This window comes from Sphingomonas sp. (assembly GCF_965200135.1).
Classification (GTDB): Bacteria; Pseudomonadota; Alphaproteobacteria; order Sphingomonadales; family Sphingomonadaceae; genus Sphingomonas.
Genome location: NZ_CBDATK010000006.1, coordinates 334387 through 556702 on the forward strand (window position 1 = coordinate 334387; position 222316 = coordinate 556702).

Below are 222316 nucleotides of genomic sequence, written 5' to 3' on the forward strand. Positions count from 1 at the left end.
ATCCAAAGTCGCGGCGCAGCGTGAACCCGGCAGGTTACATCTGGAGCAATGCGCCGGACATCGTCGACAGCTTCGTGCGCGGCGCGACCATCGTCCCGATCAACGGCGCGCGATTCCTCGCCATCCCGACCGACGCCGTTCCGAACGCACGCGGCCGGCGCGGCGCTCGCAAGAAGATGAACCCGGCGGAGGTCGAAGCCGAGTTCAATCAGGACCTGTTCTACCTGCGGGGGCGCGCAGGCCGCGTGCTGGCGTTCCTCAACATCACGCGCTCGCGCAACCGGCGGGGTTTTCGGCAGGACACGAAGGGTCGACGCGCGCAGGGGCGCGCGTCTGAGCGCGTGCTGATGTTCGTGCTGGTCCGCTCCGTCCGCGTGCCCAAGCTGCTCGACCTTGCTGGTCCCGCAGATCGCGGCGCGGCGCTGTTCGAACAGGCGTTCACCCGGAGGCTTGCGGCCCTATGAGCAAGCGCCTTGACGTTCTGCAGGCCGTGAAGGCGCTCGCGCAGGTCACCTATGTCGGAGCCGAAGTGCTCGCGCTTGACGGGCAGGATGCCGCACCGGGCCGCGTCGGTCCCCTCGGGCGCATCGTGATCCGAAGCGGCGATCTTGGCGATCCAGAGGTCGATCTGTCGCCGCTGCGGTATCACTATGAGCACCGCATCCCTGTCGAGGTCGTCGCCTACCAAACCAGCAGCCTAACCAGCGAGCAGGTGGTCGACGCCATGCTCGTATCGCTTGGCGCCGCCATCGAGGCGGACCGCACGCTTGGCGGGCTGTGCGACTGGGTCGAGGCGACCGCGCCCATGACCGACGACATCTATGTGGAAGGCGCGAGGCCTCCCAAGGGCGCTGATCTGGTGATCGTCGCCTCCTACTCGACCACCAACCCGCTCACCTGATCAGGAGAACCCGCTATGGCACGAGCCCGCGGCGCAAACGCCCTTATGGCGGCCAAGTTCGAGACGACCTACGGCACCCCGCCGACGGGACCGTATATGCAGATGCCGTTCGTCAGTTCTGCGCTCGGCGAGGAGCGCGGGCTCATCGAGAGCGACCTGCTCGGGCAGGGCCGCGAGTCCTACGATCCGACTCCCGACGTCGCGAACAACGACGGCGACGTGGTGGTGCCGGTCGATCTGCGCCGGTTCGGCCAGTGGCTGAAGCTGTTCTTCGGTCCGGCGACGACGACCGCGGGCACCGGCGGCGCGCCGAACGTTCACAGTTTCCAGTCCGGCGCGGCGGTGCTGCCTTCCTTGTCGGTGGAGGTCGGCCTGCCGCAAGTGCCGAGCTTTGGCATGAACTTCGGCGTGACCGGCAACACCATGCGTATCGCCATGTCGCGCGGCGGCCTCCTGAACGCGACGCTGGGGTTGATCGCCCAAGGCGAGACGCTGGCCGGCGCGACTGCGGCTGGTACGCCCAGCACGGTTACGATTGAGCGGTTCGCGCAGGCGACCGGCACTGTGAAGCAAGGCTCCACCACCCTCGCCGACATCGTCTCGGCCGACTTCACCTTCTCCAACTCGGTCGACAAGATCGAGGTGATCCGGGGCGACGGGCGCATCGGCGGTGCTGACGCCGGTATGGCGATGATGAGCGGCACCATCGTCTGTCGGTTCGGTGACACGACCCTGCTCGACATCGCCACCGGCAGCACGCCGGTCGACCTCAACTTCGGCTGGACCAAGGGCACGGCCGCGCTGCTGTTCGATCTCCCGCGCGTGTTCCTGCCGAGGTCGAAGCGACCGATTACCGGCCCGGCGGGGGTGCAGGCCACCTTCAACTTCCAGGCATCGGGTCAGGGTGGCCACGTCTGCACCGTGACCCTGAGTAACGACGTGACCGGCTACGCCTGATGCTAATCGTCAAGAAGCCCGCGGAGGCGGCGTGGACGCCGGTACTTGGTGCCGAGGTCCTGTTCGCGCCGATCACCCGCACGATGTTCCGCCGAGCCCGCCGCGATGCGATGGTGACGCTGGGAGACGACACTGCTGACCTAGAGGATATGGGCGATGCGTTCAGCCTCGCGGTGATCACCGCCGGCGCGCAGGACTGGCGCGGCGTTTGCGCCATGGCCGACGGTGAGGATGACGGGCCCGGCGAGGAACTCCCCTTCACCGCCGACAACCTTGCAGCCGCGTTGAGCGATCCGCTCACGTTCGAAGCTTTTGATGCCGCCTACGTCCACCCGTTCATCATCAGAGAGCGGGAGCGGGCCGCGCCGGGAAACGGCTACGCCGTCTCGCCGAGTGGCACTGGGGAGGCGGCGATGGCGGGCAAAACTACTGCCGGCAATCGTGCGGAGCGACGGAAGCGCGCTGCGACAAGTGCCCCTACCGGCTCCACGAAGCCGAAACCGACGAAGAAGCGCTCGTCTGGACCATCCTTGTAGACTGCGAGCGGCAGTTGCGCGTCGGGAGTACCGGCCACCCGTTCGCGCTCGACTTCGGCGCCATCATGCAGGTCGGCGCTGCCCGCGGCGCGGACGCCGAGTTGCTCGGCGAGGTGCTACCGATAGCTGAGCTGGCGATCGTCACGAACTTGCTTGAGGAGGGGGGCGGCGATGGCGGATAGACGGGTCGCAATCCGCCTGGGGACTGAAGGCAAAGCGCAGGTCGTCGCCGACCTCGACGCGATTGGTGCGGCAGGCGACTCGTCAGCGGCTCGGCTGAAGCGCGCTTACGAGCGGGATGTGGGCGATGCCGAGGCTGCGCTCCAGCGCTTGGCCCGCACGCAGGAGAAGATCACTGCCATCGCGCCGCAGTCTGCGATGCAGATGCGGATCGACGATCGCAACGGCTCAGGCTTCGGTCAATGGGAGGGGTCCGCGCGTCAGTCGGCAGCCGCCTTCCGTGAGTTGATGGACGCTGAGGCCAAACTAGAGGCGCGTACGCGCGCTCTGGTGTCTGCGATCGATCCGGCCTTCGCCGCGCAGCAGCGGTTCGACCGGGAGATGGGCGAGGCGCGCTCCCTGATCAGCCAGAACGCGATCACGCTGGACCAGTACGTTGCCAAGCTTCGGCTGGAGCAAGGCGCGCTCGACGAGGTTCGCATCCGTCAGGGCAAGGTCGCCGGCACCAGTCAGCAGATGCGCCAAGCCATGTCCGGTGCCTCGTATCAGGTGCAGGACCTGATCACTCAGATCAGCATGGGTGCCAACCCGCTCCAGGCGCTCACCGTTCAAGGCGGGCAGCTCGCTGGTCAATTCATGCACGTTGAGGGCACGGCTGGGGCCGTCGCGCGCTTCTTCATGGGCGGCTGGGGCCTCGCGATCCAGATTGCCCTTGCGGTCTTGGCTCCCCTTGTCGCCAAACTTTGGGAGAGCAGCAAGGCGGCGGAAGAAGCGAAGAAGGCGACCGATGAGCACCGCAAGGCGATCCTTGACCTTGCCGACGCGCAAGGCAAAGCGATCCGCACGGCAGAGCAGATGCAGGCGCTCGACACCGCGAGCATCAAGCTTCAACTCGATGCGGCGATCGCGACCCGTGCACGTACGCAGGCGATGCTCGAACAGGCGCGCGTCAGCCTCCAATCTGCAGAGCGACGGATCGAAGAAGGGGGCGGTGACGAAGCCGTTGGGGCGGGCTCTCGCTTCGAAGAGCGCATCGCCGATCTGAACAAACAGCTTGCATCCAACGCATCCGACATCGCGCGTTTGCAGCGCGGCTTCGACGTCGGTTTTGCCCGCATGATCGGACAGCGAGCAGAGGCCTCGAGCACCCCCGAAGGTCGCATCAAAGAGCGCTATGACGGACTGATCTCGCAGGCGATGTCGGATTTTGCCGGGGCAGCCAACGGGCCCCGCCTGCGCGCAAAGCTGGATGAACTGATCGCTGCCCGCGATCGAGAGCTGAAGGCGATCCAGCAATCTGCCTCCGCCCGCAACACCGAGTTCGGGCGCATTATCAGTTCGTCGGAGGCGCGGACCATCGCGCGGGGGCAGGGCTGGCAGGTTAATTCGGCCGACCGCACGACGGAGCGACAGGCTGAGCTCTACAATGCATGGGTCGCGGCAGGGAAACCGGCTAGCAATCCGGTCGCGCGACCCGGAACCAGTGCCCATGAGTTCGGCAACGCTCTGGACATTCAAAAGACGGCTGGCGCCACGGTGGCGAGCATCCGCGCGGCGTTCGCCGCCGAAGGCGTCCGCGTCACGAAGATCATAAGCGAGCAGGGCCATTGGCACGTCGAGTGGCAGCGTGGTCGCGAAGAAGCGGAGCGGTTCAGCCGCGCGGCGCAGGAGGCGCGTGACACCGCGACGCAGATCAAGAACATAATGACGGACGCAAACCAGATCGGCGCTGCTGCCATCAACGACTGGCATCCGCCCCGCCAGTCGCTCGGCACCGATGCGAGCGGCAGCCCAAATGGCTTCACCGACTCCCTCACCTGGAGCCGTGATCGCCAAGTCGAGATGCAAAGCAGCCTCGACGCTGCCCGCGACGAGGTGCTGGCCCGTGAGAACGAGAAGCGCGAGGAAGGCATCCGGACGGCGGCGTCGCTCTATCGCGATCTGATGACCGGCGGCGTCAACAGCATCTGGCAGCGTTTCGAGCAGTACGGGATGGACGTCATCTCCAACCTGCTGGCGAAGTGGACCTTCGGTCAGGAGGGCGGCAACGGCGGATGGCTCGGCGCGCTCGGCAAGCTGTTCGGGGCTGTGGCGAAGGGCGGCAGCGGCGGTAGCGCGGCGATGGCGCACGAGATCGGCCACAACGCGACTGGCACAGAATACTGGAGCGGCGGCAGCACCTGGCTGGCGGAGAACGGGCCGGAGGTGGTGAGTCTGCCTGCCGGGTCGCGAGTGACGCCGGCGGCGGAGACGCGGCGGCTGTTGTCAGCCAACGACAACGTCCGGGGCGACACGCACATCCATGTCTACGCGGAAGGCGCTGTGCTCGCCGAGACGGTGCGGGGCTGGGTTGCCGAAGGCGTCGGCGTCGCTGCTGCCCGCGGCGCGGCCGGTGGAGCATCGATCAGCGAGGCGCAGACGACCGCGCGACGCACTCGGAAGCTCGGGCGCTTCTGATGAGCGTCGATCTGCCGTGGACCCGTATCGCGAGCCTCGCGATCCGACCGGTGCTCTTCAGCGGTAATCAGGAAGGGTCGCTCGGCGGACCCACGCTGCAAATTCCGCGTCTCGGCGATCGGTTCGCGGCGGACATCGAGACGGCGCAGCTGCAACAGAACGCCGAGGGAAGGCTGCTGATCGCGACGCTGACCGAGGCCACCACCGGCGACGCCAAGATCGCGATCCGGCAGCCCAACCTTCCAAGGCTCTCGATTGCGGGTGCGCCGGTTATCGACGGTGCCGGTCAGGCTGGAGCATCGCTCAACATCCGCGGGGCACAGCCTGGCGCGGCGCTGTTTCGCGGGCAGTACGTCGGCTTGATCCACGGCGGTGTCAGCTATCTGTACATGCTGTCTGGAAACGTCATTGTCCGGGCTGACGGCAAGGCGACCTTGTCTCTCTGGCCTATGCTCCGCTTCCTCAGCGTTGATGGCGAGACGGTCGATGTCACCCCGAGCATAGAGGGGCAGCTGGTCGGGTTCGACAAGGGCGCAAAGTGGGTGCGCAACCGGGTCGATCCGCTGTCTTTCAGCATTGTGGAGCGCGTGTGAGCTTCCGCCTTGAGCCGACTGTCGCGGCGGCGTTGAGAACTGGCCGTCACCCGCTCGCTCCGCTCGTTGAAGTCGTGCTGCCTGGCTACACCATGCGTCAGCTGGTCGGTTCGGGTGAAGTGATCGACTGGCGCGACCCGACGCACCGCTTCGTCGCGCGCGACGCGCAATTCGGGGTGCTGACATCGGCGGGCACGTTGAAGGACGGGGTCGGCGACGAAGCGCCCGAGTGGGACCTGACCTTCGCGCCGCCCGATGAAGCTAGTGCGGCGACGCTGACCTCGGCGATGGCGCAAGGTGGTGAGGTCAACGGCTGGCTTGGAGTGATCGACCGCGCGAGCGGCGCGCTGATTCCGGAGCCGGTCCAAGTCTTCGCCGGTGAGCTGGACGTCGCCCGCCTGCGGATCGGCAAGGGCAGCCGAACTGTCGAGTGGCGGTGCGTGTCGGCGCTGGAGGTGTTCCATGACCAAGAGGTCGGCTCCAGGCTTTCGGACGCGTGGCATAAGCTCATTTGGCCAGGTGAAGACGGGCTCGCGAACATGACCGGTATCGAAAAGACGAGCTTCTGGGGCGTGGAGAAGCCGCCATCCGCTGTCTCGACGACCAACGGCAGCGTCGTCGCAACATTCGCCGGGCTACTCGGCCGATGAGCGAAATGCTGAAGCGGCAGAAGGCTGCCCAGGCCGTACTGGACCGGTTCAAGGGTAAGCCGATGCAGTACGGCAAGAACGACTGTGCGCGGCTCGCTGCAATGGCGCTGCGCAAGATGGGCCACCGATCGCCGATGGTGAAGGCGGGCATCTACCATTCAGCCGTGGGCGCCCTGCGAGCCATGAAGAAGCTCGGCTTCGACGACCTCGCCGCGGCGATCGACAGCGTCGGGCTGAAGCGGATTGCGCCGGCAGCCGCGCTGCCGGGTGACCTGATCCTGATCCCCGGCGAAGGTGCGTTCGGCGGCGCGCTGGTGATGGCGGTCAGCAACGGGCGCGTGCTCGGCTATCACGAGGATTGTGCTGGCGCTGAGGTGCTCCAGCCGGTCGAATATCTGGCGGCGTGGAGGCTCTAAAATGGCCAAGGCGCTGAAGACCGCTGCGCTCGTGGTCGGCGCTGTTGCCCTTGTCGCGACCGGCATTGGGGCCGCCGCAGGTGCTGGAATCGCGCTCGGCCTTTCGGCGGGCACCCTTGGGACAATCGCCACCATCGCGACAGTGGCGACCGTTGCGTCGACCGTCCTCTCCCTCGCCTCAGCCGCGCTCACCAAACCTCCCGGCTCAATCGGGAGTGGCAACGCCACCAAATTCAAGATCGATAAGGAGAGCGGGCAGCCATACGCCATCGGCCGGACCTATTCCGGGGGGAACGTCGTCCACCGCGCCTACTACGGCGCGAAGAACGCCTTTGAGAGTTGGGTGACGGTCCACAGCCTCGGTCCGATTCACAGCATGGGGCCGCTGGAGATCGACAAGGTAGCCCAAACCTTCTCCGGCAGCGCGGCGACCGGGCAATACGCCGGCAGCATGTGGCTGCAAGATCAGCTCGGCGCATGCCCAGAGTCGACTGCGCTGACCGGTCCGAACGGCGCGATTCCCGGTTGGGGCGCGACATCGAAGCTGTCCGGCTATGCCGCCGACCTCTGGACGCTCAAATTTGACGAGAAGGGTAAGGTCTACCCGACCGGCGTGCCGCAGCGTGGCCGCGTGGTCGAGGGCGTCCTCGTCTACGATCCGCGCCTCGACAGCACCTATCTAGGTGGGTCCGGCGCCTGCCGGCTCGGCAACGAAGCGACGTATGTCTATTCGGAGAACCCGGCCCTCCACGCGCTGACTTGGGCGTTTGGGCGCATCCAGAACGGCCGCCTCGTAGCCGGCGGCGGGATGAAGATGCGGGGGCTAAGCGTCCCGAACTTCACCGAGTGGGCGAACGTCTGCGACGCCAACGGCTGGAAGGTCGGCGGGCTGGTCTACTCGACCACCGACAATGCGTGGGACGTTTTGCGGATGATCGCGCAGGCGGGTGGCGGCGAGGTGATGCCAGTCGGCGCGCTGCTTTCCTGCATGTTCTCGGCACCGCGGGTGTCGATCGCCACCATCACCTCAGCGGACGTGATCGGCGACCTCGATGTCCCCGCCTCCGCGTCGCGCCGACTTCGACGCAACACGGTGATCCCCAAGGTGCGGCTGGAGACGCACGGCTGGGAGATGACGCCGCTCGATGCGCTGGTCATCGGAGACTTCGTGGCGGTGGACGGCGGCACCCGGCCGAAGGAGGTCGAGCTACCACTGGTCCAGCAGGTCGACCAGGGCGCGCAACTTGGCCTCTACGACATCTGGGATGCGCGCGAGCTCGACGGGATTGTGCTGCCTCTGAAGGTCTACGCGCTCGGCTACCTGCCCGGAGACTGCCTGACGGTCGACATCCCTGAGGCGGCCTTGAATGGGCGTGACGTGATCGTTCGTAGTCGGGAGATAGACGGGGCAAGCATGGGCGTCACCCTGACCTGCCGCAGCGAGACGGCGGGTAAGCACGCGTTCTGCCTAGGGAAGACGGGAACGACCCCGCCAACCCCCGACCTTACCGTGCCGCCCGCGTACCCGGCGGTGAACGACTCCATTGTCCAGCAGGCCATCGCCACTTCGTTCCCCCTCGACCTCTCCATCACAGCCGCTGACACCGGCTCAATCACGATCAGCAATCACACACGGCGCTACACCGATGGCCATGCCGACGTAGCGGTCACCGGCACCACGATTGCCTCCAGCCTATCCGCCGGCACCTTCCGCGCAATTTACTACGACGACACCGATCGCACTGGTGGTGCTGTCATCTATGGCCTCGACGCCGACGACATCAACGCGCGCGTCAGTCCGACCCACCCGGGCCGCCACTTCGTCGGCTATGTCACGATCCCGACAGCAGGCAGCCCGCCGAGCGAGGGCGGCGGCGCCACTCCGCCCGGCGGGCGCTGCGTGACCGAGGACACGCCGGTGCTGATCGCGGGCGGCGGGACGAAGGCGGCTGGCGATCTCGTGGTCGGCGACCTGCTACTGACCCGCCACGAAGAACGGCTGACGGCGGTCGGCGGCGGCTGGGGCGTCTATCCGGTCGAGGCGGTCGAGATCACGAACAGCGACGACGTGTGGCAGGCCATGATCGCCGGCCGGAAACTGAGGGCGACTGGCGATCACCGCGTCTGGACCGGTGAATGGGTCCACCTGCGCGACCTGCCGGGCGCCATCGCGATCGGCAGCGGGCGGGTAGTCAAGCTGACCGTGACCAGCGCCCATACCTACGTCTCGAACGGCGTGCTGAGCCACAACCTGAAGCCGACGAACGACTTTTGACGGAGCGCGAGCGCATGACGACAACCGCCCGCCTAGACCTGTCGGTCTGGCGCAACGATGACACTTACGAACTGCCGCTGCGGATCGTCGGCCCCGACCTGACTGGCGTCGTCCTGCGCGCCCAGATCAGGCTCGCGCCCGATACGCCAGGAGCAGCTCTCGCAGCCTTGGAGCTGGTCACCAACGCCAATGCAGAAGGTGTTCGGCTCGCCGGCGTGACGTCTGCGGCCGGCACCTTCACGAACGACGTTCGCCTCCGCCTGAACAAGTCGACGCGGCGGGCGCTGCCATATGCCGGCGAAGTCGGTGACGCGGCCCGGCTCGCCTGGGCATTCCAGATCGGCGGACGGACGCGCATTGTCGGCGAGGTCAGCGTGCTTGCTCACGCGATGGACAGCGACGCGGCGCCGATGAACCGTCCGGCAGGCTTCGTTGCGGCTGGCGGGCTGCCAGCAGGCGGGGCTACGCTTACGATCGCGGGTGATGAGGTGGTCAGCCTGACGATTGCCGATGCCGGACTGGCCGCAGGCTTTGCCGATCAGGCGGCCGATGCAGCCAGCGCTGCGCAGCTGGCATCGTCGGCGGCTGCGGCGGCGGGGAGGTATTTCGCCAGCCGTGCGCTGGGCGAGGCCGGCAGCACGACGGGCCAGTTCTTCTCGACCGACGACGGCGCTGGTGCCCTGATCTACTATCGGCGAAACCCCAGCGGCTCGGCTGAGATCGGGCGGGCGATGACGCCGGCGGTGTTGGCGGCAAGTACGGGGGCAAGTCTGATCGGGTATGGCGGACGCTCCGTCGCGGCCAAGCTCGGCGATGTCGCTAGCGTGAAGGATGCGCAGTTTGCCGGGGGTGCGATTGGAGACGGCATCGCAGACGATACCGCAGCGATAAACGCAGCAATCGACACGGGGAGAGACCTCTTCTTTCCGGCAGGGTCGTATAACTACACGCCTTCAGGCAAGCAGTTAGCCTTCGCGCAGTCACTGTACGGCGTCGGACACATTATAAGCAAAATTAACAAGATCGCCAACGGAGATATGTTCAAGCTCCATGCTGGTTGTTCTGTCCGTGACATAGGCCTGCAAGGTAACGGGTCGAGCGGCGCAACAGGGCGAGGTTTTGTAATCCAGGGTCTATGGTCGAACATCACGCTCCAAAACGTCAACGTCCTCGACATGGATGGCTACTGCCTAGAGGTCACGACCAATAATGGCGGTTCTCAGCTCCGGATACTGGGCGGTCTGTGGGGTCGGACCGATAGCGACCAGCCGGCTATTCGCTTGGCACCGCTCGATACGCAAGCGACACCTCGCACCTTGGTCGGAGTGACGGCGGTTGGGAGTTTGATCGACACTTATGGCGGCGACACCACGATTATTTCCAGCTGCTATGGGCGCACAATGGTTTTCGGTGACGCCTCGAAAAAGGTGTTGGTCGGAGCCTCACGCTTCGCCACCATCGGCAATCAGATCATCATCAAGGGCACTGACAATGTTGTCGCGGGATGCGTGATTGCCGGCGACGTCCAGTTCGGCCCAGGGGCTAGCAACTGCCACTTTAAGGCAACGGTGCAGGCTGGCGGCTTCACGTTCGTCGATAACAGCGGCAACACATCCAACGAAACCGACTTTCGCATCAAGGCAAGCAAGACGTACAACCCGCCGAACATCCCGGACGGCGGTGGCGACACCACCACCCTGCCCTGTATTGGCGCGCGACCCGGGATGACAACCAACGTCACCTTCACCGCCTTGCAGATCGGCGTGCTGCGACAAGCCGACGTGCTCGCGAACGACGTCGTGACCGTCCGTTTTCAGAACGAGAGCGGCGGCACCGTAGACATGGCATCGGGCACCCTATCAGTGGTGGTCTTCGCGTAAGCCTCCGCGATGCAGTAAAGGTGCGGCGCGAGAATGGGCCACTTGGGTAGGGTCACTACTCGGTCTATCATTCGCGGCAGCTTGGACGCTCTAGCCAGCGCCCCGACGATAGCGCGAGGTAGCACCCGCTTACCGGGATTGACGACCCCAAAGCCCACCGGGGAAAGGAACCCGCAGTCGACCACCCTCATGCTGGCGTGGGCACTGGCTAAATCGGCTCGGTCAAGCCGGACGTGCACGTCATAGGCGCCGCGGTTCAGGAGCTTCTGAAGCATTCCGACAGAGCCGTACATGTTCGGCACAATTGTCAGCATCTGCCCGCCGGGACGAAGAAATCGCGCCATAGCTTCGATAGCGGTCGCTGGCACGTCGAAGTGTTCCACAAGCCCGAAGGAGATAATTGCATCCGCTGAGCCGACAAGCTCTGTGGGCGGCGCAAAAATGTCGCCTTCGTGAATGACGGCTTCGGGGCTGGCCTCGCGAGATTGGCGGCAGCCTTCAGATGAGTAGTCGATTCCGACAGCGCGAAACCCAGCGCTGCTCACCAGAGGTAAAGCCGCTGAGTTGGCGCAACCAGCCTCCATAACGGTGGCACCCGTGGGCAATCGAGACAGAAAGCGCCTCAACAAGGCTGAGGTGTAACGCTCTAAGACTGCTCGCTGGTTACGACCCGCTGAGCCACCAGCCCAGATGTCATTCCAGTAAGCTACGCCAGCGCGGTCTCGCCCAGCTGCGGTCGGCATATCCATGTCCCGACAATGTGCTGAAGTGGGTGCTCCGACAAGACCCGCACCGCTCCCGCCACTCACCCTGCTCCCGACCACCTGACCCGGAGGACGCATGACCAACACTAGCCTCGCCGCGCAAGCGGTGATCGGCGGGCCGCAGTCGCTCGCTCCACCTTCGTTCGACGGCCATGGCTGGCTCGTCGTCATCAATCTCGCCGGCATGACGGCGGTCTGCGTGCTGGCGGTGATGTTTGCGGTCGACGCGGTCGCGGCGTTCTGGCGCAATCGACACCGCGACATGCTGACGCATCCGGTGACGATCTGGCGCGCTGCCGGGTTCTGCTTCGCCTGCGGCATCGCGCTCCGGACCGGCGCCGAGGCGCTGGTGCTCTGGAACTGGAACCCCGTCGATCCGATCCGAACCGGCTGGTGGACGATGCTCAAGCGCTACTTGGATCCGGTGTCGCTCTGCTTCGCGGTCACCGGCCTCGGAGTGCTGTACCTGTCGGCGCGCGGCATGGTCGGGCAGCTGCGCCGTCGGCCGTTCCCGATCGACATGTGGGCAAGCCTGCCCATGCTGAAGCGTCCCGCCGCGATTGGCCTCCTGAGCCTGATCGCGGCGATCGGCGTGGTGTCTACCCGATGATCTGGCGGCTAGGGGCTACCGTGGGCGCATTCCTTCCTCTCGCCGCTGCTGTCGCAAATGACCGGGGCGCGACGATCGCGACTTCGCAACCGCTGATCTGGCAGTTCGTCGGCTATCCGTTCGAGGCCGGGCCGATGATCGCGACGCTATGCGCGTGTCTCGCCGTCCGCTTCTATGTCCAGCAGACCGGCCGGGAGGAGCATCGCTGGACCGTCGACCTGCCGGTGACGTGCCTGGTGCTGATGTTCTCGGCTGCTGCCGTCATCCGGCTCCGGCCGGACCCGGCTCTGGCGCTGATGATCGGCACAGGACTCGGCGCGCTGGGCGCGGGCATCATCTCGATCGCGCTCGGGTGGGTTCGCCGTAACCTGCCGGGCGGCGAGACTCCTACGCCACCCGCGGCTCCAAAACCCGACGAGGACAACGCTGCCGGCATCGGGCGCGCGCTGCGCTCGCTGGACGTGCCGCCGAACCCTTAACCTGCATCATCGGAGGAACGACCATGCCCGACAGCCGCGATCTGGCGGACCTGCACCCGCGCGTCCGCGCCATGGCCGTGCGCCTGCTGCACGATGCGGCGGCGGCGGGCATCCCGCTCAAGGTCACCTTCACCTTCCGCTCGATCGCGACGCAGGACGCGCTCTTCGCCCAGGGGCGCACGAAGCCGGGCAAGATCGTCACCAACGCGCGCGGCGGGTCGAGCTTCCACAACTACCGCCTGGCGCTCGACGTCGCGCCCGAGGAGCTGCTGAAGCTGCCGAACTGGGGTGACACGCCCGCGCATCAGAAGGCCACCGACGCGCTGTGGGCTAAGGTCGGCGCGATCGGCAAGGCGATCGGCTTCCGCTGGGGCGGCGACTTCAAATCGATCAAGGACCGGCCGCACTTCGAATGGTCGGGCGCGCTGACGCTTGCCGACCTCCGGGCGGGGCGACGGCTGCCGGAGGTGGCCTGAAAGCGCTCCGCCATCCGTTGAAAGGGAGGCGAACGACGGAGCGCAGTGCGCCCGGACAGGAACCACCAAGCCGCGCGCGGATCCACAACATCATTCAGCCGGAGCAGTTCCGGTCATCACCTCGCCCAGCCTTTTAACCTGAGTTTCGCGCCAACGTCGCGGCTGGCGACGCGCGCTTACGGAGAACCAGAATGACCAAAATGCGCGCGAAGCTGCAGATCGCGTCGGTGACGAAGCACAGCGACACCTGCGAGCAGCTGAAGTTCCATGGCGTAGCCGCCAAGGCCTATCCGGCCGACGGCTCGGACGAGGACAACACCTTCGCCAAATTCTCGCCCTCGGTGGGCCTGGACATCACCATCACTAACCCGGCGCTGATCGGCCAGTTCGAGCCGGGCCAGCGGTTCTATGTCGACTTCACCCCGGCGGAGTAGTCGCGCTGAGGAGCGGCCTCTCACGGCCGCTCCTCATCCGCTGCCGCGCTTCCGTGACGAGCCGGACGATGAGCAACCCACGCGGCACGACCTTGACGGCCTGCCTCTCGATTACGCGCTGCGCCACCTCTCGCGCGGCTGACCGGAGAACTGTCCGTGCTCACCGCCCTCCGCAACTGGAAGCTGATCGTCGGCGGCCTTGCTCTCGCCGCTCTCGGCTTCGCCCTGCTGCTCGCCAAGGCCGACGCCCGTCACTGGCACAAGCAGGCGGACACCTACCGCCTCCAGATCGAGGTCGCGCGGCGTGAAGCCGCCGATGCGGCGGCAGTGAACGCCACCCGCACCGCTCAGGCCGCAGATGCCTTCGCCGCGCGCACGGCTGCTCTCCAGCCGCTGATCGTCCGCTCCACCGATACCGTGAGGACCTATGCCGAAACTCCCGCTGGCCGTGCTGCTTGCCTCGACGCTGACCGCGTGCGGGGGCTCGACGCGCTTGACGCTTCGCTCGCAGCTCCCGTCCCCGCCCGCAGCGGCACAGGTGCCATGCACTCCGACCCCGGCACATCGCCAGCCGGACGGTAGCGCCACCTCGGCCGACATGGAGGCAACGGCCCGCGACGGGCGGTTCGACCTCAAGGCCTGTGACGGGCGGCGCCAGCTGCTGCTCGACGCCTGGCCGCGCTGATCCACGCCATCCCACTGCTCCGCTGAAAGGCCCACCCGCATGAAGAAAATCCTGCTCTGGGACCCGCGCTTTCCCGACCGGAAGCCGACCCGCCTCACCGTCGCGGACCTGCTCGCCTCGGCCGCAGTGCGCGCCGGTGTCGCGGCGGCAGCGGACCCGAGCGAGCATGCGGCGCTGGCGACGGGCGGCGCGCTCGATCCGGGGTCGCTGGTCGAGGTGGTACTGGAGCATGGGATCAACCGGTCGCTGACGCACGTCATGCTGCCGCTCAGCGTGGCGCAAGTCGGTGCGACAGTGGGCGTGGCGGCCGGGATTGCAGGGCCGATCATCAGCCTACCGCCCATTCCCGCCCCTTCGCTCAGCCTTTCCTCCGCACTGACGCAGGCCGAAGGCAACAGCGGCACCACCGCGTTCGTCTGGACGCTCACCCTGCTCCGCGACGGCTCCACGGCTGCCTTCCCGTTCACCTGGGCGGTCACCGGCATCACGGCAGACGCGGCGGACTTCGGCGGCACCTTCCCCAGCGGTAGCGGCACCTTCGCGCCGGGTGAGACGAGCAAGAGCATCACCGTGCTGGTCGCCGGCGACACGGCGGTAGAGCCGAGCGAGACCTTCCTGCTCACCGTCACGGCGGCGGGGCTGGTCAGCGTCACGTCGACGGGGACAGTCAGCAATGATGATGCGGCGAGCGGCTACGACTACCTTGTCGCCAACGATGCGGACCTGGCCAGCGCCCATGCGGCTGCGACGGCGGGCAAGGTCATCATGTTTGCCAACGGCTCGACGATCAGCGCGTTCACGGTGCCGACGGCCGGGCTGATTTATCGGGGCCAGACGGCCAAAGCGAGCCACACGATCGCCGGCATCGACGTCAACGGCAAGCAGAACGTCACCCTCGACGGGCTGCGCGTACAGCTGACCGACAACTTCCGAACGTCGAAGACCAAGACGGTGCTGGTGAAGCTGTCAGCGAACGTGAGCGGGGTCACGATCAACAACTGCCTCATTCGAGGCGGCGATCCGGCTAATGCTTTCGCGGATTACGATCCGTCTGCCGCTCTGGCCGACTTCGGCGCGCCCGGCGGCACCTCGCAGGCGGTGTTCACTGGCTCGGTTAGTGGCACCACTCTGACGGTGACGGCGGTTACCTCGGGCGTGATCGCGGTGGGGGATCGGCTCTATTCAGGCGGCGCGAAGGTTTCTGACCGCTACGTCAGTGCGCTTGGCACGGGCACAGGCGGCACGGGCACGTACACCTTGAATGCTGCGGCCACTCTGGCATCGGCGACTTGTCAAATGGTGCGCAATGCCATCGCGACCTACGCCCCAACCGGCATTGGTATCGGAGGCGGCGGCGCGCCGATCGGAAACATCACGATCACGAATAATACGATCGCGGACTGCGGCGAGACGATCAAGTTCACCACCAAGGGCGGCGGCAAGATCCTCATCAACCGAAACGACCTGGTCCGCGCCTATCAGGACTACATTGCGGTCGGCTACGATTACACGGCTGCGGCAGGCACTGGCTTCGAGGTCTGCGGCAATCTGTTCCAAGACGAGTTCGCTTCGCCGCAGGACATGCTAAATCCCCATGGAGACATGGTGCAGATCTATGGGTCGGACAACACCGTCGGCCAGCTGTACCAAACCCCTATCCCCGGCGTTCTGATCGCGGGCAACATCTCGTTCCAGACGCCGGGCGCGCGCGGCCAACCGCAACGGCCGTTTCTGTCCGACATCTACCACAGCGCGCCGTTTGTGGCTCCGATCGTTGTCGATAACCTTTTGCTGTCGCGCATCACCACCAAGGGGATTGAGATAGCGAATACGGATGATGTGTCCGGCACAGTCACTGGTGCGGCGTATGGCTATATCTTCCGCAACAACATCTTGACCAACCCGAAATACAACGTGCCAGTGCCGGGCTCGAACGAGGCCGCTACCAACTCAATCACCGGCACCCCCGGTGTGACAGCCGCGTCGACCAGTGCGATCCATGTCGAAGGCGACGCTGCGTTTGGCGGCACACACTTCGTGGACGGTAACTTCGTTGAAGCGTTGAACGTGCCGGCGCTAACGGGCGGCGCTCTCGGCAACATCAACGTCGGCGCGGCAGGGGTCACCTCGACGGCCTATTCGACGTGGTTCGACGCCGGCGACACCGAATGGATCGCGCTCAACACGCCGGACAAGGTAGTCAGTGCCTTTACCCCGAAGGCCGGGTTCTCGACTATTGGCCCCGTCCGCGTCGGCGATACAGCCGCGACTTTTCGCGATCGCTGGGCGGTCACCGGCAACCGTCCCTGGTCAAGCCTACCGTCGTTCGCGGGGTTCTTGCCGCAGACCGGCGTAGCGAAGTCGACGGTCGTCACCAGCGAGTGGGTCTTCGTTCACGCGGGCCAAGCGACGCGCGCGTTCTTCGGCTCGGGCGGGGAGTATCGCATCGCCGATGACAACGCGGGCACCAATGCGACCGCCTGGGCCGCCCTGCCGGCTTCGGGCTCGCCGGGAACGATCACGCACGGCAAGTATCTTCAGGCCCGCCAGACCAGCGGCGCGGGCAACGTTCAACAGACGACGCTGAGCTACACGATCGGAACGCAGGCATACGGCTGGGCGGTGACGACGATCTCCACCGCGGCCTACTCGCCCGTGCTATTCGACAGCACGGACCAGTTCCGGCTCGGCAGCGCTGCAGGTAGCGGCACTCTCCCGTTGTCGTCTGCGGACGGAAGCCTGCTCACCTTCGCGATGAAGATGCGCTTTCCGAGCGCGAACCCGGCCGCATCTTACACAGTGTTCGGGACCGTATCAGGTGGCACCGCCTGTCTGCAGGTCGTCATCTTGAATACCGGCTTTGTTCGCGTGAACCTCGTGAATGCAGCGGGCACCGTGATCTGCACGATGAATCACACCGGCGTCAGCCTGTGCGACGGCGGTATCCACGAACTGCTAATGTCGTTCGACCTGACCCAGGCGACGGCTGCGGCCGGTCGAAGCTTCTGGATTGATGGAGCGGATAAGCTTTCCGCGACCGGCACTTGGACGGGCGGCGCTGGGGTCGTGATCGGCTACACGCGCACCGGCGCAACCTATGGCTTCCAAGGGCCGAACAACGGGTTCGCCTCGGGCGCGACGAGCGAGGTCCACTACCTCTACGTCAACGTCGCCGCGCGGGTCGACATTCAGAACGCCACGACCGGAGGCGCAACTCGAGCGAAGTTCGACGCCAGTGCAATGGGCAGCACTGGCGCGGGACCGAGCGGCAGCGCGCCGCTCTATTTCCTTACCGGCAACGCGGCGACGTGGAATGCCGGAGCCGGGATCAACGCCGGCACCGGATCGAAGTTCTTCGCGACATCTGGAACGGCCGTGACCGACGTTTAAGCAGTCTGCGCCTTAGCAGTGACACGGCTCCGTCGCATGGCGGAGCCTACTGCACCAAAGCCCAAGATCATCAGCGCCCAGGTCGCCGGCTCTGGCACGCCCGCAACCATAATTTGGTCGATCGAAAATGCAGAACCGTCGGCGCTGCTTAGCTGAGCGGCGTAAGAGTAAAGCCCAGGACGGCGGTCGATCGGATAGGAACCAATACGGTCAACGCCGGCAGAAAGCAGGTAGCTCACCCCCGCTTGATAGTAGTTAAGCGTTAGGTCCGACCTGCTCGAGTAGATGATTTGAGACAAATATCCGCTCGTGCCAAAAGTAAAATATAGCGGTGACGCCCCCTGCGGAACGATCACACGGCCATTTACAACGTCCAAGCTAGGCTTGCCTAAAGCCGTCAGAGTTACGCCGCCCGCACTCAAGGCACCTCTAGCACCCGGCTCGGCGGTCGTTCCATAGGAATATGTGCCCTCGTCGAAAGTGATGACCGGAGCCGCCACCGCCGGCGCGCTCACCACCATCGCCACAGCCGCAGCCGCCACCATCCCGAATCGCATCGCTTTTCCCCTTGTTTGTCAGGGTGGTGACCGAAGCGTTAGGGAGAGTCGAGTCAGGGGCTCATCCGGCTATTTGGTAAGCCTGTCGATCAGCAGCACGATGACACCCCCTGCCGCACCGGACCCGCTGCTGATGAGCAACGCTCCGGCAGGGCGTTGCCACCAAGCTGGCTTGATCTTCTCAAGTGCAGCATCGACGATCCGCTCTATGTCAGCGGACGAGGCCCCGCCACCTCCCCATACTTGCGCCACAATTCTCTCCCTAGCTTTCAGTTCGTCGCGTCGGAGCCACCGATGCACGCGCGGCTAAAGGTCCACCCCGCGCCGCTCCATCTCAGCCGCCAGCGCGTCGCACCGCGGCTCACCCGGCTCCCCGTCACCCGACAGCCACTCCGCGCGCAGCTCGGCGTCGGACATGAACTCGGGGTCGGTCTGGTCCCATCGGATCATGCGGGTTCTCCTTCAGCAGGATGGTGCGCCGATCGCGACGTCAGCGCAACGCCATCACCGCCACGCTCGCCAGTTCCCTGAACCGCTCCCGCCAAAACTCGCCCGCGTCCGCCCATGCAGGATCCAGCCCGACCGCGCGACGGCTCTCCCACATCTGCTCGGCGACGTGCTCGATCGTGGCGGGGAGGTCACCGGGGGTGAGGCGGCAGAGGGTCACCGCGTCCGCGGCGCAAGCTCCAGGTCCAGCCCCCACTCCGACCGCGGCGTGCCGATCTGCAGCGGCACGCCGAAAAGCACGCCCGCTTCGACCGGCAGCGACCCGGCAGCCGTCTTGGACGCAACCCATCGCGTCGGCTCGGCCCCGATCGCCTGTGCCAACTCCAGCCGGCGCTCGGCCTGTTCAACGAGGTCCATCTTCAATCTCCATCATGGGCGCCCCACTCCCGACCACCTCACCCCGTAATCGAGCCATCGGCCGCGAGAACGTCGCCTCCGACGCAGCAGGATCACCGGACAGCACCTCCAAATAACGGAGCGCATCTGCTGCCTTGTCCGCAATCGTCGACACAGCCCTGCCCCTCACCTGAGGACGCGGATCGGCAGCAGCCTTCCATACGGTGCGCGAGATCGGACGCAGAGCCATGACGATCTTCCAGGCCAGCTCGTCGTGGTTGACCTGCCTCACGCGAACAGCACCCGCACCTCCAAGCGAAGGCCGGACCATGCGCCTCGCACGCTCTTGGCCAGGCCGGCCTCACCGATGACGAGGCAGAAAGCATCCCATCGACCGAGTTTGCGGTGAAGGTCTCGTGCGATCGTTGCGCTTGATTCGGGCATGAGGCATGTTCCCCATCCGTTCTCACCACGTCAAGAGCGCTCGCGACGTCTCATCAGGTAGATCTGCGCCCTTGCTGCTTGCTCTGTCCGGCCTAGCGATCGAGCTATACGTGCTATAGGTTCGCCAGCTTCATAGCGGGTGCGGAGAGCGGTCAGGTCCTCGTCGGACCAGCGCGGGGCTGCTGTGCGGCCGGGCTGCATTGGGGAGGTGAAAACGCGCGGGTGGGGATTTGTTCCTTACGGTGGTGCTGCACGCCCCCTGCCCTGCGTTTCACGGGTCGACATGTGGCAGACATTCTGAAACTACCTTGCTCTCAAGTGAGGGTATGCCCGTGTCAGACAATCCTTTCAGCTGGGACGAACCTGCAAAGGTTTGGCGGTTCTCTGGTGAGCCGGGACAGCCAGACTGGTCGCCGGTGGTGTTCGAGGGCACGTTGCTCAACGCGCTTACCTTTGTCCGGGCCAACCCTGCAGACCTTTGGCGCTTTACCATCCTCCGCCTTGAAGGTGGCGAATTAGCGAACGCGAAGCGGTTGCTTGAAAACGCTGTTAGCGCCGGAATTTGAACTCTACGTTCTGTTGCTACAGTGAATCTTGCTCGCCCATCATACCCCACACGCTCCCTCAGGACATTGATCACCGGCGATATGGCTGAGCAGCGTCCCTTCCCGCTTCTCGATCTCAACCTCTAGGTCCATCTCGTCGAGCGGGATCAGCCGGTCGGACAGGAACGCTGGCCGGGCGACGTTCGGCATTCCGTGGCGAGCCGCACGATCGGCAACGAGGCGTACCTCCCAATCGTCCGGGTAGCGCCGCTTCATTGCCAGCTGCGCTCGCAGGCTCATGAACGGGCAACGCTTGCAGCCGGACGACTCTAGGTCGATGTCGTACTCGCGTTTGACCCAAGCCATGAGCCACCAGGTGGTCAGCTCAGCTTCGACGCAGGGGTAGCGGTTCTCGATCCATGGCGCGGGAGACGGGGCCATGCGGTGACGTTCGTTCCATGCGATGCCGAGCCACTGCTCGACGATGGGATGATCGGGCATCCGAGCGCCTTTGGCATAGCCGAGCCGACGCTTCATCTCGCCCAGCTCGTACCTGATCTTGTAGTCTCGGGTGCATCCACGCGTGAGCTGCCCCCGCGATCCGTCCTCGTTCTCCACGTAGAGGGGCGGGTTCGGAAACCACGACTTGCGACCCGACGTAGCTGCGTCGAAGTCCTCCGCCAGATCGCCGCCCTTCACGACGTGGATGGGAATGGAGAGCGGGAAGTTCGCCGACTGAAGCATCGCCAGCGTTTCCAGCGCGCTCGTCTTCTCGTCTCCCGTGTCGGCGACGATCGCGCCGTCCGGCTTAGGGCCAAGCAGACCTCTGTCCGCCATCAGCAGCATAGCCGTCGACTCGCGGCCCAAGCCGAGCATGATGTACCGCGCGCGGGCGTTCGGTAGCTCGGCGGAGATTGATGGGTGGAGATTGGGAAGCGGGCTCACCACCCCCTCCCCACCACCAAGCCCCGATGATCCACATCATTGTTGCCGCTCATCCACCCTGCGATCACGAGACCATGAAGACAGTCGATGCCGTCGACGGCGAAATCCGGTTCAGCGCGCATTGGGGCGGCCGGGATCGCTACGTCTTCATCCCGGACCCGTATGTCTCGAGCGACGCCGGGCATGCGGTCTCGCGGACTGAGGCGATCGCCTACGTTCAGGAGCACCTGGAGCGGTACACGGCTGAAGCTCGGGCTCAGCATGGGGACGACGATCCGGTGAAGATCGTGATCCTCGCGCGGGGCTGAGGCGCGGGTTGCCCTCGCCAAACCTCGGAACCGCTCCTCTCCCAACAGGGTTTCACCCCCGCAACCGTCGGAGGAATGATCATGGGCAAGGGTATTCTGCTGTGGCTGATCGGTATCCCGATCCCGGTGATCCTGGTGCTCTGGCTGATCTTCCGCTGATGGGTTGAGTGCGGGCTCAGGACGATTTGAGCCAGCCCCCTCACCCGCTGTACGGGACGGGGTCATGCTGCGAGCGCCAGCTGGCTGGACACCGCGGCAGTCCATTGCCGAGCCATCGCCGCCGCGATCGCCGGATAGGTCGCCGCCCGATCGGCGGACCTGGTCTCGGACGGCCCGAGCCGGTTCTGTCCACTGTCGGTCTGATTGGACCAGCGCTCGACAGACTTGCCGCTCCGCGGATCGGTGACGGTGCGACCGGCAAGACGTCGCGCGGGATCAACCGCCAGCCGCGGCAGCCCCTTGAGCCAGAGGCAGGTGCGTTTGCTGGCGTCCTCGCCGAACTCGTAGGGCTGGATGCTCTGCGACGCCGGGCCGATTGCCGTGCCCAGCCGGCCAACCGGGTTCTCCAGCGCGATGAACGGGATCGGCGCGCGCCAGAGCGCTAGTGCGAACGCGACAGCCGCCTCGGTCTTGAGCGCCCTACCCTCGCCGCCCGGCCGTGTGTTCCAGTGGAGACCCGAGCTGGACAGGTAGCGGCACTCGGGATGGCAGACCATCAGGTCCCAGCCCCAGCGCAGCACCTTCAGCGCGTCGCCCTGGATATGCGGACCGGGCGTCTCGGTCGGCTTCAGGTCGCAGGACCAAGCGTCGACACCCGCGGTGAGGAAGGCGTCGCGGACAGCGCCGGTGCACTCGCAGGCAACGAGCACCCTCACGACCGCCCCACCCCGCGCACCGCAGCTGACGTTTCAGCGCCGGGTTGGGCGCCTTCGGAACCCGAGAACGAATCAGGGCCAGTGCGAACTTTCCCAAAACGACTGCGAACTTTTCCGGCGAACGCGTTGACCGGCCGCAAAAAGTCGAGCATTTGCGCGCCTTCCACTGCATCGAGGCCCGATGGCGGAGTGGTGACGCAGAGGACTGCAAATCCTTGCACCCGGGTTCGATTCCCGGTCGGGCCTCCAGCCGTTCAGTTCCCGAGCGCCGCGATCAGCGGCCGGTCGGCAGGCGGCATCGGCAAATCGGCGAGTTCCGTGGCCGTCGCCCACCGCAACGCCGGTGCTTCCAGCGCGCGCGGCTCGCCCCGCCAGCGGTCGACGCGATAGAGCAGCAGCAACAGATGGCGGTCGGCGAGTGCTTCGCTGGCGAAGGTCAGCGGGTGGCAGTCGGCCGGATCGACCGCGATCCCCAATTCCTCTTCCAGTTCGCGCACCAGCGCCGCCGCGGGCGCCTCGCCCCGCTCCACCTTGCCGCCGGGAAACTCCCACAGCCCCGCCAGCGACTTGCCGAGCGGGCGCTGCTGCACCAGCACCCGGCCGCCGCGCGCGATCAATGCCGCCGCGACCACCGTCAGCAGGCCCGCGTCAGTCATTCGTTAACCCCTCTTCGACTAGCAATCGGGCGATGCGGCACCTGTGCTCCCTTCTCAAGCGCCTGATGACGGACTCGAAGGCCGCGACGGCGGTCGAGTACGGCCTGATCGTGGCGATGATCTTCCTGGCGATGGTCGGGGGATTTCGCGCCGTCGGATCGCAGACGATCCTGATGTGGTCGAACGTCAGCAGCACGATCGTCAACGCTCGATAGAAAAAAGTTCCCAAGCCGAAACGACCGCTTCGGACTTTAAGCTTTTCTCAATTCTCTCTGACTAATTGAAACGGTGCTGGTCCGGTTACCCGGTTCAGCCGGGTAACTGAAGCCTTGGTGTAAACGGAGATCCAACCATGCAGACCATTCGCAAGTTCATCAAGAACAACAAGGGCGCGACCGCGATCGAGTACGGCCTGATCGCCGCCCTCATCGCCGTGGCGGCGATCGCCGCCATGCAGGGCCTGGGCACGAACCTGAAGAACACGTTCAACAACGTGGCTTCGAACATGAAGACGACCTGAAGTCGTCGCGTAAGGCGTTATGCTTTCGAAGGGCGGCGGGGCTTCGGCTCCGCCGCCTTTTTCGTTGGTAAGCTTCCGCTAACGATTTCGTGACAGGAATGCTGTCGGTTCAGGCACGGTAGTGCTCTGTTTTCGCGGAGAAAATCATGTTTACCCTGCTGCACTCGTTCCTACGGAACAACAAGGCCGCCACGGCCATCGAATATGGCCTGATCGCGGCGCTGATCGCGGTCGCCGCGATCGCCGCGATGAAGGGGCTGGGCACGAACCTGAAGAACACGTTCAACAACGTCGCATCGAACATGAAGACGACGTGACGGCCTAGATGCGCCCCATCGCCAGGAACTTCTCCCGGCGCTGACGGCGCAGCTCGTCGCGGCCGAGCCCGAGCAGACCGTCCAGCGCCCCACCCAGCGCGCGGCCGAGCTCCGCGACGGTGGCGGCGCGGTCGCGATGTGCGCCGCCCAGCGGCTCCGGCACGATCGTGTCGATGACGCCGAACGATTTCAGGTCCTGCGCGGTGATCTTCATCGCCTCCGCCGCCTCCGGCGCCTTATCGGCGGTGCGCCACAGGATCGAAGCGCAGCCCTCCGGCGAGATCACCGAATAGACCGCGTGCTCCATCATCATCACGCGATTGCCCGCCGCCAGCGCCACCGCGCCGCCCGACCCGCCCTCGCCGACGATCGCCGCAACGATCGGCACGCCGGCGCGGAGGCAAGCCTCCGTAGAGCGGGCGATCGCTTCCGCCTGGCCGCGCTCCTCGGCCTGGACGCCGGGGAAGGCGCCGGACGTGTCGACCAAAGTTATTAACGGCAAGCTGAACCTGTCAGCTAACTCTATGAGACGAATGGCTTTTCTATAGCCTTCCGGCTTGCCCATGCCGAAATTGTGTTTGAGGCGGGTGGCGGTGTCCTCGCCTTTTTCGTGGCCGAGCACCATGATCTTGCGGCCGCGGAAGGTGGCGAAGCCGCCCTGTATCGCCTGGTCGTCGGCGAACGAACGATCGCCCGCGAGCGGCATCCACTCGTCAAACAGCCCGGCGACATAGTCCTTGAAGTGCGGGCGCTCCGGATGGCGCGCGACCTGCGTCTTCTGCCACGGCGTCAGCCGCGCGAAGGTGTCGCGGAGCAGCTTGTCCGATTTGGCCTGGAGCCGCTTGACCTCCGGGCCGATGTCGACCCCGCCCGACCCCTCGCGCAGCTCGTCGATGCGGCCCTGCAGTTCGGCGATGGGTTTTTCGAAATCGAGGAAACTCGGCATGGGGGCGGGAGCTAGGACCGCACCGGGTTGAGGTCAACCAACGGGTGGCGCGTGTTGACCAGCTCGACCAGCCGGCTGGCGTCGACATGCGTGTAGATCTCGGTGGTGGCGATGTCGGCATGGCCGAGCATCGCCTGCAACGCGCGCAGGTCCGCGCCGCCCTCCAGCAGGTGCGTCGCAAAGGCGTGGCGCAAGACGTGCGGCGAGACCCGGTCGGGGGGGATGCCGGCGGCGGCGGCGAGCGCCTTGACGAGCTGGAACAGGCGCAGCCGGGTCAGGTGCGTGCCCTTGCTCCCGACCCCCGACGGGAACAGCCAGGCCCGCTCGGCGGGGACGTGCGCGCGCCAGGCGGCGACGGCGGCGCGGGCGCGGTCGGACAGCGGCACCATCCGCTCGCGCCCGCCCTTGCCGCGCAGGATCAGGAACGGCCGGTCGGGGTGGATGGCGTTGCGAGGGATCGACACCAGCTCGCTGGCGCGCAGGCCCGAGCCGTAGAGCAGCTCGATCAGCGCCGCGAGACGGAGGTCGAGCGGTGCCGGCGGGGTCGCGGCCAGGCGTTCGGCGAGCGTCGCGAACAGCCGGTCGACATCGGCGTGGCTCAGCGTCTTGGGCAACGAGCGGCCCGCACCGGGGCGGGGCAGCGCGGCGCCGGGGTCGTCGGCGCGGTGGCCCTCGTCGGCGAGGAAGGCGAAGAAGCGGCGAAGTGCGGCCGACTTGCGCGCGACGGTGGCGCGGGAGAGCGGCCCCCAGCCGTCGGCAAGGCGTTGCAGGTCGGGGGCGCTCGCGTCGGCGAGGCGGCCGTCGAGCGCGGTCGAGGCGAGGCGGAGGTCGCTGCGATACGCGGCGAGCGTGTTGCGCGCGGCACCGGCCTCTGCGCCGAGCATTTCGAGGAAGCGGTCGATGAGCGCGGGGTCGTTCACCTGTCGCCCGCTCCGCCGAAAGAAGCGGGACCCCGGCTCAAGGCCGGGGTGACGACGGGCAGGTTCACGATCGGGCGATCGCCTCGGCGGCGATCATGCGGGCTTCGCCGTCGAGGCCGACGGCGCGCAGCGCGCCGACGATGCGATACAGCGCCGGCGGCGGCACGCCGCGCCAGTCGCTCGTCTGCATGCCGATCGCGGCGAGCAGCACCACGGTCCCCGGCTGACCGTTCGCGGCGGCGCGATCGAGCGCGCGGCTCCAGGCCGACTCGGCACCGACCCTGACATCAAGCGCCTGCGCGGCGCGTTCGATATCGGCGGCCGAGAGACGCCCCAGCCCCGCCAGCCCGGCGAACAGCAGCCGCTGCTTGCGCGCCGCGTCGCCGCTGCCGGCGTACCCCGCGAGGTCGCCATAGGCGATCGTTCCGCCCGCCGGATCGGCCAGCGCCAGCATCGCCCAGGCATCGCTGTCCGTCGGCACCACGCGCCGCCAGCGCATCGCGGTGCGGTCGAGCCCGGCGGTGAGCATCGAGGCGATCAGCCGGTCGACCTCCGGCTGATCCGCACGCGGCGGCAACAGCGCCGCCGCGCGGGCGGTGAGCACCAGCCGCCCATAGGGCACCGCGCCGGTCGCGCCCCATAACCGCTTGAGCGCGGCGACTCGGTTGGTCGCGTCGCGGTCGGTATAGGCGACCTGGAGATCCTGTGCCGCGGTGCGGACCCCGGCGTCGGCATCGTCGTCGTCGATCATGCTGGAATAGAGATCGACCAGCGCGGCGCTGGACAGCACGCCCTGCCCCGCCGCCGCGTCCGCCGCCCCGACCCGCGCGGACGCGGCGATCGCGGGCGACAGCGCCTGCCAATAGCGGACCTGCGGCCCGACCCCGGTGACGAGCTCGGCGGGGATCGCGACCCCCATCGCGGTCGCGAGGCCGAAGCGCCAGGCGGTGAGCCGGTCGACCCCCGCCCACTCCACCGTGATCGACTCGCGCCCGTCCGCGCCCGCGCCGACCACCTTCTGCGCGAGCAGCAGGTCGATTCCGCGGGCGACACCGCGCCGCCGGATGTCCTTGACCAGTCCCTGCGCCGTTCCCGGTTCGCCGCGCAGTCCGGCGCAGATCGCCTGCGCGACCGTCCAGCCGCGCTCGTGCGTCGCCGCCACGCCGCCGTCGGCGAGCGGACACATGCCGGCGGGATCGCCGGTCGCGAGCATCGCGTTCAGCGCGACCTGATAGAGCTTGGGCGTATAGTCGCCGTCGTCGACGCCTTGCACCACCGCCCGCGCACCGGTCGATTCACCCATCCGCAGCAGCAGCCAGGCGCGCTCTGCGGCGAAATCGGCGCCGTTCAGGTCCTGCGGCGTGTCGAGTTGCGTCAGCAGCAGCCGGCGGAGCGCGATCGACAGCCAGCGCGACGGCAGCGGCGCGGACAGCCGCCGCATCAGCCCCTCCACCGTCGCACCGTCGGCGCGCCCGAACGCATCGGGGCCGAAGCCGCCGTCGCTGACCGGCCCGAGCATCGCGGTGCCGTGGCGGGCGGAGGGTGGCAGTTCGTAGTAAGCGCGCGTGGTCGGATCGAGCTGAACCGGCGTCGGCGTGCCGGTCGGGGTGGGCGTCGGCGTCGGCTCGATCCCGTCGAGCGGCGGCAGCGGCTGCACGGTCGGACGGACCGGCGCGGCGGCGGTGGCGGGAGCGGTCGCGCGGGGCGCGGGGTCGGTTGCCGCCGGTGCCGGCTGGCCGAAACCCGGCGGCAGGATCGATTCGGGCCGGTCCTGCGCCAGCACCGGCCCCAGACCGCCGGCGGCAACCCCCGCCAGCGTCAGCGCCAAGGCGACCTTACGAGAGGTTCGCAAGGTCGACCGCCTTCTCCACATGCGTGGTGGGCCGCTCGGTCGCGCGGCCGGCGAAGACGAAGGTCAGCCCGACCACCAGCACGAGGATGACGACGATAAGCGCGACGAGCCGGGACATGCATCAACCTTGCAAAGACACACGCGCTGGGAACGCGGGCCTGATCTGGGCACCCTTGCGGGCATGGGCCACGCTCTATAGCCCCCAATGCATGTTGCAAAGCCGCCAGCTCCAGCCCGGTTGGGAAGGACGACCGATCGTGCTGGTCGGGCTGATGGGCGTCGGCAAGTCGACGGTCGGTCGCCGGCTGGCGCAGCGGCTGGGGCTGGGCTTCGTCGATGCGGACAACGAGATCGAGGAGGCGGCGGGGATGACGATCGCCGAGATCTTCGAACGCTTCGGCGAACCGTATTTCCGCGACGGCGAGCGCCGGGTGCTGGCGCGGCTGATCGACGGGCGACCCAAGGTGATCGCGACCGGCGGCGGCGCGTTCATCAACGAGGTGACGCGCGAACTAATCCTGGCGGAGGCAACGGCGGTGTGGCTGGACGCCAGCCCCGCCGTGCTCGCCGAGCGGGTGAAGCGCCGCGACACCCGGCCGCTGCTCCGCAACCGCAATCCGCACGACGTGCTGCGCGAGCTGGCCGCCGTCCGCAACCCGATCTACGCGTTGGCGCCGATCCATGTCGCGAGCCAGAAGTCGCCGCACGAGACGACGGTGGCGGCGATCCTCAAGGCGATCGGCCGATGAGGGCAGTTGCATCTCCTCCAACGCTCTGCGGGGGTGGAAAAGAGGACCATCCATGACCCGCATCGATGTCGCGCTGGGCAATCACAGCTATCCCGTGCTGATCGAGGCCGGGCTGCTCGGGCGCGCCGGATCGCCTCTGGCGCCGCTCGCGAACGGCCGGCCGCTGGCGATCGTGGCCGATGAGAGCGTTGCGGCGCATCTCGCGACGCTGACCGCCAGCCTGGACGCGGCCGGCGTGGTCTGGCGCGCGGCGACGGTCGGGGCGGGCGAGGCGAGCAAGAGCTGGACGACGCTGGAGCGCGTGTGCGACCAACTGCTCGACTGGGGTGTCGAACGGCGCGACGTCGTGGTGGCGCTGGGCGGCGGGGTGGTCGGCGACCTGGTCGGGTTCGCCGCCGCCGTGTTGAAGCGTGGTGCGCGCTTCGTCCAGATCCCGACCACGCTGCTGGCGCAGGTCGACAGCTCGGTCGGGGGGAAGACCGGGATCAACACGGCGGCGGGCAAGAACCTGGTCGGCGCGTTCCACCAGCCCGAGCTGGTGCTGATCGACCCCGCGGTGCTCGACACGCTGCCCCCGCGCGAGCTGGCGGCGGGCTATGCCGAGGTGGTGAAATACGGGCTGATCGACGATCCCGACCTCTTCACCTGGTGCGAGCGCAACGGCGCGGGGCTGCTGGCCGGCGACACGGACGCGCGCACGGCGGCGATCGCGCGGTCGGTGGCGAACAAGGCGCGGATCGTCGCGGCGGACGAGTTCGAGACCAACGGCACGCGCGCGCTGCTCAACCTGGGGCACACGTTCGGCCATGCGCTGGAGGCGGCGGCGGGGTTCGACGGATCGCTGCTGCACGGCGAGGCGGTGGCGGCGGGGTGCTGCCTGGCGTTCGACTTCTCCGCCGCGCGGGGACTGTGCTCGGCCTATGAGGCGGAGAGCGTGCGCGCGCATTGCCGCAGCGTCGGGCTGCCGGACGGGCTCGCCGCGTCGGGCGTGCGGGCGGGCGCGGCGGAGCTGGTCGATCACATGCGCCACGACAAAAAGGCGAGCGGCGGTGCCCTGCCCTTCCTGCTCGCACGCGGGATCGGGCGGACCTATCTGGACCGGTCGGTCGACCTCGCCGACGTCGCCGCGTTCCTGGCGACGCAACGCTGATGCCCAACGGCGTCGCCAAGCGCGACCTGCCGACCAAGACCTGTCCGGCCTGCGAGCGACCGTTCGCGTGGCGCAAGAAATGGGCGCGCGATTGGGAGAGCGTCGTCTATTGTTCGGACGCGTGCCGGAAGAAGCGGTGAGCTATGGCCATGCATGCGGCGGTCGGATCGGTCCGTCGCGCCGGCTCGCCTCGACCCAGGCGGCGGTGATCGCGGTGCGGCGGACGTCGGGCGGGAACGACGCGAGCCCGGTGTCGACCTCGACGCGCATGGGCAGACCGTCGGGCCGACTCATCGTTACGACGACCGTCCGACCATCGACGGAAAGCCATGCTTCGTTGACGTAGCCGAGGTCGCGCAGCACCGCCTCGATCGCGTGCAGCGGGTCGGTGCCGCCGGCTAGCGGGAGAGCGTCCACGCGAGCCACAGCCAGCCGCCGATCATCAGCAACCCCCCGACCGGCGTCACCGGTCCGAGCCATTTCGGCCCGCCCTCCGCCAGCGCATAGAGCGAGCCCGCGAACAGCGCGCCGCCGGCGACGAACAGCCAGGCCGGCCCGCGCGCGCCGAGTTGCAGCGCGACCAGCGCGGCGACGGCGTGGAGGAGCTGATACTGGCCGCCGGTGCGGAACAGCTCGGCGGCGCGCGCTTCCGCGCCGTGTGCGCCGAATGCGCCCGCCAGCACCGCGACGGCGGCCGACAGTGCGGCGAAGATTCCCAACAGGTTCACGTCCGTGCCTCCTCTCGCGAGCCTACGTCGCGTGCCGTCTGCGTCAGGATGACCTCCCGTGCTGCGCGCAGGTCGCCGGACTCCACCTGAGCGCGGAGGCGCTCGCGGTCGTTGCGGCGGAACTGATCCTCGGCGCGATCGATGTCGGGGCCGTCCACGCCCACGCTGTCGAGCGCGCGGCGCGCCATCATCACCGCCGACTCCATCACCTCGCGCACGGCATATTCCATCGGCGCGCCGGCAAGCTTGATGACCGCGCGGCGATCATAGGCGCGGACGAAGATGGTCGCGGCCGGGAACGCCTCGTGCACGCCCTCGATCAGTTCGCGGCTGAGCTGGTCGCCGTCGATGCAGAAACAGATCAGCTCCGCCTCCGCCGCCCCCGCCTGGCGCAACAGGTCCAGCCGGGTGCCGTCGCCGTAATAGACCTTGGCCCCGAACTCGCCCGCGACGTCGATCATCTCGATATCGGTATCGATCAGCGTCACGGGGATACCCTGCGCGATCAGCATCTGCGCGACCGTCTGGCCGAAACGGCCATAGCCGACGATCAGCGCGTTGGCGCCGTCCGACTTGGGCGCCTCGCGCGTCTGCGCCGGGCCGTCGGGGGCGCGGCGGAAGCGACGGGTGACGGTCATCAGGAACGGCGTGGTCGCCATCGACAGCGTGATGATCGCGCCGAACAGGCTGGCCGCCTCCGGGTCGATCAGCAGCCCGCGCTGCGCCTGCGCGAACAGGACGAAGCCGAATTCGCCGCCCTGGCTGAGCAACAGCCCGAGGGCCAGCGCGCCGCGCCACGGCATCTTCACCGCGACGCCGATCGCGGTGATGATCCCCGCCTTGGTGGCGATCAGCGCGACCGCCATCGCGAGCACGAACAACGGCCGCTCGGCGATCGCATGGAGGTCGAGCAGCATGCCCACCGACAGGAAGAACAGGCCGAGCAGGATCGAGCGGAACGGCTCGACATCGGCCTCCAGCTCGTGGCGGTAGGGCGTGTCGGCGAGCATCACGCCCGCGATGAACGCGCCGAGCGCGGTCGACAGCCCCAGCAGCTCCATCACCGCCGCCGACGCCGCGACGGTGAACAGCGCCGCGAAGACGAACATCTCCTGCTCGCCCAGATGCCCGATCAACCGGAACAGCGGCCGCAGCAGGAACCGGCCCGCCAGGATCAGCCCGACGATGGCGCCCACCGTGTAGAGGCCGAGCAGCCAGCCCGGCGGGCCGTTCGCGTCGGCCGGATTGCGCGACATCGCCGCGACGATCGTGATGAGCGGCACGATCGACAGGTCCTGGAGCAGCAGCACCGAAAACGCGCGCTCGCCGAACGGGGTGCGGAGCCGCCCCGCCGATTGCAGCATCGGCAACACCTGCGCCGTCGAACTGAGCGCCAGCGGCAGCCCGAGCGCGAGCGCGGCGGCGGCGCTGAACCCCGTCGCCGCGACGATGCCCGCGATCGCCGCGCCGCACAGCACGACCTGGGTCAGGCCGATGCCGAAGATCTCCGCCTTCATCCGCCACAGCCGCGCCGGGTTCAGCTCCAGCCCGACGATGAAGAGCAGCAGCGTGATGCCGAGCTCCGCGACGCCGATCTTAGACTGCGCGCCGCCGACGAGGCCGAGCACCTGCGGCCCGACGACCGCACCCGCGACGAGATAGCCCAGCGTCGCACCCAGCCCGAGCCGGCGGAAGAACAGCACGAACGCCAGCCCGAACCCGAGCAGCACCGCGCCCTCGACCAGCGGCGATTCGTGGAGGTGGTGGAGCAGGTCAGTCACGCGCGCGCCCCGCCTGCCCGGCCGCCTGTTCGGCCGCCTCCGCCGCCGCCTCGAACGCGAGGCGGATCGAGGCATGGCGCGCGGGGTAGTCGCGCGCGGGGGTAAGGACGGCGACGCCGGGCCATTCGGGCGCGTCGCCGTCGCCGCTCAGCCATGCGGCGAGCGCGTCGCGCGACGCGGCGAGTTCCGCCGGGGTGCGGCCGAGCACTGCCGCGCCGAGCAGCGCCGACGACGCCTGTCCCAACGCGCAGGCGCGGACCAGCAGGCCGACCTCCGCGACGCAGCCCGCCTCGTCCAGCGCGACGTCGACCGTCACCCGGCTGCCGCACACCGGCGAGCGGCGTTCGGCGCTGCCGTGCGGCGCGGCGAGGCGCTGGTGGTGCGGGATGCTCGCGGCGAGGCGCAGGATGTCGGTATTGTAGAGCGGCGCGCTCACTTCGGCGCGGCCGCGTTGCCGAACATCGGCTCGCCACGGCGACGACGGTCGAGCACGTCGGCGATGCCCGCGCTGGTCGAATCGAGCAGCGTGTAGGTGCGCGACGTCGTCATCCAGGCTGGCCGATGCGACCGCCCGCCCCCCATGGTGTCGATCCCCAGCGCCACGACCATGAAGGCAAGGCTGGCGAGGATGACACCCTTCAGCGCGCCGAAGCCGAAGCCCAGCGCGCGGTCGACCGGGCCGAGCACGCTCGTCCGCGTCCGCTTGCCGATCGCGTTGGCGACCATCCGCCCGCCGAGATAGGTGAGACCGACGATCACCGCGAAGGCCAGCACCGCCGCGCCCGATGCGGTGCCGATCACGCCGACTAGCAGCGCGGTCAGCGGCGCGTGGAACAGCTTCAACGCCGCGACCGTCGCCACCCAGGCGAACAGCGCCAGCACCTCCGTCACGAATCCCCGCACGAATCCGAGCGCCGCCGCCCCGGCGATCGCGAGCAGGACGAGCATGTCGAGTGCGGTAAGGCCCATGACGGTGCGAATAGGGAGTGTGCGGGGGGGACGCTAGTCCTGTGGAGCGGTCGTGGGGCTTGGGGCCGGGGTGTTCGCCCCACCGGCGTTTCGTTCGTGGCGGACGTGGTACGTGGATGCTGAAACGAGTTCAGCATGACGGTAGTGGGTCACCGCCCCATCAGGTGATCGACGAACTGTGCCAGCGTGCGGAACCCCGAGAGGCGCATCCCCTCCCCGGTGGCGCCGGCCGGGAGCAGCGCGCGTTCGAAGCCGAGCTTGCCCGCCTCCTTGAGCCGTAGCGGCGCATGGGCGACAGGCCTGATCTCGCCCGACAGCGCGATCTCGCCGAACGCGACGGCGTCGGCGGGGACCGGGCGCTCGCTCAGCGCCGAGACCAGCGCCGCTGCGACCGCGAGGTCCGCGGCCGGGTCCTGCACGCGATAGCCGCCGGCGACGTTGAGATAGACCTCGCAGGCGGAGAAGCTGAGCCCGCACCGCGCCTCCAGCACCGCCAGCACCATCGCCAGCCGCCCCGCGTCCCAACCGACCACCGACCGTCGCGGCGTCGCGCCGCTGGCGAGGCGGACGACCAGCGCCTGGATCTCGACCAGCACCGGGCGTGTCCCCTCCAGCGCGGGAAACACCGTTGCCCCTGTCACGCCCCCAAGGTCATTGGCGTCGCGGTGGGTGAGGAACAGCGCCGACGGGTTGGCGACCTCCGCCAAGCCGCCCGCCTCCATCGCGAAAACGCCGATCTCGTCCGTCCCGCCGAAGCGGTTCTTGTTGGCGCGCAGGATGCGATACTGGTGCGAGCGCTCGCCCTCGAACGCGAGCACGGTGTCGACCATGTGTTCCAGCACGCGCGGGCCGGCGATCGCGCCGTCCTTGGTGACGTGGCCGACCAGCACCATCGCCGAGCCGCGCTCCTTGGCGAAGCGGATCAGCTCCTGCGCCGACGCCCGCACCTGGCTGACGGTGCCGGGCGCGCCCTCGATCAGGTCGGAGTGCATGGTCTGGATCGAATCGATCACCACCAGCGCGGGCGGCGGGCCGGACGACAGCGTGGTGAGGATGTCGCGGACGCTGGTCGCGGCGGCGAGCTGCACCGGCGCATGGCCGAGGCCCAGCCGCTGCGCGCGCAGCCGCACCTGGTCCGCCGCTTCCTCGCCCGAGATATAGGCGACCGACTGACCCGCCAGCGCCATCCGCGCCGCCGCCTGGAGCAGCAGCGTCGACTTGCCGATCCCCGGATCGCCGCCGATCAGCGTCGCCGACCCTTCGACGAAGCCGCCGCCCAGCGCCCGGTCGAGTTCGGCGATCCCGGTCACCCGCCGGTCGGGCAGCGCCGCCGGTGCGTCGAGCGCCTGCATGCCGACCAGCCGGCCGCCGCCCTGAAGGTTGTGCTTCGCCTGGAACGGCGTGACCACCGCGCCCGCCTCCTCGACCAGCGTGTTCCACTCCAAACAATCGCCGCACTGACCCTGCCACCGCGACGCGACCGACCCGCACGCCTGACACACGTAACGCTTCTGGGGTTTGGCCATGGGCCGGAAAGTAGCATGGCAGGAACGGGAGGGGAACAGCGCTTGCCTGATCTCCCGGCTCGTGGAACATCACGGCCGACGAACCGGAGACCGCCGATGCCGCTGCTGCCCTTGCTGCTCGCCGCCGCCGCCCCGCCCCCGGTATTGACGTCCGTCGGGCCATGGGTGGTCAACGTCAGCGAGAACATGTGCCTTCTGCAGCGCAGTTTCCCGGTCGGAGAGAAAAAGGTGATGCTGGTCTTCCAGCCTCTGCTCGATCTCGACTCGATGGAACTCTACGTCATCACCGACGACACGTCGCAGCGGCAATACCAGGGAAACTACACCGCCCGCATCGGGCGGGAAGGACAGGAGATCACGGGCCGCTACTACTCTGTGTGGGCGGCCGCCAGCAGGAGTCGGATCACCCGGCTGACGACCGACCGCACCGTCCTGGAGCACTTGCAGGACGGCGATACGCTGGCGATCGAGGCAAGACCGGTAAACCTGTCCTTCCGGATCGTGCGTCCGGCCAACGCCCGCACCGCGTTGCAGAGCTGCATCGTCGATCTGAAGCGCAGCTGGGGCATCGACCCAGACGTGGCAAGCCGGACCGCGACGCAGCTCGAAGGCAATCCAGCGCAGTATTTCGGCCCCGACTCCTACCCGCGCGAGGCGCTTCGGCAGGGCATCTACGGTCGCGTCATCGCCCTGCTCAACACCACCCCTGCCGGCACGGTCGAGCGTTGCCACATCGTCTCGTCCGCCGGGCCAGCGCTGAACGACGGCACCTGCAAGGCAGCGATGCGGATCAGGTTCAGGCCCGCCAGGGATGCCGACGGCAAGCCGCTGCCATCGACCTATCTATTGCCGGTACGGTGGATACTGCCATGAGAATCGCGGTTCGTCGCGGCCGGTCCCCCACGCGCCCGACCGGAGCGGGCTGATGCCGCACCCGCTCGATCGTCCGATCTGGTCCGCGCTGACGGGGCGGCAGGCTCACCTTGCGTTAGGAGGCGGTCGGGCATTGCGGATCGATCCGGCGATCGGGCTGTTCGCCGCCGCCGCGCAGCCCGCCGACGGCGAGGCGCTTGCCGGCTTCATGGCGGACGGTTCGCCGCTGATCCTGTTCGAGGATGCCGCAGTTCCGCCGCCGCGTCCCGACACGTCGGTCGTGGCCGAGCCGATGGTCCAGATGGTCGCCGATACTATCTCGACGCCGCCGGACGGCGCGCCGATCGTCCCGCTCGGCGATGTCGATGCGGCCGAGATGCTGGCGCTGGCGACGCTGACCCGTCCGGGCCCCTTCCTCGCGCGCACCCACGAACTCGGCGGGTTCGTGGGTATCCGTGCCGGCGGGAGGCTGGTTGCCATGACGGGGACACGGCTGCGCGTCGACGGCCATGTCGAGGTCAGCGCGGTCTGCACCCACCCCGATCATCGCGGTGCCGGCCACGCGGCGCGGCTGATCGCCACGGTGGCGGCGGCGATCATGGCGGCGGGCGATCAGCCGTTCCTTCATACCTTCGCCCACAACGTCGGCGCGATCGGCCTGTACGAGCGGCTGGGCTTTCGCATCCGGCGCCGGCCGGTGGCGGTGATGCTGACCCCGCCCCCGCTTTCCCCGCGATAGCCAAGCCGCCTCTGTCCCGCTATCGCGCCCCATGCTCGCCTCCGACCTCCGTGTCGCGCTGTTCAGCGGCAACTACAATTACACGCGCGATGGGCCGACGCAGGCGCTGAACCTGCTCGTCGGGCATCTGTTGAGCCAGGGCGCCGCCGTCCGCGTCTATGCGCCGACGATCGCCAAGCCCGCCTTCGCGCCGACCGGCGACCTAGTCAGCGTGCCGTCGGTACCGATCCCCGGCGGGCGCGACGAGTATCGGCTGGCGACCGGGCTGCCCGACACGATCCGCGCCGACCTGGAAGCGTTCGCGCCCAACGTCGTCCACCTGTCGGCGCCCGACATCCTGGGCCACCGCGCCGTCACCTGGGCGCGGGCGCGCGGGATCGGGCGGGTGGCGTCGCTGCACACCCGGTTCGACACCTATATGCGGTATTATCACATCGGCTTCACCGCGCCGCTGCTGGTCGCGCTCCAGAAGCGCTTCTACAATCGGGTCGATCGCGTCATGCCGCCGGGTGAATCGATGGCGGCGATCCTGCGCGGCTGGGGCGTGACGACGCCGACGCCGATCTGGTCGCGCGGGATCGATCACGACCGGTTCCGGCCGGGGCGACGCGATCCCGCGTGGCGGCGGTCGCTGGGGATCGGCGACGACGAGGTCGCGGTCGGCTTCCTCGGCCGGCTGGTGAAGGAAAAGGGGCTGGACGTCTTCGCGCAGGTACTCGCCGAACTGCGTCGCCGTGGCGTGCCGCACAAGGCGCTGGTGGTCGGCGAGGGTCCCGCGCGCGCGGCGTTCGAGGCGGAAGCGCCCGAGGCGGTGTTCGCGGGGTTCCAGTCGGGCGACGACCTCGGCCGCGCGGTCGCGTCGATGGACGTGTTCTTCAACCCCAGCGTCACCGAGACCTTCGGCAACGTGACGCTGGAGGCGATGGCGGCGGGCGTCCCCGTCGTCGCCGCGCGCGCGACGGGCGCGGTCGACCTCGTCGACGAGGGCGAGACCGGCTTCCTGGTCCCGCCTCGCGACTGCGCCGCCTATGCCGACGCGATCGGGCGGATCGTCGCGGAGCCGGGGCTGCGTGCGGCGCTTGGCGAGGCTGGGCATCGCAAGGCGGCGGGCTATCGCTGGGAGGTGGTCAACCAGCGGGTGGTCGATACGTATCTGGAAGTGGCCGGCGCCGCCCGCGCATAGCGACGCCGGTCACCGGCGATCACCGCCAGTCGAACGTCAGCGGCGCCTCGCGGAAGGCGAAGCGATCGAGGTGGCTGGACACCACCTCGCGCATCCGCCCGGCGTCCTCCGTCTCGGGCACCGTAAGCTCCACGTCCAGCGTCTCGCTGTCCGCGCGCATCGCCAGCCGGGCGCCGTTGGGAAAGTCGATCGTGCCCTCCTCCTCGGAGAACACGACCGTCATCTTGTGGCTCCAGTGCTTGGCGAGCTGCTGGAGGTAGCGGCTGGCCGATTGCGTCGGCACGCGGGCGACGGAAACGCTCACCGGAGCCGCTCGATCTTCTGCGCCACCTCGTCGAGCAGGGCGGCGATGTCGTGCAGCGTATCCTCGCCGATCTCGCCGCGCATCATCCGCCCGCGCACCGCCTCGCGCAGGTTACCCATGGCGCGCCGGATCGGCTGCTGGTCGGCGCGGCCACGATGCTCGCCGATCGCAGTCAGGCGGCCGATCAGCGCTTCGACCTCCGCGGCCTTTTCGGCGAGTTCCGCCCGGCCGGCCTCGGTTGCGCCGAAACGCTTCTTCGCGCCTTCGCTCGCCTGCTCCTCGATCTGGCCCATCTCGTCGAGCAGCGTCAGCGTCGGATAGACAACACCCGGGCTCGGCGCATAGCCGCCACCGGTCAGTTCCTCGATCGCGCGGATCAGGTCGTAGCCGTGACGCGGTTCGTCGGCGATCAGCTTCAGCAGGACGAGCCGCAGCTCGCCGCCGTCGAACATCCGGCGGCTCCGCCCGCCGCCGCGCCCGCGCTCGCCGGCGTTGAGGCGTTCGACCCAATGGAAGAAGCGCTCCGGATCGAACTCCGGCCGCCGACCGCGCGGGCCGCAGCCCTGTTCGCGGCCACCGCCGCTGTGTGTAAAACGAAACATGATATCTCCTATGTGTATCGTGATGCGCTCAAGATATATCTTGACTGTGTGACGTCAAGATATATCTTCGAATATTTTTTAACTCACCTGATTTTGGCCGCTGACCCGGTACGACGGCTGGCGACGGGCTGCCCATGCGCCTATCTGCGCGCCATGGCCGACCTGTTCGCCGCGTTCGACCCGCCCCCTGCCCCGAGCGCGCCGCCGCCCGACGCGCCGCTCGCCGACCGGCTGCGTCCGCAACGGCTGGACGATGTCGTCGGTCAGTCGCATCTCACCGGCGACCACGGCGCGATCGGTCGGATGGTGGCGGCGGGGCGGCTGTCGTCGCTGATCCTGTGGGGGCCGCCGGGCACCGGCAAGACCACGATCGCGCGGCTACTCGCGGACGCGGTGGGGCTGCGCTTCGTGGCGATCTCCGCGGTGTTCTCGGGGGTCGCGGACCTCAAGCGCGTGTTCGCGGAGGCGCGCGACGCGGCGAAGATGGGGCAGAAGACGCTGCTGTTCGTGGACGAGATCCACCGCTTCAACCGCGCGCAGCAGGACGGTTTCCTGCCGTTCGTCGAGGACGGCACGGTGACGCTGGTCGGCGCCACCACCGAGAACCCGTCGTTCGAGCTGAACGCCGCGCTGCTCAGCCGCGCGCAGGTGCTGGTGCTGCGGCGGCTGGACCATGGTGCGCTGGAGGATCTGCTCGCCCGCGCCGAGGCGACGGCGGGACCGCTGCCGCTCGACGTTCAGGCGCGCGACGCGCTGATCGCGGCGGCGGACGGCGACGGGCGGTTCCTGCTCAACCAGGCGGAGACGCTGCTCGCCGCCGGGCTGGACGCCCCGCTCGATCCGGCCGGGCTGGGCGGGTTCCTCCAGCGCCGCGTCGCGGTCTACGACAAGGACCGCGAGGGGCATTACGGCGTCATCTCCGCGCTCCACAAGTCGATCCGGGGGTCCGACCCGCAGGCAGCGCTCTATTACCTCGCGCGAATGCTGACTGCCGGTGAGGAACCGCTCTACGTGCTCCGTCGCCTGACCCGCGCGGCGGTCGAGGACGTCGGCCTCGCCGATCCGCAGGCGTTGCAGCAATGCCTGCTCGCCAAGGACGCCTACGACTTCCTCGGCTCGCCCGAAGGCGAACTCGCGATCGCGCAGGCGTGCCTGTATCTCGCGACCGCGCCCAAATCGAACCGCGTCTATGTCGCGCAAAAGGCGGCGTGGGCGAGCGCGAAGGAGCATGGCTCGCTCAGCCCGCCCAAGCATATCCTGGGTGCCCCTACCCGGCTGATGCGCGACCTCGGCTATGGCAAGGGCTATGCCTATGACCACGACGCGCCCGACGCATTCTCGGCGGCCGACTATTGGCCCGAGGAGATGGACGCGCAGACCTATTACAAGCCGACCGACCGCGGTTTCGAGGCGGCGGTGGCCGAACGGATGGCCGGGTGGCGGCGGTTGCGGGAGGGGCGCGATGGATGACTGGGCGGCCGTCGAGGCGTTCGCGCTGACGCTGCCCGGCACCGAGGCGTCGACCTCGTATCGTCAGCCCGCGGTCAAGGTCGACGGCAAGGCGTTCGTCTCGACCGGCAGCGAGCCCGGCAGTTTTCACGTCCGCAGCCCGCACGAGGAGAAGGCGGTGCTGATGGAGACCGATCCCGCGACCTTCTGGCAGACGCCGCATTACGCCGACTGGCCCGGCCTGCTAGTCCGCCACGACGGCCCCGATCCGGATCGTGTCCGGCTGGTCGTCGTCCGCGCCTGGTGGGATCGCGCGAAGCCGGCGACGCGGCGTGCGTGGGGCGAGCGACCATGAGCGCGCCGACCGTCCACCTGTCGGTCGATCCGTCCGCACACCGCGACCTCGTCACCGCCGAGGTCAAGATGAGCGCGGGCGGCGAACCGCTGACCCTCGCGATCACCGTGCCGGCGGGGCGCACCACGGGCGAGGCGATGCTGCCGGTGTTGCAGGGGCTGAGCAGCCTGTTCTCCGACCGGGCCGCCGCGCGGACGGCGCGCGAGGGCAAGCCGATCTCGTGCCGGATGGGGTGTGCCGCCTGCTGTCGCCAGATGGTGCCGGTATCGGGGACGGAGGCGCGCCACCTCGCGCGGGTGGTCGCCGCGATGCCGCCGCCGCGCCGTGCCGTCGTGCGCGCGCGGTTCGCGGCGGCGCTGGCGACGCTGGACGCGGCGGGGTTGCTCGACCGCATCCGCGACACCGCCGGCCTGACCGCGCGCGAGGAAGGGCTGGACTATCTGCGTCTGCGGATCGCCTGTCCGTTCCTGGAGGACGAGGCGTGCTCGATCCACCCCGACCGGCCGCTCGGCTGTCGCGAGTATCTGGTCACGTCCCCGCCCGAGAACTGCGCGCGTACCGAGGATCGTCAGGTCGCGCCGGTGCCGGTCGACTGGGAGGTGTCGCAATCGCACTACGCAACCCCGGCGGGCGAGGGCTGGATGGCGCTGGTGCTGGCGCTCCGCTACGCCGAGCGCGCGGCCTCGCCGAAGAAACAGGCCGGACCGGCGATGCTGTCGGACGTCTTCGCCGCCGCCCGCCGCTAGCTTTTCCGCGCGGGCTCGCGCATGGGGCGCAGCGGACGCCGGTTTAGCTCAGCTGGTAGAGCAGCGGTTTTGTAAACCGAAGGTCGCGGGTTCAATTCCTGCAACCGGCACCACGCAACCACTGTCGTTCCCGCCGCGTTGGGGCGCGGGGATGAAGGTCGCTAGCTACAATATCCACAAGGGCATCGGATCGGACCGCAAGCGGTCGCCGGAGCGCATCCTCGACGTGCTCGGCGAGATCGGCGCGGACGTGATCGCGTTGCAGGAGGCGGATCGACGCTTCGGCACCCGCGCCGGCGTCATCCCGTCCCATCTCCTCGACGGCTCCGACTGGAAAGCGGTGCCGTTCGGGATGCGCGCGGCGTCGATGGGGTGGCACGGCAACGCGATCCTGGTCCGCAAGGCGGCGACGATCGACTGGTGCGCGCCGATCCACCTGCCCTCGCTGGAACCGCGCGGCGCGGTGACCGCCGACTTGACGCTGCCGGGCGGCGAGCGGCTGCGCGTCGTCGGCATGCACCTCGACCTGTCGGGGCTGTGGCGGCGGCGGCAGGCGGCGGCGGTGATGGCGCATGTCGACGCCGCGGCGGAGCGGCGCGCGACGGTGCTGATGGGCGACCTCAACGAATGGACCGCCGGCGGCGGCTGTTTGCGCGATTTCGCACGCGCCTATCGGATGGCGCCGACCGGGCCGTCGTTCCATGCCAGCCGGCCGATCGGGCGCCTCGACCGGATCATGACGTCGTCCGACCTGCGCGTGGTCGGCGCGGGCGTTCACATGACCGATGCCGCGCGGCGGGCGTCGGACCACCTGCCGATCTGGGCGGAGCTGGAGGTCGCCGCCTGAATGCGCGAACAGGAACTTCGTCTTGCGCTGGTCTGCTACGGCGGCGTCAGCCTTGCGGTCTACATGCATGGTATCACCAAGGAGGTGTGGCACCTCGCCGCCGCGAGCCGCGCGCGGCATGACGGCGCCTCGCCGGGGGCCGGCAGTCAGGGCGTCTATCACCTGCTGCTCGACGAGCTGGAACGCCACGCCGGGGTCCGCGTCCGCGTCCTGCCCGACATCATCGCCGGCGCGTCGGCGGGCGGGATCAACGGCATCTTTCTGGCGCAGGCGATCGCCACCGGGCAGAGCCTCGATCCGCTCACCGACCTGTGGCTGCGATCGGCGGACGTCGAGGCGCTGATCGACCCCGCCGCCGCGCCGGGTTCGCGCTTTTCGAAGATGTGGGCGATGCCGATCGCGTGGATGGCGGCGGGGCGCAGCGCTGACAAGCTGGAGCAACTGGACGACAACACCCGCGACGAGGTGCGCGCGAAGCTGTCGCATCTCGTCCGCTCGCGCTGGTTCGAGCCGCCGTTCGCGGGCGGGGCGTTCACCGCGCTGCTGCTCGACGCGCTCGACGCCATGGCGACATCACCGCGCGGGCCGAGGCTGCTGCCTGCCGGCCAGCCGCTCGACCTGTTCGTCACCGTCACCGATTTCACGGGCCACCCCGAGCGGCTCCGGCTCAACTCGCCGCCCGAGGTGGTCGAGACCGAGCATCGCGTCGTGGTCGCGTTCACCGACGGCGGCGTGCCGGTCGACACGCTGGCGGCGCTGCCCGAACTCGCCTTTGCCGCGCGCGCGACGTCGAGCTTCCCCGGTGCGTTTCCGCCGTTCTGCGTCGGCGAGCTGGACGAGGTATTGAAGGCGCGCCGCCGCGCGTGGCCGGGACGACGCGGGTTCCTGGCGCGCATCCTGCCGCGCGCGGCGGCGGCGGGGACGGCGGACCAGGCGGTGCTGATCGACGGCTCCGTCCTCGCCAACGCGCCCTTTCGCCCGGCGATCGAGGCGCTGCGTCAGCGTCCCGCCAAGCGCGCGGTCGACCGTCGCTTCGTCTATGTCGACCCGTCGCCACGCAACAAGCTGCACCTGACCGGCCGCGATGGACCGCCAGGCTGGTTCCAGACGATCCTCGGCGCGCTCAGCGACCTGCCCCGGCAACAGCCTATCCGCGACAATCTGGAGGCGATCGCCGCGCGTTCCGCGCATACCGAACGGCTGCGCGGCATCGTCGCCGCGATCCGTCCGACGGTCGAAGCGCAGGTCGCGGCGCTGTTCGGCGACCGGCTGGATACGGAGCGGCCCACCCCGGCGCGACTGATGGCGTGGCGTCGCCGCGCGCACGAGGCGGCGGTGGCGGAGGCCGGCTATGCGCATGCCGCCTATCTCCACCTCAAGCTGGCGGGCATGGCGGACATGCTCGCGGAGCTGCTGGCGGCGGTGAACGGCCGGCGCCCGGCATCGGCCTTTGTCGACGGCGTCCGGGCTACGCTGGGCGGCGAGGACACGGTGGCGGCGCTGCGCGGGTTCGACCTCAACTTCCGTATCCGCCGCCTGCGGCTGCTCGCGCGCCGGGTCGCTGATCTGGAGGGGAGCGGCGAAGAGACGGCGCTCACCCCGGTCCGCGACGCGATCTATGCCGCGCTCGCGCGCTATCTCGACCGCCGCCGCCCGGAGGCGCACGCCACCGTCCGGCCGCTGGCGCGCGGTCCCCGGCCCGACTGGTCGGCGCTGGCGGCGGGACTCGCGACGTCGCTCGACCTGGCCGGGCTGGATGCGGACACCGACGCGGCGCTGGCCGTGACGCTGGCGGACCTGCTCCCGGCGCAGCGGCGACCTTTGCTGCTCGCGTATCTTGGCTTTCCCTGGTTCGACGTGGCGACGCTGCCGCTGTTGCAGGGCGAGGGGCTGGACGAGTTCGACGCGATCAAGGTCGACCGCATCGCGCCCGACGACGCCACCTCGATCCGCGCGGGCGGGGCGGAGGCGACGCTGAAGGGCATCCAGTTCAACAATTTCGGCGCGTTCTTCAGCCGCGCCTATCGCGAGAACGACTATCTATGGGGGCGGCTGCACGGGGCGGAGCGGCTGATCGACATCACCGTCTCGACCGCGCCGAAGCGGCTGCCGGCGGGGCGGGTGGCGGCGATCAAGCGCCGCATCTTTCGCGCGATCCTGGACGAGGAGGAGGGGCGGCTGACCGCCGTCGCCGCGCTGATCGCCAGCCTGCGCGCGGAGATCGGCTGAGATCCTCCCCGACACGGGGGGGTAGCCGCGCGCAGCACTGACGGAGGGGGATTACCGCGAGCACACCGCCTGCCGCCCGCCCCCTCCACCCCGCCGCGCCGCGGCGCGGTCCCCCTCCCCGTGCCGGGGAGGATTGGCTGGTCAACGTCGTCCAAAGCCATTAGCCTCCCCCCATGCAGTTCCTGAAATACCTGTTCTGGTGCCTGCTCGCGTTCATGGCCGCCGTGTTCACCTTCGGTAACTGGACGACGGTCGACATCCAGTTGTGGGGCGGGCTGATCGCGCAGGTGAACCTGCCCTTCCTGTTGCTCGTGACGTTCCTGGCGGGGCTGGTGCCGATGTGGTTGTATCACCGCACCGCGCGCTGGCGGCTGAAGCAACGGCTGCAGACGACCGAGCGCACGGTCGAGGCGTTGCGCGTCAGCATCCCGACCGAGCCCACCACGACCGTCCCGACGGCCACATCCTATGCCACGGTCCAGCCGTGACCAGCCGCCTCTACGTCGCGCTCGACACGCCCGACCTCGCGCGCGCCCGCGATCTGGCGAGCAAGATCCGCCACCATGTCGGCGGGATCAAGCTGGGGCTGGAATTCTTCGCCGCCAACGGCGCGGGCGGCGTGCGCGAGATGGCGCATCTGGGGCTGCCGATCTTCCTCGACCTGAAGCTCCACGACATCCCCAACACCGTCGCCAAGGCGGTGCAGGCGCTGGGCGCGCTGGAGCCTGCGGTCCTGACTGTCCACGCCGCCGGCGGCCGCGCGATGCTGGAGGATGCCAAGGCCGCCGCCCCGCCCGCGACGAAGGTGGTCGGCGTCACCATGCTGACCTCGCTCGACGCGCAGGATCTCGCCGCGACCGGCATCGGCGGCAGCGCTCATGACCAGGTCGTGCGCCTGACCGAACTGGCGCGCGAAGCGGGGCTGGACGGCATCGTCTGTTCCGGCGCGGAGGTCGCCGCCGCCAAGGCGCTGTGGCCGAAAGGCTTCTTCGTCGTCCCCGGCGTCCGCCCCACCGGTGCCCAGCTCGGCGACCAGAAGCGCGCCGTCACCCCGCGCCAGGCGGTCGACGCCGGCGCCTCCATCCTGGTCGTCGGCCGCCCGATCACCGGCGCCGACGACCCCGACGCCGCCGCGCGGGCGATCGAGGCGACGCTGTAGACCCGGCACTTGCCGCACGCTGAGGCGTTGGCGGTCGATGCGAGTGAAAACACATCAGGACGGTCAACTCCTAGTCGCCGCCGTCCGTCGCGCGGCGGCGGCACACAATCTGACATGGGAAGCGATGGTGCCGGATGCTTTTACCATCGACCTTCGCGCGGAAGCAGCCGAAGAGCAGGCATATCTCGCGATGGCGGGCGAGAAGCAGCGGCTACGCGCGCACATCTGCACGACCTACGGCATCTCGATACGCGAACTCGCAAGCCTGGCGATGCCGTGAGCGCACTCGGCGTCGACGTTTCGCAGGAACGTGCGCCGGGCGGCGGTCGAGGCCAGGTGCACAACCGGCACCCTACTCGCCGCCAGCGCCCTGACGAGGCCGACGCGCTGGCGGCGACGGAAAGTCGCGACATCGTGCAGGAAAGTCAGGTACGCGCGATCGAGCCGCTCCGGGCAGTCGTCCATCATGTCGGGACGTCCACCGCGGCGATAGTGGAAACTGCGCCGCAGCACCCCGGCCAGGCAGGCGACGGTCGGCAGGTCGAGCCAGATCACCAGCGTCGCGCGGGCCAGCCGATCCCCCAGCGTGCTGCTGTAATTGCCGTCGATCACCCACTCTTCCCCGGCGACAATCGTCGCGTTCGAGGCCCGCCACGCGGCATCGTCGGGCGCCTCCCATCCCGGCGCCCAGTAGATGCGATCGAGATGGATCAGCGGCACCCCGGCCGCGCGGGCGAGCGCGGTCGCCAGCGTCGACTTGCCGCCGCCGGGGCTGCCGATCACGGCGATGCGATGCGCGGTTCCCTCGGCCATGCGGTCCCCCTATAGCGCCGCCATGCCCATCACCGCCAAGATCTGCGGTCTCTCCACACCCGAGACGCTCGATGCCGCGATCGCGGGCGGGGCGAGCCATGTCGGGTTCGTGTTCTTCCCGCCCTCGCCGCGTCACCTGAGCTTCAAGCGCGCCGCAGAGCTGGGCGCGCGGGTGCCCGGCCATGTCGCCAAGGTCGGCGTGTTCGTCGATCCCGACGACGCGCTGCTGGAACAGGCGGTCGAGGTCGCCGGGCTGGATGCGCTCCAGCTGCACAACGTCGCAGCTGCTCGCGCCGCCGCGATCCGGGCTCGGTTCGGGCGCGACGTGTGGGCTGCCGTGCCGGTCAAGACGCGCGCCGATCTCGATGCCGCGCGTGGTTTCACCGGCGCGGCGGATCGCATCCTCTACGACGCCAAGACGCCGCCGGGCGCGGCCTTGCCGGGCGGCATGGGCGTGCGGTTCGACTGGACGCTGCTCGACGGCTTCCATCATCCGCTGCCGTGGGCGCTGTCGGGTGGACTGGACGTGGGCAACGTCGGCGAGGCGATCCAGCGGACGGGCGCGACGCTGGTCGATGTGTCGTCGGGGGTGGAGAGCGCGCCGGGGATCAAGGAGGCAGGGCTGATCGGCGCGTTTCTGAAAGCGGTGGCGCGGGCGTAGATCGTCCTTCCCGCGCAATCGGTGCTTCGGCTTCCGGCGTCGGCGACGGGTCCCCGCTTTCGCGTGGATGACGGCGGGGCTAAGGAGCCTCGATGAACGCCCCCAACTCCTTCCGCCTGCAACCCGACGATCGCGGCCATTTCGGCGGCTTCGGCGGCCGCTACGTCGCGGAGACGCTGATGCCGCTGATCCTCGATCTCGACCGCGAATATCGCGCGGCCAAGGCGGACCCGGCGTTCCATGCCGAGTTCGACGACCTGCTCGAACACTATGTCGGCCGTCCCAGCCCGCTCTATTATGCCGAGCGGCTGACCGAGGCGCTGCGCGCGAGCGTTGAGCCGGGGATGGGCGCGCAGGTGTGGTTCAAGCGCGACGAGCTGAACCATACCGGCGCGCACAAGATCAACAATTGCGTCGGCCAGATCCTGCTCGCGATCCGGATGGGCAAGACGCGGATCATCGCAGAGACCGGCGCGGGCCAGCACGGCGTCGCCACCGCCACCGTCTGCGCGCGGTTCGGCCTGCCCTGCGTCATCTACATGGGCGCCCGCGACATCGAGCGGCAGCAGCCCAACGTGTTCCGCATGAAGCTGCTCGGCGCGGAGGTCCGCCCGGTGACGTCGGGCGCGCGGACGCTGAAGGATGCGATGAACGAGGGGCTGCGCGACTGGGTCGCGAACGTCCACGACACCTTCTACATCATCGGCACCGCCGCCGGCCCGCACCCCTATCCGGAGCTGGTGCGCGATTTCCAGTCGGTGATCGGCAAAGAAGCGCGCGAACAGATGCTCGCGCGGATCGGTCGCCTGCCGGACCTGCTCGTCGCCGCGATCGGCGGCGGGTCGAACGCGATCGGGCTGTTCCACCCGTTCCTCGACGATCCGGACGTCGCGATGCTGGGCGTCGAGGCGGCGGGGCACGGGCTGGACAAGGAACACGCTGCGTCGCTCGCGGGCGGTTTCCCCGGCGTGCTCCACGGCAACAAGACCTATCTGTTGCAGGACGACGACGGCCAGATCGCGGAGGCGCATTCGATCAGCGCCGGACTGGACTATCCCGGCATCGGCCCCGAGCACGCCTGGCTGCGCGACATCGGCCGAGTGCAGTACGACAGCGCGACCGACGTCGAAGCGCTCGACGCCTTCCAGTTGCTGTGCCGGACGGAAGGCATCATCCCCGCGCTCGAACCCTCCCACGCGATCGCGGCGGTGGCGCGCAAGGCACGAGAAATGCAGGCGGATCAGGTGATTCTCGCCAATCTGTGCGGGCGCGGGGACAAGGATATATTCACCGTCGCCGAAGCGCTCGGGGTGGCGATATGACATTTGATCAGTTGGAGCCGCTGCTCCGCGTCGTCGCGAAGTATCGGCTGCCGATTTTGATCGGTCTCCTGTTGATCGTCGGCGTAACCGGGTTTGGCATTGTTAGGCTGGTCCGTCGGTGACCCGCCTCGCCACCGCTTTCGCGCACGCCCGCCCCGCCCTCATCACCTTCGTCACCGCCGGCGATGGCCCCACCCCCGCGATCCTCGACGCGCTGGTCGCGGGCGGGGCGGACGTGATCGAGCTGGGCATGCCGTTCACCGACCCGATGGCGGACGGTCCCGCGATCCAGGCGGCGAACATCCGCAGCCTCGCCGCGGGCACCACCACCGCCGCGATCCTGGCGATCGCGCGCGATTTCCGGCGGCGGCATCCCGACACGCCGCTGGTGCTGATGGGCTATGCCAACCCGATGCTGCGGCGTGGCCCCGACTGGTTCGCGAACGCCGCCGCCGAGGCGGGCGTCGACGGGGTGATCTGCGTCGACCTGCCGCCCGAGGAGGACGAGGCGCTGGGCCCGGCGTTGCGCGCGCACGGCATCGACCCGATCCGCCTCGCCACCCCCACCACCGACACCGCGCGCCTGCCGCAGGTGCTCGCCGGCGCGTCGGGCTTCCTCTACTACGTCTCCGTCGCCGGGATCACCGGGCTGCAACAGGCAGCACGGGGCTCGATCGAACAGGCCGTCGCCCGGCTGAAGGCCGCGACCGACCTGCCCGTCGCGGTCGGCTTCGGCATCCGCACGCCCGATCAGGCGGCGGCGGTGGCGCGGGTCGCCGACGGCGTGGTGGTCGGCTCCGCGATCGTCGAGCTGGTCGCGCAGCATGGCGCCGAGGCGCCGGCGCATGTCCGGTCCTATGTCAGCAATCTGGCGCAAGCCATTGCTTCCGCACGAAAGAAGGTGGCCGCATGAGCTGGCTAAACTCCGTCCGCAACGCGCTGTCGTTCGGGTCGAAACCCAAGACCACGTCCGACAATCTCTGGCACAAGTGCAAGGGTTGCGAGCAGATGGTCTTCTCCAAGGAGTGGGAGGAGAACCAGTATGTCTGCCCGAAATGCGATCACCACGACCGCATCGGACCGACCGAGCGCTTCGCCGAGCTGTTCGACGAGGGCAGCTGGCAGGTCATCGCCGCGCCCAAGGTCACCGAAGACCCGCTGAAGTTCCGCGATACCAAGCGCTACAGCGACCGCCTGAAAACCGCGCGTGCCGACACCGCCGAGGTCGATGCGCTGGTCAACGCGCACGGCCGCATCGACGGCCATCCGGCGGTGATCGGCGTGCAGGACTTCGCCTTCATGGGCGGATCGATGGGGCTGGCGGTCGGCGAGGCGTTCGTGCGCGGCGTCGAGAACGCGATCCGCGAGCATTGCCCCTACGTCATCTTCACCGCGTCGGGCGGCGCGCGGATGCAGGAGGGCATCCTGTCGCTGATGCAGATGCCGCGCAGCACCGTGGCGATCGTCATGCTCCGCGACGCGGGCCTGCCCTATATCGTCGTGCTCACCGATCCGACCAGCGGCGGCGTCATGGCCGCCTATGCGATGCTGGGCGACATCCAGATCGCCGAGCCGCGCGCGACGCTCGCCTTCACCGGCCGCCGCGTGATCGAGAGCACGATCCGCGAGAAGCTGCCCGACGATTTCCAGACGAGCGAATATTATCTGGAGCACGGGCTGATCGACATGGTGGTGCATCGCCATCAGCTGAAGGCGCGGCTGGCGACGGTGATCGGATATCTGACCGCGGGTGAGAAACAGGCCGCCTGACGTTCCCTCCCAACAGGAGAGCAGGACAGTGCGCGCCAGTGCATAGGCGGAGGGCCGCCGTCGACGATCACCTTTCGCGTCAGCCTTCCGCCCGACCCTCTCCCTTTGCGGAAGAGGCATGAAAGCGACCCATGCCCGACCATGCCACCTCCACCGACGCCGCCGTGCAGGCGCAGCTCGACCGCCTGTTCGCGCACGGTCCGGGCACCGACACGCTCGGGCTCGACCGTATCACGCGGCTGCTCGCCCGGCTCGGCGATCCGCATCGCGTGCTGCCGCCGGTGCTCCATGTCGCGGGCACCAACGGCAAGGGTTCGACCTGCGCGTTCCTGCGCGCCGCGCTGGAAGCGGCCGGGCATCGGGTCCACGTCTATACCAGCCCGCACCTCGTCCGTTTCAACGAGCGCATCCGCGTCGCCGGGCGGCTGATCGAGGACGCGTCGCTCGCCCCGCTGCTGTCGGAGGTGCTGGACGTCGCGGAAGACCTCAACGCCAGCTTCTTCGAGGTCACCACCGCCGCCGCATTCCTCGCCTTTGCGCGGACGCCGGCGGATGCGTGCGTGATCGAGGTCGGGCTGGGCGGTCGGCTCGACGCCACCAACGTCCTGCCCGCCGCCGCCGCCTGCGGCATCGCCGCGCTCGGGATCGATCATCAGGCTTTTTTGGGCGATACGCTGATGGAGATCGCGGCGGAAAAGGCGGGCATCGCCAAGCCGGGCGTGCCGCTGGTCACGATGCGCTACCCGCCCGCGATCGCCGCGCGGATCGCCACCGTCGCCGGGAAGGCCGACCTGCTGGTCGAAGGCGACGCATGGCGGTTCGGGGTAACGGGCGACCGCCTCCTGATCGACGACGTGAGCGGCAGTATCGAGCTGCCCGTGCCCACCCTCCCCGGCCCGCATCAGGCCGCCAATCTCGCACTGGCGACGGTCATGCTCCGCCACAGCGCGCTGGCGGTTCCCGACGACGCTCTCGCGACGGCATCGCGCACGACGCGCTGGCCCGGAAGGATGCAGCGCCTCGGGGCGGGGCCGCTCACCGACCGCCTGCCCGCCGACGCCGCGCTGTGGCTCGACGGCGGCCACAACGCCGACGCCTCCGCCGCGCTCGCCATCGCCCTCGTCGCGCAGGCGAAGGGCCGATCCGTGACGCTGGTGCTCGGTATGCTCGCGAACAAGGACGCGGCCGCGATGGTCGCCGCGCTCGCCCCTCACATCGCGCGCGTAATCGCCGTGCCGACCCCCGGCCACGCGCATCATGCGCCCGAAACGCTGGCCGCGCTCGCCACCGCCGCCGGCGTGCCGGCGCGGACCGCGTCCGACGTTCCCGCCGCCCTGCGCCTGGTCGACACGCCGGTGGTCCTGATCGCGGGGTCCCTTTACCTCGCCGGCGAAGCCCTGCGGCTCAACGACGAGTTCCCGGACTAAGCGCGTTCGCCCGTATCGCCCGGCTCCGCCCCCCGCGCGATCCGCGCCGCCCGCCACCATTCCAGCGCGACGAACAGGATCGCGAACAGCCCCGCCGCCGCGGTCCAGCGGAACACCGGGGCGTAGCCGTAGCGATCGAACATCTCGCCCGCGATGCCGCGCCCGAGCGACCCGATCAGGAAGGTCAGCGACGACAGCAGCGCATATTGCACCGCCGGAAATTTCTTCGACACGATGCTGGACACATAGGCCACGAACGCAGCCCCCGCGACGCCGGTCGAGATGTTCTCGTAGGCGATCGTCAGCAACAGCCGCGCCATGCGCAGGTCGCTGCCCGCCGCCGCCGCCAGCCGGTCGAGCGCCAGCGCGCCCAGCACCGCGTCGATATGCCGCGCGCCGTCGGCCAGGTCAGCGTAGACGAAGTTGCCGACGATCGGCAGGATCGCGCCGATCAGCACCGTCGGAAATCGCCCGAGCCGCAGGAACAACAGGCCGCCCAGCGCGACGCCCGCCATCGACATGAAGATGCCGAACACCTTGGACGCGAACGCCACCTCGTCCTTCGTGTAGTGCATGTAGTCGAGGTAGAAGGGATAGGCGAACGACGCCCAGATGTTGAAGCACAGCTGATAGCTGAGGATCAGCGCCATCACGATCAGCACCCCCCAGCCGAGCCGCCCGACCAGCTCGGTCAGCGGCGCCAGTAACGCGCGATAGAGATGGTCGGGCACCGCGCGCAGTCCGAGCCGCGGGCGCTCCGCATCGGGAACGGCTCGCCGCGCCTTCAGCCGATTGAGCACCGCCGCGACGCCCAGCGGCACCAGCACCGTCGCCGCGACGATCAGCGGGCCGTACCATTTCAGGAACTCGGCGGTGGACGGCGGCTTCGCGCCCGCGACGGGTTCGGCCAGCACCGACGCCATGAACCGCAGCAGCGTCACGATCGCCCAGGTCCAGCACAGGCCGACGACCGCCAGCGCGATCCCGCGCGTCCGCCGGTCAAGCTCGCCCGCCTCGATCCCCGCGCCGCTCGGCGGGGCCGGCGTGTCGGGCGCAAATAGCGCGAGCAGCATCGCCACGCCCATCAACGCCGCCATCACCGTATACACGGCGGACCAGCTCATCGTCGCCGCCAGGTGCAGCGCGAACGCCCCGCCGACGATCGAGGCGGTCCGGAAGCCCAGCTGATAGACCGCCGACAGCAGCTCCACCGGCGTCGCCTCGTCCGCGACATCGATCCGCCAGGCGTCGATCGCGATGTCCTGCGTCGCCGATGCCAGCGCGCCCAGAAAGGCGAACAGCGCGAACTGCCCGATCTCTCGCGCCGGATCGGTCGCGATCAGCCCGAACAGCGCCACGATCACGACCGCCTGACACGGCACGATCCAGCCCTTGCGCCGCCCCAGCCGGCCGATCACCGGCGGCCGCAGCCGATCGACCGCGGGCGACCACAGGAACTTGAACGCGCTGGCGAGGCCGATCCAGCTCAGCAGGCCGATGGTCGCCAGGTTGACCTTCGCTTCGCCCAGCCACGCGGTCAGCGTCCCGATCAGCAGCGCGAAGGGCAGGCCGGAGGAGAAGCCGAACGCCAGCATCGCGCCCGCCTTGCGCGACCGCAGCGCGACGCCGAGCAGGCGGAACCCCTTGGGCCGCGTCGCCGCCCCCGATCCCGCCCCCGTTACCGGCGCTGCCGCCATACGCCCTCGCTCCTCGATCCGATCGCAAGGACCCTAGCGGCAAAAGCGGGCGAGGACAGCCACGACCGTCGCTACGGGGACGCGACGGTCCCGCGCCACGACGCGGCGTTACGGGACCACCGCGCCTCCCGGCGCATCGAACAGCGTCAGACCCGCGGGCAGTCTGCGCGCCTTCTCCCCGCTCAGTCGCGCGTCGATCGCCTGGATCGCCGCCACCAGATCGCGCGGGCTGTAGGGTTTCGCCAGCCACGCCGCCGCCAGCGCCCGCGCGTCCGCAGGAACCTGTCCGGTCACGAACAGCACCGGCACGGCGCGCGCCTGCGCCGCCCGCGCGACGTCTAGCCCGGATCCGTCCGCCAGTTGGATATCCGCGACGATGAGGTCGATCACCTGACCCGACTGGAGCACCTCGATCGCGGGCGCCACGCGATCGACGGTCGCGACGATCTCGAATCCCGCATCGGTCAGCGTGTGTTCGTTGTCGAACGCGACCAGCGGCTCGTCCTCGACGAGCAGCAGCCTGGTGATGAGCCGTTTTCTGCGCCCGAACACGACCGCCCCCCTTTGTTCTTGCGCCCAACGCGCGAGTCGCCGCCGGGTCGCAACAATTTCCGCCCGCGCCGTCGCTTTCCGCTATAGCGAGCGCAGCCATGGCACGTCCCGTCGAAGAACCCAGAGAAGGCGAACGGATCGCCAAGCTGCTCGCCCGCGCCGGCATAGCCTCGCGTCGCGAAATCGAGCGGATGATCGAGGAGGGCCGCGTCGCGAAAAACGGCGTCGTGCTCGACACGCCCGCGACGACGCTGACGTCGCTGGACGGCGTCACGGTGGACGGCAACCCGGTCGCCGCGCCCGAGCCGGCACGCCTGTTCCTTTACCACAAGCCGACCGGGCTGCTGGTCACCGAGCGCGACCCGCGTGGCCGCCCGACGATCTACGATCGGCTGCCCAAGGACCTGCCGCGCCTGGTGCCGGTCGGGCGACTGGACCTCAACACCGAGGGGCTGCTGCTGCTCACCACCGACGGCGGCTTCAAGCGCCAGCTGGAGCTGCCCGCGACCGGGGTCGAGCGCACTTATCGCGCGCGCGCCTATGGGCGGGTCAGCCAGGCGCAGCTGGAGGAGCTGATTCACGGCATCGAGATCGACGGCATCCGCTACGGCTCGATCGACGCCAATCTGGAGCGGCGCACCGGCGCCAATTTCTGGATCGAGATGACGCTGACCGAGGGCAAGAACCGCGAGGTTCGCCGCGTGCTCGACCATATCGGGCTGGACGTCAGCCGCCTGATTCGCACCCGCTACGGTCCCTTCGTTCTCGGCGACCTGCCACCGGGCGAGATCGGTGAAGTGCGCGGTGCCGATATCGGCGCGTTCCGCCAGGCGCTCGCGAACAAGCGCCCTACCGGCCCGGAGCGGGTCCAGGCGGCGCCACGACCGGCGGCCGCGCGCCCCGTCCGGGCCGTGCCGAGAATCCAGCAGGAAGTCAGGCCGCGCACCGCCGTCCAGCCCCACGCCAGGCCACAGCCTGACGCCAAGCCGCAGCCTCAAACCGCACCACAGCGATACGCCAGACCCCGGACCAACCCGGCGCCCCAGCCCGAGCCCCATTCCGGCGCAGGCCGGGGACCCGTCGCGGCGCACCCGCGATCGGCGCCGTTCGCGCGCCCGACCCCGACGCCCGCCCCGAGCGCGCGGCCGGTGAGGCAGGCGACCCGCTCTTCGGCAACCGCCCCGCACTTTGGCACCGCCTCTCGACGGGGTGAGGAAGCCGTCAGGACGCAACGCGCGACCACGCCGCGCAAGCAAGCTCCCACGCCCACCGGCCGAGCCACCGGTGACGCGGCGCGCGCAGACGGCGACACCCCGGCTCGACCCGCGCGGATCGAGCGCAAGACCGGCTGGGCCAAGCCCAAACCGAAACCCGGCGCGCGCCCTCCCAAGAAGCGCTGAGCCATCGACACCCCTGATCGTTTGCGGCACCTTCCCGTCACGACACCGGGAGGAGCAAGAACGATGAACGCACTGTCACGCCGCGACGCACTGATCGGCGCCGGGATCGGGGCGGGCGTGGGGCTGGCGACGCTCGCGACGCCGGCATGGGCGCAGACAATGGCGGGCGACGAGGTCGACCGCATCGTCACCGGTTTCATGCAGGCGTTCCAGGTGCCGGGCATCGCCGTCACCATCGTCCGCCCCGGCCAACCGGTGCTGGCGCGCGGGTACGGCGTCCGCGAGCTGGGCCGTCCGGGCCGGGTCGACGCCGACACGCAGTTCGCGATCGCGTCGAATTCCAAGGCGTTCCTCGCCGCCGGCATCGCCATGCTGATCGAGGAGGGCAAGCTCGGCTGGGACGTGCCGGTCGTCCGCTACATGCCCGACTTCGCGACCAGCGATGCCGACGTCACCCGGCTGATGACGGTGCGCGACCTGCTCTGCCACCGCAGCGGGCTGCCGTTGGGCGCGGGCGACCTGATGCAGTTCCCGGTCAGCGACCACAGCCGCGCCGACATCGTCCACGGCCTGAAATACCTGCCGTTCGAGCGCGGCTTCCGCACCGGCTATGCCTATGACAACATCCTCTATGTCGTCGCGGGCGTGCTGGTCGAGCGGATCAGCGGCCTGTCGTTCGAGGAGTTCATGACCCGGCGGCTGCTGCGCCCGCTCGGCATGCGGATGGACATGGCGAAGGTGATGGCGAACCCCGCGTCGCTGAAGGGCACCAACGTCGCGGCCCGTCACGCACGGCTCGGCCCGCCGGCGCGCGGGATCGGCGCGGTGCAGGTCGTCGAGCCGGACGAAGGCACGGCGGGCAGCCCCGCCGGCGGCATTCTTTCCAGCGCGACCGAGATCGCGGTGTGGCTTCGCACGCAAATGGCGCATGGCGTCACGCCCGACGGCCGCCGCCTGTGGAGCGACGCGAACGCCGCCGAAATGTGGACGCCGCAGGTCATCACCAACACCGGCACCGGCCCGAGTCCCGACGACCCCGGCCGCTCCGTGTTGCAGGCCTATGCGCTCGGCTGGTTCGTCGGCGACTATCGCGGCCACCGCCTCATCTCCCATTCGGGCGGGCTGTCGGGCCAGATCACGCAGACCGCGATGCTGCCCGAACAGGGCATCGGCGTCGCGGTGTTCACCAACATCGAGGATCGGCTGAGCGCCCAGCTTCGCAGCGCGCTGCTCGATGTCGCGCTGGGTGTGCCCACGTTCGACTGGCTGGCGGCGACGCGGCGTATCCGCGCGAAGAACGAGGCGGAGCTTCGCGCGGCGGCGGGCACCGGCGACTTCACCGTCCCGCCCGGCGGCCCGTCGCTGCCGCTGACGGCCTATGCCGGGCGTTATCGCGATCCGTGGTACGGCGACGTAGTCGTGCGCGCGACCGGCGACAAACTGGCGATCGACTTCACCCGCACGCCGGTGTTCAAGAGCGTGCTGGAGCCGTTCGGCCCCGACAGCTGGCGCACCCGCTTCGCGCCCGGCGCCGGCGAGGACGCGGTGGTCGCGTTCGTGATCGAGGACGGCAAGCCGACCCGCCTCAAGCTCCGCGCGCTGTCGCCGCTTGCGGACTTCTCCTATGATTTCCAGCACCTGACGCCGGTGCGGGTGAGCTGATCGGCGCGTACCCGTCATCCCCGCGAAAGCGGGGACCCATCACCCGACCCTAGGACTCGCCCGACCGCAAACCGGCTCCCACCAGCACGGGAATGACGAACCGAGGCTGCTGCGCTAACCCCGCCGGGTGAAACCGCGCTCTACCCTCCGCGTCATCGCCGGCACGCATCGCGGCCGCCCGCTGACCACGCCCGCCGGCGATGCTACCCGGCCCACCGCCGACCGCACCCGCGAGGCGCTGTTCTCGATGCTGACCAGCCGCCTCGGCAGCTTTGAGGGTCTCGCCGTCGCCGACCTCTTCGCCGGGTCGGGCGCGCTTGGAATCGAGGCGCTGTCGCGCGGCGCGGGGTCGTGCCTGTTCGTCGAACAGGACGCTCGCGCACTCGACGCGCTCCGCGCCAACCTCGCCGCGCTGTCGCTGCGCGGCGAGGTGCGTGCCGCCAGCGTCCTGGCGCTCGGCCCCGCCCCCGCCCCGCTCGACCTGATCCTGATGGACCCGCCCTACACCACCGGCGCGGGCGTCGTCGCGCTGGAGCGGCTGGCGCGGCTCGGCTGGACCGGCCCCGCCACCTGGATCAGCATCGAGACCGCGCGCACCGAAACGGTCGAGGTCAAGGGCTTCACGATCGACGCCGACCGCACCCACGGCAAGGCGAAGCTGACCCTGCTCCGCCCGACGTGAAGAGAGCCGGAGGGCCAGGCAACTGAACGCGATCCGCTCAACGGACCGGCGCCATCGCGGCGATCGGACCCCGCACCGACGCCTTTGCGTCCATCCAGCTATGCAGCGCACGCACCGCCCCCAGCGCGATCGCCGCCACGGCCGCGCCGCCGAGGATATCGACCAGATAGTGCGTTCCCTCCACCGGCGTCGCCAGCAGCATCGCGGCATTGACCGCGATCACCGGCCAGCGCAGCCGCCGCATCGGCCAGGCCGCCGCCATGAAGATCACCGCCGCCGCGCTGTGAAAGCTCGGGAACGACACCAGCCCGCGTAGCGCGCCCAGGTCGAGCACGCGGATCGCGTGATCGCGCAACGGCGGGATCAGCGCCGGCTGCCACAGCGCGCTTTCCGGCATGTACGGCATCGGCCCATGCCACAGATAGGCCAGCGGTCCCACCGCCGGCGCCAATCGAAAGGTGAACAGCGTCATCGTCGCCGCCAGCGTCAGTGCCGCGATCAGCGCCCGCGCGCGCTTTCGCTGCCCCGTCCAGGCGAACGCGATCAGGATCGCGGCCGGCATCCAGAAGATGCTGTCATAGGCGATCCGCCCGCCGACCTGCAGCACCGGGTGCGCCGCCACCAGCCGATACCAGGCCAGCCAGTCGAACCCCAGGGCGGCATCGGCGCGCGCGAGCAGCGGATCGACGAAGCCCCGCGTCTCCGCTGCCGCCGGGTAGCTCGCGACTGCGCCCGCGACCGCGATCAGCGTTCCCAGCGAGAGATACTCCGCCAAATCGCGCGCCAGCCGCTGCCCGCGCGTCGTTCCGTCGCGCCAACTGACGCACAGCCCGATCGCCAGCGCGAAGCATATATAGAAAGGCCAGGCGCTCGGCGCCGCCGGATCGATCGCCAACCCCGCCCGATACAGCGACATGGCCACCGTCATCACCCCGACCGCAGCACCCGCGATCATCCACTCGCCGGGGATCGCGGTCCCGCTGTCGTCCGTCACCATCGACGTGTCCTGCCCCTTTCCGGCTGAACGCGCCATGACAGTGTAATGACGGTCGGGAAAGTCCGACCGTTAGGCCGGCGTCCCGGAAAGCGCGCGAACCGCGGCAGGTCCGCCGACGATGGGTGCCAAGGCGGGGCGTCGACGGTCTGGACAGGCGCGGCCGGCGGCACGGCGTCCGGGTCATCGACGCTCGCCGCTTGAAGGTCGATCTGGCCAGGAAACACCGCCGCGCTGAGATGGAACAGCCCGCCCCGCCCGTCTCGCGGAACTGCCGCGCCGCCTCATGGGCGGTAGCCGCGCGCACCCCGAACCGCTTGCCCCGACGGACCGCGTTCCCTAGCTGTTCACCCGTGAACCAGCCTGTCCAAGCGCCCGGAACCGATCTAGCGGACCCACCCTATCTGCGCGGCCTCAACGCGCCGCAGCGCGAGGCCGTGCTCACGACGGAAGGACCGGTGTTGATGCTGGCGGGCGCGGGCACCGGCAAGACCGCCGCACTCACCGCCCGCCTCGCGCACCTGCTCTTCACCCGCAAGGCATGGCCGTCGGAGATCCTGTCGGTCACCTTCACCAACAAGGCCGCGCGAGAGATGCGCGAGCGGGTCGGCCGCCTCGTCGGCGACGCGGTGGAGGGCATGCCCTGGCTCGGCACCTTTCACGCGATCGGCGCGAAGATGCTGCGCCGCCATGCCGAGCTGGTCGGGCTGCAATCGAACTTCACCATCCTCGACACCGACGATCAGCTGCGCCTGCTGAAACAGCTGATCCTCGCCGCCGATCTGGACGAAAAGCGCTTCCCCGCCCGCGCGCTCGCCGGGCTGATCGACGAGTGGAAGAACAAGGGGCTGGTGCCCGCCGACATCGATGCCGGCGAGAGCGAGCGGTACGCCAACGGGCGCGGCGGCGAGCTGTACCAGCGTTATCAGGACCGGTTGAAGGCGGTGAACGCCTGCGACTTCGGCGACCTGCTGCTCCACATGCTGACGATCCTCCGCCGGCATCGCGACGTGCTGGACCTGTATCAGCAGCGCTTCAAATACATCATGGTCGACGAATATCAGGACACCAACAGCGTCCAGTATCTCTGGCTCCGCCTGCTCGCACAGGAACGCAAGAACATCGCCTGCGTCGGCGACGACGACCAGTCGATCTACTCGTGGCGCGGCGCGCAAGTGGAGAACATCCTCAAGTTCGAGCACGACTTCCCCGGCGCGACGGTGATTCGCCTCGAGCAGAACTATCGTTCCACCCCGCACATCCTGGGCGCGGCGGGCGGCGTCATCGCCAACAACACCGGGCGGCTCGGCAAGCAGCTGTGGACCGAGCTGGACGCGGGCGAGAAGGTGCGCGTGCTCGGCGTCTGGGACGGACCGGAGGAGGCGCGCCGCGTCGGCGAGGAGATCGAGGCGTGCGGCCGCAACGGAGTTAGCCTCGACGACACCGCCATCCTGGTCCGCGCCGGTCACCAGACCCGCGAGTTCGAGGACCGCTTCATCGCGATCGGCATGCCGTACAAGATCGTCGGCGGCTTTCGCTTCTACGAACGCGCCGAGATCCGCGACGCGCTCGCCTATCTCCGCATCGTCAACCAGCCCGCCGACGACCTCGCCTTCGAACGGATCGTCAACGTCCCCAAGCGCGGGCTGGGCGACAAGGCGCTGGCCCGCATCCATCAGCTCGCGCGCACGTCGGGCGAGCCGCTGACCGTCGCCGCCGCGCGCATCCTCGACACCGACGAGCTGACCCCGCAGGCGCGCCGCGGGCTCGGCCGGCTGGTCGGCGACATCGCGCGCTGGCGCGACATGGCGCGCGAGCTGCCGCATCCCGAGCTCGCCCGCCAGCTGCTCGACGAAAGCGGCTACACCGCGATGTGGCAGGCGGAGAAGTCCGCCGACGCAGCCGGGCGGCTGGAGAACCTGTCCGAGCTGGTCCGCGCGATGGAGGAATACAAAACGCTCGGGGCCTTCCTCGAGCACGTCTCGCTGGTGATGGAGCGCGACGGCGACCAGCGTGTGCCCGAGGTCACGATCATGACCATTCACGCCGCCAAGGGGCTGGAGTTCGACACCGTCTTCCTCGCCGGCTGGGAGGAGGGGCTGTTCCCCTCGCAGCGCGCGCTCGACGAGGGCGGCACGCGATCGCTGGAGGAGGAACGCCGCCTCGCCTATGTCGCGATCACCCGCGCGCGGCGCCGCGCGATCATCCTCCACGCCGCCAATCGCCGCATCTATGGCCAGTGGACGTCTAGCCTGCCGAGCCGCTTCGTCGCCGAGCTGCCGCCCGAACATATCGATACCGAGACGACGATGAGCGGCGGCGAGTCGCTGTGGCGCGCCAACTGGAGCGAGCATGCCGACCCCTTCAGCAACGTCGCGCGTGGCTCCGGCCGTGGCCCCGGTTGGCAACGCGCGGCGGGCACGCTCGACGCGAAGCAGCCCGGCGGCGGCTGGACCGAACGCACCTTTTCGACCGCGCCCGCGCGGATCGTCGAATCGAGGGGGCCGTCGATCAGCCTCGGCAACAAGGGTCGCGACGACGTCGCGGTCGGTCAGCGCGTGTTCCACCAGAAATTCGGTCAGGGCACGATCGCCGAGATCGAGGGCAACAAGCTGGAGATCGACTTCGATCAGGCCGGGCGGAAACGGGTGATGGACAGTTTCGTGACGGCGGTGTGAGGCTCAGCGCCGCACTTCGAGAGCAGTCTCGATAGCATTTTTCGAGATCGGCCACTTCTCCGGACCGCTCAGTCGCTTAGCCCAACGCCGGACCTCGCCCCAGCGCATAGCGGACGAGTTCCCGCAGGCCGAAATCGGTGCCCGTCACCGGTTTCCAGAGTGGGTCCATCGACAGGTACGACGAACCGTCGCCGAACAGCAGACCCAAAAACACCTCGGCCACGATGCGCCCACCGACGGGGCCCAGCTGCGGCGTGGAGATCGGCACGCCCTCCACCGTCGGCACGGTCATAGGCGTCCGATGTTTGACCGCCTCGGCGAGGATATAGGTCCACAACGGGCAGTTGCCCTCGAACGCGGTTCCGTCACCCCCTGCGGCCGTCACGGCGGCCACGATCGGTCCGACCACGTCGCCGACGGCGGGCGCATCCACGGCCTTGCCGAGAATGATCTCGGCGTCGTCCAACGGCGTCTCGGCCATCGCGCGCGCCACCGCTTGGCCCGATGGCAACCCGAGCAGCCAACCGCGTAGCAGGTTACGTTCACCCAAGGACGCCGGTTTGTCTCCTGCGACGGAGCGCGGCAGATCGTGCAGAAACCCGACCAGCGACGTGTCGATGCGATAGGCGAACTGTAGCCGGTGTTCCTTTGCGGCGACGTCCCCGTCATTGGCGCGGGGGAAATCGTCGGCGTCGATGAACCGCCCCCAGTCGATGGCTCGCCCCGCCGGCGGTGTGCGAAAGCCCGCCAGCGACTCCTCGTTCGGCGTCGCCTTGCGCGCGAAGATGGGGAGGAGATGCGCATCGTTCAGGCGATAGCCCGGTCGCACCATGGAGTGTCCCAAGCGGTAGGCGGCGACCGAGAACTCGACCGGCATGAACGGATCGTGGCGCCAATGGAAGTATTGAAGCTTGTGGCGGTCGTAGCGTCCATTCGTTTTCATCGCGTCCAGGACCGGACCTGAGACGATCCGCGACAGATAGTCGTTCACCATGACCTGCTCCCCGGAAATCATGCCATTGGTAAGTTAGCTCGTCAGATGGAGACGAGCGATGCGGCGAAGCCGATTTACCGAGGATCAGATCATTGGCGTGCTGCGCGAGCACGAGGCTGGCGTGAAGACGGCGGACCTGTGCCGCAAGCACGGGATCAGCGATGCGACGTTCTACAATTGGAAGTCGAAGTACGGCGGGCTGACGGTGTCCGACGCGGCGCGGTTGCGGGCGCTCGAGGATGAGAACCGACGCCTGAAGAAGCTGCTGGCGGAGTCGATGCTGGACGTGTCGGCGCTTAAGGATCTGCTGGGAAAAAACTGACCCGGTCTGCAGAGCGCTATGCTGCGGTGGAGAAGCTGATGGCCGATCACGGCTTCTCCGAGCGTCGCGCCTGCAGGCTGATCGGGGTCAATCGGTCGGCATGGCAATATGAGCCGCTTCGCGGGAAGGACGATGCTGTCCGCGAGCGGATGCGTGAGATCGCGAACGAGCGTCGTCGGTTCGGCTACCGGCGGCTGGCGATCCTGCTGCAGCGTGAGGGCAAGGGCATGAACCTGAAGAAGGTGTATCGGCTGTATCGCGAGGAGCGGCTGACGATACGCAAGCGTGGCGGGCGCAAGCGCGCGCTGGGCACGCGGGCGCCGATGGCAATCCCGCAGGAGCCCAACCAGCGCTGGTCGCTCGACTTCGTATCGGATGCATTGGCCTGCGGCCGGCGGTTCCGCTTGCTCAACGTCATCGACGATTACAGCCGGGAATGCCTGGCCTGCATCGTCGATACGTCGCTGTCCGGTCGGCGGGTCGTTCGTGAGCTGAGCGCTATCGCCGAACGTCGCGGGCTGCCGTGCATGGTGGTCAGCGACAATGGCACCGAGCTGACCAGTCACGCCGTTCTTGCCTGGTGCCAGGATACCGGGGTCGACTGGCATTACATCGCGCCGGGCAAGCCGCAGCAGAACGGCTTCGTCGAAAGCTTTAATGGTCGCTTGCGCGACGAGTGCCTGAACGAGCACCTGTTCCCATCGCTGGCCGCGGCAAGACGGATCATCGAGGCATGGCGGACGGACTACAACACCGTGCGTCCGCACAGCAGCCTTGGCGGGTTGGCACCCGCCGAGTTCACCAACTGCCCCCGCCAGGGGCATATGGACACTGAAGCTAAGTTATCAGCGGCCTGAAAACGGGGAGCAGGTCAGCGGGTCGCCAATTATCGCGCGGTGGGCGAAGCGCGGCAGGTCGTGCGCGTGCGTACCCGGCGCGCCGGTCATCGCGTCTCCGAGTTGGAACCGACCGTCGCCATGAAACATGTAGGGCTGGTCGCCGGGACCGCGACCATACACATTGTCCAGATTGAACGTGGGTGTGCGGAAATCGACCAGCCCGTCTGGGTCAAGCGCCTTGGTCAACGTGCTGACCGGATCGAATGTTATGTCATGGTCGACGAACTGACCGAAATAGGTGAACAGCGCCGGTATCCCGCTCTCTTCGGGGTCGACGCCGTCGAAGGGATCCTCGGCGTCGGCGGACATGGCGTTCCCGAGTGCGCGCAAATTGTCGCGATTGGCCTTGTCGGACGTGCCGAACTGCGCTGCCGGCAGATTTCGGAACATGCGCCCGAACCGACCCTCGAACAGCGGCGAGCGAGTCGCTCCCAAGCCGCGTGGCGGAACTCCATGCACAGTCGTCATTGCTCACTCCTGAAAAAGGAACACAAGCTAGTGGCGACTTTTTTATTGTTACCTGTAGCTAGCAAATAAGTAGCATCTTTGCGAGTCCAAACTCGATGTTGTTCATATTAGTTGTTTAACTGAATATTTTGAACGTAAGCCGCGCATTATGTGAGTCTTTTATAAGGTCAGCGATGTTTTTATTGTAGCCACGCTTCGGGTTTTACCTACTTCCACACTGGAGCGGGGCGTCTTTGTTAGCGAATCGCGGCGAGCGCCCCGGCGTCGGGCAAGGCGAGAAGCCGGCCCGTTCTTGCCGTCCCGTCCGCGCGACAGGGTAGCGAGCGGTCGTTCGCGGAAGCCTTCCCGTTCAGGAACGATACGGCTGCGAAACCGTATTCCTCTGTGTCCGGCCAGTCAGCCGGGCCTGTAATCCAGAGGAACCCGTTTCCATGCTCACCAAGATCATCACCGCAGCGGCTGCCGTCGCGACGCTCGCAACCGCCGTTCCGGTCATGGCGCAGAGCCGCGCCGACGATGCCCGTTTTCGCGCGGCGCAGGAGCGCTTCGATCGCGAATATCAGATCTTCCGTCAGGAGGCGGATCGCTATTCGCAGGCACGCGGCCGGGTCGGCTATGCGCCGCAGGGTTATCAGCAGCCGCAGGGCTACAACCAGCGCCCGACCGCCTATGACGACAACGCCTATTACGATCCGTCGCGCGACTATCGCGCCGGTCAGCAATATTCGGAGCGGACGCTCTCCAACGACGACCGGGTCTATGCCGGCACCGACGGCCGTTACTATTGCCGCCGCTCTGACGGCACGACCGGCCTGATCGTCGGCGCGGCCGGCGGCGGCATTCTCGGCAACGTCATCGACGGTGGCCGTTCGCGCACCGTCGGCACGCTGCTGGGCGCGGCGATCGGCGGTCTTGCGGGTCGCGCGGTGGACCAGAACAACAGCCAGGTCCGCTGCCGCTGAATCAATCGATCCGGGGCGGCGGTGCCGTCCCGGATCGTTCCGCCCGTGATATAGCGACCAAGGTCAAGTCGCATACCGGGACGACCATCGATTATCCTGTCCAGCCAGCCGCGCCGGGCGTATCGTCGTGCCATGCTCCGTCCCATTGCCGCACTCGTCCTACTCGCCGCCGCCGCGCCCTCGTCGGCTCCGGTGCCCGGCCTGTGGCAGGTCGTCAGCACTCCCGGCACCGCGACGCTGGACGGTCGCCCACTCGCCGACCTCCCGTACACGCCGTCTTCACCCGACGAGCCGCGCTGCCTGACGTCGGCGATGCTTCACGATCCCGTCGCCCTGGTCGTTGCCCAGACACCCGACGGCTGCGAACAGACCGGTCGCGTCCGGACGCGCAGCGGTGTCAGGATCACCGGCACCTGCCGTCCGCAGGCACCGGGCCTGGCCCGTGGCAGCTACACGCTCGACGGCCGCTGGACACGCGACCGCTATACGGTTCGCTTCACTACCAGCAACGCATCGGAGAACGGGACGATGGGCTTTTCCGGCACGATCGCGGCGAAGCGCGTCGGCGACTGCCCGGTCTAGGCGACGTCGACCGCGATCAGCGATTCGCCCTGATACCGCTCGGCCTTCGCATCGAACAGCGCGCTGGGCGCGAACCGCCGCGGTGTTATACGGACGCCGCTCAGCCCCGACAGCTTGAACGTGCCCAACTTGACTTCCTTCGGCGGTCGCCCGTCACGCTCAAGCGTTACGGCGTCGACGTGCAGGTCGCCATGCCGCGTGTAGAGGATGTGCGGCGCCAGCGTCACCTCCGTACGGTTATATGTCGCGGCGACCGCCTGCAGCTTGACGATCGCCTCCAGGAAGACGGGGGTAGAGGGGTCGGGAGCGGAGGCCATGGTCGTCTCCCTGCCAGCAGGATTGCTGCACTGCAACAACCGTTGACCTCGAAGCCTGTTTCGTCGCGATCAGTGCCAGAACAGCCAGATCAGCAGTATGACCGGGATCGGCACGCCTAACAGCCACATCAGGCAGCCCTTGCCCATGTTCATCGCGTCGATCTCCTGCTCACGTCATGGAACGCCGATCCGCCTTGCCGGTTCCTGCCAGATGAGCACCACCGCGACCAGGACCGATCCCACGCTTTGGGACAAGGTGAAGGAAAAGATTACCGCCGGCGACAAGGGCGGCGAGAAAGGCGAGTGGTCGGCGCGCAAGGCGCAGCTCGCGGTGTCGGAATACAAAAAGCGCGGCGGCGGCTACGAGGGAAAGAAGGACCCGCACAACAGCCTCAGCGAGTGGACGCATGAGGAATGGAGCACCAAGTCAGGTGCCAAATCGGGCGACACGCACGAGCGCTACCTTCCCAAGGCGGCTCGCGCCGCGCTGTCGGACGACGAGTACAAGCGGACAACCGCAAAAAAACGGGCCGACACGAAGAAGGGCAAGCAGTTCTCCGCTCAGCCCAAGGACGTCGCCGACAAGACCGCTCCCCATCGCGGGCATTCCAAGACCAAGGCCGATCTCTACGCCGAGGCGAAGCGGCGCGACCTTCCCGGCCGCTCGACGATGACCAAGGACCAGCTCGCGACCGCGCTCGCCCGCTAGGGATCAGGAGCCGCCCGCCGCCGGCCCCATCAGCTTCTGCGCGAAATACACCATCTGCAACGCCTGCATCCGCGCGCCTTGGGCGATGTCGGCGTCGCCCGAATGGCCGCCCGCCGTGTCCTCGTAAAACAGATACGGCAGCCCGAACTCGTGCATCCGCGCCGCGAACTTGCGCGCATGCTGCGGCCCGACGCGGTCGTCCTTGGTCGTAGTCCAGATATACGGCTCGGGATACGCCACCCCGCGCCGCAGCTGTGCGTACGGCGAGATATGGCGCAGGAACGCGGCCTCGGCGGGCACGCTCATCGAACCGTATTCGTCGACCCACGACGCGCCCGCCGCGATCTGTTCGTAGCGCTCCATGTCGAGCAGCGGCACCTGGATGGTGACCGCATGCCACAGCTCGGGATGCTGCGTCATCTCGACGCCCATCAACAGCCCGCCGTTCGACCCGCCATAGATGCCCAGCTTCGCCGCACTGGTCAGCCTTCGCGCGAACAGGTCGCGGGCGATGCTGGCGAAGTCGTCGTAGATCACCTGCCGCTTGGTCTTGCGCCCGGCATCGTGCCACGCCGGCCCGAACTCGCCGCCGCCGCGGATGTTGGTCAAGACGAACGCGCCGCCGCGCTCCAGCCACAGCTTGCCCATGCTGCTCAGATAATAGGGCGTCGACGAGGCTTCGAACCCGCCATAGCCGGTCATCAGCGTCGGCGTGCTGCCGTCCAGCGGCCGGTCGCGCCGATGGACAATGAAATACGGCACCTTCGTCCCGTCGGTCGAGGTCGCCTCGAACTGGTCGACGGTCAGCCCGGTGGCATCGAACCGAGCCGGCAGCGTCTTGACCACCGCCGGAGCCGCCGTCCCGCCCGCCTCCAGCGCGAACAGCGTCGACGGCGTCAGGAAACCGGAGACGCTCAGATAGGCATGATCGCTGCGATCCGACGTGCTGACCAGCCCGATCGAAGCGTTGTCGGGCAGCGCAAGCGGCCGCGACGTCCAGCCGCCGGCCGCATGCGTCCACACGCTGGCGCGCCCGCGCACATTGTCGGTATAGTTCAGCAACAGCCTGTCACGGGTGGCGGCGACCCCCTCCACGGACTGGCGCGGCCCAGGCGCGAACAGCACGCGTGGTCGGATGGCACCGCGCTCGACCTCAGCCAGCGATGCACTCGCGACCGCGCCGACTGGCACCGAGCCCCAGGGATCGGAGGTCTGGAAAATCACCTGCCCGTCCAGCATCCCCACCGGACTGGCACGGTCGGGCACGTCCAGCTTGCGGGTGCCCGCCGGCGTCCACACCAGCTTGTCGGCGCCGAAGAAGGTCTTGGCGCGATAGATCAGCACCAGCCGGTTGCCCTTGGCGTCGGTCAGCACGCCGGCGCCGGTCGGCCCCTGATCGGTCGGCGCCCCGCGATAGACCTCGGTCGCCGCCGCCAGCGGCTGACCGCGTTTCAGCTGCTTGAGCACGAAGGCATAGCCCGACGCGGTGGTGGTGCCCGGCCCCCAGTCGCGCGCCACCAGCAGCGTGTCACGATCGACCCAGGTCGCGTCCTGCTTCGACTTGGGCAGCGTAAAGCCGTTCGCGACGAAGCCGCCGGTCTCCAGGTCGAACTCGCGATAGGTCACCGCGTCCTCACCGCCTTCGGACAGCGCCACCAGACACAGGCGCTCCTCTGGCTGGAGACAGGTCGAGCCCTTCCACACCCACTTCTTGCCCTCGGCACGACCCAGCGCGTCGAGATCGAGCGCCGTCGTCCAGCGCGGCTGCGCGCTCGCGTAATCGGCCTCGCTCGTCCAGCGCCAGACGCCCTGTGGGTGATCGACGTCACGCCAGAAATTATAGACCCGGCCGTACATCTGCGCCGGCATCGGCACGCGATCCTTTGCCGACGCGATCGCGAACGCCTCGGCGTAGAAGGTGGCGTAGCGCGGGTCGTTCTGGAGGCGCGGCAGCGTGCGTGCGTTCTCCGCCTCCACCCAGGCGAGCGCCCGCGCGCCGTCCTTGTCCTCCAGCCAGATATAGGGGTCGTTCGGTTCGCTCATCCGTGCCGTCTGCGCGACACCGGCGGCCGCGGCAAGCGCCAGCGGGGCAACGAACAGCAGGCGACGCATCTCTTTCTCCCGAACGATTGACCATGTCCTTTGCCGAGCGAAAGATCGGGGCACAATGACCGCCGTCGAATCAGCCGTTTCGCCCCAGGCCGCTCCCCCGGCCCCCCGGACGCCCTTCTATCCGGGCCTGCCGAAGCCGCGCCGTTACCTCGCCGTCGCGGCGATGTCGTTCGGCTCGGCGCTGGTCATCATCGACGGCGGCGTCGCCAACGTCGCGCTGCCCACCATCGCCCGCGACCTGAACGTCGCGCAAAGCTCGGTGGTGTCGATCGTCACCATCTATCAGGTGACGCTGGTCATGTTCCTGCTGCCGTTCGCCGGGCTGGGCGAACGGATCGGGCTGAAGCGGATGTATCAGGGCGGTCAGGCGCTGTTCGCGATCGCGACGCTGCTCTGCTTCTTTGCGAAGAGCCTGCCGTTCCTGCTGGTGGTGCGCGCCGCGCAGGCGCTGGGTGCGGCCGGGGTGCTGTCGGTCGCCTCCGCGCTGATCCGCCAGATCTACCCGTCCGATCAGCTCGGCCGCGGTCTCGCGATCAACGCGGTGGTGGTGACCAGCTCCGCCGCGATCGCCCCGACGATCGGCGGGCTGGTGCTCGCGGTGGCGCCGTGGCCCTGGGTCTTCGCCAGCGCGATCCCGTTCGCGGTCATGTCGCTTGCGCTGGGCCGGGCGATCCCCGCCCCCGCCCCGCGCGTCGCGCGGTTCGACGTCACCGGGGCGGTGCTGTGCGCGGCGACGTTCGGGCTGGTGATCGGCGGGTTGGAAAGCCTGGTCCATGGCGACAGTCCAGTCGTCTCGGTCGCCATCGCGCTCGCCGGCGTCGGCATCGGCTGGGTATTCGTGCGGCGCGAACTCGGCGAGCCCGCGCCGATCCTGCCCGTCGACCTGCTCGCGCGGCCGGTGCTGGCGCTGTCGGCGATCGGCGGCTTCGTCGCCTTCACCGCGTCGATGACGCTGCTCATCTCGACGCCGTTCCGGCTGCAGGCGCTAGGCTTCACCGCCGCGCAGATCGGCGCCTGCATCGCGCCGTGGCCGATGACCAACATGGTGGTGGCCCCGCTCGCCGGCTATCTGTCGGACCGCGTCCCCGCCGGGCTGCTCGGCGGCATCGGCATGGCGGTCTCGATCGTCGCCTTGCTGCTGCTCGGCTTCATGCCCGCAGACCCGAGCTGGTTCGACGTCGCCTGGCGGATGGCGCTGTGCGGATCGGGGTTCGGGACCTACCTGCCGCCCAACGCGCGCCTGCTGGTCGGCTCGGCGCCGCGCGAGCGGGCGGCGGCGGCGGGCGGGCTGGTCTCGACCGTGCGCCTGACCGGCCAGACGACGGGCGCGACGCTGGTCGCCGCGCTGCTGGCGCTCGGCGTCGGCGCGGGCAGCGTGCCGCCGTTCGCCGCCGCCGGGCTGGCGTTGATCGCCGGGCTTTGCTCGATCGCAAGGCTGCGCCCGTCGGTACGCGAGCCCAGCGTCGCCGAAACGCGCGACGAAGTGCCGGTGCTCCGCAACCCCCGCGCGTGATGTTTGTTACCGATCTCGAACATCCCGGAGCACAGCCATGCCTTATCTGAAGACCCGCGACGGCACCGAACTCTACGTCAAGGACTGGGGTCAGGGGCGACCCGTCGTCCTCACCCATGGCTGGCCTTTGTCGGCCGACATGTGGGACGCGCAGGCGATGGCGCTGGCCGAGGCCGGCTTCCGCGCGATCGCCTATGATCGGCGCGGCTTCGGCCGGTCGGGTCAGCCGTGGAGCGGCTACGACTACGACACGCTCGCCGACGACCTGGCGGACGTCATGGCGGCGGCGAATGTCGAGGACGCGACGATCGTCGGCTTCTCGATGGGCGGCGGCGAGATCGCACGATACATGAGCCGTCACGACGGCAAGAACGTCGTCGCCGCCGGGCTTGTCTCCTCGGTCGTGCCCTACATGCTCCAGACCGACGACAACCCCGACGGCGTGCCCGCCGCGATGCTGGAGCAGATCAAGGACGGCATCCGCGAGGATCGCAACCGCTTCTTCCGCCACACCTTCGCGCCGCAGTTCTTCGGGGCCGGCTGGGTGACCAGCCCGGTCAGCGACGACGTGCTCGACTGGGCGACGCGCACCGCGACGATGGCCAGCCTCAAGGCGACGCTCGACTGCGTCGATGCGTTCGGCAAGACCGACTTCCGCCCCGACCTGCCCGCCTTTCGCGTGCCGACGCTCATCATCCACGGCACCGCCGACAAGACCGTGCCGATCGACACCAGCGCCCGCGCCGCGCACCGCGGCATCGCGGGCTCGCAGCTGGTCGAATATGAAGGCGAGCCGCATGGCCTCAACGTCACCGCCAGCGATCGCCTGACGAAGGACCTGCTGACTTTCCTGGGTCGATAGGCGCGGCGAGCCGGGCGGTCCCGCGCCGCCCGGCTATCGCTTCAGCGGGACCACGACCTCGTCCGGGTGGACGACGTTAAGCTCCTTGCGGGTCATCTCGTCGACCATGTCCGGGTTGGCATGATCCGGATCGAGCAGCGCCACGCGGTTTCGCAGCACCGCACGCCGTTGATCCAGTTGCGCGTACTCGCGCTCGCGAGCCGCCAGTTGCCGCTGGTAATCACCATAGGCGAGCACCCCGTTGCGTCCCAGCACCGCATAGGCGCCGAAGAACACGATCAGCACCAGCCCCGCCGCCGGCAACGCGGCACGACGCATCGTGCGGAGGAAGGCGGAGGATTTGCGGCTCACGCCCGAATCATGGCGGACGAAAACTCTGCGATCAAGCAGCTTTACGCGCACCCCGCACCACATCGCGCCCCGCATAGCGCGCCGCCGCACCCAGCTCCTCCTCGATCCGGATCAGCTGGTTGTACTTCGCCAGCCGGTCGGACCGCGCCAGCGAGCCGGTCTTGATCTGCCCGCAGTTGGTCGCGACCGCCAGATCGGCGATCGTCGCGTCCTCGGTCTCGCCCGAGCGGTGCGACATGACGGCGGTATAGCCCGCGCGGTTGGCGATCGAGATCGCCTCCAGCGTCTCGGTCAGCGTGCCGATCTGGTTGACCTTGACCAGAACCGAATTCGCCAGCCCCTGCTCCATGCCCCAGCGCAGCCGTGCGGGATTGGTCACGAACAGGTCGTCGCCGACCAGCTGCACGCGGTCGCCGATCGCCTGCGTCAGCGCCTGCCAGCCCTCGACGTCGTCCTCGGCCATGCCGTCCTCGATGGAGATGATCGGATATCGCGCGACCAGATCCTGGTAATAGCGCGCCATCTCCTGCGGCCCGAGCAGCTTGCCCTCCGCCGAGATGTCGTATTTGCCGTCGCGGAAGAACTCGGTCGAGGCGGGGTCCAGCGCCAGCATCACATCGTCGCCCGGCCGATACCCCGCCGCCTCGATCGCGCTGACGATGAAGTCCAGCGCGTCGGTGGTGTTGGCGATGTCGGGCGCGAACCCGCCCTCGTCGCCGACGCCGGTCGCCAGCCCCTTGTCGTGCAGCGCCTTTTTCAGCGTGTGGAAGATTTCCGACCCGCACCGCACCGCCTCGACGATACTCGACGCTCCGACGGGCATGATCATGAATTCCTGGAAGTCGATCGGGTTGTCGGCATGCTCGCCACCGTTGATGATGTTCATCATCGGCACCGGCAGCAGGTGCGCCGAGACGCCGCCGACATAGCGATACAGCGGCAAGCCGCGCGCGTCCGCCGCCGCCTTCGCCGCCGCCAGGCTCACGCCCAGGATCGCGTTGGCGCCCAGCCGGCTCTTGTTGGGCGTGCCGTCCAGCTCGATCATCGCCGCGTCGAGGTCGCTCTGATCCTCCGCGTCCTCGCCGGTCAGCGCCTCGGCGATCTCGCCGTTGACCGCCTCGATCGCCGCCTCGACGCCCTTGCCGCCCCAGCGCGTCTTGTCGCCGTCGCGCTTCTCCACCGCCTCGTGCGCGCCGGTCGACGCGCCGGACGGCACGGCGGCGCGGCCGAAGCTGCCGTCCTCCAGCAGTACGTCGACTTCCACCGTCGGATTGCCACGGCTGTCCAGGATGGTGCGTGCATGGATGTCGATGATGGCGGTCAAGGCGAAAGACTCCCGGTTGGTCGCGCGAGCCCTAGCAATCGGCGCACGATGTGGGAACAAGCGCTCGGCGCACGGGGTTTTACAGCCGAACCAGCTCGCAAGGGAGCAAGCACGATGGCCGATAACGACAACGGGGACACTGGGCGACCGATGAACGATGCCGACGACGCGCCGCCCGAGGGCACCGACTTCACCCCCGCCATGCCACTCAAGGACAGCGGCGTCGAGTTCGCCGCCGACACCGCGCATGACGGCGGCGGCGTACGCCAGCAGCTGACCGACGCGAGCGGCAAGCTCCAGGCGCAGGCGGGCGAGAAGGTCCGCTCCTTCGCCGAGATGGGCAAGGAACGCGCCGGCGGCGCGCTGGACCAGCTCGCCACAATGCTGACCGACGCCGCCGAGCAGGTCGACGGCAAGCTGGGCGCCCAATACGGGCAATATGCGCGGACCGCCGCCGATCAGGTGCAGGGCTTCTCCGCCGCGGTGAAGGGCAAGGACCTGGACGAATTGCTCGACGACGCGCGCGAACTGGTACGCAAGAGCCCGGCTATCGCGATCGGCGTCGCCGCTGCGGTCGGCTTCGTGCTGTCGCGACTCGTGCAGTCGGGGCTCGATGCCGACAAGGCCTGACGCTTTGCCGCCAGTCGTGGTGGACGAGGGTATTTCCACCCTCGTCCACCGCGCCGTGGCCGACGCGAAGGAGCTGGCCACCGCCGAGATCGCCCTGGTCAAGGCCAAGGCGAGCGAGCGCTTCTCCGCGTTCGCCAGTGCCGCGATCTTCTTCGGCGCAGCCGGTGTGCTCGCGCTGTCGGCGGTCGTCGCGCTGCTGGTCGGGCTGATCCTGTCGCTGGCGACCCTGATCGGTCCGCTCGGCGCGACCGGCGTCGTCGTCGTCGTAACGCTGATCGTCGCCGGTATTCTGGCGATGATCGGCAAGGGCAAGCTTGCCCCGGCGAAGGGCTTGCCGCGATGAGCGATCCGGTCGACGAGATCCGCGCGGCCGAGCGTCGTGCCGTCCAGGCACGCGAGCGGCTGAGCGACGATTTCCAGCGGCTTCAGGTCAGGCTGAACCCGAAGACCTTGGCGAAGGACGCCGCCCGTTCCGCCGCCGATGCCGGCCAGAGCGCGGCCGCTTCGGGTCTGGACTTCGCCAAGGCGAACCCCGCGCCGATCGCCGGTGCGGTCGCGGTAACGGGACTGTTCCTGCTCCGCCACCGCATCGCCAAGCTGTTCCCCCGCAAGAAGAAGCACACCGTGGCGGCCAAAGCCAAGGCGCCGCGCCATCAGCAAAAAGAGGATTAGACCATGACCGAGAGCCGCCCAAAGCCCGCCGCGGCGCCGCATAATCGGCTCGACCGCACCCGAGACGCCGCCGGCGACGCCGCGCGCCGCACCATCGACGGTATCGAAGCGAACCCGCTCGGCATCGTCGTCGGTGGTCTTGCGGTCGGTGTCCTCGCCGGCGCGCTGCTGCCGCGCTCCGCCAGGGAAAAGGAGCTGCTCGCCCCGGTCGGTCGTCGTCTCGGCGAGACTGCGCGCGCGGCGCTCGACACGGCCAAGGCGCAGGGGCTGAGCGAGCTGGAAAGCCGCGGCTTCACCCGCGATGCGGCGCGCGAGCAGGTCAAGAACCTGATCGGCGGCCTGGGTCAGGCCGCCGCCAACGCCGGCACCGCCGCCGCCAAGTCAGCCACCGGTCGCACCGACGACGCCTGAAATCCTCGACCCTCTCCCGCCTTTGCGGGAGAGGGTCGGGCCGTGACGACAGCAGGGTGACGACCCTTCTTCGCCCAAGCCACCCCTTCACCCCCGCCGCGCCCTCCGCTACGGCGCGGGTCCATGAGCAAGCTTCACCTCGTCTTCGGCGGCCGCGTCCGCGACCCGCGCGGTCTCGACTTCGTCGATCCGTCCGCCCTCGAAACCGTCGGCATCTTCCCCGACTATGCCAGCGCGGAAAAGGCGTGGCGCGCCGCCGCCCAGCGCACCGTCGACGATGCGGAGATGCGGTTCGTGGTCGTCCACCTTCACCGCCTGCTCGAACCCGACCTGACCGCCTGATCCGCCAGCGGCACGCCGCTCACTTTGGCAAGCCGCTCACCTTACAAACAGCTGACACCTCAGTTCAGCTTCCCCTCAGCGGGCGCGCTCCATAACGTCCTCATCATCGGGGCCGGCTCGTGCGCCGGCAGGTTCGAAGGCGAAGGCAATGAGGAAGTGGTTGATCGGGGCGTTGCTGGCGGCGACCGTCTGGACACCCGCGAACGCGCAGGAGAACCACGACTGGCGCACACGTCAGGGCAGCGGCGAAGAGCGCGGTCGCGACCGTGGCGAGCGGCCGGCTCGTCCACAGGCGCAGGCGCAGGCCCAAGTACAGGCGCAGGCGCAGGCCCAAGTACAGGCGCAGCCCCAGGCAGCGCCGGCATGGCGGACCCGAACCGACGGCGATCGCGGCGGCTGGCGTGGTCGCGCCGAGGCGCAACAGCAGATCCAAGCTCCCCGGCGCGACTGGCGAACGTCGGGCCAAGCGCGGGACGATGGCCAGCGCCGTGACTGGCAGCGACAGGGCGGCGCTGGCCGTCCCGACCTCACGCCGGGCCAGCGTTTCGACGCGGGTCAGGGTCGCGTCGATCAGTTCCGCTCGGGCGATAACCGCCGCGACCGGTATCGTCCCGACCAAAACCGTGCCGACCAGTACCGAGCCGAGTCCGGTCGCGACGGCCGGTTCGACCAGAACGACCGGCGGCAGACCGACAATCGACGCTATGACGGCCAGAACCGTGGCTATGGCGACCGCGGCTACGTCGGCCAGCGCGACGACAACCGGGGCTATGGCGGGCAGCGCTACGGCGATCGCGGCGGCAACTGGAACCGCGACTGGCGGCGGGACGGCCGCTTCGACTGGAACCGCTACCGCACGGGCAACCGCGCCGCCTTCCGCCTGCCGCGTTACTCTTCGCCCTATGGCTGGAACTACGGCTATCGCCGCTTCTCGGTCGGGGTGACGCTGTCGTCGGTGCTGTGGGGCCAGAACTACTGGATCGACGACCCCTACGACTATCGCCTGCCGGAGGCATACGGCCCCTATCGCTGGGTGCGCTATTACGACGACGCGCTGCTGGTGGACCTGCGATCCGGGCAGGTGATCGACACCGTCTACGGCATCTTCTGGTAGGCATGGCCACCCTCGGTTCGCCACGCGAGCCGAGGGCGGTCTTGTCCGATACGCACCCGACCGGCTAGTCACCGCGCATGGGACTGTTCACCCGCGCCAAGCCCGTCACGTCGAAGGTCCGCGCCCTCGCCGGCACGCAGGTCGCGCAACGCCTGGCGGCCGATCCGACCGCCGTCCGCGCCCCGGTCGAGGGCGCGCAGTTCTTCTATCGTCCCGACTTCCTCGACGCGGGTGCGTGCGACCGGCTCGTCCAACTCATCGACGCGAACCGCCGTCCCTCGACGCTGCTGTCGGACAACCCCGACGCCGGCTTCCGCACCTCGGACAGCTGCGACATGGACCGCTGGTCCCCCGACGTGCGCCCGATCGACGAATCGATCGCCGCGCTGCTCGGCCTCGACCCCGCGCACGGCGAGACGATGCAGGGCCAGCGCTATGCGCCCGGCCAGCAGTTCCGCGCGCATCACGACTATTTCCACGAAAGCGAGAGCTACTGGCCGGAGGTCAGCAAGCACGGCGGCCAGCGCACCTGGACCGCGATGATCTACCTCAACGACGTGACCGAGGGCGGCGCCACCTGGTTTCCGCAGGCCGGACTGAAAGTCTCCCCCAAACGTGGCCTGCTGCTCGCCTGGAACAACATGAACGCGGACGGCAGCCCCAACGAGCTGACGCTGCACGAGGGCATGCCGGTGGTCGCCGGGGTCAAGTACATCGTCACCAAATGGTTCAGGGAAGGCCGCTGGGCGCAATAGCCGCAGGCGGAACGGGCGCCGGAGAACAAACCCTGTCCAACGCCCCCGCATCCCGGTAAGCGCCGTTCATGCCGCTCCTTGCTCTCCACTCGACCCGAGCGCAGCCAGGGCACAGTTTTACAGTTACGACAGCCGCCCCCACCCCCGATGGGGCGAGAGGATCGTGAAGTTCCGCGCGCCATGACCCCTGTCCTGGGCATCACCGCGTCGATCATGGGCCAGCCCTGGCGATGGCGCGCGCTCGCCGCCGACGGGCCGAGCGGCGACGATCTGGTCGACCGCCTGCTCCTCGCCCGCGGGGTCTCTCGCGAGGCGCTGGGTCAGCACCGCGCGCCGTCGATCCGCGGCTTCATGCCCGATCCCTCCACCTTTCGCGACATGGACCGTGCCGCCGAGCGGCTCGCCGACGCGGTCGAGCATCGCGAGCGGGTCGCGATCTTCGGCGACTACGACGTCGACGGCGCCACCTCGGCGGCGCTGATGCTGCTGGTGCTGCGCGACCTGGGCCTCGATCCGCGCCCCTACATCCCTGACCGGCTGACCGAAGGCTATGGCCCCTCCGGCCCCGCGCTGGTGCGGCTGGCGCAGGAGGGCGCGACGCTGATCGTCACCGTCGATTGCGGCGCGCAGGCGTTCGACGCGCTGGCGACGGCGCGCGACGCCGGCGTCGACGTGATCGTCGCCGACCACCACCAGTGCGCGAGCACCCTCCCCCACGCCCACGCCGTCGTGAACCCCAATCGCGTCGACGAGGTGGAGGGGCGCGCACACGGCCACCTCGCCGCCGTCGGCGTCTGCTTCCTGCTGCTCGCCGCGACGATCCGCACGCTCCGCGCCCGTGGCATTTTCGCTGGCCGTGCCGAACCACGCCTGCTCGACCATCTCGACCTCGTGGCGTTGGGCACCGTCGCCGACGTGGCGCAGCTCAAGGGGCTGAACCGCGCCTTCGTGGCACAGGGGCTGAAAGTCATGACGCAGCGCCGCAACATCGGAATCGCGGCGCTGATCGAGGCGTCGCGGCTGACCCGCGCGCCGACCGCGACCGATCTCGGCTTCGCGCTGGGGCCGCGCATCAACGCCGGCGGCCGCGTCGGGCGTGCCGATCTGGGCGTGCGACTGCTCACCACCAGCGACCCCGACGAAGCGCGGACGCTGGCGCTCGAACTCGACGCGCTCAACAACGACCGCCGCACCATCGAGGCGGGCGTGCAGGAGGCCGCCGAGGCGATCGCCGGCGACGGGCGCCAGATACTGGTCGCATCCGGGCACGGCTGGCATCCCGGCGTGATCGGCATCGTCGCCGGCCGCTTGAAGGAAAAGCTCGGCCGCCCCGCCATCGTCATCGCGATCGACGAGCACGGCGTCGGCAAGGGGTCGGGGCGCTCGGTTCCCGGTGTCGATCTCGGCGCGGCGGTGCTCGCGGCGAAGGAGGCGGGCATCCTCACCCTCGGCGGCGGCCATGCGATGGCGGCCGGGCTGACCGTCGCCGCCGACCGCATCCCCGACCTCGCCGACTTTCTGGAAGCGCGTTTGGCCGATGCGGTCCAGCGATCGACCGAGGGCCGCGCGCTGCTGGTCGACGCGGTGCTCGCGACCGGGGGCGTCAACCCGGCGCTGGTGACCGCGATGGACGGCGGCGGTCCCTATGGCGCCGGCTGGCCAGCGCCGCGCGTCGCCGCCGGCCCGGTGCGCGTCATCAGAGCCGACGTGGTCGGCAACGGCCATGTCCGCTGCGTCGTCGCCGGCGACGACGGCGCCAGCCTCAAGGCGATGGCCTTCCGCCACGCCGAGACGCCGCTCGGGGCAGCGCTGCTCGGCGCCGCGCCGCACCGGCGGCTGTGGCTGGTCGGCCGGGCAAAGATCGACGATTGGGGCAGCAAGCCGGCGGCGGAGCTGCACGTCGAGGACGCCGCCTGGGCGGATTGAGGAAACGCGACCATGTTCAGCCACGTCACGCTCGGGACCAGCGACCTCGACCGCGCCGCGCGCTTCTATCGCGCGGTGATGCCGGCACTCGGCCTGTCCGAACCGTTCGCGCTGCCCGGCTCGCTGGTGTTCGGCGACATGACCGGCGCGAAGCTGTTCGTCGGCAGCCCCTTCGACGGCCGGCCGCCGAGCCACGGCAACGGCACCCACGTCGCGCTGCTCGCTCCCGACCGCGCCGCGGTCGACGCGTTCCACGCTGCGGCGCTGGCGAACGGCGGCACCGACGAGGGCGCACCCGGCCCGCGCCCACGCTACCACCAGCATTATTATGGTGCCTATGTCCGCGATCCCGACGGCAACAAGCTTCAGGCGGTCTGCCACGCACCGGCTTGACCGACCGGGGGGTGCGGCCTAGTCGGACCGGACACGGCCCCTTCGTCTAGTGGTTAGGACGCGGCCCTTTCACGGCTGAAACACGGGTTCGAGCCCCGTAGGGGTCACCAGAAAGACGGAAGCGTCCGGGGGGACGTCCTTTCGCCTCTGATGACGAGAGAGCGTCGCTCGACCTCTCCATTGCGATAACGCAAGCGCCGCTCCCCTGCTTTTCGATCGCATGACCTCATTTGTGATCGTGGATTGACTGAGCAGATTATTGGAACGAAACAAGAACATCAAATGTTCGAGTCGAGTCGTGTCCACACCCACCCCTACCCTTGCCGAGCTGCGCGAAACGCTCCGCACCATCGAGGGCGACGGTCATCGCCGTCGCCCGGTGCTGCCGTTCGGCATCGGCACGCTCGACACCCGGCTGGGCGACGGCGGGCTGCGGCTGGACGCGCTGCACGAGGTCGCGGGCGAAGGGGCGGGCTGGGGCGACGACGCGGCGGCGACGCTGTTCATCGCCGGGGTCGCGGCGCGTGCCTGGGGACCGGTGCTGTGGGTGGTCCGCACCCGCGACCTGTTCGCGCCGGGACTCTATCAGGCCGGACTGGAGCCTTCGCGCGTCCTCTATGCGGAGGCGCGCGACGACATGGAGGTGCTGGCGCTGATGGAAGAGGGGCTGCGTCACCGCGGTCTCGGCGCCGTCATCGGTGAGGTCCGGCGCGTCGCGATGGCTTCGACCCGCCGGCTGCAACTCGCCGCCGAGGGCGGGCGCACGGTGGCGCTGCTGCTCAAGCGGCCCGGCCGCGAAGGCGGCGATCCACTGGCCGTGCCGTCCGCCGCCGTCACCCGCTGGCGCGTGTCCAGCGCACCGTCGCTTCCCGTCCCCTGGGACGGGCTCGGTCCCGCCCGCTGGCGCCTGCAATGCGTCCGTCAGCGTGGCGGCGATCCCTTCGAACTTCACGTGGAGGCTCCAGATGAAACGGGTCGCCTCGCTCTACCTGCCGCACTGGTCGATCGACCGGCTGCGTCGGATCGAGCGCCGCTCCGCGCCGCCGGCTGAGACCGACGGCCGCGCTGTTCTGGACGCCCTCGGCGCCGAAGCGGCGGCCGAGCGGGCGCTGCATTGCTCCGTCCCCAAACAGGGCGGCTGGCGCCCCGGCGCGCGCTGGGCGAAAGTCGAGAAGGCGGACGTCGAGGCGGCGATCGAATCGCTACCGCCCCACCGCCGCCCGCCGCAACGCGAGCTAGGCCGGACCAGCGAGGCGGCGGAGGTGCCGTTCAGGGATGGGCCTTCCCGCAAGGGCCTGTCGCACCCGCCCGAGGAGCGTGTCCCCGCCCCTGCGCCCCTGCGCGAGATGGCGCGCCGCACCGAGGCCGCCGTTCCCCTGTTCAAGCCGGGGGCACGTGGCTGGTCGGGTGCCGATCTACAGGCGGCGGCGGACGCCCTGCCCGCGCATCAGCGCCCCTCCTTCCAGGAGCTGTCACGCCGCAGCGAGGTGGTCGACAACCCGTTCCGACCGATGTCGCCCGACGACGGTGCTGGCTTCGTGCCCGCCTTCGCTGCTTCGTCGCTCCTAGCCGCACAAAAGGTCCCGCGCCGCAGCGCGCGTGACGGCCATGGCGGCGAGGCCGGCTATGTCGCACCGCCCAACCTGGCACAGAGCCTGAAGCAGCTAGCGGTCATGCCCGCCGTCCAGTTCCCCGGCGAAGGGCCACACCCCGACAACCACGGCAAGAGCGAGCCTGCTTACGGCAAGGGTCGCTTCTTCCAGACCGGCCGCACGCTCGGCAGCGTCGTCGCGCGCGTCTGTCGCGACGAGGAGGCGCCCGCCCCCGCTTCCCAACACGTCGCGCCCCCGCTGGTGACCACGCACAAGGTTGGTGCCCGCGTCGAGATCGCCGCCGTCGACCCCGCCGCCGCCGCGCTGGGCCTCGCGCCCGGCACCGCGCTAACCATGGCACGCGCGCAGGTGCCGGGGCTGGAGGTCCGCGCCGCCGATCCGGCGGGCGATGCCGCCGACCTCCGCGCATTCGGCGAACTGCTCGCACGCCGCTGGTCGCCGACCGTGGCGGTGTCCGACGCCGACGGGCTGTTCATCGACCTGACCGGCGTCGCCCACCTGCACGGCGGCGAAGAGCGCTTCGCCCGCCGCCTGATCCGCCTGCTCACCCGGCACGGCATCACCGCGCGCATCGCGGTGGCGGACACCGCCGGCGCGGCCTGGGCGATGGCGCGTTTCGATTGTCGCACGAGCACCAAGGTCGTGCCGGTCGAGGCCGGGGTGAGCGTGCTGGCGCGCCTGCCCGTCGCGGCCCTGCGCCTCGACCCGCCATCGTTGGAGCTGCTCGCCCGGCTCGGCATCGACCGCATCGGCCAGCTCCTCGCGCTGCCCCGTGCGCCGCTGGTGCGACGCTTCGGCCGCGCCATCGTCGCCCGGCTCGACCAGACGACGGGACGCGCGCCCGAGCCGCTCGAACCGATCGTGCCGCCGACCCGGATCGCGGTCGAACAGCGCTTCGCCGAGCCGATCGCCACACCGGACGCGATCGAGCACTGGCTCCGCGCACTGATAGCGCGGCTATGCGTGGCACTGGCGCAGGCCGGTCAGGGCGCGCGCGCGGTCGAACTGATCGCGGCGCGGGTCGACGGCGTGCCGCAGCGGCTGCGGATCGGACTGGCGCGCCCGAGCCGCGATCCAACCCACCTGCTCCGCCTGACGCTGCGGCGGATCGAGGAGATCGAGCCCGGCTACGGCCTCGATGCGCTGGCGCTCCACGTCCGTCGCGCCGACCCGCTCGGCCCCGAATCGCTCGCGCCCACCCTTGCGGAAACGACCGCGCCCGATCTGGCGCCGCTGGTCGACGCGCTCGCCAACCGCATCGGCATGGCGCGGCTGTGGCGGATGACCCCGGTCGAGAGCGACGTGCCCGAACGCTCGCTCGCGCCCGCGTCGCCGCTCGATCCGCCCGCCGATCGCGCGACGCGGCTGAAGGCGGACGACGTGCGGCTGCTCGACGGCCGCGCGCCGGACCACCCGTGGCACCCGCGCTGGGCCCGCCCCGTGCGACTGCTCCGCCGCCCGGAACAGGTCGACCACGTCATGGCCGAACTGCCCGATCAGCCGCCGCGCCGCTTCACCTGGCGCGGCCACACCCACCGCGTCGTCCGTGCCGAGGGCCCGGAACGCATCGCCGGCGAATGGTGGCGCCGCGCCGGCGAGCGCCAGGCGGTGCGCGACTATTTCCGCGTCGAGGACGAAGCCGGCCAGCGCTTCTGGCTATACCGCCGCGGCGACGGCGTCCGCGCCGAGACCGGCGATCTCCGCTGGTTCCTCCATGCGCGCTAGCTCAACGCCGCGCGTCGATCGCCTGGACGTGACCCGACGCTGCATAGTCGAGGATCTTGCGATCCGCCGTCAGCACCGGACAGCCGAGCGCGCGCGCCGTGGCGATGATCAGGCGATCGGCGGGATCGCCGTGGATGTCGCCGGGAAGCATGCCGGCATCGATACCGATCGACACGGCCCAGGGTGTGAGCACGTAACCAGGCGTGGCGAGCACCGTGTCGAACCAAGATGCGATCGGCTGACCGATGACGAGTCGATCCTTGTCGACCAGCATCGCCAGTTCCCACGTCGTGATCGGCACGATGCCGACACCGTCGAGGGCACGTTCGGCTTCGATCAGCGCGATCGCATTCCTGCCGATGCACTTATCCCCTTCGATCATCCAGACCAGCACATGCGTGTCGATGACGATCACGTGCGGCGATACAATTCGGCGGGATTGTTGCGTTCCCATTCGTCCATGTCGGCCACCGGCGTAAACGGATCGTCGAACCGGTATTTGTCGCTGCGAAGCAGGCCGAATGACGAAGCAAGCGGCTGGTCACCCGCCTTGGCGACTGGCGTCACCGTCGCCACTGGTTTGCCCCGACTCGTAACGGTGATCGGCTCGCCGCCTGCCTGCACCTCGCGCAGGAGGCGGGTACAGTTCGCCTTGAACTCGGCCATCCCCACCATCTTGCCCATCGCGCAACTCCTATCTGACCAGTTGATGTAGTCATATGGTGCCCATGCGTCCATGACCTACGCCGAGCTTCAGGCCACCAGCCACTTCTGCTTCCTGCGCGGTGCCTCCTCGCCCGAGGAGCTGTTCGCGACCGCCGCCGCGATGGGCATGCCCGCGCTCGGCGTCGTCGATCGCAACTCGGTCGCCGGGCTGGTGCGGTCGCTCTATGCGACCGAGGAGATCAAACGCGAGACGGGGCTACACATCCGCCTCGTCGCCGGCTGCCGTCTCGACCTGGTCAGCGGCGCGTCGCTGCTGGTCTGGCCGGAGGACCTCGCCGCCTGGACGCGGCTGACGCGGCTGCTCACCCGCGGCAATGCGCGCGCGGACCCCAAGCACGGCGAGAAGGGCCGGTGCTTTCTCCATTGGGAGGACGTCGCCGCGCATGCCGACGGGCTGGTCGCCGCGCTGGTGCCCGGTGCCGACGCCCTGGACGAGGCGGCGCTGCGCTGGATGGCAGACATTTTCGGACAGGATCGCGGCCATGTCTGCCTGACCCATCGCCGCCGCACCGACGACGCGCTGCGCCTCCACGCCGCCGCCCTCGCCGCCCGGCGCTATGGCCTCTCCCCGCTCGCGACGGGGGACGTGCTCTACCACCATCCCGACCGGCGGACGCTGCAGGATGTCGTCACCGCGATCCGCGAAAAGCGGACGATCGACGCGCTCGGCCTCAAGCGCGAACGCTCCGCCGACCGCTGCCTCCACCCGCCCGCCGAGATGGCGCGCCGCTTCGCCCGGCATCCCGAAGCACTGGCGGCGGTCGAAGCGGTCGTCGAACGCTGCACCTTTTCGCTGCGCGAGATCCGGTATCAATATCCCGAGGAGATCGTCATCAGCGGCAAGTCGCCGCAGGCCGCGCTCGCCGCCCTCGCCCGCAACGCGCTCGATGCGCTGTTCCGCCAGCCGCCCTTCGACGGCGTCCCCGACCAGCGCTACCTCGACCTGCTCGACCACGAGCTGCGGCTGGTCGAGCGCATGGAATACGCGCCCTATTTCCTGACCGTGAACTCGATCGTCAGCTACGCGCGCAGCCAGGGCATCCTGTGCCAGGGGCGCGGGTCGGCGGCGAACTCGGTGATCTGCTACGTGCTCGGCATCACCTCGATCGACCCGATCGAGCACAAGCTGCTGTTCGAACGCTTCATCTCCGAAAACCGGCGCGAGCCGCCCGACATCGACATCGATTTCGAGCATGAACGGCGCGAGGAAGTGATCCAGTGGATCTACGACCAATACGGCCACGATCACGCCGCGCTGACCGCCGTGGTCAGCCGCTTTCGCGCACGCGGCGCGGTGCGCGAGGTCGGCAAGGTGCTGGGCCTGCCCGAGGACATGACGGCGGCGCTGGCGGGTCAGGTCTGGGGCTGGTCGGAGGAGGGCGTCGCCGACCGCCATGTCGACGCGCTCAACCTCGATCGCGGCGACCCGCGCCTGGCGCTGACGCTGGAGCTGGCGCGCGAACTGATCGGCACGCCGCGTCACCTGTCGCAGCATCCCGGCGGCTTCGTCCTCACCCGCGACGCGCTGCACGACATCGTGCCGATCCAGCCGGCGGCGATGGAACAGCGCTGGGTGGTGGAGTGGGAGAAGGAGGATATCGAGGAGCTCGGCCTGATGAAGGTCGACATCCTCGGGCTGGGGATGCTCGGCTGCATGCGTCGCGCGTTCGATCTGCTCGCCGAGCACAAGCACCTGCGCCTGACGCTCGCGTCCGCCGAGCTGCAGACCGACGATCCGGCGACCTTCGGGATGATCCAGCGGGCGGACACGCTGGGCACGTTCCAGATCGAAAGCCGCGCGCAGATGGCGATGCTGCCGCGGATGCTGCCGACCTGCTTCTACGACATCGCCATCCAGGTCGCGATCGTCCGCCCCGGCCCGATCCAGGGCGACATGGTGCATCCTTATCTGAAGCGTCGCGAACGGCTGCGCGCCGATCCCGCGATCCAGTTCGACTATCCCAGCCCGAAGCTGAAGGCGGTGCTGGAAAAGACGCTGGGCGTGCCGCTGTTCCAGGAACAGGCGATGAAGGTCGCCATCGAAGGCGCCGGTTTTACCCCTGCGCGCGCCGACGAGCTCCGCAAGGCGATGGCGACGTTCAAATACACGCAAGGGGTGGGGCAGTTCAAAGCGGAACTGATCGCCGGCATGGCCGGCAACGGCATCGGCCCGGACTTCGCCGAGCGGCTGGTCAAGCAGATCGAGGGCTTCGGCTCCTATGGCTTCCCGGAGAGCCACGCCGCCAGCTTCGCCAAGATCGCCTACGCCTCGTCATGGATGAAGTGCCACCATCCCGACGTCTTCTGCGCCGCGCTGCTCAACGCGCAGCCGATGGGCTTCTACGCCCCCGCGCAGATCGTCCGCGACGCCCGCGATCACGGGGTGGAGATCCGCCCGGTGTGCGTCAACGACAGCGACTGGGACACGCGACTGGTCGGTGCCGCATCACCGTCTTCATCCCCGCGAAAGCGGGGACCCATCTCGTGCGGCTGCAAACAGCACGACGAAAGTGAGTGCGGCCATTCTCGGGAGAAGGGTCCCCGCTTTCGCGGGGATGGCGAAAATAGAGAAATGACGCCCTCTCTTTCTCAAACCCTCCCCCTCCGCCTCGGCCTCCGCATCGTCCACGGCGTACCCTCCACCCACGCCGACGCCATCCTAGAGGCCCGCATCGCCCGCCCCTTCACCTCGGTCGAAGACCTGTGGCGCCGGTCGGGCGTCCCGCTCGCGACGCTGGAAAAGCTCGCCAAGGCGGATGCCTTCCACGCGCTCGGGCTAGATCGTCGCCAGGCGCTGTGGGCGATCCGCGGGCTCGGCGAGACGCCGCTGCCGCTGCTCGCCGCGATCGAGCGGCGCGAGGCGCCGGTCAGTCTGGTGCCGCTCACCGCCGGGCGCGAGGTGGTGGAGGATTACCGCGCCACCCAGCTCACCTTGCGCGAACATCCGCTGTTCTTCCTGCGCGCCGAACTCACCCGCCGCCGCATCGTCCGCTGCATCGACCTCAAGGATATCAAGGACGGCCGTCGCGTCGAGGTCGCCGGCATCATCCTCGTCAGGCAAAAGCCCGGCAGCGCCAAGGGCGTGCTGTTCATCACCGTCGAGGACGAGACCGGCGTCGCCAACATCATCATGTGGCCCGACCGCTTCGAGGCGCAGCGCACGGTGGTCATGTCGTCGGCGATGATCTCGGTCACCGGCGTGGTCCAGCGCGAGGGGCACGTCATCCACGTCATCGCCGACCATATCGACGATTACACCGGCATGCTGCGCCAGGTCGGCGACATCGACCTGCCGCGCATGACCAGCCCCGGCGACGGCGCCACCCACGCCGGCGCGCCGGATCGCGGCGATCCGGGCTGGCGACCGCGGCCGCGCAGCGACTACCACCCGCCCTTCCGCAACGGCTGCGATCCGGAGGACGTGATCCCGATCCGCAGCCACGATTTTCATTAGGTTGACAGCGACCACGCCGCGCGGCTTGATCGACGCCACGAGGAGACGGACGGATGGCGACGGCGGCTTGGCGGGACATGCGCGAACCCGGCGTTTACCGACGCTACACGCGCGTCGCGATTGCGCTGCACTGGGCGATCGCGGCGCTGATCCTCTACAACCTCACCTCCGGCCTGCTCGGCGAGTGGCTGCCGCGCGGCTTCTTCGCGTTCCACATCTCGTCGGGGCTGACGATCCTGGCGTTGACCATCGTCCGCATCGGCTGGCGACTGACGCACAAGCCGCCGCCGATGTTGCCGATGCGGCCCTGGGAGCGCTGGCTGGCGCACGGCGTCCACTTCCTGCTCTATGCCGCGATGCTGTTCGTGCCGTGGACCGGCTGGGTGATGATCTCCGCCAACCCGCCCGCCGGATCGGCCGGCGCCGCTTACGCCCAGGCCGAACAGGCACGCGCGCATCCGGGCGAACCGGTCCGCCAACGCAGCGCACCGAAGATCTGGGGCGTCGCGACCGTGCCGATGATCGGCCCTGTCGCCGATCTCGGCCGAGAGCCCGCCGGCGTCGCCGGCCAGCACGCCTTCCACGAACAGATGGAGGGCGTGCACGAAAAACTCGCCTGGCTGCTCCTGCTGTTGCTGGTGCTGCACATCGGCGGCGCGCTGAAGCACCAGCTGGTCGACGGCGAACCGGAGCTGGCGCGGATGGGCCTGGGCCGCCGCCGGGCCTGACTCCGTCGCCGGCGAACCTCCCCAAAACGGGGCGTGTTTCGTCGTGCCGATCCGTGCTACGCCCCGCGTCGGGGGAATGGCATGGCGACGGTCGCGGCGGAGCAGGACGCATGCGTGGAACTGCCGGAACGGCGGGCGGTCGACACGCCTGCGCCGGATCATCCGCCTTCTGGCCATGACGCCTTCTTCCGCACGCTGGCGGAAGCGACCTTTGCAACCGACGACGCCAACCGCATCCTCACCATCGTCACCGACCGGCTCCGCGCCCATCTCGGCGTCGCGCACATCCTCTACAGCGAGGCGACCGCCGCCCCCGATCTTTTCGTCATCCGCCACGGAGGCGATGGAGCCCCGGAGCGCCTGCCCCACGGATTCGCGCCGATGCTCCGCGCCTTCGCCGCCGGCCATACGGTGGCGAGCACCGACGTCGCCAAGCCGGGCGGCCTCATCGCGGAAGGCGTCGGCGAGTTTCTGATCGCGCACGGGTCGCGCGCCAGCGTCGGCGTGCCGCTGGTCAGGGACGGGCGACTCGCGGCGATCTTCAACGTCCACCACGACGCACCGCGCGCCTGGACCGCCGCCGAGATCGCGCTGCTCGAGGAGGTCGGCGAGCTGACCTGGACCTGCGTCACCCGCGCGGACGGCGAGGCGGCGCGACACGATCGTGCCCGCCACGACGCCTTTCTGGCGGAATGGGGCGGCGCGGTGTCGCACCGGTCGGCGAGCACGCTGCTGCTGACCGCGCTCGACCTGCTCGGTCGTCATCTCAACGCCGCGACGCTCACCTTCGCCGAAGCCGTAGGCGCCGCCCTCGTCACCCGGCAGGAGTGGCGCACCCGCCGCGCGGTCGCGCCGGCCACCGACGATGCCGACCGCCCGCCTCTCGTCGCACCCGTGGTCCGCGACGAGCGCGTCGTCGCCGAGTTGCGCGCCGACGCCGGGCCGGGCCGCCGCTGGACCGAGGCCGAGGGCAAGCTGATCCGCGAGGTCGCCGAGCGCAGCTGGGCGATGCTCGACCGCGCCCGGCTGGAGGCGCGACTCGCCGAAAGCGACGCGATGCTGGCTGCCTTCATGGAGCACGCCCCGGTCGGCATGCACCTCAAGGACGCGGGCGGCCGTTATCTCCGCGCCAATCCGGAACTCGCCGCCGCGATCGGCCGTCCGCTCGAAGAGATCGTCGGCGAGCACCCCGACGCGCTGTTCTCGCCCGACATCGCACGCCGGATCGGCTCGCTGGAGGCGCGCGCGAAAGCCGGGGCCCCGGCGGCCGAGGAGTTCGTCACCGAACCGCGCGACCGCTACGCCTCGCTGCTGTCGATCACCTTCCCGATCCCCGGCGGTCACGCCGCGCGCACCGGCGGCTTCACGCTCGACCTGACCGAGCGCAAATCGGCGGAGGCCGCGCTGCAACGCTCGCGCGACGCGCTGTATCAGTCGGAGAAGCTCTCCGCGCTCGGCTCGCTGCTCGCGGGCGTCAGCCACGAACTCAACAACCCGCTGTCGATCGTCGTCGCGCAGGCGGTGATGATGGAGCGGCAGTCGACCGGCACCGATCTCGCCGACCGCGCCGTCAAGATCCGCAAGGCCGCCGACCGCTGCGCGCGGATCGTCCAGACCTTCCTCGCGATGGCGCGGCAGAAGAAACCGGAGCGCACCGCCGTCGACCTCAACGCCGTCGCGAACAGCGCGATCGAGCTGGCGAGCTATGGCCTGCGCTCCGACGGCGTCGGCATCACCCGCGCCTTTGCCGCCGAGCTGCCGCGCATTTCCGCCGACAGCGACCAGATTCATCAGATCATCACCAACCTGATCGTCAACGCGCAACAGGCGATGGCCGGACAGACCAGCCTGCGCTGGCTGGAGGTCCGCACCGCGCTCGGCCCCGAACCGCGCACCGTCATTCTGGAGGTCGCGGATTCCGGTCCCGGCATCCCCACCGACATGCGCCGCCGCATCTTCGAACCCTTCTACACCACCAAGCCGCAGGGCGAGGGCACCGGCGTCGGCCTCAGCTTCAGCCAGGGGCTGGCAGAGGCGCATGGCGGCCGGCTGACGCTCGGACCCACGGGCGGACGCGGCGCGTGTTTCCGCCTGACGCTGCCGCTCGACGAGCGCGACCTGCTGCCCCGCGTCGCCCCCGTCGCCGCCAAGCCGCCACCCCCCACGCTACGCCGCGCGCTGATCGTCGACGACGAGGAGGAAATCGCCTGTTCGCTCGCCGACTTCCTGTCCATCGAGGGGTTCGAGTGCGAGGTCGTCGTCGGCGGCGCCACCGCGCAGGCACGGCTGGCGGAGGGCCAGCCCTACGACCTCGTCGTCAGCGACATCCGCATGCCCGGCGTCGACGGGCCGGCGCTGTTCGCCTGGATCGGCGAGCGGCGTCCCGAACTCGCGTCACGCGTCGCCTTCACCACCGGCGACACGCTCGGCACCGCCGCCGCCCGCTTCATCGCCCATGCCGGGCGCCCGGTTCTGGAGAAACCGTTCATGCCCGATTCGGTCCGCCACTTCCTCGCCGAGCTCGACCTCGGATGAGCGTCCCCCACATCGTTCTGGTCGACGACGAGGAAGACCTGCGCGAGCCGGTCGCCGCCTTTCTCTCGGACGGGGAGATGGAGGTGTCCGAAGCGGGCGGCGGTCGCGAGCTGGACGCGGTGATGGCGAAGCGGCCGGTGCAGCTGGTGGTGCTCGACGTATCGATGCCCGAGGAGGACGGCTTCTCGATCGCGCGTCGCCTGCGTGCCCGGCCCGAGCCGATCGGCATCATCATGCTGACCGCGCAGCAGGGCGTCGCCGATCGCGTCGCGGCGCTGGAGCTGGGCGCCGACGATTATGTGATGAAACCCTTCGCGCCGCAGGAGCTGCGCGCCCGCATCCGCGCCGTACTGCGCCGCATCGCCGACCAGACGCAGCCGAGCGCGACGCTCCCCGCTACCGCCCCTACCGCCAAGGCCGGCGAATACGCGCAGGAGTTCTGGATCCCGACCGGTCGCGGGCAGGTCCGCGTGCCGATCGACGCGATCGAGTGGATCGAGGCGGCGAAGGACTATGCGCTGCTCCACACCGCCGAGCGCAGCCACATGTTGCGCGTGACCATGGCGGCGCTGGAACGCGATCTCGACCCCCAGACGATGGTCCGCGTCCACCGCTCCGCCTTTGTCCGCCCCTCGGCGGTCCAGGCGGTCAATCAGGTCGGGCGCAACATCACGCTGGTGCTGACGTCCGGCGCCAGCGTCCGCGTCGGGCCGCAGCACGCAGGCGACGTGCGGGAACGGCTGGGGCGATAGCGGCGATCATCGATTCCGCTTTCGATGAAGGCTGTCCGACACGCCGCTACCTATGCCACAGTCAAGGCATGACCGACGATGCAATCATAGCCGCCCGCTTCGGAAAGCCGATTCGCGCGATGAAGTATCGTGCGGTTCGTGAAGTTCCGACGGTGATCGCGCGGCCTCGGACATGAGGCGCGCCGTGCTCACCGCCCGACTCGGCCTCGCCGTCGTCGCGCTGGCGCTGCTCGGCGCCGCCGCACCCAAAAAGGGCGAGCCGCCGCTGACGGCGCAGACCAAGCTGTCCGGCGGCGTCCTCGACCCCGAACAGGCGAAGCTGCGGTTCGATCGGGCCGACCTGCAATTCGAGCTGCGGCCCGATAGCTACCAGCTGTTCGGCATCGCGACTTTGACCTTTACGGCAAAGGCGCCGCTCGACCGACTGGTGATCGATCTTGATCGCAACCTGCCGGTCACCGCGATCGCGATCGACGGCGTGGCGCTGGGCCGGCGCGCCTGGAGCAACCCCCAGGGGCGCCTCACCATCAGCCTGCCTCGGCCCGTCGCCGCCGGGCAGCGGGTGACGGCGCGCATCGCCTATGGCGGCACGCCCCATGTGGCGGTCAATGCGCCATGGGACGACGGCGTGGTCTGGTCGAAGACGCCCGATGGACGCCTCTGGTTCGCGACGACGGCGGAGGGCTATGGCTGCGACCTGTTCTGGCCGTGTATCGACCATCCCACCGGCGAACCGGGCAGCGTCGACCTCCACATCACGATCCCCAGGGGGCTGAAGGCGCCGTCCAACGGCGTGCTGCTCGGCGTCGACCAGCTGCCCGACGGCCGCACGCGCTGGAACTGGCGTGCGCGCCATCCCAACACCTACGCGATCGCGCTCAACGTCGGACCTTACGAGGAGATCAGCGGCACCTACCGTTCGCGCTACGGCAACACGATCCCGATGTTTTACTGGTATCTGCCCGGCGAGCGCGTGCAGGCGGAGGCGCTGTTCGCCGAATTCGCGCCGACGCTCGACTTCTTCGAATCGACGATCGGCCCCTACCCGTTCGGGGACGAGAAGGTCGGCGTCGTCGAGACCCCCCACAAGGGCATGGAGCACCAGACGATCAACGCCTACGGGAATGCCTATGCCAAGGCGCCCGAGGGGTTCGACTGGCTGTTCCACCACGAGTTCAGCCATGAATGGTTCGGCAACCAGCTGACGGCGGCGAACTGGGACGATTACTGGCTGCACGAGGGCTTCGGCACCTACATGCAGCCGCTCTACGGCCGCTGGCGCGAAGGCGAGGTGCGTTACGCGGTCATGCTGGCGAGCGAGCGGGAAAAGATCGCCAACAAGGTGCCGATGGTCCGCGGCCGCCAATTGTCGGAGGACGACGTCTACGAGACGGCGAACGGCGGGCCGGGCAACGACATCTACTACAAGGGTAGCTGGACGCTGCACACGCTACGCTGGCTGATCGGCGACCGCGCGTTCTTCGATGCGACGCGCCTGCTCGTCTATGGCCGCCTCGATCCGCGTCCGGGCAATTTCCAGCCACGCTACGGCTCGACCGTCGACTTCGAGGCGGCGGTGCGGCGGGTCACGGGCCGTGATTATCGCTGGCTGTTCGACGTCTACCTGCGCCAGGCGGCGCTGCCGGAGCTGGTCGAGGCACGCACCGCCGATCGGCTCACGCTGCGGTGGAAGACGCCGAGCGACCTGCCCTTTCCGATGCCGGTCGAGGTCCGGGTAGGCGAGCGGACGGTACGGCTGCCGATGGCCGGCGGCACGGGCGCGGTGGCGGTGCCGGACGGGGCGCATGTCGTGGTCGACCCCTGGTCCCGCCTGTTGCGCCGCTCGGTCGCGATGGAGCAGTATCAGGCATGGCAGGCGCGGAGATGAGCGGCATGGAAACGGCGTTGAAGCGGACGGCCGAGATGGCGGCGGTGTTCATGATCGGCGACGGCCTGCTCGGCCTCGTCGGGCCCGAACGCCACGTCGCGCTCTGGCGATCGAAGGTCGGCACCGTCGACGCGCTGGTCCGCCCCTTCGCGGACCGGCCCGGCCGCCGCCGCGCTTATGGCCTGTTCCAGATCGGTGCCGGCCTCCTCCTCGCCTCGCGCCTCCGCCGGTGACCGGCATCGTCTCCGCCGTCCCTGTGGGCCTGCCGGGCCTGGCCGTGCTTGCAACCGGGTTCCTGATCGGCGCGCTGCTATTCCTCGCCGCGCGGGGAAGACGTGAGCGGGACCCGGCGGAGAGCGGCAGCGCGCGCGCGCCGGCGTCGATCGCGGGTATCGTGGTTCAGGGGCTGGGCTTCGCGATCGCCGGCATCGGCCCGATCCTGGTGACGCTCGATCCGATGGGCGCCAAGGCGCTCGGCGAGGCGGCACTGATCGCCGCGCTGCTCGCCGTCAGCGTCGGGCTGTTCGGCTGGGCCTCGCGGACGATGGGCCGCGACTGGAGCCTGCGCGCCCGCACCCGCGCCGATCACCGCCTCGTCCGTGACGGCCCGTTCCGGTACGTCCGCCACCCGATCTATTCCGCGATGCTGCTCTACCTGGTCGCACTGGCGATCGCCTACGGCCATCCGTGGCAGCTGCTCGGCGCGATCCCGGTATACGTCGTCGGGACGCTGATCCGCACCCGCAGCGAGGAACGCCTGCTCCGCGAGATGTTCGGCAGCGAGTACGAGACCTATGCGGCCAAGGTGAAACGCTTCGTGCCCGGTCTGCTCTAATCCGGCGGCCGCAGCATCGACCAGAACCGCGGGCCGCCACCCGACACGCTCCACTCGCTCGTTACCTCGAACCCCAGCCCGCGATAAAAGCCGAGATACCTCTCGTTGGGCGTTTCGAGATAAGTGGGCAGCCGTCCCGCCGCGCGGCGCAAACCGGCACGAACCGCGGCACCGCCATGCCCCCTGCCCTGCACCACCGGATCGCACCCGGCGATGTGGAGATACCAGTAGCTCCCCATCGGCATATGCGCGGCGGTGGCATCGGACACCCGGACCGCCCGCGACAGATTCGACCCGAGCGCATGGATCATGCCGGGCAGATGGCGAAGCATCTCCCACCGACCGACATGCGACCGTCCCGGTGCCCGCCACATCGTCACCGCCTCCGCGCCGGGCGTCAGCAGGCGCATGCCGGCCCGACCATCGCTGTCGAAGAGCAAACCGAAAAGGCGGGGCAGACGCTTGGCGCGATCGCTCGCGTCGGGGAAGATGAAGCACATCGCCGGGTCGTTCGCGAACGCCGCCGTCAACAACGTCACGACACGGGCGCGGTCACCGTCGACCGCCAACCGGGCGCCCCGCTCAGCCAGCGTCGGTCCCTCCGGCTACCGGCGGAACCACTTGGGCATGTTGAACGACCAGCCAGTCCTCATGCCCACGCCGGCGGATGGTGGTTGTACAATAGGCGGTATACGCCTCGTCCTCCCGGCTGGCCTGCGCCTTGTAGGCGATGACGATCAGCCCTTCCTCCGGCCGCTGCACCTTGCGGTCGGTGAACTCGACCGACGACCAGCGCGGCGTGCCCGCCACCGCCTCGATTGCCGCGTCGGCGGTGAACACATAGGGTTGGGCCGGCAGGGCCATCACGCACTCGTCGTCAATCAGCGTGCGGTACGTCTCGGCATCGCCGAGCCACAGCTTCTCCTCGAAACGCCAGATCCGATCGTCGTCCATGCCTGTCTCCTCGTCGTGAAGAGAATGGTCAGGATGTGGCGTTCGTTCCCGGCGCTCCGCTCGATCTCAGGCGGCCGACTCGGTCTTCTTCTCCGCGTAAACGCGGATCGGCTCCTTGGTGCCGGCGATCACGTCCTTGTCGATCATCACCTCGTCGACGCCCTCCATGCCGGGCAGGTCGAACATCGTGTCGAGCAGCACGCCCTCAAGAATCGAGCGGAGGCCACGCGCACCGGTCTTGCGTTCGATCCCCTTCTTCGCGACCGCGACCAGCGCGTCGTCGGTGAAGCCGAGGCTCACGTCCTCCATCTCGAACAGCTTCTGGTACTGCTTGACCAGCGCGTTCTTGGGCTCCTTCAGGATCTTGACCAGCGCGTCGACGTCGAGGTCCTCCAGCGTCGCGATCACCGGCAGACGGCCGACGAACTCGGGGATCAACCCGAACTTGAGCAGATCCTCGGGCTCGGTCGAGCGCAGGATCTCGCCCGTCCGCTTCTCCTCGGGCGCGGCGACGAACGCGCCGAAGCCGATCGACTTGCCCTGGAGACGATCGCCGATGATCTTCTCCAGCCCGCTGAACGCGCCGCCGCAGATGAACAGGATGTTCGTCGTATCGACCTGCAGGAACTCCTGCTGCGGATGCTTGCGGCCGCCCTGCGGCGGCACCGAGGCCGTCGTGCCCTCCATCAGCTTGAGCAGCGCCTGCTGCACGCCCTCGCCCGACACGTCGCGCGTGATCGACGGGTTCTCGGCCTTGCGGCTGATCTTGTCGATCTCGTCGATATAGACGATCCCGCGCTGCGCCCGCTCGACATTGTAGTCGGACGCCTGGAGCAGCTTGAGGATGATGTTCTCGACGTCCTCGCCGACGTAACCCGCCTCGGTCAGCGTCGTCGCGTCGGCCATCGTGAACGGCACATCCAGGATGCGCGCCAGCGTCTGCGCGAGCAGCGTCTTGCCGCAACCGGTCGGCCCGACCAGCAGGATGTTCGACTTGGCAAGCTCGACATCGGCACCCTTGGCGCCGTGATTGAGCCGCTTGTAATGGTTGTGGACGGCCACCGACAGCACGCGCTTGGCGCGACGCTGACCGATCACATAGTCGTCGAGGACGTTGCAGATCTCCTGCGGGGTGGGCACGCCGCCGTCCTTCTTGGACACCAGCGCCGACTTCGTCTCCTCACGGATGATGTCGTTGCACAGCTCCACGCACTCGTCGCAGATGAAGACGGTGGGGCCGGCGATGAGCTTGCGCACCTCGTGCTGCGACTTGCCGCAGAACGAGCAATAAAGCGTGCTCTTCGATTCGCCACCGGTCAGCTTGGTCATTCAAACGGTTCCTTTGCGGGCCGGCATCGTAGCCTGCCCATTACGCCTACAGCAACGCCCAATCGGGCTAACACACCAGTGGTTGCGTATTGTTCACCGCGCGATGCCGGGCAGCCTCGCCTCGACCGCATCCACCACCTGCTTCGACTGTCGCAGGTCGAGGCCGAGTTCGTCGCGCACCATCGCCACCGCCTGAAACATCTGCTGGTCGCGGATCAGCACCCATAGCCGCGTCTCCAGCTCGGCCGGGATCGGCGGCAGATCGGATGCGTCGGGCACCGATCAGGCCGCCTGGGCCATGTCGTCCGCCGGCTGCGGCCGCTTGTCGAACACCTCGTCGATCAGGCCGAACGCCTTGGCCTCTTCCGACGACAGGAAGGTATCACGGTCCATGCGCCGCTCGATCTCCTCCAGCGGCTGGCCGGTGTAGAGCGCATACAGCTCGTTCATCCGCGCCCGGATGCGGAGGATTTCCTTGGCCTGGATCTCGATGTCCGACGCCATGCCCTGCGCGCCGCCCGACGGCTGATGGATCATGATCCGGGCATTGGGGAGCGCGACGCGCATGCCCTTCTCGCCCGACGCCAGCAGGAACGAGCCCATCGACGCAGCCTGACCGATGCACACGGTGCCGACCTTGGGCCGGATATATTGCATGGTGTCGTGGATCGCCATGCCGGCCGTCACCACCCCGCCCGGCGAGTTGATGTACATCCAGATGTCCTTCTTCGGATTTTCCGATTCGAGGAACAGCAGCTGCGCGGTGATGAGCGAGGCCATGCCGTCCTCGACCCCGCCGGTCACGAAGACGATGCGCTCGCGCAGCAGGCGCGAGAAGATGTCGAACGAGCGCTCGCCACGGTTCGACTGCTCGATGACGATCGGCACCAGCCCCGCCTGCGTCTGCTGAAGGCCGACACCGGCATTGGCGAGTGATGCGCTGAAGTCGCCGGTCGCGAACGGATTGTGCATGGGAAAGCTTTCTTGTGCCCCGGAGTGAGGCGCTAACATCGCGTGGCTGGCGGGGGAGTTCAACCCCCGCCTCGACCGCCGATCCGCCAGCACGGCGCAACGGCGATGTTGTCCGTGTCGACTCCTGATCGCCCCGGTCCTCCCGTCCGCTGCCCCGGTTCCCGCCATGCGACGGGGCCTAGCCGGGCTCAGGCGTCGTAGGACGGCTCTTTCGACGGTGCCTGGTGCGCGAGATAGGCGAGCCGCCGCACCTCGCGCCGCCCCCTCACCACGGTATCCAGGATCAGCCCCGCGAACACCGACAGCGCCGCCAGGATCACCAGCCCGGTGGCCGCGATCGCGGTCGGGAAGCGCGGCACGAGGCCCGTATGGGCATAGGTGAGCGCCAGCGGAATGCTCAGCCCGACCGCGAGCAGCGCGAAGACGGCGCCGATGATCGCGAAGAACAGCAGCGGTCGTTCGATGCGATACAGCGTCAGGATGGTGCGGAGGATGCGCCAGCCGTCGCCATAGGTGGACAGCTTCGATGCCGATCCCTCCGGCCGCGCGAAATAGGGCGTTTCGACCTCGGCCACCGGCATCCGCAGTTCGAGCGCGTGGACGGAGATGTCGGTCTCGATTTCGAAGCCCGTCGAGAGCGCAGGATAACTCTTCACGAAACGTCGCGAGAACACCCGGTAACCGCTGAGAATGTCGGTGAAACTTCGCCCGAACAGTCGTGCCAACATCCCGGTCAGCACCGCATTGCCGAAGCGGTGCCCGCGTCGATAGGCGTCGGCCGCCTCGTGGACGCGACTGCCGACGACCATGTCCAGCTGCTCGTCGAGCAGCCGAGCGACCAGCGCCGGAGCGGAGGCGGCGTCGTAGGTCGCGTCGCCGTCGGCCATCACATAGACGTCGGCGTCGACATCGGCGAACATGCGCCGCACCACCGCGCCCTTGCCCTGGACCCGCTCCGCGCGGACGACCGCCCCGGCCTCACGCGCGACCTGCACCGTCCGGTCGGCCGAGTTGTTGTCGTAGACGTAGATCGTGGCGTCCGGGAGCGCGGCGCGGAACCCCGCCACCGTCTGCGCGATCGCGGCCTCCTCGTTGTAGCAGGGGAGGAGGACGGCGATGGTGGGCATGTTGCTCATAGCTGTCCGTCGTCACCCCGGCCCCGAGCCGGGGTCCCGCTGGCTTGCCCCGGTGAAGAAGAAGCGGGACCCCGGATCAGGTTCGGGGTGACGGAGATCAGCTTACTCCGCCGCCTTCTTCGCGCGCGGCTTCTTCGCGGGGACGGCATCGGCGGCCTGGGTGCCCTCGGCGGCTTCGGCGGCGACGGGCGAGGATTCGAGCACCTGCGTCTCGGCCTCGATCGGTGCGCCCTTCCTGGCCCGAGCCTTTTTCGCCGGCGCGTCGGTCGCGGGCGTGTCCGTCGCCGGTGCGTCGGCGGCCGGCGCCTCGACGCCGGCATTGCTGCCCTTGGCGGCGGGCTTGGTCGGCTTCTTCGGCTTGGCGGGGGCCTCGTCGGCCGTCGTGTCGGCGTCGCTCACCGGTGCGGTCTCGTCGGCAGCGGCCGCCGCCTTCTTCGCGCGCTTGGCCTTCGGCGCCGGCGCATGGTCGTGGTCGTGCCCATGGTCATGGTCATGGTCCGCATGATCGTGGACGTGCGTCCCGGTCGAGAAGCCGTCCTCGCTCTCGATCGCGGCTTCCAGCTCCTCGCGGGTGGTCTCGCGCTCGGTGATTTCCGCCTTGCCGAACAGGAAGTCGACGACCTTGTCCTCATACAGCGGCGCACGCAGCTGGGCGGCGGCCATCGGCTCCTGCTGGACGTACTGGATGAAGCGCTGGCGCTCCTCCGGGCCGTATTGCTGCGCGGCCTGCGCGATCAGGCCGTTCATCTCCTGCTGACTGACTTCGACGCCGTTCGCCTGGCCGATCTCCGACAGCAGCAGCCCCAGCCGCACGCGGCGCTCGGCGATGCGGCGATAGTCCTCGCGCTCGCTCTCCATCTCGGCCTTGGCGGCCTCCGGATCGGCTTCGTGCGTCGCCTCATGCTCCAGCTGCGACCAGATCTGGCCGAACTCGGCCTCGACCATCGACGGCGGCACCGCGAAGTCGTGACCGGCGGCGAGCTGATCGAGCAGCTTGCGCTTCATGTGCGTGCGGGTGAGGTTGCTGCTCTCCTGCTCGACCTGGCCCTTGATGAGCCCGCGCAGCTGTTCCAGACTTTCCAACCCGAGGTTCTTGGCCAGATCCTCGTCGATCTTCGCCTCGCCGGCGGTCTTCACCGACTTGACCGTCAGGTCGAAGGTCGCGGGCTTTCCGGCGAGCGACTTCTCCTGATAATCGGCCGGGAAGGTGACGGCGATCTGCCGCTCCTCGCCCGCCGTCGCGCCGATCAGCTGGTCCTCGAAGCCGGGGATCAGCCGGCCGGAGCCGATCTCCACCGCCATGTCGGTGCCGGTGCCGCCCGGAAAGGCGACGCCGTCGGCGGTCTTGCCGACGAAATCGGTGGTGACCAGGTCGCCCTGTGCCGCCGCCTTGTCGCCCGCGTCGTCCCAATGCTTCTGGTTGTCGGCGAACTTCTGCAGCTGCTCGTCGATCGCGGCGTCGGCGACGGGCACCGTCAGGCGCTCCAGCTTCAGCCCGTCGATCGCGGGCGCCGGCACGTCGGGCAACACTTCGAGGCTGACGGTGACCTGCGCGTCCTGGCCGGCCTCGTAGCCTTCGCCGAGTTCGACCGAGGGCTGCACCGCGGGCCGCAGCTTCTGCTCGGCCATCAGCGCCTGCACGCCTTCCTGCACGCTGGTGTTCAGCGCGTCCTGCATCAGCGCGGGGCCGTGCATCTTGCGGACGAGGTTGGCGGGCACCTTGCCGGGGCGAAAGCCGGGCATCTTCATCTGCGGCGCGACGCGCTTGATCTCGCCGGCGACGCGCGCCTCGATCTCGCTGGCCGGGATGGTCAGGGTGTAGGCGCGCTTCAGCCCCTCGTTCAACGTCTCGACAGTCTGCATGGCTGGCCTTTTTGGCTGGAAGTGCGTGATGCGGCCCCGGACGCCTGCGTGAGCGCGGGGGACTGGTGCGGGCGAAGGGACTCGAACCCCCACATCTTGCGATGGCAGGACCTAAACCTGCTGCGTCTACCAGTTCCGCCACGCCCGCTTGCACCCGGACCCGCCGTGTGGGCGCCGCCTATAGCCGCGGGCGGGCACCGGAAGCAACCGCGCGCCGCATCGGGGCGTTTAGCGGGGGAAGGAGACGAGACATCGCCACGCAGCCCCCCGCCGAAGCGCCCGTGCCGGACAACAATCCGGTCCCGGTCACCGCCCCCCCGCCCGAGATCAGCCCGCCGGGTCCGGACATCGACCAGCCCTCCCCCGGCATGCCGTCGACCGACCCCGGCACCGCCCAGCCGCCGGAGATGATGTAATGGCCGAAGAGATCGTTTCGCCGGGCCACGAACCGGACGCCAAGGGCGATGACCGCCCCGACATCGTCCAGGCGGTCGAGGCCCGTGCCGACGCCGTCGCCCGCGGCGAGGGCGGACCGGAACCCGACCCGATGCTCAAGACCGGCGACTATTCGGGCAACGCCGGCACCGGCGGCGAGGTCAAGAACCAGGACGTCGACGCGCAATAGCGCCGTGCCGGCCGGGTCAGCTCCCGGCCGGCCCCCGCCGGTCCGCGGCGAGCCGCGCGCTCTCGCGCTTCAGCGGCTTCGATACCGGGCACACCTCCTGGACGAAGCCGTTGAGCGTGTTCGCGAGGTGATCGCGGACGAGGCGGTAGTGGACGAACTGCCCACGCTTGTCGCTTTCGATCAGCCCGGCATTTTCCAGCACCGACAGATGCTGCGACACCGCCGGCTTCGACATCGCGAACCGCCCGGCGATCTCGCCTGCCGTCAACTCCGCCTCGGCGAGATAGGCGAGAATGCGGCGGCGGTGCGTGGACGCCAACGCGGCGAAGACCTTTTCCATCACACCGACATAGCAGAGCGCACTTGCCTCCGCCAACCGATCAAGTAATTAGGTAATGTCCTAATTACCTGGAGCGAGTCGGATGGATGATCCTCATGCCGTGCACCGCCTCGTGCCCGACCTCCTCGCCGACCCGGTCAACGGAGAGGTCCGCTGGGACCCGGTCCGCTCGCTGTGGAACGGCGGCGCGTGTGCGGTGACGCTGGTCGCCGGCCCGCTGACCGTTACCCCCGGCGCGCTGGCGCTGTTCGTGGCGACCACCGGCGTCGGGCTGCTGCTCGGCCATTCGGTCGGGTTCCACCGCAAGCTGATCCACGGCAGCTTCGCCTGCCCGCCCTGGCTGGAACGGCTGTTATGCTGGTTCGGGACCAGCGTCGGCATGGGCGGACCGTCCTGGATGATGCGCGCGCACGACCTGCGCGACTGGGCGCAGCGGCTGCCGGCGTGCCACGACTATCTGCGGCATGGCCGCTCGCCGCTGCGCGATGCGTGGTGGCAGCTCCACTGCCGGCTGGTGCTGCGTCACCCGCCGCGCTTCGACCAGGGCCGGGTCGCGACCGACCGCTTCTACCGCTTTCTGGACGCGACCTGGGCGTGGCAGCAGCTGCCGATCGCGGCGCTGTGCTGGTGGGCGGGGGGCTGGGGTTTCGTGGTATGGGGCGTCGCCGCGCGCGTGTTCGCCTCGGCGCACGGGCATTGGCTGATCGGCTGGCTGGCGCACAATCGCGGGCCGCAGACGTGGCTGGTCGCGGGGTCCGGCGTGCAGGCGCACGATGTGCCCTGGGCCGGGCTGATGACCATGGGCGAGGCGTGGCACAACAACCACCACGCCTGGCCGGCCAGCGCGAAGCTGGGCGTCTATCCGGGCCAGAGCGACTGGGGGTTCGCGTTCATCCGGCTGCTGGAGCGGGTCGGGCTGGCATGGGACGTGCGGACGCCGGAGACGCTGCCGGTGCGCGATGTGTTGCGGGCGGCAGGGTGAGCGACGCTAACGAGCCCGTGACCGCTGGTTTGCCTGCGACGCAGGGATGCACCGCGATGGCGGCGGCGACCGTGGCCGTATCCTTCGGCATCAGCCTGTTCATGGATCTGCGCGTCTGGCCGTTCGTGCTGATCGTCACTGCGGTGATCGTCACCGTGATCGGCACGCCGCTCCTCGCGCTGCTTATTCGCTCTCGTCGCCCGACCGTGCTGGCGATACTGGGTGGCGGTTTCGTCACGGGTGCCGTCGTGCCGCTGGTCGTAGCCATCTTGGGACCGCCGGCGGGCGAGGCGTCCGTCGGCGGTGTGCCGACCATCGTCAATGGCAGCTACACCGGCGCGGGCTGGATCGAAGTGATGACGACGGTCGGCCTGTTCGGCCTGACGGGCGTCGCCGGCGCGGCGCTGACCTGGGTGTTGGCACACTGGCTCGCTTCGCCGGATCACCGACGCGGTGACCGACGCGCCGCCATCGTCGCGGTGTTGATCGCCGCGGTCACCGGCATCGCCTTCATAACGCCCTGGCTGCTTGCCGACCGCTCCTGCCACAATCCCTTGCGCGATGGCGGGACCTCGATCGGACCGGTCGCCTCGCTCGACCTCGACCTGCCGCAGCGGGACTGGCCGGTGCTCGATCGGGAATTGCGCCTGTTCGCGCGTCAGCGCGGCTGGAACGTGCAGGCCGACTCGCAGCCCGTCACGGCCATGCCCTGGTTCCAGCAGAGCCTGTGCGTGGAGCCCGGCACGCAGATCATGGTTATGAACAACACGCCCGAGCGGCGTGCCCTTTCGGTGAGCGTCTTTCAGCCGCAGGGCGGGGACAGCTGGCAAGCGCCGCTTCGTGCGTTGCAACGCCGAATCGAGTCACGTTGGCCTCACAGTACCAGCTACCGCTACGACGCCTTCGCCTCGCCGCGCCCGCCATGGGCGCCGTCGGCCCCTACCCCAGCGCCTTCTTCAACAGCTCGTTGACCACCCCCGGATTGGCTTTCCCCGCCATCGCCTTCATCGTCTGACCGACGAAGAAGCCGAACAGCGCGACCTTGCCGGCGCGATACTGTTCCAGCTGGCCGGGGTTCTTCGCGAGCACGTCGGCGATCACCGCCTCGATCGCGCCGGTGTCGCTGGTCTGCTTGAGGCCGCGTTCCTCGACGATCGCCGCCGGGTCCTGGCCGGTTTCCAACATCACCTCGAACACCTGTTTGGCGAGGCTGCCCGACAGCGTGCCGTCGGCGACCAGCGCCAGCAGCGCGGCGGCGTTCGCGGGGGTGACCGGGCTGGCGGCGATGTCCTTGCCCGACCGGTTGAGCGCGCCGAACAGCTCGCCCGTGACCCAGTTCGAGGCCGGCCCCGCCGCCGCGCCCGCGTCCAACAGCGCGTCGAACCAGCGCGCGGTCTCGACCTCCGCGGTCAGCACGCCGGCATTGTACGGCGTCACGCCGGCATCCTCGTAGCGGCGGCGCTTCGCGTCGGGCAGTTCGGGCAGCGACGCGCGACACTCGTTGACGAACGCCTCGTCCAACTCCAGCGGCAACAGGTCCGGATCGGGGAAGTAGCGATAGTCGTGGGCATCCTCCTTCGACCGCATCGTCCGCGTCGTGCCGGTGTCGGGGTTGAACAGCCGCGTCTCCTGCTCGATCGCGCCGCCCGCCTCCAGCACCTCGACCTGCCGCTTCGCCTCGTATTCGACGGTCTGCATGACGAAGCGGATCGAGTTGACGTTCTTCGTCTCGGTCCGCGTGCCCAGTTCCTCGCCGGGCTTGCGAACGCTGACGTTGACGTCGGCGCGCATCGAGCCCTGGTCCATGTTGCCGTCGCACGACCCGACATAGCGCAGGATCGCCCTGAGCTTCGTCAGGTAAGCCCCTGCTTCGGCGGGCGACCGCATGTCGGGGCGGCTGACGATCTCCATCAGCGCGACGCCCGACCGGTTGAGGTCGACATAGGAGCGCGTCGGGTGCTGATCGTGCATCAGCTTGCCGGCGTCCTGCTCGACATGGATGCGCTCCACCCCGATCCGCTTGATCGCGTCGGGGTTCTTCTCGTCGGGCGTGACGTCGACATGACCTTCGCCGACCAGCGGATGGTAGAGCTGGCTGATCTGGTAGCCCTGCGGCAGGTCCGCGTAGAAATAGTTCTTGCGGTCGAAGCGGCTCCAGCGATTGATCGTCGCGTCGATCGCCATGCCGGTGCGGACCGCCTGGCGGATGCACTCGCGGTTGGGCACGGGCAGCATGCCGGGCATCGCCGCGTCGACCAACGACACCTGCGTGTTCGGCTCCGCGCCGAACACGGTGGCGGCGCCGGAGAAGAGCTTGGCGTTGGAGGTGACCTGGGCATGGACCTCCAGGCCGATCACGACCTCCCACTCGCCGGTGGTGCCGTGGATGCGGTAGTCGGTGTCGGTCATGGGTGCGTCTCGGGCGTGATGAGGGTGAGGTCGGGGAAATAGGCGGAAAATCGCTGGCGGTCGCGCGTGAGCAACGTTGCGCCGAGCGCAGCCGCGTGTCCGCCGATCAGGAAGTCCGCGAGCACGCCGACCCGGCTGCCGCCGGCGCGACGGTAAGCCGAATGAGCGCGTCCCGCGCGACGGGCAGCGGGCGGGGTCAGGTCGCGCACGCCGACATTGACGCGGTCGAGATATCGAAGCTGGTCATCCAGTGTCTTGAAATGGCCTGAGGTCTCGGCGAGCACGACGACGCTGGCGGCAAGCGGCATGTCCAACTCGACGTCCGCAACGACGCGCCGCGACCATCCGGACCAGGAGCCGTCGCCCTCGATCAGGTCGATCAGGACGTTGCTGTCGATAAAGATCATAGGTCGCGCGGGTCGGGGGTCGGCAGCGGCTCGCGGAGACGGGCCATGTGGACGTCGGTGTCGACGCCGGTCCGCAGATGCTTCCACTCTTCAGCCACGGCCTCAAGACGCACGAGGTTGGCGGCATAGGCGGCGCTGCGGTCCATCACCGCCGTTGCAGCGGGCCGGCGGATCGTAGCCGTCTCGCCACCGTCATAACTGATCTCGACCGGCTCGTTGGCACGCAGCCCCAAGGCGTCGCGGACATCCTTAGGGATCGTGACCTGACCCTTGACGGTAAGATTGGTAATTTTACCCATAGCGGGGTAATACCTGGGCGGGTATTACCTGTCTACCACCACGCCTCGGGCCGCGCGGTGAAGCCTGCGCGTTCCTCGATCGCCAGCCCGGCGTTGAGCACGCCCTGTTCGTCCAGGGGCTTGCCGATGATCTGCAAGCCCAGCGGCAGGCCCGCCGCGTCGAGGCCGCCGGGGACGCTCATCGCGGGCAGGCCGGCGAGCGAACTCGGCACGGTAAAGACGTCGTTCAGATACATTGCGAGCGGGTCCGCCGACTTCTCGCCCAGCGCGAACGCCGCAGAGGGCGCGGTCGGGGTGAGAAGCACGTCGCACTTCTCCCAGGCCGCCGCGAAGTCGCGCGCGATCAGCGTCCGCACCTTTTGCGCCTGCGTATAATAGGCGTCGTAGAAGCCGGCCGAGAGCACATAGGTGCCGATCATGATCCGGCGCTTCACCTCCGCGCCGAAACCGTCCGCGCGGGTCGCGGCATACATGTCCTGTAGCCCGGCGCCGTCCGGCAGGTCGCGCAAGCCGTAGCGGACGCCGTCGTAGCGGGCGAGGTTGGACGATGCCTCGGCGGGTGCGATGATGTAATAGGCGGGCAGCGCATATCTGGTGTGCGGCAGCGATACCGACACGATCTCCGCGCCCGCATCCTTCAGCCAGGCGATGCCCTGTTCCCACAGCGCATCGATCTCGGCGGGCATGTCCTCGACCCGATATTCCGTTGGAACACCGACCCGCAAGCCACGCAGATCGCTCGACAAGCCCCGCTCCCATGCCGGCACGTCGAGCTGGAGCGAGGTCGCGTCCTTCACGTCGAAGCCCGCCATCGCCTCCAGCAGGATCGCGCAATCGCGCACGTCGGCGGCCATGGGCCCCGCCTGATCGAGCGAGGACGCGAAGGCGATCGTGCCCCAGCGCGAACAGCGGCCATAGGTCGGCTTGATGCCGCTGATGCCGGTGAAGGCGGCGGGCTGGCGGATCGAGCCGCCGGTATCGGTGCCGGTCGCGCCCGGACACAGCCGCGCCGCGACCGCCGACGACGACCCGCCCGAGGAGCCGCCCGGCGCGAGCGGTGCGTTGCCGCCATCGTTGCGCTGCCAAGGCGAGATGACGTTGCCGAACGCGCTGGTCTCGTTGGACGAGCCCATCGCGAACTGGTCCATATTGAGCTTGCCCAGCATCCCCGCGCCCGCGTCCCACAGGTTCTGCGTCACGGCGGATTCGTAGGTCGGCACGAAGCCCGCCAAGATGTCGCTCGCGGCGGTAGTCGGCACCCCGACAGTGCAAAACAGGTCCTTGATCCCGAGCGGCACGCCCGCGAGCGGCTTGAGCGTCTCGCCCGCCGCGCGCGCGTCGTCGGCGACCTTGGCGGCGGCGAGCGCGTGGTCGGGGGTTTCGACCAGGAAGGCGTTGAGCGCCTTGGCCTTGGCGACCTTGGCGATGAAGGCGTCGGCCACCTCGCGCGCGGCGAAGTCGCCGTTGCGGATGCCGTCGCGCAGGCCCGCGACGCCGAGAGTGGTGAGGTCGGTCATGCGCGTGCTCCGGCGCAGGCAGGAACCCGGGTCCGCCCGTTGTTCTGGATCCCCGCCTGCGCGGGGATGATCGAATGAGCGGGAACGCTCATTCGATCACCTTCGGCACGGTGAAGAAGCCGTGCTCCGCCTGCGGGGCGTTGCTCATCAGCTCGGCGCGGCGGCCACCGCCGGTCAGCGGGTCGGCGTCGACCACGTCGTCGCGCAGCCGCAGCGTGTTGTGGATGACGGCGGTGGTCGGCTCGACGCCGGTCGTGTCGACCTCGCCCAGCTGCTCGATCCAACCGAGGATGTTGTTGAGCTCGGGCACCAGCCTCTCGGCATCGGCGTCGGGCAGCGCGATGCGGGCGAGCGCGGCCACTTTCTTCACGGTTGCGGTGTCGACGGACATCGCGCCCGGCTAGCCGCCCGCAACCGCTTGGACAACCCCGCGCGCCAGCGATAGGGCACAGCCGTGGCCCGCAAGTTCCTCTACGTCGTCGCCGCGCTGATCGTCCTCGCGATCGCCGCGCTGTTCGTGTTCCGCCTCTATGGCGCGGAGCTGTTGCGCGCGGCGCTGGTCCCGCGCGAGGCGTTCCAGGGCCAAGCGGCGGTGGCGGGCAGCGCCTATGACGGCCCCGCATTGTGGGTCGCGCGGCCGGACAAGCCGGGCAACCCGGCGCTATGGACGCCGCCGGGGTACAAGGCGGCGAAGGGCCGGGCCGCCGTGTTCTTCATCCATCCGACCTCGTATATCGAGCCGGGCGGGCACTGGAACGCACCGGCGCAGACCGAAGGACAGACGGCGTTCCGCACCGACCTGTTCGTCCGCAGCCAGGCGAGCGCGTTCAACGAGGCGGGCGAGATCTGGGCACCGCGCTATCGCCAGGCGAGCTTCGGCGCGTTCCTGACCGACAAGCCGGAGGGGCAGGCCGCGCTCGACCTCGCCTATCGCGACGTGCTGGCCGCGTTCGACGCTTTCCTGAAGCAGGTCGGGCCGAACCGCCCGCTGATCCTGGCGGGGCATAGCCAGGGCGCGCTGCACCTCGAACGGCTGTTGCGCGAGCGGGTGGCGGGGACGCCGCTCGCCCGGCGGGTGGTCGCGGCCTATGTCGTCGGCTGGCCGGTCTCGACCACCGCCGACCTGCCGCGTCTGCGCCTGCCGGCCTGTGCGGCGGCGGCGCAGACCGGGTGCATCCTGTCCTGGGCGAGCTTCGCGGAGCCGGCCGACCCGGCGCTGATCGTCGATACCTACGACAAGAGCACGGGCTTCACCGGCGCGTCGCGGCGGGGCACGCCGATCCTGTGCACCAATCCGCTGACCGGCGGCGCGGGCGCGGCGGCACCGGCGAGCGCCAATCTGGGCACGCTGGTGCCGTCGGCCGACCTGTCGACCGCGACGGTGCAGGTCGGGGCGGTGCCGGCAAGGTGTGACGGGCGCGGGTTCCTGTTGATCGGGTCGCCGCCCAACGTCGGCAACTATGTGCTGCCGGGCAATAATTACCACGTCTACGACTATGCGCTGTTCTGGGCGAACGTGCGCGCGGACGCGGGCCGGCGGCTGGCGGCATGGCGACCGTAGATTCCTCCCCGGCACGGGGAGGGGGACCGCGCCGCGCAGCGGCGTGGTGGAGGGGGCGGACCACAAGCGAGCCGCGCGCGACCCGCCCCCTCCGTCAGCCGCGACGCGGCCGCCACCTCCCCGTGCCGGGGAGGATTTGACAATGCTAGTCACCACCGCCGCCGCCGCCTTCCGCGCGGCGCTGCCCACCGGCGGCCGCCTGCTCGGCCTCGACCTCGGCACCAAGACGATCGGCACGGCGCTTTGCGATGCGGAGTGGCATTTCGCCTCCCCTGCCCCGCTGATCCGACGCACGAAGTTCACCGCCGACAAGGCCGAGCTGGCAACGCTCATCGGCAAGCAGCGGGTGGTCGGAATCGTGCTGGGCCTGCCGCTCCATCTCGACGGCTCGGAAAGTCCGCGCGCGCAGTCGACCCGCGCCTTCGCGCGCAACGTCGCCGATCTCGGTCCGGTGCTGTTGTGGGACGAGCGCCTCTCCACCGTCGCGGTCGAACGCGCGATGATCGCGCAGGACATGAGCCGCGCCAAACGCGCCGATCGCATCGACAGCCTCGCCGCCGCGCACATCCTGCAAGCCGCGATCGACGCGCTGGTGGCAACGGCGTTTTAACTCCGGTCGGGCATTCGTCATTCGGTGGCGATCAATTTGTTCGAGGAGTTCGTGCGCGGCGCTGTTCAGGCCGATCGGTATCTTACCGCCGAGAACGTGCCGTATGCGCTGAACTCGAACGCGCGCAGCATTCGCGACGGTCGCTGGAAGGCCGATGCCACCAGCGACATCGATATCGTCGCGATCAGACCAGCGCGAAGCGGGGCGCGCCGAGTGCTGGCGATAAACTGCAAGGGCGGCCGAGAAGAACTGAATATTGAGCGCGACCTCGCCCGTCTCGACGCGGCCAATCCACATCAGACGGTCGCAGGCGGCAATGTGGTCACGGGTTTCCGCGAGCTGACCGAGCCCGACTGGGCGTGTGCCTTCCGCCAGCGGGTGCACGCCGTGACCGGCCAGACCGAGTTCACGCACGTGCTCGCGGTCAAGCGGATCGTCGGTGATCGGACCCGGTGGTCGACGCACGCGCCGTTCCTCAGGCTGACGCCGAACCTGCTGCTGTGGGACCTGCAAGACCTGCTCGAGATGGCGAACCGACCGACGGCGCGCGTGTTCGGCAATTCGCCTACCCGTCATCTGGTGGACCTGATCGCGGCGGCATGACCTTGCCCGCGTCGCCACGCCCCGCTACCCCGCGCCTTCGATGCCATCGGACCACCGCCCCGCCACGTTGATCCAGGGCGGCGCCGTCTTTCCGCACCGCAATCTGCTCGGCATCGACGGGCTGCAACCGCACGAGATCGTCTTCCTGCTCGACGAGGCGGAGGGATGGATCGGGCGGGCGCCCGCCAAGCAGCTGGCCGGCCTGACGCAGATCAACGCCTTTTTCGAGAACTCGACGCGGACGCTGTTGAGCTTCGAGATCGCGGGCAAGCGGCTCGGCGCGGACGTCGTCAACATGCATGCGGCGCAAAGCTCGGTGAAAAAGGGCGAGACGCTAATCGACACGGCGCAGACGCTCAACGCGATGCACGCCGACGTGCTGGTCATCCGCCACGGCTCGTCGGGCGCGGTCGGGCTGATCGCGGGCAAGGTCGATTGCGCGGTGCTCAACGCCGGCGACGGGCGGCACGAGCATCCGACGCAGGCGCTGCTCGACGCGCTGACGATCCGGCGGCGGCGCGGCGGCATCGCCGGGCAGCGCGTCGTGATCTGCGGCGACCTGCTCCACAGCCGCGTCGCCAGGTCGAACATCCTGGCGCTGACCGCGCTTGCCGCCGAGGTGCGGGTCTGCGCGCCGTCGACGCTGATGCCGCCCGCGATCGAGCGGATGGGCGTGACGCCGTTCACCGACTTCGACGCCGCGCTGGTGGGGGCCGACGTGGTGATGATGCTGCGCGTCCAGCACGAACGGATGGCGGGCGGCTACATCCCCTCCCCGCGCGAATTTCGAGCCCGCTATGGCCTCACGCCCGAGCGCATGGCGCGGCTGCCCGACGCGCTGGTGATGCATCCGGGGCCGATGAACCGCGGGGTCGAGATCGACTCGTCGGTGGCGGACGGACCGCAGTCGGCGATCACCGAACAGGTCGCGATGGGCGTCGCGGTGCGGATGGCGTGCCTGGATGTCCTGACGCGGCGCGCGCGCGGCGTGGAGGGTTGGGCGTGATCGCCGCGCCGATGCTCGTCACCAACGCGCGGCTGGTCTGTCCCGACGGCGTGCGCGCCGGGAGCCTGCTGGTCCGCGATGGCGCGATTGCGGCGATCGGCATGGTCGAAGCCGGCGATGCCACCGCGATAGACGCGCGCGGCAAGCTGCTCGCGCCCGCCATCGTCGATCTCGGCGTCTTCCGCGTCGATCGCGCCGCATGCCGGGCGGGCGGGATCGTCCGGGTGGCACCCATGCCCGATCAGGCGCCGGTGCTCGACGATCCCGGCCCGGTCCAGCGGCTGGCGCTGATCGGCAAGCCCGATCTGTGGATTCACCCGATCGCCGCCGCCACCACCGGGCTGCGCGGGCAGGAGCTGGCGGAGATGGCGAGCTGTCGCGCGGCCGGCGCCAGGGCGGTCGGCACGGGCGCGCGCTGGATCGCCGACGCGGGCGTGATGGCGCGCGTGCTCGCCTATGCCCGCGACCTCGACCTGGCGGTGATCGCGCATGCCGAGGATGCGGGACTGGTCGGCGAGGCGGTGGCGACCGCGGGCGAGACCGCGACCCGCCTCGGCCTGCCCGCCGCGCCCGCCGTGGCGGAGGCGCTGGCGGTGGCGCGCGACCTGCTGCTGGCGGAGGAGACCGGCGCGCGGCTGCACCTGCGCCAAGTGACGACGGCGGCCGCGTTCGACCTGGTCCGCGCCGCCAAGCGCAGGGGCGTCCGCGTCACCTGCGGCATCACGCCCGCGCATCTCCTGCTGTCGGAAATCGCGGTCAGCGACTTCCGCACCTACGCCCACCTGTCGCCGCCGCTCAGGAGCGAGGCGGACCGGCAGGCGTGCCTCGCGGCGGTGGCGGACGGGACGGTCGACGTGCTGTGCTCGGGTCACGCGCCCAAGGGGCCGGAGGCGAAGCGGCTGCCGTTCGCCGACTCGGAGGCCGGGATGGCGGGCGCGGCGACGCTGCTGGCGTGCGCGCTGACGCTGGTGCGCGACGGGCACGTCACGATCGAGCGGCTGTTCCGGCTGCTCGCGGCGAACCCGGCGGCGGTGCTGGGGGTCGATGCGGGGGAGCTGGCGGTCGGCAAGCCCGCCGATCTGGTGCTGCTCGACGACGACGCGCCGTGGCGGATCGCGGCCGACACGCTGCCCGGCGAATGGGGCAACACGCCGTTCGACGGCCTGCCCGTACAGGGCAAGGTGTTGCGGGTGTGGAAGGGTGGCCGGGAGGTCGCCGCGCACAACGACGCAGCATAGCTGCGACGCAGATGCGCAAGACCGGCCGGCAGGTCGGCGTCGCCGAGCCTGTCCGACGACGCGGAATTAACTTCCGCGTCAACCCTGTGTCGTCGAGCGGCTGCGACGCGGCAACGCCGCGTCGTCGGACGGGTTCGCGATGCGACCCGCCGGCCGGGGTGATCGCCGCGGCGGCGAATAGCCTGCGCTATTCGCCTGCGATCACCGCATCGCCACCTGTGTCCCACCGGGCCGGACCCAGCTCGCGACCTGATCCCCTGCGCCCGCGCGGACGAAGCATCGGCCGCCCTGTGCCTTGTATGACCGGCAGGCACGATCGGCGTCGCCGCGGGCGAAGCCGCCGACCGACAGGCGATAGAAGCTCGCCTGACCCAACCGGAAGTTCATTCCCTGCGGCATGTGCCCGGCGAACGCGGCATGGCGACGCTTTATGCGACCCCAGGCGTCCTTGGCGACTCCCGCATTGTCGAAGGCGCCGAGCTGGACGAAGAACTGACCCGACGCCGCACGCGGTGCCGGCCGAACCGCGCGGAGCGTGCCCGCGCGGACCCCCGAGAAACCCGCCTGAAGCGCGACCTTGACCGGCCCGGCCTCGCTCGCCAGCAGCGGTGCGGGCAGCGACTGCACCACCTCACGACGCGGCCCGAAGGTCACCTGCGCCACCGTCTGCGGCGCCGGTGCTGGCGCTTCGACGACCGGTGCGGCGGCGACCTCCACCGGCACGGGAGCGGGCTCGACCGCCGCTACGGCGACCGGCGGGACCGTCGGCGTCGGCGCGTTCAGCGCCAGCGCGGCCGGCTGGCCCGCGTCCGCCACGGCGCGCACGCCGAGCATGCTCGCGACCTGATCGGAGGCGGCGGCGGGCTGCGCGAACGCGGCCCATTCCTGCATCCGCGCATCGACGTCGGCCGGCGACATGTCGACCGCCGCGACCACGCGCGCCGCCTGCCACTGACCGCCGAGCGCATAGGACAGCGCCAGGTTCTGCCGCGCCTTGGGCGTCGCCGCCGGTGAGCGGACCACCGCCGTCAGCAGGTCCACCGCACCCTGCGTGTCCCCCGCCAGCGCCAGCGCCAGCCCGCGATCGCTCGCCGGGATCGTGTCCGCATGCGCCGCCAGCGTGGCCCGCGCCGCCTGCCAGTCGCCCGACCCGACCTGCGTCAGCGCCAGATTGAGCGCCGCTTTACCGTTGCCGCCATCGAGCGCCAGCACGTCGGCGAACGCCTGCGATGCTGACGTGAAGCGGCCCGCCTGAAGATAGCTTTGCCCCAGCAGCAGCCGATAGGCGACGACGCGCGGCGCCAGCGCCACCGCCTGCTCCGCCGCGTCGATCGCGCTCACCGCATCGCGGCGGTTCAGCGCGCGCGACGCCTCTCCCGCCTGTTTGGCGGCGGCCTTGATCTGCGGGGTCGCGGCGGTGCGCGGTGCCTCGGCGGCCCCGAGCACGAAGATGCCGCCATAGGCGAGCCCGATCAGTGCGAGCTTGGAGGTCTTCATCGACGCTTCCCCTTCGAAGCCTTGAGCGTTTGCGGCGGCAGCTGCGCGGCGAGCGCATCGACCTCCGGCATGGTGACCAGGAACCGGGCGAGCGCCTGCGCGACCAGCTGCTGCGCCGACCGGTTGGCGAGCGCGCTGGCGAGCCGCAGCCGCAGGTGACTTTCCGCATCGAGCCGCAGCGTAAAGGCGGCACGCCCCTTGTGCGCCGTCTCGCGGCTGAGGCGGGTGGCGGTCGCGACCGAGACGGCGTGGACCGCGCGGGGTGCTTCGTCCTCGGCTTTACCGGTATCGGGCACCGGCGCGGCGACCGCCTCGGCGAGCGCCTCACGGACGACCAGTACCGGCGGCTTCTCGACCTCCGCATCGGCAGCGACGGGCGCGACCATGGTCAACGGCACCGGCTCGGCACCGGCATCCGAGCCCATGTCGTTCCAGCCGAGATCCTCCAGCTGCTGCGCCGTCGGCGCCAGGCTGGCGAACCCCTGCGGCCGCATTGCCGGCCGCGCCGCGCCCTTGCGTGCGAGCAGCCCGCCCGAGAGCGAGGCGAATGGCTTCGGGCTCAACATCAGCCGACCACCCGACGGCCGAAGCCGCCCGCCTGCGGCCGCTGGCCGAGGCTCTGCCCCGCCTGCGGCACCGAAAACACGGTGCGACGGAAGTTCTTTTCCAGTCGGTCGGAGATATAGGCCCACAGCGCCTGGACCTCGGCGGCGGACTTGCCGTTCGGATCGACTTCCATGACGGTGCGGCCGTCGATCATCGACGCGGCGTAATCGGTGCGCTGGTGGAGCGTCACCGGCGCGACGGTGCCGTGCTGCGACAGCGCGACGGCGGCCTCCGACGTGATCCGCGCCTTGGGCGTCGCCGCGTTGACGACGAAAATCAGCGGCTTGCCCGCGCGGTCGCACAGGTCGACGGTAGCACCGACCGCGCGCAGATCGTGCGGCGACGGGCGCGTCGGCACCACGATCAGCTCGGCGACCTGGATGACGCTCTGGATCGCGACGGTGATCGCGGGCGGCGTGTCGATCATCGCCAGCTTGAAGCCCTGTTGGCGCAGCGACTCGAGATCGGCCGCCAGCCGCGCGACCGTGGTCTGCGCGAAGGCGGGCTGATCGCACTCGCGCTCGTTCCACCAGTCGGCGAGCGACCCCTGCGGATCGATGTCGATCAGCACGACGGGGCCGTTGCCCGCCAGATGAGCCTGGACGGCGAGATGCCCGGACAAGGTCGTCTTGCCGGATCCGCCCTTTTGAGATGCCATCGCGAGAACGCGCATGTGCTCGTCAAACCCCTGTTGGTAGTAGAGGCCGACGTCGCACGCGCAGAGCTAAAGAACGGTTAACGGTCGGCCCGTCGAGCGCGCCCTGGCCAAGGCCGGAAGGTGGAGTGTTGCCTTCTTAACCGGTCCGGCCGCATGTTCGCGTGACTGACAGGGAACCACGACATGCGCCTCGCGATCCTCGCCGCCTCTCTCCTCCTCGCCGCGCCCGCGCTGGCCGACGTCAAGGCCGGCGTCGATGCCTGGACGCGCGGCGACTATCGCCAGGCGGTGGAGGAATGGCGCGCGCCGGCGGTGGCCGGCGACGCGGACGCGCAGTTCAACCTCGGCCAGGCATACAAGCTCGGGCGCGGCGTGCCCGTCGATCCGCAGATGGCGGAGAGCTGGTTCCGCAAGGCGGCGTTGCAGGGCCACGAGCAGGCGCAGGACAATTACGGGCTGGCGCTGTTCCAGTCGGGACGCAAGGCCGAGGCGGTGCGCTGGCTGGAACAGTCGGTCGCGCGCGACGAGCCGCGCGCCGAGCTGGTCTATGGCACGATGCTGTTCAACGGCGACGGCGTCGGGCGCGACTATCCCCGCGCCTATGCGCTGATGTCGCGCGCGGCGGCGGCCAGACCCCCCGCCAACGGCCTTCCGGGCAGCGACGGGTTGCAGTCGGCGCGCGAGACGCTGGCGCAGATGGACCCGTTCATCACCGGCCCTGACCGCGAGCGCGGCACCGCCCTGGCGCAACAGATCGCGATCACCGCACAGGGACGCCCGGCGACGGCACCGCGACCGCTACGGGTGACGGAGGAAGCGGCGCGGGCGCCGGTCGCCCCCGCCGCATCGCCGCCGCCACCCGTCGCCACCGCGCGGCCGAAGCCGACGACCCGTCCGGTCGCGGTCGCCGCTCGTCCCGCGCCTGCCCAACCTTCGCGGGGCGGCAAGTGGAAGGTGCAGCTCGGCGCCTTTCGCGACCGCGGCAATGCGGAGGCGCTATGGGCGCGCGTTCGCGGCAAGCTCGGCGGCGGCACACCAGCCTATGTGGCGGGCGGCGGGTTCACGCGGCTGCAGGCGACCGGCTTCGCCGACCGCGCCGCCGCGCAGAGCGCGTGCCGACGCGCGGGCACGGCCTGCTCGGTCGTGGCGCCCTAATCCTCCCCGGCACGGGGAGGTGGCGCGCGGCGTAGCCGCGTGACGGAGGGCGCGCGCCACCAGCGGATCGCTCCCGGCAGCCCCCGCGCTCGCCGCCGTATCTCAGGCGACCCAGTCCCGCCGCGCGATTCCCTGCGCCCACAACAGCGCGGTCAGGTCGCCATGCTCCACCCGCGCCGCCGCCGCAGCCGCGACCACCGGCTTGGCCCGGAACGCCACCCCCAGCCCCGCCGCGCGGATCATCGGCAGGTCGTTGGCCCCGTCCCCCACCGCCAGCGTCGCCGCCGCGTCGATCCCGAGCGCCACCGCCTCCGCCCGCAGCGTCGCCAGCTTCGTTTCCGCCCCGACGATCGGTTTGGCGACTTCGCCGGTCAGCCGATCGTCGGCGATCAGCAGCTCGTTGGCGATCGCGCGGTCGAACCCGATCTCGCGCGCCACCGGCTCGGCGAAGCGCGTGAAGCCGCCCGACACCAGCACGCACCTGGCACCGCGCGCGCGCATCGTCCGCACCAGCGTGCGCGCGCCCGGCATCAGCCGCACCCGCTCCGCGAGACAACGGTCGATCACCGCCGCGTCCAGCCCCGCCAGCAGCGCCACGCGCGCATCGAGCGCAGCCTCGAAATCCAGCTCGCCCCGCATCGCCGCCTCGGTAATCGCGGCGATCTGCGGCTTCAGCCCAGCATAGTCGGCGAGCTCGTCGATGCACTCGCACTGGATCATCGTGGAATCCATGTCGGCGACGAGCAGCCGCTTCTCGCGCCCCTCGATCGGCTGAATCACGACGTCCAACTTCAAGTCCTGACAATCTGAAACCGAAGCTATATTGCGAGCTAGGCCAGCCAAGCCTTGAGCCAGATGCGCACAATCCTCAGGTCTGAAATCGTCAGCGGGTCTAAAGCTGAGATCGAACGCACAACCTTCGTCAATCCATTCGGCGGCTACCACCGTACCAGCGGTCCAATCCACCATGAACTGATGCGTGACTTCCGACGTTACGGAGTCTGTCAGAGCATCCTCTGCAATTAATGTAACAACGAACACATGCTCTCCGTTCGGCCTGAGCTTGTCGAAGGCCGTCCCGCCCTATCGAGCGTAGCGCGCACTTCGACAAGCTCAGGGCGAACGGTAAGAGGGCCGCGTGGACACGCGCCCTCCCCTCGTCGTCATCGCCGGCCCAACCGCGAGCGGCAAGTCGGCCTTGGCGGTCGCGGTCGCCGAGCGCAACGACGGCGTCGTCGTCAACGCCGACAGCGCGCAGGTCTATCGCGACCTCCGCGTCGTCACCGCCCGCCCCTCCCCCGCCGAGGAAGCGCGCGCGCCGCACCGGCTGTTCGGCCATGTCGACGCCGCCGACACCGGCTATTCGGCCGCACGCTGGGCGGCGGAGGCGCGGATAGTCGTCGCCGACACCCATGCGGCCGGCAAGCTGCCGATCCTGGTCGGCGGCACCGGCCTCTATCTCCGCACGCTGATCGACGGCATCGCGCCGGTGCCCGCGATCGACCCCACCGTCCGCGCCGCCGTCCGCGCGCTGCCGGTCGCGGCGGCGCACGCGCTGCTGGTCGAGGCCGATCCAGAGGCGGCGGCGCGGCTCCATGCCAACGATACGACGCGCGTCCACCGCGCGCTGGAGGTCGTGCGGTCGACCGGCCGCCCGCTCGCGCACTGGCAGGGGGCGCGCACCGGCGGTATCGGCGACGAGGTGGCGCTGCACGCGACCATCCTGCTCCCGCCGCGCGACTGGCTCGACGCACGGATCGCGCGGCGTGCAGGCGCGATCGTGCGCGACGGTCTGGCGGAGGTGGCGGCGTTGACGGCGCGGCCGGACCTGCCCGCCGATGCGCCCGTCCGGCGCGCGATCGGCGTGCCGGAGATGACACGGCTGGTGCGAGGCGAGGCCGACGACCCTGCGACGGTCGCGGCGCTCGACCTCGCCACGCGACGCTATGCCAAGCGGCAGTTCACCTGGTTCCGGCATCAGCCGCCGCCCGACTGGGCCCACTGGACGGCGCCGATCGGGGACGACGCGGCGACGGCCGAGGCGGTCGCGGCGCTGGGGGAGCGGCTTGACTGCGCCCGGCCGGCGGCATAGCGTCGTGACCATGTCCACCGCGACGCCCCTCCTCGCGCAGCTTGCCGGCCCTGCCGCGCTGCGCGTCGTCGTGCGTCGCGTATCGGTACTTACCATTACCCCCTGATCCGCTGTCCGGAGATGCGAGCGCCCATAGGCCGCCCGTCCTCCGGGCGGCTTTTTTATTGTCTTACGCAGACGCGTCTCGAGTAATAAAGTTGCGCTGATTGGAGTTGACTATGATGTTTTCTGTCCGTAGCGGCGCCCGTCTCGACAGGCGGATGACATGACCAACGAACAACCCGGTGCGGACATCCTCGTCCAGGCGCTCGTCGACCTCGGCGTGGACTATGTCTTCGGCTATCCCGGCGGTGCCGTGCTGCCGATCTACGACGCGCTGTTCCGGCAGAAGCGGATCAGGCACATCCTCGTCCGCCACGAACAGGCCGCGACCCACGCCGCGGAGGGCTATGCCCGCTCGACCGGCAAGCCCGGCGTCGTGCTCGTCACCTCCGGCCCCGGCGCCACCAACGCGGTCACCGGCATCACCGACGCGCTGCTCGATTCGATCCCGATGGTGGTCATCACCGGCCAGGTGCCGACCGCGCTGATCGGCACCGATGCCTTTCAGGAGGCGGACACCGTCGGCATCACGCGCCACTGCACCAAGCACAATTATCTGGTGAAGGACCCGGCGCTGCTGGGCGACGTGATCCACGAGGCGTTCCACATCGCCACCTCCGGTCGCCCCGGCCCGGTCGTCGTCGACATCCCCAAGGACGTCCAGGTCGCCACCGCGCGATATCGCAAGCCGGGCCAGGTGCGGCACAAGAGCTATCGCCCCGCGCTCAAGGCCGATCCCAAGGGGATCGAGGCGGTGGTGGACATGCTCGCGGCCGCCGAGCGCCCGATCCTCTATACCGGCGGCGGCATCATCAACGCCGGTCCCGCCGCGTCGCAGCTGCTGCGCGAGTTGCAGCGGATCAGCGGCGCGCCCGTCACCTCGACGCTGATGGGCCTGGGCTGTTTTCCCGCCAGCCACGACGCATTCCTGGGGATGCTCGGGATGCACGGGACGTATGAGGCGAACATGGCGATGAACCAGGCCGACCTGGTGCTCGCGATCGGCTCGCGCTTCGACGACCGCGTGACCGGGCGGCTCGACGCGTTCAGCCCCAACAGCCGCAAGGTCCATATCGACATCGACCGGTCGAGCGTGAACAAGACCGTGCGCGTCGACCTCGCGATCATCGCCGATGCCGGCCACGCGCTGGAGGACATGGTCCGCGTCTGGAAGGCGCGCCAGCATCCCAGGCCCGACACGGCGGAATGGTGGCAGCGGATCGCGGGCTGGCGCGCGAAGAAGTGTCTCGATTTCCCCGAGGACGGGCCCAACTCCTTCCAGGGCGAGATCATGCCGCAGCGCGCCGTCCGCGCGCTGTGGGAGGCGACGCACGCGCGCGATCCGATCATCACCACCGAGGTCGGCCAGCATCAGATGTGGGCGGCGCAGCATTTCGGCTTCGAGCTGCCCAACAAATGGCTGACGTCGGGCGGCCTCGGGACGATGGGCTATGGCCTTCCCGCCGCGATCGGCGCGCAGCTGGGCAACCCGACCGCGCTGGTGATCGACATCGCCGGCGAGGCGTCGATCCAGATGAATATCCAGGAGCTGGCGACCGCGTCGCAATACCGGCTGCCGGTCAAGGTCTTCATCCTCAACAACGAATATATGGGGATGGTGCGTCAGTGGCAGGAGCTGACCTATTCGTCGCGCTATGCCGAGAGCTATTCGGAGAGCCTGCCCGATTTCGTCAAGCTGGCCGAAGCCTATGGCTGGAAGGGCATCCGCATCGACGCGCCGGGCGACCTCGACGATGGCATCGCCGCGATGCTGGCGCATGACGGCCCGGTGATGGTCGACTGCCGCGTCGCCAAGCTCGCCAACTGCTTCCCGATGATCCCGTCGGGCGCCGCGCACACCGACATGATCCTTCAGGCGAACGAAGTGTCGGGCGAGATGGACGACGAAGCGAAAGCGCTGGTCTGATGCACATCAGGGAAGAGGCGGCGGACCGCCACACGCTCAGCGTCCTCGTCGACAACGAACCCGGCATCCTCGCGCGGGTCGCGGGGCTGTTCACCGCGCGCGGCTACAATATCGAGAGCCTGACGGTCAGCGACGTCACCGCCGACAAGGCGGTGTCGCGCCTGACGATCGTCACCGCCGCGAGTGCCGCGACGATGGAGCAGATCATCGCCCAGCTCGACCGGCTGGTGCCCGTCCACTCGGTCACCGACCTGACCGCGCTCGGCCCGCACGTCGAGCGCGAGCTGGCGCTGGTCAAGGTCGCGGGCACCGGCGACCACCGTATCGAGGCGCTGCGGCTGGCCGACATCTATCGCGCCCGCGTGCTGGACGCGACCACCGGCAGCTTCGTGTTCGAGGTGACCGGCGGGCGCGACAAGATCGACACGTTCGTGGCGCTGATGGCGCAGGTCGGGCTGGTCGAGGTCGCCCGCACCGGCATCGTCGCCATCGCGCGGGGAAGCAGCGCGGTTTGATTCAACATCAACCACACCCGTCACCCCGGACTTGATCCGGGGTCCCGCTTCTTTTCGACGGCGGGAAGACAGCGGGATCCCGGCTCAAGGCCGGGATGACGAAAGGAAACACAATGCGAGTTTACTACGACGCCGACGCCGACCTGAACCTGCTGACGGGCAAGAAGATCGCCATCGTCGGCTACGGCTCCCAAGGCCACGCCCACGCCCAGAACCTGCGCGATGGCGGCGTCAAGGAGGTGGCCGTCGCGCTGCGGTCCGGCTCCGCCACCGCGAAGAAGGCGAGCGACGCCGGGTTTCAGGTGATGAGCAACGCCGAGGCGGCGAAATGGGCCGATCTGGTGATGGTCCTCGCCCCCGACGAGCATCAGGCCGCGATCTGGGACGCGGACCTCAAAGACAACATGAAGCCGGGCGCGGCGCTCGCCTTCGCGCACGGGCTCAACGTGCATTTCGGGTTGATCGAGCCGCGCGCGGACCTGGACGTCATCATGATCGCGCCCAAGGGGCCGGGCCACACCGTGCGCTCCGAATATGTCCGCGGCGGCGGCGTGCCCTGTCTGGTCGCGGTGCATCAGGACGCCAGCGGCAACGCGCACGACGTGGCGCTGGCCTATGCGAGCGGCGTCGGTGGCGGGCGCTCGGGGATCATCGAGACCAACTTCCGCGAGGAATGCGAGACCGACCTGTTCGGCGAGCAGGCGGTGCTGTGCGGCGGGCTGACCCACCTCATCCAGGCCGGGTTCGAGACGCTGACCGAAGCCGGTTACGCGCCGGAGATGGCGTATTTCGAGTGCCTGCACGAGGTGAAGCTGATCGTCGACCTGATGTACGAGGGCGGCATCGCCAACATGCGCTATTCGATCAGCAACACCGCCGAATATGGCGACATCACCACCGGCCCGCGCATCATCACGGCCGAGACCAAGGCGGAGATGAAGCGCGTGCTCGCCGACATCCAGGGCGGTCGGTTCGTCAAGAACTTCGTCCTCGACAACCGCGCGGGGCAGCCGGAACTGAAGGCGGCCCGCAAGCTCGCGGCGGCGCACCCGATCGAGCAGGTCGGCGAGCGGCTGCGCGGCATGATGCCGTGGATCGGCAAGAACGCGCTGGTTGATAAGGCGAAGAACTGAGGAGGGCGGGAGTAGTCGCTCCCTAACGCCCGGCTCGGACCGTCATCCCCGCGAAAGCGGGGATGACGGCGGGTCCTCCACTCCCCACTGCGTCACTACGGCGCCAGCGCGAAGTCGACGCGCACGCTCACCGTCTGGCTGTTCGTTCCCGCCAGCACCGGCGCGGCGACGGGCGGCGGCGGCGCGGCGCGGGCCATCGCCATGTCGCTGTACTGCTCCATCTGCATCGACTGCATCGCCCGGCCTTCGCCGCCGTCGGCGATGCTCACCGCGCGCACCACCTTCAGCCCCGCCGCCTTGGCATAGGCATCCGCCTTCGCCCGCGCCGCGCGATACGCCGCGCCATGCGCCGACAGTGCGGCGGCTTCCGGATCGGCGACCGACAGATTGGGGCCGGAGAGCACGTTCGCGCCCGCCTGCGTCGCCGCCGCGATCGCCGCGCCCGCCTGATCGACCTTGCGGACCTTGACCGTCACCTGGTTCGACGCCTGGAACTTGCCCCGGTCGCGGCCATAGTCGATCCGGCTGATCGACAGCGAGCTGGTCTGGATGTCTTTTTCCTCGATCCCCAGCGGCTTCAGCGCCGCGACGATCCGCGCCACCGCCTCGTTCGCCCGCGTGCTCGCCGCCGCCGCGTTCGCGCCGACATTCTCCAGCCCGGCGGTAAAGATCGCCTGATCCGGACGCGCCTCCGCACGGCCCGTCCCCGACACGCTCAACAGCGTCTCGCCGCGCTCCAGCCCGTTTGGATAGGGCCGGCCGCCGCCACACCCGGTCAGCGCCAGCACCATCGCGCCCGCGACCATCGATCTCGCCATCATCGTCGATATCCTTCCGTTCCCGCGACGATCATGCCACTGTCGGATCGAAAGAACCACCGGAGTACTCGCCAGATGCGTATCGTCTCGCTCGCCGCTCTGCTGCTCGCCGCGCCCTTGCTGGCGCAGATGCCCACCACCCCGCCGGGCAGCCGCAACCCCGCCGCCGTCACCGCCGGCACCTACGCCGCCGATCCCAACCACACGCTGGTGACCTGGACGGTCGATCATATGGGCTTCACGCCCTACACCGGCATCTTCGGCGACGTGACGGGCACGCTGACGCTCGATCCGCGCAACCTCGCCGCCACCAAGGTCGACGTCACCATCCCGGTCAGCAAGGTCACCACCGCGTCCAGCGGCCTGACCGCGCACCTCACCCGCCCGGCCGCGAGCGGCGGCAAGCCCGACTTCTTCGGTGCCGACATGACCGCGCGCTTCGTGTCGACCCGCGTCGTCGTCGCCGGGCAAAAGGCGACGGTCACGGGCGACCTCACGCTCAACGGCGTGACCAGGCCGGTCACGCTCGCCGCCGAGTTCTACGGCGCCGGCACCGCGCCCGCGCAGATGGGCGGCAAGGCCAATGTCGGCTTCCACGCCACCGCCACGATCCGCCGGTCGGAGTTCGGGCTGGGCTTTGCCGTGCCGATCGTGTCGGACGCGGTGAAACTGGACATCGCGGCCGGCTTCATGAAGCAGTGAGCCGGCCGGCGCGAGCGAGCCGGGCGAGGAGGGCCGCCCCGGCGTCGGCGGGGTGGAGGCGTCCTCCGACGGCGTGATCGCGATCATCGTCACGATCATGGTGCTGGAACTGCACCCGCCAGTCGCCGAGGGGATGGACCGGCTGTGGACGCTGTGGCCGGTCTTCCTCGCCTACGTCCTCTCCTACGCTTATGTCGCGATCCATTGGGTCAACCACCATCGACTGTTTGGCCACGCGCGGCACGTAACCAACGCGCTGTTGTGGTCGAACATCCTGCTGCTGTTCGCGCTCAGCCTGGTGCCGTTCTCGACCAGCTATCTGGGCGAACATCATTTCAGCCGGGCGGCGACATAGGTCTACCTCGCGACCATGCTGCTTCCCGCCGTCGCCTATACATGGCTGCAGAAGACGATCGAGCGGACCGGCCGCCGCGATCCCGCCGCGCTGGCCTATTACGGGTCGAGCACGCGCAAGGGCTGGTTCGCGGTCGGGCTGTACGCCGCCGGGGCGGCGCTGACGGCGGTGTTGCCGTGGTTCGGGATCGCCGCGGCGGGACTGGTGGCGATCTTCTGGTTTCTGCCCGCGAGCGGCATCGATCGCTGGTTCGGTCCTAGCCGATAAAGGCGCGGAACCGCTCCGCGATCTCGGGCGACGCATCGACCAGCGAGACCGCAATCCGCTCCGCCAGCGCCTCGGCGGGCAGCCCTTTCTCGCGATACGCCATACTCCAGTCACCGAAGGCGCGGCCCGCGATGTCGCGGTCGATCATCACGTCGATGTCGCGGTGACGCGAGTCCGCCGCGATCCGCTCCATCGCCGATGCGACGCTGTCTTCCGGCCCTTCGAGCAACTGCATGAAGCGGTCGCCGGTCGCGCAGAGCAACCCCGTTATTCCGCTGATGCCATTGATCGCCCGTGCGCCGCGCAGGATCTCGGGCGCCAGGTTGGCGGCGGAGGTCGCGTTGGCGGTACTGGCATAGATGATCTGACGCATACTCCATTCTTACCGCAGAATACCCAGGCGGCGTATGATCTCGGTCAATCGCCCCGGCCGGCTGAACACCGGCTGGACAGGGTGCCGGCACTTTGCCATGATCGCTGGGTGACCAGCTTGCCGCTCCTCGCGCTACGACTTACGCGCCCTTAGGCGCGGCCTCCGTCACACCTGCCCACGCGCCTAAGGGCTGACCCGACCTCCCTCCTCACGAGAGTGCCGAGCCATGCTGCGCGATCCGTCCGTCAAATACCGCCCCTTCCCGCCGATCGACCTGCCTGACCGGCAATGGCCGTCGCGCACCATCACCACGCCACCGCGCTGGCTTTCCACCGACCTGCGCGACGGTAATCAGGCGCTGATCGACCCGATGGACGCGGAGAAGAAGGGCCGATTCTTCGACCTGCTGGTCCGCGTCGGGCTGAAGGAGATCGAGGTCGGCTTCCCCGCCGCCGGGGCGACCGACTTCGACTTCATCGCCGGGCTGATCGCCGGCGACCGCGTCCCCGACGACGTCGCGATCCAGGTACTGACGCAGTCGCGCCGCGACCTGATCGAGACCAGCTTCGCCAGCCTGAAGGGCGCGAAGTCGGCGATCCTCCACTTCTACAACGCCGTCAGTCCCGCTTGGCGCCGCATCGTGTTCGGCATGGACCGGGCCGAGATCAAGCGGATCGCGGTCGACGCCGCCAAGGTCGTCCGCGACGAAGCGGCGAAGCAGCCGAATACCGACTGGCAGTTCGAATATTCGCCGGAGACCTTCTCCACCGCCGAACTCGACTTCTCGCTGGAGTGCTGCGAGGCGGTGATGGCGGTGCTCCAGCCGACGCCCGACCGGCCGATCATCTTCAACCTGCCCGCCACCGTCGAGTGCGCGACCCCCAACGTCTATGCCGACCAGATCGAATGGTTCGGCCGCCACGTCTCCCGCCGGGATGCGTGCGTCCTGTCGCTCCACACCCACAATGATCGCGGCACCGGGGTCGCGGCGGCGGAGCTGGGGCTGATGGCCGGTGCCGACCGGGTCGAAGGCTGCCTGCTCGGCAACGGCGAGCGCACCGGCAATTGCGACCTCGTGACGGTGGCGCTCAACATGTACACGCAAGGGGTAGATCCGGCACTCGACCTGTCGGACATCGACGCGGTGGTGCAGACGGTCAATTATTGCACGCAGATCCCGGTCCATCCGCGCACCCCCTATGCCGGCGACCTGGTCTTCACCGCGTTCAGCGGCTCGCATCAGGACGCGATCAAGAAGGGATTGTCCGCGCAGGCGGCGCGCAACGACCAGCTATGGGAGGTGCCCTATCTGCCGATCGACCCGGCCGATCTCGGCCGCAGCTACGAGGCGGTGATCCGCGTCAACTCGCAGTCGGGCAAGGGCGGTGTCGCCTGGGTGATCGAGCAGGACAAGGGGCTGCGGCTGCCCAAACGCCTCCAGGCCGATTTCAGCACCCACGTCCAGGCGCTCGCCGACGAGACCAGCCGCGAGCTGAACGCGGCCGACATCTGGGCCCGGTTCGAGGCAACCTACTTGCCCCGCCCCGGAGATCGCTTCGCGCTGCGCGACTATCAGGAGACCGGCGCGTCGGGCGACCGGCTGTTCGTCGGCCGCGTCGCCGTCGATGGCGCGGAGCGCTCGATCTCGGGTCGCGGTAACGGCCTGATCTCCGGCGTCGTCGCGGCGCTGGCGGAGGCGGGCGTCGCGCTCGACGTGGTCGACTATAGCGAGCACGCCATCGGTCACGGGGCCGACGCGCAGGCCGCGACCTATCTCGAATGCCGCACCGCCAGCGGCAGGACGATCTGGGGGGTCGGCATCGACCCCGACGTCGCCACCGCCAGCGTCCGCGCGGCGCTTAGCGCGGCGAATCGCGCCTGATCGTCCTTCGCGGAAAGCCGGCCTTAACCCGCCGGCGCTAGGTCCCTGCCATGTACAGCGTTTCCGTCGACCGCACCCGCGCCATGATCCGCATGACCGCGTCCGGCTTCTTCACGATGCCCCTGCTCGAAGCCTCCGCCGCCGAGCTGCACGCCGCGATCCGTTCGCTCGGCACGCTCGCCGGGCGGCACGTCACGCTCTATGATTATCGTGGTCTGAAGGTCGTGCAGAAGGACGTGCTGGACCGCTACGGCCGCTACTTCACGGACACCGGAATGACGCGGCTATGGGCGCGCCGCGTCGCGTTCGTCACCGATTCGGCATTGCTGGGGTTCCAGCTGCAGCGCATCCGACGCGAGAACATGCGGGTCTTTGCCGATCCCGACGAAGCCACCGCCTGGCTGCTGGAAGTTCAGGACGACCTGCCGGCTAGCGCGCAAGCCGCGTGAACGATCTCAGCGCCGCCGCACCACTTCACAGCCGACGGACGCATCCGGATAGACGTCCAGCTTGGTCGACCGCACCCTGACCTCACGCACGCGGGGGTCGCGCAGGCACAGCGCGGCGACCGCGTCGACCAACGTCTCCTGCAACGCGAACCCTTCGCCCGTCGCGAGCGCATGGATACCCTCGCGCACGAAATCATAGTCGAGCACCTCGTCGATCCGGTCCGCCGACGGTGCGGCGGCGTACCCGACGATCATCGCCACCGACAGGCGCACCCGTTGCGGTGCGGCCTCGTGCGGGTGGATGCCGAGCCTCATCGCGATGTCGAGATCGTCGAGGTGGATCGTGTAGTCAGCCACCGGCGCTCCCCTCGAACATCACGTCTCCGTCCCGCTTCACGAACCGCTGGCCGCAATCGACGAACAGCGTCTGCCCGGTCACGCTCTCCGCGCCGATCAGATAAGCGACGCCGTCCGCCACCGCCGCCGCCCCGACCGGCCGCTCCAGCAGGTTGGCGCGCGCCACGCGGTCGAACGCCGCCGCAGATTGGTCCCCGCTCGCCAGCGTCAGGCCCGGCGCAACCGCGTTGACCCGCACCGCCGGCGCGAACGCCTGCGCCATCAGCACCGTCGCCTCCGCCAGTGCCGCCTTGGACAGCGTGTAGGAGAAGAAGTCGGGGTTGGGATTGGCGAGTTTCTGGTCGAGCAGGTTGACGACCACGCCGCCCCTGCCCTGCCTGGCTAGGCACCCGGCGAGCAGCACCGGCGCGGTACAGTTCACCGCCTGGAGCCGCGCCGCCAGCGCGACGTCGACCGCGTCGGGACGGTCGAACGCGAATTGCGACGCGGAGTTGACCAGCCCGTCGATCGCCCCACCCGCGACGGCACAGGCGCGCGTCCACAGATCGCCGATCGCGTCGGTCGCGGCCAGATCGCCGCCCACCGTGCCGACCGCGCCGATCGCCGCCGCCAGTGCCGCCGCGTCGTCGCCCGAGCGACCATAGTGGATCACGACGCGGTGACCGTCCGCCGCCAGCCGCCGCGCGATCGCCCCGCCCAGCCGCTTGGCGCCGCCGGTGACCAGAACGGTGCGGATCACAGCCCCATCAACGCCAGCACCTCTCGCCGCGATCGCTCGTCGTCGCGGAACACGCCCATCATCCGGCTGGTCTTCATCTCGACGCCCGGCGTCCGCACCCCGCGCGCGGTCATGCAGGCGTGCGTCGCCTCGATCACCACCGCGACGCCCAGCGGTTTCAGGTTGTTCCAGATGCAGTCGGCGACCTGCGCCGTCAGCCGCTCCTGCACCTGCAACCGCCGCGCGAAGCCGTGCAGCACGCGCGCGAGCTTCGATATGCCGACGACATGGTCGCGCGGCAGATAGGCGATGTGCGCGCGGCCGATGATCGGCGCCATGTGGTGCTCGCAATGCGACTGGAACGGAATGTCCTTCAGCAGCACGATCTCGTCATAGCCGCCGACCTCCTCGAACACGCGATCCAGATGGACTGCCGGGTCCCCGGCATAGCCCGCGCAATATTCCTTCCATGCCTTCGCGACTCGGCGCGGCGTGTCCGCCAGACCCTCACGCATCGGATCGTCGCCCGCCCACTCTATCAACGTCCGGACAGCGTTCGCTACCGCGTCAGGTACACCACCTTCGGAGTCCGCAACGACAAGGTCGCTCACTTTTGCCCCCTGCCGCTACGGCAACCGCGTTCCATGACAAAGGTTCGAATCTGCAACTGTCTCATTCCGGCAACATCGCGCGCCCGTGACACTTTGCCCAGAGGCAAATGGGCGAAAAGGCGATTGACGGCGGAAATCACGCGGCGCTACCTCACCATACCCGCTTTTCACATGCGAGGTATGCCGACGTTCGATCGGCGAGCTCAGGAGAGGAAGCCCATGACGAAATTCCAGCTGCTCGCTGCGACCGCAATCGCCTTTATTCCTGCCACCGCCTGGGCACAGGATGCGTCGGCGCCCGCGGGTCAATCGACCCAGGCGCAGGAGGGCGGCGGCTCGACCCCTGCGGTCGCCCCCGCTGCCTCGCAGGCACCCGCCGCCGACGCGGGACAGAACAGCGGCGGCATTCAGGACATCGTCGTCACCGCGCAACGCCAGGCGGAGGTGCTGCAGAACGTGCCGATCGCCGTTACCGCCTTCAACGCGCAGGCGTTGCAGGCGCAGCAGATCAACACCACCAGCGACCTCCAGCTGACGCTGCCCAACATCACCTTCACCAAGGGCAACTTCACCTCGTCGGCCTCGTTCAACATCCGCGGCATCGGCGATCTGTGCGTCGGCGTCACCTGCGACGCGGCGACCGCCGTCCACGTCAACGACGTGCCGATCCTCAACTCGCCGATATTCCAGAATGAATATTTCGATCTGGAGCGCGTCGAGGTGCTGCGCGGGCCGCAGGGCACGCTGTTCGGCCGCAACGCGACCGGCGGCGTCATCAACTTCATCACCGCCAAGGCCGACCTGTCGGGCGTCCACGCGTCGGGCGATGTCGAGTACGGCAATTACAACAGCGTGCGCGTGAAGGGCATGTTCAACTTGCCGCTGACCGACACGCTGGGCATCCGCCTGGCTGGTTACTACCTGCGGCGCGACGGCTTCACCCACAACGTGTTCACCGACAGCGACATCGACGGGCGCAACCAGTTCGACGTCCGCGCCTCGGTCCGGTGGCAGCCGACGTCGAGCACGACGATCGACATCGTCGGCCACTACTTCCGCGAGGACGACGACCGCTCGCGCATCCAGAAGCAGCTGTGCCATCGCGATCCGACCGGCGTGCTGGGCTGCCTTCCCGACCGGCTCGTCTCTGGCGAGACGCTGAACGGCAACGCCAGCTTCGCCGCCACGCTGACCAGCGTCGAGTTCCTGCGGATCGCGTTCGCCGGCACGCCGCTCGCGGCCGCCGGTCCCGCGTTCGCACTGGGCAGCGTCTATGGGCCGGACACCTATTCCAACTTCGTCAACCCGACGGACGCGCGCACCGTCAACATCGACTCGCTGCCCCGCTTCCGCACGGACGAGAAGCAGGTGCTGTTCAACATCACGCAAGACATCGGCCAGCTGTCGCTGAAGCTCGACGGCGGCTATACCGAAGGCAAGACGGATTCGACCGTCGACTACAACCTGGCGATCGAGAACTCGCTCGCCGCCAATCCGGGCCTCAATGCCTTCAACGCCCTTGCCGGCTCGGGCGCGCTCGGACCGGGCTTCCTGGCCGCGCGCAATGCGCTGTTGGCACAGGGCACCGGAATGCCGTGCCAGTCGCTGGCCGAAGAGACCGGCACCGGCGTCTATGGCGGCCATGCGATCTGCGCTCCACGCAGCCTCGATTTCGATCGGTCGACCGGCTCGGGCAACCAATATCATGGTGAGGCGATCCTGAGCAGCAAGTTCGACGGCGCGTTCAACTTCCTGATCGGCGGCGGCTATCTGCGCTCCAACGTCGACGAGAACAGCTACTACGTGAACTCGTTCAACCTCGACTATGCGTCGGCGCTGTTCGGTGGCGGTGCCGGCTATTCGGCGACCCCGTTCTATCGTAACCTGTCCGAGAACTACCGGCTGAAGTCGTACGGCATCTTCGGCGAGGTCTATGCCAACCTCGCGAGCAACCTGAAGCTGACGCTGGGCGGCCGGTACAATCACGACGAGAAGCATATCGAAGCGGTCACGTCGCTGCTGACCGGCGCGATCGTGCCCTTCGGCACCACCAACGTCTACAACTCGCCGGCGTTCACCTACGATGCCGATCCGTCGCGGACGGGCATCCAGTCGCGCGCGATCAACGACGTCAGCTTCTCGCGCGGCACCGGCCGTGCGGTGCTGGACTGGCAGATCACGCCGCGTAACCTGCTCTACGCCTCGTACTCGCGCGGCTACAAATCGGGCGGTGTCAACCCGCCGCTGACCCCGGTATTCGCGGTCGCGCCGCTGTTCGGGCCGGAGACGGTCAATGCGTTCGAGATCGGCTCGAAGAACACGTTCCTCAACGGGACCTTGCGGCTGAACGTCACCGGCTTCTACTATCAGTACAAGCAGCTCCAGCTCAGCCGCATCGTCGCGCGGACCTCCGTCAACGACAACGTCGACGCCAGCGTCTATGGTGCCGAAGTCGAGGCGATCGTCGCGCCGACCCGCGCGATGCTGGTCAACCTGAACTTCAGCTATCTCCACACGGAGGTGAAGAACGACAAGCTGCTCGCCAATCCGCAGGATCCGTCGGGCGGGCGCGCGGATGCGGTCATCATCAAGGACCTGCAGTTCGGCAACAATTGCGCGGTCGTGTCAAACGCGCGCGTCGCGGCGCAGTCGAACGGTTTCGTCACCGCGGTCAACGCCGCACTCGGCCTGCGCGCGCCGGTCGCCATCCCCAGCACCAACACCACCGGTGCATTCAGCCTGTGTTCGGCGCTGACTGCGGCGTCGGCCAATCCGGCGGCGGGTGTCACGGTGCTGCAGGAAGGCGTCCAGACCAACATCCGGGGCAACGAGCTGCCGCAGTCGCCGCGGTACAAGTTCTCCGCGGGCGTCCAGTACACGATCGATCTTGGCGACTGGAATCTGGTTCCGCGAGCCGACCTTGCTTATACGGCCGAGTATTTCGGCAGCATCTTCAACCGCAACGTCAACCGCATTCAGGGATTTGAGGTCGTCAACGCGCAGATCCAGCTGAACGCGCCCGACCAGCGCTTCTTCGTTCGCGCCTTCGTCCAGAACCTGACCAGCAACGATGCCATCACGGGTCTATACGTCACCGACCAGTCGTCTGGCCTGTTCACCAACGCATTCACGCTGGAACCGCGCCGCTACGGCGTCGCCGCCGGCTTCCGTTTCTGACACCGACCCGCCTGCCCTTGCGTGCGCAGGGGCAGGTCGGAAGGCGCGCAACCTGGATTACCAAGGCTCCCGGTCATCGGGAGCCTTTTTCGTCGGTGCGCGCTGACCCTGCCTCACCGCAGGAGAACGACGATGGACGACCCAAAGAAGGGCGACGAGGTCACTTGGAAATCGCACGGCGGCACCGCGCACGGCAAGGTACAGCGGAAGGTGACCAGTGACACCAAGATCAAGGATCATCAGGTCCGCGCATCATCCGACGATCCGCAGTACATCGTGAAGAGTGACAAGGGCGGCGAAGCGGCGCACAAGGCGGCTGCGCTCAAGAAGGCGTGATTCCCGGTTCGCGCGGCAAGCGGTCCGGGGCTTAACAGGAGAACCTCATGGCCACTGCAAAGCAGGAAGCCGGCGCCAAGAAGGCCGCCACGAAGCAGACCAACAGCGGCACCGGCATCCACGCCCCCGTCCAGCCATCGCCCGAGCTCGGCGCGATCGTCGGCAACGACAAGCTGGCGCGCAGCCAGGTGATCAGCAAGGTCTGGGAATACATCAAGGAGCACAACCTCCAGAACCCGGAGAACAAGCGCGAGATTCTCGCCGATGACAAGTTGAAGAAGGTCTTTGGCAAGGACAAGTGCTCGATGTTCGAGATGAACAAGCACATCTCCGCCCACGTAAAGGCCTGAGCCGGATCGGCCGGTCGACCGCAGGAGCGGCAGCGATGCCCCGGCGGTTGACCGGTCCCTTTCGCGGCGCCTAGAGCGGCGGCCGGCGACCCCGTAGCTCAGCCGGATAGAGCATCAGATTCCTAATCTGAGGGCCGCGCGTTCGAATCGCGCCGGGGTCACCATCGGTTTCCCGTTGTTTTACTGCGGATGGGGGTTCAAAGCGCGTAGCTTTTACCGCTCAACAATCACCCGGTAAGCACGAAGCGCCAAGTCAGTTCCGGTAGAGGCGGTTCGTCAAGCACGAGATCGGCTAGGCTGCGCTAATGCAATATCGGAGAGGATCGGATGCGCTAGGTGGGTTGTTTGCGTAACGATCTGACACACTTCACCCAGCCCAGACCTGTCGCTAGGCTGCGAGTCGCCGGTCTCGAGGGACGACACCTCACCGGCTTGCCCATCGTGCGGAGCCTTTCCAGAATTGCACTGTTGCTCGCGGGTGTAGCTTGAGCTGCAACGGTCGGATTCGCCTTCATGCTCGGCAGAGCGTCAGTGGATCGGCCCGAACAGACGCCTTCTTCCCCCGCTCCGGCACGACAGATTGCGGTTCCGGCCACCCTAGTTGCAATACCTGTGCCTGCGGTCACTTCGGGCCCGACATCTGCTCCCGCGTCGGCATTTCCAAGGTTATGTGAGCACGGTGCCGAAAACTTTAGAGGATCATGAGACGAGATTATTACCGATCGATGCGAAGGGCGCGAGGAGCGCTATTCGATCACAGCGACCACCTTCAGCAATTTCGAGGTGAGCGCCAACGTGCCGCGGGTAAGCTGGTCAGTCCAACAGCCATCAAGTTAAGTCGGACTGGTTACGACGAGCAGAAGAACCAGTTCAACGGGAAAGCGTCATTCCGCTTGGTCGATGATGGAAAGGCGATTGCCGACCCTGCCGCTGACTGAACATTTATCGGCGCTGTCCATAGCTGCGGAACAGCTTAGCGCACCGCTCGAGGACAGGTGCGCGCGACGAGTCGCCAATTATCCCAAGCCGGCTTATAGATCGCCTGATGCTGTCTCAATTGCCAGCAGGACAGAACACCCCGGCGTCCCGCCACCATTGCAAACGTCCGGTTGTAGGCGTCTTCGCCCGCTTGATTGATCGTCATACGTGCTGAGACGGCTGGGTCTAGCGACGCAGTGGACGCATTCGGGAGCCGGGCGCACAGGTGCGGCCGAGCAGGCAGTGGCTAGGTAATTCGGGCGCGTCGATACCCAATAGCCGGATGCGCTCCGATCGTGCGGCCGAGGCCGAACCTTGTTCCTGGATAAGGCGGGAGGCGAAGGAGGAGAGATCGAGCGATTCGTGCCTGAGGTATATTCCGCTTTTGTTCGCGCGGAGGCAAGGCGCTATCTGCCGGGTTCGTCATCCTGCGGCACGGGAACCGGCGTCGGTGGCGCACGACGAGAACCATCGTCGGTCGGTGCCGCGTAGGCTTGCGCGAGCCCCTGGGTCGTAGCCACTCGGAAGCGCTCAATTCGCAGGCTGAGACGGTTGTTCACACGCGTATCCAGCCGACTGTTGAGCCGGTTCTGGTTCAACGCTGCCGGCTCGGCATCGGCGTTCAGCCTGGCGCCGTAAGTGGTAGCGGTCTGGCGCACGGTTCTGGTCTGCGCGAACGCGGGACCTGTGAGCGCGAGGATCATCAGGAGAGCAAGCTTCTTCATCGCGCTTGCTTGGAGCCATCTGTTCTCACGGCGTCAAGGGCGAGCATTGCGTCTCAGCAAGTGAAGTTGTGCCCTTGCTGCCATTTTCGCCCGTCCTAGCGATCCACGCCAGCGGTTCGCCCGCTTCAACGCGGGTGTGGAGGGCGGTCAGGTCCTCTTCGGACCATCGCGGGGCTGTGGCTGGTGCTTCGGGGGTGAACGCGCGGGTGGGGCTTAGGCCTCACGCTACTACAGCAACGTGCCCAGCCCTGCCCCTCGGCTACATGATCCCGGCGCGCCGAACCTCTGCCCGCCGCTCTACCACTCGCAACAGCCACCGCGTGTCCCACACATCGCGGCGACCACGTACCATTAGGAGCCCTCAACCTGCCGAAGCAGGAGAAGCGATCGGGCATCTGATTGATAATCGCGCCCATCACGCATTCTCCAGCATGTTGGCGGTCACTATAACGAAGCCCTCGTCACGGCCGATCGCCTCGCAGGAACCCGCGGTGACAATCAGCGCCTTCTTGTCCTCTGCCGTTGGGCAGCGATCGACGAGCAGCTGCAGCGCGCCGAGGTGGCTCGGTAGCCGTAGGCTGGCGAATAGATCTCCGGCGGTCGGCCTCACGACTTATCCCCGACCACCATGACGGTGGCAAGCACGTCGTCGACGCTGGCTAGCGACATGCGTTCGCCGGCCAGGCGCAGCATTCCGCCGCCTGAAGCGAGCATCACCGCCAAGTCTTCGTTGGACAGGACACTGCCGGCGTCGAAGATCACGTCGGCCTGCTGATGTGCGGCATCGGCCCAGAAGGACGGATCGTCCTAGTCGAGCGCTCCATCGTGGACGATGGTGGTCATCAGCCAGAGCAGCCCGTTGATGCGGGCCTGCTCAGCATCGAATGGACCGTAGAGCAAAGGCAGCGGGTCGCCGCGGCCGGCGTCTTCGATAGGCCGGCCGGTCGTCGTGGTGAGACCCTGCGCATATTCGGCAGCCGCACGCGCGGAGGTGAACTGGCGAAGGAAGGCGAGCTCGGACAGCGCCGGCTCGATGAAGACCCATGTTTCGCCGGAGATGCTGGGGATGGTGATGCAGATCGTGCGCGCATCGGCCATGACGCGCCTCCTGCCAAACCACTCCAGCAATCAGGCCCCCGCGATCGAAACCGCCGGGCACCGGGAACGGAGGAATTGGTCCCGCAGTGACCTGCTCCCCGGAAATCATGCCATTGGTAAGTTAGCTCGTCAGATGGAGACGAGCGATGCGGCGAAGCCGATTTACCGAGGATCAGATCATTGGCGTGCTGCGCGAGCACGAGGCTGGCGTGAAGACGGCGGACCTGTGCCGCAAGCACGGGATCAGCGATGCGACGTTCTACAATTGGAAGTCGAAGTACGGCGGGCTGACGGTGTCCGACGCGGCGCGGTTGCGGGCGCTCGAGGATGAGAACCGACGCCTGAAGAAGCTGCTGGCGGAGTCGATGCTGGACGTGTCGGCGCTTAAGGATCTGCTGGGAAAAAACTGACCCGGTCTGCAGAGCGCTATGCTGCGGTGGAGAAGCTGATGGCCGATCACGGCTTCTCCGAGCGTCGCGCCTGCAGGCTGATCGGGGTCAATCGGTCGGCATGGCAATATGAGCCGCTTCGCGGGAAGGACGATGCTGTCCGCGAGCGGATGCGTGAGATCGCGAACGAGCGTCGTCGGTTCGGCTACCGGCGGCTGGCGATCCTGCTGCAGCGTGAGGGCAAGGGCATGAACCTGAAGAAGGTGTATCGGCTGTATCGCGAGGAGCGGCTGACGATACGCAAGCGTGGCGGGCGCAAGCGCGCGCTGGGCACGCGGGCGCCGATGGCAATCCCGCAGGAGCCCAACCAGCGCTGGTCGCTCGACTTCGTATCGGATGCATTGGCCTGCGGCCGGCGGTTCCGCTTGCTCAACGTCATCGACGATTACAGCCGGGAATGCCTGGCCTGCATCGTCGATACGTCGCTGTCCGGTCGGCGGGTCGTTCGTGAGCTGAGCGCTATCGCCGAACGTCGCGGGCTGCCGTGCATGGTGGTCAGCGACAATGGCACCGAGCTGACCAGTCACGCCGTTCTTGCCTGGTGCCAGGATACCGGGGTCGACTGGCATTACATCGCGCCGGGCAAGCCGCAGCAGAACGGCTTCGTCGAAAGCTTTAATGGTCGCTTGCGCGACGAGTGCCTGAACGAGCACCTGTTCCCATCGCTGGCCGCGGCAAGACGGATCATCGAGGCATGGCGGACGGACTACAACACCGTGCGTCCGCACAGCAGCCTTGGCGGGTTGGCACCCGCCGAGTTCACCAACTGCCCCCGCCAGGGGCATATGGACACTGAAGCTAAGTTATCAGCGGCCTGAAAACGGGGAGCAGGTCAAGCCGCTTCTTCATTCGCGAAAAGCCACCGAACGGAGTGGTGCCGGTCGTCGTGAACAGCAGCCCTTTACGCTTCCAACCAGCCCCATCTGCTTCGGCGGCCGCAAGCGAATTCATCGGCACCAAGTGCCCTGCCCCATTCTTCGCCTGCTCTCCCGGCAAGCGCCACAGCTGTCCGTTACGGCTCAATTCCGGCCACGCGAATCCAGCGACTTCCGTGCGGCGCTGGAGCGTCGCAACCAGCATGTGGACGAAGCCGCCGAATGACCCGCCGATCTCGTATGCTGCGCGCCACAGTGCCAGTAGCTCATTGCGAAAGAGCACCCGCTTTCGCGCCTTGACGCCAGCAGGCACGTCCATCTCGGCCATCGGCGACGAGGGGATGTCGCCCCGTTTCACTGCCCAGCGAAACAGCCGGCGTAACACCGCATGCACCTGACGTTGCAGAGCCGGCCGATCGCGCAACTTGTCCAGCACGGACGTAATCTCGTGCTTGGCGACGACCCGGAGAGAACGTCCCTTCAACGTGGGTATGGTATGCAGCTCCAGTTGACGCTTCGCCTGCAGCCAGGTGCTGCCCCAATCGGTCTTGATGTATCCTTCGGTGAACGTCTTCACGTAGGCGTCGAACCCCAGCGTCTCGACCTAGCGTCTCCTTACGTTCTCTGCGTCGACAGGATCGATTCCTGCCCCACTAGCAAGGCAAGGCGCTCAGCCTCGGTCCGCACGGTAGCGGGCGTCCACGAGCTACCATGCGGGCCAATGGTCCATCGGCGAGTCGGAGACCCGCGGCCACCCATCCGAAACTGATAGACATGCGATCGCCGGCCCGGCGGTGTAATCTTGACCCCGAACTCGCGCAACTCGTCATCCCACAGGAAGCCATCGGACGCGCCTGCGGCCAGCCCATCCACCGTACGTTTCGTCACCCTGCCCGCCGCCATGTCGCCCACCTGCCGGTAAACACCTAGCAAGCACGACAGCGGGCAGTGCCGGGAACATCAAGGAAACGGCGGGCAGTGAACGCGGCCGGAACACTGGCAGTTTTCGTTCGCCCCTCCGCTGCCATCATGGACACCACAAGATTCCTAATCCGAGGGCCGCGCGTTCGAATCGCGCCGGGGTCACCATCGCCACCCGAGGTGGGCGATCAGGTAAGACATCGTCACCATGGCCGGCACGGCGAGCGAGCGGCCGAATGACCAAGGCCCTAATTCTTTGCCTCGGGCGGGACCACGGGCAGCGGTAGCGCGGCGACCGGTACGCCTTCATCGGCCAGCGCCTTCGCCTGAGCGCGCGTCGCCTGGCCGTGGATGGTGGCGTGCGCCTCCTCGCCGGCATGCATTGCGCGGGCACGGTCGGGGAAGGCCGCGCCGACCCAGGTCGACTTCTCCAGCGCCTTTGCCTGTTCGGCGGCGAGCTTCGCCATGAACGCCTTCACCGCGGCAGGCGGCGGGCCGGCGTTGCCCTTGGTCGGGACAGCGGGCGCCATTGCCGCTTTCTCGATGGCGCTGTCCCCGCACAAGGGGCAAGCGACCTGTTTGGCCGCGCGTTGTTCGTCATAGGCCGCGCCGCTCGCGAACCATGCCTCGAAGACATGGCCGGTGCCGCAGCGGAGGTCGAAGACGATCATGCGGTTGCAACCGGCGGGATCGGCCGCCGGTGCTTCAGCACGGGTATGCGCGCGCGGACATCGACGAGGCGCGCGGGATCGAGATCGACGAAGGCGAGGCCCGTCGTCTCACCCATGTCGACCAGCACCTCGCCCCACGGGTCGATCGCCAGCGAATGGCCGTAGGTCGCGCGCCCGTCCGCGTGTTCGCCGGTCTGCGCCGCCGCGATTACGAAGCAGCCCGCCTCGATCGCGCGGGCGCGGAGCAGCACGTGCCAGTGCGCCGCGCCGGTCGGACGGGTGAAGGCGGCGGGCACCGCCAGCACCGTCGCACCGGCATAGCTCAACGCTCGGTAGAGGTCGGGAAAGCGCAGGTCATAGCAGATCGACAGCCCGAGCCGCCCGACCGGGGTATCGACCACCGCCGCCGTCTTGCCCGGGGCATAGGCGGCGGACTCGCGCCAACTCTCACCCGTCGGCAGATCGACGTCGAACAGATGCAGCTTGTCGTAGCGCACCCGGATGGCACCGGTCGCATCGATCACGAAGCTGCGATTGGCGAGGCGGTCATCACACCGCACCGCCAGCGATCCTAGATGCACCCAAAGGCCCGCCCGTGCCGCCGCCTCGCGCACCGTCGCGAGCACACGGTCGTCACCCTCCGCGACGATCGAGGTCGCCGCGCGCGCGCGATCGCGATCGATCAAGCCGCTCATCTCGGGCGTGAACAGCATCGCCGCCCCCTCCCCCGCCGCGCGTCCGATCGCGTCCGCCAGCGTCTGCCCGTTGACGGCCGGGTCGATGCCGCTCGTCATCTGGAGCAGGGCCGCCTTCATGCGGCAAGCAGCGGGTCGAGGCCTCCCTGGCGGTCGAGCGCGGCCAGGTCGTCGGACCCGCCGATATGGCGATCGCCGATGAAAACCTGCGGCACCGTGGTACGCCCGCTCGCACGACCGATCATCTCCTGCCGCTGTGCGCCGCCGAAGGTGATGTCATATTCGGTCGGAGTCACGCCCTTGTCGGCCAGCAGCCGCATCGCGCGGGTGCAATAGGGACAGAATGCCTTGGTATAGATCTCGACCTTCGCCATGGCGATGAAGTGAGGTGACGACCTCGCAAAGTCAATCGCTTGCGGTGCCGCCATCCTCACGCAGCACGCGCGCCCAGCACAGCACGGTCACCCCCGCCGCGCCCGCGTCGAGCAACGCGTCGGCGCAGGCGGTGGTGGTGGCGCCGCTGGTATGGATGTCGTCGACCAGCACGATGCGCGCGCCCGCCACCCGTGCCTGCCCGGCGGGCGTCACCGCGAAAGCGCCGCGCACCACCTCTCGCCGTATGCGGCCGTTCATGCCGCGCAGCACCGGCGTCGCGCGCGTTCGGATCAGCGCGTCGGTGGCAAAAGGCAGGCCGTCGCCCGCCAATGCCGCCGCGATCAGCCCGGCCTGCTTATACCCGCGCTGCCACAAGCGTCGGCGGTGCAGCGGCACCGGGACCAGCAGATCGGCCCCGGCGGGCAAGTGTCGCCGCATCAGCGCCGCCATCGTCGTCGCCGCCCCCATGCGGCCGCCATATTTCAGCTTGAGCGCGAGCCGCCGCGCTACACCGCCATAAGCCACCGCCGCGCGTACGCCGTCGTGCCGCGGCGGTCGGGTCAGGCAATTCTCGCAGCGTAGGCCCGCTACGGCCGCGACGTCGAACGGCGTGTTGCACCCCATGCACCAGGGCGGGCCGATGAAGTGCAGGCTGCCCCAACAGGCGGCACAGAACCGCCCCTGCGCCTCGACCGGCACCGCACAGCCGCCGCAGCGGGGCGGGAGCGCGTAGTCGAGCAGGTGACGAAGGGCGTGTCGCACCCCCGCTTGTCACGCGCCCGCCCACGCCGCACAAGGCCCGCGTGACCGCGCCCGCCATCTTCGACCGCGCCGCCCGGCGGCAGCGGCGGGACCGGGCGCAGGCTGGTTATGCGGAACACGATTTCTTGCGTGCGGCGATGCTCGACGGCATCCTCGAGCGGCTGGACGCGGTGCGACGCGCGTTCGGCGAGGTGCTGGACCTCGGCTGTTTCGACGGTGCGTTCGCGCTGCCCGACGCCCGAATCGCGCGCGTCGATCCCGGTTTTCGTTTCGCGCTCGCTGCCGGCGGGGTGCAGGGCGACGAGGACCGGCTGCCCTTCGCCGATGCAAGTTTCGACCTGGTGGTGAGCGCAGGCGTGCTCGATCAGGTCGACGACCTGCCCGGCGCGCTGACGCTGATCCGCCGCGTGCTTCGCCCCGATGGCCTGTTCCTCGGCGCGTTCGTCGGTGCCGGGTCGCTGTCGACCATGCGGGCGGCGTGGCGCTCGGCGGAGTCGGCGCAACCGGCCGCGCGTTTTCACCCGCAGGTCGACGTGCGCGCGGCCGGCGACCTGCTGGTCCGCGCGGGCTTTGCGCTACCGGTCGCCGACGTTGAGCCGCTGCCGGTGCGCTACGGCAGCATGGGGCGGCTGATCGACGACCTGCGCGGTATCGCGGCGGGCAACCTGCTCGCCGCGCGCACGCCGATAACGCGCGCCACGCTGGGTGCGGCCGCACGGGCGTTCGCCGCCGCCGCCGACCCCGACGGGCGCATCGCAGAGCGATTCAATGTGATCTACCTCACCGGCTGGGCACCCGATGCGTCGCAGCCCAAGCCGGCGAGGCGGGGCAGCGCCACCGCGTCGCTCGCCGCCGCGTTGCGCCCGGACGGCTAGGCGATCACGCCGCCGTCCTCGTCGCGTGCCAAAATTCGACCCATCGCGTCGAACAGCGCGTCCATCGCGACCGGCTTGAACAAGACCTCGTCGGCACCCGCCGCCAGACAGCGAGTGCGGAGATCCGGGGCGGTGTCGGCGGTAACGACGATCACCGGCACCCGCGCCTTCGCGTCGTCGCGGCTGCGAACCTGCGCCAGCACCTCAAGTCCATCCATGCCGGGCATCCTGAGATCGAGCAAGACGACCGCATAGTCGTCGGCATCGATCATCGCGAGGCCGGTCGGCCCGTCCTCCGCCTCCGCCATCGCCGCGCCCGCCACGTCGAGCATGTCGCGGACGACGCGGCGGTTCATCGGGTCGTCCTCAATGAAGAGGACGTTCATCGGCCGAAGGGAGTCAGGCGAAACATTGCACTGCGTTTATCTACTTATGCTGCCTGGGACACAAGCCGGTCGGGCGAATAAACTGTATGAGGCGGGTACATCACCTTGACGAGCGCGGCACCGGCGATCGGTTTGACTATGACGCGATCGACACCGAGCGCGAGCAGCGCATCGCGTTCGGGCGTCGTCGCAACCGGCCAGAGCAGCGAGATCGGGACGCTGCCCGTCGTCGCAACGATCGCCCCGATGAAGCCCGGTGCATCGCCGCTGGCACGCGCGGTAGCGTCGTCGATCAGGACCTGAGTCACCTCGTTCGCTCCCAAGACTGCCGCTACTTCGGCGATCGTTCCGGCAAAGGCGACGTTCCCCCAATGTGGCGTGAACAACGTCCGGAACATCGCACGCGCGATCGGATTGCGGTCGACGATCAGGAGAGTAGCGGCGGTCGACGCGGCGTCGACGGGCGGCTGAACGGCGGCTTCGCGCAGCGGCAGGGTAACGGTAAAGGTCGAACCCTGCCCTGGAACACTGGCCAGCGACACCTCACCGCCCATCGCCTCGATCAGATTGCGGCAGATCGACAGGCCAAGGCCGGTGCCGCCGAACCGCCGCGTCGTGCTGGTATCGGCCTGCCGGAACGACTCGAACACCGTCGCGTGCTGCGACGGATCGATCCCGATGCCGGTGTCGACGACCTTGATCCGCACGCCGCCGTCGATCCCTTCGGCGACCACAGCGATCGACCCCTGGGCAGTGAATTTGAGCGCGTTGGAGAGGAGATTGAACAGCACCTGCCGAACACGCGCTACATCGCCTTCGACATGACGAGGGCAACGGTCGAGATCGACCGTAAACGCCAGCCCCTTGGCGCGGGCCTGTTCCGTCCACAACACCGTCACGTCGCGCAGCGTCGCCGTCAGGTCGAACGGCGCGCACTCGAGACCCAAATTACCGGTCTCCATCTTGGCGACGTCCAGAATGTCGTCGACCAGCGCGCGCATCGTCACACCGGCACCATGCACCACCGTCAGCCGGTCGCGGGTCGCGGCGTTCAGGCCGGTGTCGGCCAGCATCACCTGGGTCATCCCGAGGATACCGTTCAGCGGCGTGCGGATCTCGTGGCTGGTGGTCGCCAAGAACTCGGTCTTGGCGGCCAGCGCCTTGCCGAGCGCACCGTTGGTGACGGCGAGATCGGCGTTGACGCTGCGAACCTGATCGCGGCTGCGGCGCAGCACGACGATACCGGCGGCGAGCAGCGCCATGATGACTAGCCCGGCCCCGCCGCCGAGCAACAACAGCGTTCGCTCGGCTCGCGCCCGTTGCAAGGCGTCGTCCGCGACGCGCAGGCGTTCGGCATCGCGCAACCGCGCGATCTTCGTCTCCTGATTAGCCGAGTCGAAACGCGCGGACATGAGCGCGCTGCTGGTTTCCGTCGCCAGCTTGGTCGACTCGTCGTCCAGCCGCTTCAGCGCCGTCAGATGTGCCAGCGCCTTAGCGTTCTGGTGCAGCGCGCTGAACACGTCATAGGCCGTCTTATGTGCCTCGCGCATGATCGGCGTCGTGGTCGCAAGATCGACGTCAACGAATGCCCGGTCGATCAGCTCGGCCGCGTCGTCGGCCCTGCCGTGCTGTAGGGCCGCCTGAGCCGCGACCGCCCACAGGATGCTGTCGTCGCCGCCGGCTCGCGCCGAGAGCCGGCGCGCGCTGCGGATCTGGTCGTCAGCGACCGCGAGCCGGCCGAGCAAGAGGTTGTTACGCGCGCGGTTCCGCAGCAGCATTTCCTCGAACTGAGGGCTCCTGATCTGCGAACTTAGCCTGGCCGCCGCCGCGAACGCGACATCGGCCTCTTTATAGCGACCGGCGCGCTGTAGAATCACCCCCCGATTGTTCTGGATCGACCATGCCAGCTTCGGATCGGCCTGGTACGCGTCCAGCGCCTCGCGAAGATAGCGTAACGCCGAGCCGTAATCTTTTGCGTCCTTGTACAGCGTCGACAAGCAGACAAGGGAGATCGCCTGGCTCCGGGCATCGCCGACCCGGACGAAGATAGTATGAGCCTGCTGCAGGTCGGCCAACGCCGCCGCGACTTCCGCACGTTCGCCGTGGACGCTGCCGCTGGTCAAAAGGATGTCCCCTTCCAGCTTCGACCCCGGTGAGCTTGCGCGCACCAGCCGTAACGCCGTGGCGATCAGCGGACTTGCGCCCACTGAATCATCCAATCTGTAGCGAGCTTCCCCTCGCAGCCAATAAGCCGTCGCACGCGCCTTCGCTTGATCACGGGCGCGTGGAAACTGCGCAGCGATCGTTTCGCCCGCCGTGGCAATGCGCTCGACGTTGTGGGGATCGGAGAGCATCGCCGCGCGGGCATCGGCGACGGTCGCGTCAAAACGAGCCTGGACGGTCGGCGCGGCGTTTGCCGATGAGACGCCAAGGTTCAGCGTCCACAAGATCGCGCAGAAGAGACCGGATCGGCGCACCGCGATCAGTTCCGCGCCCGCACCGCCGCCAGCCGCTCGAACGGGGAGGGCGGGGCTATGGCGAGCGCGAGATGGCTGTCATCGCGAAGAAACGCGAGCAGCGCCTCTAACGCCAATGGCCGGCTGATGAGAAAACCCTGGACGAGATCACATCCCATAACCGTGAGCAGCGCGAGACTCGCGGCCGTTTCGACGCCCTCCGCGACGACCTCCATCTCCAACGCGTGCGCCAGGTCGATCGTCGACCTGACGATCAAGGGATCGCGATGCGAGCTGGTCAGCTTGGTCACGAACAGCTTGTCGATTTTCAGCTCGGTCGCCGGCAGTTGCTTCAAGTACGCCAAGCTGGACAGCCCGGCACCATAATCGTCGATGGTAATCGCCACGCCGATGTCGGCTAGCCGCTGCAGGTGTCGGATCGCGCCTTGCGGATCCTTGATGACCGAAGTCTCGGTGATCTCCATTCCCAGGCGAGCCCCGCCGTCTCGAACCAGATCAATCACTTGGGTAACGAAGGCGTCGTCCGACAGCAGCACCCCGGCCATGTTGACGTAGACGGGCAGGTCATATCCATTCCGGATCAGCGTCTTCTGGTCGGCAATTACCCGGCGCAACGTCCATAGCGTCATGGCGGCAATGTCGCCGGTGCGTTCCGCCTGAGGAATGAAGTCGTTGGGCAGGACCAGGCCCCGGCGGGGATGGTGCCATCGCACCAGGGCTTCGACTCCGGCGATCTTCTGCTGGCGGACGTGGAGTTTGGGTTGATATTGGACGAACAATTCGTCGCGCGCGACGGCGGCCTGCAACTCGCGCCCGATCTGCGCGTCATCCGCCGCGACCGGTGCGGCGGCTGCCGGTGCCTGCGCGAGACGCGCGTCGGCGAGGGCGCGTTCGGCCTGCTCGATCAGTCGCACGTCATCCGCGGCTATCGCCGGCACGCAGGCGCCACCAACGATAAGCGTCACCATGTGCGGCTCGCCGTCGAGCATCATGGGCTGGCCAAAACCGCGGTGGATCGTAGCGATCGCGGTGTCCAGCGCACCGGCCAGGCCGCACGCGAAACTCAACTCCACCAGATTGCGCCCGGCCGTGGCGATACAGGCATCGGGCAGCAGGTCCGCGAGCCGTTCCGCGACGTCGAGCATCAGAAGATCCGCGCGCGGCACGCCGATCGCGCGGCGCACCGCGGCGAAGTTCGCGGCCTCGACGAGCAATAGATGACGGAACTCCGCGCCCGGCGTCACGGGGGCGGTTGGTTCCAACAAAGAGGGTCCGGCGTCGACGCTCATGGCTGTTGCGCCTAAGACCGGATCTTGAAGATAACTTTAAGGATGCGCGTTCGTATCGCCGCCGCAACGTTGCGGTAACCCTAACCATCTGTTAATGCCGCTCCGCATCTCGACAGGGGTGCTCAACGGGAGAATAGCGATGTTGAAGTTTCTTCTCGCTCTGCTGCAGGGCGACAGCGCCAAGCCCTGGTAGCTTCGGGCACGGTCCGACCATCATATATCTGATTTGACAAGAAAATTGACGACCGGACCGATCGAAGCCGCCGCCTAACCGCGGCGGCTTCTTTATGTGCGCTACGGTGCGGGCAATCGGCCCTACGCCGCAACCCGATCCGCAGACGCCGCTCGGCCGGAAAAAATCATCGCATCGTCCACCGACCCGAACTTCAACGCCATCACGTCGAGCGCGTAGTTCTGGTTCAATTTCCACGGCTTGCGATGACCCTGTTTGGGCAGGCGATCTGCGGAGCGCTGGATGTACCCCGAAGAAAAATTGACGAACGCCTCCTCTTGCAGGGTGGGGTCGTCGTTATGTGGCGTTGCGATCGGCTTGCCGCGTCTCTTCATCGTGTTGAGCAAGCGGCAAACATATTTGGCGACCAAGTCGGCTTTGAGCGTCCAGGAGGCATTCGTATAGCCAAAGGTAAAGGCCATGTTCGGGACGTCGGAGAACATCATTCCCTTGTACTGAAGCTTGCTCGCGGGGTTCACCGGCTCGCCGTCGACGGTCATCGGCACGCCGCCCATCAGCGACAGCTCCAGCCCGGTCGCGGTGACGATCACGTCAGCAGGCAGCACCTCGTTCGACGAAAGTCTGATGCCTTCGTGCACGAACGTATCGATCGTATCGGTCACCACATCCGCCCGCCCGCCCTTGATCGCCGTGAACAGATCGGCGTCGGGGACTAGGCACAGGCGCTGGTCCCAGGGGTTGTAGCGGGGGGTGAAGTGGGTTGCGATGTCGTAGTCGGGGCCGAGGTGTTCGCGTACCATGCCTAGCAATCGCGCCTTGGTCTCCTCGGGGCGCTTGCGGGTCATGCGGTAGAAGAACATGCCGAGCAGCACGTTCTTCCAGCGGGTCAGGCCATAGGCCGCCTTGCTGGGCAGCAGCTTGCGGAGGCGGTTGGCGAAGGCGTCCTCCGCCGGGCGGGACACGACATAGGTCGGCGAGCGCTGGAGCATCGTGACGCTTGCGGCGGTCTTCGCCATTTCCGGCACCAGCGTCACCGCGGTCGCGCCCGAGCCGATCACGACGACGCGCTTTCCCGTATAATCCAGGTCCTCGGGCCAGAATTGCGGATGGACGATGCGACCAGCGAAGTCCTCCGACCCCGCGAACGTCGGCGCGTAGCCCTTGTCGTAGCTGTAATAGCCCGAGCACATGCTGAGGAAATTGCAGGTGAAATCCTGACGTTCGCCGGCGCATTCGGTCGCGACGGTCCAGCGCGCGTCGGGGGTGGACCAGCTGGCCGACAGCACCTTGACGCCGAAGCGGATGTGCCGGTCGATGCCGTAGGTGCGCGCCGTCTCCACCACATAGTCGCGGATCGAAGGGCCGTCGGCGATCGCCCGGGCGGCGGTCCAGGGATGGAAGGAGAAGCCCAGCGTGTGCATGTCGCTGTCCGAGCGGATGCCGGGGTAGCGGAACAGATCCCAAGTCCCGCCCATCGCCGCGCGGGCTTCGAGGATGACATAGCTGCGGTCGGGGCAGCGGGTCTGGAGGTGGTAACCCGTGCCGACCCCGGAGATGCCGGCGCCCACCACCACTACGTCGTAATGCTCCGCCATGCCGATCCTCGCCGCTTATTCTCTGCCGGCGACCATACCCGGTTTTCTAAGCGGCGTCACGCGGGCGTCGGCGATGTGAGGTTACGGACACGTAAGTTTGCGTGAGCGATGCCTGACGCGCGTCTCCGGACGCGGCGGTCAATAGTCCTTGCTGTATTTCAGTCGCACGTCGGAGCCGCCGAACGAGCCGGTCGAGGTCAGCAGGCTAAGCGCCTTGGTCAGCGCGATCTCCAGCTGCGTGGCGGTGTAGCCGCGCGCGTCGGTCACCACCTCCACATAGATATCGTCGGTGATGTACTTGCCCGCCGCCAGCGCCGAGCCCTTGCCGCCGGTCTCGTTCGCCGAGACGATCCGCAGCCGGTCGAAGCCGGTCGCCGATCGCAGCCGGCCGAGCGGGTTCAGCCCGCCGCCGCCCGACCCACGCAGCGAGTTGAGCGCGGCGGCGAGCTGGATCGCCTCGGTCGCGGACAGGTTGGCGGGGCTGGTGCCGAACAGCAGTCGGCTGAGCACTTCGTCCTGCGGCAGGTTCGGCGTCGACGTGAAGGTGATGCGCGGCCGCTGGCCGGTGCCGGTGATGTCGATAATCGCGGTAATGCCGTTGGTGGTCGTCGTCGCCTCGATGTCGATCGCCGGATCGCTGAGCGCCCCACCGCGCAGCCGCACCTGCCCGCGCGTTACGTCGAAGCGCTTGCCCGCGAACGAATAGGCGCCCTTGACGATGTCGAGACCGCCGGAAATCTGCGGCGCGGCGGACGTGCCGCCGATCCGCAGGTCCATCCGCCACTCGCTGTCCAGCCCCATGCCCGACACGAAGATCTGGTTGGGCGCGCTGATGTGGAGGTTGAGGCGGATGAGCCCGACCGGCGCGGCGGCAGCGGGCCGGTCGCTGAACCGCGCGGCCTGGATCTCGCTGCGGCGGCGGACGCCGGTCAGCTCCGGCACTTCGGCGGCACCCTGACGGATGATGGCGTAGCGCGCCTCGGGGATTTGGAGATCGCCCTCGATCAGCCCGCCGTTCTTGCCGTTGGTGAAGTGGATCGTGCCGGTGGTCGTCGCCTCCAGCGAGTCGCTGCGCGCGAGCTGCGCGTTGTTGAGCTGCGCGCGGAAATCGATCGGGAATCCGGAATCCGCCGCCAGCCCGATCGAGCCGCTCGCCTGGACGGTGCCGTCGCCGGCACGCGCGGTCAGCTGCGTCAGCTCCAGCCGGTCGTTGGTGAAGCGGCCCACGATCTTCATCTGCGACAGTCGCGTTCCGAACGTCTCGTTGTCGTAGGTCAGATTGTCGGCGCGGATCAGGCCGTTGAGGCGCGGTGCGGCCAGCCGGCCGGAGAAGTCCGCCGCCACCGCGATCGGCCCCTGCAACGACTGTTTGGGCAACGCGGCGAGGCTGAACAGCACCGCCGACGGGCCGTTGTAGCGGATGCCACCGCCCAGCGGCGCGTTCTGCAGCCGCTGCGTCCAGCTGCCGCCGGCGCCCAGCGGCCGCATCGTCGCGAGCAGCCGCCCGACCACGGTCGGCCCGCGCCGCACCAGCGCACGCGCCTCCGCCCCGCCCGCGCCGAGCTGACCGGCGAAGACGATGTCCACCGGCTCCGACACCGCCGCCAGCCCCGAGCGCTGGAAGTTCGCGACCGTCAGCCGCGCGTCGGCGACGGGGATCGCGGTGCCCGCCTGACGATAGTCGAGGCTGCCGGTCGCCTGGCCCGAGATCCCCAATCCCGGCGCGAAGGCGGACAGGATCGAGAGGTCGAGGCGGTCGAGCCGCGCCTGCGCGGCGGTGACGCCACCGCCGAACGCGCCCGCCACCCTGACCGAGCCGCCGCCGGTGCCCTGACGATTGGCGCCGAAGTCGATCCGGGTCGGCTGCAGCCGATAGCCGCTCCGCTCGCCGACGATCCGCGCCGGGTTGGCGGTGCGGAACGGGATGCTGTTCGCCTGCCCCTGCACCGCGACGAGGTAATTGTTCGGCGCGAGCTGCGCGTTGATCGCGACGCGGAACGGCACACCCGACGACCCGGTCAGCAGCGCCTGCGCGGTGCCGCGTCCACCGACATAGTTCACCTTCGCCCGCGCCGCCTGGATCACGACGCCGTTGTAGCGCGTATCGGCTAGCTGCGCGTCGGCGACGATCTGCGGCGCGTTGGGGAACATGACGACATGCGCGTCGATCAGCGCGCGGCCGATCGCGATGTCGGCGAGCCCCGGCACCGTCGCGTTGGCGGCGCGCGCGGTCACGTCGGCGCGCTGATAGCCGCTCTGCGACGCCAGCTGGACGCGGCCGGACAGCCCCTGCCCCGCGAACCGCACCGCGCCGGCGAACGGCCCCGCCGCCGTCTGCATGACCCGGCCGGTCGCGGCGATGCCCGCGAAGACGACCCGGCGGATGTCGACCGCCAGCTGCGCGCCCGGCGTGACCAGCACGTCGGCCACGAACGGGCCGTAATTGGTGCCGCCGCTGGCGTTGACCTGATACGCGCCGCCGCGCCCGACGATGCGTGCGTTGACGTTGGCGAGGCCGACGCCCAGCCCCGGTCGCGTCGCGCGGATGCTGATGATCGGCGCGGTCGCGGTGCCCGCCACGCGCGCCAGCACCGGGCCGTATTGCGCGGAATAGGCGTCCGCCTCCACCGCCACCGCGCCCGTCGCCGGGTCGAACCGCCCCTGCCCGCGCGTGACGCGGAACTGGGGCGCGTTCATCCGCAGGCCGCTGAAGGTCACGACGCCTTCGGGCGAATAGCCGATGTCGGCGCGCACCACCGCGTTGCCGCCCAGGAAGGTGCGGACGCCGGGGTTGAACAGCTGCTGCGTCTTCGCGACGACGCGGCCGACGATGCCGAAGCCGCCATTGGGACCGGGCACCAGCTTCGCGTCGGTGGTCAGGTCGATGATGCCGATGCTCTCGACGCGATAATTGTCGATCCGCCCCTTGAGCGCGCCGGTGTAGCGGCCGGTCTGGACGTTGGCGACGACGATCGCGGTCGCATCGATGTTGTCGGAGCGGATCTTGAGGTTGTCCGACAGGATGTTGGGCATCGAGATCGCGAAGTCGCCGTCAATGCGGACGTTGTTGGCGAGCCCGCCGACCGCGGCGTTGAGCCCGGTGACGCGCCGCGCCCGCGCCGCGACCGGCACCAGGATGCGGTCCGCGTTCACCCGCGCCAGCCCTTCGGCATAGAGCTGTTCGACGCCCATCTCACCGAACGCGATGCGTGCCGCCTGGACCTTGTAGTTGACGGTCGGCGTCGCGAACGCGCCGTCGAGCACGACACGCGCGACCACGTCGCGGCCCGACAGATTGGGCAGGATCGCGCCCGGCGTCAGCAGCCGCGCGTCGACCGCGAAATTGCCGAACCGGCTGTTGGCGAGATCGAGCATGCCGCCCGCGTCCACCGCCAGCGCGCTCGACGTCAGCTTGATCCGCGTGTCGGCCTTGCGCTCGGCCAGCGTCGCGTCGATCGCGACGTCGAGTTGCGGCGAGGTCAGCCGCTCCACCGGCCCGGCGAGGTAGAGGCCGGGCCGCGTCGGCCCGCGCACCTGGATGTGCCCCGCCCGCGCGGTGACCGCGAGGTCGGCGAGCTGTCCGCCGCCCAGCGTCGCAAGCGCGCGGCCGGTCCAGCTGGCCCAGCTGCCCTTGCCCGCGACGGTCGCGGTCAGCGGCTGCGTCAGCCCGCCCATCGTCGCCACCACGCCACCGGCGGGCGCGATCAGCTTCGCGTCGATGTCGAGCTTGTTGTCGTCGGGCACCGCGTCGAGCACGAGGTGCAGCGTGTCGCCGCCCGCGACGCCGCGTGCGCGCAACGCGCCCGCATCGACGGTCAGCTGCGCGCGGCGGTCGGCGATATGCGTCTGCCCGTCGATCCGGACGATATGCGTCTGCCCGGTCACCGGCGCGGCGATCACGAAGCGGCCGATCGTCAGCTTGTTCACGTCGATGTCGAGGTCGGGCAGCGTCGGCGCGTTGGGGTCGACCGGCTCCGTCGACGGCGTGAGCGCGGGCCGCCGCTGCAACGTCACCAGCGCGGTGTCGAGGCTGCGGACGTCGACATGGTTGCGGACGAACGCGAACGGGCGCCAGTCGACCGCGAGGCGCGGCGACGTCAGGAACACGCCCTTGGGATCGGACACGCGCACGTCGGACAGCGTCATGCGGCCATACAGCGAGCCGTCGATCCGCCCGACCTTGATGTTGAGCCCCGACGCGGTGGTGTAGCCGCCGAGCTGATCCGCCACGAACCGCCGGCCCGGATCGGTGTTGATCCCGAACACGACGAGCAGCAGCAGGATCACGATCGAGGCGATCGCGATCCCGATCCATTTCAGGATGCGCTGCCACAGCGGGCGCTTCGCGGCGACCACGGCCTCGCCATCGAACTCCGGGCCATCGAACTCCGGGCCATCGAAATCCGGCTCGGCCATCAGAACGCCTGCCCGATCGAGATGTAGAGCGCGAGCTTGCCGTCGCCCTTGCGCGGGTTCAGCGGCGTCGCGGCGTCGATCCGGAACGGCCCGAAATTGGTGTAGAAACGCCCGCCGATGCCCGCGCCCAGCCGCAGGTTCGACGGCTTGGGCACGATGCCCTCATAGCTGTTGCCTGCGTCGACGAACGGCACGATCCCGAAATTGCCGAAGCGATACCGCGCCTCCGCCGCGAACTCGACCAGGCTGCGGCCGCCGATCGGATCGCCGTTGGGGTCGAACGGCCCGAGCCGCTGATAGCCATAGCCGCGCACCGACCCGCCGCCGCCGCCGTAATAGCGCCGCGACGGCGCCAGGTCGTCGCGATCGATCCCGAAGATCGCGCCCGCCCGCGCCCGGCCCGCGAGCACCAGGCTCTGGCCGATCGGGCGATAGATCGTGCCCTCCGCCATCGTGCGCGCATAGGGCCGGATGCCGCCGTTGACCGCGCCCTCCGGGCTGACGTTGAGCTTCAGGCGGTAGCCGCGCGTCGGATTCAGGAGGTCGTCAGACGTGTCCCACTGGATCTGCCCCGGCAGCGCCGCGATGCCGTAGGTGCGGCGCGTCCGCTCGCCCTCGCTGAAGCTGTAGACGCTCTCGTTCGTCCCGATCAGCTCGCCGCCATAGGAATAGGTGATCCGCTTCTGCCAGATCGGCGTCGAATCATAGCTCCACCGCGCCGACAGCGTCCCGGTGAAGGCGTTGAAGGCGTCGTAGTTGGAGCGGTTGATCGCGGCGACGGTGGTAAAGGTGCGGTCGCGGCGGCCCGCGTTGGAGCGGCGGAAGGTGCCCGACACGCCCTGCTCCTGCGTCCCCGCGACGACGCTGGCGATCAGCGCGCCTTCGGGCGGGAACAGGTTGCGGTGGGTATAGGTGCCCTCGATCCGAAAGCCCTGCCCGGTCGAATAGCCGGCCGAGCCGCCGAGCGAGCGCGGCGGGCCCTTGGTCTGGCGGACGAGCAGGTCGACGGCTTCGGTGCCGTCCGGGTTGATCCGGCCGGTCCGCTGCGGCTCGACCGCGAGCGTCGAGAACAGGCCGGTCGCGACCAGCGCGTCGCGCAGGTCGTCGGTCAGGCGGTTGTCGTAGAGCTGGCCCTGATCGAAGCGCGGGAAGACGTTGAGGTGGTCGAGCCCGAACACCGGATCGCCCTCGGTGCGGAGCTGGCCGAAGCTGGCGCGGGGGCCGGTATCGATCGGCAGCGTGTAGGCGCCGACCGGCTTGTCCGACTGATCCTCCAGCAGGATGTCGCGCTGACCCACCGTCAGGAAAGGATAGCCGTTCTGCGGCGCGATCAGCTGGAGGTTCGCCTCCGCGCCCTGCACCCGCGCCGCGTCGATCGGGTCGCCGACCTTCAACGCGAAATTGCGGGTGAGCAGGTCTGGCGGCGTCACCGGCCCGGCCTGCAACGTGATCGACGACAGCGTGTAGAGCCGTCCCGGCGTCGCGGTGACGCGCGCGATGTAGCGGACGGGCGTGCCCGGCGTCGGCGGGTTGCCCTCGACCGCGGAAACCGCGCTGGCGTCGTAATAGCCTAGGCTCTTGAGCAGCCGGATCGCCAGCGCCTCGTCCTCGGTGGCGCGCGCCTGGACCTGAACGCCGTTGGCGGCCTTGCCGCCGCCGTCGCGCAGCGCCGACAGGCTCTTCCACTGCGCCTCCAGCCCGACGTCCTTGAGCCCGACGATCTCGGTATCGTAGCGGACCTGCGGCGCGTTCTTGCCCGCAAGGTCGGCGGCGGTCTCCAGCGGGGCGGTGTCGAAGCCGGCGAGCGGCGCCAGCGGCGCGGCGAGCTGCGGGTCTTCCGGCGTGACGGGCGGCAGCGCGTCGCCGACCGCGACGGGAGCCTGCGGCGTCGCGGTGGGCAGCGGGGTCGCGCTCGCCGAGGGCATCGGCTCCAGCGGCGCGTTGATGTCGCCGGACAGCGGCGGCAGCGCGGCATTGAACTCGGCGTCGGGGACGATCGGCCCCTCTCCCTGGATCGCGTCAGCGGGCGTCGGCGTCGGCTCGGGCGTCGACGGACCGCGCGCAGGCGCGGTGCCGGGCTTCGACAGCTGCGCCAACGCCGGCTGCGTCAACACGAGCGCCAGCCCCAGCCAATAATGCCGTCGTTGTAGAACCTGAACGCGCACCAACACCCCTTCGCGAGTGGACGCCTTATACGGCTTACCCCTTCACACGCTACACCTTATCAGGCGCTTGGCTCCCTAATGCCGATCTGTTTCGCGACGGTGCGACGCAATTTATCCCCGTAGGGCGGCTTCAGCCCGGCGAGCTTCGCCACGTCGAGCTTCGCCTGCCTGAACACCGCGCGCGCGTGGCTGAAGGTGCGGAAGCCGTCGCGGCCGTGATAGCTGCCCATGCCGGACGGCCCGACGCCGCCGAACGGCAGGTCCTCCATCGAGACGTGGAAGACGACGTCGTCCAGCGTCACCCCGCCCGAGATCGTCCGGTCGAGCACGCGCCGCCGCTCGTCGCCGTCCGGCCCGAAATAATACAGCCCCAGCGGCCGGTCGCGCCGGTTCACCTGCCCGATCGCGTCGTCGATGCCGTCATAGCGGACGATCGGCAGCACGGGACCGAAGATCTCCTCCTGCATCAGCGTCATGTCGTCGGTCACGTCGCGGACGATGTGCAGCGGCATCTTGCGGCTGTTCGACGCGCCGAAATCCTCGCCGGCGGGATTGACGACCTCGACCGTCGCCCCCTTCGCGCGGGCATCCTCGATCCAGTCGGTCAGCCGCTGGTGATGGCGGTCGTTGATGACGGCGGTGTAGTCGGGATTGGCGAGCAGCGACGGGTACATCGCGGTCGCGGCCGTCTTCAGGCTGTCGACGATCGCCGCCTCCTGCGCGGCCGGGGCCAGGACATAGTCCGGGGCGAGGCAGATCTGGCCGGCGTTGAGCATCTTGCCCATCGCGATCCGCTCGCCCGCCTGCTTCAGGTCCGCGCCCGCGCCCAGGATCACCGGCGACTTCCCGCCCAGCTCCAGCGTCACCGGCGTCAGGTTGTCGGCGGCGGCGTGGAGGATGTGCCGCCCGATCCCGGTGGCGCCGGTGAAGAGCAGGTGGTCGAACGGCAGCTCCGCGAACGCCTTGCCGACGTCGGGCCCGCCGCCGAAGAACGCCAGCTCCTCGGCCGCGAAGTATTTGGGCGCCAGCTCCTCGAACAGCGCGGCGACGACGGGGGTGAACTCCGACGTCTTGACCATCACCCGGTTGCCCGCCGCGAACGCGCCCGCGACCGGCCCCATCACCAGGTTGATCGGGAAGTTCCACGGCGCAATCACGCCGACCACGCCCTTGGGCTGATATTCCACCCACGCCCGCGCACCGAGCAGGCCGAGCGGAAACTGCACCGAGCGCTTCTCGCGCTTCGCCCAGCCGGCCATGTGCTTGAGCGCGTGATCGATCGGCCCCGTCGAGCCGGCGATGTCGGTCAGCATCGACTGTTCGCGGCTACGGTGGCCGAAATCCTCGGACAGCGCGTCGCAGAAGCGCGCGGCGTTGTCCGCCACCAGCGCGCGTGCGCGTTTCAATCGGTCCCGCCGGGTGTCGAGCGACACCGGCAGTTCGGCGGTAAAGGCGGCGCGCTGCGCGGCCAGCGTGGCGGTCATGTCCATCAACGTCCCCCGTTTGCCGGCGCGCAGCCGACCAGCCCGCCCAGCGCCGTTACTACCGTATCCGCCCCCGCCCGCGTCACCGTCAACGTCGCCTCCTGCACCAGCGCGCCGTCGGCGAGGTCGGGGCGCTCGACCGCGTTCAGCTCCAGAGTCGCGACCGTGCCGCCCCCTTCATAACGCGAGGTGGCGGCGAGCCCCTTCGCCGTCGCGCCCTCCGCCGCCACGCGCGGCAGGTCGGTGGGCTTGCCGTCGAGGCTGACGCGGAGCTGGGCCGGCTCCGCGCGCATCATCGCCACCAGCTGCGGCGTGTCGGCGCGGCTCCACAGGAACGCCGCGCAACCGGACGGCGGCAGCGTCTGACGCGGCAGCGCGCCGAGCGTGGTCTGGAGAAGGAGCAGCGCGATCACGGCGCGATGCCTATCATCCCCGCGTCCGCCATCAAAGCCCAGGCCGGCCAGGCCGCCGCCGCCAGCAGCGCGCCGAGCGGCAGCGCGTCGGTGCGGATCATCGGTCGCCCGGTCAGCCGCGCGGCGAGCACCACGCCGAGCCCGCACAGGCTGGCGACGAGCAGCACCGGCGGCAGCATCGTCCAGCCGAGCCACAGCCCGATGCCGCCGAACAGCTTGGGATCGCCACCGCCCATCCCCTCGCGACCCCGCGTGCGGCGATAGCCCCAGCCGACCAGCCACAGCAGCGCGAACCCCGCCACGCCGCCGATCACGCGGTCGGGCAGCGGCGGTCCGAGGCCGGCGAGACCGCTCGCGACGCCGGTGACGGCCAGCGATCCGGTCAGGATGTCGGGCAACCACCATGCGCGGAGGTCGAGCAGCGCCAGCGTCAGCAACAACCATCCGAACACCGCCCCGGCGATGCCTGCGGCGCTCGGCGCGAGCCATCCCGACAGCGCGCCGATCGCGGCCGCCGCCGCCTCGACCTGCCAGTGCAGCGGCGCGATCGCGGTTCGGCAGGTCCGGCACCGCCCGCGCAGCAGCGCCGCGCTGACGAGCGGCACCAGCTCCGCCGCGCCGAGCGGGCGGCCGCAGCCGTCGCATGCGGAACGACCGCCGACCGTACGCCCCGCCGGCCAGCGCAGGACGAGCGTGGCGATGAAGCTGCCGAGGATCGCGCCGAGGATGCCGAGGAGAATGGGGTAGAGCACGGGGCACTCTACTCAATCCTCCCCGGCACGGGGAGGTGGCACGCGCGGAACGCGGGTCGGAGGGGGCGGGCCGCCGGCGGGTTGCTTGCGGAGATCCCCCTCCGGCAGCCCTGCGGGCTGCCACCTCCCCGCGAGCGGGGAGGATTCGAAGCCTACCTATTCCTCCCCGGCACGGGGAGGTGGCACGCGCGGAGCGCGGGTCGGAGGGGGCGGGCCGCCGGCGGGTCGCTTGCGGAGAACCCCCTCCATCAGCCCTTCGGGCTGCCACCTCCCCGCGAGCGGGGAGGACTGGGCGAGCCGTCCCCTTCCTCCCCCGCTCGCGGGGAGGATTTGCAGACTCCCCGCCCGCCTCTTAGATGCACCGCAGCAAAACTCCGCAGGACAGCAGCCATGGCCAGCACACCCACCGATCCCGTCGTCATCCTTTCCTATGCCCGCACCCCGATGGGCGCGTTCCAGGGGGCGCTCGCGGGCGCGTCGGCGACCGAGCTGGGCGCGACGGCGGTGAAGGCGGCGGTGGAGCGCGCGGGCGTGTCCCCGGACCAGGTCGACAAGATCTTCATGGGCTGCGTCCTGCCCGCCGGGCTCGGCCAGGCACCCGCGCGGCAGGCGGCGATCGGCGCGGGGCTGCCGACCTCGGTCGAGGCGACCACCGTCAACAAGGTCTGCGGATCGGGTATGCAAGCCGCGATCTTCGCCGCCGACATGCTCGCCGCGGGTTCCGCCGACGTGATCGTCGCGGGCGGGATGGAGTCGATGTCGAACGCGCCCTATCTGCTCAAGAAGATGCGCTCGGGCGCGCGGATCGGTCACGACACCGCCTTCGACCACATGATGCTCGACGGACTGGAGGACGCCTATGAGCAGGGCCGATCGATGGGCACCTTCGCCGAGGACACGTCGCGCGACTATCAGTTCACCCGCGAGACGCAGGACGACTACGCGATCGAGTCGCTGGCGCGCGCGGTCGCTGCGCAGAAGTCGGGGGCGTTCGACCGCGAGATCGTCGGCGTGACGGTCAAGGGCCGCAAGGGCGACACCGTCGTCGCGGTCGACGAACAGCCCGCGCGCGGCGACCCGGACAAGGTGCGCGCGCTCAAGGCCGCGTTCGCCAAGGACGGGACGATCACCGCCGCGACCAGCTCGTCGATCTCCGACGGCGCCGCCGCGCTGGTGCTGACCCGCCAGTCGGTCGCGGACGCGCATGGCTTGACCCCCGTGGCGCGCATCGTCGGCCATGCCGCGCACGCACAAGAGCCGGCGAAGTTCACCACCGCCCCGGTCGGCGCGGTCCGCAAGTTGCTGGCGAAGACCGGCTGGGACGCGAACGAGGTCGACCTGTACGAGATCAACGAGGCGTTCGCCTGCGTGCCGATGGCGTGGATGAAGGATCTGGGCGTCGACCACGCCAAGGTCAACGTCAACGGCGGCGCGACCGCGCTGGGCCATCCGATCGGGGCGTCGGGCGCGCGGATCGTCGCGACGCTGATCGCGGCGTTGCAGAATACGGGCGGCAGGAAGGGCATCGCCTCGCTGTGCATCGGCGGCGGCGAGGCGACGGCGCTGGCGGTGGAACTCGTTTGACGCCGCAAGCGCACGCGCGCAGCACCGCTGCGCGCGAGACGCGCAAGGCCGGCCGGGCTCGGCGTTAGTCGAGCTTCGACGTCACGGGCTTTGCCCGTGACCCGCTCGGTTCAGGTCGTTCCCGGCAGCGTCAGCGTCGCCGCGACCCCACCCAACGTCGCCGACCGCGCCAGCGCCAGACCGCCGCCCGCCAGCTCCGCCAGCTCGCGCGCGATCGGCAGGCCGAAGCCGTGGCCGTCGCCGCGCTCGTCCAGGCGGCGGCCGGGCAGCAGCGCCTCGGCCAGTGCCGCCGTCGACAGTCCCCGTCCGTCGTCCTCGATCGTGACCGCGACCGCGCCGTCCAGCGGCGTCGCCGTCACCCGCACCCGCGTCGCGGCATGGCGCCAGGCGTTGTCGAGCAGGTTGCCGAGCATCTCGGCCACATCCTCCGCGTCGGCCGCGACCGCCAGCCCGGCCAGGTTGGCTTCCGCCGCGATCGCGCGCTCCGCGTGGACGCGCGCGAGCACCGCCAGCAGGTCGTCGACCACCGGCGCCAGCGCCACCCGTGCTCGCGCGCCCGCGCCCGGCGCCGCCGCCCGTGCGCGGCCGAGATGGTGCCGGACTCGTGCCGCCGCACCCTCCGCTAACGCGCGCAAGGCGCCGTCCGGGTCGCGGCCGGGCTCTTCCAGCCGCACGATCAGCGCGGCGAGCGGCGTCTTCAGCCCGTGCGCGAGGTTGGCGACGTGGCCGCGCGCGCGTGCCAGCCCGGCCTCGTTCTGATCGAGCAGCGCGTTGAGTTCGGTCGCGAAGGGTTGCAGCTCGCGGGGCTGATCGACCGGCACCCGCGCCAGGCGGCCCGCGCGCACCGCCGCCAGCGACCGCTGCAGATCGCCGAGCGGGCGCAATCCGACGCGCAGCTGCACCGCCGCCGCGACCGCCAGCGCCACCGCCAGTGCGGCCAGCGACAGCGCGAGCGGCACCAGCGCCTCGCGCAGCGGTCGGTCGATGACGTCGCGCGACACCGCCACCGCGACCCGCGCCGGGCCGCGATCGGTGGGCACGTTCTGCCACAAGCCGTGGACCCGCTCGCCGTCGCGCAGGCGGCCGTCGAACGGTTGCGCCGCCAGCCGCCCGTCCGGCGGCAATGACGCCTCGCCCGGCCCGTGGCGCGGCCCGCGCCTGACGTAGCGCTCGATCGGCCCGATCCGCTGGTCCTCGCCGAAGCTGGTCTTCCATTGTCCGTCGATCATCGCCGAGCCGACGGTGCCGCCCGGCGCCTCGACCCGCCAGTCCGCGTCGCGGGCCGACAGCGTGTCGAAGCGGGCGAGGTAGGCCGGGTCGAGGCTCCCGTCCTTCCGCACCGCCCCCGACAGCGCGCTCAACTTGTCGGTCAGGCGATCGTCCAGCGTGTGGGTAACGAACCGTTCCAGTACGCCGCCGATCGCCACCCCCGCCACCGCCAGCGCCGCCGCCGTCGCGAGCAGCGCCAGCGCCAGCAGCCGCCCGAAGATCGAGCGCGGCAGCACCCTCACGCCGCGCTGCCCGCGGTCAGCCGATAGCCGTGGCCGCGCACCGTCTCGATCATCGCCGCGCCGATCTTGCGCCGCAGCCGGCCGACGATCACCTCGACCGAGTTGGAGTCGACATCGGCGTCGCCCTCATAGACCCGCTCGATCAGATCGAGCCGTTCGATCACCGCCTCGCGCCGCAGCATCAGCTGGGTCAGCACCCGCCATTCCAGCGCGGTGAGCCTGAGCGGCAGGCCGTCGAGTTCGAAGCTGCCGAGCTGCGTGTCATAGGCGAGCGCGCCGCACGTCACCCGCGCGGCGGCGTGGCCGGCGGCGCGGCGGATCAGCGCGCGCAGGCGGAGCACCACCTCGTCGGTGCGGAACGGCTTGGTCAGGTAATCGTCGGCGCCCGCCTTGAACCCTGCGACCTTGTCCGACCAGCCGTCGCGCGCGGTCAGGATCAGCACCGGCAGGTCGCGCCCCTCCTCGCGCCAGCCGCGCAGCACCGACACGCCGTCGCGGCCGGGCAGCCCAAGGTCGAGCACCGCCGCATCGTACCGCTCGGTGCTGCCCAGATGCCCGCCGTCGATGCCGTCGCGCGCGACGTCCACCGCGAACCGCTCCGCCCGCAGCGCCCTCGCCAGTGCGTCGGCCAGCGTCGCATCATCCTCGACCACCAAGATCCTCATCCCCGGCGGCCTACCCCGATCACCCCAACCGAAGCTGAACCGCGCGGTTCAGCGGGGGTCGGCGGCGGGCGGGTAGAAGGCGGCTTCCACCAAGGAGAAGCGACATGACCGACAATAATCCCACCCCGCCCGCCGCCCCGCCCCGCCGGTTCCACCCGCGCACCGCGCTGATCGCGCTGGCGCTGCTCGGCGGCGGCGTCGCGGCAGGTGCGGTCGTGACGGAGGTGGTGCGGCCGCAAACGACGATGGCGCCCGCCACCCCCGTCGCGATCCGCACGCTGTCGGACGGCATCGTCACGGTGCGCGGCCGGGCGGTGGAGCTGTTCGGCAACAAGCTGGTCGTGCAGGATTCGAGCGGCCGCGCGCTGGTAGATCTCGGCCGCGAGGGCGAGGACAGCGGGCTTGTCCGCCTGGGCGAGACCGTGACCGCGCAGGGCCGGTTCGAGCACGGCTTCATCCACGCCGCCTATCTGGTCGGCGCGGACGGGAAGGTCCACGCGCTGGGGCCGATGGGTCGCCCGCACGGACCGGGCGGACCGGGTCGCGACGGGCCCCGCGACGGGCCGCGCGACGATCGCGGGCCGCGCGATGACGCGCCCCCGCCGCCGCCCGTGGCGCAGCCCGCCTCGGCGCAGTCATGCTCGGCGCAGCAACCCACGGCGCAGCCTGCGGCGAACTGAGGCGACCGGCCGGGCCTGCGATGGTCCGGCCACCCGCATTCAACGCCCCATGGTCAGGGCAGCGTCTCGCCGGGGTCGACGCCCCACAGCGCGCCGACCGCGACGAACGCCGCGCGGCCCTTCACGTCCAGGCGGCACCAGCCGCCGGCGCAGCCGCTGATCTGGCCGACCACGCCCGGCGCAGCGCGCCAGCGCAGCCGCGCGCCCTCCGCGGGGCGCTCCAGCATCGGCACGGGCTGGGTGCCACGAACGATCGCGGTGCGCGTCATGCTGAGCAGATTGTCCTGCATCCACCCCGACGTGCCGTCGGGGTCCTCGACCTTGCGCCACTCCTTGAACGTCGCGACGACGCGGACCGGCAGGTCGGCCCGGCGATACAGCCAGCTGGCGGGATAGGTGCGCGCCGGCCCCGTCCGCATCCGCGCCTGCCCCGCCCGGATCGACGCCCAATAGGGCGGCTTGGCCGGGGCGTCGACGGCCGCGACCGGGGCGGCGAGCAACGCCAACCCGGCGAACGCGACTGAACGGTGCATAGGGTATCCTCCTGCCGCCACCCTACCGTGCCCGGCCCGCCGTTCAACGGCCAAAGGGAGCCGGTCGTTCAACGATCAAGGCAGGTCGGCGTTGACGCCCGAGGCGGCGCGGGCCACTCCGCCCCCCATGACCGACACGCGCCGCTGCCCCCACCCGACCGTGGTCGTCACCCGCGAGCTGCCCGACGTGGTGATGGACCGGATGGCGGCGCTGTTCGACGCGACGCTCAACCGCGACGACCACGCGATGGACGCCGCCGCGCTCGCCGCGTCGGTCGCGACATGCGACGTGCTGGTCCCGACCGTCACCGACCCGGTCGACGCCGCGCTGATCGCCGCCGCCGGCCCGCGCCTGAAGCTGATCGCCAATTTCGGCGCGGGCGTGAACCATATCGATCTTAAGGCGGCGCGCGCGCGCGGGATCATCGTCACCAACACGCCGGGCGTGCTGACGGAGGACACCGCCGACCTGACGATGGCGCTGATCGTCTCGGTCCCGCGCCGGCTGGCGGAGGGCGAGAAGCTGGTCCGGTCGGGAACGTGGAAGGGCTGGTCGCCGGGCGGGATGCTGGGGCATCGCATCGGCGGCAAGGCGCTGGGCATCGTCGGCATGGGGCGGATCGGCCAGGCGGTGGCGCGACGCGCGCGCGCGTTCGGACTGTCGATCCACTATCACAACCGCCACCGCCTGCCCGACGTGCTGGAGGCGCAGCTGGGCGCGACCTTCCACGCCGATCTCGACGCGATGCTGCCCGCGATCGACATCCTCTCGCTGCACACGCCGCGCAACGCCGACAGCGAGAACCTGCTCGACGCGCGGCGGCTGGCGCTGCTGCGGCCGCACGTCCATCTCATCAACACCAGCCGGGGCGGCATCCTGGACGAGGACGCGCTGGTCGCGGCGTTGCAGGCGGGACGGATCGCGGGCGCGGGGCTGGACGTCTGGCGGCACGAGCCCGTGATCGACCCCCGCCTGCTGGCGCTGCCCAACGTGGTGATGACGCCGCACATGGGCTCGGCGACGTTCGAGGGCCGGCTGGCGACCGGCGAGCGGGTGATCCAGAACATCCGCATGTGGGCCGACGGCCACCGCCCGCCCGACCAGGTGCTGGAAGGCTGGGCCTGAGCCTCAGCCGAGCGCCGCGGTCCATGTCTCGGGCTTGAAGCCGACGAGCAGCGTCTCCCCGTCGACCAGCACCGGCCGCCGGATCGCGGACGGGTGCGCCAGCATCAGCGCCACTGCCCGCTCCGCATCGAGATCGGCCCGCTCAGGCTCCGGCAGCGTGCGAAAGGTGGTGCCGCTCCGGTTGAGCAGCGCCGCCCATCCGAGCCGCGCGACCCACGCCCGCAGCGCCGCCTCGGGCACGCCGGCGACCTTGTAGTCGTGAAAGCCGTACACCGTCCCGCGCGCGTCCAGCCAGCCGCGCGCCTTCTTCATCGTGTCGCAGTTGCGGATGCCGTAAAGGTGCACGCTCACACGGTCCCCCGCCCCGACACGGCCTCCCCAGCGACACGAATCGTCGGTCAGCCGGCGTTCGGCCTGGTAGTTCCCGGCGTGAACGGGTCAAGCGTCAACAGCGGATGCACCGACACCGCCACGGTCGAGCGGAGCACCACCGAGCCGTCCTCCCGCTCGACGGCGACCTCGACGGCGGCGCCCGACTTGCCGCCGTTCACCTCGTCGGAGGCGATGGCGATGGCGCCCTGAACGCCGAACGCCATGGCGGCGTCGACGCTATCGTAGTCGGCTCCGGCGTCGCGCGACGAGAAGGTCGAGTTGGTGGTGTGGATGAACAACTGTGGCATGGTGCGGCCTTGGTCGGAGGCGCAGGCTTGGATACCCACGGCCGCCGACGCCTCGAATCGCGTGCCGGCGATGGCCCGGCTTGCCCGAACCTGCGGACGGGACAACCACCTGGGTCAGTCACCCCGCAGGATCAGGCGGTCCGGCGATTGAGGTGGAGGTAGTTCTCCTCGAACCGGGTGACGTTCTTCAGTCGCTGGATATCGGGAATGCGCAGGCGTCCCTGCGCCGACTGGATAAGACCTTCCCCCTTCAGTTTCTGGAGCGTCCGGTTCATGTGGACGCTCGTGATCCCCAACGTGTCGCCCAGGTCCGCCTGCGTCGCCAGCAGGTCGAACGAGTGATCCGGCGCCAGGCCGACGGCGCGCAGGCGAAGATAGAGTTCCACGAACAGATGAGCGACGCGGTCGTAGGCGGGACGCTTGCCCATGTTGACCAGCCACTCGCGCAGGATTGCCTCGTCGACGAGCGTCGCCCACCACAGGGCGCGTGCCAGCTTGGGCCGCTGCTCGATCAGGCCGAGCATCTTCTGCTTGGGGATCACGGCGACCTTGGCGTCGCTCAACAGCGCGAGCGAATGGTCCATCTCCTTCAGGATGAAGACGTGGACGTCGCACAGGTCGCCCGGCAGCAGATAGGCCATGATGTGGCGGGTGCCGTTCGGCAGCACCTTGTAGCGGCAGGCCCATCCTTCCAGCAGCAGGAACACGACCTCCGGTCGATCTCCCTCCCGGATCAGGTTGCGCTTCGCCTTGAAGCGCCTGACGTCGTAGCAGAGACTTTCCACCCGGCTGACATCCTCCTCGTCGAGATCGACGAAGCTGCTGAGCTTTTGCACCAGTGGATTGGTCATGAACTCTCCCCCGATAGTTCGTACCAGACGCCTGATTATGCAGGTTAATCTGAATTAACGTTGTCGATGATGCATGATATCTCGCCCGGCGAGCGTTCGCCACCCGGAGCGGTCGTCGGCCGGCCCCTCCCCTGACGCGAAGAGCGAAGCTATATCGCCGCCATGACCCACCCCTTCCACTCCATCCACAGCCACGGCATGATCCGCGTCGCGGCCGCGACGCCTGCGGCGAGTGTGGGGGATGCGCTCGCCAATGCCGATGCGGCGATCGCGCTGGCGGGGCGGGCGGATACGGCGGGGGTGGACCTGCTCGTGTTTCCCGAGCTCAACCTCACCTCCTATGCGATCGACGACCTGCACCTGCAATCGGCGCAGCAGCGGGCGACGGCGCAGGCGCTGGTCCGCGTCGTCGAGGCGAGCCGCGAGCTCGCCGCCGTGCTGCTGGTCGGCGCCGCGCTGCCGCGCAACGGGCGGCTGTATAACTGCGCCGTCGCCATCGCGCGCGGGCGGGTGCTGGGAGTGGTGCCCAAGACCTATCTGCCCAACTATCGCGAATACTACGAGAAGCGCTGGTTCGCGAGCGGCGCGGGGCTGACCGGGCTGTCGATCGAGGTCGCCGGGCAGGAGGCGCCGTTCGGCCCCGACCTGATCTTCGCCGCGAGCGACCTGCCGGGCTTCGTCTTCCATGCCGAAATCTGCGAGGATTACTGGGCCCCTGCCCCGCCCTCGACCGCCGGTGCGCTGGCCGGGGCGCTGATCTGCTGCAACCTGTCGGCGTCGAACATCGTCATCGGCAAGGCGCGCGAGCGGGCGATGCTGGCGGCGGCGCAGTCGGCGCGCGGGGTGTGCGCCTATGTCTATTCCGCCGCCGGACCGGGCGAGAGCACCACCGACCTCGCCTGGGACGGCCAGGGGCTGATCCACGAGCTGGGCGAACTGCTCGCCGAGTCCGAACGCTTCACCAGCGACGATTTCGTGATGGCCGATGTCGACGTCGAGCGACTGGCGCAGGAGCGGCTGCGGTTCGGGACGTTCAACGACGCGGCGGTGCAGGCCGGCCACCCGGAGACGCGCTTCCGCCGCGTCGCCTTCGAGCACCGGCCGACGCTCGCCGACATCGGGCTGCAACGCGCGGTCCGGCGCTTCCCGTTCGTCCCCAACGATCCCGACAAGCGCGACGCCGATTGCTACGAGGCGTTCAACATCCAGGTGGAGGCGCTCGCCAAGCGGCTGCGCGCGACGGGCACGGGCAAGCTGGTGATCGGCGTGTCGGGCGGGCTCGACTCGACGCACGCGCTGATCGTCGCGGCCAAGGCGATGGACCGGCTGGGCAAGCCGCGGACCGACATCCTCGGTTTCACCATGCCCGGCTTCGCGACAGGCGACGGGACCAAGGCGAACGCCTGGGCGCTGATGCGCGCGCTGGGCGTGACCGGCGAGGAGATCGACATCCGGCCGGCGGCGCGGACGATGCTGGAGACGATCGGGCATCCCTTTGCGAGTGGCGAGCCGGTCTACGACGTCACGTTCGAAAACGTGCAGGCGGGGCTGCGCACCGATTACCTGTTCCGTCTCGCCAACCAGCGCGGCGGGCTGGTGCTCGGCACCGGCGACCTCAGCGAGCTGGCGCTGGGCTGGTGTACCTATGGCGTCGGCGACCACATGTCGCACTATGGCATCAACGCGGGGGTGCCCAAAACGCTGATCCAGTTCCTGATCCGCTGGTGCATCCGCACCGATCAGTACGACGTAGCTACCGACACGGTGCTCGATGCGATCCTGGCGCAGGAGATCTCGCCGGAGCTGGTCCCCGCCGACGCGGACGGCGCGATGCAGAGCACGGAGGAGAAGGTCGGCCCCTATGCGCTCAACGACTTCTTCGCGCATTATGTGCTGCGCCACGGGCTCGCGCCCTCGACGATCGCCTTCCTGTGCTGGCACGCCTGGCGCGATGTCGAGGCTGGGCGCTGGCCGGTCGATTTCCCCGCCGACGCGCGGGTCGCCTATGACCTGCCGACGATCCGGCTGTGGCTGGAGCGGTTCCTGCGCCGCTTCTTCGGCGGCACGCAGTTCAAGCGGTCGGCGCTCCCCAACGGACCCAAGGTGTCGGCGGGCGGCGCGGTCAGCCCGCGTGGCGACTGGCGCGCGCCGTCGGACGGCACCGCGCGTGTCTGGCTGGACGAACTCGCCGCGAATGTGCCCTGAACGCCACGCCTGTGCGACAAAGCCGTTCACCTTCTTGCAAAATGTCGCCCCGCCGCGCATTGTGAACGCCTGATGACTACGCCTCCACCGGATGGTTCGCGCGATCGCCGGATCGAGGATCCATCGAACCGCTGGCTAATACACCCCGCCGCGCGCCGCCTGCTGCCGCTTGCCCTGAATGCCGGGGTCAGCGCGAACGCGGTGTCGCTCGCCGGACTGTTGCTCGGCACGGGCGCGGCGCTCGCCTTTTCGCAATGGGACGACCCCTGGCTTGCCGTGGTCGGGGTGGCGTTCGCGATGTGCTGGCTGATCGCCGATGGGCTGGACGGCATGATCGCGCGCGCGACGGGCACGGCGAGCGCGTTCGGGCGGTTCATGGACGGGGTTTGCGACCACGGCGTCTTCGCGCTGATCTATCTGTCGGTCGCGGCGTCGGTGGGCACGCTGCACGGCTGGCTGCTGGCCGTCACCGCCGGGGTCGCGCATGCGGTACAATCCAGCCTGTACGAGGGCGAGCGCGCGCGCTTCCATCGCCGGCTGAAGGGCGTGGCGGAGATCGAGACGCCGGTGCTATCGACCAATCCGCTGGTCCGCCTCTACGACACCGTCGCCGGCAGCCTCGACCGGCTCGCCCACCCGTTCGAGCGGACGCTGGCGGCCAGCCCGTCGCCGGTTGGGCTCGGCGCCGCCTATGCCGCCGCCGCGCTCGCGCCGATGCGGGTGATGGTGCTGTTGACCGCCAACGTGCGCGTCATGACCGTTTTCCTCGCCTGCCTGATCGGCCGGCCGTCGCTGTTCTGGTGGGCGGAGATCGTGCCGCTCACCCTTGTCACCATCGTCGGCCTTGTCTGGCACCGCCGGGTGGAGCAGCGCTTCGCCGGGTGCGAGGCCGTGGTCGGCGGCCGTCCTTCGTCTTTCGCTTGAATTGAACAGGAACCTCGAATGTCCAGCATCCGCGTCGCCGTGGTCGGTATCGGCAATTGCGCCAGCAGCCTCGTCCAGGGGCTGGAGCATTACCGTCAGGGGTCGAACGACAATGTCGGGCTGATGCACTGGGAAATGGGCGGCTACAAACCGTCCGACATCAAGATCGTCGCCGCCTGGGACGTCGACCGCCGCAAGGTCGGCACCGATGTCGCCGAGGCGATCTTCGCCAAGCCCAACTGCACCGCGATCTTCGCCCCCAACGTGACCCCGACGGGCACGGTGGTGAAGATGGGCAAGGTGCTGGACGGCGTCGCCGAGCATATGAGCGACTTCACCGAGGACCGCACCTTCCTCGTCGCCGACGAGGGCCAGCCGAGCAAGGAGGACATCGTCGCCGAACTGCGTGCCACGGGCGCCGAGGTGCTGATGAACTACCTGCCCGTCGGCAGCCAGGAGGCGACCGAGTTCTACGCCGAATGCGCGCTGGAGGCGGGCGTGGCGTTCGTGAACAACATCCCGGTCTTCATCGCGTCCGACCCGGTCTGGGCGAAGCGGTTCGAGGACGCGGGCGTCGCGATCATCGGCGACGACATCAAGGCGCAGCTGGGCGCGACCATCGTCCATCGCGTGCTGACCGACCTGTTCGCCAAGCGCGGCGTCAAGCTGGAGCGGACCTATCAGCTCAACACCGGCGGCAACACCGACTTCCTCAACATGTCGAACCACCGCCGGCTGGCGTCGAAGAAGATCAGCAAGACCGAGGCGGTGCAGTCGGTCGCGGCGGAGCGGCTGGCGGACGACAACGTCCATATCGGGCCGTCCGATTACGTCCCGTGGCAGAACGACAACAAGGTCTGCTTCCTCCGCATGGAAGGCTCGATGTTCGGCGGCGTGCCGATGAACCTGGAGCTGCGCCTGTCGGTCGAGGATTCCCCCAACTCGGCGGGCGTCGCGATCGACATGATCCGCTGCGCCAAGATCGCGCGCGACCGCAACATCGCCGGCGTGATCGATCCCGCCAGCGCCTATTTCTGCAAGCATCCGCGCACGCAGATGACCGACGACCTGGCGCAGATCGCGGTCGAAGAGTTCATCCACCAGGCCGCCTGACTTGACGATCGATACGGCGGTCCTGCTCGCCGCGGGCGAGGGCACACGGCTGCGCGACATGGCGGCGGTAAAGCCGCTCTGCATGGTCGCGGGGCGACCGCTGATCGACCGGGCGCTGATGGGGCTGGCGACGGCGGGGATGACCCGCGCCGTCGTCGTGGTCGGCTACGAGCGCGCGCTGATCGAGCGGCACCTGGCGTCGCGCGACTGGCCGCTGTCGGTCGAGATCGTGACGACCGACCACCTGCTGCCCAACGGCGTGTCGGCGCGCGCCGCGTCGGCAGTCGTCGGCGAGGCCGACGTGCTGCTGGCGATGTGCGATCATCTGGTCGAACCGGCGCTGTATGCCCGCGTCGCGGCGGCGGGGGCCGGTGACGGGTTGCGGCTCGGGATCGACCGGCGGCTGGACCACGACTGGGTCGATCCCGAGGACGTCACGCGGGTGCGGACCGAACGCGACCGCATCGTCGCGCTCGGCAAGGGGATCGACGATTACGACGCGCACGACACCGGCGTGTTCGCGGTCGGGCGTACGCTCTTCGCGGCGCTCGCCGGGCTGGACGATCCCTCGCTGACGGAGGGCGTGCGCGTCCTCGCCGCACGCGGGCAGGCGGAGGTCGTAGACTGCACCGGGCTGGCGTGGCTCGACGTCGACGACGCCCCCGCGCTGGCGAAGGCCGAAGCGTGGATGCGGGCGCGGGGCGACGCCTGAGGACTAGTCAGCCCGGTCGTCATGCTGAAGTCGTTTCAGCATCCACGCAACGTGCTCTCCAGCGGCGTATCGCTCGCGACGATCGATCGCATGGATGCCGAGACGAGTTCAGCATGACGGAGATGAGGTTGGACGACGGGCGCCACCTCCGCACGGTGGCCGGGCCGCTCCCCCGTCTTTTCGGCTTTACGCCCGCGCCGGCATCCCGCAACAAGCCGTCGACGATAAGAGGATGACGTCATGAAGTCGTGGTCGCGGATGGGGTTGGTTTCGGGGCTGGCGCTGGTCGCTGATCTGGCGTCGGCGCAGGTGCAGCCGAGCGATCGCAACACGCCGAAGGACGCGGCCGTCCGCGCCGAGGCGGCGGGCGACGTGCCGGCCGCCTTCACCCCGCCGGTCGGCCCGCGCGATTACGACAAGCGCGTCGTGATGGTGCCGATGCGCGACGGGACGAAGCTCTACACCGTGATCGTGGTGCCCAAGAACGCGCGCAACGCGCCAATCATCCTCACCCGCACGCCGTACGACGCCAAGGGCCGCGCCAGCCGCTCCGAGTCGGCGTCGATGCTCAACACGCTGCCGCTGGCCGACGAGCCGTTCGTCCGCGCGGGCTACATCCGCGTCTATCAGGACGTGCGCGGGAAGTACGGGTCGGAGGGCGACTATGTCGTCACCCGGCCGGTGATCGGGCCGCTCAATCCGACGCAGGTCGACCACGTCACCGACGCCTACGACACGATCGACTGGCTGGTGAACCGCGCCAACCTGCCCGAATCGAACGGCAAGGTCGGGATGATCGGCTCCTCCTATGAGGGCTTCACCGTCGTTATGGCGCTGCTAAAGCCGCATCCCGCGTTGCGCGCGGCGGTGCCCGAAAGCCCGATGATCGACGGCTGGATGGGTGACGACTGGTTCCATTACGGCGCCTTCCGCCTCGCCAACATCGCGTGGCTGGGCGGGCAGACGGGCTACAAGGGCGACGGCAAGGCGCCGTCGACCGGCGGCTGGGACGATTACGACAATTTCCGCGAGGTCGGCTCGGCGGGTGCGTGGGCGCAGCGCTCCGGCTACGATCAGCTACCCTATTGGCGGCGCATGTCGCAGCATCCGGCCTATGACGGCTTCTGGCAGGGGCAGGACCTGGCGCGACTACTCGCCGCCAGCCCCTCCAACGTGCCCACGCTGTGGGAACAGGGGCTGTGGGACCAGGAGGACATGTGGGGCGCGATCCATTCGTGGGAGGCGCTGAAGGCGAAGGGGCACCTCGCCAACAACTGGCTGGTGATGGGGCCGTGGCGGCACAGCCAGGTCAACCGCAGCGGCCTAAGCCTCGGACCGTTCCAGTGGAATGGCGACACCGCCAAGCAATTCCGCGAGGACATGGTGATGCCGTTCTTCCGCCAGTATCTGGAGGACGGCCCGGCCGCGAACCTGCCGGCGGCGGCGATTTACAACACCGCGGAGAATCACTGGGACCGCTTCGCGCAATGGCCGCTGGCGTGCGAGCGCGACTGCGCGGCCGGCCTCACCCCGCTGTACCTCCAGGCCAACGGCGGCGCGGCGTTCGATCGGGCAAGCGCGGGCGGCGACAGCTACGTCGCCGATCCGGCCAAGCCGGTGCCGCACCTGCCGCGGCCGGTGAACTTCAACGACGGCCGCTGGGGCGACTGGCTGGTGCAGGACCAGCGCTTCGCGGATGGACGGACCGACGTGATGACCTATCAGACGCCGGTGCTGACCGCGCCGGTCAAGGTGTCCGGCCCGCCGATCGCCGACATCTGGGCGCGGACGACGGGCACCGACGGCGATTTCGTGGTCAAGGTGATCGACGTCTATCCGACCGAGAACGCGACCGACCCGAAGATGGGCGGCTATCAGCTCGCGGTCAGCCTCGACATCTTCCGGGGCCGCTATCGCAACGATCCGGCGCGGCCGACGCCGATCCCGGCGAACCGGCCGCAGGAATATCGCTTCCGGCTGCCGGCGGTGAACCACGTCTTCCTGCCGGGGCACCGGATCATGGTGCAGGTGCAGTCGTCGCTGTTCCCGCTCTACGACCGCAACCCGCAGACCTATGTGCAGAACATCTTCTTCGCCAAGCCGCAGGATTATCGCGCGCAGACGGTGACGATCCTGCGCGGGGGGAGCACCGCGAGTTCGGTGCTGTTGCCGGTGGTGCGGTAGTGGGGAGTGGGGAGTGGGGAGTGGGAAGCGGGTCCAAGACGCTGATCGGCCTATCTCTCCGTCATCCCCGCGAAAGCGGGGACCCAGCTCCGACAGCGTGGACGAAACAGCTGCTGTGATTGTGGACGTCGGGAGAGATGGGTCCCCGCTTTCGCGGGATGACGAGGGACGGGACCTTCTTCCCTACTCCCTGTTTCCTACTTCATCACCGCCACGATTCCCTCGATCACCGACGCCGTCTCCTTGGGATCGCGCACGCGCACCGTATCGAGCCCCATCGTCTTCGCCGGGTAATCGTTGCCGCCCGGAAAGATCGCGTCGCCCATGAACAGGAAGGCATCGAGCGGAATGCCGCTGACCTCGCTCAGCTTCCGCAGGCCATAAGCCTTGTCGACGCCCTCGCGCGTCACGTCGATCGAGGTGGCACCACCCATGTTGATCGACAGGCCGGGCAGCCGCTGTTGCAGGTCCGCCTGGATCACCTTGCGCTTGGCGAAGTCGGGGTCCCAATGCTCCTTGGCGTCGAGCGGCGCCTGCTGGCCGAGCGCGGAGAAGGTGATCTGCGACCCGCGATCCTCGACGCGATCGCCCCAGGTCTGCTCGGGGACGAAGCCGGTGGCCTCCAGCGATTCGTCGAACGCCTTTAGGATGCGTGCCTTCAGCTCGTCGTCGAACAGCTCGGCATAGACGGGCGACCATTCGCCGTCGCGATAGGTGTAGAGCTTCGTGCCCGTCGTCGGCATCAGCCACAGCTTCGCCAGATCGGCGCGCTCGGGCAGTTTCGACGCGACCTGCTTCTGGAACTGCGGCCAGTCGCCGCCCGAGATCACCGCGACGTCGGCGACGCCCAGCAGGTCGGCCAGCGCCTCGGCCATGAACGGCTCCAGCGCCTGCTTGCTGGCGGCGAGCGTGTTGTCGAGGTCGAAGGCGACGAGTTGCTTCAAGACACGGACTCCGGCGTGGGGATGAGATATCGGTCGATCGCGCGCGCGACGCCGTCCGCGTCGTTGCCGGCCGTGACCTGCATCGCCGCCGCCTGCACCGCGGCGGGCGCGTTGCCCATCGCGATCGACAGGCCCGCGCGCGCCAGCATCGGCAGGTCGTTGGCCTGGTCGCCGATCGCGACGACGTCCGCCAGCGGCACGCCCGCCGCCGCGGCGAGCGCGGTGATGCCGTCGCCCTTGTTGGCGGCGAGCGCGGTGATGTCGAGATAATAGGTCTGCGACTGCGCCACCGTGGCGCGGCCGGCGAAACGCTCGTCGATGCGACGGTGCAGCTCGGCCAGCGTCGCGGGCGCGTCGCTGACGAAGGTGATCTTGTCCGCGCCGTCGAGCAACGCGACGAAGTCGGTGGTGACAATCGGCGCCTGGTTCGACGCGACGCGCTCATGCTCGACATGCTCGCCCTGATCGGTCGAGCTGTACCAGCGGTCGTCGGCGAATACCCAGATGTCGGTGTCCAGCCCGTCCAGCAACCCGAACACGCCCCGTGCGACCGTCGGGTCGATGACGTGGTGCGCGTCCACCGTGCCGTCGCGGTGGAAGACGATGCCGCCGTTGAACGCCGCCATCGGGCCTTCGATCGCCAGCGCCTCGGCGATGGGCATCATTCCCGATCGCGGCCGCGCGGAGATGATCGTGAAGCGGATGCCGGCGGCCTCGACGCGCTTTACGGCCGCGATCGTGCCGGGGGTGAGGCGCTTCTGCTTGTCGACCAGCGTGCCGTCGACATCGGAGACGAGGAGGCGATAGTTGGTCACTCCCCGCCCCCGCCACCCCGGTGACGAATGTCCGTCGATGCGCCGATCACTGCGGCATCTCGACATGCCCGCCGAAGCCGAAGCGCATCGCCGACAGCACCTGATCGCTGAACGTGTGCTCGACGCGGCTGCGATAGCGCGCGAACAGCGCGGAGGTCAGCACCGGCACCGGCACCTTCTCCTCCATCGCGGCGTCGACCGTCCACTGGCCCTCGCCCGAATCGGCGACGCTGCCGGAGAACTGGGCCAGCATCATGTCCTTGGCCAGCGCCGCGGCGGTGAGGTCCAGCAGCCAGGACGAGATCACCGACCCGCGCCGCCAGACTTCGGCGATGTCGGTCAGGTTGAGGTCGAACCGCTCGTCCTCGGGCAGCTTGTCCGACTTCTTGCTTTTGAGGATGTCGAAGCCCTCGGCATAGGCCTGCATCAGGCCGTATTCGATGCCGTTGTGGACCATCTTGACGAAGTGCCCGGCGCCGGCCGGGCCGGCATGGATATAGCCCTTTTCCGCGCGCGGGTCCTCGCCCTCGTCGGACATGCGGTTGGGGGTGCGCGGGATGGTGCCGTGGCCGGGCGCCAGACAGTCGAAGATCGGATCGAGATGATCGACCGCGTCCTTGTCGCCGCCGATCATCATGCAATAGCCGCGCTCCAGTCCCCACACGCCGCCGGACGTGCCGACGTCGACATAGCGGACGCCCTTTTCCGCCAGTGACTTCGCGCGGCGGATGTCGTCCTTGTAGAAGCTGTTGCCGCCGTCGATGATGATGTCGCCCGGTTGCGCGTGTTCGACCAGCGCGGCGATCGTCTGTTCGGTCGGATCGCCGGCGGGGAGCATGACCCACCAGATCGCCGGGCTGTCCAGCATGGGGCGCATCGCATCGAGCGAGTCGGCCCCCTGTGCCCCGTCCTTGACCAGCGCCGCGACCGCGTCCGCGCCACGATCATAGCCGACCACCTGATGTCCGCCGCGCATCAGCCGCCGGCCGATGTTCGCGCCCATGCGCCCGAGGCCGATGATGCCGATCTTCATTGTCTTACCTTCACCTGGATGGTCGAACGCATGTCTAACCTTCGTCATGTCGAAACGAGTTCAGCAGGACGGCACTAAACCGTCGCCGGCTGTTTCTTCGCGATCGCGCCGAGCAGGTCGTCGAACGCCTTGGCGAAGGAGGCGACGCCCTCCTCCACCAGCGTGTCGGTCACGCCGGTCAGGTCGAGCCCCAGCCGCTCCGCCTCCGCCAGCACGTGGCGCGCGCCGTCGACGTCCTGCGTCAGCGTCTCGGCAACCGTGCCGTGCTCGCGGAACGCGTCCATCGTCTTGGGCGGCATAGTGTTGACGGTATCGGGGCCGATCAGCGTGTCGATGTAGAGCGTGTCGGGATAAGCAGGGTCCTTGACCCCCGTCGACGCCCACAACAGCCGCTGCGGCTGCGCGCCCTTGGCGGCGAGCGCCTGCCAGCGGGCCGACGCGGTGAACTCCTGGAACCAGGCATAGGCCAGCTTCGCGTTGGCGATCGCCACCTTGCCGCGCAGCGCCTTGGCGTCGTCGGTGCCCAGCGTGTCGATCTTCTTGTCGATCGATGCGTCGATCCGCGACACGAAGAAGCTGGCGACCGAGGCGATGCGGTCGATCGGCTGCCCCTGCCGCACGCGCTCCTCCAGCCCGGTGGCATAGGCTTCCGCGACCTTCCGGTAAGCGTCGATCGCGAACAGCAGCGTCACGTTGACGTTGATCCCCGCCGCGATCGTCGCCGCGATCGCCGGGCCGCCAGCGGGCGTGCCGGGGATCTTTATCATGAGATTGGGCTTGTCGACAAGCCGCCACAGTTTCTGCGCTTCCGCGATCGTCGCGTCGGTATCGTCGGCGATGTAGGGGGAAACCTCCAGGCTGACATAGCCGTCGCGCGCGTCGAGCCGGTCATAGACGGGGCGCAGCGTGTCGGCGGCGGCCTTGATGTCCTCGATCGCCTGGCCTTCATAGCGGTCGATCGTCGCGGCGCCGGGGTGCGCGCGGTCAAACTCGGCGAGGCTGTCGTCATAGGCGTCGCCATGCCCCATCGCTTTTTCGAAGATCGACGGGTTGGACGTGACGCCGCTCAGCCCGTCAGCCTCGACGAGTGTCTTCAGCCCGCCCTCGTCGAGGAACTTGCGATCGACGAAGTCCAGCCAGACGGCGGTGCCGGCGGCGCTGAGGTCACTGAGTTTGCTCATCGTTCACTCCGTCATCCCCGCGCAGGCGGGAATCCCGCTTCTTCGTTTGATCGACCCGCCGAAGAAGAAAAAGCGGGACCCCCGCCTGCGCGGGGGTGACGGTGGTGTGATCCGCTCGGCTAGCCCTTCGCTTCCGCGATCAGCTTTTTTGCTTTGGCGACGATGTTGTCGACCGTGAAGCCGAACTTGTCCTGCAGCTTGGCGAGCGGCGCCGACGCGCCGAAGGTGGACATGGTGACGGTGTCGCCATGGCTGCCGACATAGCGGTCCCATCCCATCTCGCCCGCCATCTCCACCGCGAGGCGCGGCTTGATCGCCGGCGGCAGCACCGAGTCGCGATACGCCTTGTCCTGCAACTCGAAGCGATACCAGCTCGGCAGCGACACGACGCGGCTCTTCACCCCCTCGCCCGCCAGCTTCTCGTGCGCGTCGACGACCATCGCCAGCTCGGAGCCGGTGGCGATCAGGATCACTTCCGCGTCGTCGATGTCGGCGAGGACGTAGCCGCCCTTCATCACCCCTTCCGCACTCGCGAACTTCTCGCGATCGAGGGTCGGCAGCGCCTGGCGCGAGAAGATCAGCGCGGTCGGGCGATCGGCATGTTCCATCGCCGCGCGCCAGGCCCAGGCGACCTCGTTCGCATCGCCCGGCCGGATCGTGTCGAGGCCGGGGATCGCGCGCAGCGTCGCCAGATGCTCGATCGGCTGGTGCGTCGGACCGTCCTCGCCGACCCCGATCGAGTCGTGCGTATAAACCCACACCGAGCCCAGCTCCATGATCGCCGACAGCCGCACCGGCGCGCGCATGTAATCGAGGAAGACGAGGAAGGTGGAGCCGTAGGCACGCAGGTGAGACAGCGCCATGCCGTTCACCACCGCGCCCATGCCGTGCTCGCGCACCCCGAAGTGGAAGTTCTGGCCGCCGTAATTGTCGGCCTCGAACGACTGCTTGCCCTTGATGTCGGTCTTGGTCGACGGCGACAGGTCCGCCGAGCCGCCGAGCAGCCACGGCACCCGCGCCGACAGCGCGTTGAGCACCTTGCCCCCCGAGTCGCGGCTGGCGAGGCCCTTCGCGTCCGTTGGAAACACGGGGACATCGGCGTCCCAGCCCTCGGGCAGCTTGTCCTTCAACAACAGGTCCAGCTCGGCGGCGAGGTCGCCATGCTCGGTCCGATAGCGCGCGAACGTCTCCTGCCACGCCGACCGTGCGGCCCCGCCGCGATCCGCCACCGCCTTGCCGAACGCGTTCTTGACGCCGTCGGGGACATAAAAGTCCCTGTCGGCCGGCCAGCCATAGGCTTCCTTCGTCTTGCGGACATTGTCCTCGCCCAGCGGCTCGCCATGCGCCTTTTCGCTGCCCGCCTTGGGGCTGCCCCAGCCGATGATCGAGTGGACGACGATGAAGGTCGGGCGATCGTCGGTGTCGCGGAACGCCTGCAGCGCGTCGGTCAGCGCCGGAACGTCGTTGGCGTCGTCGACATGGATGACGTTCCAGCCATAGGCGGCGAACCGCTTGCCGACATCCTCGTCGAACGCCAGACTGGTCGCGCCCTCGATCGAGATGTGGTTGCTGTCGTACAGCCAGCACAGGTTCGAGAGCTTCAGATGACCCGCCAGCGAGGCGGCCTCCGCCGACACGCCCTCCATCATGTCGCCGTCGCCGCAGACGACATAGACGTCGTGATCGAAGAGCGTGAAGCCCGGCCGGTTGTAGCGCGCCGCCAGCCAGCGCTCGGCGATCGCCATGCCGACCGAGTTGCCGCAGCCCGCGCCCAGCGGCCCGGTGGTGGTCTCGACGCCGGTGGTGTGGCGGTATTCGGGGTGGCCCGGCGTCTTCGACGACAGCTGCCGGAACTGCTCGATATCGTCGAGCCCCATCGCGGGCTTGCCGGTCTTGTTTCCGTCGGCGTCGATCTCCTCGACGCCGGCCAGATACAGCAGCGCGTAGAGCAGCATCGAGGCATGGCCGACCGAGAGCACGAAGCGGTCGCGGTTGGGCCAGTCCGGCTGCGCGGGGTCGTAGCGCAGGAACTTCGTCCAGATCGTATGCCCGACCGGCGCCAACGCCATCGGCGTGCCGGGGTGGCCGCTGTTCGCCTTTTGCACGGCGTCCATCGCCAGCGTGCGGATCGTATCGATTTGCAGGCGCTCGGGGGAGCCGTCCTCGTGAATTGCAGTATCCGGCTCGGTCGCGGGTGCGTCGGTCATGCTATTCCTCGCTCAGTCACGACCCCGAACGCGGGGCGACGCAACGGGTTGCGCCTAGCCGCCCCGTTCCAGCGTCGCAACGATTCCGTCGGTCGCGATATAGGCGGCGTCGACTTCGGTCAGGAACAGGCCATGGCCGACGACGCCGGGGATCGCCTGCAACGCGGCGGCGAGCGCGTGGGCGTCGCCGCGCCAGCCGAGGCAATCGGCGACGAGATTGCCGTTGTCGGTCAGGTAAGCGCCCCCGCCCCGCGCCTCGACCGCGTCGAACATCGTGCGGAGCGTCGCGAACACGAACGCGCGGGCGAAGGGCAGCACCTCGACCGGCAGCTTCGCAGCGCCGATCCGCGCGACGCGCTTGCCGCCGTCGGCGATCACCACCATCCGCGTCGACGCCGTCGCCACGGCCTTTTCGCGCAGCATCGCGCCGCCCGCGCCCTTGACGGTCAGCAGCGCGCCGTCGATCTCGTCCGCGCCGTCGATCGTCAGGTCGACATGGGGCATTTCGGCGAAGTCGAGCACCTCGATGCCCAGTCCGCGCGCCTGATCGGCGCTGGCGACCGACGTCGCGACCGCCCGAATCCGCAAGCCGTCCGCCACCCGCCGCCCGATCGCCGCGATCGCGTGCGCGGCGGTGGAGCCGGTGCCGAGCCCGACCAGCATGCCGTCGCGCACTTCCGCCACCGCAGCCTCGGCCGCCATCCGCTTGTCCGTGTCGCTCATCCCGCCCCTTCTATCACGCAACCCGCATTGCTGCGACTGCACAATAAGTGTCGCAAGATGTCGCAGGGCTATGGCAAGGTCGCTGTCCTTGGTGCATGGCCGCCGCGGTTTGACGAGACGAGACAAGGCCTTGAGCGCTTCGCGCACGACACTGGCGATCGGACTGGTGGCGACCCTGCTGCTGGCCGGGTGCGGCAAGGAGGACGGCGGCGGCAACGCCAGCAGCGCCAACAGTAGCGGCGGTGGCGGCGGCGCCGGCGCCGGCGGGCGCGGTGGCCAGGGCGGCGGTCCGGCGGAGGTCGGCTTCGTCACCGTCCAGGCGACCGACGCGCCGGTCACCGCCGAGCTGTCTGGCCGCACCAGCGCCTATGAGGCGTCGGACGTCCGGCCGCAGGTGTCGGGGATCATCCGCCGGCGGTACTTCATCGAAGGCGCGCTGGTCCGGCGCGGGCAGCCGCTCTACGAGATCGACCCGTCGCTGTATCGCGCGGCGGTGGCACAGGCGCAGGCGAACCTTTCCAGCGCGCAGGCGAACGCGGAGGCGACCCGCATCCAGGCGCAGCGCTACGCCCCGCTGGCGCGGATCGAGGCGGTCTCTAAGCAGGAATACACCAACGCCATCGCGCAGGCGCGGCAGGGGTCGGCGACGGTGGCGCAGAACCGCGCCGCGCTCGATACCGCGCGGATCAACCTGCGCTTCACCACCGTGCCGGCGCCGATCTCCGGCCGCATCGGTCGGTCGCTGTTCACCGTCGGCGCGCTGGTCAACGCGGCGCAGGCCGATCCGCTGGCGCAGATCCAGCGGCTGGACCCGATGTTCGTCGATATCCAGCAGTCCTCATCGGCGATGCTGGCGCTGCGCCGCAGCCTCGCCCAAGGTGGCGTCGCGCCCGGTAGCGCCGCCGTGCGGCTGAAGCTGGAGGACGGCAGCACCTATCCGCTGACCGGTCGGATCGAGTTCGCCGAGGCGCTGGTCAGCACCACCACCGGCACCGTCACGCTGCGCGCGCGCTTTCCCAATCCGGACGGCATGTTGTTGCCGGGCATGTTCGTGCGCGCCAGCTTCGTCGCGGCGGTCGACCGCACCGCCTTTCTGGTGCCGCAACAGGGCGTGACCCACGATCCGCAGGGCAATGCGACCGTGCTGCTGGTCGGCCCCGACAACAAGGTCGCGCAGCGCAAGGTCACCGCCGGCCGCACGCAGGGGCAGTATTGGGTAGTGACCGACGGGCTGAAACCCGGTGACCGCGTCATCGTACAGGGCACCGCCAAGCTGCTGCCGGGCGCGGCGATCCGTCCGGTGCCCGCGACCACGCCGCAGCGGGTGGCCCCGCCCAAGCCGGGCCAGGAACCCAAGGCGGGTGGCGGGGGCGGCGGCAGCCGGGGCGGCTGATGATTTCGCGCATCTTCATCGATCGCCCGATCTTCGCCTGGGTGATCGCGATCATCATCATGCTGGCGGGGCTGGGCGCGATCCAGGCGCTGCCGATCGCGCAATATCCCGACGTCGCGCCGCCGCAGGTGTCGATCCGCGCCACCTATCCGGGCGCGTCGGCGGAAACCGTGCAGAACTCGGTGACCCAGATCATCGAGCAGTCGCTGACCGGCATCGACGGGCTGCTCTATTTCAGCTCGTCGTCCAGCTCGCGCGGCACCGTCTCGATCACCGCAACCTTCCGCAAGGGCACCGACCCCGACATCGCGCAGGTGCAGGTCCAGAACCAGGTCCAGCAGGCGGTGACGCGGCTGCCGACGACCGTGCAGCAACAGGGGCTGGTGGTCCGCAAGTCGAACCCCGACTTCCTGCTGATCGTCGGCGTCTACGACCAGACCGACACGCGGACCAACCAGGACGTGTCCGACTGGCTGATCTCCAACCTGCAGGACCCGCTCGGGCGCATCCCCGGCGTCGGCGACACCAACGTGTTCGGCGCGCAATACGCGATGCGGATCTGGCTCGATCCGGGCAAGCTCGCCAGCTTCCAGCTAATGCCGGGCGACGTCATCGCCGCGGTGCAGGCGCAGAACACGGAGATTGCGGCGGGCGAGATCGGCGGGCTTCCGGCGCCGCCCAACCAGTATCTCAACGCCACGGTCACCGCGCAGTCGCGGCTGCAGACGCCGGAGCAGTTCGCCAACATCCTGCTCAAGACCACCACCGACGGCGCCAGCGTCCGCATCAGCGACATCGGCCATGTCGAGCTGGGCGCGGAGAGCTACAACGCGCGCAGTCGCGTCAACGGCCATCCCGGCGCGGGCATCGCCGTGCTGCTCGCGCCCGGTGCCGACGCGCTCCAGACCGCCGAACTGGTCAAGGCGGAGATCGAATCGCGCGCCAAAGGCATGCCGACCGGGTTCAAGATCGCCTATGCGTCCGACACCACCGCCTTCATCAAGCTGTCGATCGACGAGGTCGTAAAGACGCTGATCGAGGCGATCGCGCTGGTCATCGTCGTCATGTTCGTTTTCCTGCAAAGCTGGCGCGCGACGCTGATCCCCACCATCGCGGTGCCGGTGGTGCTGCTCGGCACGTTCGGCGTGTTCTATCTCGCCGGCTTCTCGATCAACACGCTGACCCTGTTCGGGCTGGTGCTGGCGATCGGACTGCTCGTGGACGACGCGATCGTCGTGGTCGAGAACGTCGAGCGGCTGATGGAGGAGGACCCCGACCTCTCGCCGCACGACGCGACGGTCAAGTCGATGGACGAGATCACCGTCGCGCTGATCGCGATCGCGCTGGTGCTGTCGGCGGTGTTCCTGCCGATGGCGTTCTTCGGTGGGTCGACCGGCGTCATCTATCGCCAGTTCTCGATCACCGTGGTCGCGGCGATGATCCTGTCGGTGCTGGTGGCGCTGGTGCTGACGCCCGCGCTGACCGCCAACCTGCTCAAGCAGAAGCGCAAGGGCACCGACGGCAGGCCGGAGGGCGGCTGGGTCGGACGCCGGCTACCGCGCGTCGCGCATTGGGGAGAGGTCGCGCGCGACAAGTTCAACACCGGCTTCGACCGCACCACCGACCGCTACATCGCCGGCGTCCGGCACGTGATCGACCGCAAGTGGCTGTTCCTGCTGATCTATGTCGGCACGGTGGCGCTGCTGGCGGTGCTGTTCCTGCGGCTGTCGACCGGGTTCCTGCCCACCGAGGATCAGGGCGGCGCCTCAGTCCAGTTCCAGCTGCCGGCCGGTGCCACGCAGACGCGGACGCTGGAGGTGCAACAGCAGGTCGAGCGTTATTTCCTGACCTATGAGAAGGGCAACGTCTCGACCATGTTCACCGTGGCCGGCGGCGGCGGCGGCGGCGCGTCGGGGCAGAACACGGGCCAGGGGTTTCTGGCCTTGACCGACTGGGCGGATCGCAAGGGCACGAAGAACGGCGCGGACGCGATCATCGCGCGTGCGTCGGGCGCGTTTCGTGGCTTTCGCGACGCGCAGGTCTTCGCGCTGGTGCCGCCCGCGATCCGTGGCCTCGGCCAGTCCAACGGCTTCACCATCGAACTCCAGAACACCGGCGGTCTGTCGGCGATGGCGTTCGCGGCGGCCAAGGACAAGCTGCTCGCCGCCGCCAAGGACGATCCGGTCCTGGCCTCGGTCCGCGTCACGGAACTGCCCGACCAGGCGACGCTGAAGGTCGACGTCGACCAACAGCAACTCGCCGCCCTCGGCCTCAGCCAGGCAGACGTCAACACGACCCTGTCGACCGCATGGGGTGGACGCTACGTCAACGACTTCGTCGATCGCGGCCGCGTCAAGCGCGTCTATGTTCAGGGCGACGCGCCGTATCGCGCGCAGCCGTCCGACCTGGGGCAATGGTTCGTGCGCGGGACGAGCGGCGAGATGGCGCCCTTCAATGCCTTCGCGACGACCGGGTGGGGCCAGGCACCGTCCGTGCTGTCGCGGTTCAACGGCATTCCTTCTTACGAGTTTCAGGGGTCGGCGGGCGAAGGCCGCAGCTCGGGCGACGCGCTCGCCCGGATGCAGGAGCTGGCGGCCAAACTGCCCGGCACCAGCGTCGCGCTGTCGGGGCTGAGCTATCAGGAGAAACTGTCCTCGGGGCAGGCGCCGTTGCTGTACGGCCTGTCGCTGCTGGTCGTGTTCCTGTGCCTGGCGGCGCTGTACGAGAGCTGGACGATTCCGGTCGCGGTGCTGCTCATCATCCCGCTGGGGCTGATCGGCGCGATCGTCGCGGTGACGCTGCGCGGGCTCATCAACGACGTCTACCTCCAGATCGGGTTGCTGACGACGATGGGGCTGGCGTCGAAGAACGCGATCCTGATGATCGAGTTCGCCGAACAGGCCGAGCGCAAGGGCGCGCGCGTGATCGACGCGGCGCTGGAAGCGGCGCGTATTCGTCTGCGCCCGATCCTGATGACCTCCTTCGCCTTCATCTTCGGCGTCATGCCGCTCGCGATCTCGACCGGCGCCGGTGCCAACGCCCGCATCGCGATCGGGACGGCGGTGATCGGCGGCATGTTGACCGCGACGTTGCTCGCGATCTTCTTCATCCCCTTCTTCTTCGTCCTGGTCCGGCGCGGCGTGCGCGACGGCATCGCCAAGCTGCGCGGGCGGCCAACCGGGCATCCGGGCGCGCACGGGCGCGACGATGGCAGGGGTGGCGACGACGAGCCGCCGCTGGCGCTGCCCGCACCGCCGGACCGGCCCCTGCTGCCGGAGCCGTCGTGATGGGCCGCCCGCGTTCCGTGATCGGCGGACTGCTGGTCGCGAGCCTGCTCTCCGCCTGCTCGCTCAACCCGCATTACGAGCGGCCCGCGCTGCCGGTGCCGCCGTCGTGGCCGGTCGGCGACGCCTATCTGCGCCAGTCGGAGGCGGCGCTGCCGACGGTGACCTACGCCCAGGTCTTCACCGACCCGCGGCTGCAACAGGTGATCGGCCGCGCGCTGGCCAACAGTCGCGACCTGCGCGTCGCGGTCGCCAACATCGACGCGGCGCGCGCGCAGTACCGCATCCAGCGCGGCGACCTGTTCCCGGCGATCGACGCCAGTGCCCGCTTCACCCGGACCGACGGCGGAAACGGCACGACGAGCACCAGCACCACGGGCACGACGGGTTCGGGCACCACGACGGGCGGCACCGGGACCACGACGGGGGGCACGGCGACGGGTGGCACCGTCACCACCTCGTCGGGCGGTGCGCGCAATTCCTATGCGGTGAGCCTCGGCGCCACCGCGTTCGAGATCGATCTGTTCGGGCGCGTCCGTTCGCTGACGGGCGCGGCGCTCGATCGCTATTTCGCGACGGAGGCGGCGGCGCGCGCGACCCGGCTGACGCTGGTCGGCGACGTCGCGGATGCATGGCTGCAGCTCGCCGCCGACCGCACGCTGCTCAAGCTGGCGCAGGACACCGCCACCGCCGCGCAGCAGAGCGTGCGGCTGACCAACGCACGGCTGGTCGGCGGGATCAGCTCGCGCGTCGACCTGGCGCAGGCGCAGCAAATCCTCTTCACCGCGCAGGCGGATGTCGCGCAACAGACGACGCTGGTGGCGCAGGACGGCAACGCGTTGCAGCTGCTGGTCGGCGCGCCGGTCGAGGGCGCGCTGCTGCCCGCCGGGATCGACGACGCGACACCCGGCATCGTCGCGCTTCCCGCAGGCATCGACAGCGGCGTGCTGCTGCGCCGGCCCGACGTGGTCCAGGCCGAGTATCTGCTGCGCGCCACCAACGGCGACATCGGCGCGGCGCGGGCGGCGCTGTTCCCCCGGCTGTCGCTGACCGGACTGCTCGGTTTCGCCTCAACCGCGCTGTCGTCGTTGTTCAGCGGCGGCGCGTTCAACTATTCGGTCGCGCCGACCGCCAGCTACAACATCTTCTCCGCCGGCGCGGGCCGGGCCAACGTCGCCTACTCGCGGGCACAGCGCGATGCGGCACTGGCCAGCTATGAGCGGGCGATCCAAGCCGCGTTTCAGGAGACCGCCGACGCGCTGGCGCGGCAGGGCACCGTCGACGCGCAGCTGACCGCGAACAAGCGCTTCGCCGCTGCCGCCGCGACCACGCTGACGCTCGTCAACGCGCGATATCAGGGTGGGATCGACACCTTCCTATCCAGCCTCGACGCACAGCGATCGCTTTACACCGCGCAACGGACGCTGGTCGCGACCGCGCTGGTCGGCGCCAGCAACCGGGTGGCGCTGTATCGAGCGCTGGGCGGCGACTCGACCCTCGACGCGACCGCCGCCGGTCCCGTGACACCCGGTCGATAGCGCGACCGCGTCGGGCTTCGCCCCTTGACGCACGACCATGCTGCGCGGATGCTGCGCGGCATGGCCACCGATCCCAGCGCCTTTTTCCGCACCATGCTGGGTGAGTGGGAGAAGCTCGCCGCCGGCGTCGGCGGCGATGCGCTCAAGACGGATCAGTGGTCGCAGGCGATGAACGGCGCGCAGAACGCGCAGCTGGACGCGCAGGCGGCGATGAACGGGATGACCGAGCGCGCACTCGCCGCCGCCAACCTGCCGAGCCGTACCGTGGTCGCGGACCTGTCGGCGCGGATCGGCCGGATCGAGGCGGCGCTGGAGCGGATCGAAGGGCATCTGACCGGCGCGCCGGTGCGGGCGCCGGCAAGAGCCAAGCCGACGCGCGGGCGCAAACCACCAGAGCCTATCGCTTGAAGACCGTTATTCTGCCGTCATCCTCGCGACAGCGTGGACCCAGCACCCGCGCGTCGGTGATGGGTCGCCGCTCTCGCGGGAATGACGCGACCATCGCGGTCCGTGCCTAGCTCATGGCCACCGCCCCCGACCTCCTAGTCCCAGAGTTGCTGACCGCCGCCGCGTCCGAGTTCGAGCGCGCGATGCAGCGCAATCTGAAGGGGCTGGAGTATTTCACCACCGCCGGGCCACAGCTCGGCGCGTCGGCCAAGGACGTGCTGATCGAACGCGGCACGATGCGGCTCTACCACTATCGGCCGCTCGTCGACGACGTGTATCGCGTGCCGATCCTGCTGGTGATGGCGACGACCAACCGCGGCTATATCTTCGACATGGTGCCGGGGCAGAGCCTGGTCGAATACCTGCTGCGCGCCGGTTTCGACGTGTTCATGCTCGACTGGGAGGCACCGCGCACCGACGAGCGCACGCTGACGCTGGAGAGCTACGTCCTCGACTTCCTGCCCGCCGCGGTCGAGCGGGTGAAGCGCGAGACGGGCGAGGCCGAGCTGACCGTGGTCGGCTATTGCTTCGGCGGCGTGCTGTCGCTGCTGTGGGGCGCGCTAGAGGGTGAGACGGCGGGGCTTCGTAACCTCGTCACCTTTACCACGCCGGTCGACTTCACCGCGATGGAGATGTTCCAGAGCTGGGCGGACCGCCGTTTCTTCGACGTCGACCGGCTGGTCGACACGCTCGGCAACTGTCCGGGCGACTATCTCTATACCGCCTTCGACATGCTGCGCCCCGGCGCGCGCGTCGCCCAGCAGATCCGCGTCGTCGATCAGCTCCATGACGAGGCGTTCGTCCGGTCGTTCCGCATGTTCGATCGCTGGGCGAGCGATATCCTGCCGCTGGCGGGCGAATATTTCCGCGAGACCGTCAAGCAGCTGATGTGGGACAACCGGCTGCTCGGTGGCACCATGGCGGTCGGCGGCCGCGCGATCGACCTGGCCGCGATCCGGGTGCCGTTCCTGCACGTCGCGGCGCTCCACGACCATATCGTTCCCACCGCCGCCTCCGCGCCGCTGCTCGGGATGATCGGCGCGACGGACAAGGAAGAGGTGGTGATGAAGGGCGGCCACGTCAGTCTTGTCGCGGGCGGCAACGCGATCAAGCGCTTGTGGCCCAAGCTGGTCGACTGGTTGGGACAACGCAGCGTATGAGTCACAAGATCAGACGCTTCGACCCCGGCGACCGGGACCGCGTCGCCGCGTTCGTCGACACGCTGGACGAGCACGACCTGTTGTTCCTCGGCCGCGACCTGAAGCATCCGCGCGTGATCGAGGCGTGGCTCGACGCGATCGGCGAGGGCTGGATCGACAGCCTGATCGCCGAGGATCTCGATGGCGAGGGCCGACCGGTGGTCGGCACGGCGGCGCTGGTGCGCGATCCGCTCGGCTGGAGCGCGCATGTGGGTGAGGTGCGGCTGTTGGTCGCCGGCGACCGGCGCGGCGCGGGGCTCGGCCGCGACCTGCTGGAAGCGGTGTTCGCGATCGCGCACGGGCGCGGCCTCGCCAAGCTGACCGCGCGGATGACGCCCGATCAGGGAGGCTCGGTGGCGTTGTTCGAAAGCCTCGGCTTCCGGGCCGAGGCGCTGCTCAAGGATCAGGTGCGCGGGCGCGACGGCCAGTCGCACGATCTCGCGATCCTCAGCCACGATGCCGGCCGCGTCGCCGCCCGCCATCGCGCCTTCGGCACGGCATGAAACTTAACGCCGCTTCAGTAGGTTATAGCCCGTTGCAAGGAGAAACCTGATGGCGACCGCCGCCCTCGATGTCCGTCCGACCCATGAGATCAAGCCGCCGTCGGCGCTGCTCGCGCTGACCGAGCTGCCCCGCGCGATGGCGGAGTGGAGTTCGCTCGCGATGTCGATGGGCACGTTGCTGGCGACGGCGCCGCGCGGCGACGGCCATCCGGTGCTGGTCCTGCCCGGCTTTATGACCAGCGACACGTCGACCCGCGTGCTCCGCCGCTTCCTGCGGACGCTCGGCTACGACGCGCATACCTGGAACCTCGGCCGCAACCTCGGCCCCCGTGCGATCGGCGAGTCGGGCGAGCATCTGGTCGAACGGCTGCGTCAGGTCCACGAGGCGACGGGGCAGAAGGTCAGCCTGGTCGGCTGGAGCCTCGGCGGCATCATGGCTCGCCTCCTCGCCCGCCGCGCGCCCGATCACGTCCGTCAGGTCGTCACGCTCGGCTCGCCCTTCGCGGGCAGCCCCAAGGCATCCAACGTCTGGAAGCTGTATGAGATGATGAGCGGCAAGAAGATCGACGAGGCGCACACGCAGGCGATGATGGCGGAGATCTCGGCGCGCCCTGGTATCCCGACCACCGCGATCTACACCAAGGGCGACGGCGTCGTGGCGTGGGAGAATTGCCGCGAGGACGAGAGCGACCTTGCCGAAAATATCGAGGTCCACGGCTCGCATTGCGGGCTGGGGGTCAATCCGAGCGTGCTCTACGCGGTCGCCGACCGGCTTGCGCGCAAGCCGGGCGAACTGCGGCGTTTCGATCGGTCGGGCGTGACCGGCTGGATGTATCCGGTCTCCGGTCGCGCCTGAGCCGCACCGGACGGTCCGTCAGGGCAATCGACATCCCGACAGCATGGTCGTGCCCGCCAGCGAACGGACCTGATCGCACGCGACGGTGATCGTCAGCCCCCTGCTCAGCGTCGCCAGCCGCGGTCCATAACCCGTGGGGAAACTCACCACCATATAGTTGAAGCGGTTACGCCCCTCCATCGACAGCGACGGCGTCGCGCCCGGCTGGACCATAGAGGCGATCAGCCCGGTGACAGCGATCGGCCCGGTGTAGCGCAATGCCGCGCCGGCTGGATCGATGGAGAACGCCGAGTCGAGCGTCGTGGCCGTTACCGTCGCGCCGGTCGGCATCGTGTGCGTTGTGGGCACGCTGAGCCCGTCGCGGTCGACCGCCGTCGCCGTAACCGCGGTTGGCGCTGCCGACGTCGGCGCACGATCGCGTCGCATCAGGAACACATAAGCCACCGCCACCATTGCGACGAAGACCAGCACCGGCAGGATCCAGATCGCCCCACCTCCGCCTGACGCCGGCCGCGCGAGCTGCGGTGTGAACTGCGGCCCGAAGTGGGGTGTAGCCTGAGTGGCGGGATGGATCGGGGATTGGGCAACGGGTTGCGGCACTTGAACGGGTGGCGGGGGCGTCGGCCCCGGCGACGTCACGACCGCCGCCGCGTCGATAGCGACCGGCTTGCCGCATTCTGGGCAGAACTTCGCGCCGACGGGGACCGCCGCGCCGCACTCGGTGCAAAATGCCATCGCCGTTCTCCCTCGTCACCGGAACGACGCGCGGTCCGAAAGATCGTTCCGGACACACACCATCGGCCCGATCAGCCGACCAGAAATTAAATGAGCGTTGTTCATTTTCAGTTAAACTGAACACTGCTTAATTACAGGGGCGGTCGGGAACGGCCGCCGAACGCATCCTCGCCCCCGAGGATCGACAGGAGAACGACCATGACGCTGAAGCACCTGATCGCCGCCGCGATCGTCGCCGGGTCCGCCGTCGCCAGCCAACCCGCCGCCGCCTACGACATCCGCATCACCGGGCAGACCCTCGCCAGCCGCCAGCTCGCGGTCGACGTGCTGCGCGACATCGCCGCCTATTCCAAGGCGACCGGCGGCTGCTCGTTCGTCTTTTCGGCCGACATGCGCGTCCTGCCGGCACGGGCCACGCCGCCGGTCACTCGCTCACGCGGTGGCCATGCGGAGCAATGGACGCTCAACCTGTGCGCCGCGAAACAGCGCTTCCAGGTCGCGATGTGGCCGTCGCCGCGCGGCGGCACCGACTACGCCATCACCCCCCTGACCGGCCGCATGCCGCTCACGACGCGGTGACGCCGAACCACGTTCGATCCACCCCCCATGGGAGAATAAAAATGATCTGCACGCTCAAGAACGCCGCCCTCCTTGACCTGCTCCCCGGAAATCATGCCATTGGTAAGTTAGCTCGTCAGATGGAGACGAGCGATGCGGCGAAGCCGATTTACCGAGGATCAGATCATTGGCGTGCTGCGCGAGCACGAGGCTGGCGTGAAGACGGCGGACCTGTGCCGCAAGCACGGGATCAGCGATGCGACGTTCTACAATTGGAAGTCGAAGTACGGCGGGCTGACGGTGTCCGACGCGGCGCGGTTGCGGGCGCTCGAGGATGAGAACCGACGCCTGAAGAAGCTGCTGGCGGAGTCGATGCTGGACGTGTCGGCGCTTAAGGATCTGCTGGGAAAAAACTGACCCGGTCTGCAGAGCGCTATGCTGCGGTGGAGAAGCTGATGGCCGATCACGGCTTCTCCGAGCGTCGCGCCTGCAGGCTGATCGGGGTCAATCGGTCGGCATGGCAATATGAGCCGCTTCGCGGGAAGGACGATGCTGTCCGCGAGCGGATGCGTGAGATCGCGAACGAGCGTCGTCGGTTCGGCTACCGGCGGCTGGCGATCCTGCTGCAGCGTGAGGGCAAGGGCATGAACCTGAAGAAGGTGTATCGGCTGTATCGCGAGGAGCGGCTGACGATACGCAAGCGTGGCGGGCGCAAGCGCGCGCTGGGCACGCGGGCGCCGATGGCAATCCCGCAGGAGCCCAACCAGCGCTGGTCGCTCGACTTCGTATCGGATGCATTGGCCTGCGGCCGGCGGTTCCGCTTGCTCAACGTCATCGACGATTACAGCCGGGAATGCCTGGCCTGCATCGTCGATACGTCGCTGTCCGGTCGGCGGGTCGTTCGTGAGCTGAGCGCTATCGCCGAACGTCGCGGGCTGCCGTGCATGGTGGTCAGCGACAATGGCACCGAGCTGACCAGTCACGCCGTTCTTGCCTGGTGCCAGGATACCGGGGTCGACTGGCATTACATCGCGCCGGGCAAGCCGCAGCAGAACGGCTTCGTCGAAAGCTTTAATGGTCGCTTGCGCGACGAGTGCCTGAACGAGCACCTGTTCCCATCGCTGGCCGCGGCAAGACGGATCATCGAGGCATGGCGGACGGACTACAACACCGTGCGTCCGCACAGCAGCCTTGGCGGGTTGGCACCCGCCGAGTTCACCAACTGCCCCCGCCAGGGGCATATGGACACTGAAGCTAAGTTATCAGCGGCCTGAAAACGGGGAGCAGGTCATCCTCGCCCTCGCGACCGCCGCCGCAGCACTGCCCACCGTCGCCGCCGCCGCACCGCTGCCGACCTGGTATGGCAGCTATGTCTGGGAGGAGAATGTCGGCCGCCACGGCGGGGACGCGCCGGGCGAAGGCATCGTCGCCTTTCGCACCTACACGCTGCGCCTCGGTCCGTCGGCCGGTGCCACCGGCTGCCTGCTGACCGGCGAGGGCTTTCAGCTCTACGAACGGCTGCAATGTACCGCCACGCCGGAGATGGATTCGGTGGTCATCAAATACTATAATTTCCGCAACGCCGGTCCCTATGCCATGGGCGCGCCGCTGTTCAGGATGACCCGCACGAACCATGGCCTCGTCACCCGACTGCAGGCGCTTCGCCCCGGCAGCGACCTCACGCGCACCACGGGCAGGCTGTTCCGCCCCGCGCGTTGAGACATTGCCACCGCTCCCGGTGCCGGGAGCGGTGGCCCCCATCAAGGAGGTACTCTCGTGAGCAACGGTCTTCCCCCGCGCAAACGCCTGATGCCGATCGACCGCTGGGCCGGCGTCGCCACGCAGTTCGAGCGCACCGATGGCGGCTATCTGTTCCGCCGCCATGGCCACGGCCCCGCCATCCGCGTCGCCATGGCCGAGCGGGACGCCTTCGTCGCCGCGGGCATGCGCGCGCTGCTCGGTCACGCGGCGGCGTTCGTCGGCTGTGGCGGCGCGGCCTGGCTCGTCGTGCGCGAGATGATGGCCGATAGCAGCCCGGATCTGACCGCCGTCGCGGTCGGCATCGTGCTGTCGCTGGTCGCGCTGGCGCTCTACGTCTCGCAACGCTGGTATGCCGACGCCCCGGCCCGCGCGCTGGCGCATCGCCCGGTGGTGGCCCCCGCCCGCGATCCTGATTTCAGCGGCCGCGTCGGCTATCTCACCATCGCCGTCGGCACATCGTGCCTCGTCGTGATCGCGGCGCTCGGCACCGACCAGCCGCGCTCCTTCTACGTCGCCTTCGCGACGATCGCGGTGATGGGCGGCATCTTCGCCGCGATCGGCAAATGGTTCGGCGACGCCGCCCTGTCGCCCGCCCAGTATCGCCGCGCGCTCGCGGCGGAGGACACCGATCAGCGCCATCACCGCGAGCGTGCCGCCGCTCTGGAACGCGCGCACCCGACCAAGGCGTGGCACGCGCCGCTGCTGCTGGCGGTGCTGGCGCTGGAGATCGTCGTGCTGATCGGCGCGCTGTGCGCGACCGTCGCGGTCGCGGGCGCGATCACCGGCACCGGCTATGCCGAGATGGCGTTCGGCCCGTTCATGGTCGCCTTCGTCGCCGGACTGGTACTCGGCGGGCTGCTGGTCTGGCCGCTCGACGGCTGGTGCAAGCGCCGGACCGGGTCGTCTGCGATCGACGCGCTCAACGTGATCCCGGATTGGTAGGTCGTCGCGATGCGGCGCGGGTGGTCAGACGGTCGCGAACCAGATCACGTGCGCCGCGCCCTTACCGTTCTCCCGCGCCCGGACCCGCACCTCGTCGACCGCGAAGCCCGCGCGCTCCAGCCGGCGTGCAAACGCCGGGTCGGGCGCCGCCGACCACACCGCCAGCACGCCCCCCGGCCGCAAGGCCGCCCGCGCCGCCGCCAGGCCCGCCACCGAATAGAGCCGATCGTTCGCCGCCCGTGTCAGTCCGTCCGGGCCATTGTCGACATCCAGCAGGATCGCGTCCCAGCCCCCGTCACGGATCGCATCGGCGACATCGCCCATCCGCAGCGTCACGCGCGCATCGTCCAGGCAACCGTCGGTCAGCGCCGCCATCGGACCCCGCGCCCACTCGACCACGCCCGACACCAGCTCGGCCACGGTCACCCGTGCGTCCGCACCGACCTCGCCCAGCACGGCGCGCAGCGTGAAGCCCATGCCATAGCCGCCGATCAGCAGCCGCGGCGCGCGCGTCGCCAACCGCGCGCAGGCCATCGTCCCCAACGCCACTTCGGAGCCGCTCATCCGCGTGCTCATCAGCTCGTTGCGGTCGAGCACGATCATGAAGTCCGCACCGCGTTGGAAGAGCCGCAGCGGCTCGCCACCCGGCACCTCGGCGACGCCGACCAGCGTGCGCGGTGTCATGAGCGGTCGGCGGTCACCCGCGTTGGCGTGCCTTGCGAGCGGCGTAGCGCGCGTCGCGCGCCGCCTTCATCTCTTCGGCGGTCGGCATCTTGGGCGGCGGGGCCGGACGACGCAGCGCGGCGGCGGCCTCGGCGGCCGCCTCCGCCGCGGCCTTCGCCTCGGCGCGCGCCTGTTCCTTGGCGGCCTTGGCATCGGCCAGCGCCTGTTGCCGCGCCGCGCGCTTTTCGGCCTCGACGGCGTCGCGCGCCGCGCGCGCCGCCGCGCGGGCCGCGACCTGCTCGGGGTCGGGCGCCGCCTTGTTGCGGAGCTTCTCCAGCGCCTGGTCCTTCGCCGCGCGGGCAGAGGCGGCGCGATCTTCGAAAGTGGGGGTCTTGTATGCAGCCATGGCCTGACGCTCTACCAGAAAAGCCGTCGCGTTAAAGGGGGCTATGTCAACCCAGCCGCACCAGCAGCTCAATTTGACGCTGCAATAGACGGGGTACGCCACGGGCCCGCTGCGACCGCCGACATCGCCATCGACGCGGTATCAGTCATAAGTGCCACGAGTGCCCGATATCGCGCCGCAAATAGTTCTGTCGGCGACGTTTAGCAGCGGTGCGATTTCTGTCGCAATAGTACCGCTGCGGCGCAGCAGGCGATCTCCTCGGTCCCTGCACGCGCCGCTAACGCGCCCTTCATCGCGCGCATCTAGAACGCAATCATGCCCCAGACCGACCGCCAAGCGACCGCCGAACTTACCTGGACGCTGCACCAGCCGTTCCGCGCGAGCGTCGCCGACTGCCTCCTACGCTGGCACACGCTCGATGGCCCCGCCCGCGCGCGCAGTTATCTTGTCCTCCACGGCCAAGCCGGGCTGCGTCGCACGCTCGACGCCGAACACATCGCCGATCTGGCGATGACGATCGGCTGAGCCTTCCTTCCCATCGCGATCGACGCTGTCGGCTTGGAGCCAGGATGGTGCGAAGCGGCAGGTGACGGCGGGTTCGTCTCTCCCATTGATTGTTTCCTGACACATCAACGCATTGATTTCTGACGATTTAACTTGACCGAACAATTCAGAATACCGTCAAGAATACCGTCAAAATCCTTCGCTGTTGATTTTATTGGATTTATGGAATCCGAGTCGCGGAATGCACGCGAGCTAACGCTTGGTCAACGAACGTACTCAGATCGAGCCACTGAGCAAGCCCCCCCGGTTGCGTTTCTCACCCAACTGCAAAGCCTCGAATAGGCCGTCGGCTCGAAGCAGGCCGCGTTGGTAAGATCTAAGCGGTCAGCCCTTCAGGCGCGGCATTCCCGCGAAATCCCGCTTGCCGATCGGCAATCCTTTCCAGCGCAGGATGTCGTACGCGGTGGTGGCATGAAAGTAGAAGTTCGGCTGCGAGAAAGAGAGCAGGAACTCCTCCGCCAGGAACTCCATGCGACGCTCACCGAACTCGAAGCGCATGTCGCGGCCGAGAAAGCCGTCAACCTCCGCTGGATCGATCGCCTCGAGTCCGGCCAGCGTCTCGGTAAGGCGCATCTTCAGCCCCGCGAAGTCGGATGGCGGCGGCGTCATATCGGGCCCGAACACGCCTTTGCGCACGCCCTCAATCGCGCCGAGCGAATGCACCGCCATCGACTTCACCTGATAGGCGAAAGGCAGCATGCCGTCGGCAAGCCGCGCCTGGATCAGGGTGTCCGGCGAAAGGTTGCGCTCGGCGCAGAACGCTTCGGCCTTGTCGATCAGAGCAGCGGAGGCACGCAGGATTTGCACCTGGGACGGGATGATGGCCGCATGAAGGGAGAAGGTCATGTCTGTCTGTGCAGCCCTCGGTTCAGCCCCGTCAAGCCCATGCTCGATGCGGCTTGGGCAAAGCTAAAAGCGATCTACGAAGTGCTCGAAATGTCACCGCCTGTGAGCTGAGGATCGGGGAATGGGAGACGGGTACAACTTTCAGCAGCTCAAGGCCGCGATCTTGGCACTGAGCCGAGCCACCGATTGGGAGGTGGCCAAAAAAGAGTGGCGCCTTATCGAGATTTCCGAAGCCGACGAGCCCGAGACCTGTCTGTGCGGCCATTTCCCGATCATCGAGTTGTGTACCATCTCCAATTCTACGGCCGCCAAATCGGTGGACGTCGGCAACGTGTGCGTGAAGCGGTTCCTGGGCTTCCGGTCCGATTTGATTTTCCAGTCCCTGAAGCGTGTCCGAGCCGACCCAGATAAAGCGATCGGCCCGGATGCAACCGCGTTCTTTCACGAGCGCGGGGTCATCAACGATTGGGAATACCAGTTCCAGCAGAGCACAATGCGGAAGCGCAACTTTTCTGAGCGGCAGTTGGCGACCAGGCATTCGATAAATCAAAAAGTGATAGCGGCTGTGAGGCGTCGTGGGCTTTCATAGTGGACGCGCCGCTTTCAATTTTAGACGCCGTTGTGAAGTCGAGGTGCCGCTAAGCGCCAGCGGCAGATGCGCGGCAGGTCGGTCACGCAGCGGCTCTCACCCTGCTGACCGTAGGCGGCATAAGGGTTCATCAGCATCAGACTTCCCCCGGGATTGAGGCAAGGCCGACGTTCGGGCAAGCGTTCTGTCTGGCGGCGTCGCAGATGAACACGTCGCAGGCGCCGCCATAGAATCACGGTTGAGTGCGAAGGTTGCCGTGATCGCCTCCTCCCCGGAAGCATAGGTGGAGAAACTGCCCCAACTATTCCCGGACGCACTTTCGTGCCCGATTTCGAAACCGCTGATGCCGTCCCCCATGACGTGGACGACGCCGCGACCGTCGCCGCGCGTGTAGGGAAACTGGACCACGCCGCCCATCATGCCGTCTCCAGCATGTTAGCAATGACCATGACGAACCCGTCGTCGCGCCCGATTGCCTCGCACGATCCGGCCGTGACAATGAGCCACTTCTTGTCCTCGACCGTGGGGCACCGGTCGACCAGCATCTGGAGGGCTGCGAGGTGCGGCGGCAGATGGAAAAGAGCAGCTAAGCGGGAGGAATCAGCCATCGGCTGCCTCCCTCGTTTCGGACCGCAGCCAATGCGTCGCTATGATCCGAGGGGGCGGACCTAAATCTTGAACTCGATCCGCCGGCTCGTTATAGTTGACAGCGCTGCTGATGAGCAAGATTGTGGAGGGCTGGACTGTGGCGGTCCGGCCCTTTCGCGTTTTACGGCCGCTCGCCGCTGCTGCTGTGAACATCCTCGATCACGTTGCTTGGTCCACGAGCGCGTGGAGGCTATCGACCTTGATGAGGCGGCGACCGCGAACCTTGGCGGAGGCGACCTTCCCCTCGTTGATGAGCCGGTAAATCGAACAGCGGCTGACACCGATCAGACTTGCGGCGTGCTTAACCGTGGTGGTGATGGCTTGCATCGACGGTCTCCTTGTCCCAGCCGCACATCAGCGACTGTTCAGACCGTTGCAGGATGTTTCAGGATGCCGCCGCGAGGGAGTGGCGACAATTCAGATAGATTTTCCGGCGTCCATCAGGGCCTGCGCGAGAATGCCTCGATAGTCTGCGATCATCGCCAGCCGGTCCGCTTATTCACGTTGCCGACGGCGAAGGCGTTTGCGATGTCGTTCGTCTATGTGCTGACGGCTCAGGGTCGAGACGAGCCCGTCGCGCTCGAGCATCTTGCGGCCGTGTCTCTTGTGGATCGCTTGAGAACAGGAGTGAACCAGCAGCTGAACTTCAGGCGGCAGCGAAGGTCGCAGCCGCCGACCGAACATTCCGAGACGCTCTCCCTTGCGCGCCAACCACGCGGCGTCCTCGCGCGTGAGCTGAACCGTCACAGGCTTGAACGGTCGCCCACGCGCTTCCGTTACGCTACCTTCCGGAATTTGGCCGCAAGCGAGGTGACGTCGTGCTGATCACGTAAGCCGGCCAGCGCCTCGGCGAGCAGCCCGAGGGGAGTGCTATGCTGCTGGCGCTCGACGCCCTCAAGCCACCACAAGATCGAGCGGGCCTGAAAGGGGCTTACCTCGACCACAACGACACCGCTGGCCGGCATCAGCCCGCGATGCTCGTCACGCTGCTGGGCTCGCCGATGCCCATGCCCGAGATCGCATTCCGAACTGTCTCGCTCACGTAGCTCGGCGCCAAGTGGGCGTAGTGCTTCCGGGTGATGCGCTCGTCCTTGTAGCCCATCGCCTCGGCGATCACGGCCATCGGCACCCCAGCGCGAGCGAGACGCGCGCCGTAGGTGCGACGCAGGTCGTGGAACCTGGTCTTGTCGATGTTCGCGCGATCGAATGCGTCGTTCATCCGCCGTAGCTGCTGGCTACGTTGCCATTGCGTGCCATCCGGCCGGACGAAGATGAAGCTGGCGGGCTTCTTGCCGGCGATGGCCGTCTCGATCATCGCCACCCCGTCCTCGTCGAGATATGCCGGCCGTGGCTCCGCGTTCTTCGTCTCGACCAGATAGACGGTGCACGACTGCCGATCATAATCCTTCACCTGAGCGTGACGAAGCTCGCCATATCGGTCGCCGGTGAGCAGCGCTGCCCGGACCATCGGCCGAACTCAGGCTCGCTGGCGCTGACCAGTCGCCGTGCCTCGTCGTCGTTGAGGTAACGGCGCTTGGCGACGTCCACGCCCTTGAAGGGCTTCACTTTCGACCACGCGGCGATCGGCATCCAATCACGCGACTCGGCCGCACGATTGAGCGCCGCCTTCAACACGGTCAGGTCCCGGTTGGCGGTGGAGCGCCGCTTTCGCAGAGCTTCTTGTCGTCGACGCTGCGCTCGTTCTGCTTCTCCGCGCCTCGCTTCGTTCGTAGCCTCGCCGGCGAGTTCGCCCGAGCTTCGTGCCAGTCCCCGATGATCTTCTGGGTGAGGTTCGCCACCTCGTGATGGCCCAGCACCGGCTTGATGATCTCCTCCACTCGCGATCTCATGTCGGTAGGAATCGCACCCGTGCGCGCCTTCACGCTTGCGGTATATTCGTCGAGGGCCGCAGCGACGGTGAACGGCCCGGCCGGCTTCACGCCGCCGCGCGCCTGATCATCGAACCACTCGTGCGCCTTAGTCTGGGCTTGCTTCCAGTCGAGGACGATCTCGCCGTCGGCATCCCGGACATCGTCAGCTTCGCCGATGCGGATCTTGGTGTAGCCCTTGCCGCCGCCGGGCTTGCGATAGCGCACCACCCACTTGCCGCCGCGCTCGCCGCGGTAGTATCCGATGTGACATCCTTCGGTTATGGCGCGCCAGTATATGTCCGAACTGACCGGTAACCGCATGCGCGCTGCTCGATCCTGGAGCCGTACATCCTTGACCGTCCTGCCAATGTCGACCTGCCTCCGACGCACTTGGGTAAAGCTTGGGGAATGTACACGCTGCGACTCGCTGACACAATCTGAACCGGCGAATGGCAGTTTTCTGCCGATGTTCGACAGGCGTTCTCGTGTCAGATTGTAGCAGGATGTTCGTTTATCCGCCCTCTCACGGCGAAAACACGAGTTCGATTCTCGTAGGGGTCACCATCGTCAAGCGCAAAGTGGCGGAACTACGCCATTTCGGATGATATGACGAGAGTTGTCCCCACGTTTCGTCCCACACTTTCTTTCGGCTTCTGTGGCATGATTTGGCATGCTGTGGGCGCGCGATCGCGACCCTCCACTCAGGCCGTTTGCCAGCCCGGCAACTCAATGGCGGCCCTTGGGCCGACAGCGGACATGCAACTTCCCGTCGGCTAAAATTCAGAAGCAGACATCCATTCAGCTGGCTTTGAGCGTCGATCGGCTCGTGCATAAGCTTTTTGCCCAGACTAAAATTTCCTTCCCGAATCCACGGGGCCAATTTCGCTGGGGTTCTTGAGGGCGGCCGGTTCGCCGCCTGATCAGGAGCCAAGCCCTATGTCCCACACCGTCTTCATCGCCATCCAGGGTCACAATCGCCTCGTCGAGGTCGATCTGCCCGACGACGCCTCGATCGAGGTCGTCCACGTCTCCATCAAGGAAGCCGGCATCGAGATCGACGAGGAGTTCATCCTCTTCCACGACGAGGATGACGACCCGATCGAGTGGCACGGCCACAAGCGCCCGCACCACATCAAACACGGCGCGAAGCTGCATCTCGCCAAGTGCCGCAAGATCGACGTCACCATCCACTACCTCGAGCAGACCAAGCGCCACAGCTTCGCGCCCGGCACCCGCGTCCGCCGCGTGAAGGCGTGGGCGGTCGACCACTTCAAGCTGGCCGAGCGCGACGCCGCCGAGCACGTCCTGCAGGTCTGCGGCACCACCGACCGCCCGCCGACCGACACGCCGCTGCACAAACTCGTCAAGCATGGCCACTGCGAGCTGTGCTTCGACCTCGTCCCCGACATCCGCGTTGAGGGCTGAGGTGAACGCGCCCGTTGGCCCCAGCCAGCTGCTGCTCGAGCGCGACTTGGCCGCACCGGAGTTCCGGTGCGGCCAGTTCGAGGGGCGTTGGCGGATCGTGTCGCAGGCGTGGCCCCACATGGTCATCGCCGTGTCGGCCGCGCCCCGTCCGAACTCGCCGGCCGAATTCGGCCTGCGGTTCGAATGCAGCGGCTATCCGCACCAAGCCGTAACCGCGCAGCCCTGGAATCTCGCCACCGACGCCTCGCTCGCCGCGCACCTGTGGCCGCGGGGCAAGACGATCCTGCCTTCGATCTTCCGGCCCGAGTGGCAGGGCGGCACCTGCCTCTACCTCCCTTGCGACCGCATCTCGATGAACGGCCATGAGGTGTGGGTGAACCAGCATCCCAACCGCCTGTGGCAACCGGCGCGCGGCATCATCTGCTATCTGGAGCAAGTCCATGAACTTCTCAATCAGGACGATTACACGGGCGCTGCTACGGCGTAGCCGCGGCATCCGCATCGAACCCGCGCGCTGGACCGCGCTGCTGGCCGAACTCGACCACCGCGGCGAGCGCCGCCACGAGGCGGGTGCTTTCCTCCTCGGCACGCGCGAGGGCGACCTCCGCGAAGTCCAGGACGTCGTCTTCTACGACGACTTGGACCCCGAGGCCTACAGCTCGGGCGTCTGCATCCTGCACGCGCCAGCGTTCGCCGCGCTTTGGTCGATGTGCCGCGCGCGGGGCCTCACTGTGGTCGGCGACGTGCACACCCACCCGGGCGGCGCCTTCCAGAGCGAGGCGGACCGCACTAACCCAATGGTCGCGCGCGAGGGCCACATCGCGATCATCGTGCCGGACTTCGCCACCGGCCGTCCCGCAACCACGCGGCTCGGCGTCTACGAATATCGCGGGAACCACGAATGGGCCGACCATTCCGGCGCCCGCGCGCACCGCTTCCTCCACAACGATTTCTGGAGCACGTTCCTATGACCACCGATCCCGACCGCCTACACCGCACGGCGAAATACTTCATGGACAGCGGCCGTGCCGCGACCGCCGAGGATGCGGTCGACATGCTCTCCCGCTTCGGCCTCGCGATCAGCGTGGACCCGGCCACCGCCACGACGGTGAACGGCCAGATCGCGCTGCTTACCCTGGTCAACGCCGCGCGCCGCACGATGCTGGGCGGCATCGAGGTCGAGGGCGTCGGGGATCAGCCGGTGGTCACGAACCTGGCGACCGAGACCACTTTGCGCGAGGCGGTCGAGGCGCTCTGCGGCACCTGCGTCGAGAAGGTTCGCCCCGACTGGCCGCGCGCCATCATCGGCGACGTGGCGGCGCCGACGGGTCCGGCACCTGCGTGGCGCCTGCAGTGGGCCGGCTGGCGCGGCGGCGTGATCCCGTCGACGTGGCCCACCGCGGTGTCGGGCGACGCCATATCGCTGGCGCCGGCCATGGCCGCGGCCGCCTGCGTCGGCGAGGTCTTCGCCTACCACGCCGGCGACCACGACATGGCGGGGCGGCGCGCGTCGGGCCTCTCGATTTGGGCCCCGGGCAAACCGTGGATGGAGCCGGATCCGAGCGAGCCGGCCCTGCGGCACCTTCCCACGCATCTCTGGTTCATCGGCCTGGGCAACCTCGGCCAGGCGTTCGCCTGGGCGCTGGCGTCGCTGCCCTATCCCGAGGGTGCGGAAACCCTGCTCATGCTGCAGGACTTCGACGGGATGGCGGTGTCGAACGACAGCACCTCGCTGCTCGCTATGCCCGAGCAGCCTACCGTCATGAAGACGCGGTGGGTTGGTGACTGGCTGGAGCACCGGGGCTTCGACGTGCGGCACGAAGAGCGGCGTTTCGGCGCCTGGACCCGGCGCTACCACCTCGAACCCGGCGCGGCGCTGTGCGGCGTGGACAACGCGGTCGCCCGCGCCGCGCTCGAGGAAGCCGGGTTCGACCTGGTGGTCGAGGCCGGGCTGGGCGCGGGAACGCAGGGGTTCCGGAATTTCTCGCTCCACTGCTTCCCCGGACCCAAGCGCGCGAGCGCGATCTGGAGCGGTGCGGCGGCGTCGGCCACGGTTCCCGACGTCTCGGGCATGCCCGCCTACGAGGCGATGAAGAAGGTGGGCGTCGACGGCTGCGGCCTCGCCCAGATCGCGTCGCGCACGATCGGCGTGCCCTTCGTCGGGCTGACCGCCTCGATCCTCGCGGTGGGCGAGCTGCTGCGGCGCTTGCATGGCGGCGACGCGATGGAGCTGGTGTCGGGTTCGCTGATGGCGCTGGACGACACCGAGGCGTTCACCGGCGCGCCCGAACCCTACGCTCATGGCCACCTCGACATCGATCCCGCTGAAATCGCGAAGGCGGCCTGAGCGGTTCCGGCGGCAGGGACTTCCTGCCGCCGGCGCATCGGCTATTGTCCAAGCATGACCGTGATCGACGACGTCCGCGCCCTGATCGACCGCCTCGCCCCGGGGCCGATCTGCGACGACTGCGTCGCCGATCGGCTCGGCCTTTCCGTGCGGCAGCACGCCAACCACAAGACGCACGAACTGGCCGGCTCCAACGGCTTCGAGCGCCGCAAGGACATCTGCTCGATGTGCTACGGCGAGAAGCTGGTGATCCGGCGGCTCAAGTGACGACGAGGCGGCCACACCATCCCGTGACGCCAGACGGTCGCTACTTCGCCGTGCGGGGCCGGCTGTGGCGCATGTCCGATCCGGCGTTGCAGGCCGACCGGCGCGAGCAGCTGGTCAAGGAGCTGATGGCGGCCCGACGGAAGGTCGGCGCGATGCGGCAGGCCGGCGACGAGGGCGGCGAGTCGGCCGCCCACGAGGCCGTCGACCGTGCAAAGCGCGCGCTGGGCGAGCGCGGCCCGGTCTGGTGGCACGACGGAGCACCCGACCTGAACCGGCACATGGCGCGGACCGCCCCCTCCGCCGGCTGTTATGCTGGCCCGGGCTGTCAATAACGCGGCACGGGGCCTCAGACGCCGCAAATGAAATAGCACGGACAGTTCGGGCAGTAGCGCTGATCGCTCGGCTTGGCGGGGAAGCTCCCGGCCTCAATGCCGTTGATGGCGTCGGCGAACGCCTTGACAGCCTTGTCCTCCTTGCCGGCGGGGAAGTCGCGCGTCACGCCGTCGCTCGGGTAGTAGGCCTCGACGGAGATCGCCCGGCCGGGAAACCTGCGCTGCGCCGCCAGCAGCATCGCGCCGTAGATCGGCTTGTCACCCTCGCCCTTCGTCTGCCGCCCCGTCCTGATCCGTTGGACGCGGACCACGCCATCGGCATCGACCAGACGATCTGGCTCGATCGTCAGGGTGCGACCGGCGACCGGCAATTCGAGCGGCCCTTCCAGATAGGCTCCCTGCTCGGCCGCAACGTATGCGGCGCCGTTGGCGACCATGCGGTTCGCGGCCTGGCGGTAGTAGTTCTCGAAGCCGTGACCGACCGGGCCGCGCTCCGCCCATACCGCGTCCAGCTGCGCCAAGGCCTGCGCCGCGCTCGTCGCGACGCCCTCGCCACGCCGCTGCTCAATCCACGCCAAGGTCTTCCGGACGCATCGGTGGAAATCGAGGAAGGCGGCCTCGTCGGTGCCCGCGCGCAGGCCCATTATCTGCTCGTAGCGGTATCTCGCTGGGCAACGCATGTAGGTGTCTAGCTCGGTGGCCGAGTAGCTCGTCCGCTTCTCGACCGCGACGGGCGGCCTCGCGGGGGGCTGCGGCACGCTCGATTGCACCGAACGGGTCCGCGTCGGTATCGCCGATACCGAGTCCAGGAACTTGGACGCCGAAGAGTTCTGGGTGGTGTACTTCTGGGCGCGTGTCAGCGACAGGTAATCGCGAGCGCGCGACAGCCCGACGAAGAACAAGCATTCCTCCTCGGCATCATGGTCCTCCTTGCCCATGTTGAGCTGCGGATACTTGCCGAGCGTGGGCGTCCTCGACCCCTTGCGACTCGCGGGCATGTATTTGGTCGCTAGGGCAGGAAGATGCACCGCCGGGAACTCGAGACCCTTGCTGCCATGGATCGTCAGCACGCGGACGGCGTCGATGTCCGTCGCCTCCGCCGATATCGCGCGGTAGGCGCTGTCTTGGTTGAGCAGCTCGATCCGCCTTATACGCGCAAGCAGGCGGCGGCGGCTTCGGTCGCCCGCCGCGTCATGCTCGCCGCACACCTTGAGCAGCTGGTAGATCGCGATCAGCTTCTGCCGGTCGGCGGGGTCCGTGCTCCGGACGAGCGGGTCGAGATAGCCGCCGGTCTCGAACAGCCACTCCGTCAGCATCGTCCAGGGCGTCGTCGCGGCGCTGACGAACGCGAGCTCGCCGCCGAGCTGGGCGAGGCCGGAGCGTCCGCCGTCCGACAGGCCTTCGATCTCGGCGACGCGCGACAGCCCGGCGGTCACCGGCAGCTTCCGGTCGCCGGCCCAACCTATCACCTTCAAGGTGTCCTGCTCCGTCGCGCCATACGCCGGCAATTGGCCCACCCGGACCAGACCAAGTCCGCCAAACTCAGCGTCAAGCGCGACCAACGACAGCAGGTCTCGGATCTCGGCGCGCTCGAAAAGGTCGCCCAGATACAGCAGCGGCACGTTCAGCCGTTCCAGCAGGGACGTCAGGCGGCCCAGCGTAAGGTGACTGCGCGCGAGTATGGCTTGGTCGCGATAAGGGACGCCGGCTGCCCTCAGCCCCTCGATCCGGTCGTGTATCGCGCAGGCCTCGTCCTCTAACGTCCCGCAGATCTCCAGCGTCACCTCGCCGACTGCGCCGCGGTTAGCCTGCCACTGCGATTGCCGGCCACCGGCCATACCGCCGGTGAAGGCGGCGAAGGCCCTGACGACTGGTGTTCCAGACCGGTAGTTGATCCCGAGCGTGTGTCGCTTTCCGCCGAACTCGGACGGAAAACGCTCGACGTTGGATGGCTCCGCACCTCGGAACCGGTAGATCGACTGCCGGTGGTCGGCCACGACCCAGATGTCGCGGCATTCGCTGGCGAACGCGCGCAGCAGCATCGAGCTCGCGTAGTTCACGTCCTGATACTCGTCAACGAGCAGGTGCCGGTAGGACCCAATGACGTCGGCCCGCACCTCATCGTCCGCCAACAGCAGGACGGCATGGCGAATGAGGTCGCCAAAGTCGACGGCATCCGCGTCGGCGAGCAGCCCCTCGTAGATGACATAGACCTTGCCGACCTCGACCGCCTTCTCGGCTGCCTCCCGGGCTGCATCGTCGACCGCCGCTGCCAGATCCGCTTCGGCCGCGGCCAGGTATTCGGCCGGACCGATAAGTTCGTCCTTCGCCCGCGAAATCGCGCTTACCACGAAGGCGAGTTCGAGGGCCGGCTCGAACAGGTTCTGATAGTGCTGGAGTGGAAGCTGCTCGAGGTTGGCCTCCAGCAGCGCCAAGCTCGCCGTTGGGTCGAAAATCTTGACTTTGTCGGTCCGGCCGATGCGCCCAGCGAAGCGGGTGACCAGCTCCAAGCCGAAGGCGTGGAACGTTCCGACCCACATCTCGATGGCCGAATCGGCGTCGACCGCCGACAGGCGCTCGCGCATCTCCTCCGCGGCCTTGTTGGAGAACGTGAGCGCGAGGATCGACGACGCCGCGTCCCCCTTGAGGATGCGCGTGACGCGTTCAACCAAAGTGCGCGTCTTGCCAGTGCCCGGACCGGCGTGGACCAGCAGCGGCCCATCGTCCCAATCGACGGCGGCCTGCTGATCCTCGTCTAGGCCATAGACGACCTTCTCGCGCTCCTCGACGTCGTGACGGCCGAGAGGCGGCAGCAGAAGAGCCCTGATCGCCTGCTGGAGCACGAGGTTGCGCGGCAACCCAAGTTCGGTCGCGATCCCGGAAGGCCTGGCACCGGCCAGGAGCCTGTCCCTCAGCCAGTCCGAGGGACAAAGGAACTCGCCCGCGAAGACGTCCGCCTGCACCTCCTTGCGCTCGCGCGAGGAGTATCCGTCGACGCGCGCCGCGCCGCTCTCCACCGGCTCGCCGGAGAGCCGCATCGACACGTCGGTCACGTGGCTCTCGGGATCGGTGTGGAGTCGGAAGTGTCCGAACTCGTGGGCGATGACGACCACCTCGTCCTCCTCGGCCTGGCCGCGCGCGACATGGACGATGCCGGGAGCGCGCTCGAAGAACCCGAGCACCCCCCCGCCCGCGCGCGTGCCTGGATCGAACTTAACGACCTGCAGGTCGTGCAGCTCGACCATGGCGTCGATCAGGTTGCGCGCGGTCGGAGCGGCGTTCGTCCTCGCCAGCGCAGCGGCGCGGCAGTCCCGCGCGGCGAGCCGGATGTCACTCCAGGCGTCCATCAGAGATCAGCCAGCCAATAGTCGATCTCCTCTTGGCTCATGCCGGACGACCTCACGATCTCCTCGAAGGTGCGCTGGTTCGCGATTGGCTGGCCGACGGCCTTCGCGCGTCCACCGAGCGAAGGGGCCATCGCGGCGCGCGAGTGCGCCACGTTGAACGCCTCGAGGGGCACGCCAAGCTCGCGCGATATTGCGGTGGAAAAGCGGGGCCGCACATCGGACATCCGCCCGGCGAACAGGTCCGCCACCACGATGCGCTCTATAGGCAACCTTCGCGCCAGCTGCGGCTGGGACAGTCCGGACCGCTTGAGCATCTCGTTGAGCGACGGCACCGGAATAGCGGCTGCCTCCGCGGCCCGGTCGTCGGCCTCCGCCGCGAACATGGCAGCCTGCGCCCGGCTGCCGGCCCGGGCGATCATGTCGTTATCCAGCGAGGCAGGCGCCTCGATGGTGTCGGCCAGCATCGCCAGACGGACGGCCGCATGCTCGCGGATGTCGTGCGCGAACTTCGGGTGAAGAACTGCCCAGCGCTCCACGTCGCCGCGGGTTGGAATGTCGCATTCCTCGTGGAATGCGATCAGCACTTCGTCCCTTTCCTGCTGATTGTTTTCCATCACGAATTTCCGATCTTTTTAGCTAATTGCTTCTGGACGGCCGCGACCCTGGAGGCGGCGGTGTCCGGGCTGATCCCGAGGATGCTCGCAATCGAGGGGCCGTTCTTGCTGGTGCAGGAGACCCCCTGCATGTGGAGCACGAAGGCGGCGCGCTTGTCCTTGTCCCGGATGCTATCCAGGATGCGCTGCACGTAGACCTCCTGCTCCGCATGGGAGAACAACTCGGTTTGCGGATCCGCCAGGCCGCCGGGGTCGTCGACCATGTCCGGATTGCGCTTCATGGCGATGATGGCCTTGCGCGCGTGATCGATCGAACGCTTGCGGAGCGTGGACTTGAACCACTTTCGCAGGCCCTCGCCGTCGGCGGCAGTCGGCGACAGCAGCGCGTCCACCATGGCGGCGTGCACGTCCTCAACGACGTCGCGGCCCTGGTTGGGGAAAGCGGTCGAAGAGATCTCGCCGCGGATGACCTCCAACATGCGACGGGAGATGAAGCGGACCATCTCCCGCACGAAGTGTTGATCGACGCCCGCGCGGCGGTAGTTCGCCCGGATCGCCCCGACGATCACCCCTTCCGGGAAGCCGGACAACTGGCCGTGTTCGACGACCCGGCGCCAGCTCTGATGGTCGCCCGGCAGCGGAGGCTCATCGTCCGCGTCACTCATCAGTATCTCCTCCATATCTGGACCTCGGAGAACAAGCGAAGGCTGACGCAGAAAATCGGGAAAAAAAGTTCACCGGTCCGATCACGACAGCGCGCATTCGGAATGGAGTTCGGCGCCGACCACGGATTTTGCGATCTGGATCAGGTGCGGGTGATGGGTAAAAAACAGCACCTGGGTGCTCCGGGCCACCTCGACCAAGACCCGAAAGCCCGCCTCCGCCCGGCGGTCGTCGAAGTTCACAAATAGGTCGTCGGCGAGGAACGGTAGGGCGACCCCGGCCGCGACCGACTGCTCGAGCGCGGCGAGGCGCAGCGCGAGGAACAGCTGGTCGGTGGTGCCCTCGCTCATCGCGTCGACGTCGACCATCGTCCGCATGTCGTCGCGCATGCCTCGGAGACGAGGGCTGGGGCCGTCGGTGTCGACCTTCAACGTGGCGTAGCGACCGGTCGTGAGCGTCGAGAACAGCTCGCCCGCGCGCAGCAGCAGCGGATCCTGGTGCCGCTCGCGATACTTCTCGATTGCCCATTTCAGCGTTACCGCCTGCGTCCGTTTCAGGATGTAGTCCTCGGCCAGGACCTCCAGTTCCGAGCGGGCCTGCTCGGCATCGGCCGCCGCGTTGACGGCGGCGGTGCCGCCCGTGTCGTGCGCCGCGAAGGTGGCTCGAGCGTCGCCGTGCGCGGTCGCCGCAGCGTCCACCGCCGCGTTGAGCTCATCGAGCCGGGATCCCAGCGTCGTCAGCTGCGACGCGACCTGATCGAGGTCGGTAGCGTCGACCGCGGCGACCAGCGCGTCGAGCCCGAGACCGTCCCCGGCCTCGATGATTGCGTTCTCGGTCGCGGCGACGCCCTCGACCAACGCGCGCCTGGCCTTCGATCGCTCGATCGCTGCGCCGAGGGCTGCCCTATCCGCCGCGCCGGTCTCCGCCAAGAAAGGCGCCAGGGCGTCGTCGGTTGCCCTCAGCTTGGCCTGCGCCTCCTGGAGCTCGCCGTGGCGGCGCCGGTCCTCCTCGTCCAGCGAACCCTGCAGCGTCGCCGCGGTCCGCGCCGCCGCGAGCCGGTCCCGCATCGACCGGAGACGCTCAGGCACCTCGCCGGTGGCGACGCCGAGCGTGTCGGCAAGCTGCCCGACTGCCGCCGCATGGTCCCGGGTGTCGCGCGCGATGCCTTCGATGCGACGGCGCAGGAGCGCCTCCGACGCCGCCGCCTCACGCAGCTCGTCGAGAACGTCGAGGACGGCCCCGCAGGCAGTCACGTCGATGTCCAGGCGCGCCTCGGCCAACGCCGCACTCCATGCGGTGGCATTCGTCGTCGCCGCCTCCACCGCCGCGCGGGCCCTGCGGTCGAGCGCGGTGGTTTCGACGCCGACCTGATCCAGCTCCGCCTGCGCCAGCAGGCGCTTGCGCGAGACGTTCTCGAGGGCGGCGCGACGCGTCTCCGCCCGGGTGAGCACGGGTGCGAGCGTGCCACCCGCGTCCGCGATGCCGAGCGCGGCGGCGAGCGCCGACCGCGCAGCGTCGCGCCTGGTATCCGACCGCTCGGCTTCCGAGACCATGCCGCGCAGCTCGGCCAGCGCCCCCTCCGCCGCGTCGCGGTCGGCCTGCCAGGAATGGAACCTGCCGGGCTCGAGCTGGGGCAGTCCAGCATCGCCGAGCCGGCGACGCCAGGAGGCGATCACTTGCTCGTGGCGGTCACGCGCTGTCTGGGCGCGGGCTCCGGCCTGTTCGCCCGCGAGGTCGTGCGACGCCCGCGTCTGCTCCAGCAGCGACAGCCTGCCCGACGCGTCGGCAGTCGCGTAGCGCCCGTCCGAGCGCGCGTCCGCCGCGGCGACGCCTGTCTCAAAACCTGCGACGGCATCGGCAGATGCCGCAAGGTGCGCGCCATCCACGAGGTGATCGCGCAGCGGTCGCCACAGACGGTCGCGCTCAGCCCGCACCTCCACGATGTCCTCGGCCGACACCGCGGTCCCGGTCGCCAGCTGGGAGATCTCGAGCGCCACGGCCGACGACTGGTCCGATGCTCGCTGCGCGGCCTCCTCCTCGCGACGCACGTCGATCAACAGGGCGGACAGGGCGTCTCGCGCCTCTTGGATCTCGGTGGCGCCCACCTTGGGCAGGCGAGCCAGCGCATCCGCGTCGCCCGTCCACGGCACAAGCCGGGCCAGCGCGTCGGCGGCACCGCGCGCGGCGCCATCCAGCCTGGCGCGCGCGGTGTCGCAGCGCGCATCGGCGTCGGCGCCCAGCGCCCGCGCCTCGTCGACGGCGGACGCCAAGGCGTCGACCGCGTCGCCAACCACATTCGCGGCAAGCGCCGCCTCCGCGCGACCCCGCCGCTCCTCGATGCGCTGCCGCTCATCCTCAACCTGGCGCGCGGCAAGGCGCTGTTCGCCGTCGACGCGGGAGAGCTCCCGCAACCGCGCCGCGAGTTCGCGCGGCGGCGCCGCATCGGGGTTCGGACCGGCCTCGGCGCGGAGCCGGCGGACAGTCGCCGTCGCGTCGGCGTGCTCCGCCTCCAGACCGACGAGATCGCGCTTCGCCTTCACCTCGGCGCCCGCCTCGGCGACGAGGCGATCGACCTCGTCGGCCTCTCCGAGCACCTGCGGATCGGTCGGGACGACGGAACGCCGGTCGGCGATGTCCGCGCGCAGGCTCTCGGCGGCCGTCATCGCGCGGACCGCCTCATCGGCCTCCCGCACGAGTTCCTCGGCGGCGGCCTCGCGCTGGCGCCCGAGATCGACGACCCCGTCGTAGTCGGCGAGCGCCGACGTCTGCTCCTCGCGGCGCCGGACAAGCGGCGCGAGCCGCCTGACGCGTTCGGCGGACCTCGCTTCGGTCTGGACGGCATCGCGGTCCCGGCGCGCCGCCTCGAGCGCATCGCGCGTCCGCTCGGTGGCGATCCTAGCATCCGACCAAGCCTTGGGCTTCAGCCCGTCATCCCGCACGATCCTCGCGGACTCGGCGAGCTGGCGCTGGGCCTGGGTGAATGTGCGACTGCCGCGGGTGGTCGGGCCCCAGATCGCGTCGGCCTCGCCCTCCAGACGGCGCAGTTCGTCAGAGACGCCGGTCAGACCCGACCCCGCCGCGAAGAGCGTCCTGCCGACGTCGTTCCTCGCCTCGACCATCGCCTCACCACCCAGGCGGAGCGCCGCCTGATCCAGGCTGAAGGAGAGGCCGAATGTGTCCCGGGTCTGGCCGCGAAGCATGGCGGCGAGCTGCGCCTCGTCGATCGCGCCGTCGTCGGCACCAAGCAGCGTGCCGCTGGCCCCCTTCTTTCGCCGGCAGGCGAGCGTCGTGCCGCCATCCTCGAGGACCGCGCCGACGCGGAGCAGGGAATAGTCGAACAGGAAGTTGTAGGGCGAACGGATGGGGAAGCCGAAGAGGAGGTCGGAGACGGCTGCCAGCGACGTCGTCTTGCCGGCCTCGTTCTCGCCATAGATGACGTGGAGGTCGGGACTGCCCGGGCGAAAGTTGATTTCGCAGTCCTCGAAGCGGCCGTAGCGCTCGAGCGAGAGGCGGGAGAAGCGCATGTTCAGCCAGCCCTCGTGAGACGCGACCGCAGCGCGGTCGACGCGGTGCCGAGGACGCCCGCCCAGTCGCCCCGCGCCGCGGACAGCCGCAGCTCGCCGTCCTCGGCCTCGCCCAGCGACGTGCTCGCCGCAAGGATGAAGCGCTCGAGGTCGCGGCCGATGGCGGCAACGAGATCAGGATCGGTCGCCGCATCGTCGATCATCGCGCCGAGATCTTCGCCGACCGCAACTGTGGTCCGCGCCGGTTCGGTCACCTCAACCCGGACCTTCTCGACGAAGAGGTCGGCGGAGATCGAGGAGGCGATCGCGCGCACGTCGTCGCGCAGCGTTGCGGCGCCGTCCCGCACCGCGCCGGCGTGGACCGTCTCGCCGGTCAGCGTCACGCGCGCGATCAGCGGCCGGCCCGAGGCGTTCGAGCCGTGGAGGCCGACAAGCGCGGAGCGCAGCAGGTTACCGACCTCGTCCATCTGGGCACCGGTGCAGTCCACGTCGAGACGCGCCCACCGGATGACGTCGAGCTCGATCCGCTCGACCGACGTTACCTCGCCGGCGGCCACGTCGACCAGCACCGCACCCTTGGCGCCGGTCTCCCTGATCGTCCGGCCCTGCACGTTCCCGGGGAACACTATATAGGGTTCGGTGCTGACGATTTCGAACTCGTGCACATGGCCGAGCGCCCAGTAGTCGTAGCCGCGTGACCGCAGGTCGTCGACGCTGCAGGGCGCGTAGTCAGCGTGCCCTTGCCGCCCGGCCAGCGCGGTGTGGAGCATGCCGATGTTGAAGGTGCACGCGTCGCCCGGTGGATAGGCGAGGACAAGGTTCTCGGTGACCGCCTGCGTCGCAAAGCTCTGACCGTGGACCGCGACCAAGATGTCGGGAAGGCGGTGGGTCTCGGGCCGCCGCGAACCGAACAATCGCACGTTCGGCGGCCAGGGGACCGTGCGGGAGATGACCGAGGCGGCATCGTGGTTGCCGGCGAGGAGAAACGCCGGGATGCCCGCATGGTCCAGGCGGCCCATCGCCTTCGCAAAGTAGAGGCCGGTCCCCATGTCGCGCCAGTCGCCGTCAAACAGGTCGCCCGCGATGACCACAAAGTCGACCGTCTCGTCGATCGCACACTGCACCAAGTTGTCGAAGGCGGCTCGCGTCGCGGAGCGGATCTCGTTGACGGGCAGGCCCTCGTATCTCGACAGGCCGTGAAGCGGGCTGTCGAGATGGATGTCAGCGGCGTGCAGGAACCTAAAGCTCGTCAACTAATCCCCCCTGAGCCGATCGGCGCCTCATTTTCGGGCCCGCCGCTAAATTAACGGGACGAATGTGGTGCCAATTCATCGCGACTTGCAAGGCCTGAGTCAGGATCGCGCCGCATCGGAACCGACCGCGGGCCGTCGCGCGAAGATCAGACGGCGATCTTCGCCTTTCTGGCCCCCGGCCGGCCGCTACGACCTGCGTGTAGTGAAAGTGTGCGTTCCCCAACCCTCTATGCGCCCTCCACTTAACCGCGAACTTCTACAATCTGTAAGCCTCACTGGCGGTAACTAGCGTCCGCTTTCGGGATTACGCCCGCCCCCGTTAAACGACCCGCAGTGGGGCGCATTGCTGACTGGCAGGTAACGAAAAATCGCAGACCGGCAACTCATTGCCGATTCCGGCCGGGCGCGTTTCAGAGCATCTTAGCGGTGACCTGCATTTCGACAATTCAGGTCCAGTCAGCTATTACTTGGCCCGAGAGGCTAAACCGTGCTCAAGTGTTTGACCCAAGCCTTGCATTCGAGCACTTCGGTAAACGTCGGGGGGGATGTCATGAAGCACGTGATGCTTGCGGTAGCCGCCAGCCTGTTGACGATCGGGTGCGATCAATCCCCACAGCCCACTGCGCCCGCCGGCGTTCCTACAGCCGTGCCAATGGAGATGGCCGACGCAACGGATCCAGGTGATGCAGGAAAATCATGGGTGATAACGCAGTACGCAGATCGTCATTCCTGCCCGTCTGATACGTGCGGCATCGTGGGGCGGCTTTTTTTTCGGGAAGCCGCGACACCACTTGAGACGAAGGGCGATTGGGTGCGCGTGTCTAAGGTCTACGACGCATCGTGCGAGAACGGCAGAAGCCAGTACGTGGACAAGGGCAACTCGTCTTGCACCTCGGAGAACGGCATTACGAACGGGCGGTTCGCAGAATGGGTAAAGGCAAACCAGCTGTCGAAAACGCGGCCCCCCGATCCGGCTCTTAGCGCAAGCGCGGATGAAAGCATTGTGGCTGATTCAGATGATTTCACGCAGCACCGGAAGGCGTTCGCCAAGGTCGCCGCTGAGCTAATTGCTGCCGGGCGATGCACTGCTCAAGATTTCAAAGAGCAGGGCGGTTGGGTGAAATCAACGAATCAGCGCGATCAGCCTATCTACTTCGCGTATTGCGGCGGTATGACTGCGGCGAGCAAAATCTACATGAACGCCGAAACGGGGCTGGTGATGTAACGTGCTCCTTTGGATCGGCCACGCCTACGTCGCGTTTATCGGCTACATGGACGCGCATGGCGCCGGTTTGGCGGCGATTGCCGCGATCCTCGGTATTCCGTTTGTCGTTTGGCAAATCACTCAGAGCGGGCGCCAGGAAAAACGCCGGGTCGATGCTCGTAGGCTGGCGGCGCTTTCCACATTACCCATGACGCTTCACGGCATCAACGACTGGGCGAAGGCGGCAGCGCATACGCAGACGACCGTCTACCCGTGGGCGAAGAGACAGATGCCGGGGCGGCAACCACCGCCCTACGAGCCGCCGCCATCACCAAACCATTTGATCGAGGCGATGGAGCGAATGATTGAAGCTGCACCCAAGGATCGGGTGGCGCTCACCTTGGCTGCGATTGTCTCAGAAATTCAGGTGCTGAATTCTCGGCTGTCCGAGGCGGACGAGTTTACGGGTCACAACATATCCGGGCAGCAGTGGTCGATCGACGACAACCTCATTCGGGCGGCCGCCATCTACTCGCTTGCCGAATCCCTCTACGATGATGCGCGGAACCTTTCAGACAGCGTGCCGCGCGATTTCAGCCGCATGGCGTCCGCCCTTAACATCATGGACGTGCGGGACGGCAATCATGCGGAAACGCACGAACTATTGGGTAGGATGGAAGCGAAGGCAAACCGATACCGACTGGCTCGTCGTCGTGGGTATTCGCGGCTCGCAAGTTTTATCGGGGCCAAGTGGTCAGCTTGGCGGGCAAAGCCGCCTTCCCTGGGCATGTTGCCAGATGCCGAAGAGGAAAAAGCGTGATCTAGGCTAGAGACGCTACCGCCACCGGGGAACCCGGTGGTTTGCGCTCTCGCATCTTTGTTTAGTCCACAGTATTCTAGTCGAACCCGTTGTTGAATGCGGTCAGTAGCATTGTCGGCGGCTCGCCGAATTCAGCGGAAGGATAAACCACGTGCCGTGGCCGTGACTGCGAGGATTGGGTGCTGATCCGTCACGCTGATCATAAGCGACTGGCGGGTTCCGGCAACAAACGCGGCGGTGCTGGACGGCCGAGTTGCGGCGCTTGGCTGTCTCTACTTTCGAACTGGCGCTTGCGCGCGCTTACGGGCAACTATTTGGTCCCATCGATCTGGATCGGCCCTCGCCATCATGCTCTGTCCGGCGTGCCACATGTCAGTTCCGAGCATGCGAGCTGCGATACGCTCGGGTACGGCCCAGTTGACCGGCAGCGAGCGGGCGATGGCACCCGGCAGGATGGCGAACATCACCATGCCCGCAACCGCGAACGCGATGCGATTCCTGAGCAGCTCGCGGTCCTGTTCGACGATCGAGCGTGATCGCGCGATCATCGCGTCGATGCGGCTGCCGGCCGCGTCCATGGCTGCGGTGGCGCTCTCCAAAAGGCGCTGATCCTGTGCACGGCTGCTCGCCGCCGCCCCGGCGATCTCGCTGGCAAGGGTTCCCGGCGTCAGCTTCAACGCCGGCTTCTCGGACACGCGCTGCGCCCATACGCAAACATCCTCCAGCCGCTTGCTGATGGCCTCCAGGCTGAGCGCGTAGTCGGGCTGGGAAGTTCGCTCATCGGTGAGCCGCTCGACCGCGCGGCGAAGCAGGCTGATCTCGGCACGGAGTTCGCCGAACGCGTGGGCGGCAAGGCTCGCGTCGACGGTGGGTGGGCTGTCCTGTGTCATTTCGCTGGTTCTATCTTCCCAGGCCGCGGCCGCGCGAGAGGCCGAGCCAGTCCTGGATGCTGTGGGATATGGAAGCCCCCTCGCGTGCCTGGATTCCGAGCTCGGGAAGCCGCTTTCGGATCAGCGACTCGGCCTGGGCATCGCGCTCCATGCTCTTGCCGAGCGCGCTCATCTGCTGCCCGATCGCGCGAGCACCAGCCTCGTCGCCGGCATGGCGATGCGCGCGGTGCTGCCTGGCCAGCTTCTGCCAGTCCTCCGCAAAACGGTCGGCACGCCGCTCGGGGCTGATCCGCATCTCCGCCTCCAGTGCCATCGCACGAATAGCGGTGTTGGTGCGGCCCTGCGCCGCTTCACCGATGAGGCCCATGTCCCGCACGAATGCGGCGCGGAGATCGCGGGCGGCGTTAGGGCGCACGACTTCGAGCGCGTCGCGCGCCTTTTCATAGGCGATCCGCTGGTGGGGCAGCTCGGTATAGCCGTCCTTGCGCACCCGCATGATGTCTGCCGTCGCGCGGGCGAACCGCTGCACGGCATTGTCCAGGCCGATCGGCTCGACGCTGCGGGTCGGCGGCGGTGCTCTCAGCGCCAGTCCATCGAACATGCCCCGCGCAGGTGGCGATGTCACGGGCCGAAGGTCGAGCCCGGCGAACGGATCGCGTGCCGGGACGGCCTTTGCTTTCTCCACAACCGGCTCCGGCAGCCGGATCTGGCGCCGGTCGGCGAACTCGTGCGCGTAATCCGACGCCATGTCCCTGGCGCGGTCGCGCGATAGCGTGCGCACCAGCTTCGATTGGTCAGCGAAGTCATCTCGGCCGTAATGCAGGTCGACGTGATCGCGGTGGCGCGACAGCGCGACATAGGCGGCATGGCGATCGAGACCGGGAGTCGCCAGCACATGTACCCGGTCGACCGTCACGCCTTGCGCCTTGTGGATCGTCGCGGCGTAGCCGTGGTCGATCTGGGTATAATCCTTCAGGTCGAACGCGACGGCGCGGCCATCGTCGAGCATCACTGCCATGCGTGCACTTGTGACGCTCTGCACGATGCCTAGCGAACCGTTCTTCACGCCCATGCTGCGCTCGTTCTTGAGGAACATGATGCGGTCGCCCGAGGCGAAGGTGCGCTCGCCGCGTTCGGCATGCAGGGTGACATTCTGACTGAGTTGCCCGGCGGCACGCAGCCGCTGGCGTGCGGCCGCGTTCAGCGCCTGCACCTCCTCGTTGATATGGGTGAGGATGATCCGTGATGCGGCCGGTGAAGCGGCACGATCACGATCCCAGCGATCGATCAGGTCGGCGCGCGCCTGTTCGCGGGTCTCGGCGGCGTGGACATGTCCGTGTTCTTCATAGGCGGGCAGCGCCTCACCGGTTCTACCAGTGGCGAGTTGCCGAGTAGCATCGCGCTGCCAGTCTTCATGCTGGCGGCGGATCTCGGTAATCTCAACACTGCCGTGCCGCTCGGCGACCGAGCGGAATGCGGCACCTGCTTCGATCGCCTGAAGCTGCTCGGGGTCGCCCACCAACACGACCTTAGCGCCGTGCTTCTCGGCTTCGGCGATCACGCGCTCCATCTGCCGCGACCCGATCATCCCGGCTTCGTCGATCACCAGCACGTGGTTGGACGTGAGTAGCTCCCGGCCCTGCGACCATTGATGTTCGAGACTGGCGATCGTGCGCGACGCGATGCCGGAACCGCTCTCCAGATTCTCGGCGGCGATGCCGGACAGCGCGAGCCCTTTGACCTGATAGCCGGCGCTTTCCCACGCCTCGCGTGCAACACCGAACATGGCGGATTTTCCGGTGCCGGCATAGCCGATCACCACGCCGAGATCCTTGGTGTCGGTAACGTGCTCGAACGCGGAGCGTTGCTCGGCGGAAAGCACCATCCCGCGCCGTTCCGCATTGGCGATGGCGCGGTCGCGATCCCGCTCGGCGACACGATGGTGCTCGCGCTCCGCAAGCATCTGACTACTGCGCGCAAGGCGCTGCTCGGTCTCGATCATGTCGCGGCTGGTGAAACGATCCTCGCCGCGTCCATCCTTGCCGAGCGGGATCAGATCGGGCGAGCCGCGCACCGCCGCCATCACATGGTCGAACTGGTCCTTCCCCTCGCTATGGCGATGCGCGAACATGGCGAGATCGCGCGTCGTGAACGTCGCCTGCGTTCGGGTGATCGCGTCGAGCGCGACCCGCGGATCGGCGATGATCTTCTCGCCGTTCGAACGCGCGATCTCGCGATGCTCATCGACGCGTTCGAGCTGGAGGCCCTTCGCCGCCATGCGCGCGGCGGCCGGGCCGATCTTGTTCTGCGGCTCAAGGTCGATCCCCTGCGCCTCCAGGGAACGGTGATCGACCCGCGCATCGATATCGAGCTCGGCGAGCCGTTGATTGACGTGCTCGGCCCAGGCTTCGCGCCAGTGATTGAGCAGATCGGTGTGGTTCCAGTCGCGCATTTTCGCGCCGAACCCGTCCTCGCCAACTTCGCGCGTGGTCAGCATCACATGCGCGTGCGGCTTCGGCTCCCCGTCGGCACCGACATCCCAATGCACATTGAGATCGGCGATCATGCCGCGGTCGACGAACTCGCGGGCGACGAAGTCTCGCGCGAGCGCGATGCCCTGCTCCTTCGTCATCTCGCGCGGGATGGCGAACTCGATCTCGCGAGCGAGCTGGGCGTCGATCCGCTTCTCCGCGGCCTCGACCTCGTTCCACAGCCGCTCGCGATCAGAGAGATGCTCTGGCGCGCCCTCCGGCAGCATCACCTCCGAATGGACGACGCCGGCTTTGTTGGAGAAGTCGTGGTGGCGGTCGAGCCGCTGGTCGTGCAGCCGCGAAGCAGAGCGGTAGGCAGCGGAAGCCAGCGCGGACGAGCCGTTCGCGCGGCTGATGATCTTGGCCGAGAAGTGGTAGATCGCCATGACGGCAATCCACTTACACTATCCAAGCGACGTTGGCACAACGTATAAGCGCGCCCTCGAAAGATTTCATCTATCTCGGGACTGCAACGTCTCACTATGTTTCAATATATTTACGCTGATCGATCGCTTCTCTAACTGGACCATCCTCAACACTCAACTGAGGATGGTGCGATGCGTAAACTCCGTGATTTCGACTCGGAACTGAAGCTGCTCGGCGACAAGGCGCGATTGCTGAAGGAACGCAAGCTCCACCAGCTCGGCGAACTGGTGATTGCGACCGGCGCCGACGCTTTGTCGGTCGAGCACCTCGCCGGGTTGCTGCTGTCCGGCGTCGAGACACAGGACGCGGCAGCAAAGGAGGCGTGGCGCAAGCGCGGCGCAGTGTTCTTTCAGCGCTCGCCTCGCCATGCTGCAAGCGCTCGGAGCGACCAAAGCGGCGCTTCGGCGGGCGATGGCCACGCACAACCAGCTCGAAGCTAGGCGGGCACGAGCCGATGCTCGGGAGTGGGTCATGAAGCGCCGCGAGCGAACGCGCCAGTTGATCGAGCTTGGTGGCCTCGTCGCAAGGGCCGGACTGGTCGAACTAGAGCGGTTTTCGGCCGATCTGAATCGTTGAGGATTCACACGGCACGGGTTTTCTGATTCAGCCTTCCTGCTGGCGAAGGAGGCTGGCGGTGATGGGTCGAGCTTTGTCGCGTGATCTGCGGGATCGTGTGGTTGCCGCTGTAGATGGTGGGCTGTCGTGCCGGGCTGCGGCTGAGCGGTTCGGGGTGAGCGCAGCGAGCGCGATCCGGTGGCGGCAGCTGACGATGCAGCATGGCACACCTGCCGCCAAGCCGCAGGGCGGTGACCGCCGGTCTGCGAAGATCGAGGATCATGCAGCCCTCATCCATGCCGCCATCGAGCGGCAGTCCGACATCACGCTGGACGAGTTGCGCGCGATGCTGGCCCGGCACGGCGTGAGCACCAGCATCGCCACGTTGTGGCGGTTCTTCGCCCGCCACAGGATCACGCGCAAAAAAAGACCGGTCACGCGACCGAGCAGGATCGTCCCGACGTCCTGAAGCGCCGCGAGGAGTGGTTCGACGGTCAGCTCGATCTCGACCCCGACAAGCTGGTCTTCATCGACGAGACCTGGGCGTCCACCAACATGGCACGGCGCCATGGTCGCTGCCGGAGGGGCCAGCGCCTGCGCGCCGGCATCCCGTTTGGCCACTGGAAGACCACGACCTTCGTCGCCGGCCTGCGCCGCACCGGCATGGTCGCGCCATGGGTGCTCGACGGACCGATGAACGCCGATGCGTTCCTCACCTACGTCACCCGCGTCCTCGTGCCCGAGCTCGGACGCGGCGACGTGGTCGTGATGGACAACCTATCGAGCCACAAGGCGCCGGCAGTACGTGCCGCTATCGAAAGCGTTGGCGCCACGCTCCTGTTCCTCCCGCCCTACAGCCCCGACTTCAACCCGATCGAGCAGGCCTTCTCCAAGCTGAAGGCCCACCTCCGCAAAGCCGCCGAGCGCACCATCCACGGCCTCTGGAATGCCATCGGCCGCATCCTCGACCTCTACTCGCCCCAGGAATGCACCAACTACTTCGCCGCATGTGGCTACGATGCAGACTGATCGAAAACCGCTCTAACCGATGACGATCGCGCAATCCTGTTCGGTCTGCTCAACGAGGCCGCTGCCAAGCTGCGTAGTGCAGATGGCGAGCAGCAGCTTCTGCTCTGGCGACGTCGTGGCAAGCGGGCATTCGACGAAGCTGCCGACATCACAACGCGACCTGGCGCTCCGTTCGTTCCCCCGTCCGGGGACTAAAGGCGCGCCGCATCGGGCGGCGCGCCGTGGCCGATCAATCGGCCGGGTTCCAGATGATCGCGAAGCGCTCGTCGTCACCCGGCACGCGACCGAGGTTGGCGTAGAGGCGGCGCGGACCGAACTCAGGTGCGGCCAGGCTCAGTGACACGTAATCGCGACCGCTGGTCTCGGCGCGGCGGTTCCAGCCGGCGCCGATCTCGACGTCGCTTGAAAGCACCCGATAGTCGGGCTGAACGGTGCGGGCTTTGTTGGTGTTAGGCACGATCGCGATTTCTGCGCGAATGCTGAGGGTGCGAAGCTGGCCCTTGAAGGTGCCGTTCTCGTCCTTGGTGACATATCCGATGGCAGGCATTGCAGGTCTCCTGATGGTCGGCCGGAACCATTCCCGAGCCGATGCGCCGACCAGATGGACGGGATCAGGGGCGACCGAACCGAATGGCCGAAGCGTCAGCGGAGGACCGGAGCGGCGCGCTATTTTGCTGCGCGAGGAAGCCGCAAAGCGGCTGGGGAAAATAGCGCGCCAGTGATGGTTTTGATCGACCCGACCGGCCATAGGTCACAGGCGTTCGGATTGGGGACGGTGCTGGTTGATGGCGGGGGACTGTTCGCTGTCGCGATCAGCGAAGGTTGAGAACGTTAAGGCCGGTGCCTCGCCCTCATTGGTCGAGATCATCGGGCAGCTCCACAGGCAGCGTGAAAATATTGCGCTTGCTGCCTACAGCGCCACGCATGATGGAACCGGCAATGGAGACACAAGTGACCGACGAAACCTCAACAAGTGCGGTCGAGCTTGCCACCGAACTCACCATTGCGTGGCTGTCGAACCAGAACAATCGCGTATCGGCGGAAGACGTACCGGCGTTTCTGCGCACGATGCATGCGACCGTAACAGAATTGGCTTCCCCGGCTCCTGCCGCTGAACCGGACACGCAAGAGCCGGCGCCGGACGCCGGGTTCACGCCTGCGGTGACCGCGCGAAAATCCCTGGCGTCGAAAGAGCACATCCTCTCGATGATCGATGGCAAGCCTTACAAAACGCTGCGCCGCCATCTCTCGGGCCATGGCCTCACCCCCGAGCAGTACCGCGAACGCTACAACCTCAAGGCCGATTATCCGATGGTCGCCGAGAACTATTCGGCGGCACGGCGCGAGATGGCGATGAAGATCGGCCTCGGTCAAAAGGGCCGCGCCGCTAAGGGCGCGCGCAAGCCTAAGTCCGCTTGAATCTGCGAGCACCGCGCGACCAAGCGCGCGGCGCGAGCCGCGTCATTTTGCTGATGCGGCGGCCTGCTCCAGAGTGTTGAGCCGCGTCTGGCTGAGCTCGTCCACGGCCCCGCGCAGCCGCTCGACAGACGCGACCAACGCTTCCAGATCGTCGGTACTGATAGTGTAATTGGGTGAGTAGCGCGCTTCGACATAGGCACGCTTCAACAGCTCGAAGCGGCGCCGGTCGATCTTGCCGTCGCGCGGCCAAGCCTCGACCAACCGTGGCTCCTTGTCCTCGGCCAGCGACCGCAGAAATTTGAGATTGTGAGAACGCGGAAAATAGAGCGTTTGGACCAGAAGGAAGCAAATATAGAGGCGTTCAGCCGCCTGATGCAGTTCGAACGCTGCCTTATTATTCCAGCCTCGTGCGACCGCATCCGCCCCATGGATAAGAAACTGGTCGATACTTGGTAGCCACTGCTCGAAATACCCCTTTGCCATAACAAATGCATCGGCAGCGGTAAGCGGCATCGGTGTCGCAAGGGGATGACAGGGAAGCTCGTAGAGCGCGATTCCGTCGCGCGCGATATCGACCCAGAAGTACTCGCCGCGCGCGAGCGCCTGATTAACCTCTTCAAGCGAATGGACGATGATGTTGACCGGTCGCGCAATGGCGGGATCACGCAGGATCTTGTCCTCGGCGACGTACCAATAGTCAGCGATCTCAGTGAGGTCGCGATGGCTGACCACCACGAGAAGATCGTAGTCGGACTGGTAGCCGTTTTCGGGTTCGTCGACCCAATCGTCGCGCGCATAGCTGCCGAACAGGATGATCTTGTAAACCTTGCCGTTTCGCTTGTGCGGCTTGGTCGCGTTGCCGATCGCCGCCTCGAACTCGTCGAGCAGGATGCGCTGGATGTGCTCCAGCTCCTGTTGCTTCGATTGCGGCAGATGATCGAGGTCTGATTTCACACTGTCTTCCTAACGGTCGGACCGGGATGCGCCAACCTCGCCCGGCTCTTGTCGGGCGAGGCGGCTGCTGATCAGCGGAACCAGCGCGGGCGGTGCGACTGCCACCAGCGCTGCCACGCCGTGCGCTCGTCGCCACGAGCGTAGCGGCCAAGCTGCCGAATGGCTTTCACCATGTGGCGCTCGACCTGTCGGACGCTCAACCCGGTGATCTGGGCGATTTTGGCATAGCTGTAATCGTCGAGGCGGCGCGCGAGGAAGATTTCGCGGGTCGTGCGCGGCAGCGCGCGCATGGCACGTTCGAGGCGGGCCAGTTCTTCCGGGCCGGTTGGTTCGATCGTCTCCAGATCGTTGCTGATGGTTCGCTCGAATGCAGCCTTGGCGCGAGCGACCAAGGCGGGGTCACGTTGTTCGGTCATGATCGGTCTCCCAAACACAGTGGGATTGCGGAAAGACGGTGGCGGCGCTGCCGCCACCGTCAGCGGCTCACGCCGCGATGCGGATCGGCTGTGACGCGAGCACGGGCTGGACCGGGATATCCGCGATCCGCTCGGCACGGTGGATGGTCCCCACGCCGCCACGGTCGGTGTAGGCGCTTGGTGGAAACATCATCCAGCGCGGCACCCATCCCTCGACCTTGGTCCGTCCGTTATCGCCGGTCAGGCAGTCGCGGACGATCTGGCGCTTTACCTTGCCGGTCGCCGCCTCATTCGCGGTTGCGACGCTCTCGCCTGCCACCTCGCACAGGACCGCGCTCAGCACGTCGCGGTCGCGGATCAGGTCGAGCAAGGCGTCGTCGGCCTGCCAGACCGTGGCCATGTCCACGCTCAGCATGTTCCCGAGCATCTCGACGACGGCGCTGCCCGCTTCGAGCGTCTCGGCCATGACGATCGCCAGCACGTCGCGCACGGCGGCATCCGGCAAGGGCAGCAACCGCGCGAAAAGACCTGCCACGCCGTGATCGCCGTCATAGCCGCCGGTCACCGTTGGGGCGTCGGGATCGAACCCGAGGACCGCGAGCACCGCCCGCCGCTGCTCGTCGAACGCCGCTTCGGACACGCTGTTCTCGACGCTCTCGACTATCGCATCGCTCGCGGCGCGCTGCGGCTCGATCCGCACCACCCACAGGCTCGATCCCGCGATCATGTGCGCTACCGCCAGCCGGAGCGCGATCGACGTGTCGCCCGCCACCGCGCTTCGCACAGCGGCGTGACGGTGAAGATCGACATAGTTCTGGATCGGCGCGCTAATCTCCGGACGAAAGGGCTTTTCGACCGTCTCGCACGCCGCATGCTTGCGGGCCTCTTTCAGCGTCACGTAACCTTCGTGGATCGCGACATCGCCGCGCGGTCCCACCGCAATGAAAACCTTGCCGCCTTTGCGCTTGGCGGTGCGCTCATGCTCCCACGTGTGGAAAGCGTCGCCGGTCGGCAGCACGATGACATCGGTCCATCCTGCCTTGCGACACGTCTCGGCCTTTGCCTCGATCGCCGCCGTCTGCGCGGTCCAGAATACCGACGCATCGGCGAAATAGCGCTCATCGCCGAACAGGTCCGACACGATCTCGCCATCGTAGCTTGCCACCTCGAACAGCGCCGTCGTGACCGGGATCGACGCCCCGCCAAACAGCCACGCCTTCAACGAATGCCCGCTCGGGCAATAGGCCGTCTCGTCGTCGAGCAACGCCAGCCATTCGCGCTGCCGGGTCTTGGGAGCCAGGGTAAGGTGCCGGACGGTCACGGCATCGATCTCGTTGCGGTGATAGAGCGAGCGGATGCGTGGCAGCAGGTTGCCCAGCGCCAGCGTCCGCTTCACCTGCAACTCGGTCAGCCCGAAGGTGAGCGCGATGTCGTCGGGGGTTCGGCCTTCGCGTACGAGCCGCGTGAAGCTCTCCCACCGCGTTACCTCATCCGGGTCCAGCCGCGCGATGTTCTCGATCAGCGATGCCTCCAGCGCCGCCGCATTGTCCCCTGCTGCCATCACCGCGCACGGCAGTCGCCCGATCTCACCACCCTCGGAAGCGACCGCCAGCGCCGCATGATAGCGCCGCTTACCCGCCACGATCTCGAAGGTGTCTGGCGTTCCATTCGCCCGCACGATCAGCGGCACGATTACGCCCCGCGCCCGCACCGATGGCAGGATGTTGGCGATGTCCGGGGTCTTGCCCTTGGCCCGCATGTTGGCGGACGAGACGGACAGCTGTGCGATACCGATGTGCTTCAGTTCCATGTTCCTTACTCCCTCACACCGCAGCCCGGCCGGAATGGCGGGGTGGGCGGCAGGAGCGAACCGGCAGTCCCGCTTGAGCGGCAGGCTGCACCCGAAGGGCCGCAACGAAGTGGAGGACCGGCGTAGCCGGTTGCGGCCTGACGCGACGGGACTAGAGGAGAGCGACGCCCACCCCGCCAAGCCGCGCCGCGGCGCCTTGCTCAAGCCGGCGCGGAGCCCGCGCCGACCGCATGCCGGCTCTTCCAGCCGGCCACGCGTCAGCGATCGTTACCCGACCGGGCCGAGACGCAGAGCGGCTCGGTGGAGCGCCAGCGGAATAGAGCGCGGTTGGGCGCTCGCGCACCAGACGCCCGACTACCGAGGCGGGTTTTCAACGAAGTTTATAGGCCCTGTAGGGTCCGGAAGGGCTCGATAGCGCCAGTTGCGGCAGCGGCACTCTTGTCTCCGTGCCGAACGATCTCAATCCTGTTCGTGGGGCAGCATTTGACCGCACACGAACCAGGATCATGCCATGACGTCCGATACCCCTGACCGCATTCTGAGACTGAAGACCGTTCTGGAACGTACGGGCCTCAGCCGTTCAACGCTCTACCGGAAGGTCGAGGCTCGCACATTCCCCAAACAGATCAAGATCAGCACCCGCTGCGCCGGTTGGCGAGAGTCGGCAGTTAAGGCGTGGCTACATAATCCAATGTTCTACAGCGCGGACGAGGCGCAGTAATTTCTTAATTGCGGCCGCTGGGGACTCCACATTTCCTGTAAATTATGGCTTTCTGTCGTTGGAGCCGGGACGCCGGAACCTCGCTCAGGCATCGATCTGTTTTCTCAAGATGGTGCCCGGCCCCGACTTTCAATGCTGGAGGTTCGCATGAGCGATGAGCCGCTTTGGGTTGGTTTGGACGTCGCGGCGGACACTACTCGGGTCTGCATCATCAACGCCATCGGATCGGTCCGCCACGAAGAGACGGTTACCACATCGGCAAGCGCAGTGGCGGTGCTACTTTCGATCTACGGCTCCAACAAAATTAAATTGATCGGCTTGGAGGCCGGCGGGTTCGGTACGCACCTGACCCGCAGATTGCGGGCGCTGGATTATCCCGTCGCGGTCTACGAGGCCCGAAAAGTCAGCAAGTTTCTAAAAATTCGGCGGCACAAGACTGACACGAACGATGCGAGAGGATTAGCTGATATTGCGCGCTTCGGGAATGAGAGTGTCTCGACCGTTTTCGTAAAAAGTCTTGAATGCCAACAGCTCCGATCGAAACTCGCAATGCGACATCGGTTGATATTGCAGCGGATGTCGGGCGAAGGGTTCATTCGGTCTTTGCTTCGCCTACATGGCGGACGACTGAAACAGATTCGTTCTACGCGCGAGTTGCGGCCGTTTGTGGAAGCGGAAATCGCCCGAATTCGGTCAGAAGAAAATATTGACCTTGGCCCCAATATATTTCCGTTATTGAACTTGTGCGAGAGCATACGGACATATCTTGACGCGCTAAACCAAGAGCTCCTTCGCACCGCTCAAGAAAATGAAACCTGCCGACGATTCCTCGATATTCCTGGGGTCGGACCAATCTGCTCGCTATCGTTTTATAGCGCGATAGAAGACCCACGCCGCTTCGGCCGCACCGCTAACGTCGCGGCATATCTGGGCTTAGTGCCCAATATCAAACAATCCGGGCTCCAATTTCGTCGCGACGGCATCAGCAAGATGGGGAGCAAGATGACGCGCTGCCATCTCGTAACGGCGGCCAGCGTGCATCTTGGCGCCTCGAAAAATGCCACTCAGTTACGTGCCTGGGGGGACGCGCTCGCTGAACGGATCGGTCGTTCGAAGGCGAAAGTGGCCGTAGCCCGCAAGCTCGCCATCACCATGCTGACGATGTGGAAGCAGGAAACGGAATATCGTCCGTTCGCAATAACCGGGCCTACCAATTGAATGCAGTCTTACATCTCCCGCGGGAGCGACAGACGAGGACTTCGCATGCCAGCCTAGGACCAATGGTTCTGATCCGAAGAGGAAGCCTCGTCTGTCGAAACCGATACCTTCCGTGCCTGAAGATCGAGCAATTTTTGGTACCCTCCCAAACTAAGCGCCCTCGCCGCTGCGACCAACCGC

General features: G+C 68.4%; 232 protein-coding genes, 5 tRNA genes and 3 pseudogenes (2 of these 240 running past the window's edge). 132 read left to right on the forward strand and 108 right to left on the reverse strand.

All coding sequences use genetic code 11. From position 1 onward, the window contains the following. The 11 genes in view from ACOFKS_RS06270 to ACOFKS_RS06320 are tightly spaced (at most 15 nt apart) and all read left to right on the forward strand, a layout consistent with a single transcriptional unit that may run on beyond the window. Window positions 1-464, forward strand: partial view of a DUF6441 family protein gene (locus ACOFKS_RS06270; protein WP_419808384.1) — the 3' portion only. 184 nt of this gene lie to the left of the window's left edge; only the last 464 of its 648 coding nucleotides appear in the window; the start codon falls outside the window, past its left edge; the stop codon is at window positions 462-464. After that, the gene (locus ACOFKS_RS06275) at window positions 461-901 is read left to right on the forward strand and encodes a hypothetical protein (RefSeq protein ID WP_419808385.1); all 441 of its coding nucleotides are present in this window, start codon (window positions 461-463) and stop codon (window positions 899-901) included. The genes ACOFKS_RS06270 and ACOFKS_RS06275 overlap by 4 nt, the downstream gene beginning before the upstream one ends. Before the next feature lie 15 nt (window positions 902-916). Continuing rightward, window positions 917-1858, forward strand: a complete 942-nt coding sequence (locus ACOFKS_RS06280; RefSeq protein ID WP_419808386.1) for a phage tail tube protein — start codon at window positions 917-919, stop codon at window positions 1856-1858. Further along, complete coding sequence (locus tag ACOFKS_RS06285) at window positions 1858-2394, forward strand: hypothetical protein (RefSeq protein WP_419808387.1); 537 nt, start codon at window positions 1858-1860, stop codon at window positions 2392-2394. The genes ACOFKS_RS06280 and ACOFKS_RS06285 overlap by 1 nt, the downstream gene beginning before the upstream one ends. Before the next feature lie 14 nt (window positions 2395-2408). Continuing rightward, window positions 2409-2576: a DUF7697 family protein gene (locus tag ACOFKS_RS06290; RefSeq protein WP_419808388.1), complete on the forward strand. Its 168-nt coding sequence runs from the start codon at window positions 2409-2411 to the stop codon at window positions 2574-2576. Continuing rightward, entirely contained in the window at window positions 2566-5031 is a 2466-nt protein-coding gene (locus ACOFKS_RS06295) for a phage tail length tape measure family protein (protein ID WP_419808389.1), read from the forward strand. The genes ACOFKS_RS06290 and ACOFKS_RS06295 overlap by 11 nt, the downstream gene beginning before the upstream one ends. Continuing rightward, window positions 5031-5624, forward strand: coding sequence for a hypothetical protein (locus ACOFKS_RS06300; RefSeq protein ID WP_419808390.1), 594 nt, complete (start codon window positions 5031-5033; stop codon window positions 5622-5624). Before ACOFKS_RS06295 ends, ACOFKS_RS06300 begins: the two co-directional genes overlap by 1 nt. Then, entirely contained in the window at window positions 5621-6274 is a 654-nt protein-coding gene (locus tag ACOFKS_RS06305) for a hypothetical protein (RefSeq protein ID WP_419808391.1), read from the forward strand. Before ACOFKS_RS06300 ends, ACOFKS_RS06305 begins: the two co-directional genes overlap by 4 nt. Beyond that, window positions 6271-6690 (forward strand): DUF6950 family protein, encoded by a 420-nt coding sequence (locus ACOFKS_RS06310; protein WP_419808392.1) that lies wholly within the window; start codon window positions 6271-6273, stop codon window positions 6688-6690. The genes ACOFKS_RS06305 and ACOFKS_RS06310 overlap by 4 nt, the downstream gene beginning before the upstream one ends. Before the next feature lies 1 nt (window position 6691). Continuing rightward, the gene (locus ACOFKS_RS06315; protein WP_419808393.1) at window positions 6692-8965 is read left to right on the forward strand and encodes a hypothetical protein; all 2274 of its coding nucleotides are present in this window, start codon (window positions 6692-6694) and stop codon (window positions 8963-8965) included. A gap of 14 nt (window positions 8966-8979) precedes the next feature. Beyond that, window positions 8980-10845: a hypothetical protein gene (locus ACOFKS_RS06320; RefSeq protein WP_419808394.1), complete on the forward strand. Its 1866-nt coding sequence runs from the start codon at window positions 8980-8982 to the stop codon at window positions 10843-10845. Here ACOFKS_RS06320 and ACOFKS_RS06325 read toward each other — a convergent pair. Then, complete coding sequence (locus ACOFKS_RS06325; protein ID WP_419808395.1) at window positions 10779-11795, reverse strand: class I SAM-dependent methyltransferase; 1017 nt, start codon at window positions 11793-11795, stop codon at window positions 10779-10781. The two genes, ACOFKS_RS06320 and ACOFKS_RS06325, sit on opposite strands and share 67 nt — an antisense overlap. On the opposite strand from ACOFKS_RS06325, the gene ACOFKS_RS06330 reads away from it, so the two are divergent. From ACOFKS_RS06330 to ACOFKS_RS06355, 6 genes are all read left to right on the forward strand, one after another. Further along, window positions 11686-12219 carry a hypothetical protein gene (locus ACOFKS_RS06330; protein ID WP_419808396.1) on the forward strand — a complete coding sequence of 178 codons (534 nt, stop codon included), beginning with the start codon at window positions 11686-11688 and terminating at the stop codon, window positions 12217-12219. The two genes, ACOFKS_RS06325 and ACOFKS_RS06330, sit on opposite strands and share 110 nt — an antisense overlap. Window positions 12220-12239: 20 nt before the next feature. Beyond that, on the forward strand, window positions 12240-12698 hold the full coding sequence (locus tag ACOFKS_RS06335; protein WP_419808397.1) for a hypothetical protein: 459 nt from the start codon (window positions 12240-12242) through the stop codon (window positions 12696-12698). Between the two features lie 23 nt (window positions 12699-12721). Further along, the gene (locus ACOFKS_RS06340; RefSeq protein WP_419808398.1) at window positions 12722-13174 is read left to right on the forward strand and encodes a M15 family metallopeptidase; all 453 of its coding nucleotides are present in this window, start codon (window positions 12722-12724) and stop codon (window positions 13172-13174) included. A gap of 191 nt (window positions 13175-13365) precedes the next feature. Beyond that, complete coding sequence (locus ACOFKS_RS06345) at window positions 13366-13608, forward strand: hypothetical protein (RefSeq protein ID WP_419808399.1); 243 nt, start codon at window positions 13366-13368, stop codon at window positions 13606-13608. A 156-nt stretch (window positions 13609-13764) separates the two neighbouring features. Beyond that, window positions 13765-14190: a hypothetical protein gene (locus ACOFKS_RS06350; RefSeq protein ID WP_419808400.1), complete on the forward strand. Its 426-nt coding sequence runs from the start codon at window positions 13765-13767 to the stop codon at window positions 14188-14190. Window positions 14191-14332: 142 nt separating this feature from the next. Continuing rightward, entirely contained in the window at window positions 14333-17683 is a 3351-nt protein-coding gene (locus tag ACOFKS_RS06355) for a hypothetical protein (protein ID WP_419808401.1), read from the forward strand. Here ACOFKS_RS06355 and ACOFKS_RS06360 read toward each other — a convergent pair. From ACOFKS_RS06360 to ACOFKS_RS06380, 5 genes and pseudogenes are all read right to left on the reverse strand, one after another. After that, window positions 17680-17790 (reverse strand): annotated as a pseudogene (locus ACOFKS_RS06360) (PEPxxWA-CTERM sorting domain-containing protein); the annotation flags it as partial. The gene ACOFKS_RS06355 and the pseudogene ACOFKS_RS06360 overlap by 4 nt on opposite strands. A 756-nt stretch (window positions 17791-18546) precedes the next feature. Continuing rightward, a complete protein-coding gene (locus tag ACOFKS_RS06365; protein ID WP_419808402.1) occupies window positions 18547-18690 on the reverse strand; it encodes a hypothetical protein in 144 nt (47 codons plus the stop codon). A gap of 40 nt (window positions 18691-18730) precedes the next feature. After that, complete coding sequence (locus tag ACOFKS_RS06370) at window positions 18731-18907, reverse strand: hypothetical protein (RefSeq protein ID WP_419808403.1); 177 nt, start codon at window positions 18905-18907, stop codon at window positions 18731-18733. Beyond that, window positions 18904-19104 (reverse strand): hypothetical protein, encoded by a 201-nt coding sequence (locus ACOFKS_RS06375; RefSeq protein ID WP_419808404.1) that lies wholly within the window; start codon window positions 19102-19104, stop codon window positions 18904-18906. Before ACOFKS_RS06375 ends, ACOFKS_RS06370 begins: the two co-directional genes overlap by 4 nt. Continuing rightward, complete coding sequence (locus ACOFKS_RS06380; protein ID WP_419808405.1) at window positions 19091-19375, reverse strand: hypothetical protein; 285 nt, start codon at window positions 19373-19375, stop codon at window positions 19091-19093. The genes ACOFKS_RS06375 and ACOFKS_RS06380 overlap by 14 nt, the downstream gene beginning before the upstream one ends. A 484-nt stretch (window positions 19376-19859) precedes the next feature. Between ACOFKS_RS06380 and ACOFKS_RS06385 the strand changes: the two genes are divergently transcribed. Continuing rightward, entirely contained in the window at window positions 19860-20093 is a 234-nt protein-coding gene (locus ACOFKS_RS06385) for a hypothetical protein (protein WP_419808406.1), read from the forward strand. A gap of 39 nt (window positions 20094-20132) precedes the next feature. Here the strand turns inward: ACOFKS_RS06385 and ACOFKS_RS06390 are convergent, their stop codons facing one another. After that, on the reverse strand, window positions 20133-21017 hold the full coding sequence (locus ACOFKS_RS06390) for a hypothetical protein (protein WP_419808407.1): 885 nt from the start codon (window positions 21015-21017) through the stop codon (window positions 20133-20135). Between the two features lie 26 nt (window positions 21018-21043). Between ACOFKS_RS06390 and ACOFKS_RS06395 the strand changes: the two genes are divergently transcribed. Continuing rightward, complete coding sequence (locus tag ACOFKS_RS06395) at window positions 21044-21325, forward strand: hypothetical protein (RefSeq protein WP_419808408.1); 282 nt, start codon at window positions 21044-21046, stop codon at window positions 21323-21325. 221 nt (window positions 21326-21546) lie between these two features. Here the strand turns inward: ACOFKS_RS06395 and ACOFKS_RS06400 are convergent, their stop codons facing one another. Next, window positions 21547-22200, reverse strand: a complete 654-nt coding sequence (locus ACOFKS_RS06400; RefSeq protein ID WP_419808409.1) for a hypothetical protein — start codon at window positions 22198-22200, stop codon at window positions 21547-21549. A gap of 175 nt (window positions 22201-22375) precedes the next feature. Between ACOFKS_RS06400 and ACOFKS_RS06405 the strand changes: the two genes are divergently transcribed. Further along, window positions 22376-22449 (forward strand) — tRNA-Cys (locus ACOFKS_RS06405). A gap of 5 nt (window positions 22450-22454) precedes the next feature. On the opposite strand, the gene ACOFKS_RS06410 is transcribed toward ACOFKS_RS06405, so the two are convergent. Continuing rightward, a complete protein-coding gene (locus ACOFKS_RS06410; protein WP_419808410.1) occupies window positions 22455-22856 on the reverse strand; it encodes a (deoxy)nucleoside triphosphate pyrophosphohydrolase in 402 nt (133 codons plus the stop codon). Between the two features lie 65 nt (window positions 22857-22921). Between ACOFKS_RS06410 and ACOFKS_RS06415 the strand changes: the two genes are divergently transcribed. The 3 genes from ACOFKS_RS06415 (at window position 22922) to ACOFKS_RS06425 (ending at window position 23693) form a co-directional block, all read left to right on the forward strand. Continuing rightward, the gene (locus tag ACOFKS_RS06415; RefSeq protein ID WP_419808411.1) at window positions 22922-23071 is read left to right on the forward strand and encodes a Flp family type IVb pilin; all 150 of its coding nucleotides are present in this window, start codon (window positions 22922-22924) and stop codon (window positions 23069-23071) included. 137 nt (window positions 23072-23208) lie between these two features. Continuing rightward, window positions 23209-23376: a Flp family type IVb pilin gene (locus ACOFKS_RS06420; RefSeq protein WP_419808412.1), complete on the forward strand. Its 168-nt coding sequence runs from the start codon at window positions 23209-23211 to the stop codon at window positions 23374-23376. A 146-nt stretch (window positions 23377-23522) separates the two neighbouring features. Next, the gene (locus ACOFKS_RS06425) at window positions 23523-23693 is read left to right on the forward strand and encodes a Flp family type IVb pilin (protein ID WP_419808413.1); all 171 of its coding nucleotides are present in this window, start codon (window positions 23523-23525) and stop codon (window positions 23691-23693) included. Between the two features lie 4 nt (window positions 23694-23697). On the opposite strand, the gene ACOFKS_RS06430 is transcribed toward ACOFKS_RS06425, so the two are convergent. The 4 genes from ACOFKS_RS06430 to ACOFKS_RS06445 all read right to left on the reverse strand — a co-directional run bounded on the left by ACOFKS_RS06430 (window position 23698) and on the right by ACOFKS_RS06445 (window position 27529). Beyond that, complete coding sequence (locus ACOFKS_RS06430; protein ID WP_419808414.1) at window positions 23698-24639, reverse strand: acetyl-CoA carboxylase carboxyltransferase subunit alpha; 942 nt, start codon at window positions 24637-24639, stop codon at window positions 23698-23700. Between the two features lie 11 nt (window positions 24640-24650). Further along, a complete protein-coding gene (locus tag ACOFKS_RS06435; RefSeq protein ID WP_419808718.1) occupies window positions 24651-25523 on the reverse strand; it encodes a tyrosine-type recombinase/integrase in 873 nt (290 codons plus the stop codon). A 100-nt stretch (window positions 25524-25623) separates the two neighbouring features. Beyond that, window positions 25624-27411, reverse strand: a complete 1788-nt coding sequence (locus ACOFKS_RS06440) for a hypothetical protein (protein ID WP_419808415.1) — start codon at window positions 27409-27411, stop codon at window positions 25624-25626. Next, window positions 27395-27529 carry a hypothetical protein gene (locus ACOFKS_RS06445; protein WP_419808416.1) on the reverse strand — a complete coding sequence of 45 codons (135 nt, stop codon included), beginning with the start codon at window positions 27527-27529 and terminating at the stop codon, window positions 27395-27397. The genes ACOFKS_RS06440 and ACOFKS_RS06445 overlap by 17 nt, the downstream gene beginning before the upstream one ends. A 91-nt stretch (window positions 27530-27620) precedes the next feature. On the opposite strand from ACOFKS_RS06445, the gene ACOFKS_RS06450 reads away from it, so the two are divergent. The 3 genes from ACOFKS_RS06450 to ACOFKS_RS06460 are packed head-to-tail and all read left to right on the forward strand — an operon-like array spanning window position 27621 to window position 29450. Further along, window positions 27621-28160: a shikimate kinase gene (locus tag ACOFKS_RS06450; RefSeq protein WP_419808417.1), complete on the forward strand. Its 540-nt coding sequence runs from the start codon at window positions 27621-27623 to the stop codon at window positions 28158-28160. A gap of 52 nt (window positions 28161-28212) precedes the next feature. Beyond that, window positions 28213-29310 carry a 3-dehydroquinate synthase gene (gene aroB / locus ACOFKS_RS06455; RefSeq protein ID WP_419808418.1) on the forward strand — a complete coding sequence of 366 codons (1098 nt, stop codon included), beginning with the start codon at window positions 28213-28215 and terminating at the stop codon, window positions 29308-29310. Beyond that, the gene (locus ACOFKS_RS06460; RefSeq protein WP_419808419.1) at window positions 29310-29450 is read left to right on the forward strand and encodes a DUF2256 domain-containing protein; all 141 of its coding nucleotides are present in this window, start codon (window positions 29310-29312) and stop codon (window positions 29448-29450) included. Before aroB ends, ACOFKS_RS06460 begins: the two co-directional genes overlap by 1 nt. Before the next feature lies 1 nt (window position 29451). Here ACOFKS_RS06460 and ACOFKS_RS06465 read toward each other — a convergent pair whose 3' ends face one another. From ACOFKS_RS06465 to radA, 6 genes are all read right to left on the reverse strand, one after another. After that, window positions 29452-29727: a hypothetical protein gene (locus ACOFKS_RS06465; protein ID WP_419808420.1), complete on the reverse strand. Its 276-nt coding sequence runs from the start codon at window positions 29725-29727 to the stop codon at window positions 29452-29454. After that, entirely contained in the window at window positions 29709-30038 is a 330-nt protein-coding gene (locus tag ACOFKS_RS06470) for a DUF423 domain-containing protein (protein WP_419808421.1), read from the reverse strand. The genes ACOFKS_RS06465 and ACOFKS_RS06470 overlap by 19 nt, the downstream gene beginning before the upstream one ends. Further along, window positions 30035-31819, reverse strand: a complete 1785-nt coding sequence (locus ACOFKS_RS06475; RefSeq protein WP_419808422.1) for a cation:proton antiporter — start codon at window positions 31817-31819, stop codon at window positions 30035-30037. Before ACOFKS_RS06475 ends, ACOFKS_RS06470 begins: the two co-directional genes overlap by 4 nt. Beyond that, window positions 31812-32255, reverse strand: a complete 444-nt coding sequence (locus ACOFKS_RS06480) for an iron-sulfur cluster assembly scaffold protein (RefSeq protein WP_419808423.1) — start codon at window positions 32253-32255, stop codon at window positions 31812-31814. Before ACOFKS_RS06480 ends, ACOFKS_RS06475 begins: the two co-directional genes overlap by 8 nt. Beyond that, window positions 32252-32788: a CvpA family protein gene (locus ACOFKS_RS06485; protein ID WP_419808424.1), complete on the reverse strand. Its 537-nt coding sequence runs from the start codon at window positions 32786-32788 to the stop codon at window positions 32252-32254. The genes ACOFKS_RS06480 and ACOFKS_RS06485 overlap by 4 nt, the downstream gene beginning before the upstream one ends. A 149-nt stretch (window positions 32789-32937) precedes the next feature. Continuing rightward, the gene (gene radA, locus ACOFKS_RS06490) at window positions 32938-34314 is read right to left on the reverse strand and encodes a DNA repair protein RadA (protein ID WP_419808425.1); all 1377 of its coding nucleotides are present in this window, start codon (window positions 34312-34314) and stop codon (window positions 32938-32940) included. A 96-nt stretch (window positions 34315-34410) separates the two neighbouring features. Here radA and ACOFKS_RS06495 point away from each other — a divergent pair, with 96 nt between their 5' ends. Genes ACOFKS_RS06495 through ACOFKS_RS06505 form a run of 3 tightly spaced genes read left to right on the forward strand, consistent with a single transcriptional unit; the run spans window position 34411 to window position 37109 of the window. Then, window positions 34411-35187: an energy transducer TonB gene (locus tag ACOFKS_RS06495; RefSeq protein WP_419808426.1), complete on the forward strand. Its 777-nt coding sequence runs from the start codon at window positions 34411-34413 to the stop codon at window positions 35185-35187. A gap of 52 nt (window positions 35188-35239) precedes the next feature. Continuing rightward, window positions 35240-35926: a GNAT family N-acetyltransferase gene (locus ACOFKS_RS06500; protein ID WP_419808427.1), complete on the forward strand. Its 687-nt coding sequence runs from the start codon at window positions 35240-35242 to the stop codon at window positions 35924-35926. A 31-nt stretch (window positions 35927-35957) separates the two neighbouring features. Next, window positions 35958-37109: a glycosyltransferase family 4 protein gene (locus tag ACOFKS_RS06505; RefSeq protein WP_419808428.1), complete on the forward strand. Its 1152-nt coding sequence runs from the start codon at window positions 35958-35960 to the stop codon at window positions 37107-37109. Window positions 37110-37128: 19 nt separating this feature from the next. Here the strand turns inward: ACOFKS_RS06505 and ACOFKS_RS06510 are convergent, their stop codons facing one another. Continuing rightward, entirely contained in the window at window positions 37129-37413 is a 285-nt protein-coding gene (locus tag ACOFKS_RS06510) for a DUF2218 domain-containing protein (RefSeq protein WP_419808429.1), read from the reverse strand. Further along, window positions 37410-38015 (reverse strand): PadR family transcriptional regulator, encoded by a 606-nt coding sequence (locus ACOFKS_RS06515; protein WP_419808430.1) that lies wholly within the window; start codon window positions 38013-38015, stop codon window positions 37410-37412. Before ACOFKS_RS06515 ends, ACOFKS_RS06510 begins: the two co-directional genes overlap by 4 nt. A gap of 153 nt (window positions 38016-38168) precedes the next feature. Here ACOFKS_RS06515 and ACOFKS_RS06520 point away from each other — a divergent pair, with 153 nt between their 5' ends. The 9 genes from ACOFKS_RS06520 (at window position 38169) to ACOFKS_RS06560 (ending at window position 45080) form a co-directional block, all read left to right on the forward strand. Next, complete coding sequence (locus ACOFKS_RS06520; RefSeq protein WP_419808431.1) at window positions 38169-39485, forward strand: replication-associated recombination protein A; 1317 nt, start codon at window positions 38169-38171, stop codon at window positions 39483-39485. Continuing rightward, window positions 39478-39819 carry an MmcQ/YjbR family DNA-binding protein gene (locus tag ACOFKS_RS06525; RefSeq protein ID WP_419808432.1) on the forward strand — a complete coding sequence of 114 codons (342 nt, stop codon included), beginning with the start codon at window positions 39478-39480 and terminating at the stop codon, window positions 39817-39819. The genes ACOFKS_RS06520 and ACOFKS_RS06525 overlap by 8 nt, the downstream gene beginning before the upstream one ends. Then, window positions 39816-40565 carry a YkgJ family cysteine cluster protein gene (locus ACOFKS_RS06530; protein ID WP_419808433.1) on the forward strand — a complete coding sequence of 250 codons (750 nt, stop codon included), beginning with the start codon at window positions 39816-39818 and terminating at the stop codon, window positions 40563-40565. The genes ACOFKS_RS06525 and ACOFKS_RS06530 overlap by 4 nt, the downstream gene beginning before the upstream one ends. 37 nt (window positions 40566-40602) lie before the next feature. Then, a tRNA-Thr gene (locus ACOFKS_RS06535) sits at window positions 40603-40678 on the forward strand. A gap of 38 nt (window positions 40679-40716) precedes the next feature. After that, complete coding sequence (locus ACOFKS_RS06540) at window positions 40717-41412, forward strand: endonuclease/exonuclease/phosphatase family protein (RefSeq protein ID WP_419808434.1); 696 nt, start codon at window positions 40717-40719, stop codon at window positions 41410-41412. Beyond that, window positions 41413-43641, forward strand: coding sequence for a patatin-like protein (locus ACOFKS_RS06545; protein WP_419808435.1), 2229 nt, complete (start codon window positions 41413-41415; stop codon window positions 43639-43641). A gap of 173 nt (window positions 43642-43814) precedes the next feature. Then, a complete protein-coding gene (locus ACOFKS_RS06550) occupies window positions 43815-44129 on the forward strand; it encodes a lipopolysaccharide assembly protein LapA domain-containing protein (RefSeq protein ID WP_419808436.1) in 315 nt (104 codons plus the stop codon). Beyond that, entirely contained in the window at window positions 44126-44800 is a 675-nt protein-coding gene (gene pyrF / locus ACOFKS_RS06555; protein WP_419808437.1) for an orotidine-5'-phosphate decarboxylase, read from the forward strand. Before ACOFKS_RS06550 ends, pyrF begins: the two co-directional genes overlap by 4 nt. Window positions 44801-44837: 37 nt before the next feature. Further along, window positions 44838-45080, forward strand: a complete 243-nt coding sequence (locus tag ACOFKS_RS06560; protein WP_419808438.1) for a hypothetical protein — start codon at window positions 44838-44840, stop codon at window positions 45078-45080. On the opposite strand, the gene ACOFKS_RS06565 is transcribed toward ACOFKS_RS06560, so the two are convergent. After that, on the reverse strand, window positions 45035-45613 hold the full coding sequence (locus ACOFKS_RS06565; protein WP_419808439.1) for a topology modulation protein: 579 nt from the start codon (window positions 45611-45613) through the stop codon (window positions 45035-45037). The genes ACOFKS_RS06560 and ACOFKS_RS06565 overlap by 46 nt on opposite strands. A gap of 22 nt (window positions 45614-45635) precedes the next feature. Here ACOFKS_RS06565 and ACOFKS_RS06570 point away from each other — a divergent pair, with 22 nt between their 5' ends. From ACOFKS_RS06570 to ACOFKS_RS06590, 5 genes are all read left to right on the forward strand, one after another. After that, complete coding sequence (locus ACOFKS_RS06570; protein WP_419808440.1) at window positions 45636-46274, forward strand: phosphoribosylanthranilate isomerase; 639 nt, start codon at window positions 45636-45638, stop codon at window positions 46272-46274. A gap of 92 nt (window positions 46275-46366) precedes the next feature. Further along, a complete protein-coding gene (gene trpB / locus ACOFKS_RS06575) occupies window positions 46367-47596 on the forward strand; it encodes a tryptophan synthase subunit beta (RefSeq protein WP_419808441.1) in 1230 nt (409 codons plus the stop codon). Window positions 47597-47714: 118 nt separating this feature from the next. Continuing rightward, a complete protein-coding gene (gene trpA / locus ACOFKS_RS06580) occupies window positions 47715-48509 on the forward strand; it encodes a tryptophan synthase subunit alpha (protein ID WP_419808442.1) in 795 nt (264 codons plus the stop codon). Continuing rightward, a complete protein-coding gene (gene accD, locus ACOFKS_RS06585) occupies window positions 48506-49366 on the forward strand; it encodes an acetyl-CoA carboxylase, carboxyltransferase subunit beta (RefSeq protein ID WP_419808443.1) in 861 nt (286 codons plus the stop codon). The genes trpA and accD overlap by 4 nt, the downstream gene beginning before the upstream one ends. Before the next feature lie 131 nt (window positions 49367-49497). Beyond that, entirely contained in the window at window positions 49498-50793 is a 1296-nt protein-coding gene (locus ACOFKS_RS06590) for a bifunctional folylpolyglutamate synthase/dihydrofolate synthase (RefSeq protein ID WP_419808444.1), read from the forward strand. Here ACOFKS_RS06590 and ACOFKS_RS06595 read toward each other — a convergent pair. Continuing rightward, complete coding sequence (locus ACOFKS_RS06595) at window positions 50790-52490, reverse strand: AmpG family muropeptide MFS transporter (RefSeq protein WP_419808445.1); 1701 nt, start codon at window positions 52488-52490, stop codon at window positions 50790-50792. The genes ACOFKS_RS06590 and ACOFKS_RS06595 overlap by 4 nt on opposite strands. Before the next feature lie 108 nt (window positions 52491-52598). After that, window positions 52599-53042 carry a response regulator gene (locus ACOFKS_RS06600; RefSeq protein WP_419808446.1) on the reverse strand — a complete coding sequence of 148 codons (444 nt, stop codon included), beginning with the start codon at window positions 53040-53042 and terminating at the stop codon, window positions 52599-52601. A 98-nt stretch (window positions 53043-53140) separates the two neighbouring features. On the opposite strand from ACOFKS_RS06600, the gene ACOFKS_RS06605 reads away from it, so the two are divergent. The 3 genes from ACOFKS_RS06605 to rsmD all read left to right on the forward strand — a co-directional run bounded on the left by ACOFKS_RS06605 (window position 53141) and on the right by rsmD (window position 56786). Continuing rightward, the gene (locus ACOFKS_RS06605) at window positions 53141-54442 is read left to right on the forward strand and encodes a pseudouridine synthase (RefSeq protein WP_419808447.1); all 1302 of its coding nucleotides are present in this window, start codon (window positions 53141-53143) and stop codon (window positions 54440-54442) included. Window positions 54443-54505: 63 nt separating this feature from the next. Further along, window positions 54506-56104, forward strand: coding sequence for a serine hydrolase (locus tag ACOFKS_RS06610; RefSeq protein ID WP_419808448.1), 1599 nt, complete (start codon window positions 54506-54508; stop codon window positions 56102-56104). A gap of 127 nt (window positions 56105-56231) precedes the next feature. After that, complete coding sequence (gene rsmD, locus ACOFKS_RS06615; RefSeq protein WP_419808449.1) at window positions 56232-56786, forward strand: 16S rRNA (guanine(966)-N(2))-methyltransferase RsmD; 555 nt, start codon at window positions 56232-56234, stop codon at window positions 56784-56786. A gap of 37 nt (window positions 56787-56823) precedes the next feature. Here the strand turns inward: rsmD and ACOFKS_RS06620 are convergent, their stop codons facing one another. After that, the gene (locus tag ACOFKS_RS06620; protein WP_419808450.1) at window positions 56824-57819 is read right to left on the reverse strand and encodes a phosphatase PAP2 family protein; all 996 of its coding nucleotides are present in this window, start codon (window positions 57817-57819) and stop codon (window positions 56824-56826) included. A 365-nt stretch (window positions 57820-58184) separates the two neighbouring features. Here ACOFKS_RS06620 and ACOFKS_RS06625 point away from each other — a divergent pair, with 365 nt between their 5' ends. Next, window positions 58185-60458 (forward strand): ATP-dependent helicase, encoded by a 2274-nt coding sequence (locus ACOFKS_RS06625; RefSeq protein ID WP_419808719.1) that lies wholly within the window; start codon window positions 58185-58187, stop codon window positions 60456-60458. A 76-nt stretch (window positions 60459-60534) separates the two neighbouring features. On the opposite strand, the gene ACOFKS_RS06630 is transcribed toward ACOFKS_RS06625, so the two are convergent. Beyond that, on the reverse strand, window positions 60535-61452 hold the full coding sequence (locus ACOFKS_RS06630) for a hypothetical protein (protein WP_419808451.1): 918 nt from the start codon (window positions 61450-61452) through the stop codon (window positions 60535-60537). A gap of 58 nt (window positions 61453-61510) precedes the next feature. Here ACOFKS_RS06630 and ACOFKS_RS06635 point away from each other — a divergent pair. Beyond that, window positions 61511-62631 (forward strand): IS3 family transposase gene (locus ACOFKS_RS06635; protein ID WP_419807427.1). Its coding sequence is split into 2 segments (ribosomal slippage): window positions 61511-61760 and window positions 61760-62631, totalling 1122 coding nucleotides; the frame shifts between segments, so codons are not numbered across the junction. Here the strand turns inward: ACOFKS_RS06635 and ACOFKS_RS06640 are convergent. After that, complete coding sequence (locus tag ACOFKS_RS06640) at window positions 62620-63063, reverse strand: hypothetical protein (RefSeq protein WP_419808452.1); 444 nt, start codon at window positions 63061-63063, stop codon at window positions 62620-62622. The genes ACOFKS_RS06635 and ACOFKS_RS06640 overlap by 12 nt on opposite strands. A gap of 509 nt (window positions 63064-63572) precedes the next feature. Here ACOFKS_RS06640 and ACOFKS_RS06645 point away from each other — a divergent pair. Together ACOFKS_RS06645 and ACOFKS_RS06650 are read left to right on the forward strand one after the other, a co-directional pair. Further along, entirely contained in the window at window positions 63573-64103 is a 531-nt protein-coding gene (locus ACOFKS_RS06645; RefSeq protein WP_419808453.1) for a glycine zipper 2TM domain-containing protein, read from the forward strand. Between the two features lie 132 nt (window positions 64104-64235). After that, window positions 64236-64685, forward strand: a complete 450-nt coding sequence (locus ACOFKS_RS06650; RefSeq protein ID WP_419808454.1) for a DUF3617 domain-containing protein — start codon at window positions 64236-64238, stop codon at window positions 64683-64685. Here the strand turns inward: ACOFKS_RS06650 and ACOFKS_RS06655 are convergent. Then, window positions 64682-65002, reverse strand: coding sequence for a hypothetical protein (locus ACOFKS_RS06655; RefSeq protein WP_419808455.1), 321 nt, complete (start codon window positions 65000-65002; stop codon window positions 64682-64684). The genes ACOFKS_RS06650 and ACOFKS_RS06655 overlap by 4 nt on opposite strands. A gap of 211 nt (window positions 65003-65213) precedes the next feature. Here ACOFKS_RS06655 and ACOFKS_RS06660 point away from each other — a divergent pair, with 211 nt between their 5' ends. Further along, complete coding sequence (locus ACOFKS_RS06660) at window positions 65214-65711, forward strand: DUF5872 domain-containing protein (protein WP_419808456.1); 498 nt, start codon at window positions 65214-65216, stop codon at window positions 65709-65711. Between the two features lie 3 nt (window positions 65712-65714). On the opposite strand, the gene ACOFKS_RS06665 is transcribed toward ACOFKS_RS06660, so the two are convergent. After that, window positions 65715-67823 carry a prolyl oligopeptidase family serine peptidase gene (locus ACOFKS_RS06665; RefSeq protein WP_419808457.1) on the reverse strand — a complete coding sequence of 703 codons (2109 nt, stop codon included), beginning with the start codon at window positions 67821-67823 and terminating at the stop codon, window positions 65715-65717. A 163-nt stretch (window positions 67824-67986) separates the two neighbouring features. On the opposite strand from ACOFKS_RS06665, the gene ACOFKS_RS06670 reads away from it, so the two are divergent. Together ACOFKS_RS06670 and ACOFKS_RS06675 are read left to right on the forward strand one after the other, a co-directional pair. Continuing rightward, window positions 67987-69336 carry an MFS transporter gene (locus ACOFKS_RS06670; RefSeq protein ID WP_419808720.1) on the forward strand — a complete coding sequence of 450 codons (1350 nt, stop codon included), beginning with the start codon at window positions 67987-67989 and terminating at the stop codon, window positions 69334-69336. Between the two features lie 37 nt (window positions 69337-69373). Further along, window positions 69374-70198: an alpha/beta fold hydrolase gene (locus ACOFKS_RS06675; protein WP_419808458.1), complete on the forward strand. Its 825-nt coding sequence runs from the start codon at window positions 69374-69376 to the stop codon at window positions 70196-70198. A gap of 33 nt (window positions 70199-70231) precedes the next feature. Here the strand turns inward: ACOFKS_RS06675 and ACOFKS_RS06680 are convergent, their stop codons facing one another. Next, window positions 70232-70516 carry an FtsB family cell division protein gene (locus ACOFKS_RS06680; protein ID WP_419808721.1) on the reverse strand — a complete coding sequence of 95 codons (285 nt, stop codon included), beginning with the start codon at window positions 70514-70516 and terminating at the stop codon, window positions 70232-70234. A 64-nt stretch (window positions 70517-70580) separates the two neighbouring features. Beyond that, window positions 70581-71873: a phosphopyruvate hydratase gene (gene eno / locus ACOFKS_RS06685; RefSeq protein WP_419808459.1), complete on the reverse strand. Its 1293-nt coding sequence runs from the start codon at window positions 71871-71873 to the stop codon at window positions 70581-70583. A 114-nt stretch (window positions 71874-71987) separates the two neighbouring features. On the opposite strand from eno, the gene ACOFKS_RS06690 reads away from it, so the two are divergent. The 12 genes from ACOFKS_RS06690 (at window position 71988) to ACOFKS_RS06745 (ending at window position 81454) form a co-directional block, all read left to right on the forward strand. Continuing rightward, window positions 71988-72503 (forward strand): hypothetical protein, encoded by a 516-nt coding sequence (locus ACOFKS_RS06690; protein ID WP_419808460.1) that lies wholly within the window; start codon window positions 71988-71990, stop codon window positions 72501-72503. After that, window positions 72487-72846: a phage holin family protein gene (locus ACOFKS_RS06695; RefSeq protein WP_419808461.1), complete on the forward strand. Its 360-nt coding sequence runs from the start codon at window positions 72487-72489 to the stop codon at window positions 72844-72846. Before ACOFKS_RS06690 ends, ACOFKS_RS06695 begins: the two co-directional genes overlap by 17 nt. After that, a complete protein-coding gene (locus tag ACOFKS_RS06700; protein WP_419808462.1) occupies window positions 72843-73175 on the forward strand; it encodes a phosphatase in 333 nt (110 codons plus the stop codon). The genes ACOFKS_RS06695 and ACOFKS_RS06700 overlap by 4 nt, the downstream gene beginning before the upstream one ends. Window positions 73176-73178: 3 nt before the next feature. Further along, window positions 73179-73586 (forward strand): hypothetical protein, encoded by a 408-nt coding sequence (locus ACOFKS_RS06705; RefSeq protein ID WP_419808463.1) that lies wholly within the window; start codon window positions 73179-73181, stop codon window positions 73584-73586. Window positions 73587-73709: 123 nt separating this feature from the next. Further along, a complete protein-coding gene (locus tag ACOFKS_RS06710) occupies window positions 73710-73928 on the forward strand; it encodes a DUF4170 domain-containing protein (protein WP_419808464.1) in 219 nt (72 codons plus the stop codon). A 148-nt stretch (window positions 73929-74076) separates the two neighbouring features. Next, a complete protein-coding gene (locus ACOFKS_RS06715) occupies window positions 74077-75042 on the forward strand; it encodes an RcnB family protein (protein ID WP_419808465.1) in 966 nt (321 codons plus the stop codon). A 77-nt stretch (window positions 75043-75119) separates the two neighbouring features. Next, window positions 75120-75797: a prolyl hydroxylase family protein gene (locus ACOFKS_RS06720; RefSeq protein WP_419808466.1), complete on the forward strand. Its 678-nt coding sequence runs from the start codon at window positions 75120-75122 to the stop codon at window positions 75795-75797. Window positions 75798-75977: 180 nt separating this feature from the next. Further along, the gene (recJ, locus tag ACOFKS_RS06725; RefSeq protein ID WP_419808467.1) at window positions 75978-77723 is read left to right on the forward strand and encodes a single-stranded-DNA-specific exonuclease RecJ; all 1746 of its coding nucleotides are present in this window, start codon (window positions 75978-75980) and stop codon (window positions 77721-77723) included. 12 nt (window positions 77724-77735) lie between these two features. Beyond that, a complete protein-coding gene (locus ACOFKS_RS06730; RefSeq protein ID WP_419808468.1) occupies window positions 77736-78116 on the forward strand; it encodes a VOC family protein in 381 nt (126 codons plus the stop codon). Window positions 78117-78151: 35 nt separating this feature from the next. Next, window positions 78152-78226: transfer RNA gene (locus ACOFKS_RS06735), tRNA-Glu, on the forward strand. 188 nt (window positions 78227-78414) lie between these two features. Then, a complete protein-coding gene (locus ACOFKS_RS06740; RefSeq protein WP_419808469.1) occupies window positions 78415-79167 on the forward strand; it encodes an ImuA family protein in 753 nt (250 codons plus the stop codon). Beyond that, window positions 79082-81454 carry a DUF6504 family protein gene (locus tag ACOFKS_RS06745; protein WP_419808470.1) on the forward strand — a complete coding sequence of 791 codons (2373 nt, stop codon included), beginning with the start codon at window positions 79082-79084 and terminating at the stop codon, window positions 81452-81454. The genes ACOFKS_RS06740 and ACOFKS_RS06745 overlap by 86 nt, the downstream gene beginning before the upstream one ends. 1 nt (window position 81455) lies before the next feature. Here ACOFKS_RS06745 and ACOFKS_RS06750 read toward each other — a convergent pair whose 3' ends face one another. Next, window positions 81456-81869: a type II toxin-antitoxin system VapC family toxin gene (locus ACOFKS_RS06750; RefSeq protein ID WP_419808471.1), complete on the reverse strand. Its 414-nt coding sequence runs from the start codon at window positions 81867-81869 to the stop codon at window positions 81456-81458. Further along, a complete protein-coding gene (locus ACOFKS_RS06755) occupies window positions 81866-82138 on the reverse strand; it encodes a type II toxin-antitoxin system Phd/YefM family antitoxin (RefSeq protein WP_419808472.1) in 273 nt (90 codons plus the stop codon). The genes ACOFKS_RS06750 and ACOFKS_RS06755 overlap by 4 nt, the downstream gene beginning before the upstream one ends. A gap of 52 nt (window positions 82139-82190) precedes the next feature. Between ACOFKS_RS06755 and ACOFKS_RS06760 the strand changes: the two genes are divergently transcribed. The 7 genes from ACOFKS_RS06760 (at window position 82191) to ACOFKS_RS06790 (ending at window position 92372) form a co-directional block, all read left to right on the forward strand. Continuing rightward, window positions 82191-85634 (forward strand): error-prone DNA polymerase, encoded by a 3444-nt coding sequence (locus tag ACOFKS_RS06760; protein ID WP_419808473.1) that lies wholly within the window; start codon window positions 82191-82193, stop codon window positions 85632-85634. A 53-nt stretch (window positions 85635-85687) separates the two neighbouring features. Beyond that, window positions 85688-86362: a cytochrome b gene (locus ACOFKS_RS06765; RefSeq protein ID WP_419808474.1), complete on the forward strand. Its 675-nt coding sequence runs from the start codon at window positions 85688-85690 to the stop codon at window positions 86360-86362. A gap of 81 nt (window positions 86363-86443) precedes the next feature. Next, a complete protein-coding gene (locus ACOFKS_RS06770) occupies window positions 86444-88897 on the forward strand; it encodes an ATP-binding protein (protein WP_419808475.1) in 2454 nt (817 codons plus the stop codon). Then, entirely contained in the window at window positions 88894-89649 is a 756-nt protein-coding gene (locus tag ACOFKS_RS06775; protein WP_419808476.1) for a LytR/AlgR family response regulator transcription factor, read from the forward strand. Before ACOFKS_RS06770 ends, ACOFKS_RS06775 begins: the two co-directional genes overlap by 4 nt. 172 nt (window positions 89650-89821) lie before the next feature. Beyond that, the gene (locus tag ACOFKS_RS06780; protein ID WP_419808477.1) at window positions 89822-91537 is read left to right on the forward strand and encodes a M1 family metallopeptidase; all 1716 of its coding nucleotides are present in this window, start codon (window positions 89822-89824) and stop codon (window positions 91535-91537) included. Then, complete coding sequence (locus tag ACOFKS_RS06785; RefSeq protein ID WP_419808478.1) at window positions 91519-91770, forward strand: hypothetical protein; 252 nt, start codon at window positions 91519-91521, stop codon at window positions 91768-91770. The genes ACOFKS_RS06780 and ACOFKS_RS06785 overlap by 19 nt, the downstream gene beginning before the upstream one ends. Next, window positions 91767-92372, forward strand: coding sequence for a methyltransferase family protein (locus ACOFKS_RS06790; protein WP_419808479.1), 606 nt, complete (start codon window positions 91767-91769; stop codon window positions 92370-92372). The genes ACOFKS_RS06785 and ACOFKS_RS06790 overlap by 4 nt, the downstream gene beginning before the upstream one ends. Here the strand turns inward: ACOFKS_RS06790 and ACOFKS_RS06795 are convergent. The 8 genes from ACOFKS_RS06795 to ACOFKS_RS06830 form a co-directional block, all read right to left on the reverse strand. Then, window positions 92369-92941 carry a GNAT family N-acetyltransferase gene (locus tag ACOFKS_RS06795; RefSeq protein ID WP_419808480.1) on the reverse strand — a complete coding sequence of 191 codons (573 nt, stop codon included), beginning with the start codon at window positions 92939-92941 and terminating at the stop codon, window positions 92369-92371. The genes ACOFKS_RS06790 and ACOFKS_RS06795 overlap by 4 nt on opposite strands. 13 nt (window positions 92942-92954) lie before the next feature. Continuing rightward, a complete protein-coding gene (locus tag ACOFKS_RS06800) occupies window positions 92955-93326 on the reverse strand; it encodes a DUF4440 domain-containing protein (RefSeq protein WP_419808481.1) in 372 nt (123 codons plus the stop codon). A gap of 66 nt (window positions 93327-93392) precedes the next feature. Further along, window positions 93393-94655, reverse strand: coding sequence for an ATP-dependent Clp protease ATP-binding subunit ClpX (clpX, locus tag ACOFKS_RS06805; RefSeq protein ID WP_419808482.1), 1263 nt, complete (start codon window positions 94653-94655; stop codon window positions 93393-93395). Between the two features lie 93 nt (window positions 94656-94748). After that, window positions 94749-94934 (reverse strand): hypothetical protein, encoded by a 186-nt coding sequence (locus tag ACOFKS_RS06810; protein WP_419808483.1) that lies wholly within the window; start codon window positions 94932-94934, stop codon window positions 94749-94751. A gap of 3 nt (window positions 94935-94937) precedes the next feature. Continuing rightward, on the reverse strand, window positions 94938-95627 hold the full coding sequence (clpP, locus tag ACOFKS_RS06815; RefSeq protein ID WP_419808484.1) for an ATP-dependent Clp endopeptidase proteolytic subunit ClpP: 690 nt from the start codon (window positions 95625-95627) through the stop codon (window positions 94938-94940). A 188-nt stretch (window positions 95628-95815) separates the two neighbouring features. Then, complete coding sequence (locus ACOFKS_RS06820) at window positions 95816-96754, reverse strand: glycosyltransferase family 2 protein (RefSeq protein WP_419808485.1); 939 nt, start codon at window positions 96752-96754, stop codon at window positions 95816-95818. Window positions 96755-96865: 111 nt separating this feature from the next. Next, window positions 96866-98626, reverse strand: coding sequence for a trigger factor (tig, locus tag ACOFKS_RS06825; protein WP_419808486.1), 1761 nt, complete (start codon window positions 98624-98626; stop codon window positions 96866-96868). A 63-nt stretch (window positions 98627-98689) separates the two neighbouring features. After that, window positions 98690-98774, reverse strand: a tRNA-Leu gene (locus ACOFKS_RS06830). Between the two features lie 267 nt (window positions 98775-99041). Between ACOFKS_RS06830 and ACOFKS_RS06835 the strand changes: the two genes are divergently transcribed. After that, a complete protein-coding gene (locus tag ACOFKS_RS06835) occupies window positions 99042-99251 on the forward strand; it encodes a hypothetical protein (RefSeq protein ID WP_419808487.1) in 210 nt (69 codons plus the stop codon). Window positions 99252-99267: 16 nt separating this feature from the next. Here the strand turns inward: ACOFKS_RS06835 and ACOFKS_RS06840 are convergent, their stop codons facing one another. After that, entirely contained in the window at window positions 99268-99591 is a 324-nt protein-coding gene (locus ACOFKS_RS06840) for a metalloregulator ArsR/SmtB family transcription factor (protein ID WP_419808488.1), read from the reverse strand. Between the two features lie 82 nt (window positions 99592-99673). Between ACOFKS_RS06840 and ACOFKS_RS06845 the strand changes: the two genes are divergently transcribed. Then, a complete protein-coding gene (locus ACOFKS_RS06845; protein WP_419808489.1) occupies window positions 99674-100573 on the forward strand; it encodes a fatty acid desaturase in 900 nt (299 codons plus the stop codon). Window positions 100574-100629: 56 nt separating this feature from the next. Then, window positions 100630-101544: a hypothetical protein gene (locus ACOFKS_RS06850; protein ID WP_419808490.1), complete on the forward strand. Its 915-nt coding sequence runs from the start codon at window positions 100630-100632 to the stop codon at window positions 101542-101544. Here ACOFKS_RS06850 and gatB read toward each other — a convergent pair. From gatB to gatC, 5 genes are all read right to left on the reverse strand, one after another. After that, entirely contained in the window at window positions 101513-102982 is a 1470-nt protein-coding gene (gene gatB / locus ACOFKS_RS06855; RefSeq protein ID WP_419808491.1) for an Asp-tRNA(Asn)/Glu-tRNA(Gln) amidotransferase subunit GatB, read from the reverse strand. The two genes, ACOFKS_RS06850 and gatB, sit on opposite strands and share 32 nt — an antisense overlap. Further along, the gene (locus ACOFKS_RS06860; protein ID WP_419808492.1) at window positions 102979-103389 is read right to left on the reverse strand and encodes a type II toxin-antitoxin system VapC family toxin; all 411 of its coding nucleotides are present in this window, start codon (window positions 103387-103389) and stop codon (window positions 102979-102981) included. The genes gatB and ACOFKS_RS06860 overlap by 4 nt, the downstream gene beginning before the upstream one ends. Next, window positions 103386-103688, reverse strand: a complete 303-nt coding sequence (locus ACOFKS_RS06865; protein WP_419808493.1) for an AbrB/MazE/SpoVT family DNA-binding domain-containing protein — start codon at window positions 103686-103688, stop codon at window positions 103386-103388. Before ACOFKS_RS06865 ends, ACOFKS_RS06860 begins: the two co-directional genes overlap by 4 nt. Window positions 103689-103720: 32 nt before the next feature. Beyond that, complete coding sequence (gene gatA / locus ACOFKS_RS06870; protein ID WP_419808494.1) at window positions 103721-105205, reverse strand: Asp-tRNA(Asn)/Glu-tRNA(Gln) amidotransferase subunit GatA; 1485 nt, start codon at window positions 105203-105205, stop codon at window positions 103721-103723. An 88-nt stretch (window positions 105206-105293) separates the two neighbouring features. After that, entirely contained in the window at window positions 105294-105596 is a 303-nt protein-coding gene (gatC, locus tag ACOFKS_RS06875) for an Asp-tRNA(Asn)/Glu-tRNA(Gln) amidotransferase subunit GatC (RefSeq protein ID WP_419808495.1), read from the reverse strand. 63 nt (window positions 105597-105659) lie between these two features. On the opposite strand from gatC, the gene ACOFKS_RS06880 reads away from it, so the two are divergent. From ACOFKS_RS06880 to ACOFKS_RS06900, 5 genes are all read left to right on the forward strand, one after another. Next, complete coding sequence (locus ACOFKS_RS06880) at window positions 105660-106766, forward strand: DUF3089 domain-containing protein (RefSeq protein ID WP_419808496.1); 1107 nt, start codon at window positions 105660-105662, stop codon at window positions 106764-106766. 142 nt (window positions 106767-106908) lie between these two features. Next, window positions 106909-107376: a Holliday junction resolvase RuvX gene (gene ruvX / locus ACOFKS_RS06885; RefSeq protein WP_419808497.1), complete on the forward strand. Its 468-nt coding sequence runs from the start codon at window positions 106909-106911 to the stop codon at window positions 107374-107376. Between the two features lie 36 nt (window positions 107377-107412). Beyond that, window positions 107413-107979, forward strand: a complete 567-nt coding sequence (locus tag ACOFKS_RS06890) for a hypothetical protein (RefSeq protein WP_419808498.1) — start codon at window positions 107413-107415, stop codon at window positions 107977-107979. A 40-nt stretch (window positions 107980-108019) separates the two neighbouring features. Next, the gene (locus ACOFKS_RS06895) at window positions 108020-108985 is read left to right on the forward strand and encodes an aspartate carbamoyltransferase catalytic subunit (RefSeq protein ID WP_419808499.1); all 966 of its coding nucleotides are present in this window, start codon (window positions 108020-108022) and stop codon (window positions 108983-108985) included. 11 nt (window positions 108986-108996) lie between these two features. Beyond that, complete coding sequence (locus ACOFKS_RS06900) at window positions 108997-110223, forward strand: dihydroorotase (RefSeq protein WP_419808722.1); 1227 nt, start codon at window positions 108997-108999, stop codon at window positions 110221-110223. A 201-nt stretch (window positions 110224-110424) separates the two neighbouring features. Here ACOFKS_RS06900 and ACOFKS_RS06905 read toward each other — a convergent pair whose 3' ends face one another. Genes ACOFKS_RS06905 through ACOFKS_RS06915 form a run of 3 tightly spaced genes read right to left on the reverse strand, consistent with a single transcriptional unit; the run spans window position 110425 to window position 112999 of the window. Continuing rightward, complete coding sequence (locus ACOFKS_RS06905; RefSeq protein WP_419808500.1) at window positions 110425-111720, reverse strand: tetratricopeptide repeat protein; 1296 nt, start codon at window positions 111718-111720, stop codon at window positions 110425-110427. Further along, a complete protein-coding gene (locus tag ACOFKS_RS06910) occupies window positions 111717-112286 on the reverse strand; it encodes a hypothetical protein (protein ID WP_419808501.1) in 570 nt (189 codons plus the stop codon). The genes ACOFKS_RS06905 and ACOFKS_RS06910 overlap by 4 nt, the downstream gene beginning before the upstream one ends. Then, window positions 112286-112999 (reverse strand): AAA family ATPase, encoded by a 714-nt coding sequence (locus ACOFKS_RS06915; RefSeq protein ID WP_419808502.1) that lies wholly within the window; start codon window positions 112997-112999, stop codon window positions 112286-112288. Before ACOFKS_RS06915 ends, ACOFKS_RS06910 begins: the two co-directional genes overlap by 1 nt. 168 nt (window positions 113000-113167) lie before the next feature. Between ACOFKS_RS06915 and ACOFKS_RS06920 the strand changes: the two genes are divergently transcribed. After that, window positions 113168-114139 carry an SPOR domain-containing protein gene (locus ACOFKS_RS06920; protein ID WP_419808503.1) on the forward strand — a complete coding sequence of 324 codons (972 nt, stop codon included), beginning with the start codon at window positions 113168-113170 and terminating at the stop codon, window positions 114137-114139. Window positions 114140-114241: 102 nt separating this feature from the next. Here ACOFKS_RS06920 and serB read toward each other — a convergent pair whose 3' ends face one another. Beyond that, entirely contained in the window at window positions 114242-115180 is a 939-nt protein-coding gene (gene serB / locus ACOFKS_RS06925; RefSeq protein WP_419808504.1) for a phosphoserine phosphatase SerB, read from the reverse strand. Window positions 115181-115277: 97 nt separating this feature from the next. On the opposite strand from serB, the gene miaA reads away from it, so the two are divergent. The 4 genes from miaA (at window position 115278) to ilvC (ending at window position 119908) form a co-directional block, all read left to right on the forward strand. Beyond that, window positions 115278-116231 (forward strand): tRNA (adenosine(37)-N6)-dimethylallyltransferase MiaA, encoded by a 954-nt coding sequence (miaA, locus tag ACOFKS_RS06930; RefSeq protein WP_419808505.1) that lies wholly within the window; start codon window positions 115278-115280, stop codon window positions 116229-116231. Window positions 116232-116496: 265 nt separating this feature from the next. Next, entirely contained in the window at window positions 116497-118260 is a 1764-nt protein-coding gene (locus ACOFKS_RS06935; RefSeq protein ID WP_419808506.1) for an acetolactate synthase 3 large subunit, read from the forward strand. Continuing rightward, entirely contained in the window at window positions 118260-118775 is a 516-nt protein-coding gene (ilvN, locus tag ACOFKS_RS06940) for an acetolactate synthase small subunit (RefSeq protein ID WP_419808507.1), read from the forward strand. Before ACOFKS_RS06935 ends, ilvN begins: the two co-directional genes overlap by 1 nt. Before the next feature lie 113 nt (window positions 118776-118888). Then, window positions 118889-119908: a ketol-acid reductoisomerase gene (gene ilvC / locus ACOFKS_RS06945; RefSeq protein WP_419808508.1), complete on the forward strand. Its 1020-nt coding sequence runs from the start codon at window positions 118889-118891 to the stop codon at window positions 119906-119908. A 95-nt stretch (window positions 119909-120003) separates the two neighbouring features. Here the strand turns inward: ilvC and ACOFKS_RS06950 are convergent, their stop codons facing one another. Next, window positions 120004-120729, reverse strand: a complete 726-nt coding sequence (locus tag ACOFKS_RS06950) for an SIMPL domain-containing protein (RefSeq protein ID WP_419808509.1) — start codon at window positions 120727-120729, stop codon at window positions 120004-120006. Window positions 120730-120801: 72 nt separating this feature from the next. Here ACOFKS_RS06950 and ACOFKS_RS06955 point away from each other — a divergent pair, with 72 nt between their 5' ends. Genes ACOFKS_RS06955 through ACOFKS_RS06965 form a run of 3 tightly spaced genes read left to right on the forward strand, consistent with a single transcriptional unit; the run spans window position 120802 to window position 122050 of the window. Then, entirely contained in the window at window positions 120802-121428 is a 627-nt protein-coding gene (locus ACOFKS_RS06955) for a YceI family protein (protein WP_419808510.1), read from the forward strand. 52 nt (window positions 121429-121480) lie between these two features. Then, window positions 121481-121783 (forward strand): TMEM175 family protein, encoded by a 303-nt coding sequence (locus tag ACOFKS_RS06960; RefSeq protein WP_419808511.1) that lies wholly within the window; start codon window positions 121481-121483, stop codon window positions 121781-121783. Between the two features lie 15 nt (window positions 121784-121798). Continuing rightward, window positions 121799-122050: a hypothetical protein gene (locus ACOFKS_RS06965; protein WP_419808512.1), complete on the forward strand. Its 252-nt coding sequence runs from the start codon at window positions 121799-121801 to the stop codon at window positions 122048-122050. Here ACOFKS_RS06965 and ACOFKS_RS06970 read toward each other — a convergent pair. Continuing rightward, on the reverse strand, window positions 122040-122423 hold the full coding sequence (locus ACOFKS_RS06970; RefSeq protein ID WP_419808513.1) for a BLUF domain-containing protein: 384 nt from the start codon (window positions 122421-122423) through the stop codon (window positions 122040-122042). The genes ACOFKS_RS06965 and ACOFKS_RS06970 overlap by 11 nt on opposite strands. A 226-nt stretch (window positions 122424-122649) precedes the next feature. Here ACOFKS_RS06970 and leuA point away from each other — a divergent pair, with 226 nt between their 5' ends. Both leuA and ACOFKS_RS06980 read left to right on the forward strand, forming a co-directional pair. Further along, window positions 122650-124305: a 2-isopropylmalate synthase gene (gene leuA / locus ACOFKS_RS06975; protein ID WP_419808514.1), complete on the forward strand. Its 1656-nt coding sequence runs from the start codon at window positions 122650-122652 to the stop codon at window positions 124303-124305. A gap of 50 nt (window positions 124306-124355) precedes the next feature. After that, window positions 124356-124754, forward strand: a complete 399-nt coding sequence (locus ACOFKS_RS06980; protein ID WP_419808515.1) for a hypothetical protein — start codon at window positions 124356-124358, stop codon at window positions 124752-124754. Between the two features lie 6 nt (window positions 124755-124760). Here ACOFKS_RS06980 and ACOFKS_RS06985 read toward each other — a convergent pair whose 3' ends face one another. Genes ACOFKS_RS06985 through folE form a run of 3 tightly spaced genes read right to left on the reverse strand, consistent with a single transcriptional unit; the run spans window position 124761 to window position 126440 of the window. Further along, window positions 124761-125111, reverse strand: coding sequence for a dihydroneopterin aldolase (locus ACOFKS_RS06985; protein ID WP_419808516.1), 351 nt, complete (start codon window positions 125109-125111; stop codon window positions 124761-124763). Further along, on the reverse strand, window positions 125104-125850 hold the full coding sequence (locus ACOFKS_RS06990) for an SDR family NAD(P)-dependent oxidoreductase (protein ID WP_419808517.1): 747 nt from the start codon (window positions 125848-125850) through the stop codon (window positions 125104-125106). Before ACOFKS_RS06990 ends, ACOFKS_RS06985 begins: the two co-directional genes overlap by 8 nt. Beyond that, entirely contained in the window at window positions 125847-126440 is a 594-nt protein-coding gene (folE, locus tag ACOFKS_RS06995; RefSeq protein WP_419808518.1) for a GTP cyclohydrolase I FolE, read from the reverse strand. The genes ACOFKS_RS06990 and folE overlap by 4 nt, the downstream gene beginning before the upstream one ends. Window positions 126441-126659: 219 nt before the next feature. Here folE and ACOFKS_RS07000 point away from each other — a divergent pair, with 219 nt between their 5' ends. From ACOFKS_RS07000 to ACOFKS_RS07015, 4 genes are all read left to right on the forward strand, one after another. Continuing rightward, window positions 126660-129617, forward strand: a complete 2958-nt coding sequence (locus ACOFKS_RS07000; protein ID WP_419808519.1) for a TonB-dependent receptor — start codon at window positions 126660-126662, stop codon at window positions 129615-129617. A gap of 132 nt (window positions 129618-129749) precedes the next feature. Further along, complete coding sequence (locus ACOFKS_RS07005) at window positions 129750-129953, forward strand: DUF2945 domain-containing protein (RefSeq protein ID WP_419808520.1); 204 nt, start codon at window positions 129750-129752, stop codon at window positions 129951-129953. 47 nt (window positions 129954-130000) lie between these two features. Then, entirely contained in the window at window positions 130001-130303 is a 303-nt protein-coding gene (locus ACOFKS_RS07010) for an SWIB/MDM2 domain-containing protein (protein ID WP_419808521.1), read from the forward strand. Between the two features lie 87 nt (window positions 130304-130390). Then, window positions 130391-130467: transfer RNA gene (locus ACOFKS_RS07015), tRNA-Arg, on the forward strand. 1221 nt (window positions 130468-131688) lie between these two features. On the opposite strand, the gene ACOFKS_RS07020 is transcribed toward ACOFKS_RS07015, so the two are convergent. From ACOFKS_RS07020 to ACOFKS_RS07035, 4 genes are all read right to left on the reverse strand, one after another. Next, complete coding sequence (locus ACOFKS_RS07020; RefSeq protein ID WP_419808522.1) at window positions 131689-132006, reverse strand: hypothetical protein; 318 nt, start codon at window positions 132004-132006, stop codon at window positions 131689-131691. Window positions 132007-132421: 415 nt separating this feature from the next. Next, window positions 132422-132616, reverse strand: a complete 195-nt coding sequence (locus ACOFKS_RS07025; RefSeq protein WP_419808523.1) for a hypothetical protein — start codon at window positions 132614-132616, stop codon at window positions 132422-132424. Further along, window positions 132613-132768 carry a hypothetical protein gene (locus tag ACOFKS_RS07030; RefSeq protein ID WP_419808524.1) on the reverse strand — a complete coding sequence of 52 codons (156 nt, stop codon included), beginning with the start codon at window positions 132766-132768 and terminating at the stop codon, window positions 132613-132615. Before ACOFKS_RS07030 ends, ACOFKS_RS07025 begins: the two co-directional genes overlap by 4 nt. 45 nt (window positions 132769-132813) lie before the next feature. After that, complete coding sequence (locus ACOFKS_RS07035) at window positions 132814-133104, reverse strand: hypothetical protein (RefSeq protein ID WP_419808525.1); 291 nt, start codon at window positions 133102-133104, stop codon at window positions 132814-132816. Window positions 133105-133250: 146 nt separating this feature from the next. Between ACOFKS_RS07035 and ACOFKS_RS07040 the strand changes: the two genes are divergently transcribed. Next, window positions 133251-134371 (forward strand): IS3 family transposase gene (locus tag ACOFKS_RS07040; RefSeq protein ID WP_419807427.1). Its coding sequence is split into 2 segments (ribosomal slippage): window positions 133251-133500 and window positions 133500-134371, totalling 1122 coding nucleotides; the frame shifts between segments, so codons are not numbered across the junction. Here the strand turns inward: ACOFKS_RS07040 and ACOFKS_RS07045 are convergent. The 5 genes from ACOFKS_RS07045 to ACOFKS_RS07065 all read right to left on the reverse strand — a co-directional run bounded on the left by ACOFKS_RS07045 (window position 134352) and on the right by ACOFKS_RS07065 (window position 137852). Next, the gene (locus ACOFKS_RS07045) at window positions 134352-135005 is read right to left on the reverse strand and encodes a hypothetical protein (RefSeq protein ID WP_419808526.1); all 654 of its coding nucleotides are present in this window, start codon (window positions 135003-135005) and stop codon (window positions 134352-134354) included. The two genes, ACOFKS_RS07040 and ACOFKS_RS07045, sit on opposite strands and share 20 nt — an antisense overlap. 592 nt (window positions 135006-135597) lie before the next feature. After that, complete coding sequence (locus tag ACOFKS_RS07050; RefSeq protein WP_419808527.1) at window positions 135598-136020, reverse strand: DUF1178 family protein; 423 nt, start codon at window positions 136018-136020, stop codon at window positions 135598-135600. Continuing rightward, complete coding sequence (locus ACOFKS_RS07055) at window positions 136017-136835, reverse strand: carbon-nitrogen hydrolase family protein (protein ID WP_419808528.1); 819 nt, start codon at window positions 136833-136835, stop codon at window positions 136017-136019. Before ACOFKS_RS07055 ends, ACOFKS_RS07050 begins: the two co-directional genes overlap by 4 nt. Next, window positions 136832-137089, reverse strand: a complete 258-nt coding sequence (gene grxC / locus ACOFKS_RS07060; RefSeq protein WP_419808529.1) for a glutaredoxin 3 — start codon at window positions 137087-137089, stop codon at window positions 136832-136834. Before grxC ends, ACOFKS_RS07055 begins: the two co-directional genes overlap by 4 nt. Before the next feature lie 31 nt (window positions 137090-137120). Beyond that, window positions 137121-137852 carry a double zinc ribbon domain-containing protein gene (locus tag ACOFKS_RS07065; RefSeq protein WP_419808530.1) on the reverse strand — a complete coding sequence of 244 codons (732 nt, stop codon included), beginning with the start codon at window positions 137850-137852 and terminating at the stop codon, window positions 137121-137123. Between the two features lie 41 nt (window positions 137853-137893). On the opposite strand from ACOFKS_RS07065, the gene ACOFKS_RS07070 reads away from it, so the two are divergent. Further along, on the forward strand, window positions 137894-138727 hold the full coding sequence (locus ACOFKS_RS07070; protein ID WP_419808531.1) for a methyltransferase domain-containing protein: 834 nt from the start codon (window positions 137894-137896) through the stop codon (window positions 138725-138727). Here ACOFKS_RS07070 and ACOFKS_RS07075 read toward each other — a convergent pair. The 9 genes from ACOFKS_RS07075 to ACOFKS_RS07115 form a co-directional block, all read right to left on the reverse strand. Beyond that, window positions 138724-139113 (reverse strand): response regulator, encoded by a 390-nt coding sequence (locus ACOFKS_RS07075; RefSeq protein ID WP_419808532.1) that lies wholly within the window; start codon window positions 139111-139113, stop codon window positions 138724-138726. The genes ACOFKS_RS07070 and ACOFKS_RS07075 overlap by 4 nt on opposite strands. Window positions 139114-139157: 44 nt before the next feature. Further along, window positions 139158-141560 (reverse strand): ATP-binding protein, encoded by a 2403-nt coding sequence (locus tag ACOFKS_RS07080; protein ID WP_419808533.1) that lies wholly within the window; start codon window positions 141558-141560, stop codon window positions 139158-139160. Window positions 141561-141595: 35 nt separating this feature from the next. After that, complete coding sequence (locus ACOFKS_RS07085) at window positions 141596-142879, reverse strand: EAL domain-containing protein (RefSeq protein WP_419808534.1); 1284 nt, start codon at window positions 142877-142879, stop codon at window positions 141596-141598. A 315-nt stretch (window positions 142880-143194) separates the two neighbouring features. Continuing rightward, a complete protein-coding gene (locus ACOFKS_RS07090) occupies window positions 143195-144667 on the reverse strand; it encodes a flavin-containing monooxygenase (RefSeq protein WP_419808535.1) in 1473 nt (490 codons plus the stop codon). 138 nt (window positions 144668-144805) lie between these two features. Next, window positions 144806-149083, reverse strand: a complete 4278-nt coding sequence (locus ACOFKS_RS07095; RefSeq protein ID WP_419808536.1) for a translocation/assembly module TamB domain-containing protein — start codon at window positions 149081-149083, stop codon at window positions 144806-144808. Next, window positions 149083-151170: an autotransporter assembly complex protein TamA gene (locus tag ACOFKS_RS07100; protein ID WP_419808723.1), complete on the reverse strand. Its 2088-nt coding sequence runs from the start codon at window positions 151168-151170 to the stop codon at window positions 149083-149085. The genes ACOFKS_RS07095 and ACOFKS_RS07100 overlap by 1 nt, the downstream gene beginning before the upstream one ends. A 137-nt stretch (window positions 151171-151307) precedes the next feature. After that, window positions 151308-152738 carry a coniferyl aldehyde dehydrogenase gene (locus ACOFKS_RS07105; protein ID WP_419808537.1) on the reverse strand — a complete coding sequence of 477 codons (1431 nt, stop codon included), beginning with the start codon at window positions 152736-152738 and terminating at the stop codon, window positions 151308-151310. Continuing rightward, window positions 152738-153145, reverse strand: a complete 408-nt coding sequence (locus tag ACOFKS_RS07110; protein ID WP_419808538.1) for a hypothetical protein — start codon at window positions 153143-153145, stop codon at window positions 152738-152740. The genes ACOFKS_RS07105 and ACOFKS_RS07110 overlap by 1 nt, the downstream gene beginning before the upstream one ends. Continuing rightward, entirely contained in the window at window positions 153142-153897 is a 756-nt protein-coding gene (locus tag ACOFKS_RS07115; RefSeq protein ID WP_419808539.1) for a prepilin peptidase, read from the reverse strand. The genes ACOFKS_RS07110 and ACOFKS_RS07115 overlap by 4 nt, the downstream gene beginning before the upstream one ends. A 390-nt stretch (window positions 153898-154287) precedes the next feature. Here ACOFKS_RS07115 and ACOFKS_RS07120 point away from each other — a divergent pair, with 390 nt between their 5' ends. Next, window positions 154288-155481, forward strand: a complete 1194-nt coding sequence (locus ACOFKS_RS07120) for an acetyl-CoA C-acyltransferase (RefSeq protein WP_419808540.1) — start codon at window positions 154288-154290, stop codon at window positions 155479-155481. A gap of 110 nt (window positions 155482-155591) precedes the next feature. Here ACOFKS_RS07120 and ACOFKS_RS07125 read toward each other — a convergent pair whose 3' ends face one another. Both ACOFKS_RS07125 and ACOFKS_RS07130 read right to left on the reverse strand, forming a co-directional pair. Continuing rightward, window positions 155592-156992 (reverse strand): sensor histidine kinase, encoded by a 1401-nt coding sequence (locus ACOFKS_RS07125; protein WP_419808541.1) that lies wholly within the window; start codon window positions 156990-156992, stop codon window positions 155592-155594. Beyond that, the gene (locus ACOFKS_RS07130; RefSeq protein ID WP_419808542.1) at window positions 156989-157657 is read right to left on the reverse strand and encodes a response regulator; all 669 of its coding nucleotides are present in this window, start codon (window positions 157655-157657) and stop codon (window positions 156989-156991) included. The genes ACOFKS_RS07125 and ACOFKS_RS07130 overlap by 4 nt, the downstream gene beginning before the upstream one ends. 104 nt (window positions 157658-157761) lie before the next feature. Between ACOFKS_RS07130 and ACOFKS_RS07135 the strand changes: the two genes are divergently transcribed. Then, window positions 157762-158337 (forward strand): hypothetical protein, encoded by a 576-nt coding sequence (locus ACOFKS_RS07135; RefSeq protein WP_419808543.1) that lies wholly within the window; start codon window positions 157762-157764, stop codon window positions 158335-158337. 53 nt (window positions 158338-158390) lie between these two features. On the opposite strand, the gene ACOFKS_RS07140 is transcribed toward ACOFKS_RS07135, so the two are convergent. Beyond that, the gene (locus tag ACOFKS_RS07140; protein WP_419808544.1) at window positions 158391-158870 is read right to left on the reverse strand and encodes an SH3 domain-containing protein; all 480 of its coding nucleotides are present in this window, start codon (window positions 158868-158870) and stop codon (window positions 158391-158393) included. Window positions 158871-158997: 127 nt separating this feature from the next. Between ACOFKS_RS07140 and ACOFKS_RS07145 the strand changes: the two genes are divergently transcribed. Beyond that, entirely contained in the window at window positions 158998-159996 is a 999-nt protein-coding gene (locus tag ACOFKS_RS07145) for a 2-hydroxyacid dehydrogenase (protein WP_419808545.1), read from the forward strand. A 3-nt stretch (window positions 159997-159999) separates the two neighbouring features. Here the strand turns inward: ACOFKS_RS07145 and ACOFKS_RS07150 are convergent, their stop codons facing one another. The 3 genes from ACOFKS_RS07150 to ACOFKS_RS07160 all read right to left on the reverse strand — a co-directional run bounded on the left by ACOFKS_RS07150 (window position 160000) and on the right by ACOFKS_RS07160 (window position 161527). Beyond that, window positions 160000-160347 (reverse strand): arsenate reductase, encoded by a 348-nt coding sequence (locus tag ACOFKS_RS07150; RefSeq protein ID WP_419808546.1) that lies wholly within the window; start codon window positions 160345-160347, stop codon window positions 160000-160002. Between the two features lie 47 nt (window positions 160348-160394). Beyond that, the gene (locus tag ACOFKS_RS07155; RefSeq protein ID WP_419808547.1) at window positions 160395-160676 is read right to left on the reverse strand and encodes a DUF6894 family protein; all 282 of its coding nucleotides are present in this window, start codon (window positions 160674-160676) and stop codon (window positions 160395-160397) included. Window positions 160677-160807: 131 nt separating this feature from the next. Beyond that, on the reverse strand, window positions 160808-161527 hold the full coding sequence (locus ACOFKS_RS07160) for a Crp/Fnr family transcriptional regulator (protein ID WP_419808548.1): 720 nt from the start codon (window positions 161525-161527) through the stop codon (window positions 160808-160810). Between the two features lie 162 nt (window positions 161528-161689). Between ACOFKS_RS07160 and ACOFKS_RS07165 the strand changes: the two genes are divergently transcribed. The 5 genes from ACOFKS_RS07165 to ACOFKS_RS07185 all read left to right on the forward strand — a co-directional run bounded on the left by ACOFKS_RS07165 (window position 161690) and on the right by ACOFKS_RS07185 (window position 168665). After that, window positions 161690-163732 carry an NAD(+) synthase gene (locus tag ACOFKS_RS07165; protein WP_419808549.1) on the forward strand — a complete coding sequence of 681 codons (2043 nt, stop codon included), beginning with the start codon at window positions 161690-161692 and terminating at the stop codon, window positions 163730-163732. Between the two features lie 72 nt (window positions 163733-163804). Next, on the forward strand, window positions 163805-164656 hold the full coding sequence (locus ACOFKS_RS07170) for a CDP-alcohol phosphatidyltransferase family protein (RefSeq protein WP_419808550.1): 852 nt from the start codon (window positions 163805-163807) through the stop codon (window positions 164654-164656). Between the two features lie 18 nt (window positions 164657-164674). Beyond that, window positions 164675-165769 carry an inositol-3-phosphate synthase gene (locus tag ACOFKS_RS07175; RefSeq protein WP_419808551.1) on the forward strand — a complete coding sequence of 365 codons (1095 nt, stop codon included), beginning with the start codon at window positions 164675-164677 and terminating at the stop codon, window positions 165767-165769. A gap of 1 nt (window position 165770) precedes the next feature. Continuing rightward, window positions 165771-166481, forward strand: coding sequence for an NTP transferase domain-containing protein (locus tag ACOFKS_RS07180; protein WP_419808552.1), 711 nt, complete (start codon window positions 165771-165773; stop codon window positions 166479-166481). 240 nt (window positions 166482-166721) lie between these two features. Next, complete coding sequence (locus ACOFKS_RS07185; RefSeq protein WP_419808553.1) at window positions 166722-168665, forward strand: CocE/NonD family hydrolase; 1944 nt, start codon at window positions 166722-166724, stop codon at window positions 168663-168665. Between the two features lie 197 nt (window positions 168666-168862). Here ACOFKS_RS07185 and ACOFKS_RS07190 read toward each other — a convergent pair whose 3' ends face one another. The 6 genes from ACOFKS_RS07190 to rpiA form a co-directional block, all read right to left on the reverse strand. After that, window positions 168863-169609, reverse strand: coding sequence for an HAD-IIB family hydrolase (locus ACOFKS_RS07190; RefSeq protein WP_419808554.1), 747 nt, complete (start codon window positions 169607-169609; stop codon window positions 168863-168865). Further along, window positions 169606-170424 (reverse strand): Cof-type HAD-IIB family hydrolase, encoded by an 819-nt coding sequence (locus ACOFKS_RS07195; protein WP_419808555.1) that lies wholly within the window; start codon window positions 170422-170424, stop codon window positions 169606-169608. The genes ACOFKS_RS07190 and ACOFKS_RS07195 overlap by 4 nt, the downstream gene beginning before the upstream one ends. 46 nt (window positions 170425-170470) lie before the next feature. Beyond that, entirely contained in the window at window positions 170471-171457 is a 987-nt protein-coding gene (gene gnd, locus ACOFKS_RS07200; protein ID WP_419808556.1) for a phosphogluconate dehydrogenase (NAD(+)-dependent, decarboxylating), read from the reverse strand. 74 nt (window positions 171458-171531) lie between these two features. Beyond that, window positions 171532-172638, reverse strand: coding sequence for a transaldolase (tal, locus tag ACOFKS_RS07205; RefSeq protein WP_419808557.1), 1107 nt, complete (start codon window positions 172636-172638; stop codon window positions 171532-171534). 119 nt (window positions 172639-172757) lie between these two features. Further along, the gene (gene tkt / locus ACOFKS_RS07210; RefSeq protein ID WP_419808558.1) at window positions 172758-174845 is read right to left on the reverse strand and encodes a transketolase; all 2088 of its coding nucleotides are present in this window, start codon (window positions 174843-174845) and stop codon (window positions 172758-172760) included. A 54-nt stretch (window positions 174846-174899) separates the two neighbouring features. Next, window positions 174900-175568 (reverse strand): ribose-5-phosphate isomerase RpiA, encoded by a 669-nt coding sequence (rpiA, locus tag ACOFKS_RS07215; RefSeq protein ID WP_419808559.1) that lies wholly within the window; start codon window positions 175566-175568, stop codon window positions 174900-174902. Between the two features lie 130 nt (window positions 175569-175698). Here rpiA and ACOFKS_RS07220 point away from each other — a divergent pair, with 130 nt between their 5' ends. The 7 genes from ACOFKS_RS07220 (at window position 175699) to ACOFKS_RS07250 (ending at window position 184788) form a co-directional block, all read left to right on the forward strand. Continuing rightward, a complete protein-coding gene (locus tag ACOFKS_RS07220) occupies window positions 175699-176961 on the forward strand; it encodes an efflux RND transporter periplasmic adaptor subunit (protein WP_419808560.1) in 1263 nt (420 codons plus the stop codon). Continuing rightward, window positions 176961-180248 (forward strand): efflux RND transporter permease subunit, encoded by a 3288-nt coding sequence (locus ACOFKS_RS07225; RefSeq protein WP_419808561.1) that lies wholly within the window; start codon window positions 176961-176963, stop codon window positions 180246-180248. The genes ACOFKS_RS07220 and ACOFKS_RS07225 overlap by 1 nt, the downstream gene beginning before the upstream one ends. Further along, window positions 180248-181783, forward strand: a complete 1536-nt coding sequence (locus tag ACOFKS_RS07230; protein ID WP_419808562.1) for an efflux transporter outer membrane subunit — start codon at window positions 180248-180250, stop codon at window positions 181781-181783. Before ACOFKS_RS07225 ends, ACOFKS_RS07230 begins: the two co-directional genes overlap by 1 nt. Window positions 181784-181843: 60 nt before the next feature. Further along, window positions 181844-182191 (forward strand): hypothetical protein, encoded by a 348-nt coding sequence (locus tag ACOFKS_RS07235; protein WP_419808563.1) that lies wholly within the window; start codon window positions 181844-181846, stop codon window positions 182189-182191. Window positions 182192-182304: 113 nt separating this feature from the next. Continuing rightward, window positions 182305-183390, forward strand: a complete 1086-nt coding sequence (locus tag ACOFKS_RS07240) for an alpha/beta fold hydrolase (protein ID WP_419808564.1) — start codon at window positions 182305-182307, stop codon at window positions 183388-183390. Beyond that, window positions 183387-183932, forward strand: a complete 546-nt coding sequence (locus ACOFKS_RS07245) for an N-acetyltransferase family protein (protein WP_419808565.1) — start codon at window positions 183387-183389, stop codon at window positions 183930-183932. Before ACOFKS_RS07240 ends, ACOFKS_RS07245 begins: the two co-directional genes overlap by 4 nt. 49 nt (window positions 183933-183981) lie before the next feature. Continuing rightward, complete coding sequence (locus ACOFKS_RS07250) at window positions 183982-184788, forward strand: esterase/lipase family protein (RefSeq protein WP_419808566.1); 807 nt, start codon at window positions 183982-183984, stop codon at window positions 184786-184788. Between the two features lie 18 nt (window positions 184789-184806). On the opposite strand, the gene ACOFKS_RS07255 is transcribed toward ACOFKS_RS07250, so the two are convergent. Beyond that, the gene (locus tag ACOFKS_RS07255; protein WP_419808567.1) at window positions 184807-185523 is read right to left on the reverse strand and encodes a zinc ribbon domain-containing protein; all 717 of its coding nucleotides are present in this window, start codon (window positions 185521-185523) and stop codon (window positions 184807-184809) included. A gap of 198 nt (window positions 185524-185721) precedes the next feature. On the opposite strand from ACOFKS_RS07255, the gene ACOFKS_RS07260 reads away from it, so the two are divergent. The 4 genes from ACOFKS_RS07260 (at window position 185722) to ACOFKS_RS07275 (ending at window position 188784) form a co-directional block, all read left to right on the forward strand. Then, window positions 185722-186102: a hypothetical protein gene (locus ACOFKS_RS07260; RefSeq protein WP_419808568.1), complete on the forward strand. Its 381-nt coding sequence runs from the start codon at window positions 185722-185724 to the stop codon at window positions 186100-186102. A 132-nt stretch (window positions 186103-186234) separates the two neighbouring features. Continuing rightward, window positions 186235-187355, forward strand: a protein-coding gene (locus ACOFKS_RS07265; protein ID WP_419807427.1) for an IS3 family transposase whose coding sequence is annotated in 2 segments (ribosomal slippage) — window positions 186235-186484 and window positions 186484-187355 — 1122 coding nt in all. Because the reading frame shifts where the segments join, the coding sequence is not laid out codon by codon here. After that, window positions 187273-187800 carry a DUF5991 domain-containing protein gene (locus ACOFKS_RS07270; protein ID WP_419808569.1) on the forward strand — a complete coding sequence of 176 codons (528 nt, stop codon included), beginning with the start codon at window positions 187273-187275 and terminating at the stop codon, window positions 187798-187800. The genes ACOFKS_RS07265 and ACOFKS_RS07270 overlap by 83 nt, the downstream gene beginning before the upstream one ends. A 57-nt stretch (window positions 187801-187857) precedes the next feature. Then, window positions 187858-188784 carry a hypothetical protein gene (locus tag ACOFKS_RS07275; protein ID WP_419808570.1) on the forward strand — a complete coding sequence of 309 codons (927 nt, stop codon included), beginning with the start codon at window positions 187858-187860 and terminating at the stop codon, window positions 188782-188784. A gap of 24 nt (window positions 188785-188808) precedes the next feature. On the opposite strand, the gene ACOFKS_RS07280 is transcribed toward ACOFKS_RS07275, so the two are convergent. Together ACOFKS_RS07280 and ACOFKS_RS07285 are read right to left on the reverse strand one after the other, a co-directional pair. Further along, window positions 188809-189468, reverse strand: coding sequence for a spermidine synthase (locus ACOFKS_RS07280; protein ID WP_419808571.1), 660 nt, complete (start codon window positions 189466-189468; stop codon window positions 188809-188811). Between the two features lie 13 nt (window positions 189469-189481). Then, window positions 189482-189853 carry a DUF6481 family protein gene (locus ACOFKS_RS07285; protein WP_419808572.1) on the reverse strand — a complete coding sequence of 124 codons (372 nt, stop codon included), beginning with the start codon at window positions 189851-189853 and terminating at the stop codon, window positions 189482-189484. Window positions 189854-190168: 315 nt separating this feature from the next. On the opposite strand from ACOFKS_RS07285, the gene ACOFKS_RS07290 reads away from it, so the two are divergent. Continuing rightward, complete coding sequence (locus ACOFKS_RS07290) at window positions 190169-190378, forward strand: hypothetical protein (RefSeq protein WP_419808573.1); 210 nt, start codon at window positions 190169-190171, stop codon at window positions 190376-190378. A gap of 363 nt (window positions 190379-190741) precedes the next feature. Here the strand turns inward: ACOFKS_RS07290 and ACOFKS_RS07295 are convergent, their stop codons facing one another. After that, complete coding sequence (locus ACOFKS_RS07295; protein WP_419808574.1) at window positions 190742-191263, reverse strand: DUF1993 domain-containing protein; 522 nt, start codon at window positions 191261-191263, stop codon at window positions 190742-190744. Window positions 191264-191384: 121 nt separating this feature from the next. On the opposite strand from ACOFKS_RS07295, the gene ACOFKS_RS07300 reads away from it, so the two are divergent. Next, window positions 191385-191852, forward strand: a complete 468-nt coding sequence (locus tag ACOFKS_RS07300; RefSeq protein ID WP_419808575.1) for a hypothetical protein — start codon at window positions 191385-191387, stop codon at window positions 191850-191852. Between the two features lie 416 nt (window positions 191853-192268). On the opposite strand, the gene ACOFKS_RS07305 is transcribed toward ACOFKS_RS07300, so the two are convergent. The 6 genes from ACOFKS_RS07305 to ACOFKS_RS07330 all read right to left on the reverse strand — a co-directional run bounded on the left by ACOFKS_RS07305 (window position 192269) and on the right by ACOFKS_RS07330 (window position 194692). Continuing rightward, a complete protein-coding gene (locus ACOFKS_RS07305) occupies window positions 192269-192460 on the reverse strand; it encodes a hypothetical protein (protein ID WP_419808576.1) in 192 nt (63 codons plus the stop codon). Between the two features lie 199 nt (window positions 192461-192659). After that, on the reverse strand, window positions 192660-192827 hold the full coding sequence (locus ACOFKS_RS07310; protein ID WP_419808577.1) for a helix-turn-helix domain-containing protein: 168 nt from the start codon (window positions 192825-192827) through the stop codon (window positions 192660-192662). A 449-nt stretch (window positions 192828-193276) separates the two neighbouring features. After that, window positions 193277-193465, reverse strand: a complete 189-nt coding sequence (locus tag ACOFKS_RS07315) for a hypothetical protein (protein ID WP_419808578.1) — start codon at window positions 193463-193465, stop codon at window positions 193277-193279. Next, entirely contained in the window at window positions 193465-193968 is a 504-nt protein-coding gene (locus ACOFKS_RS07320) for a site-specific integrase (RefSeq protein ID WP_419808579.1), read from the reverse strand. Before ACOFKS_RS07320 ends, ACOFKS_RS07315 begins: the two co-directional genes overlap by 1 nt. Further along, complete coding sequence (locus tag ACOFKS_RS07325) at window positions 193908-194132, reverse strand: hypothetical protein (protein WP_419808580.1); 225 nt, start codon at window positions 194130-194132, stop codon at window positions 193908-193910. Before ACOFKS_RS07325 ends, ACOFKS_RS07320 begins: the two co-directional genes overlap by 61 nt. A gap of 5 nt (window positions 194133-194137) precedes the next feature. After that, complete coding sequence (locus ACOFKS_RS07330; protein ID WP_419808581.1) at window positions 194138-194692, reverse strand: hypothetical protein; 555 nt, start codon at window positions 194690-194692, stop codon at window positions 194138-194140. A gap of 615 nt (window positions 194693-195307) precedes the next feature. Between ACOFKS_RS07330 and ACOFKS_RS07335 the strand changes: the two genes are divergently transcribed. The 6 genes from ACOFKS_RS07335 to ACOFKS_RS07360 are packed head-to-tail and all read left to right on the forward strand — an operon-like array spanning window position 195308 to window position 198742. Continuing rightward, window positions 195308-195796, forward strand: coding sequence for a hypothetical protein (locus ACOFKS_RS07335; protein ID WP_419808582.1), 489 nt, complete (start codon window positions 195308-195310; stop codon window positions 195794-195796). Window position 195797: 1 nt separating this feature from the next. After that, window positions 195798-196283, forward strand: coding sequence for a DUF7665 family protein (locus tag ACOFKS_RS07340; RefSeq protein ID WP_419808583.1), 486 nt, complete (start codon window positions 195798-195800; stop codon window positions 196281-196283). Next, window positions 196237-196767: a Mov34/MPN/PAD-1 family protein gene (locus ACOFKS_RS07345; RefSeq protein WP_419808584.1), complete on the forward strand. Its 531-nt coding sequence runs from the start codon at window positions 196237-196239 to the stop codon at window positions 196765-196767. Before ACOFKS_RS07340 ends, ACOFKS_RS07345 begins: the two co-directional genes overlap by 47 nt. Continuing rightward, the gene (locus ACOFKS_RS07350; protein ID WP_419808585.1) at window positions 196764-198143 is read left to right on the forward strand and encodes a hypothetical protein; all 1380 of its coding nucleotides are present in this window, start codon (window positions 196764-196766) and stop codon (window positions 198141-198143) included. The genes ACOFKS_RS07345 and ACOFKS_RS07350 overlap by 4 nt, the downstream gene beginning before the upstream one ends. 54 nt (window positions 198144-198197) lie before the next feature. Then, window positions 198198-198410 carry a hypothetical protein gene (locus ACOFKS_RS07355; RefSeq protein WP_419808586.1) on the forward strand — a complete coding sequence of 71 codons (213 nt, stop codon included), beginning with the start codon at window positions 198198-198200 and terminating at the stop codon, window positions 198408-198410. A 23-nt stretch (window positions 198411-198433) separates the two neighbouring features. Further along, on the forward strand, window positions 198434-198742 hold the full coding sequence (locus ACOFKS_RS07360; RefSeq protein ID WP_419808587.1) for a hypothetical protein: 309 nt from the start codon (window positions 198434-198436) through the stop codon (window positions 198740-198742). 14 nt (window positions 198743-198756) lie between these two features. Here ACOFKS_RS07360 and ACOFKS_RS07365 read toward each other — a convergent pair whose 3' ends face one another. From ACOFKS_RS07365 to ACOFKS_RS07385, 5 genes are all read right to left on the reverse strand, one after another. Further along, the gene (locus ACOFKS_RS07365; RefSeq protein WP_419808588.1) at window positions 198757-202089 is read right to left on the reverse strand and encodes a UvrD-helicase domain-containing protein; all 3333 of its coding nucleotides are present in this window, start codon (window positions 202087-202089) and stop codon (window positions 198757-198759) included. Further along, window positions 202089-202703 carry a helix-turn-helix domain-containing protein gene (locus ACOFKS_RS07370; RefSeq protein WP_419808589.1) on the reverse strand — a complete coding sequence of 205 codons (615 nt, stop codon included), beginning with the start codon at window positions 202701-202703 and terminating at the stop codon, window positions 202089-202091. Before ACOFKS_RS07370 ends, ACOFKS_RS07365 begins: the two co-directional genes overlap by 1 nt. Then, complete coding sequence (locus tag ACOFKS_RS07375) at window positions 202703-203368, reverse strand: RNA polymerase sigma factor (protein ID WP_419808590.1); 666 nt, start codon at window positions 203366-203368, stop codon at window positions 202703-202705. Before ACOFKS_RS07375 ends, ACOFKS_RS07370 begins: the two co-directional genes overlap by 1 nt. Window positions 203369-203449: 81 nt before the next feature. Further along, complete coding sequence (locus ACOFKS_RS07380) at window positions 203450-206890, reverse strand: AAA family ATPase (protein ID WP_419808591.1); 3441 nt, start codon at window positions 206888-206890, stop codon at window positions 203450-203452. Between the two features lie 2 nt (window positions 206891-206892). Further along, window positions 206893-208143 carry a metallophosphoesterase family protein gene (locus ACOFKS_RS07385; protein ID WP_419808592.1) on the reverse strand — a complete coding sequence of 417 codons (1251 nt, stop codon included), beginning with the start codon at window positions 208141-208143 and terminating at the stop codon, window positions 206893-206895. Window positions 208144-208693: 550 nt separating this feature from the next. On the opposite strand from ACOFKS_RS07385, the gene ACOFKS_RS07390 reads away from it, so the two are divergent. Then, window positions 208694-209368 carry a hypothetical protein gene (locus tag ACOFKS_RS07390; RefSeq protein ID WP_419808593.1) on the forward strand — a complete coding sequence of 225 codons (675 nt, stop codon included), beginning with the start codon at window positions 208694-208696 and terminating at the stop codon, window positions 209366-209368. A gap of 1 nt (window position 209369) precedes the next feature. Further along, window positions 209370-210167, forward strand: a complete 798-nt coding sequence (locus ACOFKS_RS07395) for a hypothetical protein (RefSeq protein WP_419808594.1) — start codon at window positions 209370-209372, stop codon at window positions 210165-210167. Window positions 210168-210439: 272 nt separating this feature from the next. Here the strand turns inward: ACOFKS_RS07395 and ACOFKS_RS07400 are convergent, their stop codons facing one another. Both ACOFKS_RS07400 and traA read right to left on the reverse strand, forming a co-directional pair. Further along, complete coding sequence (locus ACOFKS_RS07400) at window positions 210440-211057, reverse strand: DUF6118 family protein (protein WP_419808595.1); 618 nt, start codon at window positions 211055-211057, stop codon at window positions 210440-210442. A 10-nt stretch (window positions 211058-211067) separates the two neighbouring features. Further along, window positions 211068-213974, reverse strand: a complete 2907-nt coding sequence (gene traA, locus ACOFKS_RS07405; protein ID WP_419808596.1) for a Ti-type conjugative transfer relaxase TraA — start codon at window positions 213972-213974, stop codon at window positions 211068-211070. Between the two features lie 171 nt (window positions 213975-214145). On the opposite strand from traA, the gene ACOFKS_RS07410 reads away from it, so the two are divergent. The 4 genes and pseudogenes from ACOFKS_RS07410 to ACOFKS_RS07425 all read left to right on the forward strand — a co-directional run. Then, window positions 214146-214454 carry a conjugal transfer protein TraD gene (locus ACOFKS_RS07410; protein ID WP_419808597.1) on the forward strand — a complete coding sequence of 103 codons (309 nt, stop codon included), beginning with the start codon at window positions 214146-214148 and terminating at the stop codon, window positions 214452-214454. Then, a pseudogene (locus ACOFKS_RS07415) lies at window positions 214426-214560 on the forward strand (conjugal transfer protein TraD); the annotation flags it as partial. The gene ACOFKS_RS07410 and the pseudogene ACOFKS_RS07415, both read left to right, overlap by 29 nt. Window positions 214561-214651: 91 nt before the next feature. Beyond that, window positions 214652-215598, forward strand: a protein-coding gene (locus ACOFKS_RS07420) for an IS630 family transposase (RefSeq protein WP_419808598.1) whose coding sequence is annotated in 2 segments (ribosomal slippage) — window positions 214652-214988 and window positions 214988-215598 — 948 coding nt in all. Because the reading frame shifts where the segments join, the coding sequence is not laid out codon by codon here. 15 nt (window positions 215599-215613) lie between these two features. Next, window positions 215614-215793 (forward strand): annotated as a pseudogene (locus ACOFKS_RS07425) (conjugal transfer protein TraD); the annotation flags it as partial. Between the two features lie 34 nt (window positions 215794-215827). Here the strand turns inward: ACOFKS_RS07425 and ACOFKS_RS07430 are convergent. After that, complete coding sequence (locus tag ACOFKS_RS07430) at window positions 215828-216346, reverse strand: DUF736 domain-containing protein (protein ID WP_419808599.1); 519 nt, start codon at window positions 216344-216346, stop codon at window positions 215828-215830. Window positions 216347-216549: 203 nt separating this feature from the next. Between ACOFKS_RS07430 and ACOFKS_RS07435 the strand changes: the two genes are divergently transcribed. Beyond that, on the forward strand, window positions 216550-217017 hold the full coding sequence (locus ACOFKS_RS07435) for a MucR family transcriptional regulator (protein ID WP_419808600.1): 468 nt from the start codon (window positions 216550-216552) through the stop codon (window positions 217015-217017). Between the two features lie 42 nt (window positions 217018-217059). On the opposite strand, the gene ACOFKS_RS07440 is transcribed toward ACOFKS_RS07435, so the two are convergent. From ACOFKS_RS07440 to ACOFKS_RS07450, 3 genes are all read right to left on the reverse strand, one after another. After that, window positions 217060-217971, reverse strand: coding sequence for a HEPN domain-containing protein (locus ACOFKS_RS07440; RefSeq protein ID WP_419808601.1), 912 nt, complete (start codon window positions 217969-217971; stop codon window positions 217060-217062). A 71-nt stretch (window positions 217972-218042) separates the two neighbouring features. Then, window positions 218043-218387, reverse strand: a complete 345-nt coding sequence (locus ACOFKS_RS07445) for a sigma factor-like helix-turn-helix DNA-binding protein (protein WP_419808602.1) — start codon at window positions 218385-218387, stop codon at window positions 218043-218045. A gap of 67 nt (window positions 218388-218454) precedes the next feature. Further along, a complete protein-coding gene (locus ACOFKS_RS07450) occupies window positions 218455-220197 on the reverse strand; it encodes a ParB/RepB/Spo0J family partition protein (RefSeq protein WP_419808603.1) in 1743 nt (580 codons plus the stop codon). A gap of 511 nt (window positions 220198-220708) precedes the next feature. On the opposite strand from ACOFKS_RS07450, the gene ACOFKS_RS07455 reads away from it, so the two are divergent. Further along, complete coding sequence (locus tag ACOFKS_RS07455; RefSeq protein WP_419808604.1) at window positions 220709-220918, forward strand: helix-turn-helix transcriptional regulator; 210 nt, start codon at window positions 220709-220711, stop codon at window positions 220916-220918. Window positions 220919-221065: 147 nt separating this feature from the next. Further along, window positions 221066-222136, forward strand: a complete 1071-nt coding sequence (locus ACOFKS_RS07460; RefSeq protein ID WP_419808605.1) for an IS110 family transposase — start codon at window positions 221066-221068, stop codon at window positions 222134-222136. 53 nt (window positions 222137-222189) lie between these two features. Here ACOFKS_RS07460 and ACOFKS_RS07465 read toward each other — a convergent pair whose 3' ends face one another. After that, window positions 222190-222316, reverse strand: partial view of a DNA -binding domain-containing protein gene (locus ACOFKS_RS07465; RefSeq protein ID WP_419808606.1) — the 3' end only. Its footprint extends 365 nt past the window's final position; only the last 127 of its 492 coding nucleotides appear in the window; its start codon lies beyond the right edge, outside the window — the gene reads right to left on this strand; the stop codon is at window positions 222190-222192.

Coding starts and splice junctions, on each gene's coding strand:
- ACOFKS_RS06275 (WP_419808385.1), top strand. CDS start 461: ATGAGCAAGCGCCTTGACGTTCTGCAGGCCGTGAAGGCGCTCGCGCAG.
- ACOFKS_RS06280 (WP_419808386.1), top strand. CDS start 917: ATGGCACGAGCCCGCGGCGCAAACGCCCTTATGGCGGCCAAGTTCGAG.
- ACOFKS_RS06285 (WP_419808387.1), top strand. CDS start 1,858: ATGCTAATCGTCAAGAAGCCCGCGGAGGCGGCGTGGACGCCGGTACTT.
- ACOFKS_RS06295 (WP_419808389.1), top strand. CDS start 2,566: ATGGCGGATAGACGGGTCGCAATCCGCCTGGGGACTGAAGGCAAAGCG.
- ACOFKS_RS06300 (WP_419808390.1), top strand. CDS start 5,031: ATGAGCGTCGATCTGCCGTGGACCCGTATCGCGAGCCTCGCGATCCGA.
- ACOFKS_RS06310 (WP_419808392.1), top strand. CDS start 6,271: ATGAGCGAAATGCTGAAGCGGCAGAAGGCTGCCCAGGCCGTACTGGAC.
- ACOFKS_RS06315 (WP_419808393.1), top strand. CDS start 6,692: ATGGCCAAGGCGCTGAAGACCGCTGCGCTCGTGGTCGGCGCTGTTGCC.
- ACOFKS_RS06320 (WP_419808394.1), top strand. CDS start 8,980: ATGACGACAACCGCCCGCCTAGACCTGTCGGTCTGGCGCAACGATGAC.
- ACOFKS_RS06330 (WP_419808396.1), top strand. CDS start 11,686: ATGACCAACACTAGCCTCGCCGCGCAAGCGGTGATCGGCGGGCCGCAG.
- ACOFKS_RS06325 (WP_419808395.1), bottom strand. CDS start 11,795: ATGCCGGCGAGATTGATGACGACGAGCCAGCCATGGCCGTCGAACGAA.
- ACOFKS_RS06340 (WP_419808398.1), top strand. CDS start 12,722: ATGCCCGACAGCCGCGATCTGGCGGACCTGCACCCGCGCGTCCGCGCC.
- ACOFKS_RS06345 (WP_419808399.1), top strand. CDS start 13,366: ATGACCAAAATGCGCGCGAAGCTGCAGATCGCGTCGGTGACGAAGCAC.
- ACOFKS_RS06355 (WP_419808401.1), top strand. CDS start 14,333: ATGAAGAAAATCCTGCTCTGGGACCCGCGCTTTCCCGACCGGAAGCCG.
- ACOFKS_RS06365 (WP_419808402.1), bottom strand. CDS start 18,690: ATGATCCGATGGGACCAGACCGACCCCGAGTTCATGTCCGACGCCGAG.
- ACOFKS_RS06375 (WP_419808404.1), bottom strand. CDS start 19,104: ATGGACCTCGTTGAACAGGCCGAGCGCCGGCTGGAGTTGGCACAGGCG.
- ACOFKS_RS06395 (WP_419808408.1), top strand. CDS start 21,044: ATGATCCACATCATTGTTGCCGCTCATCCACCCTGCGATCACGAGACC.
- ACOFKS_RS06410 (WP_419808410.1), bottom strand. CDS start 22,856: ATGACTGACGCGGGCCTGCTGACGGTGGTCGCGGCGGCATTGATCGCG.
- ACOFKS_RS06415 (WP_419808411.1), top strand. CDS start 22,922: ATGACGGACTCGAAGGCCGCGACGGCGGTCGAGTACGGCCTGATCGTG.
- ACOFKS_RS06420 (WP_419808412.1), top strand. CDS start 23,209: ATGCAGACCATTCGCAAGTTCATCAAGAACAACAAGGGCGCGACCGCG.
- ACOFKS_RS06425 (WP_419808413.1), top strand. CDS start 23,523: ATGTTTACCCTGCTGCACTCGTTCCTACGGAACAACAAGGCCGCCACG.
- ACOFKS_RS06430 (WP_419808414.1), bottom strand. CDS start 24,639: ATGCCGAGTTTCCTCGATTTCGAAAAACCCATCGCCGAACTGCAGGGC.
- ACOFKS_RS06435 (WP_419808718.1), bottom strand. CDS start 25,523: ATGCTCGGCGCAGAGGCCGGTGCCGCGCGCAACACGCTCGCCGCGTAT.
- ACOFKS_RS06445 (WP_419808416.1), bottom strand. CDS start 27,529: ATGTCCCGGCTCGTCGCGCTTATCGTCGTCATCCTCGTGCTGGTGGTC.
- ACOFKS_RS06450 (WP_419808417.1), top strand. CDS start 27,621: ATGTTGCAAAGCCGCCAGCTCCAGCCCGGTTGGGAAGGACGACCGATC.
- aroB (WP_419808418.1), top strand. CDS start 28,213: ATGACCCGCATCGATGTCGCGCTGGGCAATCACAGCTATCCCGTGCTG.
- ACOFKS_RS06460 (WP_419808419.1), top strand. CDS start 29,310: ATGCCCAACGGCGTCGCCAAGCGCGACCTGCCGACCAAGACCTGTCCG.
- ACOFKS_RS06485 (WP_419808424.1), bottom strand. CDS start 32,788: ATGGGCCTTACCGCACTCGACATGCTCGTCCTGCTCGCGATCGCCGGG.
- radA (WP_419808425.1), bottom strand. CDS start 34,314: ATGGCCAAACCCCAGAAGCGTTACGTGTGTCAGGCGTGCGGGTCGGTC.
- ACOFKS_RS06495 (WP_419808426.1), top strand. CDS start 34,411: ATGCCGCTGCTGCCCTTGCTGCTCGCCGCCGCCGCCCCGCCCCCGGTA.
- ACOFKS_RS06500 (WP_419808427.1), top strand. CDS start 35,240: ATGCCGCACCCGCTCGATCGTCCGATCTGGTCCGCGCTGACGGGGCGG.
- ACOFKS_RS06505 (WP_419808428.1), top strand. CDS start 35,958: ATGCTCGCCTCCGACCTCCGTGTCGCGCTGTTCAGCGGCAACTACAAT.
- ACOFKS_RS06515 (WP_419808430.1), bottom strand. CDS start 38,015: ATGTTTCGTTTTACACACAGCGGCGGTGGCCGCGAACAGGGCTGCGGC.
- ACOFKS_RS06520 (WP_419808431.1), top strand. CDS start 38,169: ATGGCCGACCTGTTCGCCGCGTTCGACCCGCCCCCTGCCCCGAGCGCG.
- ACOFKS_RS06525 (WP_419808432.1), top strand. CDS start 39,478: ATGGATGACTGGGCGGCCGTCGAGGCGTTCGCGCTGACGCTGCCCGGC.
- ACOFKS_RS06530 (WP_419808433.1), top strand. CDS start 39,816: ATGAGCGCGCCGACCGTCCACCTGTCGGTCGATCCGTCCGCACACCGC.
- ACOFKS_RS06540 (WP_419808434.1), top strand. CDS start 40,717: ATGAAGGTCGCTAGCTACAATATCCACAAGGGCATCGGATCGGACCGC.
- ACOFKS_RS06545 (WP_419808435.1), top strand. CDS start 41,413: ATGCGCGAACAGGAACTTCGTCTTGCGCTGGTCTGCTACGGCGGCGTC.
- ACOFKS_RS06550 (WP_419808436.1), top strand. CDS start 43,815: ATGCAGTTCCTGAAATACCTGTTCTGGTGCCTGCTCGCGTTCATGGCC.
- ACOFKS_RS06560 (WP_419808438.1), top strand. CDS start 44,838: ATGCGAGTGAAAACACATCAGGACGGTCAACTCCTAGTCGCCGCCGTC.
- ACOFKS_RS06565 (WP_419808439.1), bottom strand. CDS start 45,613: ATGGCCGAGGGAACCGCGCATCGCATCGCCGTGATCGGCAGCCCCGGC.
- ACOFKS_RS06570 (WP_419808440.1), top strand. CDS start 45,636: ATGCCCATCACCGCCAAGATCTGCGGTCTCTCCACACCCGAGACGCTC.
- trpB (WP_419808441.1), top strand. CDS start 46,367: ATGAACGCCCCCAACTCCTTCCGCCTGCAACCCGACGATCGCGGCCAT.
- accD (WP_419808443.1), top strand. CDS start 48,506: ATGAGCTGGCTAAACTCCGTCCGCAACGCGCTGTCGTTCGGGTCGAAA.
- ACOFKS_RS06590 (WP_419808444.1), top strand. CDS start 49,498: ATGCCCGACCATGCCACCTCCACCGACGCCGCCGTGCAGGCGCAGCTC.
- ACOFKS_RS06595 (WP_419808445.1), bottom strand. CDS start 52,490: ATGGCGGCAGCGCCGGTAACGGGGGCGGGATCGGGGGCGGCGACGCGG.
- ACOFKS_RS06605 (WP_419808447.1), top strand. CDS start 53,141: ATGGCACGTCCCGTCGAAGAACCCAGAGAAGGCGAACGGATCGCCAAG.
- ACOFKS_RS06610 (WP_419808448.1), top strand. CDS start 54,506: ATGAACGCACTGTCACGCCGCGACGCACTGATCGGCGCCGGGATCGGG.
- ACOFKS_RS06620 (WP_419808450.1), bottom strand. CDS start 57,819: ATGGCGCGTTCAGCCGGAAAGGGGCAGGACACGTCGATGGTGACGGAC.
- ACOFKS_RS06630 (WP_419808451.1), bottom strand. CDS start 61,452: ATGGTGAACGACTATCTGTCGCGGATCGTCTCAGGTCCGGTCCTGGAC.
- ACOFKS_RS06640 (WP_419808452.1), bottom strand. CDS start 63,063: ATGTTCCGAAATCTGCCGGCAGCGCAGTTCGGCACGTCCGACAAGGCC.
- ACOFKS_RS06645 (WP_419808453.1), top strand. CDS start 63,573: ATGCTCACCAAGATCATCACCGCAGCGGCTGCCGTCGCGACGCTCGCA.
- ACOFKS_RS06650 (WP_419808454.1), top strand. CDS start 64,236: ATGCTCCGTCCCATTGCCGCACTCGTCCTACTCGCCGCCGCCGCGCCC.
- ACOFKS_RS06655 (WP_419808455.1), bottom strand. CDS start 65,002: ATGGCCTCCGCTCCCGACCCCTCTACCCCCGTCTTCCTGGAGGCGATC.
- ACOFKS_RS06660 (WP_419808456.1), top strand. CDS start 65,214: ATGAGCACCACCGCGACCAGGACCGATCCCACGCTTTGGGACAAGGTG.
- ACOFKS_RS06665 (WP_419808457.1), bottom strand. CDS start 67,823: ATGCGTCGCCTGCTGTTCGTTGCCCCGCTGGCGCTTGCCGCGGCCGCC.
- ACOFKS_RS06670 (WP_419808720.1), top strand. CDS start 67,987: ATGTCGTTCGGCTCGGCGCTGGTCATCATCGACGGCGGCGTCGCCAAC.
- ACOFKS_RS06675 (WP_419808458.1), top strand. CDS start 69,374: ATGCCTTATCTGAAGACCCGCGACGGCACCGAACTCTACGTCAAGGAC.
- ACOFKS_RS06680 (WP_419808721.1), bottom strand. CDS start 70,516: ATGCGTCGTGCCGCGTTGCCGGCGGCGGGGCTGGTGCTGATCGTGTTC.
- ACOFKS_RS06690 (WP_419808460.1), top strand. CDS start 71,988: ATGGCCGATAACGACAACGGGGACACTGGGCGACCGATGAACGATGCC.
- ACOFKS_RS06695 (WP_419808461.1), top strand. CDS start 72,487: ATGCCGACAAGGCCTGACGCTTTGCCGCCAGTCGTGGTGGACGAGGGT.
- ACOFKS_RS06700 (WP_419808462.1), top strand. CDS start 72,843: ATGAGCGATCCGGTCGACGAGATCCGCGCGGCCGAGCGTCGTGCCGTC.
- ACOFKS_RS06705 (WP_419808463.1), top strand. CDS start 73,179: ATGACCGAGAGCCGCCCAAAGCCCGCCGCGGCGCCGCATAATCGGCTC.
- ACOFKS_RS06710 (WP_419808464.1), top strand. CDS start 73,710: ATGAGCAAGCTTCACCTCGTCTTCGGCGGCCGCGTCCGCGACCCGCGC.
- ACOFKS_RS06715 (WP_419808465.1), top strand. CDS start 74,077: ATGAGGAAGTGGTTGATCGGGGCGTTGCTGGCGGCGACCGTCTGGACA.
- ACOFKS_RS06720 (WP_419808466.1), top strand. CDS start 75,120: ATGGGACTGTTCACCCGCGCCAAGCCCGTCACGTCGAAGGTCCGCGCC.
- recJ (WP_419808467.1), top strand. CDS start 75,978: ATGACCCCTGTCCTGGGCATCACCGCGTCGATCATGGGCCAGCCCTGG.
- ACOFKS_RS06730 (WP_419808468.1), top strand. CDS start 77,736: ATGTTCAGCCACGTCACGCTCGGGACCAGCGACCTCGACCGCGCCGCG.
- ACOFKS_RS06745 (WP_419808470.1), top strand. CDS start 79,082: ATGAAACGGGTCGCCTCGCTCTACCTGCCGCACTGGTCGATCGACCGG.
- ACOFKS_RS06755 (WP_419808472.1), bottom strand. CDS start 82,138: ATGGGCAAGATGGTGGGGATGGCCGAGTTCAAGGCGAACTGTACCCGC.
- ACOFKS_RS06760 (WP_419808473.1), top strand. CDS start 82,191: ATGACCTACGCCGAGCTTCAGGCCACCAGCCACTTCTGCTTCCTGCGC.
- ACOFKS_RS06765 (WP_419808474.1), top strand. CDS start 85,688: ATGGCGACGGCGGCTTGGCGGGACATGCGCGAACCCGGCGTTTACCGA.
- ACOFKS_RS06770 (WP_419808475.1), top strand. CDS start 86,444: ATGGCGACGGTCGCGGCGGAGCAGGACGCATGCGTGGAACTGCCGGAA.
- ACOFKS_RS06775 (WP_419808476.1), top strand. CDS start 88,894: ATGAGCGTCCCCCACATCGTTCTGGTCGACGACGAGGAAGACCTGCGC.
- ACOFKS_RS06780 (WP_419808477.1), top strand. CDS start 89,822: ATGAGGCGCGCCGTGCTCACCGCCCGACTCGGCCTCGCCGTCGTCGCG.
- ACOFKS_RS06785 (WP_419808478.1), top strand. CDS start 91,519: ATGGCAGGCGCGGAGATGAGCGGCATGGAAACGGCGTTGAAGCGGACG.
- ACOFKS_RS06800 (WP_419808481.1), bottom strand. CDS start 93,326: ATGGACGACGATCGGATCTGGCGTTTCGAGGAGAAGCTGTGGCTCGGC.
- clpX (WP_419808482.1), bottom strand. CDS start 94,655: ATGACCAAGCTGACCGGTGGCGAATCGAAGAGCACGCTTTATTGCTCG.
- clpP (WP_419808484.1), bottom strand. CDS start 95,627: ATGCACAATCCGTTCGCGACCGGCGACTTCAGCGCATCACTCGCCAAT.
- ACOFKS_RS06820 (WP_419808485.1), bottom strand. CDS start 96,754: ATGCCCACCATCGCCGTCCTCCTCCCCTGCTACAACGAGGAGGCCGCG.
- tig (WP_419808486.1), bottom strand. CDS start 98,626: ATGCAGACTGTCGAGACGTTGAACGAGGGGCTGAAGCGCGCCTACACC.
- ACOFKS_RS06835 (WP_419808487.1), top strand. CDS start 99,042: ATGGCCGAAGAGATCGTTTCGCCGGGCCACGAACCGGACGCCAAGGGC.
- ACOFKS_RS06840 (WP_419808488.1), bottom strand. CDS start 99,591: ATGGAAAAGGTCTTCGCCGCGTTGGCGTCCACGCACCGCCGCCGCATT.
- ACOFKS_RS06845 (WP_419808489.1), top strand. CDS start 99,674: ATGGATGATCCTCATGCCGTGCACCGCCTCGTGCCCGACCTCCTCGCC.
- ACOFKS_RS06850 (WP_419808490.1), top strand. CDS start 100,630: ATGGCGGCGGCGACCGTGGCCGTATCCTTCGGCATCAGCCTGTTCATG.
- gatB (WP_419808491.1), bottom strand. CDS start 102,982: ATGACCGACACCGACTACCGCATCCACGGCACCACCGGCGAGTGGGAG.
- ACOFKS_RS06860 (WP_419808492.1), bottom strand. CDS start 103,389: ATGATCTTTATCGACAGCAACGTCCTGATCGACCTGATCGAGGGCGAC.
- ACOFKS_RS06865 (WP_419808493.1), bottom strand. CDS start 103,688: ATGGGTAAAATTACCAATCTTACCGTCAAGGGTCAGGTCACGATCCCT.
- gatA (WP_419808494.1), bottom strand. CDS start 105,205: ATGACCGACCTCACCACTCTCGGCGTCGCGGGCCTGCGCGACGGCATC.
- gatC (WP_419808495.1), bottom strand. CDS start 105,596: ATGTCCGTCGACACCGCAACCGTGAAGAAAGTGGCCGCGCTCGCCCGC.
- ruvX (WP_419808497.1), top strand. CDS start 106,909: ATGCTAGTCACCACCGCCGCCGCCGCCTTCCGCGCGGCGCTGCCCACC.
- ACOFKS_RS06895 (WP_419808499.1), top strand. CDS start 108,020: ATGCCATCGGACCACCGCCCCGCCACGTTGATCCAGGGCGGCGCCGTC.
- ACOFKS_RS06900 (WP_419808722.1), top strand. CDS start 108,997: ATGCTCGTCACCAACGCGCGGCTGGTCTGTCCCGACGGCGTGCGCGCC.
- ACOFKS_RS06905 (WP_419808500.1), bottom strand. CDS start 111,720: ATGAAGACCTCCAAGCTCGCACTGATCGGGCTCGCCTATGGCGGCATC.
- ACOFKS_RS06910 (WP_419808501.1), bottom strand. CDS start 112,286: ATGTTGAGCCCGAAGCCATTCGCCTCGCTCTCGGGCGGGCTGCTCGCA.
- ACOFKS_RS06915 (WP_419808502.1), bottom strand. CDS start 112,999: ATGCGCGTTCTCGCGATGGCATCTCAAAAGGGCGGATCCGGCAAGACG.
- ACOFKS_RS06920 (WP_419808503.1), top strand. CDS start 113,168: ATGCGCCTCGCGATCCTCGCCGCCTCTCTCCTCCTCGCCGCGCCCGCG.
- ACOFKS_RS06935 (WP_419808506.1), top strand. CDS start 116,497: ATGACCAACGAACAACCCGGTGCGGACATCCTCGTCCAGGCGCTCGTC.
- ilvN (WP_419808507.1), top strand. CDS start 118,260: ATGCACATCAGGGAAGAGGCGGCGGACCGCCACACGCTCAGCGTCCTC.
- ilvC (WP_419808508.1), top strand. CDS start 118,889: ATGCGAGTTTACTACGACGCCGACGCCGACCTGAACCTGCTGACGGGC.
- ACOFKS_RS06950 (WP_419808509.1), bottom strand. CDS start 120,729: ATGATGGCGAGATCGATGGTCGCGGGCGCGATGGTGCTGGCGCTGACC.
- ACOFKS_RS06955 (WP_419808510.1), top strand. CDS start 120,802: ATGCGTATCGTCTCGCTCGCCGCTCTGCTGCTCGCCGCGCCCTTGCTG.
- ACOFKS_RS06965 (WP_419808512.1), top strand. CDS start 121,799: ATGCTGCTTCCCGCCGTCGCCTATACATGGCTGCAGAAGACGATCGAG.
- ACOFKS_RS06970 (WP_419808513.1), bottom strand. CDS start 122,423: ATGCGTCAGATCATCTATGCCAGTACCGCCAACGCGACCTCCGCCGCC.
- leuA (WP_419808514.1), top strand. CDS start 122,650: ATGCTGCGCGATCCGTCCGTCAAATACCGCCCCTTCCCGCCGATCGAC.
- ACOFKS_RS06980 (WP_419808515.1), top strand. CDS start 124,356: ATGTACAGCGTTTCCGTCGACCGCACCCGCGCCATGATCCGCATGACC.
- ACOFKS_RS07000 (WP_419808519.1), top strand. CDS start 126,660: ATGACGAAATTCCAGCTGCTCGCTGCGACCGCAATCGCCTTTATTCCT.
- ACOFKS_RS07005 (WP_419808520.1), top strand. CDS start 129,750: ATGGACGACCCAAAGAAGGGCGACGAGGTCACTTGGAAATCGCACGGC.
- ACOFKS_RS07010 (WP_419808521.1), top strand. CDS start 130,001: ATGGCCACTGCAAAGCAGGAAGCCGGCGCCAAGAAGGCCGCCACGAAG.
- ACOFKS_RS07020 (WP_419808522.1), bottom strand. CDS start 132,006: ATGAAGAAGCTTGCTCTCCTGATGATCCTCGCGCTCACAGGTCCCGCG.
- ACOFKS_RS07035 (WP_419808525.1), bottom strand. CDS start 133,104: ATGGCCGATGCGCGCACGATCTGCATCACCATCCCCAGCATCTCCGGC.
- ACOFKS_RS07050 (WP_419808527.1), bottom strand. CDS start 136,020: ATGATCGTCTTCGACCTCCGCTGCGGCACCGGCCATGTCTTCGAGGCA.
- ACOFKS_RS07055 (WP_419808528.1), bottom strand. CDS start 136,835: ATGAAGGCGGCCCTGCTCCAGATGACGAGCGGCATCGACCCGGCCGTC.
- grxC (WP_419808529.1), bottom strand. CDS start 137,089: ATGGCGAAGGTCGAGATCTATACCAAGGCATTCTGTCCCTATTGCACC.
- ACOFKS_RS07075 (WP_419808532.1), bottom strand. CDS start 139,113: ATGAACGTCCTCTTCATTGAGGACGACCCGATGAACCGCCGCGTCGTC.
- ACOFKS_RS07085 (WP_419808534.1), bottom strand. CDS start 142,879: ATGAGCGTCGACGCCGGACCCTCTTTGTTGGAACCAACCGCCCCCGTG.
- ACOFKS_RS07090 (WP_419808535.1), bottom strand. CDS start 144,667: ATGGCGGAGCATTACGACGTAGTGGTGGTGGGCGCCGGCATCTCCGGG.
- ACOFKS_RS07095 (WP_419808536.1), bottom strand. CDS start 149,083: ATGGCCGAGCCGGATTTCGATGGCCCGGAGTTCGATGGCCCGGAGTTC.
- ACOFKS_RS07105 (WP_419808537.1), bottom strand. CDS start 152,738: ATGGACATGACCGCCACGCTGGCCGCGCAGCGCGCCGCCTTTACCGCC.
- ACOFKS_RS07120 (WP_419808540.1), top strand. CDS start 154,288: ATGGCCAGCACACCCACCGATCCCGTCGTCATCCTTTCCTATGCCCGC.
- ACOFKS_RS07130 (WP_419808542.1), bottom strand. CDS start 157,657: ATGAGGATCTTGGTGGTCGAGGATGATGCGACGCTGGCCGACGCACTG.
- ACOFKS_RS07135 (WP_419808543.1), top strand. CDS start 157,762: ATGACCGACAATAATCCCACCCCGCCCGCCGCCCCGCCCCGCCGGTTC.
- ACOFKS_RS07140 (WP_419808544.1), bottom strand. CDS start 158,870: ATGCACCGTTCAGTCGCGTTCGCCGGGTTGGCGTTGCTCGCCGCCCCG.
- ACOFKS_RS07145 (WP_419808545.1), top strand. CDS start 158,998: ATGACCGACACGCGCCGCTGCCCCCACCCGACCGTGGTCGTCACCCGC.
- ACOFKS_RS07155 (WP_419808547.1), bottom strand. CDS start 160,676: ATGCCACAGTTGTTCATCCACACCACCAACTCGACCTTCTCGTCGCGC.
- ACOFKS_RS07160 (WP_419808548.1), bottom strand. CDS start 161,527: ATGACCAATCCACTGGTGCAAAAGCTCAGCAGCTTCGTCGATCTCGAC.
- ACOFKS_RS07165 (WP_419808549.1), top strand. CDS start 161,690: ATGACCCACCCCTTCCACTCCATCCACAGCCACGGCATGATCCGCGTC.
- ACOFKS_RS07170 (WP_419808550.1), top strand. CDS start 163,805: ATGACTACGCCTCCACCGGATGGTTCGCGCGATCGCCGGATCGAGGAT.
- ACOFKS_RS07175 (WP_419808551.1), top strand. CDS start 164,675: ATGTCCAGCATCCGCGTCGCCGTGGTCGGTATCGGCAATTGCGCCAGC.
- ACOFKS_RS07185 (WP_419808553.1), top strand. CDS start 166,722: ATGAAGTCGTGGTCGCGGATGGGGTTGGTTTCGGGGCTGGCGCTGGTC.
- gnd (WP_419808556.1), bottom strand. CDS start 171,457: ATGAAGATCGGCATCATCGGCCTCGGGCGCATGGGCGCGAACATCGGC.
- tal (WP_419808557.1), bottom strand. CDS start 172,638: ATGAGCAAACTCAGTGACCTCAGCGCCGCCGGCACCGCCGTCTGGCTG.
- tkt (WP_419808558.1), bottom strand. CDS start 174,845: ATGACCGACGCACCCGCGACCGAGCCGGATACTGCAATTCACGAGGAC.
- rpiA (WP_419808559.1), bottom strand. CDS start 175,568: ATGAGCGACACGGACAAGCGGATGGCGGCCGAGGCTGCGGTGGCGGAA.
- ACOFKS_RS07225 (WP_419808561.1), top strand. CDS start 176,961: ATGATTTCGCGCATCTTCATCGATCGCCCGATCTTCGCCTGGGTGATC.
- ACOFKS_RS07230 (WP_419808562.1), top strand. CDS start 180,248: ATGGGCCGCCCGCGTTCCGTGATCGGCGGACTGCTGGTCGCGAGCCTG.
- ACOFKS_RS07235 (WP_419808563.1), top strand. CDS start 181,844: ATGGCCACCGATCCCAGCGCCTTTTTCCGCACCATGCTGGGTGAGTGG.
- ACOFKS_RS07240 (WP_419808564.1), top strand. CDS start 182,305: ATGGCCACCGCCCCCGACCTCCTAGTCCCAGAGTTGCTGACCGCCGCC.
- ACOFKS_RS07245 (WP_419808565.1), top strand. CDS start 183,387: ATGAGTCACAAGATCAGACGCTTCGACCCCGGCGACCGGGACCGCGTC.
- ACOFKS_RS07250 (WP_419808566.1), top strand. CDS start 183,982: ATGGCGACCGCCGCCCTCGATGTCCGTCCGACCCATGAGATCAAGCCG.
- ACOFKS_RS07255 (WP_419808567.1), bottom strand. CDS start 185,523: ATGGCATTTTGCACCGAGTGCGGCGCGGCGGTCCCCGTCGGCGCGAAG.
- ACOFKS_RS07260 (WP_419808568.1), top strand. CDS start 185,722: ATGACGCTGAAGCACCTGATCGCCGCCGCGATCGTCGCCGGGTCCGCC.
- ACOFKS_RS07280 (WP_419808571.1), bottom strand. CDS start 189,468: ATGACACCGCGCACGCTGGTCGGCGTCGCCGAGGTGCCGGGTGGCGAG.
- ACOFKS_RS07285 (WP_419808572.1), bottom strand. CDS start 189,853: ATGGCTGCATACAAGACCCCCACTTTCGAAGATCGCGCCGCCTCTGCC.
- ACOFKS_RS07290 (WP_419808573.1), top strand. CDS start 190,169: ATGCCCCAGACCGACCGCCAAGCGACCGCCGAACTTACCTGGACGCTG.
- ACOFKS_RS07295 (WP_419808574.1), bottom strand. CDS start 191,263: ATGACCTTCTCCCTTCATGCGGCCATCATCCCGTCCCAGGTGCAAATC.
- ACOFKS_RS07300 (WP_419808575.1), top strand. CDS start 191,385: ATGGGAGACGGGTACAACTTTCAGCAGCTCAAGGCCGCGATCTTGGCA.
- ACOFKS_RS07305 (WP_419808576.1), bottom strand. CDS start 192,460: ATGGCTGATTCCTCCCGCTTAGCTGCTCTTTTCCATCTGCCGCCGCAC.
- ACOFKS_RS07310 (WP_419808577.1), bottom strand. CDS start 192,827: ATGCAAGCCATCACCACCACGGTTAAGCACGCCGCAAGTCTGATCGGT.
- ACOFKS_RS07315 (WP_419808578.1), bottom strand. CDS start 193,465: ATGCCGGCCAGCGGTGTCGTTGTGGTCGAGGTAAGCCCCTTTCAGGCC.
- ACOFKS_RS07320 (WP_419808579.1), bottom strand. CDS start 193,968: ATGGTCCGGGCAGCGCTGCTCACCGGCGACCGATATGGCGAGCTTCGT.
- ACOFKS_RS07330 (WP_419808581.1), bottom strand. CDS start 194,692: ATGCGGTTACCGGTCAGTTCGGACATATACTGGCGCGCCATAACCGAA.
- ACOFKS_RS07335 (WP_419808582.1), top strand. CDS start 195,308: ATGTCCCACACCGTCTTCATCGCCATCCAGGGTCACAATCGCCTCGTC.
- ACOFKS_RS07345 (WP_419808584.1), top strand. CDS start 196,237: ATGAACTTCTCAATCAGGACGATTACACGGGCGCTGCTACGGCGTAGC.
- ACOFKS_RS07350 (WP_419808585.1), top strand. CDS start 196,764: ATGACCACCGATCCCGACCGCCTACACCGCACGGCGAAATACTTCATG.
- ACOFKS_RS07355 (WP_419808586.1), top strand. CDS start 198,198: ATGACCGTGATCGACGACGTCCGCGCCCTGATCGACCGCCTCGCCCCG.
- ACOFKS_RS07365 (WP_419808588.1), bottom strand. CDS start 202,089: ATGGACGCCTGGAGTGACATCCGGCTCGCCGCGCGGGACTGCCGCGCC.
- ACOFKS_RS07370 (WP_419808589.1), bottom strand. CDS start 202,703: ATGGAAAACAATCAGCAGGAAAGGGACGAAGTGCTGATCGCATTCCAC.
- ACOFKS_RS07375 (WP_419808590.1), bottom strand. CDS start 203,368: ATGAGTGACGCGGACGATGAGCCTCCGCTGCCGGGCGACCATCAGAGC.
- ACOFKS_RS07380 (WP_419808591.1), bottom strand. CDS start 206,890: ATGCGCTTCTCCCGCCTCTCGCTCGAGCGCTACGGCCGCTTCGAGGAC.
- ACOFKS_RS07390 (WP_419808593.1), top strand. CDS start 208,694: ATGAAGCACGTGATGCTTGCGGTAGCCGCCAGCCTGTTGACGATCGGG.
- ACOFKS_RS07400 (WP_419808595.1), bottom strand. CDS start 211,057: ATGACACAGGACAGCCCACCCACCGTCGACGCGAGCCTTGCCGCCCAC.
- traA (WP_419808596.1), bottom strand. CDS start 213,974: ATGGCGATCTACCACTTCTCGGCCAAGATCATCAGCCGCGCGAACGGC.
- ACOFKS_RS07410 (WP_419808597.1), top strand. CDS start 214,146: ATGCGTAAACTCCGTGATTTCGACTCGGAACTGAAGCTGCTCGGCGAC.
- ACOFKS_RS07430 (WP_419808599.1), bottom strand. CDS start 216,346: ATGGCCGGTCGGGTCGATCAAAACCATCACTGGCGCGCTATTTTCCCC.
- ACOFKS_RS07445 (WP_419808602.1), bottom strand. CDS start 218,387: ATGACCGAACAACGTGACCCCGCCTTGGTCGCTCGCGCCAAGGCTGCA.
- ACOFKS_RS07450 (WP_419808603.1), bottom strand. CDS start 220,197: ATGGAACTGAAGCACATCGGTATCGCACAGCTGTCCGTCTCGTCCGCC.
- ACOFKS_RS07455 (WP_419808604.1), top strand. CDS start 220,709: ATGACGTCCGATACCCCTGACCGCATTCTGAGACTGAAGACCGTTCTG.
- ACOFKS_RS07460 (WP_419808605.1), top strand. CDS start 221,066: ATGAGCGATGAGCCGCTTTGGGTTGGTTTGGACGTCGCGGCGGACACT.